210 protein-coding genes, 2 tRNA genes, 5 pseudogenes and 1 riboswitch (1 of these 218 running past the window's edge) are annotated in these 227,933 nt (G+C 67.2%); of the genes and pseudogenes, 122 read left to right on the top strand and 95 right to left on the bottom strand.

Annotation, left to right across the window (positions count from 1 at the left end; genetic code table 11):
- Positions 1–97: the final stretch of a S9 family peptidase gene (locus tag ACV22Z_RS20630; protein WP_448078143.1), read on the top strand. The gene continues 1,685 nt to the left of window position 1, outside the view; the window shows 97 of its 1,782 coding nt (coding positions 1,686–1,782); the start codon falls outside the window, past its left edge; its stop codon occupies positions 95–97.
- A gap of 31 nt (positions 98–128) precedes the next feature.
- On the opposite strand, the gene ACV22Z_RS20625 is transcribed toward ACV22Z_RS20630, so the two are convergent.
- Positions 129–1,319 (bottom strand): GGDEF domain-containing protein, encoded by a 1,191-nt coding sequence (locus ACV22Z_RS20625; protein WP_448078142.1) that lies wholly within the window; start codon positions 1,317–1,319, stop codon positions 129–131.
- 529 nt (positions 1,320–1,848) lie between these two features.
- Between ACV22Z_RS20625 and ACV22Z_RS20620 the strand changes: the two genes are divergently transcribed.
- From ACV22Z_RS20620 to ACV22Z_RS20600, 5 genes are all read left to right on the top strand, one after another.
- Positions 1,849–2,355 (top strand): DUF1993 domain-containing protein, encoded by a 507-nt coding sequence (locus tag ACV22Z_RS20620; RefSeq protein ID WP_448078141.1) that lies wholly within the window; start codon positions 1,849–1,851, stop codon positions 2,353–2,355.
- Between the two features lie 248 nt (positions 2,356–2,603).
- Positions 2,604–3,749 (top strand): bifunctional 3,4-dihydroxy-2-butanone-4-phosphate synthase/GTP cyclohydrolase II, encoded by a 1,146-nt coding sequence (gene ribBA, locus ACV22Z_RS20615; protein WP_448078140.1) that lies wholly within the window; start codon positions 2,604–2,606, stop codon positions 3,747–3,749.
- Positions 3,750–3,803: 54 nt separating this feature from the next.
- Entirely contained in the window at positions 3,804–4,319 is a 516-nt protein-coding gene (gene ribH, locus ACV22Z_RS20610) for a 6,7-dimethyl-8-ribityllumazine synthase (RefSeq protein ID WP_448078139.1), read from the top strand.
- On the top strand, positions 4,316–4,753 hold the full coding sequence (gene nusB, locus ACV22Z_RS20605; protein WP_448078138.1) for a transcription antitermination factor NusB: 438 nt from the start codon (positions 4,316–4,318) through the stop codon (positions 4,751–4,753). Before ribH ends, nusB begins: the two co-directional genes overlap by 4 nt.
- A gap of 86 nt (positions 4,754–4,839) precedes the next feature.
- The gene (locus tag ACV22Z_RS20600) at positions 4,840–6,036 is read left to right on the top strand and encodes a pyridoxal phosphate-dependent aminotransferase (protein ID WP_448078137.1); all 1,197 of its coding nucleotides are present in this window, start codon (positions 4,840–4,842) and stop codon (positions 6,034–6,036) included.
- A 193-nt stretch (positions 6,037–6,229) separates the two neighbouring features.
- On the opposite strand, the gene ACV22Z_RS20595 is transcribed toward ACV22Z_RS20600, so the two are convergent.
- A complete protein-coding gene (locus tag ACV22Z_RS20595; protein WP_448078136.1) occupies positions 6,230–7,339 on the bottom strand; it encodes a transglycosylase SLT domain-containing protein in 1,110 nt (369 codons plus the stop codon).
- Positions 7,340–7,932: 593 nt separating this feature from the next.
- Here ACV22Z_RS20595 and ACV22Z_RS20590 point away from each other — a divergent pair.
- Together ACV22Z_RS20590 and ACV22Z_RS20585 are read left to right on the top strand one after the other, a co-directional pair.
- Entirely contained in the window at positions 7,933–9,489 is a 1,557-nt protein-coding gene (locus ACV22Z_RS20590; RefSeq protein ID WP_448078135.1) for a UbiD family decarboxylase, read from the top strand.
- Between the two features lie 44 nt (positions 9,490–9,533).
- On the top strand, positions 9,534–10,205 hold the full coding sequence (locus ACV22Z_RS20585) for a LysE family translocator (RefSeq protein ID WP_448078134.1): 672 nt from the start codon (positions 9,534–9,536) through the stop codon (positions 10,203–10,205).
- Between the two features lie 79 nt (positions 10,206–10,284).
- Here the strand turns inward: ACV22Z_RS20585 and ACV22Z_RS20580 are convergent, their stop codons facing one another.
- Positions 10,285–11,253: a threo-3-hydroxy-L-aspartate ammonia-lyase gene (locus ACV22Z_RS20580; protein ID WP_448078133.1), complete on the bottom strand. Its 969-nt coding sequence runs from the start codon at positions 11,251–11,253 to the stop codon at positions 10,285–10,287.
- Between the two features lie 145 nt (positions 11,254–11,398).
- Positions 11,399–11,698: a hypothetical protein gene (locus tag ACV22Z_RS20575; RefSeq protein WP_448078132.1), complete on the bottom strand. Its 300-nt coding sequence runs from the start codon at positions 11,696–11,698 to the stop codon at positions 11,399–11,401.
- Positions 11,699–12,202: 504 nt separating this feature from the next.
- Here ACV22Z_RS20575 and ACV22Z_RS20570 point away from each other — a divergent pair.
- Together ACV22Z_RS20570 and ACV22Z_RS20565 are read left to right on the top strand one after the other, a co-directional pair.
- Positions 12,203–13,132 carry a Rossmann-like and DUF2520 domain-containing protein gene (locus ACV22Z_RS20570; RefSeq protein ID WP_448078131.1) on the top strand — a complete coding sequence of 310 codons (930 nt, stop codon included), beginning with the start codon at positions 12,203–12,205 and terminating at the stop codon, positions 13,130–13,132.
- Positions 13,133–13,209: 77 nt separating this feature from the next.
- A complete protein-coding gene (locus ACV22Z_RS20565; RefSeq protein WP_448078130.1) occupies positions 13,210–13,773 on the top strand; it encodes a YggT family protein in 564 nt (187 codons plus the stop codon).
- Between the two features lie 91 nt (positions 13,774–13,864).
- Here ACV22Z_RS20565 and ACV22Z_RS20560 read toward each other — a convergent pair whose 3' ends face one another.
- Positions 13,865–14,215: a DUF190 domain-containing protein gene (locus ACV22Z_RS20560; RefSeq protein WP_448078129.1), complete on the bottom strand. Its 351-nt coding sequence runs from the start codon at positions 14,213–14,215 to the stop codon at positions 13,865–13,867.
- Positions 14,216–14,262: 47 nt separating this feature from the next.
- Complete coding sequence (gene crcB / locus ACV22Z_RS20555; protein ID WP_448078128.1) at positions 14,263–14,649, bottom strand: fluoride efflux transporter CrcB; 387 nt, start codon at positions 14,647–14,649, stop codon at positions 14,263–14,265.
- A 472-nt stretch (positions 14,650–15,121) separates the two neighbouring features.
- Between crcB and ACV22Z_RS20550 the strand changes: the two genes are divergently transcribed.
- Positions 15,122–16,330: a S53 family peptidase gene (locus tag ACV22Z_RS20550; RefSeq protein ID WP_448078127.1), complete on the top strand. Its 1,209-nt coding sequence runs from the start codon at positions 15,122–15,124 to the stop codon at positions 16,328–16,330.
- A gap of 131 nt (positions 16,331–16,461) precedes the next feature.
- Here ACV22Z_RS20550 and ACV22Z_RS20545 read toward each other — a convergent pair whose 3' ends face one another.
- Together ACV22Z_RS20545 and ACV22Z_RS20540 are read right to left on the bottom strand one after the other, a co-directional pair.
- Positions 16,462–17,322, bottom strand: a complete 861-nt coding sequence (locus ACV22Z_RS20545) for an SIR2 family NAD-dependent protein deacylase (RefSeq protein WP_448078126.1) — start codon at positions 17,320–17,322, stop codon at positions 16,462–16,464.
- A 13-nt stretch (positions 17,323–17,335) separates the two neighbouring features.
- Positions 17,336–17,539: a hypothetical protein gene (locus ACV22Z_RS20540; RefSeq protein WP_448078125.1), complete on the bottom strand. Its 204-nt coding sequence runs from the start codon at positions 17,537–17,539 to the stop codon at positions 17,336–17,338.
- A 4-nt stretch (positions 17,540–17,543) separates the two neighbouring features.
- Here ACV22Z_RS20540 and ACV22Z_RS20535 point away from each other — a divergent pair, with 4 nt between their 5' ends.
- Positions 17,544–18,155 carry a chromate transporter gene (locus ACV22Z_RS20535; protein ID WP_448078124.1) on the top strand — a complete coding sequence of 204 codons (612 nt, stop codon included), beginning with the start codon at positions 17,544–17,546 and terminating at the stop codon, positions 18,153–18,155.
- Positions 18,155–18,694, top strand: coding sequence for a chromate transporter (locus tag ACV22Z_RS20530; RefSeq protein ID WP_448078123.1), 540 nt, complete (start codon positions 18,155–18,157; stop codon positions 18,692–18,694). Before ACV22Z_RS20535 ends, ACV22Z_RS20530 begins: the two co-directional genes overlap by 1 nt.
- Before the next feature lie 8 nt (positions 18,695–18,702).
- On the opposite strand, the gene ACV22Z_RS20525 is transcribed toward ACV22Z_RS20530, so the two are convergent.
- On the bottom strand, positions 18,703–19,167 hold the full coding sequence (locus ACV22Z_RS20525; protein ID WP_448078122.1) for a two pore domain potassium channel family protein: 465 nt from the start codon (positions 19,165–19,167) through the stop codon (positions 18,703–18,705).
- A 161-nt stretch (positions 19,168–19,328) separates the two neighbouring features.
- Here ACV22Z_RS20525 and ACV22Z_RS20520 point away from each other — a divergent pair.
- A tRNA-Gly gene (locus tag ACV22Z_RS20520) sits at positions 19,329–19,403 on the top strand.
- A gap of 144 nt (positions 19,404–19,547) precedes the next feature.
- Entirely contained in the window at positions 19,548–20,315 is a 768-nt protein-coding gene (gene trmB / locus ACV22Z_RS20515) for a tRNA (guanosine(46)-N7)-methyltransferase TrmB (RefSeq protein WP_448078121.1), read from the top strand.
- 202 nt (positions 20,316–20,517) lie between these two features.
- Here the strand turns inward: trmB and ACV22Z_RS20510 are convergent, their stop codons facing one another.
- From ACV22Z_RS20510 to ACV22Z_RS20500, 3 genes and pseudogenes are all read right to left on the bottom strand, one after another.
- Positions 20,518–21,348, bottom strand: coding sequence for an undecaprenyl-diphosphate phosphatase (locus tag ACV22Z_RS20510; RefSeq protein WP_448078120.1), 831 nt, complete (start codon positions 21,346–21,348; stop codon positions 20,518–20,520).
- A gap of 78 nt (positions 21,349–21,426) precedes the next feature.
- Complete coding sequence (locus ACV22Z_RS20505; RefSeq protein WP_448078119.1) at positions 21,427–22,008, bottom strand: DUF1439 domain-containing protein; 582 nt, start codon at positions 22,006–22,008, stop codon at positions 21,427–21,429.
- A gap of 113 nt (positions 22,009–22,121) precedes the next feature.
- Positions 22,122–22,421 (bottom strand): annotated as a pseudogene (locus ACV22Z_RS20500) (YkgJ family cysteine cluster protein); the annotation flags it as partial.
- A gap of 169 nt (positions 22,422–22,590) precedes the next feature.
- Between ACV22Z_RS20500 and hemN the strand changes: the two are divergent.
- The 4 genes from hemN to ACV22Z_RS20480 all read left to right on the top strand — a co-directional run bounded on the left by hemN (position 22,591) and on the right by ACV22Z_RS20480 (position 25,404).
- Complete coding sequence (gene hemN / locus ACV22Z_RS20495) at positions 22,591–23,979, top strand: oxygen-independent coproporphyrinogen III oxidase (RefSeq protein ID WP_448078118.1); 1,389 nt, start codon at positions 22,591–22,593, stop codon at positions 23,977–23,979.
- 75 nt (positions 23,980–24,054) lie between these two features.
- A complete protein-coding gene (locus tag ACV22Z_RS20490; RefSeq protein ID WP_448078117.1) occupies positions 24,055–24,312 on the top strand; it encodes a hypothetical protein in 258 nt (85 codons plus the stop codon).
- Between the two features lie 103 nt (positions 24,313–24,415).
- On the top strand, positions 24,416–25,069 hold the full coding sequence (locus ACV22Z_RS20485) for a protein-L-isoaspartate O-methyltransferase family protein (protein WP_448078116.1): 654 nt from the start codon (positions 24,416–24,418) through the stop codon (positions 25,067–25,069).
- Positions 25,070–25,080: 11 nt separating this feature from the next.
- Positions 25,081–25,404 (top strand): rhodanese-like domain-containing protein, encoded by a 324-nt coding sequence (locus ACV22Z_RS20480; protein WP_448078115.1) that lies wholly within the window; start codon positions 25,081–25,083, stop codon positions 25,402–25,404.
- A 167-nt stretch (positions 25,405–25,571) separates the two neighbouring features.
- Here the strand turns inward: ACV22Z_RS20480 and ACV22Z_RS20475 are convergent, their stop codons facing one another.
- Complete coding sequence (locus ACV22Z_RS20475) at positions 25,572–26,900, bottom strand: aminotransferase class III-fold pyridoxal phosphate-dependent enzyme (protein WP_448078114.1); 1,329 nt, start codon at positions 26,898–26,900, stop codon at positions 25,572–25,574.
- Between the two features lie 318 nt (positions 26,901–27,218).
- On the opposite strand from ACV22Z_RS20475, the gene urtA reads away from it, so the two are divergent.
- From urtA to ACV22Z_RS20390, 17 genes and pseudogenes are all read left to right on the top strand, one after another.
- On the top strand, positions 27,219–28,526 hold the full coding sequence (gene urtA / locus ACV22Z_RS20470; protein ID WP_448078113.1) for an urea ABC transporter substrate-binding protein: 1,308 nt from the start codon (positions 27,219–27,221) through the stop codon (positions 28,524–28,526).
- Between the two features lie 124 nt (positions 28,527–28,650).
- Positions 28,651–30,270, top strand: a complete 1,620-nt coding sequence (gene urtB, locus ACV22Z_RS20465) for an urea ABC transporter permease subunit UrtB (RefSeq protein ID WP_448078112.1) — start codon at positions 28,651–28,653, stop codon at positions 30,268–30,270.
- A gap of 57 nt (positions 30,271–30,327) precedes the next feature.
- Positions 30,328–31,512, top strand: coding sequence for an urea ABC transporter permease subunit UrtC (urtC, locus tag ACV22Z_RS20460; protein ID WP_448078111.1), 1,185 nt, complete (start codon positions 30,328–30,330; stop codon positions 31,510–31,512).
- Entirely contained in the window at positions 31,509–32,393 is an 885-nt protein-coding gene (gene urtD, locus ACV22Z_RS20455) for an urea ABC transporter ATP-binding protein UrtD (protein ID WP_448078110.1), read from the top strand. The genes urtC and urtD overlap by 4 nt, the downstream gene beginning before the upstream one ends.
- Before the next feature lie 4 nt (positions 32,394–32,397).
- Positions 32,398–33,090 (top strand): urea ABC transporter ATP-binding subunit UrtE, encoded by a 693-nt coding sequence (gene urtE, locus ACV22Z_RS20450; protein WP_448078109.1) that lies wholly within the window; start codon positions 32,398–32,400, stop codon positions 33,088–33,090.
- A gap of 145 nt (positions 33,091–33,235) precedes the next feature.
- The gene (locus ACV22Z_RS20445) at positions 33,236–34,303 is read left to right on the top strand and encodes a hypothetical protein (protein ID WP_448078108.1); all 1,068 of its coding nucleotides are present in this window, start codon (positions 33,236–33,238) and stop codon (positions 34,301–34,303) included.
- A complete protein-coding gene (locus tag ACV22Z_RS20440; protein WP_448078107.1) occupies positions 34,291–35,160 on the top strand; it encodes a nucleotidyl transferase AbiEii/AbiGii toxin family protein in 870 nt (289 codons plus the stop codon). The genes ACV22Z_RS20445 and ACV22Z_RS20440 overlap by 13 nt, the downstream gene beginning before the upstream one ends.
- Before the next feature lie 139 nt (positions 35,161–35,299).
- Positions 35,300–36,175, top strand: a complete 876-nt coding sequence (locus ACV22Z_RS20435; protein ID WP_448078106.1) for an urease accessory protein UreD — start codon at positions 35,300–35,302, stop codon at positions 36,173–36,175.
- Between the two features lie 258 nt (positions 36,176–36,433).
- A complete protein-coding gene (gene ureA, locus ACV22Z_RS20430) occupies positions 36,434–36,736 on the top strand; it encodes an urease subunit gamma (protein WP_006048588.1) in 303 nt (100 codons plus the stop codon).
- A gap of 10 nt (positions 36,737–36,746) precedes the next feature.
- Entirely contained in the window at positions 36,747–37,052 is a 306-nt protein-coding gene (locus ACV22Z_RS20425) for an urease subunit beta (RefSeq protein ID WP_448078105.1), read from the top strand.
- A gap of 26 nt (positions 37,053–37,078) precedes the next feature.
- A complete protein-coding gene (ureC, locus tag ACV22Z_RS20420; RefSeq protein WP_448078104.1) occupies positions 37,079–38,785 on the top strand; it encodes an urease subunit alpha in 1,707 nt (568 codons plus the stop codon).
- Between the two features lie 24 nt (positions 38,786–38,809).
- Positions 38,810–39,475 (top strand): urease accessory protein UreE, encoded by a 666-nt coding sequence (gene ureE, locus ACV22Z_RS20415; RefSeq protein ID WP_448078103.1) that lies wholly within the window; start codon positions 38,810–38,812, stop codon positions 39,473–39,475.
- Positions 39,462–40,142, top strand: a complete 681-nt coding sequence (locus tag ACV22Z_RS20410) for an urease accessory protein UreF (protein ID WP_448078102.1) — start codon at positions 39,462–39,464, stop codon at positions 40,140–40,142. The genes ureE and ACV22Z_RS20410 overlap by 14 nt, the downstream gene beginning before the upstream one ends.
- A gap of 17 nt (positions 40,143–40,159) precedes the next feature.
- Complete coding sequence (ureG, locus tag ACV22Z_RS20405) at positions 40,160–40,807, top strand: urease accessory protein UreG (protein ID WP_448078101.1); 648 nt, start codon at positions 40,160–40,162, stop codon at positions 40,805–40,807.
- A 144-nt stretch (positions 40,808–40,951) separates the two neighbouring features.
- Complete coding sequence (locus tag ACV22Z_RS20400; protein ID WP_448078100.1) at positions 40,952–41,437, top strand: Hcp family type VI secretion system effector; 486 nt, start codon at positions 40,952–40,954, stop codon at positions 41,435–41,437.
- A gap of 13 nt (positions 41,438–41,450) precedes the next feature.
- Positions 41,451–41,968: pseudogene (locus tag ACV22Z_RS20395) on the top strand (DUF2778 domain-containing protein).
- Between the two features lie 265 nt (positions 41,969–42,233).
- On the top strand, positions 42,234–42,503 hold the full coding sequence (locus tag ACV22Z_RS20390; RefSeq protein WP_448078099.1) for a hypothetical protein: 270 nt from the start codon (positions 42,234–42,236) through the stop codon (positions 42,501–42,503).
- A 215-nt stretch (positions 42,504–42,718) separates the two neighbouring features.
- Here ACV22Z_RS20390 and waaA read toward each other — a convergent pair whose 3' ends face one another.
- From waaA to ACV22Z_RS20370, 4 genes are all read right to left on the bottom strand, one after another.
- A complete protein-coding gene (gene waaA, locus ACV22Z_RS20385; RefSeq protein WP_448078098.1) occupies positions 42,719–44,080 on the bottom strand; it encodes a lipid IV(A) 3-deoxy-D-manno-octulosonic acid transferase in 1,362 nt (453 codons plus the stop codon).
- Between the two features lie 37 nt (positions 44,081–44,117).
- Positions 44,118–45,002 carry a Kdo hydroxylase family protein gene (locus ACV22Z_RS20380; protein ID WP_448078097.1) on the bottom strand — a complete coding sequence of 295 codons (885 nt, stop codon included), beginning with the start codon at positions 45,000–45,002 and terminating at the stop codon, positions 44,118–44,120.
- Between the two features lie 21 nt (positions 45,003–45,023).
- Entirely contained in the window at positions 45,024–46,019 is a 996-nt protein-coding gene (gene waaC, locus ACV22Z_RS20375) for a lipopolysaccharide heptosyltransferase I (RefSeq protein WP_448078096.1), read from the bottom strand.
- 163 nt (positions 46,020–46,182) lie between these two features.
- The gene (locus ACV22Z_RS20370; RefSeq protein WP_448078095.1) at positions 46,183–47,577 is read right to left on the bottom strand and encodes a phosphomannomutase/phosphoglucomutase; all 1,395 of its coding nucleotides are present in this window, start codon (positions 47,575–47,577) and stop codon (positions 46,183–46,185) included.
- A 242-nt stretch (positions 47,578–47,819) separates the two neighbouring features.
- On the opposite strand from ACV22Z_RS20370, the gene ACV22Z_RS20365 reads away from it, so the two are divergent.
- Genes ACV22Z_RS20365 through ACV22Z_RS20345 form a run of 5 tightly spaced genes read left to right on the top strand, consistent with a single transcriptional unit; the run spans position 47,820 to position 53,258 of the window.
- Positions 47,820–49,076, top strand: coding sequence for an oligosaccharide flippase family protein (locus tag ACV22Z_RS20365; protein ID WP_448078094.1), 1,257 nt, complete (start codon positions 47,820–47,822; stop codon positions 49,074–49,076).
- Positions 49,073–49,909, top strand: coding sequence for a glycosyltransferase (locus ACV22Z_RS20360; protein WP_448078093.1), 837 nt, complete (start codon positions 49,073–49,075; stop codon positions 49,907–49,909). Before ACV22Z_RS20365 ends, ACV22Z_RS20360 begins: the two co-directional genes overlap by 4 nt.
- Positions 49,910–49,951: 42 nt before the next feature.
- Positions 49,952–51,088 (top strand): glycosyltransferase family 4 protein, encoded by a 1,137-nt coding sequence (locus ACV22Z_RS20355; RefSeq protein ID WP_448078092.1) that lies wholly within the window; start codon positions 49,952–49,954, stop codon positions 51,086–51,088.
- Between the two features lie 13 nt (positions 51,089–51,101).
- Positions 51,102–52,124: a UDP-glucose 4-epimerase GalE gene (gene galE, locus ACV22Z_RS20350; protein WP_448078091.1), complete on the top strand. Its 1,023-nt coding sequence runs from the start codon at positions 51,102–51,104 to the stop codon at positions 52,122–52,124.
- 27 nt (positions 52,125–52,151) lie between these two features.
- A complete protein-coding gene (locus ACV22Z_RS20345; RefSeq protein WP_448078090.1) occupies positions 52,152–53,258 on the top strand; it encodes an MraY family glycosyltransferase in 1,107 nt (368 codons plus the stop codon).
- Between the two features lie 101 nt (positions 53,259–53,359).
- Here the strand turns inward: ACV22Z_RS20345 and ACV22Z_RS20340 are convergent, their stop codons facing one another.
- From ACV22Z_RS20340 to ACV22Z_RS20325, 4 genes are read right to left on the bottom strand one after another with little or no spacing between them, the layout of a single operon-like run.
- Positions 53,360–55,240, bottom strand: a complete 1,881-nt coding sequence (locus ACV22Z_RS20340) for a polysaccharide biosynthesis protein (protein ID WP_448078089.1) — start codon at positions 55,238–55,240, stop codon at positions 53,360–53,362.
- A 12-nt stretch (positions 55,241–55,252) separates the two neighbouring features.
- Positions 55,253–56,269 (bottom strand): MraY family glycosyltransferase, encoded by a 1,017-nt coding sequence (locus tag ACV22Z_RS20335; protein WP_448078088.1) that lies wholly within the window; start codon positions 56,267–56,269, stop codon positions 55,253–55,255.
- Positions 56,270–56,274: 5 nt separating this feature from the next.
- Positions 56,275–57,240: a UDP-glucose 4-epimerase family protein gene (locus ACV22Z_RS20330; RefSeq protein ID WP_448078087.1), complete on the bottom strand. Its 966-nt coding sequence runs from the start codon at positions 57,238–57,240 to the stop codon at positions 56,275–56,277.
- Positions 57,237–58,082 carry a glycosyltransferase family 2 protein gene (locus ACV22Z_RS20325; RefSeq protein WP_448078086.1) on the bottom strand — a complete coding sequence of 282 codons (846 nt, stop codon included), beginning with the start codon at positions 58,080–58,082 and terminating at the stop codon, positions 57,237–57,239. The genes ACV22Z_RS20330 and ACV22Z_RS20325 overlap by 4 nt, the downstream gene beginning before the upstream one ends.
- A 387-nt stretch (positions 58,083–58,469) precedes the next feature.
- On the opposite strand from ACV22Z_RS20325, the gene ACV22Z_RS20320 reads away from it, so the two are divergent.
- The 9 genes from ACV22Z_RS20320 (at position 58,470) to ACV22Z_RS20280 (ending at position 71,532) form a co-directional block, all read left to right on the top strand.
- Positions 58,470–58,847 (top strand): GtrA family protein, encoded by a 378-nt coding sequence (locus tag ACV22Z_RS20320; protein WP_448078085.1) that lies wholly within the window; start codon positions 58,470–58,472, stop codon positions 58,845–58,847.
- Positions 58,848–59,766: 919 nt separating this feature from the next.
- Positions 59,767–60,594 (top strand): ABC transporter permease, encoded by an 828-nt coding sequence (locus ACV22Z_RS20315; protein WP_448078250.1) that lies wholly within the window; start codon positions 59,767–59,769, stop codon positions 60,592–60,594.
- A gap of 117 nt (positions 60,595–60,711) precedes the next feature.
- Positions 60,712–62,139: a mannose-1-phosphate guanylyltransferase/mannose-6-phosphate isomerase gene (locus tag ACV22Z_RS20310; protein WP_448078084.1), complete on the top strand. Its 1,428-nt coding sequence runs from the start codon at positions 60,712–60,714 to the stop codon at positions 62,137–62,139.
- Positions 62,140–62,185: 46 nt separating this feature from the next.
- On the top strand, positions 62,186–62,866 hold the full coding sequence (locus tag ACV22Z_RS20305; RefSeq protein WP_448078083.1) for an acyltransferase: 681 nt from the start codon (positions 62,186–62,188) through the stop codon (positions 62,864–62,866).
- Position 62,867: 1 nt separating this feature from the next.
- A complete protein-coding gene (locus ACV22Z_RS20300) occupies positions 62,868–64,106 on the top strand; it encodes a glycosyltransferase family 4 protein (protein ID WP_448078082.1) in 1,239 nt (412 codons plus the stop codon).
- A 166-nt stretch (positions 64,107–64,272) separates the two neighbouring features.
- Entirely contained in the window at positions 64,273–65,547 is a 1,275-nt protein-coding gene (locus ACV22Z_RS20295) for an ABC transporter ATP-binding protein (protein WP_448078081.1), read from the top strand.
- Positions 65,544–69,308 (top strand): polysaccharide pyruvyl transferase family protein, encoded by a 3,765-nt coding sequence (locus ACV22Z_RS20290; RefSeq protein ID WP_448078080.1) that lies wholly within the window; start codon positions 65,544–65,546, stop codon positions 69,306–69,308. The genes ACV22Z_RS20295 and ACV22Z_RS20290 overlap by 4 nt, the downstream gene beginning before the upstream one ends.
- Positions 69,309–69,322: 14 nt before the next feature.
- Positions 69,323–70,423, top strand: a complete 1,101-nt coding sequence (gene wecB, locus ACV22Z_RS20285; RefSeq protein ID WP_448078079.1) for a non-hydrolyzing UDP-N-acetylglucosamine 2-epimerase — start codon at positions 69,323–69,325, stop codon at positions 70,421–70,423.
- On the top strand, positions 70,420–71,532 hold the full coding sequence (locus ACV22Z_RS20280; protein WP_448078078.1) for a glycosyl transferase: 1,113 nt from the start codon (positions 70,420–70,422) through the stop codon (positions 71,530–71,532). Before wecB ends, ACV22Z_RS20280 begins: the two co-directional genes overlap by 4 nt.
- Positions 71,533–71,724: 192 nt before the next feature.
- On the opposite strand, the gene rfbD is transcribed toward ACV22Z_RS20280, so the two are convergent.
- From rfbD to rfbB, 4 genes are read right to left on the bottom strand one after another with little or no spacing between them, the layout of a single operon-like run.
- Entirely contained in the window at positions 71,725–72,624 is a 900-nt protein-coding gene (gene rfbD, locus ACV22Z_RS20275) for a dTDP-4-dehydrorhamnose reductase (RefSeq protein WP_448078077.1), read from the bottom strand.
- Positions 72,617–73,168, bottom strand: a complete 552-nt coding sequence (gene rfbC, locus ACV22Z_RS20270) for a dTDP-4-dehydrorhamnose 3,5-epimerase (RefSeq protein WP_448078076.1) — start codon at positions 73,166–73,168, stop codon at positions 72,617–72,619. The genes rfbD and rfbC overlap by 8 nt, the downstream gene beginning before the upstream one ends.
- Positions 73,153–74,046 carry a glucose-1-phosphate thymidylyltransferase RfbA gene (rfbA, locus tag ACV22Z_RS20265; protein ID WP_448078075.1) on the bottom strand — a complete coding sequence of 298 codons (894 nt, stop codon included), beginning with the start codon at positions 74,044–74,046 and terminating at the stop codon, positions 73,153–73,155. The genes rfbC and rfbA overlap by 16 nt, the downstream gene beginning before the upstream one ends.
- An 11-nt stretch (positions 74,047–74,057) precedes the next feature.
- Positions 74,058–75,119 (bottom strand): dTDP-glucose 4,6-dehydratase, encoded by a 1,062-nt coding sequence (rfbB, locus tag ACV22Z_RS20260; RefSeq protein ID WP_448078074.1) that lies wholly within the window; start codon positions 75,117–75,119, stop codon positions 74,058–74,060.
- Positions 75,120–75,448: 329 nt separating this feature from the next.
- Here rfbB and ACV22Z_RS20255 point away from each other — a divergent pair, with 329 nt between their 5' ends.
- Positions 75,449–76,285, top strand: coding sequence for a symmetrical bis(5'-nucleosyl)-tetraphosphatase (locus ACV22Z_RS20255; RefSeq protein ID WP_448078073.1), 837 nt, complete (start codon positions 75,449–75,451; stop codon positions 76,283–76,285).
- A 100-nt stretch (positions 76,286–76,385) separates the two neighbouring features.
- Here the strand turns inward: ACV22Z_RS20255 and ACV22Z_RS20250 are convergent, their stop codons facing one another.
- The 8 genes from ACV22Z_RS20250 to ACV22Z_RS20215 form a co-directional block, all read right to left on the bottom strand.
- Positions 76,386–77,237, bottom strand: a complete 852-nt coding sequence (locus ACV22Z_RS20250; protein ID WP_448078072.1) for a lysophospholipid acyltransferase family protein — start codon at positions 77,235–77,237, stop codon at positions 76,386–76,388.
- Positions 77,238–77,255: 18 nt separating this feature from the next.
- Positions 77,256–78,533, bottom strand: a complete 1,278-nt coding sequence (locus ACV22Z_RS20245) for a dihydroorotase (RefSeq protein ID WP_448078071.1) — start codon at positions 78,531–78,533, stop codon at positions 77,256–77,258.
- 60 nt (positions 78,534–78,593) lie between these two features.
- Positions 78,594–79,625 (bottom strand): aspartate carbamoyltransferase catalytic subunit, encoded by a 1,032-nt coding sequence (locus ACV22Z_RS20240; protein WP_448078070.1) that lies wholly within the window; start codon positions 79,623–79,625, stop codon positions 78,594–78,596.
- A 71-nt stretch (positions 79,626–79,696) separates the two neighbouring features.
- Entirely contained in the window at positions 79,697–80,212 is a 516-nt protein-coding gene (gene pyrR, locus ACV22Z_RS20235) for a bifunctional pyr operon transcriptional regulator/uracil phosphoribosyltransferase PyrR (protein ID WP_448078069.1), read from the bottom strand.
- Positions 80,199–80,648, bottom strand: a complete 450-nt coding sequence (gene ruvX / locus ACV22Z_RS20230; RefSeq protein ID WP_448078068.1) for a Holliday junction resolvase RuvX — start codon at positions 80,646–80,648, stop codon at positions 80,199–80,201. The genes pyrR and ruvX overlap by 14 nt, the downstream gene beginning before the upstream one ends.
- Entirely contained in the window at positions 80,645–81,223 is a 579-nt protein-coding gene (locus ACV22Z_RS20225; RefSeq protein WP_060110281.1) for a YqgE/AlgH family protein, read from the bottom strand. The genes ruvX and ACV22Z_RS20225 overlap by 4 nt, the downstream gene beginning before the upstream one ends.
- 174 nt (positions 81,224–81,397) lie before the next feature.
- On the bottom strand, positions 81,398–82,708 hold the full coding sequence (locus tag ACV22Z_RS20220; RefSeq protein ID WP_448078067.1) for a hypothetical protein: 1,311 nt from the start codon (positions 82,706–82,708) through the stop codon (positions 81,398–81,400).
- A 105-nt stretch (positions 82,709–82,813) separates the two neighbouring features.
- Complete coding sequence (locus ACV22Z_RS20215; RefSeq protein ID WP_004186709.1) at positions 82,814–82,984, bottom strand: rubredoxin; 171 nt, start codon at positions 82,982–82,984, stop codon at positions 82,814–82,816.
- A 218-nt stretch (positions 82,985–83,202) separates the two neighbouring features.
- Here ACV22Z_RS20215 and ACV22Z_RS20210 point away from each other — a divergent pair, with 218 nt between their 5' ends.
- The 4 genes from ACV22Z_RS20210 (at position 83,203) to ACV22Z_RS20195 (ending at position 86,107) form a co-directional block, all read left to right on the top strand.
- Positions 83,203–84,066: a hydroxymethylpyrimidine/phosphomethylpyrimidine kinase gene (locus ACV22Z_RS20210; protein ID WP_448078066.1), complete on the top strand. Its 864-nt coding sequence runs from the start codon at positions 83,203–83,205 to the stop codon at positions 84,064–84,066.
- A gap of 466 nt (positions 84,067–84,532) precedes the next feature.
- The gene (locus ACV22Z_RS20205; protein WP_448078249.1) at positions 84,533–85,015 is read left to right on the top strand and encodes an Hcp family type VI secretion system effector; all 483 of its coding nucleotides are present in this window, start codon (positions 84,533–84,535) and stop codon (positions 85,013–85,015) included.
- Positions 85,016–85,029: 14 nt separating this feature from the next.
- Positions 85,030–85,644, top strand: coding sequence for a peptidoglycan recognition protein family protein (locus ACV22Z_RS20200; protein ID WP_448078065.1), 615 nt, complete (start codon positions 85,030–85,032; stop codon positions 85,642–85,644).
- 4 nt (positions 85,645–85,648) lie between these two features.
- Positions 85,649–86,107 carry a hypothetical protein gene (locus ACV22Z_RS20195; RefSeq protein WP_448078064.1) on the top strand — a complete coding sequence of 153 codons (459 nt, stop codon included), beginning with the start codon at positions 85,649–85,651 and terminating at the stop codon, positions 86,105–86,107.
- 138 nt (positions 86,108–86,245) lie between these two features.
- Here ACV22Z_RS20195 and groL read toward each other — a convergent pair whose 3' ends face one another.
- Together groL and ACV22Z_RS20185 are read right to left on the bottom strand one after the other, a co-directional pair.
- Positions 86,246–87,886, bottom strand: coding sequence for a chaperonin GroEL (gene groL / locus ACV22Z_RS20190; protein ID WP_448078063.1), 1,641 nt, complete (start codon positions 87,884–87,886; stop codon positions 86,246–86,248).
- Positions 87,887–87,932: 46 nt separating this feature from the next.
- Positions 87,933–88,226, bottom strand: a complete 294-nt coding sequence (locus ACV22Z_RS20185; RefSeq protein ID WP_026044985.1) for a co-chaperone GroES — start codon at positions 88,224–88,226, stop codon at positions 87,933–87,935.
- Positions 88,227–88,932: 706 nt separating this feature from the next.
- Here ACV22Z_RS20185 and ACV22Z_RS20180 point away from each other — a divergent pair.
- From ACV22Z_RS20180 to ACV22Z_RS20155, 6 genes and pseudogenes are all read left to right on the top strand, one after another.
- Positions 88,933–90,408 (top strand): carbohydrate porin, encoded by a 1,476-nt coding sequence (locus ACV22Z_RS20180; RefSeq protein WP_448078062.1) that lies wholly within the window; start codon positions 88,933–88,935, stop codon positions 90,406–90,408.
- A gap of 160 nt (positions 90,409–90,568) precedes the next feature.
- On the top strand, positions 90,569–91,702 hold the full coding sequence (locus ACV22Z_RS20175) for a hypothetical protein (RefSeq protein ID WP_448078061.1): 1,134 nt from the start codon (positions 90,569–90,571) through the stop codon (positions 91,700–91,702).
- An 11-nt stretch (positions 91,703–91,713) separates the two neighbouring features.
- Positions 91,714–93,012 (top strand): iron uptake transporter deferrochelatase/peroxidase subunit, encoded by a 1,299-nt coding sequence (efeB, locus tag ACV22Z_RS20170; protein WP_448078060.1) that lies wholly within the window; start codon positions 91,714–91,716, stop codon positions 93,010–93,012.
- A 35-nt stretch (positions 93,013–93,047) separates the two neighbouring features.
- Positions 93,048–94,082, top strand: coding sequence for an iron ABC transporter substrate-binding protein (locus ACV22Z_RS20165; protein ID WP_448078248.1), 1,035 nt, complete (start codon positions 93,048–93,050; stop codon positions 94,080–94,082).
- A 2-nt stretch (positions 94,083–94,084) separates the two neighbouring features.
- Positions 94,085–95,701: an ABC transporter permease gene (locus ACV22Z_RS20160; RefSeq protein WP_448078059.1), complete on the top strand. Its 1,617-nt coding sequence runs from the start codon at positions 94,085–94,087 to the stop codon at positions 95,699–95,701.
- A 97-nt stretch (positions 95,702–95,798) separates the two neighbouring features.
- Positions 95,799–96,847, top strand: a pseudogene (locus tag ACV22Z_RS20155) (ABC transporter ATP-binding protein).
- An 11-nt stretch (positions 96,848–96,858) separates the two neighbouring features.
- On the opposite strand, the gene flhC reads toward ACV22Z_RS20155, so the two are convergent.
- From flhC to ACV22Z_RS20100, 11 genes are all read right to left on the bottom strand, one after another.
- Positions 96,859–97,386: a flagellar transcriptional regulator FlhC gene (flhC, locus tag ACV22Z_RS20150; RefSeq protein ID WP_448078058.1), complete on the bottom strand. Its 528-nt coding sequence runs from the start codon at positions 97,384–97,386 to the stop codon at positions 96,859–96,861.
- Between the two features lie 11 nt (positions 97,387–97,397).
- A complete protein-coding gene (gene flhD, locus ACV22Z_RS20145) occupies positions 97,398–97,715 on the bottom strand; it encodes a flagellar transcriptional regulator FlhD (protein WP_448078057.1) in 318 nt (105 codons plus the stop codon).
- A gap of 120 nt (positions 97,716–97,835) precedes the next feature.
- Positions 97,836–97,994: a hypothetical protein gene (locus tag ACV22Z_RS20140; RefSeq protein WP_448078056.1), complete on the bottom strand. Its 159-nt coding sequence runs from the start codon at positions 97,992–97,994 to the stop codon at positions 97,836–97,838.
- Between the two features lie 363 nt (positions 97,995–98,357).
- The gene (locus ACV22Z_RS20135) at positions 98,358–98,864 is read right to left on the bottom strand and encodes an SRPBCC family protein (RefSeq protein ID WP_448078055.1); all 507 of its coding nucleotides are present in this window, start codon (positions 98,862–98,864) and stop codon (positions 98,358–98,360) included.
- A 15-nt stretch (positions 98,865–98,879) separates the two neighbouring features.
- On the bottom strand, positions 98,880–99,512 hold the full coding sequence (locus ACV22Z_RS20130; protein ID WP_448078054.1) for a LolA family protein: 633 nt from the start codon (positions 99,510–99,512) through the stop codon (positions 98,880–98,882).
- Entirely contained in the window at positions 99,509–99,919 is a 411-nt protein-coding gene (locus ACV22Z_RS20125) for a quinol oxidase (protein WP_448078053.1), read from the bottom strand. Before ACV22Z_RS20125 ends, ACV22Z_RS20130 begins: the two co-directional genes overlap by 4 nt.
- A 34-nt stretch (positions 99,920–99,953) precedes the next feature.
- On the bottom strand, positions 99,954–100,733 hold the full coding sequence (locus ACV22Z_RS20120; RefSeq protein WP_448078052.1) for an anti-sigma factor family protein: 780 nt from the start codon (positions 100,731–100,733) through the stop codon (positions 99,954–99,956).
- On the bottom strand, positions 100,733–101,248 hold the full coding sequence (locus ACV22Z_RS20115; protein WP_448078051.1) for a sigma-70 family RNA polymerase sigma factor: 516 nt from the start codon (positions 101,246–101,248) through the stop codon (positions 100,733–100,735). The genes ACV22Z_RS20120 and ACV22Z_RS20115 overlap by 1 nt, the downstream gene beginning before the upstream one ends.
- 27 nt (positions 101,249–101,275) lie before the next feature.
- Positions 101,276–101,635 (bottom strand): COG4315 family predicted lipoprotein, encoded by a 360-nt coding sequence (locus tag ACV22Z_RS20110; protein ID WP_448078050.1) that lies wholly within the window; start codon positions 101,633–101,635, stop codon positions 101,276–101,278.
- A gap of 336 nt (positions 101,636–101,971) precedes the next feature.
- Positions 101,972–103,216 carry an NAD(P)/FAD-dependent oxidoreductase gene (locus ACV22Z_RS20105; RefSeq protein ID WP_448078049.1) on the bottom strand — a complete coding sequence of 415 codons (1,245 nt, stop codon included), beginning with the start codon at positions 103,214–103,216 and terminating at the stop codon, positions 101,972–101,974.
- Between the two features lie 66 nt (positions 103,217–103,282).
- Positions 103,283–104,068 carry an ABC transporter substrate-binding protein gene (locus tag ACV22Z_RS20100; RefSeq protein WP_448078048.1) on the bottom strand — a complete coding sequence of 262 codons (786 nt, stop codon included), beginning with the start codon at positions 104,066–104,068 and terminating at the stop codon, positions 103,283–103,285.
- A gap of 386 nt (positions 104,069–104,454) precedes the next feature.
- Between ACV22Z_RS20100 and ACV22Z_RS20095 the strand changes: the two genes are divergently transcribed.
- The 5 genes from ACV22Z_RS20095 to ACV22Z_RS20075 all read left to right on the top strand — a co-directional run bounded on the left by ACV22Z_RS20095 (position 104,455) and on the right by ACV22Z_RS20075 (position 109,855).
- Entirely contained in the window at positions 104,455–105,417 is a 963-nt protein-coding gene (locus ACV22Z_RS20095; RefSeq protein ID WP_448078047.1) for an ornithine cyclodeaminase family protein, read from the top strand.
- A 7-nt stretch (positions 105,418–105,424) separates the two neighbouring features.
- Positions 105,425–106,186, top strand: coding sequence for a helix-turn-helix transcriptional regulator (locus tag ACV22Z_RS20090; RefSeq protein ID WP_448078046.1), 762 nt, complete (start codon positions 105,425–105,427; stop codon positions 106,184–106,186).
- A 225-nt stretch (positions 106,187–106,411) separates the two neighbouring features.
- Positions 106,412–107,143 carry a DsbA family oxidoreductase gene (locus tag ACV22Z_RS20085; RefSeq protein ID WP_448078045.1) on the top strand — a complete coding sequence of 244 codons (732 nt, stop codon included), beginning with the start codon at positions 106,412–106,414 and terminating at the stop codon, positions 107,141–107,143.
- Positions 107,144–107,285: 142 nt separating this feature from the next.
- Positions 107,286–108,728, top strand: a complete 1,443-nt coding sequence (locus ACV22Z_RS20080) for a DHA2 family efflux MFS transporter permease subunit (RefSeq protein WP_448078044.1) — start codon at positions 107,286–107,288, stop codon at positions 108,726–108,728.
- Between the two features lie 338 nt (positions 108,729–109,066).
- Entirely contained in the window at positions 109,067–109,855 is a 789-nt protein-coding gene (locus ACV22Z_RS20075) for a sulfite exporter TauE/SafE family protein (protein WP_448078043.1), read from the top strand.
- 92 nt (positions 109,856–109,947) lie between these two features.
- Here the strand turns inward: ACV22Z_RS20075 and ACV22Z_RS20070 are convergent, their stop codons facing one another.
- From ACV22Z_RS20070 to ACV22Z_RS20060, 3 genes are all read right to left on the bottom strand, one after another.
- Positions 109,948–111,807: a S10 family peptidase gene (locus tag ACV22Z_RS20070; RefSeq protein ID WP_448078042.1), complete on the bottom strand. Its 1,860-nt coding sequence runs from the start codon at positions 111,805–111,807 to the stop codon at positions 109,948–109,950.
- 617 nt (positions 111,808–112,424) lie between these two features.
- Positions 112,425–114,524, bottom strand: coding sequence for a D-(-)-3-hydroxybutyrate oligomer hydrolase (locus tag ACV22Z_RS20065; RefSeq protein WP_448078041.1), 2,100 nt, complete (start codon positions 114,522–114,524; stop codon positions 112,425–112,427).
- A gap of 112 nt (positions 114,525–114,636) precedes the next feature.
- Positions 114,637–115,002: a BON domain-containing protein gene (locus tag ACV22Z_RS20060; protein WP_448078040.1), complete on the bottom strand. Its 366-nt coding sequence runs from the start codon at positions 115,000–115,002 to the stop codon at positions 114,637–114,639.
- Between the two features lie 459 nt (positions 115,003–115,461).
- Here ACV22Z_RS20060 and ACV22Z_RS20055 point away from each other — a divergent pair, with 459 nt between their 5' ends.
- From ACV22Z_RS20055 to ACV22Z_RS20045, 3 genes are all read left to right on the top strand, one after another.
- Complete coding sequence (locus ACV22Z_RS20055; RefSeq protein ID WP_448078039.1) at positions 115,462–116,889, top strand: TAXI family TRAP transporter solute-binding subunit; 1,428 nt, start codon at positions 115,462–115,464, stop codon at positions 116,887–116,889.
- Positions 116,890–117,115: 226 nt separating this feature from the next.
- A complete protein-coding gene (locus tag ACV22Z_RS20050) occupies positions 117,116–117,754 on the top strand; it encodes a 2-hydroxychromene-2-carboxylate isomerase (RefSeq protein ID WP_448078038.1) in 639 nt (212 codons plus the stop codon).
- 76 nt (positions 117,755–117,830) lie between these two features.
- Entirely contained in the window at positions 117,831–118,781 is a 951-nt protein-coding gene (locus ACV22Z_RS20045; RefSeq protein ID WP_448078037.1) for a LysR family transcriptional regulator, read from the top strand.
- Positions 118,782–118,917: 136 nt separating this feature from the next.
- Here the strand turns inward: ACV22Z_RS20045 and ACV22Z_RS20040 are convergent, their stop codons facing one another.
- From ACV22Z_RS20040 to xdhA, 4 genes are all read right to left on the bottom strand, one after another.
- The gene (locus ACV22Z_RS20040) at positions 118,918–119,319 is read right to left on the bottom strand and encodes a nuclear transport factor 2 family protein (protein ID WP_448078036.1); all 402 of its coding nucleotides are present in this window, start codon (positions 119,317–119,319) and stop codon (positions 118,918–118,920) included.
- Positions 119,320–119,417: 98 nt separating this feature from the next.
- The gene (gene xdhC / locus ACV22Z_RS20035) at positions 119,418–120,053 is read right to left on the bottom strand and encodes a xanthine dehydrogenase accessory protein XdhC (protein WP_448078035.1); all 636 of its coding nucleotides are present in this window, start codon (positions 120,051–120,053) and stop codon (positions 119,418–119,420) included.
- 1 nt (position 120,054) lies between these two features.
- A complete protein-coding gene (gene xdhB, locus ACV22Z_RS20030; RefSeq protein WP_448078034.1) occupies positions 120,055–122,412 on the bottom strand; it encodes a xanthine dehydrogenase molybdopterin binding subunit in 2,358 nt (785 codons plus the stop codon).
- A gap of 13 nt (positions 122,413–122,425) precedes the next feature.
- On the bottom strand, positions 122,426–124,009 hold the full coding sequence (gene xdhA, locus ACV22Z_RS20025; RefSeq protein ID WP_448078033.1) for a xanthine dehydrogenase small subunit: 1,584 nt from the start codon (positions 124,007–124,009) through the stop codon (positions 122,426–122,428).
- A 349-nt stretch (positions 124,010–124,358) separates the two neighbouring features.
- On the opposite strand from xdhA, the gene ACV22Z_RS20020 reads away from it, so the two are divergent.
- A complete protein-coding gene (locus ACV22Z_RS20020) occupies positions 124,359–125,573 on the top strand; it encodes an MFS transporter (protein WP_448078032.1) in 1,215 nt (404 codons plus the stop codon).
- A gap of 11 nt (positions 125,574–125,584) precedes the next feature.
- Here the strand turns inward: ACV22Z_RS20020 and ACV22Z_RS20015 are convergent, their stop codons facing one another.
- A complete protein-coding gene (locus ACV22Z_RS20015) occupies positions 125,585–126,475 on the bottom strand; it encodes a DMT family transporter (protein ID WP_448078031.1) in 891 nt (296 codons plus the stop codon).
- Between the two features lie 245 nt (positions 126,476–126,720).
- On the opposite strand from ACV22Z_RS20015, the gene ACV22Z_RS20010 reads away from it, so the two are divergent.
- Complete coding sequence (locus ACV22Z_RS20010; protein ID WP_448078247.1) at positions 126,721–127,596, top strand: helix-turn-helix domain-containing protein; 876 nt, start codon at positions 126,721–126,723, stop codon at positions 127,594–127,596.
- A 22-nt stretch (positions 127,597–127,618) separates the two neighbouring features.
- Here the strand turns inward: ACV22Z_RS20010 and ACV22Z_RS20005 are convergent, their stop codons facing one another.
- Entirely contained in the window at positions 127,619–128,830 is a 1,212-nt protein-coding gene (locus ACV22Z_RS20005; protein WP_448078030.1) for a pyridoxal-phosphate-dependent aminotransferase family protein, read from the bottom strand.
- Positions 128,831–129,564: 734 nt separating this feature from the next.
- On the opposite strand from ACV22Z_RS20005, the gene ACV22Z_RS20000 reads away from it, so the two are divergent.
- The 5 genes from ACV22Z_RS20000 (at position 129,565) to ACV22Z_RS19980 (ending at position 135,290) form a co-directional block, all read left to right on the top strand.
- Positions 129,565–130,548 carry a LysR family transcriptional regulator gene (locus tag ACV22Z_RS20000; protein WP_448078029.1) on the top strand — a complete coding sequence of 328 codons (984 nt, stop codon included), beginning with the start codon at positions 129,565–129,567 and terminating at the stop codon, positions 130,546–130,548.
- A gap of 30 nt (positions 130,549–130,578) precedes the next feature.
- Positions 130,579–131,577: a 2-hydroxyacid dehydrogenase gene (locus ACV22Z_RS19995; protein ID WP_448078028.1), complete on the top strand. Its 999-nt coding sequence runs from the start codon at positions 130,579–130,581 to the stop codon at positions 131,575–131,577.
- Positions 131,578–131,730: 153 nt separating this feature from the next.
- The gene (bluB, locus tag ACV22Z_RS19990; protein WP_448078027.1) at positions 131,731–132,567 is read left to right on the top strand and encodes a 5,6-dimethylbenzimidazole synthase; all 837 of its coding nucleotides are present in this window, start codon (positions 131,731–131,733) and stop codon (positions 132,565–132,567) included.
- 229 nt (positions 132,568–132,796) lie between these two features.
- Positions 132,797–133,966 carry an MFS transporter gene (locus ACV22Z_RS19985; RefSeq protein WP_448078026.1) on the top strand — a complete coding sequence of 390 codons (1,170 nt, stop codon included), beginning with the start codon at positions 132,797–132,799 and terminating at the stop codon, positions 133,964–133,966.
- Positions 133,967–134,129: 163 nt separating this feature from the next.
- Positions 134,130–135,290 carry an MFS transporter gene (locus ACV22Z_RS19980; RefSeq protein WP_448078025.1) on the top strand — a complete coding sequence of 387 codons (1,161 nt, stop codon included), beginning with the start codon at positions 134,130–134,132 and terminating at the stop codon, positions 135,288–135,290.
- A 211-nt stretch (positions 135,291–135,501) separates the two neighbouring features.
- Here the strand turns inward: ACV22Z_RS19980 and fahA are convergent, their stop codons facing one another.
- Positions 135,502–136,809, bottom strand: coding sequence for a fumarylacetoacetase (gene fahA, locus ACV22Z_RS19975; protein ID WP_448078024.1), 1,308 nt, complete (start codon positions 136,807–136,809; stop codon positions 135,502–135,504).
- Between the two features lie 89 nt (positions 136,810–136,898).
- Between fahA and ACV22Z_RS19970 the strand changes: the two genes are divergently transcribed.
- Positions 136,899–137,951, top strand: coding sequence for an RNA-guided endonuclease InsQ/TnpB family protein (locus ACV22Z_RS19970; RefSeq protein WP_448078246.1), 1,053 nt, complete (start codon positions 136,899–136,901; stop codon positions 137,949–137,951).
- Positions 137,952–137,964: 13 nt separating this feature from the next.
- On the opposite strand, the gene hmgA is transcribed toward ACV22Z_RS19970, so the two are convergent.
- Genes hmgA through ACV22Z_RS19950 form a run of 4 tightly spaced genes read right to left on the bottom strand, consistent with a single transcriptional unit; the run spans position 137,965 to position 142,608 of the window.
- On the bottom strand, positions 137,965–139,299 hold the full coding sequence (gene hmgA / locus ACV22Z_RS19965) for a homogentisate 1,2-dioxygenase (protein WP_448078023.1): 1,335 nt from the start codon (positions 139,297–139,299) through the stop codon (positions 137,965–137,967).
- Positions 139,300–139,319: 20 nt separating this feature from the next.
- The gene (locus tag ACV22Z_RS19960) at positions 139,320–140,675 is read right to left on the bottom strand and encodes an MFS transporter (RefSeq protein WP_448078022.1); all 1,356 of its coding nucleotides are present in this window, start codon (positions 140,673–140,675) and stop codon (positions 139,320–139,322) included.
- Positions 140,672–140,902: a DUF2783 domain-containing protein gene (locus ACV22Z_RS19955; RefSeq protein WP_448078021.1), complete on the bottom strand. Its 231-nt coding sequence runs from the start codon at positions 140,900–140,902 to the stop codon at positions 140,672–140,674. The genes ACV22Z_RS19960 and ACV22Z_RS19955 overlap by 4 nt, the downstream gene beginning before the upstream one ends.
- Positions 140,903–140,931: 29 nt before the next feature.
- Entirely contained in the window at positions 140,932–142,608 is a 1,677-nt protein-coding gene (locus tag ACV22Z_RS19950; RefSeq protein WP_448078020.1) for an FAD-dependent oxidoreductase, read from the bottom strand.
- Positions 142,609–143,000: 392 nt separating this feature from the next.
- On the opposite strand from ACV22Z_RS19950, the gene ACV22Z_RS19945 reads away from it, so the two are divergent.
- The gene (locus tag ACV22Z_RS19945) at positions 143,001–143,804 is read left to right on the top strand and encodes an EAL domain-containing protein (RefSeq protein ID WP_448078019.1); all 804 of its coding nucleotides are present in this window, start codon (positions 143,001–143,003) and stop codon (positions 143,802–143,804) included.
- Positions 143,805–143,984: 180 nt separating this feature from the next.
- On the opposite strand, the gene ACV22Z_RS19940 is transcribed toward ACV22Z_RS19945, so the two are convergent.
- On the bottom strand, positions 143,985–144,776 hold the full coding sequence (locus ACV22Z_RS19940) for an IclR family transcriptional regulator (protein ID WP_448078018.1): 792 nt from the start codon (positions 144,774–144,776) through the stop codon (positions 143,985–143,987).
- Positions 144,777–144,852: 76 nt separating this feature from the next.
- On the opposite strand from ACV22Z_RS19940, the gene ACV22Z_RS19935 reads away from it, so the two are divergent.
- Positions 144,853–146,040 (top strand): acyl-CoA dehydrogenase, encoded by a 1,188-nt coding sequence (locus ACV22Z_RS19935; RefSeq protein ID WP_448078017.1) that lies wholly within the window; start codon positions 144,853–144,855, stop codon positions 146,038–146,040.
- 211 nt (positions 146,041–146,251) lie between these two features.
- Here the strand turns inward: ACV22Z_RS19935 and ACV22Z_RS19930 are convergent, their stop codons facing one another.
- A complete protein-coding gene (locus tag ACV22Z_RS19930) occupies positions 146,252–146,890 on the bottom strand; it encodes a peroxiredoxin (protein ID WP_448078016.1) in 639 nt (212 codons plus the stop codon).
- A 305-nt stretch (positions 146,891–147,195) separates the two neighbouring features.
- On the opposite strand from ACV22Z_RS19930, the gene ACV22Z_RS19925 reads away from it, so the two are divergent.
- The 3 genes from ACV22Z_RS19925 to ACV22Z_RS19915 all read left to right on the top strand — a co-directional run bounded on the left by ACV22Z_RS19925 (position 147,196) and on the right by ACV22Z_RS19915 (position 148,512).
- Positions 147,196–147,498, top strand: a complete 303-nt coding sequence (locus tag ACV22Z_RS19925; protein WP_010091502.1) for a DUF883 family protein — start codon at positions 147,196–147,198, stop codon at positions 147,496–147,498.
- A 125-nt stretch (positions 147,499–147,623) separates the two neighbouring features.
- Complete coding sequence (locus ACV22Z_RS19920; RefSeq protein ID WP_448078015.1) at positions 147,624–148,013, top strand: phage holin family protein; 390 nt, start codon at positions 147,624–147,626, stop codon at positions 148,011–148,013.
- A 43-nt stretch (positions 148,014–148,056) separates the two neighbouring features.
- Positions 148,057–148,512: a DUF3318 domain-containing protein gene (locus ACV22Z_RS19915; RefSeq protein ID WP_448078014.1), complete on the top strand. Its 456-nt coding sequence runs from the start codon at positions 148,057–148,059 to the stop codon at positions 148,510–148,512.
- 50 nt (positions 148,513–148,562) lie between these two features.
- Here the strand turns inward: ACV22Z_RS19915 and ACV22Z_RS19910 are convergent, their stop codons facing one another.
- The 7 genes from ACV22Z_RS19910 to glyA form a co-directional block, all read right to left on the bottom strand.
- A complete protein-coding gene (locus ACV22Z_RS19910; protein WP_448078013.1) occupies positions 148,563–149,006 on the bottom strand; it encodes a type IV pilin protein in 444 nt (147 codons plus the stop codon).
- Positions 149,003–149,485 carry a pilus assembly PilX family protein gene (locus ACV22Z_RS19905; protein WP_448078012.1) on the bottom strand — a complete coding sequence of 161 codons (483 nt, stop codon included), beginning with the start codon at positions 149,483–149,485 and terminating at the stop codon, positions 149,003–149,005. Before ACV22Z_RS19905 ends, ACV22Z_RS19910 begins: the two co-directional genes overlap by 4 nt.
- Positions 149,486–149,544: 59 nt before the next feature.
- Positions 149,545–150,378: a PilW family protein gene (locus tag ACV22Z_RS19900; protein WP_448078011.1), complete on the bottom strand. Its 834-nt coding sequence runs from the start codon at positions 150,376–150,378 to the stop codon at positions 149,545–149,547.
- Positions 150,368–150,757 carry a type IV pilus modification PilV family protein gene (locus ACV22Z_RS19895; protein WP_448078245.1) on the bottom strand — a complete coding sequence of 130 codons (390 nt, stop codon included), beginning with the start codon at positions 150,755–150,757 and terminating at the stop codon, positions 150,368–150,370. The genes ACV22Z_RS19900 and ACV22Z_RS19895 overlap by 11 nt, the downstream gene beginning before the upstream one ends.
- 14 nt (positions 150,758–150,771) lie before the next feature.
- Complete coding sequence (locus ACV22Z_RS19890) at positions 150,772–151,335, bottom strand: GspH/FimT family pseudopilin (protein ID WP_448078010.1); 564 nt, start codon at positions 151,333–151,335, stop codon at positions 150,772–150,774.
- 152 nt (positions 151,336–151,487) lie between these two features.
- Positions 151,488–151,967, bottom strand: a complete 480-nt coding sequence (gene nrdR / locus ACV22Z_RS19885) for a transcriptional regulator NrdR (protein ID WP_448078009.1) — start codon at positions 151,965–151,967, stop codon at positions 151,488–151,490.
- 6 nt (positions 151,968–151,973) lie between these two features.
- Positions 151,974–153,221, bottom strand: a complete 1,248-nt coding sequence (glyA, locus tag ACV22Z_RS19880; protein ID WP_448078008.1) for a serine hydroxymethyltransferase — start codon at positions 153,219–153,221, stop codon at positions 151,974–151,976.
- A gap of 138 nt (positions 153,222–153,359) precedes the next feature.
- Positions 153,360–153,459, bottom strand: a riboswitch (ZMP/ZTP riboswitch).
- 177 nt (positions 153,460–153,636) lie between these two features.
- Between glyA and ACV22Z_RS19875 the strand changes: the two genes are divergently transcribed.
- The 9 genes from ACV22Z_RS19875 to ACV22Z_RS19835 all read left to right on the top strand — a co-directional run bounded on the left by ACV22Z_RS19875 (position 153,637) and on the right by ACV22Z_RS19835 (position 160,137).
- Positions 153,637–154,383 (top strand): SDR family NAD(P)-dependent oxidoreductase, encoded by a 747-nt coding sequence (locus ACV22Z_RS19875; RefSeq protein ID WP_448078007.1) that lies wholly within the window; start codon positions 153,637–153,639, stop codon positions 154,381–154,383.
- 87 nt (positions 154,384–154,470) lie between these two features.
- Positions 154,471–154,956: a tol-pal system-associated acyl-CoA thioesterase gene (gene ybgC, locus ACV22Z_RS19870; protein WP_448078006.1), complete on the top strand. Its 486-nt coding sequence runs from the start codon at positions 154,471–154,473 to the stop codon at positions 154,954–154,956.
- Positions 154,957–155,130: 174 nt separating this feature from the next.
- The gene (tolQ, locus tag ACV22Z_RS19865) at positions 155,131–155,808 is read left to right on the top strand and encodes a protein TolQ (RefSeq protein ID WP_010091489.1); all 678 of its coding nucleotides are present in this window, start codon (positions 155,131–155,133) and stop codon (positions 155,806–155,808) included.
- 10 nt (positions 155,809–155,818) lie between these two features.
- Positions 155,819–156,268 (top strand): protein TolR, encoded by a 450-nt coding sequence (tolR, locus tag ACV22Z_RS19860; RefSeq protein WP_448078005.1) that lies wholly within the window; start codon positions 155,819–155,821, stop codon positions 156,266–156,268.
- Entirely contained in the window at positions 156,265–157,305 is a 1,041-nt protein-coding gene (tolA, locus tag ACV22Z_RS19855; protein WP_448078004.1) for a cell envelope integrity protein TolA, read from the top strand. Before tolR ends, tolA begins: the two co-directional genes overlap by 4 nt.
- A 109-nt stretch (positions 157,306–157,414) precedes the next feature.
- A complete protein-coding gene (gene tolB, locus ACV22Z_RS19850) occupies positions 157,415–158,710 on the top strand; it encodes a Tol-Pal system beta propeller repeat protein TolB (RefSeq protein WP_448078003.1) in 1,296 nt (431 codons plus the stop codon).
- 17 nt (positions 158,711–158,727) lie between these two features.
- Complete coding sequence (gene pal / locus ACV22Z_RS19845; RefSeq protein ID WP_448078002.1) at positions 158,728–159,237, top strand: peptidoglycan-associated lipoprotein Pal; 510 nt, start codon at positions 158,728–158,730, stop codon at positions 159,235–159,237.
- Positions 159,238–159,256: 19 nt separating this feature from the next.
- Entirely contained in the window at positions 159,257–160,006 is a 750-nt protein-coding gene (gene ybgF, locus ACV22Z_RS19840) for a tol-pal system protein YbgF (protein ID WP_448078001.1), read from the top strand.
- 55 nt (positions 160,007–160,061) lie between these two features.
- A tRNA-Lys gene (locus tag ACV22Z_RS19835) sits at positions 160,062–160,137 on the top strand.
- Between the two features lie 108 nt (positions 160,138–160,245).
- Here ACV22Z_RS19835 and ACV22Z_RS19830 read toward each other — a convergent pair.
- Both ACV22Z_RS19830 and ACV22Z_RS19825 read right to left on the bottom strand, forming a co-directional pair.
- Positions 160,246–160,338: pseudogene (locus ACV22Z_RS19830) on the bottom strand (LysR family transcriptional regulator); the annotation flags it as partial.
- A gap of 174 nt (positions 160,339–160,512) precedes the next feature.
- Positions 160,513–161,454: a cupin domain-containing protein gene (locus ACV22Z_RS19825; protein WP_448078000.1), complete on the bottom strand. Its 942-nt coding sequence runs from the start codon at positions 161,452–161,454 to the stop codon at positions 160,513–160,515.
- 127 nt (positions 161,455–161,581) lie between these two features.
- On the opposite strand from ACV22Z_RS19825, the gene ACV22Z_RS19820 reads away from it, so the two are divergent.
- Together ACV22Z_RS19820 and ACV22Z_RS19815 are read left to right on the top strand one after the other, a co-directional pair.
- The gene (locus ACV22Z_RS19820; protein ID WP_448077999.1) at positions 161,582–161,911 is read left to right on the top strand and encodes a carboxymuconolactone decarboxylase family protein; all 330 of its coding nucleotides are present in this window, start codon (positions 161,582–161,584) and stop codon (positions 161,909–161,911) included.
- A 193-nt stretch (positions 161,912–162,104) separates the two neighbouring features.
- Positions 162,105–162,941, top strand: coding sequence for a class II glutamine amidotransferase (locus ACV22Z_RS19815; protein ID WP_448077998.1), 837 nt, complete (start codon positions 162,105–162,107; stop codon positions 162,939–162,941).
- 16 nt (positions 162,942–162,957) lie between these two features.
- Here ACV22Z_RS19815 and ACV22Z_RS19810 read toward each other — a convergent pair.
- Positions 162,958–163,163, bottom strand: a pseudogene (locus tag ACV22Z_RS19810) (GNAT family N-acetyltransferase); the annotation flags it as partial.
- Between the two features lie 209 nt (positions 163,164–163,372).
- Between ACV22Z_RS19810 and ACV22Z_RS19805 the strand changes: the two are divergent.
- Positions 163,373–164,185 (top strand): mechanosensitive ion channel family protein, encoded by an 813-nt coding sequence (locus ACV22Z_RS19805; RefSeq protein WP_448077997.1) that lies wholly within the window; start codon positions 163,373–163,375, stop codon positions 164,183–164,185.
- A gap of 78 nt (positions 164,186–164,263) precedes the next feature.
- Here ACV22Z_RS19805 and ACV22Z_RS19800 read toward each other — a convergent pair whose 3' ends face one another.
- Positions 164,264–164,947, bottom strand: coding sequence for a DedA family protein (locus ACV22Z_RS19800; RefSeq protein ID WP_448077996.1), 684 nt, complete (start codon positions 164,945–164,947; stop codon positions 164,264–164,266).
- A 185-nt stretch (positions 164,948–165,132) separates the two neighbouring features.
- Here ACV22Z_RS19800 and mutL point away from each other — a divergent pair, with 185 nt between their 5' ends.
- Positions 165,133–167,142, top strand: a complete 2,010-nt coding sequence (gene mutL, locus ACV22Z_RS19795; RefSeq protein ID WP_448077995.1) for a DNA mismatch repair endonuclease MutL — start codon at positions 165,133–165,135, stop codon at positions 167,140–167,142.
- The gene (miaA, locus tag ACV22Z_RS19790) at positions 167,139–168,113 is read left to right on the top strand and encodes a tRNA (adenosine(37)-N6)-dimethylallyltransferase MiaA (protein ID WP_448077994.1); all 975 of its coding nucleotides are present in this window, start codon (positions 167,139–167,141) and stop codon (positions 168,111–168,113) included. The genes mutL and miaA overlap by 4 nt, the downstream gene beginning before the upstream one ends.
- 175 nt (positions 168,114–168,288) lie before the next feature.
- Here miaA and purM read toward each other — a convergent pair whose 3' ends face one another.
- Positions 168,289–169,344 carry a phosphoribosylformylglycinamidine cyclo-ligase gene (gene purM, locus ACV22Z_RS19785; protein ID WP_448077993.1) on the bottom strand — a complete coding sequence of 352 codons (1,056 nt, stop codon included), beginning with the start codon at positions 169,342–169,344 and terminating at the stop codon, positions 168,289–168,291.
- 229 nt (positions 169,345–169,573) lie between these two features.
- On the opposite strand from purM, the gene hda reads away from it, so the two are divergent.
- The 6 genes from hda to panB are packed head-to-tail and all read left to right on the top strand — an operon-like array spanning position 169,574 to position 174,656.
- The gene (gene hda / locus ACV22Z_RS19780; RefSeq protein WP_448077992.1) at positions 169,574–170,314 is read left to right on the top strand and encodes a DnaA regulatory inactivator Hda; all 741 of its coding nucleotides are present in this window, start codon (positions 169,574–169,576) and stop codon (positions 170,312–170,314) included.
- A gap of 11 nt (positions 170,315–170,325) precedes the next feature.
- Positions 170,326–171,003, top strand: a complete 678-nt coding sequence (locus tag ACV22Z_RS19775; protein WP_448077991.1) for a histidinol-phosphatase — start codon at positions 170,326–170,328, stop codon at positions 171,001–171,003.
- A 5-nt stretch (positions 171,004–171,008) separates the two neighbouring features.
- Positions 171,009–172,535: a polynucleotide adenylyltransferase PcnB gene (pcnB, locus tag ACV22Z_RS19770; protein WP_448077990.1), complete on the top strand. Its 1,527-nt coding sequence runs from the start codon at positions 171,009–171,011 to the stop codon at positions 172,533–172,535.
- Between the two features lie 35 nt (positions 172,536–172,570).
- Positions 172,571–173,116: a 2-amino-4-hydroxy-6-hydroxymethyldihydropteridine diphosphokinase gene (folK, locus tag ACV22Z_RS19765; RefSeq protein WP_448077989.1), complete on the top strand. Its 546-nt coding sequence runs from the start codon at positions 172,571–172,573 to the stop codon at positions 173,114–173,116.
- Entirely contained in the window at positions 173,113–173,799 is a 687-nt protein-coding gene (locus tag ACV22Z_RS19760) for a deoxynucleoside kinase (protein WP_448077988.1), read from the top strand. Before folK ends, ACV22Z_RS19760 begins: the two co-directional genes overlap by 4 nt.
- Before the next feature lie 41 nt (positions 173,800–173,840).
- Positions 173,841–174,656, top strand: coding sequence for a 3-methyl-2-oxobutanoate hydroxymethyltransferase (panB, locus tag ACV22Z_RS19755; protein ID WP_448077987.1), 816 nt, complete (start codon positions 173,841–173,843; stop codon positions 174,654–174,656).
- Positions 174,657–174,768: 112 nt separating this feature from the next.
- On the opposite strand, the gene ACV22Z_RS19750 is transcribed toward panB, so the two are convergent.
- The 5 genes from ACV22Z_RS19750 to grpE all read right to left on the bottom strand — a co-directional run bounded on the left by ACV22Z_RS19750 (position 174,769) and on the right by grpE (position 181,225).
- The gene (locus tag ACV22Z_RS19750; protein WP_448077986.1) at positions 174,769–176,706 is read right to left on the bottom strand and encodes a chorismate-binding protein; all 1,938 of its coding nucleotides are present in this window, start codon (positions 176,704–176,706) and stop codon (positions 174,769–174,771) included.
- 4 nt (positions 176,707–176,710) lie between these two features.
- Positions 176,711–177,841: a molecular chaperone DnaJ gene (gene dnaJ / locus ACV22Z_RS19745; protein ID WP_448077985.1), complete on the bottom strand. Its 1,131-nt coding sequence runs from the start codon at positions 177,839–177,841 to the stop codon at positions 176,711–176,713.
- A 258-nt stretch (positions 177,842–178,099) separates the two neighbouring features.
- Positions 178,100–180,049, bottom strand: a complete 1,950-nt coding sequence (gene dnaK / locus ACV22Z_RS19740) for a molecular chaperone DnaK (protein WP_448077984.1) — start codon at positions 180,047–180,049, stop codon at positions 178,100–178,102.
- A 146-nt stretch (positions 180,050–180,195) separates the two neighbouring features.
- On the bottom strand, positions 180,196–180,669 hold the full coding sequence (locus ACV22Z_RS19735) for a thioredoxin family protein (RefSeq protein ID WP_448077983.1): 474 nt from the start codon (positions 180,667–180,669) through the stop codon (positions 180,196–180,198).
- A 10-nt stretch (positions 180,670–180,679) separates the two neighbouring features.
- Positions 180,680–181,225 (bottom strand): nucleotide exchange factor GrpE, encoded by a 546-nt coding sequence (gene grpE, locus ACV22Z_RS19730; RefSeq protein ID WP_448077982.1) that lies wholly within the window; start codon positions 181,223–181,225, stop codon positions 180,680–180,682.
- A 353-nt stretch (positions 181,226–181,578) separates the two neighbouring features.
- Between grpE and ACV22Z_RS19725 the strand changes: the two genes are divergently transcribed.
- The gene (locus ACV22Z_RS19725; RefSeq protein WP_448077981.1) at positions 181,579–181,740 is read left to right on the top strand and encodes a hypothetical protein; all 162 of its coding nucleotides are present in this window, start codon (positions 181,579–181,581) and stop codon (positions 181,738–181,740) included.
- On the opposite strand, the gene ACV22Z_RS19720 is transcribed toward ACV22Z_RS19725, so the two are convergent.
- From ACV22Z_RS19720 to hrcA, 3 genes are all read right to left on the bottom strand, one after another.
- Positions 181,712–182,119, bottom strand: a complete 408-nt coding sequence (locus ACV22Z_RS19720) for an RNA-binding S4 domain-containing protein (protein ID WP_448077980.1) — start codon at positions 182,117–182,119, stop codon at positions 181,712–181,714. The two genes, ACV22Z_RS19725 and ACV22Z_RS19720, sit on opposite strands and share 29 nt — an antisense overlap.
- Positions 182,120–182,275: 156 nt before the next feature.
- Positions 182,276–183,340, bottom strand: coding sequence for a ferrochelatase (gene hemH / locus ACV22Z_RS19715; protein ID WP_448077979.1), 1,065 nt, complete (start codon positions 183,338–183,340; stop codon positions 182,276–182,278).
- Positions 183,341–183,545: 205 nt separating this feature from the next.
- The gene (gene hrcA, locus ACV22Z_RS19710; protein ID WP_448077978.1) at positions 183,546–184,568 is read right to left on the bottom strand and encodes a heat-inducible transcriptional repressor HrcA; all 1,023 of its coding nucleotides are present in this window, start codon (positions 184,566–184,568) and stop codon (positions 183,546–183,548) included.
- A 127-nt stretch (positions 184,569–184,695) separates the two neighbouring features.
- On the opposite strand from hrcA, the gene ACV22Z_RS19705 reads away from it, so the two are divergent.
- The gene (locus tag ACV22Z_RS19705) at positions 184,696–185,601 is read left to right on the top strand and encodes an NAD kinase (protein WP_448077977.1); all 906 of its coding nucleotides are present in this window, start codon (positions 184,696–184,698) and stop codon (positions 185,599–185,601) included.
- 20 nt (positions 185,602–185,621) lie between these two features.
- The gene (recN, locus tag ACV22Z_RS19700; protein ID WP_448077976.1) at positions 185,622–187,271 is read left to right on the top strand and encodes a DNA repair protein RecN; all 1,650 of its coding nucleotides are present in this window, start codon (positions 185,622–185,624) and stop codon (positions 187,269–187,271) included.
- 153 nt (positions 187,272–187,424) lie between these two features.
- Here recN and ACV22Z_RS19695 read toward each other — a convergent pair whose 3' ends face one another.
- Together ACV22Z_RS19695 and glnE are read right to left on the bottom strand one after the other, a co-directional pair.
- The gene (locus ACV22Z_RS19695) at positions 187,425–189,665 is read right to left on the bottom strand and encodes a carbohydrate-binding protein (protein WP_448077975.1); all 2,241 of its coding nucleotides are present in this window, start codon (positions 189,663–189,665) and stop codon (positions 187,425–187,427) included.
- Between the two features lie 145 nt (positions 189,666–189,810).
- On the bottom strand, positions 189,811–192,603 hold the full coding sequence (glnE, locus tag ACV22Z_RS19690; protein ID WP_448077974.1) for a bifunctional [glutamate--ammonia ligase]-adenylyl-L-tyrosine phosphorylase/[glutamate--ammonia-ligase] adenylyltransferase: 2,793 nt from the start codon (positions 192,601–192,603) through the stop codon (positions 189,811–189,813).
- 210 nt (positions 192,604–192,813) lie between these two features.
- Here glnE and ACV22Z_RS19685 point away from each other — a divergent pair, with 210 nt between their 5' ends.
- The 3 genes from ACV22Z_RS19685 (at position 192,814) to tldD (ending at position 199,463) form a co-directional block, all read left to right on the top strand.
- Positions 192,814–197,013, top strand: a complete 4,200-nt coding sequence (locus tag ACV22Z_RS19685; protein ID WP_448077973.1) for a YhdP family phospholipid transporter — start codon at positions 192,814–192,816, stop codon at positions 197,011–197,013.
- A gap of 43 nt (positions 197,014–197,056) precedes the next feature.
- Entirely contained in the window at positions 197,057–197,884 is an 828-nt protein-coding gene (locus tag ACV22Z_RS19680) for a carbon-nitrogen hydrolase family protein (RefSeq protein WP_448077972.1), read from the top strand.
- A 112-nt stretch (positions 197,885–197,996) separates the two neighbouring features.
- Positions 197,997–199,463, top strand: a complete 1,467-nt coding sequence (tldD, locus tag ACV22Z_RS19675; RefSeq protein ID WP_448077971.1) for a metalloprotease TldD — start codon at positions 197,997–197,999, stop codon at positions 199,461–199,463.
- Between the two features lie 110 nt (positions 199,464–199,573).
- Here tldD and ACV22Z_RS19670 read toward each other — a convergent pair whose 3' ends face one another.
- A complete protein-coding gene (locus ACV22Z_RS19670; protein ID WP_163012779.1) occupies positions 199,574–199,744 on the bottom strand; it encodes a hypothetical protein in 171 nt (56 codons plus the stop codon).
- Between the two features lie 113 nt (positions 199,745–199,857).
- On the opposite strand from ACV22Z_RS19670, the gene aroG reads away from it, so the two are divergent.
- The 3 genes from aroG to ACV22Z_RS19655 all read left to right on the top strand — a co-directional run bounded on the left by aroG (position 199,858) and on the right by ACV22Z_RS19655 (position 201,712).
- The gene (gene aroG / locus ACV22Z_RS19665) at positions 199,858–200,931 is read left to right on the top strand and encodes a 3-deoxy-7-phosphoheptulonate synthase AroG (protein WP_448077970.1); all 1,074 of its coding nucleotides are present in this window, start codon (positions 199,858–199,860) and stop codon (positions 200,929–200,931) included.
- A 125-nt stretch (positions 200,932–201,056) separates the two neighbouring features.
- Entirely contained in the window at positions 201,057–201,326 is a 270-nt protein-coding gene (locus ACV22Z_RS19660) for a type II toxin-antitoxin system Phd/YefM family antitoxin (protein ID WP_448077969.1), read from the top strand.
- The gene (locus tag ACV22Z_RS19655; protein WP_448077968.1) at positions 201,323–201,712 is read left to right on the top strand and encodes a type II toxin-antitoxin system VapC family toxin; all 390 of its coding nucleotides are present in this window, start codon (positions 201,323–201,325) and stop codon (positions 201,710–201,712) included. The genes ACV22Z_RS19660 and ACV22Z_RS19655 overlap by 4 nt, the downstream gene beginning before the upstream one ends.
- A 75-nt stretch (positions 201,713–201,787) precedes the next feature.
- Here ACV22Z_RS19655 and hmpA read toward each other — a convergent pair whose 3' ends face one another.
- Both hmpA and ACV22Z_RS19645 read right to left on the bottom strand, forming a co-directional pair.
- On the bottom strand, positions 201,788–202,996 hold the full coding sequence (gene hmpA, locus ACV22Z_RS19650; RefSeq protein WP_448077967.1) for an NO-inducible flavohemoprotein: 1,209 nt from the start codon (positions 202,994–202,996) through the stop codon (positions 201,788–201,790).
- 107 nt (positions 202,997–203,103) lie between these two features.
- Positions 203,104–203,655 (bottom strand): cob(I)yrinic acid a,c-diamide adenosyltransferase, encoded by a 552-nt coding sequence (locus tag ACV22Z_RS19645; RefSeq protein ID WP_448077966.1) that lies wholly within the window; start codon positions 203,653–203,655, stop codon positions 203,104–203,106.
- A 243-nt stretch (positions 203,656–203,898) separates the two neighbouring features.
- Here ACV22Z_RS19645 and ACV22Z_RS19640 point away from each other — a divergent pair, with 243 nt between their 5' ends.
- From ACV22Z_RS19640 to proC, 6 genes are all read left to right on the top strand, one after another.
- Positions 203,899–205,308 (top strand): FAD-binding oxidoreductase, encoded by a 1,410-nt coding sequence (locus ACV22Z_RS19640; protein ID WP_448077965.1) that lies wholly within the window; start codon positions 203,899–203,901, stop codon positions 205,306–205,308.
- Positions 205,309–205,345: 37 nt separating this feature from the next.
- On the top strand, positions 205,346–206,836 hold the full coding sequence (locus ACV22Z_RS19635; RefSeq protein WP_448077964.1) for an FAD-linked oxidase C-terminal domain-containing protein: 1,491 nt from the start codon (positions 205,346–205,348) through the stop codon (positions 206,834–206,836).
- A 183-nt stretch (positions 206,837–207,019) separates the two neighbouring features.
- Complete coding sequence (gene glcE, locus ACV22Z_RS19630; protein WP_448077963.1) at positions 207,020–208,108, top strand: glycolate oxidase subunit GlcE; 1,089 nt, start codon at positions 207,020–207,022, stop codon at positions 208,106–208,108.
- Between the two features lie 290 nt (positions 208,109–208,398).
- Positions 208,399–209,625, top strand: coding sequence for a glycolate oxidase subunit GlcF (gene glcF / locus ACV22Z_RS19625; RefSeq protein ID WP_448077962.1), 1,227 nt, complete (start codon positions 208,399–208,401; stop codon positions 209,623–209,625).
- Between the two features lie 272 nt (positions 209,626–209,897).
- Positions 209,898–210,596 carry a YggS family pyridoxal phosphate-dependent enzyme gene (locus ACV22Z_RS19620; RefSeq protein WP_448077961.1) on the top strand — a complete coding sequence of 233 codons (699 nt, stop codon included), beginning with the start codon at positions 209,898–209,900 and terminating at the stop codon, positions 210,594–210,596.
- Positions 210,597–210,618: 22 nt separating this feature from the next.
- Positions 210,619–211,431, top strand: a complete 813-nt coding sequence (gene proC, locus ACV22Z_RS19615; RefSeq protein ID WP_448077960.1) for a pyrroline-5-carboxylate reductase — start codon at positions 210,619–210,621, stop codon at positions 211,429–211,431.
- Positions 211,432–211,698: 267 nt separating this feature from the next.
- Here the strand turns inward: proC and ubiA are convergent, their stop codons facing one another.
- From ubiA to recG, 6 genes are all read right to left on the bottom strand, one after another.
- Positions 211,699–212,562: a 4-hydroxybenzoate octaprenyltransferase gene (ubiA, locus tag ACV22Z_RS19610; RefSeq protein ID WP_448077959.1), complete on the bottom strand. Its 864-nt coding sequence runs from the start codon at positions 212,560–212,562 to the stop codon at positions 211,699–211,701.
- Between the two features lie 296 nt (positions 212,563–212,858).
- On the bottom strand, positions 212,859–213,020 hold the full coding sequence (locus ACV22Z_RS19605) for a hypothetical protein (protein WP_448077958.1): 162 nt from the start codon (positions 213,018–213,020) through the stop codon (positions 212,859–212,861).
- A gap of 123 nt (positions 213,021–213,143) precedes the next feature.
- Positions 213,144–215,330 carry a catalase/peroxidase HPI gene (katG, locus tag ACV22Z_RS19600; RefSeq protein ID WP_448077957.1) on the bottom strand — a complete coding sequence of 729 codons (2,187 nt, stop codon included), beginning with the start codon at positions 215,328–215,330 and terminating at the stop codon, positions 213,144–213,146.
- A gap of 165 nt (positions 215,331–215,495) precedes the next feature.
- The gene (locus ACV22Z_RS19595; RefSeq protein ID WP_448077956.1) at positions 215,496–215,633 is read right to left on the bottom strand and encodes a hypothetical protein; all 138 of its coding nucleotides are present in this window, start codon (positions 215,631–215,633) and stop codon (positions 215,496–215,498) included.
- 186 nt (positions 215,634–215,819) lie between these two features.
- Positions 215,820–216,779 carry a LysR substrate-binding domain-containing protein gene (locus tag ACV22Z_RS19590; RefSeq protein WP_448077955.1) on the bottom strand — a complete coding sequence of 320 codons (960 nt, stop codon included), beginning with the start codon at positions 216,777–216,779 and terminating at the stop codon, positions 215,820–215,822.
- Between the two features lie 125 nt (positions 216,780–216,904).
- Complete coding sequence (gene recG / locus ACV22Z_RS19585; protein WP_448077954.1) at positions 216,905–219,256, bottom strand: ATP-dependent DNA helicase RecG; 2,352 nt, start codon at positions 219,254–219,256, stop codon at positions 216,905–216,907.
- A 161-nt stretch (positions 219,257–219,417) separates the two neighbouring features.
- On the opposite strand from recG, the gene queA reads away from it, so the two are divergent.
- From queA to secF, 5 genes are all read left to right on the top strand, one after another.
- On the top strand, positions 219,418–220,485 hold the full coding sequence (gene queA, locus ACV22Z_RS19580; protein ID WP_448077953.1) for a tRNA preQ1(34) S-adenosylmethionine ribosyltransferase-isomerase QueA: 1,068 nt from the start codon (positions 219,418–219,420) through the stop codon (positions 220,483–220,485).
- 214 nt (positions 220,486–220,699) lie between these two features.
- Positions 220,700–221,887, top strand: coding sequence for a tRNA guanosine(34) transglycosylase Tgt (gene tgt / locus ACV22Z_RS19575; protein WP_448077952.1), 1,188 nt, complete (start codon positions 220,700–220,702; stop codon positions 221,885–221,887).
- A gap of 234 nt (positions 221,888–222,121) precedes the next feature.
- Positions 222,122–222,448 carry a preprotein translocase subunit YajC gene (yajC, locus tag ACV22Z_RS19570; protein ID WP_448077951.1) on the top strand — a complete coding sequence of 109 codons (327 nt, stop codon included), beginning with the start codon at positions 222,122–222,124 and terminating at the stop codon, positions 222,446–222,448.
- Positions 222,449–222,556: 108 nt separating this feature from the next.
- A complete protein-coding gene (gene secD, locus ACV22Z_RS19565) occupies positions 222,557–224,578 on the top strand; it encodes a protein translocase subunit SecD (RefSeq protein WP_448077950.1) in 2,022 nt (673 codons plus the stop codon).
- 17 nt (positions 224,579–224,595) lie between these two features.
- Positions 224,596–225,546: a protein translocase subunit SecF gene (gene secF, locus ACV22Z_RS19560; protein WP_448077949.1), complete on the top strand. Its 951-nt coding sequence runs from the start codon at positions 224,596–224,598 to the stop codon at positions 225,544–225,546.
- A 192-nt stretch (positions 225,547–225,738) separates the two neighbouring features.
- On the opposite strand, the gene ACV22Z_RS19555 is transcribed toward secF, so the two are convergent.
- Positions 225,739–227,016 carry an MFS transporter gene (locus ACV22Z_RS19555; RefSeq protein ID WP_448077948.1) on the bottom strand — a complete coding sequence of 426 codons (1,278 nt, stop codon included), beginning with the start codon at positions 227,014–227,016 and terminating at the stop codon, positions 225,739–225,741.
- A gap of 210 nt (positions 227,017–227,226) precedes the next feature.
- The gene (locus ACV22Z_RS19550) at positions 227,227–227,820 is read right to left on the bottom strand and encodes a YceI family protein (protein ID WP_448077947.1); all 594 of its coding nucleotides are present in this window, start codon (positions 227,818–227,820) and stop codon (positions 227,227–227,229) included.
- Positions 227,821–227,933 lie beyond the last annotated feature (113 nt).

The following is a 227,933-nucleotide window of genomic DNA, read 5'->3' as shown; positions in this document are numbered from 1 at the left end:
CCTCGTCCGCTACTGGGGCCAGGATCACGTGCCGCTGTCGCCGGCCAATATCGCGGACGGCCATCGGCAGCGGATCGACTGGCTGAACTCGGCCTGAGCGACCGTCGCCCGGCGCGTCGCCCCCTCGCTCAGACGACGGCGCCGGCGCGCCGCACCGGCGCGGCGACCCTCACCCGGTCACGCCCGGCCGATTTCGCCGCATAGAGCGCCGCATCGGCGCGCGCCATCCATTGCGTCAGCGGCTCGCCGGCGGCACGCTCGGCCACGCCCGCGCTGAACGTGAACCGGACGACGCCGGCGGCATCCGGCACGGCGCCTCCGGCTTCAGGCACCGCGCCGCCCGCGAGCGCCGCCCGCAAGCGGTCGATCGCGCGCGCCGCATCGTCGGCGGACGAATCCGGGCACAGCACCGCGAACTCCTCGCCGCCGAGCCGCCCGAACAGATCGCACGGCCGGATGCCGCCCGACATCACCGCCGCAAAATGCACGAGCGCCTGGTCGCCCGCCGCATGCCCGTGGCGATCGTTGATGGCCTTGAAGTTGTCGAGATCGACGATGACGAGCGACAGCGGCGAACCGGCGCGCGCCGCGCGCTGGCAACGCTGCTCGGCCTGATCGAGGAAGGCGCCGCGCATCAGCGCGCCCGTCAGGCCGTCGATGGTCGCGAGCCGCTCCAGACGTTCGGCCACGCGGTCGTGCGCGAGCATCACGACGCCCATCGACAGGCACAGCAGGCTCAACACGCCGAGCGCGACGAACACAACGTTCAGCGGCGTCGGGTGCAGCAGCGACGCGTCGTCGCCGCGCCCGAGCGCGAACGCGGCGCCGCGGGCGAACTGGACGATTGCGCCGGCGATCGCGACCACCCACACGAACACATACGCGAACGCCGGACGATGCGCGGGCCGCCGCCGATACGCAAGCCAGCCGATCGCGACGCGCACGTACACGGCCATTGCGGACACGAGCACGACGCGCAGCTCGGACAGCGATCCGGCCAACGCGCAGCCGACGAGCGCCGCCGCCAGCAGCGCGGCCGCAGCCTGCTCGGCGCGATATGCGGGCCGCAAGCCGAAGAATTGCCGGAAGCCCTGCAGGATCGCGAGCGTCGCGCCCACATACAGCGCGGCGGCGGCGGCCACGGCTGCCTGTGACGATGGCGCGGCCAGCAGCGCGCCGACCGCCATCGCGAGCAGCGCCTGCGACGCGAGCCAGCGGCTCACGCCCGGCACGTCCGCGCGCCACAGCGAGCCGAGCACGGCCGACGTCGCGACGCAGTTGAACAGCAGGACGAGCAGCAGAACGGCGGGAGTCGACATGTCCGGGGAGCATCCGATCGAGATCGCCAAACGTCGGTGCAAGCGCCGGTGAAAGCGCCCGCCTGCCGGTGTGCGCCACGGGCGCAGCCGACACCCCGCATGGGCCGGCACCGGCGCGCGGCGCGCAAAGCCGGCCGCACGATGGCCGTTGGCGCGGGCACGATACGTCACATCACGTCACGCCCGACGTTTTGGATTGTCCGCCGACGAGGCGGACGTGTGCGCGCATTCTAACCGGTACGTGCGGCCGATCGCGACTCGTCCGTCCGGCCAGGCGCGCTTGTCGGCCCCGCTTGCCGTCCCCGCTTGCCGTCCCCGCTTGCCGTCCCCGCTTGTAGCCCCCGCTGGCCCCGCTTGTGGCCCTGATTGCGATCCCGATGACCAACCTTGCCCGTTCGGCCATCGTCACGCACGCGCGATGCTGCCGCGCTATGATGCTGCAGCGGCCATTTCGCCGCCTCATTGCACCACGCGCCGGGCTCCATTGCGTGCCGGCGCGCGCACGATCGTCCCCTTCGAGGAACCGTCCATGTCCATTTCGATGTACCAGGCCTCGGTGCCTGTCCTGATCCGCGGCCTGACAAACCTGCAGCACATTCTCGGCAAGGCCCAGGCGCATGCGGCCGAAAAGCAGATCGATCCGTCGGTGCTGGTCGGCGCCCGCCTGTACCCGGACATGCTGCCGCTCGCGCGCCAGGTCTTCATCGCGACCGACACCGCGAAAGGCTGCGCCGCGCGGCTGGCGGGCGTCGAGATTCCGAGCTACGCGGACGTCGAGCAGACGTTCGACGAACTGCACGCGCGCCTGCAGAAAACGATCGACTTCCTGAAGGGCTTCGACGCGGCGCAGATCGACGGCTCGGAAACGCGCCAGGTCGTACTCAAGATGCGCGTCGGCCCGCTCGAGTTCACGGGCCAGTCGTACCTGCTGGATTTCGTGCTGCCGAACTTCTTCTTCCACGTGACGACCGCATACGACATCCTGCGTCACAACGGCGTCGAACTCGGCAAGCTCGACTACCTCGGGCGGCCGTAAGGCCATGCGCCGGCCACGTGCAACCGGGGCCGGCCGCACAGCATGACCGCGCAAACGCTCCGCCTGAGCAACCGGCGCCCCGCGCCGAGGCTGAAGCACCGGTTACGCCGGAGGGTCGGCGGGCCGGCCCGGCGCCCGTCGTGCCGGCGTTTTCGGCACCCGGCGCCACCGCTGCCGCCCGCGCGAGCCGAAACCCGGCCCGGCTGGCGTAAAATACGCACTTTCCTCTTTCTCGCCCCTCCCCCTTTATGACGCTCGCCTCCACGCCCGACATCATTGCCGAGCTGAAAGCCGGCCGGATGGTGATCCTGGTCGACGAAGAAGACCGCGAAAACGAAGGCGATCTGGTGATCGCCGCCGAATTCATTACGCCGGAAGCGATCAACTTCATGGCGAAGTTCGGCCGCGGCCTGATTTGTCTGACGTTGACGCAGGAACGCTGCAAGCAGCTGCACCTGCCGCTGATGACGTACCGCAACGGCACGCAGTACGGCACCGCGTTCACGGTCAGCATCGAAGCGGCCGAAGGCGTGACGACCGGGATCTCGGCCGCCGACCGCGCGCACACGATCGCCACGGCGGTCGCGCACGACGTGCGCCCCGAGCAGATCGTGCAGCCGGGCCACGTGTTCCCGATCATGGCGCAGCCGGGCGGCGTGCTCGTACGTGCCGGCCACACCGAAGCCGGCTGCGACTTCACCGCGCTTGCCGGCCTCACGCCCGCCGCGGTGATCTGCGAGATCATCAAGGACGACGGGACGATGGCCCGCCTGCCGGACCTGATCGAATTCGCGAAGGAACACGGCCTGATGATCGGCACGATCGCCGACCTGATCCATTACCGCAGCCGCACCGAGTCGATCATCGAGCGCGTCGCCGAGCGCATGATGCAGACCGCGCACGGCACGTTCCGCGCGGTGCTGTACCGCGACCAGCCGACCGGCTCGCCGCACATCGCGCTGGTGCGCGGCACGCCGTCGCCGGATCGCGACACGCCAGTACGCGTGCACGAGCCGCTGTCGGTCCTCGACCTGCTCGAGACCGGCACGTCAACGCACTCGTGGACACTCGACGCCGCGATGCGCGAGATCGCGCAGCGCGACCACGGCGTGATCGTGCTGCTCAACTGCGGCGATACGAAGGAACATCTGGTCGACGTCTTCAAGGCGTTCGACGAGGAAGAGAAGGCCGCGGCGCTGAAGCGCCGGCCGGTCGATTTCAAGACGTTCGGCATCGGCGCGCAGATCCTGCGCGATGTCGGCGTCAGCAAGATGCAGGTGCTGTCGAATCCGCGCAAGCTGGGCAGCATGTCCGGCTACGGCCTCGAAGTCACGGGCTTCGTGCCGATGCCCGGCGGCGAAGCCAAGGCCTGCGGCTCGACGCCGCACGCGTAATCCGTCACGGCATTTTCGCCTTATAACCGTTCATCCACACCACGGACAAAGATCATGGAAATCGGACAATACCAACCGAATCTCGAGGGCGACGGCCTGCGTATCGGCATCGTGCAATCGCGCTTCAACGAGCCCGTGTGCAACGGCCTCGCGGACGCATGCGTCGAAGAGCTCGAACGCCTCGGCGTCACCGGCGAAGACGTGCTGCTCGTGTCGGTGCCCGGCGCGCTGGAAATCCCGCTCGCGCTGCAGAAGCTCGCGGAAAGCGGCCAGTTCGACGCGCTGATCGCGCTCGGCGCGGTGATCCGCGGCGAGACCTACCACTTCGAGCTTGTGTCGAACGAGAGCGGCGCGGGCATCACCCGCATCGGCCTCGACTTCAACCTGCCGATCGCGAACGCTGTCCTGACGACCGAAACCGACGAGCAGGCCGTCGCACGCATGACCGAGAAGGGTCGTGACGCGGCGCGCGTCGCAGTCGAGATGGCCAATCTGACGATGGCGCTCGACCAGCTCGGCGACGAGGAAGACGAAGAAGAAGACGAAGACGACGAAGAGGAGCGCGCATGAAGAAGAGCGCCCGCCGACAATCGCGCGAGCTGGCGACGCAAGGCCTGTATCAATGGCTGCTGTCGAACGCGTCCGCAGGCGAGATCGACGCGCAACTGCGCGGCGCGCTGGGTTACGACAAGGCCGACAAGGACCTGCTCGATGCAATCCTGAACGGCGTGATCCGCGAGCATGCAACGCTTGCCGAAGCGCTGACGCCCTGCCTCGACCGTCCGATCGACCAGCTTTCCCCGATCGAACGGGCCGTGTTGCTGATCGCGACGTTCGAGCTCACGCACCACATCGAAACGCCGTATCGCGTGATCATCAATGAAGCGGTCGAGCTGACCAAGACGTTCGGCGGCTCCGACGGTTACAAGTACGTAAACGGCGTGCTCGACAAGCTCGCCGCGCAATTGCGCCCCGCCGAAACGCAGGCGCGCCGCAACGGCTGATCCTCGACGGGCGCGCATGCGCCCGTTTTTTTCGGCCGCTTTATTTTTCCGCTCTTTCGTTTGACGCCCCCTCTCCCGACCGACCGATGAATACCACCGCCGATTCGCTCGTCACGCTCGCTGCACGCGTCGACGCGATCCAGCCGTTTTACGTGATGGAACTGATGAAGGAAGCGCAGCGGCTCGAAGCCGCAGGCCGCGACATCATCCACATGGGCATCGGCGAGCCGGACTTCACCGCGCCGGAACCGGTTGTCGAGGCTGCCGCGGCGGCACTGCGCCGCGGTGTCACGCAGTATACGAGCGCGCTCGGCATCGCGCCGCTGCGCGAGGCGATCGCCGCGCACTATGCGCGCGCGTACGGGCTCACGATCAGCCCCGAGCGGATCGTCGTGACGGCCGGCGCGTCCGCCGCGTTGCTGCTCGCGTGCCTTGCGCTCGTCGGCCGCGACGACGAGGTGCTGATGCCGGACCCGTCGTACCCGTGCAACCGGCACTTCGTCGCGGCGGCCGAAGGCCGTCCGGTGCTCGTGCCGAGCGGCCCGGCCGCACGCTTCCAGCTAACCGCGGACGACGTCCGCCGGCTGTGGGGCGACAAGACCCGCGGCGTGCTGCTGGCGTCGCCGTCGAACCCGACCGGCACGTCGCTCGAACCCGACGAGATGAAGCGGATAGTGGAAGCCGTGCGTGCACGCGGCGGCTTCACGATCGTCGACGAGATCTACCAGGGGCTCAGCTACGACGCGCCGCCCGTGTCGGCACTGTCGTTCGGCGACGACGTCGTCACCGTCAACAGCTTCTCGAAATACTTCAGCATGACCGGCTGGCGGCTCGGCTGGCTCGTCGTACCGCCGGCGCTCGTCGGCATCTTCGAGAAGCTCGCGCAGAACCTGTTCATCTGCCCGTCCGCGCTCGCGCAGCATGCGGCGCTCGCGTGCTTCGAGCCCGAGGCGCTCGACATCTACGAAGCGCGCCGCCTCGAATTCAAGCGGCGCCGCGATTTCATCGCGCCCGCGCTCGAAACGCTCGGCTTCACGGTGCCCGTGATGCCTGACGGCGCGTTCTACGTGTACGCGCACTGCGGCGGCGTCGCCCACCCGGCGGCCGGCGACAGCGCGGCGCTCACGCAGGCGATGCTGCACGATGCCGGCGTCGTGCTCGTGCCGGGGATGGATTTCGGCGTGCATGCGCCGCGCGACTATATCCGGCTGTCTTATGCGACCGCCTACTCGCGGCTCGAAGAAGCCGTCGAGCGGCTCGCGACGCTGTTCAAGCTGCGCTGACCGGCCATGCGGCCGCGATCGGCACGAGCGAGCCGCATGCCGTTCTGAAATACAAAACGCCCGATGCAATGCATCGGGCGTCTCAGTGAACCAGGACTGTCAACCTGTTTCAGGACGGGTCACGCGCAACAAAAAAGCACCCGCTCGGGTGCTTTTTTCGTTTTCGCCGAACCGGAATCGCGTGAATCGATCGTTACGCGCCCAGTTCCGAGTGATCGGCATGCGACTGCTTGGCGGTGTCGACGCTGGCGTCGTCCTGCTGCGGCGTCTTCGGCGCGGCCGTCTTTGCCGACAGCGGCTGCGCGGCCTCGAGCGTCACGTGCACGCGCTTCGCGCCGCCCGCCGCGGCCGTCGTCGCCGCGGCCGTGACGATCTTCGCCGGAGCATGCGGCGCATTGACCGGCACGCTGCGGCCGTGCGCGACATCGCGCAGGCGCCCGCGCTCGGCCATCACCTTCGAGCTGTAGCCGTTGTCGTCCGGATTCGTCGAGCCGTTGTACATGCGCAGGCCGCTGGCGAGCGAGCCGCCGCGTGCGATGCAATCCTTCAGCACGAGCGCGCCGACCTGCAGGTTCGCGAGCGGCTGCAGCGCGGTATCCGTGCCGCCGAAATACTCGAACTTGTCGGAGTGGACCTTCGACATTACCTGCATCAGGCCCTTCGCGCCGACGCCGCTCTCGGCATACGGATTGAAGCCCGATTCGATCGCCATCACGGACAGCAGCAGCAGCGGATCGAGACCGATGTCGCGGCCGGTCTGGAACGCGGCCTTGACGAGCTGGCCGACCGGCTCCTGCGCAACGCGGTAGCGGCGCGACAGGTAGGTCGCGACGAGCGCCTGTTCGCGGTTCGACGCGAGTGAGCGGTCGTCGCGCGCATCGGCGGGCACACGCTGGGACGGAATCAGCTTGGCCAGCGAAACCGGCGACTGGCCGTTGTGGGACTCATCGGCGTCGTTCTGCGCGACGGCATCCGACGCAACGTCGAGACCGACCGCAAGCGCGTCGGTCTCCGGGGTGTCGTCCTGCTGCGGCTGCACGCCCGCAGGCGCGAAACTCGGCAGCGGATGACCGGTCAGCAAGCGCGCCGGACCGGCCTGCACGGCCGCGGACACGGCCGGCATCAGCTTCGCGGCGAGCGTGCCGCGCACGGTTGGCAACAGCCACAACGCGAGCGCAACCCCAACAGCGAGACAGCCTACGACGCTGAATAAATGGTGACTGACACGCGTCCCGCGACGCAGCACTGCACGCACGACGTGCGTGTGCCGCTCACTGGGACGCCACGATAACCAAGCGTTCATTCAGATCTCCCATGAACATGATTCGTGCGGCTCGCTCGGCTCGATGGCGAGACAGAATGCGTGCCGCGGAATCACGACGCCGCACGTCTTGGTCTGGACGGCAGGCATCGGAGAAACGGTAAAAGTACCGTTCGAGGCCACGGCAAAAACAGGGCCGGCGCCTTCATATCCATATGAAGGCGGGCAAACGCGGTGGCACTCACGCAAAAAACCAGCGTCAGGAGGCGCTGGCTGTGACTACGACAAGAACCGTCGACAAGCCGTGCAGGTTCCGGCAGACGGTGACGCGCTGCGTCAAAAGATCGGTGATTGGCGGCTCGAAGCCTTTTACCCTGCAACCAATGTCAGCGGATTCTAACAGGGTTTTATAGATCGTCAACACTATAAAAACTAAAAATCATAACAAAAAGTAATATTCGTGAGCCCTTCAGAACCGCGAGGCCCCTGCCGAAGCGGGTTTGCGCGCCGTCAACTTTTTTCGTGTCCGGCAGCCACGCGGCGGGCCGGGTAAAATCGTCGGTCGATTCGGGGCCGCAGCCGGCGGCTGCGCCCGCCCATCGCTGCCCGTCACGCGGGTGGCCCGGACCTTGTTCATGAAATACAAAGACTTACGCGATTTCATCCAGCGCCTCGAGGCGCTCGGCGAACTGCGGCGCGTCACGCAGCCCGTGTCGCCCGTGCTCGAAATGACCGAGCTGTGCGACCGCGTGCTGCGCGCCGGCGGCCCCGCGCTGCTGTTCGATGCCCCACCGCCCTACGCGTTCCCGGTGCTCGGCAACCTGTTCGGCACGCCGCGGCGCGTCGCGCTCGGCATGGGTGTCGATGCGGGCGACGATGCCGCGCTCGACTCGCTGCGCGACCTCGGGCGCCTGTTGTCCGCGCTGAAGGAACCCGATCCGCCGAAGAGCCTGAAGGACGCCGGCAAGCTGCTGTCGCTCGCGAAGGCCGTGTGGGACATGGCGCCGAAATCGGTGTCGTCGCCGCCATGCCAGGAAATCGTCTGGGAAGGCCTGGACGTAGACCTCAACAAGCTGCCGATCCAGACCTGCTGGCCCGGCGACGCCGGGCCGCTCGTCACGTGGGGCCTGACGGTCACGCGCGGGCCGAACAAGCCGCGCCAGAACCTCGGCATCTATCGCCAGCAGTTGATCGGCCGCAACAAGCTGATCATGCGCTGGCTCGCCCATCGCGGCGGCGCGCTCGACTTCCGTGAATTCGCGCTGCGCAATCCCGGCAAGCCGTATCCGGTCGCCGTCGTGCTCGGCGCCGATCCCGCGACCACGCTCGGCGCGGTGACGCCGGTGCCCGATTCGCTGTCCGAATACCAGTTCGCAGGCCTGTTGCGCGGCAGCCGCACCGAGCTCGCAAAGTGCCTGACGCCCGGCGTCGACACGCTGCAGGTGCCGGCGCGCGCGGAGATCGTGCTCGAAGGCTTCATCTACCCGCAGGAAGGCGCACCGGCGCCGGCCCCCGCCGGCGCGCCGGCACGCCCGGCGAACACGCCGTCTGCCGCGTACGAGCACGCGCTCGAAGGGCCGTATGGCGACCACACGGGCTACTACAACGAGCAGGAGTGGTTCCCGGTGTTCACGGTCGAGCGCATCACGATGCGCCGCGACGCGATCTACCACTCGACCTACACCGGCAAACCGCCCGACGAACCCGCGGTGCTCGGTGTCGCGCTGAACGAAGTGTTCGTGCCGCTGTTGCAGAAGCAGTTCTCCGAAATCACCGACTTCTACCTGCCGCCGGAGGGCTGCAGCTACCGGATGGCCATCGTCCAGATGAAGAAGAGCTACGCGGGCCATGCGAAGCGCGTGATGTTCGGCGTGTGGAGCTTCCTGCGGCAGTTCATGTATACGAAGTTCATCGTCGTAGTCGACGAGGACGTGAACATCCGCGACTGGAAGGAAGTGATCTGGGCGATCACGACGCGCGTCGATCCGGTGCGCGACACCGTGATGGTCGACAGCACGCCGATCGACTACCTGGATTTCGCGTCGCCCGTCGCGGGCCTCGGCTCGAAGATGGGGCTCGACGCGACCAACAAGTGGCCCGGCGAGACGTCCCGCGAATGGGGCCGCCCGATCGAGATGGACGCGGCCGTGAAGACGCGCGTCGATCAGCTCTGGCGCGAGCTCGGCCTGTAAGGACCCGCGCCGCCCGATTCCCGACACCACAACAAGAAAAAACGATGAGCTTTCCGCCCGCTTCGATGATGTCCGACGGCTTCTTCCTGTCGCTGTCGCTTTGTCTCGACATTGGCCTCGTGAACGTCGCGATGCTGTCGCTCACGCTGTCGCACGGGTTCCGGCCGGGCTTCTGGCTCGGCGTCGGCTCGTGCGTCGGCGATCTCGTCTATGCGGCGCTCGCGCTCGCCGGGATGGCCGTGCTGCTGCAGTTCGAGGCGGTGCGCTGGGTGGTGTGGATCGGCGGCGGCGCGGTGCTGCTGTTCCTGACGTGGAAAATGGCACGCGAAGCGCTGGCGCCGGCCAAGGCGTCAGGCGATGACGGCGCGGGGGATGCGACGCCGCCCCGCGCGAGCGCGCGGCGCAGCTTCATGCGCGGGATGCTGCTCGCGATGTCGTCGCCGAGCGCGATCCTGTGGTTCGCGGCGGTCGGCGGCGCGCTGATCGCGAAGGCCGGCGCGACCACGCCGGCGACCGCGTCGGTGTTCCTGTCAGGCTTCTTCCTCGGTGGCCTCGCGTGGACCCTCTTCATGTGCACGCTCGCGAGCCAGGGCCGCAAGCGCGCGGGCCCCGGGCTGATGCGCGCATGCCACGTCGCGTCGGCGCTGCTGTTCGCGTATTTCTCGTACAGCGTGATCGTCGGCGGCTATCGCGACCTGATGGTGCACGCGGCCTGAACGGGCACGCGATTTCATCCGGCGCGCGCAGCAACGCATGCCATCGCGCGTGCCACGACGCGCGCCCCGCCTTGCCGCCTCAGCTGTGCAGGAATTCCGCGTAGCGCGCGAGATCGACGTTGCCGCCGCTCACCAGTACGCCGACCCGCTTGCCCTCGACCGGCAGTACGCCGTCGAGCACCGCCGCGGCGGCGAGGCAGCCGGTCGGTTCGACGACCATCTTCATCCGCTGCGCGAAGAAGCGCATCGTTTCGACGAGTTGCGCGTCGCTGACCGTGACGATCTGCTCGACGAGCCGCTGGATGATCGGAAAGTTGTACGCACCCAGGTGCGTCGATGCGGCGCCGTCCGCGATCGTGCGCGGCGCCGCGATATGCACGACCTCGCCGCGCGCGAGCGACTGCTGGCCGTCGTTGCCGGCTTCCGGCTCGACGCCGACGATCCGGCAGCCCGGCGACAGCGCGGCGGCCGACAGCGCGCTGCCCGCGAGCAGCCCGCCGCCGCCGAGGCACACGACGAGCAGGTCGAGCGGCCCGGTTTCCTCGATCAGTTCCTTCACCGCCGTGCCCTGGCCCGCGATCACGTGCGGGTGGTCGTACGGCGGAATCAGCGTCATCCCGCGCTCCTGCGCGAGCCGCGCACCGATCTCCTCGCGGTTTTCCGTATAGCGGTCGTAGGTGATCACTTCGCCGCCGTAGCCGCGCGTCGCTTCGACCTTCGCGGCAGGCGCGTCGTGCGGCATCACGATCGTCGCGCGGATGCCGGCGAGCTTCGCCGCGAGCGCGATCGCCTGCGCGTGGTTACCCGACGAGTAGGTGAGGACGCCGGCCTTGCGCTGCTCGGCATCGAAATGGGCGATCGCGTTGTACGCGCCGCGGAACTTGAACGCGCCCATCCGCTGGAAGTTCTCGCACTTGAAGAACAGTGTCGCGCCGGTGCGCGCGTCGGCGGTACGGGAAGTCAGGACAGGCGTGCGATGCGCGACGCCGTCGAGACGGGCAGCGGCGTCGATCACATCGTCGAAGGTCGGAGCGGGCAGGACAGGCATCGGATTCGGGTGCGGGGTGACGGGGAGGAATCCATTGTCCCAGCTTCGCCGCCCGCTGACGAGCCGCCCCGACAAAAAACGGCGCAGCATCCCGCCAGGGACGCTGCGCCGTTCGCCACGCGCGGTCAAGCCGCGCGGGAATCAATCAGCGGCGCCAGTAGCCGTGGCCGTAGTAGCCATGGTGACGCCAGTACGGACGGCCGTAATACCCGCCATAACCGCCATACCCGCCGACGACTACTGCGGGCGGATAGTAGACCGGCGGCGGCGCATACACGACCGGCGGAGGCGGTTCGTAATACACGGGCGGCGGGGCCGCGTAGACCGGGTACGCAGGCGCAACCGGGATACCGATGCCGACCCCGATCGACACGTGAGCCTGCGCGGCGCTTGCGGCACCCAGGCCCAGCGCGGCGGCGGCGATGAACGGAACGAGCTTCTTCACTTCGATTCTCCTGCTGGAGCGGTATTTTGTGCGCTCCTGTCGGCAACGGCAGGCATGCACGTCGCATGCAAGCAATGTAGCGAAAACCCGGAGCTCACGTATCGGGCATTTGTTGCAAATTGCAATCGCGCGCGCCCGCGAGCCACGCGCCACACGGCACGAGCGTCAACCGCAGGGTGCCGCGGATCGCGTGAATCCGTCCGACCCGACGTGCGCCGTCTGCTGGCGCGGTCAGACTTACCGATTCCGGCAAAAGGCGGGCGCGGGCGTTCGTAATCAACGATTACAAATTTGAGACAGGAACCCGACAGTTCGGGGTCCGGTGCCCGATGGCGCGCCGTTCAGGGTCGGATCGCATGACGCGATGCGTCGCGCATCCCGCCCCGGCGCATCGGTCATGTGCGATCGCGGCAACGACTCGACAGCCGCCGCCCCGCCTTGCCGCGACCGCGCCGGCATTCCTGCGATACTGACGGTCTCCCGGATTTCGCATCGCCCACCGTCATGTCCGTCCCCGACACACCCCGCCTCGGCTTCATCGGCGCCGGCCGCCTCGCGCGCTGCGTCGCACAGCGCTTCGCACAGGCCGGCTTCCCGGTCGTCGCGATCGCGAGCCGCACGCCGGCATCGGCCGCCGCCCTCGCCGCGCGCATCGACGGCTGCCGCGCCGTCGCGACGCCGCAGCAGGTGGTCGACGCGGCCGACCTGATCTTCCTGACCGTCCCCGACGACCACCTCGCGGCAACCGCCGCCGCGCTGCGGTTCGATGCGTCGCGCGCCGCACGGCAGGCGCTCGTGCATTGCAGCGGCGCGTCGGACGTCGGCCTGCTCGACCCCGCCAGACGGCAGGGCGCGGCGACGGGCGGATTCCACCCGCTGTACCTGTTCGGCGGCGGCGACGAAGACCTGACCCGCATCGACGGCTGTTCGGTGACGCTTGAAGCCGACGGCGCACTGCACGCGGCGCTCACGCGCCTCGCGGCCGCACTCGGCTGCCACCCGCTGTCGATTCCGGCAGGCGGCCGCATGCTCTACCACGCCGCCGCGCACTACGCGGCGAGCTTCGCGCTGTGCGGGCTCGCCGAAGCGGTGAACCTGTGGCGCTCGCTCGGCTTCGACGAGGAAGCCGCGCTGCGCGCGCTGCTGCCGATGCTCGCCGGCACGATCGAAACGGCACGCGACAAGGGGCTCGCGAACGCGCTCGCAGGGCCCGTGTCGCGCGGCGACACGGGCATCGTCGAACGCCAGCTCGCGCTGCTCGAGGCGCGCGGCGGCGATCACGCGGCGCTCTACGCGCTGATGACCCGGCGCGCAATCGCGCTCGCGGCGCAGCGCGCGGCGCCGCCCGCGTCGCTGCCGGCGCTCGCGGACGCGGTCGAGGCATCGCTCGCCCGTGCGGCAGCAGCGGCCTCCCCCTCGCGCGACGAGGCGTGATAAGGTGTCGGCCGATGCGCCGCCATCCGGCGTTGGCGGCCGCACGCTACTCGACTGTATAAAAAAGGATGCCAACGATGTTCGGCGATATCGCCCGTTTTCTGCTCAATACCGTCTTCACGCTGTTCGGCGCCGCGCTGCTCCTGCGCGTCTGGATGCAGGCCGTGCGCGTCCCGCCGTACAACCCCGTCACGCAGGCCGTGCTGCAGGCGACCAACTGGCTCGTGCTGCCGCTGCGCCGCGTGATCGCGGGCGTGCGCGGGATCGACTGGGCGAGCGTGGTCGCGGCGCTCGTGACCTCGCTCGTGTACGTCGTCCTGATGATCGTGATGGCGGGCGTCGATCCGACCGCGCTGGCCGCGACGATCGTCGTCGTCGCACTGCTGACCGTCGTGAAATGGGCGCTGAACCTCGTGATCTGGATGACGATCCTGATGGCACTGCTGTCGTGGCTGAACCCGCGCTCGCCGGCGATGCCGATCCTGTACCAGCTCACGGCGCCGTTCCTCAACCCGCTGCGCCGCGTGATCCCGAACCTCGGCGGCCTCGACCTGTCGCCGATCCTGCTGTTCGTGATCGTGCAGGTGCTGCTGATGATCGTGACGCGCGCCGCCGTGTCGCTGACGCTGTTCGGGATCTGACCATGGCGCGCCTGTCGTGCGCCAGCACGACGGCCAGCGCGCGTTCACGCGAATAAATGGATAACGCGCTCGTGCTGGCCGTGAACAGCCGCTAGCCCGCCCGCCCCTGCTCCGCCGGCGCGCCGAGCGTGTCGATCACGCCGAAGCGCGCCGGAATCATCGTGTAGCACACGCGCACCTTCTCGTGGCCGACGCGCTCGAGCAGCCGCTGCGCCTCTTCGTCGGTGACGACGAACTCCACCTCGATCGTCAGCGATCCCTGCAATTCGAAGAACCGGGCCTCGTGCAGCACGCGGTGCTGGCCGAAGCCGGCCATCGCGCGAAACGCCGAACCGCCCGCGACGCCCATCCGGCTCGCCTCCTCGAGCAGCCACTCCCACAGCGGCTTCCAGTGCAGCCGGTGATGCTCGTGCACGTAGAAACGCAACAAGATCCTGTCCATCGCGCGCCTCCTGTGGCGTTCGCGCTCAGATTGCGCTCAGACCGCGCTCAGGCCGCTGCCAGCCACGCGCGGGCCGTCCACATGCCGAGCGCGGTCAACGTGAACGATCCCATCAAGTGTAGGGCAGCCACCGCCAGCGCCCATCCGAACTCGCCCTGCAGCGCGTGCGTCATCACTTCGACGGAGTAGGTCGAGAACGTCGTCAGCCCGCCGAGGAAACCGGTGATCACGAACAGGCGCCACTCGGGCGGCAGGCCCGCCTTCTCGGCGAACACGACAGCGGCGATGCCGATCACGTAGCCGCCGATCAGGTTCGCGGCAAGCGTGCCGAGCGGCACGTCGGGAAAGTATTCGTTGAGCGCGAGACTCAGGAACCAGCGCAGCAGCGCGCCGAGCCCGGCGCCGACGAAGATCGCGACGATCGATTGGAACAAGTGAACGCCTCACTGAGATGCGGCGCGGCGCCCATCGCCGCGCGCGGGAAAGCAGGCTGCTGCCGGCGAGCACCGCCCGCGATGCGCAGCGGCCCGGCGCACGCTGCACTTTATGCGGATTCAGGCCGCGCCGGCAATGCATGCGGCACGAACCGGCGCCCGCCGGATAGCGCAGTCGGCACGCGAACCCGCTGCCATCGATTCGCGGCCGCATGCCATCCGGATTTCCGTCGAATTACGCTGCACATTACGAAATCATTCGAATAAAAGCGATTATCGAGCGGCCACGTAAATATCCATAAATCGATTTCACGGCTTTTATCGATGCCCTGAAAACGCCCATTTCATCTGGCTCGCCCGTATTTTCCCTGATCAGATATTCCCGAATCCTGCCGATATAGCATCCATTCGAATCAGATTATTTCGTAGACTTGATTCGGCCTACCCACTTCATCGGCATGGAGACTCAAAAATGAACAAAACCCGCCTGTCGTCCATGTTGATGCCGGCGCTGTGCGTGTCGATGCTCGCATCGACCGTCGCGTTCGCGCAGGACAACGGACAGTCGTACATCGAAGGCAACCGCGCGCCGAAGGGCTTCGCCCGGCCGCCGTTCCACACGAAGCCGCGCGCGAGCACGGCCGCGGTGTCGGGCCTCACACCCGCGATCGCACGGCACGCGTACGGTTTCGACGCGCTGTCGAATCAGGGCGACGGGATGGTCGTCGCGATCGTCGACGCGTACGACGATCCGAAGATCGAGTCCGACCTCGGCGTGTTCAGCAGCACGTTCTCGCTGCCTGCGTGCACGACGCTGAACGGCTGCTTCACGAAGGTGTACGCGAGCGGCAGCAAGCCGCGGAGCGACGCCGGCTGGTCGCTCGAAATGGCGCTCGACGTCGAATGGGTGCACGCGATCGCGCCGAAGGCGCGGATCGTGCTCGTCGAAGCCGCATCGGCCAGCTTCAACGACCTGATGACCGCGGTCGATGTCGCCGTGAAGCGCGGCGCATCGGTCGTGTCGATGAGTTTCGGCGGCAACGAATTCAGCGGCGAGACCGGCTTCGACAGCCATTTCAAGGCGCCGGGCGTCACGTTCGTCGCGTCGTCCGGTGACAGCGGCACCGGCACCGAGTATCCGGCGGCATCATCGAACGTGCTCGCGGTCGGCGGCACGACGCTGTCCGTCGACGCTTACGGCAACTACATCGGCGAGACGGCGTGGACGGGCAGCGGCGGCGGCGTGAGCAGCCAGCAGGCCGAACCCGCCGGCCAGGCTACGTGGCCGATTCCGGTGGCCGGCAAGCGGGGCGTGCCCGACGTCGGCTACGACGCGAACCCGTCGACCGGGTTCGCCGTCTACGACTCGGTCACCTACCAGCGGCAAGCGGGCTGGTTTCAGGTCGGCGGCACGAGTGCCGGCGCGCCGCAGTGGTCGGCGCTCGTCGCGATCGCGAATTCGCTGCGCACGGCGGCCGGCAAGAGCCGGTTGAGCGCCACCTACAACGCGCTCTATGCCGCCGGAAAAACCGCCTATGGCAGCAACTATCACGACGTCACCACCGGCAGCAACGGCAACTGCGGTTCCATCTGCAACGCGGCGGGCGGCTACGACTACGTGACGGGCCTCGGTTCGCCGGACGCGCCGGCGATCGTGCAGGCGCTCGTCGGCCAGCCGTAGGCGCGGCGACAGTCGATCGCGCCGGGTCACGCGCGGCGCGACGACTGATCAAGACCGTTCACGACTGTTCATGACTGTTCACGACTGTCACGACCGATCACGACGGGTCACGCGCGGCGCGGCGGCGACGTTCAGCCGCGCCGCCACGCCGCATCGAGCGCGGTGAGCGTCGCGAGCGCCCCGCCCTTCAGCCCGATCACATCCGCGCGGCGCGCATGCGCTTCGCGCGCGTTGATGCGGATCACGTCGGCGCCGATCCGCTCGCTCAACAGGCGCACGGTCGGAATCGCCGTGCCCGCGCCGACTTCGACGACAACGACACGCCCGGCCCCGGCAAGCCAGTCCTCGAGCGCGCGCTGCTGCGCGTCGTAATGCGCGCCGATCCATCCGGCGTCGCCGAACATCAGGATGTTGGGCCGCGCGATTCCGCCGCAGTGCGGGCACGCGGGCATGTCGCCGACGAGGCGGCAGGTCGCTTCGTCGACGACCGGCACGATTGCGTCCGCTGTCCACGTGTGTTCCGTGCATGGGCGCAGGCACTGCAACGCGTGGATCGAGCCGTGAATCTCGACGATGCGCGCCGGATCGAACCCGGCCTTCTGGAACTGTCCGTCGACGTTGCTCGTCAGCACGAAGCCGCCGTTCGGCATCGCGTCGATCCAGCGGCGCAGGATCGCGAAACCGGCATGCGGGATCGTCGATCGGTACAGCGCGAGGCGATGGCCGTAGAAGCCCCACGCGAGCGGCGCACGCGCGCGGAAGGCCTGCGGCGACGCGATCTCGTGGAATTCGAAACGCTCGTGGCGCAGCGCGGGGTACGCGCGCCAGAAGCCGTCCGTGCCGCGGAAGTCCGGCAGGCCGGAATCGACGCCCATGCCGGCGCCGGCCGTGACGAGCAATGCATCGGCGCGGGACAGCGCATCGATGGCGGCAGTGACGAGATGCGCGGGAAGCGGCGGTTCGGTGAGGGCGGCGGAATCGGTGGGCGGCATCGTGGTTCGGTCGTCAGCGGCGAACGTCGAGGCGTTCGCCGTCGCGATCATACTTCAAGCATTCGATCGTCACCGTCAGCGCGGCCGCGATGGTGGCGGCCACTCGCTTCAGCGACGCCGGCCGCGCGGTCCGGCCTTCATCCGTGGATTCGCCGGAACTGCGCCGCAACCATGGAACTCGGTAAGATGACTCGCTCAGCGCCTTCTCGAACGCCAACGCAATGTCCTCGCCCCGCCCCGCGCCCGATTCGTCCGCGCCGCCGTCGCACCCTGCCCCGCGCCCCGGTGTGGCCAAGCTCTTCCTGACCTTCGCGCAAATCGGCCTGACCAGCTTCGGCGGCGGCCTGAGCGGACGGATGATGCGCGATCTCGTCCACGAGCGGCACTGGCTCGACGAAGAGGCGTTCCTGAACGGTCTCGCGCTGTCGCAGGCGCTGCCGGGCGTCAACGTGAAGAATCTCGCGATCTGGATCGGCTACCGCCTGTGCGGATGGCGCGGCGCCGTTGCCGGGTTCGCCGGCATCATCGTGCCGCCGGCCGTGCTGATCGTGCTGTTCGGCGTCGCGTTCTCGACGCTCACACGGTTCCCGCTGACCCACGTCGCACTCGCCGGTGCGGCCGCCGCCGCGATCGGGTTGTCGATCTCGATGGCGCTTACCGCCGTGCGCCGGCTGCCGCGCCGCACGCTGCCGTTCGTCGTGATGGCACTCACGTTCGTGTCGGTCGCCGTGCTGCATTGGCCGCTCGTGTGGACGGTCTTGATCGGCGGCGGCGCAAGCGTCGCGCTCGAATACCGGCGCGTGGCCGCCGCGTCGCCCCGGAATGAACGCTGATGACGGCCACCTCCCGCTACGTGTCGCTGTTCGCGGTGTTCGCGCCGCTGTCGATCGCAACGATCGGCGGCGGACAGGCGATCATCGCGGATGTCCAGCGCCAGGTCGTCGACGTCCATCACTGGATGACGGCCACGCAGTTCGTCAACGACTTTGCGATCGCGCGGATGGCGCCCGGCCCCGGCTCGCTGCTCGCGACGCTGATCGGCTGGCAGGTGGCGGGCTTCTGGGGCGCGGTGATCGCGACGCTCGCACTGTTCGGCCCGACCGCGTTCCTGATCTACGGCGTCGCACACATGTGGCGGCGGCACCAGGGCGCCCGCTGGCAGATCGCGCTCGAAGCCGGACTGCGGCCGGTGGCGGCCGGCATGATCCTCGCGTCGGTCTGGGTGCTGCTGCAAGGCCTCGACGGAGGGTGGATCGCGCGCGCGCTGGCAGTTGTCTCCGCCGTGTGCGTGATGCGTACGCGCATTCATGCGATCGCGTTGATCGCGGCGGGCGCAGCGCTGTTCGTCGCGTTGCGACTGATCGGACATTGACGTGGGCGCTAATCGCGGCGACCGTCGTTAAGCAAGGCCTGCGTAATCGCCCCGAAGTCGGCCTGGATGATGGCGAAGATGAACGCGGTCGACATGCCGAACAGCAGCACGCCGTCGGACGACTCGATCGCGCCGAGCATCCGCCAGTGCTCGGTCAGCGTGAGGCCCGACGCCCCGCGCGTGGACATCGTGTCGACCGAGTAGAACAGCGCATCGCTGAACGAGCCGATCGCATGGAGCTGCACGAACAGCGCGGCCCACGCGGCGGCTTCGAACGTATGCAGCAATCCAAGGGCGATGCAGACCAGCGTGATCACACCGATCAGCTTGCGCAGTTGCAGGTGCACGTCCTCGCGGCGCAGATCGAACGCATGACGGAGCCTGCGCGCCGAGACTGCCAGAAAAACCATCGCTGCGGCATGGACCAGGATGGTGACCATGCCGACCAGCACGCCAATCGTCCAGCTTTCCATGAGGGGCTTTCCGTTCGGGAACGAGAATCCGGATGGGGGCCAAGATTAGCATTGAAAGCGGGCATCGCTCGTGCCGACGGAAGCCGGGCGCGCGGTCACACCCGCCATCGATGCTGCCCCGTTGCCATCTGGGCCGGAATCCATGTAGAATTACGCGTTCTGCGGGCGTCGTATAATGGCCATTACCTCAGCTTCCCAAGCTGATGACGTGGGTTCGATTCCCATCGCCCGCTCCACACACTTTCCGGCTGCACCGCAGCCTGCGCGTCAGCCGCCTCGTCGAAGGCGGCTTTTTTGTACCGCGCGCCCGGCCTCATGGCTCGCGGCGCATCGGGCGCGCCACGGGCCCTCGCCCGCAACCGAGCCTATCTCTGTCACCGATGATGCACGACGATCCGAACGAAGCCGGCCTGCCGCCGCACGACGACGCCCTTTCCGACGAAGCCGCCCCCGATGCCGACGAACTCAATCCGCTGCATCGCCGCCGCATCCGCAGCTTCGTCACGCGCGCCGGCCGCGTATCGACCGGCCAGCGCCGCGCGCTCGACGACCTCGGCCCGCGCTTCGTCGTTCCGTACGCGCCGGAAACGCCCGACTGGAACACGGTGTTCGGCCGCCAGGCGCCGCGCATTCTCGAAATCGGCTTCGGAATGGGTGCGTCGACCGCTGAAATCGCCACGCTGCGTCCGGGCGACGACTTCCTCGGCGTCGAAGTGCACGAGCCGGGCGTCGGCGCGCTGCTCAAGCTGATCGGCGAGCAGGACCTGACGAACATCCGCATCGTCCAGCACGACGCGGTCGAAGTGATCGAGCACATGCTCGCACCCGACAGCCTCGACGGCGTGCACGTCTTCTTCCCCGATCCTTGGCACAAGGCGCGGCATCACAAGCGCCGCCTGATCCAGCCGCCGCTCGTCGCACTGCTCGCGTCGCGCCTGAAGCCCGGCGCGTACCTGCATTGCGCGACCGACTGGCAGAACTACGCGGAGCAGATGCTCGAAGTGCTCGGCGCAGATCCGTCGCTCGAGAACACGGCCGACGGCTACGCGCCGCGCCCCGACTACCGCCCGGTGACGAAATTCGAACGGCGCGGCCTGCGGCTCGGCCACGGCGTGTGGGATCTGGTGTTCCGCAAACGCGCGAGCTGATCGCGGCAAGGCCGCATCCCGCGCCGGCGCGCGGCAAGCCGGCCTGATGATGCACGACGGCCCGACCGGCATGCGCCGATCGGGCCGTTTTCACGTTTTACATGGGCATCGCGGCCGGCACTGCACACGCGGGCCGCCTCACGATGACATTTCGTACCGGATGTCCGGCGCCGCAACAGGCGCCGCCCGCGCTGCCCCCGTCTTACGCCCAGTTCAGCCAGCCGCTGTAACCCACCAACAGCACGAACAGCCCGAACGCGATCCGGTACCACGCGAACACGGTGAAGTCGTGCGACGCGACGTAGCGCAACAGCCAGCGCACGCACACGAATGCGCTGACGAATGCCGCCGCGAGCCCCAGCGCGAACAGGCCGAGCGAATCGACGGTGAATGCGTGCCAGTCCTTGACGGTTTCGTACAGCGTCGCGCCGAAGATGATCGGAATCGCGAGGAAGAACGAGAATTCGGTCGCGACGCGCCGGTCGAGACCGAACAGCATCCCGCCGATGATCGTCGAGCCGGAGCGCGACATGCCGGGCACCAATGCAAAGCACTGCGCGAGGCCGACCTTCAGCGCATCGAGCGGCGTCAGCGCATCGACCGACTGCACGCGCGGCGTCTCGCCGCGCTCGCGTTGCCGCGCCTCGGCCAACAGGATGATCACGCCGCCGACGACGAGTGCGAACGCGACGGGCACCGGCGAGAACAGCGCGGCCTTGATCTTCTTTTCCAACAGCAGGCCGAGCGCAACGGCGGGAATCGTCGCGATCACGACGTTGAGCGCGAAGCGCCGCGCATCCGGCCGGCCCGGCAGCCCGGCGACGACGGACGCGATCCGGCGGCGATACTCCCAGCACACCGCGAGGATCGCGCCGAACTGGATCACGACGTCGAAGGTCTTCTCCTGCGCGTCGTTGAAGCTCAGGAAGCTGCCCGCGACGATCAGGTGGCCGGTGCTCGACACCGGCAGGAATTCCGTCAGCCCCTCGACGACGCCGAGGAGCAATGCCTTGCAGATCAGTATCCAGTCCATCCGTGGCCCAGTTTCGAAGTGGTCGAAGAAATGGGCCGCATCGCCGCCGCGGCCCGCCCGGCCGCGCGCGGCGCGACGTCACTTCTCGACGATCGCCACGCGTATGCCGTTTGTAAGGATGGTGATTGTACCGGGTTCGTAATTCACGCCGGCGAATTGCAGCTGTTCCGGCTTGAACGTGTAGATCGGATAGTTCGTCAGCAATTGGGTCGCGATCATGCCGGCGGCCGCGCCGATCTGCTGCGTGTAGGCCTGTGCGTCGCCGTCGAGCGTCACGCTGTCGACGGCCGGCGCCTTGATGACGACCGAGCGGCTCGGCGCGTCGTACGCGAGCTGGCCGGACACCGTGAACTTGCCATTGACCGGCCCGCGCAGGAAGGGGCTCGCGAACTGCGCGTCGAGCTGCACCGCGACGCGGTTCTGGTCCGGCAGCAGGCCGACGACCGGATTGACGAGCAACACGTCGACGACCTGCGCGACGGTCTTCTGGTACGGAAACTTGCGCGCGACGGCCTTCTGCACGTCGCCGCGCGAGAACGTGTAGTGATCGGGAATGAACGGGAACGTCGACGCGCACGCGGCGAGCGACACCGACACGCCGACGACGGCGGTGCATGCGACGAGGAAGCGGCGGCGGCTGAGCGCGCGACTGGCGGTCATGCTGGATCTCCTGTGGACCCGAGTTGGCGCTTCAGCGCTTTGTCGACGGGAGTGGGTGCGTCAGCACTGACCCCCGTCCCATGCGGCGCACTCTGGTCCGATGCAAAGCTGGACGGGCGCGACGGTTGCGTCGCGGTTTCGAGCCGGGTGAGCCACGCGAGCGCGTCGGCGCGCGACGCGCCGCACATCTCCGCCGACGGCTGCAGCCCCGAACAGCACGCGGGGCGCTCCGGCCGGCCGAAGATCCGGCAGCGCAGATCGTCGCCGAGCTGCGCGCAGCGCACGCCGGCCGGCTTGCCGCCCGGCATCCCCGGAATCGGGCTGGAAATCGACGGCGCGATGCAACACGCGCCGCACCCCTCGCGGCACGCATGCGGCGGCGGGATATCGGCAAGCGCCGGGCGGGCAGGCATTTCGACGGACACTCGGCTCTCTCGAACGGAACAACGGAAACTGACGCGGCGCCGCTTTCCGCGTCCGGCTGCCGCACCCCGCATTGTGCCATCCCCGGCTGCGACGTTATTACACAATGCAGGCGAATCGCGCGTTTATATACTCGAAAGCATCTAAAAGTGCGAGACCATGATGAGCTCTGCCGACACCTTGTTCCGTCCCGATTTGCTCGCGAAGTACGGCGCGAACGGGCCGCGCTACACGTCGTACCCGACGGCGCTGCAGTTCCGCGACGACTTCGACCCCGCCGACTACGTGCGCGCAGCGGGCGACCCGGGCGCATCGTCGAGCGAGCTGTCGCTCTACTTCCACATCCCGTTCTGCAACACGGCCTGCTTCTACTGCGGCTGCAACAAGATTGCGACCCGCAATCATCGCCGCGCGCGCCCGTACCTCGACCAGCTCAAGCGCGAGATGGCGCTGCAAGCGGCGCTGTTCGACCCCGCGCGCCCCGTCACGCAGCTGCACTGGGGCGGCGGCACGCCGACCTTCCTGTCCGACGACGAGACGGCCGAGCTGATGGCGGCGACCCGCGAGCATTTCTCGCTCGCGCCGGACGCCGACGCCGAGTTCTCGATCGAGATCGACCCGCGCACGGTCACGCCGGCCACGCTGGTCCACCTACGCACGATCGGCTTCAACCGGCTGAGCCTCGGCGTGCAGGACTTCGATCCGGCCGTCCAGCAGGCGATCAACCGGATCCAGCCGGTCGGGATGACGGCCGACCTGCTGAGCGCCGCGCGCACGACGGGTTTTCAGTCGGTCAGCGTCGACCTGATCTACGGGCTGCCGCACCAGACGGTCGCGAGCTTCGGCCGCACGCTCGAAACGATCATCGAGCTCGCGCCGGAGCGGCTGTCGGTGTTCGGCTACGCGCACATGCCGCACCTGTTCAAGATGCAGCGGCAGATCGTCGACGCGACGCTGCCGTCGCCCGCGACCCGCGTCGCGTTGCTCGGGCTCGCGATCGACATGCTGACGTCGGCCGGCTACGTGTACATCGGCATGGACCACTTCGCGCGGCCGGGCGACGAGCTCGTCGCCGCGCAGCGCAACGGCACGCTGCAGCGCAATTTCCAGGGCTACAGCACGCGCGCGGACACCGACCTGATCGGCATCGGCGTTTCGTCGATCGGCAAGGTGGGCGACGTGTATGCGCAGAACGCGAAGGACCTCCCCGCCTACGGCGCGGCGCTCGATGCGGGCCGGCTGCCGATCGCGCGCGGCGTGCGCCTCACGGCCGACGACCGGCTGCGCCGCGACGTGATCACGCAGCTGATGTGCAATCTCGAGCTGCCGTTCTCGCACGTCGAGGCCGCGCACGGCATTCGCTTCGCCGACCATTTCGCGCGCGAGCTGGACGCGCTGCTCGGGTTCGAGCGCGACGGGCTGCTGACGATCGCGGGCGACCGCCTGACCATCCACCCGGCCGGCCGGATGGTCGTGCGCAACATCGCGATGGCGTTCGACGCGTATCTCGACGGCGCGCCGCGGCAGCGCTACTCGCGCACGGTCTGAACCCGCCGCCGGCCGCGCATGCGCGGCCGGTTGTTGATAAAGTGTGGGCCTCATGTCCGTTGCAGAACCCGCACCATGCGCACCACCAAGGCGACCCACGCGGTCGAACGCCTGAAAACCCGCGCCGGCAACCCGCACTTCGCAGCAGTCGCGATGCCGGGCGGCCTTTTCTACCTGGTCGACCGCTCGGGCGGCACGGCCGAAAAACGCTGCGAGCCGCTGCCGCTGGACGCGTTCGTCAAGTTCGTCGACGAACTTGGCCCCAAAAAGCCGCGCAAGGCGAGCAAGCTCGACCTCGCGTTCGAGGCGCAGATCAAGAACAGCAAGCGATAAGCTCCATTGCAGGGCTTCTGAAGGCCGGCGGCCCGCCCTGTTTGGTACAATCGACAAGTTTTTCTATCCACGCTGATAGCCGACCAGGCTGCACGACCACACCATGAATATCGAACAAGCGCGTTTCAACATGATCGAACAGCAGATCCGTCCGTGGGACGTGCTGGATCTGGAAGTCCTGGGCCTGTTGTCGATCGTCAAGCGTGAGAATTTCGTCCCGGCCGCATACCGCGACCTGGCATTCGCCGACCTCGAACTGCCGCTGCCCGGCGGCCACAAGATGCTGTTCCCGCGCGTCGAGGCACGCGTGCTGCAGGAACTCACGGTGAAGAAGCACGAGAACGTGCTGGTGATCGGCGCGGGCTCGGGCTACCTGACGGCGCTGATCGCGCATCGTGCGCAGCACGTGACGGCGGTCGAAATCGATCCGACGATCGCGAAGTTCGCGGAAGTGAACCTGCACAACAACGGCGTGACGAACGCCGAGGTCGTGCTCGGCGACGGGTCGCGCGGCTGGCCGGCAAAGGCGCCGTACGACGTGATCTGCGTGGCCGGCGGCCTGCCCGTCGTGCCGCAGGAGATGCTCGAGCAGCTGAAGATCGGCGGCCGCCTGTCGGCATTCGTCGGCGGCCGTCCGGTGATGAAGGCGCAGATCATCACGCGCATCGACGACAAGCAGTACCGCGTCGCCGACGTGTTCGAAACCTACGTCGACCACCTCGTCAACGCGATCGAGCCGTCGCGCTTCAAGTTCTGAGCGGCGGCGCCATGCAGATCCTGACGCCCGCGATGCTCGCGGACTGGCTTGCCGACAAGACCCGCCCCGCGCCCGTCGTGCTCGACGTGCGCGAGCCGTGGGAAATCGCGACCGCGCAGATCGCCGGCAGCGTATCGATCCCGATGCAGCAGATTCCCGCGCGCAGCGAGGAACTGGACGACGAAGCCGAGATCGTCTGCGTCTGCCATCACGGAATGCGCAGCGCGCAGGTCGCGATGTTCCTCGAATCGCGCGGCTTCACGAAGCTCTACAACCTGCAGGGCGGCATCGACGCGTGGTCGCGCGACGTCGATCCGTCGGTGCCGCGTTACTGACCTGCCCGGCGGCGCGTCGCGCGCCGCTGCGTGCTGCCTGACGTCGGGTGCAGGCGCAGGTTGCCGGCCATGCCCCAGCGGCTGCACCTGGCCGGCCGCACCTCGCCGGCCACATCCGGCCACCGCAACAACGGGCGCGCCACGCGCGCCCGTCTGATCCTCCCGCGTTACTCCGTTTCCTTCAGCGCCTCGGCGACGATCGCGAACAGCTCGGCAATCTGTGCCTCCTCGACGATCAGCGGCGGCGAGAACGCAAGGATGTCGCCCGTATAGCGCACCATCGCGCCCTTCTGGTAGCACCTGACGAACACGTCGTACGCGCGCGCGCCGGGCTTGCCGTTGCGCGGCTTCAGTTCCACGCCGCCGACGAGGCCGAGATTGCGCACGTCGATCACGTGGCGCGCGTCCTTCAGCTTGTGGATCTCGCGCTCGAACACCGGCGCCATCCGCGCGGCGCGTTCGAACAGCTTGTCGCGCTCGTACAGGTCGATCGTCGCGCAGGCGGCGGCCGCCGCGAGCGGATGCCCCGAATACGTATAGCCGTGGAACAGCTCGATGCCGGCCGGCGCGCCGTTCACGATCGTGTCGTGGATCGCGTCGCTCGCCGCAACCGCGCCCATCGGCACCGCCGCGTTGTTGGTGCCCTTCGCCATCGTCAGCAGATCGGGCGTCACGTTGAAGAACTGCGCGGCGAACGGTGCGCCGAGCCGGCCCCAGCCGGTAATCACCTCGTCGAAGATCAGCAGGATGCCGTGCTTGTCGCACAACTCGCGCAGCCGCGCGAGATAACCCTTCGGCGGGATCAGCACGCCGGTCGAGCCAGCGACCGGCTCGACGATCACCGCGGCGATCGTCGATGCGTCGTGCAGCGTCACAAGCCGCTCGAGTTCGTCGGCGAGATGCGCGCCCCACGCGGGCTGCCCTTTCGAGAACGCCGCTTCGTTGATGTTCAGCGTGTGCGGCAGGTGGTCGACCGACGGCAGCAGCGCGCCTGAATACGCCTTGCGGTTCGGTGCGATCCCGCCGACCGAGATCCCGCCGAAGCCGACGCCGTGATAGCCGCGCTCCCGGCCGATGAAGCGCGTGCGCTGCCCTTCGCCGCGCGCACGGTGATACGCGAGCGCGATCTTCAGCGCGGTGTCGACCGCCTCCGAGCCGGAGTTCGTGAAGAAGATGTGCTTGAGGTCGCCGGGCGTATGGCGGGCGATCCGCGTCGCCGCTTCGAACGCCTTCGGATGCCCCATCTGGAACGTCGGCGCGAAATCCATCTCCTCCGCCTGCGCCTTCACCGCCGCGACGATCTCGTCGCGCCCGTGCCCGGCGTTCACGCACCAGAGCCCCGCGGTGCCGTCGAGAATGCGCCGCCCGTCGTGCGACGTGTAGTACATCCCCTTCGCGGACACAAGCAGCCGCGGCGCGTCCTTGAACTGGCGGTTGGCGGTAAACGGCATCCAGAACGCGGACAGATCGGGGGGGTTCGATTGCTGCTGACTCATGGGCGGCTCCTCGTTGTGTTCGATCGGCGCGGCAGCGTGGCGACGCGGCGCGCCGGCGTGGTACGAAAACCTGATGCGACGCAAGTCGAAACCCGAGTGTAAGCATCGAAACGGTGAAGCACAACCGTGCACCAATTGTGCCCGCGATACTGCACCGCAACGGCCCATCCGTGCCGCACGACGCATCACGCGCACCGCGCCGCCGCCCGCGCGAGGCACGTCCGCCGTGCATGCGCGCGACTGGCACATGCCTTGCGTAAACCCCGACGGTCGACGCCGCACCGGCGCACGCAAATTCAACACGTCAAGGGGAACTCGATGAAACGTCGCAGTCTGTTGAAGTTCGGATCGATGGCCGGCGCGCTCGCGCTGGCAGGCAAGAGCCCGTTCGCGCACGCCGCCGATGCGGGCACGGGCCCGATCAAGGTCGGCATCCTGCATTCGCTGTCCGGCACGATGGCGATCTCCGAGACGTCGCTGAAGGACACCGCGCTGATGACGATCGCCGACATCAACAAGAGCGGCGGCGTGATGGGCCGCAAGCTCGAGCCGGTCGTCGTCGATCCCGCGTCGAACTGGCCGCTCTTTGCCGAGAAGGCGCGGCAGCTGCTCACGCAGGACAAGGTCGCGTGCGTGTTCGGCTGCTGGACGTCGGTGTCGCGCAAGTCGGTGCTGCCGGTGTTCGAGGAGCTGAACGGCCTGCTCTACTACCCCGTGCAATACGAAGGCGAGGAAATGTCGCGCAACGTGTTCTACACGGGCGCCGCGCCGAACCAGCAGGCGATCCCGGCCGTCGAGTACCTGATGAGCGCCGAGGGCGGCGGCGCGAAGCGCTTCTTCCTGCTCGGCACCGACTACGTGTATCCGCGCACGACGAACAAGATCCTGCGCGCGTTCCTGAAATCGAAGGGCGTGAAGGACGCCGACATTCAGGAGGTCTACACGCCGTTCGGCCACAGCGACTACCAGACCATCGTCGCGAACATCAAGAACTTCTCGCAGGGCGGCAAGACGACCGTGATCTCGACGATCAACGGCGATTCGAACGTGCCGTTCTACAAGGAGCTCGGCAACCAGGGGATCAAGGCGACCGACGTGCCGGTCGTCGCGTTCTCGGTCGGCGAGGAAGAGCTGCGCGGGATCGACACGAAGCCGCTCGTCGGGCACCTCGCCGCGTGGAACTACTTCATGTCGGTGAAGAACCCGTCGAACACGAAGTTCAAGGACCAGTTCGCCGCGTGGGTGAAGGCGAACAACCTGCCCGGCGGCGCGAAGCGCGTGACCAACGATCCGATGGAGGCGACCTTCGTCGGCATCCATATGTGGAAGCAGGCGGTCGAGAAGGCGAAGAGCACCGACGTCGACAAGGTGCGCGTCGCGATGATCGGCCAGAGCGTCGCCGCGCCGTCGGGCTTCACGCTGACGATGGACGGCAACCATCACCTGCACAAGCCGGTGATGATCGGCGAGATCCGCGGCGACGGGCAGTTCAACGTCGTGTGGAAGACCAAGACCGCGATTCGCGCGCAGCCGTGGAGCCCGTTCATCGCGGGCAACCAAGGGAAGCCGGATATCGTCAGCTCGATTCCGGCGTTCCTGCGCCGGCAGCGCGCGGTGCTGGCCTGATGCGGGCTGGAGCGCCACGCGGACGCCTGGCGCTCCAGCCGCGGATGGCTTGGCGTCATGGTCCGCCCCGGCGCTTCGCGATCCACGCACGACACCCATTCTTCACGCCTGCCAGGACAGCCCGATGCCCACTCCCCTACGCCGAGCCGCCATCGCATTCGTCGCGTGCGCGGCACTCGCCGGCATCGTGCCGCGCGCCGCGTTCGCGGTGACGGCCGCCGACACCGCCGCGCTCGCCGGCGACGACTTCGACGCCAAGACCGCCGCAATCGAGCGGCTCTCGGCGGACGGCGACGCCCGGTCCGTCACGCTGCTCAGCGCGCTGTCGACCGGCGACGCGCTCGCGACCGACGACGGCCGCATCCTGATCCAGACCGGCGACATCGCGCACGACGCGCTGACGCAGGCCGCCGCGCCGCCCGGCGACGCGCAGCCGGTGATGCTGAACAACCTGCTGCGCACGAAGATCGCAGGCGCCTTGTCCGGTCTCGCGCTCGCGTCGCCGGACGTCTCGACGCGGCGCGACGCGATCGACGCGCTGCTGAAGTCCCCCGATCCCGCGCTGCAGCCGATGATCGACCGCGCCCGCGCGAAGGAAACCGACCCGTCCCTGAAGCGCCGCCTCGATGCGCTGTGGGCGATCGCCGCGCTGCACGACGCCGATCCCGCGAAGCGCCTCGTAGCGGTGCAGGTCGTCGCCGCGCGCCACGATATGGACATGATCGAGCAGTTGCGTCCGCTCGTCGCGAAGAACGCGGACGGCAGTTTCGCGGAACCCGACGCGCGCGTGCGCGACGCCGCGCAGCAAGGGCTCGACACGCTGCATTCGCTGCAGCGGCGCGGCGAGATCGCAGGCACGCTGTTCGCGGGCCTGTCGCTCGGCAGCGTGCTGCTGCTCGCGGCGCTCGGCCTCGCGATCACCTACGGGCTGATCGGCGTGATCAACATGGCGCATGGCGAATTCCTGATGATCGGCGCGTACGCGACCTACGTCGTGCAGACGCTGATCCAGCGCTACGCGCCGGCCGCGTTCGACTGGTATCCGCTGTTCGCGGTGCCGGCGTCGTTCGCGGCGGCCGCGCTCGTCGGCATCGTGCTCGAACGGCTCGTGCTGCGGCATCTTTACGGCCGCCCGCTCGAGACGCTGCTCGCGACGTTCGGCGTCAGCCTGATCCTGATCCAGGCAACGCGCATGCTGTTCGGCGCGCAGAACGTGCAGGTCGTGAACCCGTCGTGGATGAGCGGCGGCGTGACCGTTATGCAGAACCTGATCCTGCCGTACAACCGGCTCGCGATCCTCGCGTTCGCGCTCGCGGTGGTGTTCATCGCGTGGGCCGTGCTGACGAAGACGCGGCTCGGCCTGTTCGTGCGCGCGGTCACGCAGAACCGGCGGATGGCTGCCTGCGTCGGCGTGAGGACCGCGCGCGTCGACGCCTATGCGTTCGCATTCGGCGCCGGCATCGCGGGCCTCGGCGGCTGCGCGCTGTCGCAGATCGGCAACGTCGGCCCCGATCTCGGCCAGAACTACATCATCGATTCGTTCATGGCGGTCGTGCTCGGCGGCGTCGGGCAAATCGCCGGCACCGTGCTCGGCGGCTTCGGGCTCGGCCTCGTCAGCAAGGCGATCGAGCCGTTCTGGGGCGCCGTGCTCGCGAAGATCGCGGTGCTCGTGATGATCGTGCTGTTCATCCAGAAACGTCCGCAGGGCATGTTCGCCCTGAAGGGACGCAGCGCGGAGGCCTGACTTGATGAAACAACCCGCACGCGCCGGGAACGCCCCGGCATGCACCGGAGTACCGGCATGACGTCCATCACGAATTCCCTGTCAAATTCCGCCGCCACGGCACCGGCCCCCGCCGCCGCACGCACGGCCGACGGCTTCGCGCTCGGCCTGCCGCCGCGCCCCGCGCTGCTGTCGCGCCGCGCGTGGCTCGCGCTCGTCGTGCTGTGCATCGCGATCGGCGTCGGCGTGCCGCTCGCGGCGCTCGTCGCGCCGGAAACGAGCGCCTTCCACCTGTCCGCGTATGCGATGACGCTCACCGGCAAGCTGATGTGCTACGCGATCGCGGCGCTCGCGCTCGACCTGGTATGGGGTTACTGCGGCATCCTGAGCCTCGGCCACGGCCTCTTCTTCGCGCTCGGCGGCTATGCGATCGGCATGTACCTGATGCGCGAGATCGGCCGCGACGGCAAGTACGGCAGCGAGCTGCCCGACTTCATGGTGTTTCTCGACTGGCACCAGCTGCCGTGGTACTGGAGCGGCACGCAGCATCTGGCCTACGCGCTCGCGCTCGTCGTGCTCGTGCCGGCGGTGCTCGCGTGGGTGTTCGGCTTCTTCACGTTCCGCTCGCGCGTGAAGGGCGTGTACCTGTCGATCATCACGCAGGCGATGACGTTCGCCGCGATGCTGCTGTTCTACCGCAACGAAACCGGCTTCGGCGGCAACAACGGCTTCACCGACTTCAAGCGCATCGCCGGTTTCCCGATCACGTCGCCCGGCACGCGCACGGTGCTGTTCCTGCTGACGTTCGCGACGCTCGTGCTCGCGTTCGTCGGCGCGCGCGCGATCGTCACGAGCAAGCTCGGGCGCGTCGTCACCGCGGTGCGCGACGGCGAGACGCGGCTGATGTTTCTCGGCTACAGCCCGCTCGCGTACAAGCTGTTCGTGTGGACCGTGTCGGCCGTGCTGTGCGGCATTGCAGGCGCCTTGTACGTGCCGCAGGTCGGCATCATCAATCCCGGCGAGATGTCGCCCGGCAATTCGATCGAGATGGCGATCTGGGTCGCCGTCGGCGGTCGCGGCACGCTGATCGGGCCGATCGTCGGCGCGTTCGCGGTCAATGGCGCGAAGAGCGTGTTCACCGCGTACTTCGCCGAGTACTGGCTGCTCTTCCTCGGCCTGATCTTCGTGCTCGTGCCGCTGTTGCTGCCGCGCGGGATCATGGGCCTCGTCGAGGCCGCCATCGCGAAAGGAACACGCGCATGAACGGAACCGCGCTCTACCACTTCGTGCACCCGGGCGACGCCGAACGGCTTGCCGAGGAGCTGGCCGACCGGCAAGCCGTCAGCGGCACCGCGTCGCTCGGACGCGTCGTCACGCCCGGCGCGATCGACACGTCGCACGGCACGATCCTCTATCTCGAGGACATCGAGGTCAGCTTCGACGGCTTCCGCGCGTTGAACAAGCTGTCGCTGTCGATCGATGCCGGCGAATTGCGCTGCGTGATCGGCCCGAACGGCGCGGGCAAGACGACGATGATGGACGTGATCACCGGCAAGACGCGCCCCGACGCCGGCAAGGTGTTTCTCGGCCAGACGCTCGACCTGTCGCGAATGAGCGAGCCGGAAATCGCGCGCGCGGGCATCGGCCGCAAGTTCCAGAAGCCGACGGTGTTCGAGCAGCACCCGGTGTGGGAAAACCTCGAGCTCGCGATGCAGACCGACAAGGGCTGGTTCGCGTCGCTGCGCGCACGGCTCGACAAGGCCGCGCAGGCGAAGATCGAGGAAACGCTCGCGCTGATCGGTCTCGACACGCATGCGTTCCGCGCGGCCGGCGAACTGTCGCACGGGCAGAAGCAGCGGCTCGAGATCGGCATGCTGCTGATGCAGCGTCCGGCGCTGCTGCTGCTCGACGAACCCGCGGCCGGCATGACCGATCACGAGACGATGGAACTCGCGGAACTGCTGAACACGTTGCGGGGCACCTGCTCGATGATGGTCGTCGAGCACGACATGGAGTTCGTCGCGGCGCTCGCGGGCGACACGGGCCGGGTCACGGTGATGGCCGAAGGCGCGGTGCTCGCGCAAGGCACGCTCGATCAGGTCAAGCGCGACGACGCGGTGATCGAGTCTTATCTCGGACGTTGATGCGATGCTGACAATCGACTCGCTGAACCAGTATTACGGCGGCAGCCATATCCTGCGCAACGTGACGCTCGCCGCCGACGACGGCAGGCTGACGGTGCTGCTCGGCCGCAACGGCGTCGGCAAGACGACGCTGCTGCGCTGCCTGATGGGCGTCGTCGCCGCGAAGAGCGGCACGGTGTCGTGGCGCGGCCGGACGCTCGGCGCGCTGCCGCCGTATGCGCGCGTCGCGGCCGGGCTCGCGTACGTGCCGCAGGGCCGCGACATCTTTCCGCGCCTCACCGTCGAAGAGAACCTGCTCGTCGGCGCGGCGAGCCGCCGTGCGCCGTCGAAAGTGCCGGACCGCATCTACGACCTGTTTCCGGTGCTGAAGGACATGCGCACGCGGCGCGGCGGCGACCTGTCGGGCGGCCAGCAGCAGCAGCTCGCGATCGGCCGCGCGCTGATGAGCGAGCCGCAACTGCTGATCCTCGACGAGCCGACCGAAGGCATCCAGCCGTCGATCATCCAGGACATCGGCCGCACGCTGCGGCAGCTCGTCGACGAATCGAGGATGACCGTGCTGCTCGTCGAACAGTATTACGATTTCGCGCGCTCGATCGCCGATCGCTACTGGGTGATGAGCCGGGGAGAGATCGTCGCGGGCGGGGAAGCGAAGGACATGGAAACGAACGGGGTGCGGGAGTTGATTGCGGTGTAACAAGGCTGCGTCAACCACGGGCGTGGCGCCGGATTTCAGTCAAAAGACTCATTTCAGCATTTGTTGAAATCTGCGTTTCCAGTGAAATCTTGACAAATTTCACTGAAATCCTATCATTCAGCAAATGTTGAATGACTGTAATCCAGTGAACGAGATCGAAATCCGGGGACGCGACGCGCTGGAACAGGTCCTATCGCGCGTACCGATCGTCGACGTCGACGACATCCGTGCGGAACGGCAGATGAGCGACCTCGGCATAGATCTCATCGCCGATATTCGCGCGGCCGGCAAACCCTATCGGCTGCTCTGTAAGTTGCTGCCGAACGGGCAGCCGCGCTATGTCAAGCACGCGCTGCTGCAGATCCGCGAACACGCGGCCCGCGGGACACCGGACATTGTGCCGATACTCATCGCGCCTTATTTTTCACCGGGCACCCGAGCGCTGTGCCAACAACATCACGTCGGCTACCTCGATATCGAAGGGAATGCGCAGATCACGTTCGGCGGCGTTTTCATCGAACGACAGGTAACCGAGCGCCCCGCTACTGAACGTCGCGAACTGAAATCCCTGTTCAAGCCGAAGTCGGCGCAGGTGCTTCGAACGATGCTGCGCGATCCGAACAGGTCGTGGAAAGTCACGGAGCTCGCTAACGCCACCGGCGTCAGCGTTGGGCAAGTCAGCAATGTGCGCGCCGGTCTGCTCGACCGAGAATGGGCAGCGACGACACGTGACGGGATCTACCTGCCGCAACCGGATGCGCTGATCGATGCATGGCGCGACAGCTACGAAGCTCCGGCGGGCGAGTACCACGCGCTTTACACGGTGCTGCATGGCGCCGCACTGGAAAGCGCCGCGCGCGAAATACTGGGCTCGGGCGGGTCGGAAAAGCCTGCCGCCGCGGCATTCGCGTCGTTCTCGGCAGCAAACTGGATTGCGCCATATGGCCGCTCGCCCACCCAGTACTTCTACGCAACGAAGTCAGGTTTCGACCGATTAGCGGCCGCATTGAAACTGAAGCCCGTGACGAGCGGTGAAAATGTCGTCATCACACTCGTCAAGGACGAAGGCGTACTTGCCGACACGGTCGAGCCCGCTGCCGGCGCCATCTGCACAAGCCCGGTCCAGACATACCTTGATCTCACCCTGGCGGGTGGACGTGGCGAAGAAGCCGCCCGCCATCTACGTGAAGCAACAATGACATGGCAACACTGACACCTCGGGAGCCACAGTCCGCCGCAGATTACGACGACCGGACGACCGCTGCAGTCAAATCCGTCTTGATCGAAATCGGTCAGATCCTCGGCAGTTTCAAAGGCAAGTTCGCGGTGGTGGGGGGAGCAGTGCCCTGGCTGCTGCTCGACAACGACGAAATGCACCACGTGGGCACCATCGATATCGATCTGAGCCTCGATGCCGAAGCGCTCGCGGACACGGCATATGTCGCCTTGATCGACGCGCTGATGGGGAACGGCTACGAACAGCGCGAAACGCTGAGACGTTTCCAGCTCGTACGGCATGTCGAGACGACCGACGGCGGTCCGCCGATCGACGTGATCGTCGATTTTCTGATGCCTCGTCATGCTGAAATCGAAAAGCGTATTCCACCTCCGCTCGATAACTTCGCGGTCCAACGCGCAGACGGCGCCGATCTTGCGACACGTTTTTACCAGATGACGGCGATCTCCGGACCGATGCCGAGCGGCGGCACGAACACGGTCGAGGTAGCCGTTTGCTCAATTCCCGCTCTGCTCGCGATGAAAGGCTACGCGCTGAACGGTCGACTCAAGCAGAAGGACGCATACGACGTCTATTTCTGCGTTCGCAACTACCCCGGCGGCGTCGACGGACTTGCGAAGGCCTGTCGTCCTTTGCTCGCCTTCGACAGCGGATTGACCGGATTCCGCTACATTGCGGAGAAGTTCGACGCACCGGACGGATTTGGCCCGACTTCAGTTCGACGCTTCGTCACGGACACGCGCATTCTCGGTGATCGCACGCCGGAGCAATGGCAGCAGGATGCATTCGGACAGGTGGACGCACTATTACGGGAACTCGGGTTGCGAACATAGCCGGGAACGAAAAGCCCGCGCCGTGAGAAAACGATTGCCACGATTGCATGTCGCCTTCCGGACACGCGGCATTGCCGGTCACATGAGGCGTCTGTTTTTTGTTCCTGTAGCATCTACGTTCCCGCGCAGCTCCCTGCCCATGTCCGCCCACGATTCCCACGCGCCGCTGTCCCGCCCCGCCGTCGCCAAGTCATGGCACGCCCGCCTCGAACTCGGCTTCGAACGGCACGGCGCGCGCACGACGCTCGTCCATCGGCTGCACGACGGCCCGCTGCGCGTGCAGCGGCCGCTGTACCCGGAAGGCGACGCGATCTGCCATGCGGTGATCGTCCATCCGCCGGGCGGCGTCGCGGGTGGCGACCGGCTCGATCTCGACGTTGCGCTCGGCGAAGGCACGCACGCGGTGCTGACGACGCCCGGCGCGACCAAGTGGTACAAGTCGAACGGCCTCGGCGCGAGCCAGCGCATCGGCATCGTGCTCGGCGATCACGCGAAGCTCGACTGGCTGCCGCAGAACAACCTGTTCTTCGACGCCGCGCATGCGTCGCTCGACTTCACGCTGACGCTCGGCGCGGGCGCCAGCGCGCTCGGCTGGGACGCGACGCAGCTCGGCCGGCAGGCGGCCGGCGAAGCGTGGGCGGCGGGCCGCATCGCGTCGACGTCGACGCTCGTCGATGCCGCCGGCCAGCCGCTCTGGGCCGAACGCGCGCTGCTCGACGCGAACGACACGCTGCGCGGGGCGCCTCAGGTTCTCGCGGGCTTTCCGGTCTACGGCACGCTGTGGGCGGCCGGCGCCGCGTGCGATGCCGCGCTGGCCGAATCGCTCGCCGCGCGCATGCCGTTCGACGACACGCTGCGCGCGGGTGCGACCTGCGTGAGCCCGGGCATCGTGCTCGTGCGCGCGCTCGCGGTGTCGATGGAGGTACTGCAGCGGCACTTCGCCGACTGCTGGCTGCACCTGCGCCCGATCGTGCACGGCGTCGCCGCGCAGCCGCTGCGGTTGTGGCAGACCTGAGCGCACGCGCCAGAACGCACCATTTCGATGCAGCGCCGCACATGACGCGGCATGACCCGCAGGCATTCCGCACCACAGCAGCGCATCCGCCCCCGTTCTGCGTGCATGGCATGCGCCTTGCTCGCTATTCGTCGGACTATCCGACGCTCGCGGCACGCGCAACGGCGCGGCGCTATGATGAAGCGTTCATCCGCACGCGCGCCGCATCCCGCTCACTAAGCAACGACGGACATTACGTTTTCCTGAACGCCTGCCTTCATGAAACTGACTCCCCGAGAAAAAGACAAGCTGCTGATCTTCACGGCAGCACTGCTCGCCGAGCGCCGCCGCGCGCGCGGCCTGAAGCTCAACTATCCGGAAGCGGTCGCGTTCATCACCGCCGCGCTGATGGAAGCGGCGCGCGACGGCAAGACCGTCGCCGAGGTGATGCACTACGGCACGACGCTGCTCACGCGCGACGACGTGATGGAAGGCGTGCCGGAAATGATTCCCGACATCCAGGTCGAAGCGACCTTCCCCGACGGCACGAAGCTCGTCACCGTCCATCACCCGATTCCGTGAGGCACTGCGCATGATCCCCGGCGAAATCCTCACCGACGACGGCGAGCACGAACTGAACGCGGGCCGCGCGACGATCACGCTGACCGTCGCGAACACCGGCGACCGCCCGGTGCAGGTCGGCTCGCACTACCACTTCTTCGAAGTCAACGACGCGCTGTCGTTCGACCGCGCGGCCGCGCGCGGCTTCCGGCTCAACATCGCGGCCGGCACGGCCGTGCGCTTCGAGCCCGGCCAGACACGCACCGTCGAACTCGTCGCGCTCGCGGGCGATCGCGCCGTCTACGGTTTTCAGGGCAAGGTGATGGGGCCGCTCTGAGCGCCCCGCTTCAGGACTACGACGACATGACACTACGCTTGAGCCGCCGCGCGTACGCGGAGATGTTCGGGCCGACGACGGGCGACCGCATCCGTCTCGCCGACACCGAGCTGCTGATCGAAATCGAACGCGACTGCACGACCTACGGCGAGGAAGTGAAATTCGGCGGCGGGAAGGTGATCCGCGACGGCATGGGCCAGTCGCAGCGCGTCGCCGCCGACGTGCCCGACACCGTCGTGACCAACGCGGTGATCCTCGACCACTGGGGCATCGTGAAGGCCGACATCGCGATCAAGCACGGCCGCATCGCCGCGATCGGCAAGGCCGGCAACCCTGACATCCAGCCCGGCGTGACGATTCCGATCGGCGCGGCGACCGAAGTGATCGCCGGCGAAGGGCTGATCGTGACCGCGGGCGGCATCGACACGCACATCCACTTCATCAGCCCGCAGCAGATCGACGAGGCGCTCGCATCGGGCGTGACGACGATGCTCGGCGGCGGCACGGGCCCCGCCACCGGCACCAACGCGACCACCTGCACGCCGGGCCCGTGGCACATGGAGCGGATGCTGCAGGCTGCCGACGGCTGGCCGATCAACCTCGGCTTTCTCGGCAAGGGCAACGCGAGCCTGCCGCAGCCGCTCGTCGAGCAGATCGCGGCCGGCGCGATCGGGCTGAAGCTGCACGAGGACTGGGGCACGACACCCGCCGCGATCGACAACTGCCTGTCCGTCGCCGACGACACCGACACGCAGGTCGCGATCCACACCGACACGCTGAACGAAGCCGGTTTCGTCGAATCGACGGTCGCCGCGTTCAAGGGCCGCACGATCCACACGTACCACACCGAAGGCGCGGGCGGCGGCCATGCGCCCGACATCCTGAAGGTGTGCGGCGAGGCGAACGTGCTGCCGTCATCGACCAACCCGACGCGCCCGTACACGATCAACACGCTCGACGAGCACCTCGACATGCTGATGGTGTGCCATCACCTCGACCCGTCGATCGCCGAGGATCTCGCATTCGCCGAATCGCGGATCCGCCGCGAGACGATCGCGGCCGAGGACATCCTGCACGATCTCGGCGCGCTGTCGATGCTGTCGTCCGATTCGCAGGCGATGGGCCGCGTCGGCGAGGTGATCATCCGCACCTGGCAGACCGCGCACAAGATGAAGGTGCAGCGCGGCGCGCTGCCGGAAGACAGCGCGCGCCACGACAACTTCCGCGCGAAGCGCTACGTCGCGAAGTACACGATCAACCCGGCGATCACGCACGGGATCGCGCACGAGGTCGGCTCGATCGAGCCCGGCAAGTGGGCGGACCTCGTGCTGTGGGAGCCCGCGTTCTTCGGCATCAAGCCGACGATGATCCTGAAGGGCGGGATGATCGCGATGGCGCAGATGGGCGATCCGAACGCGTCGATCCCGACGCCGCAGCCGGTCCACTACCGCGAGATGTTCGCGACGCGCGGCGGCGCGCTCGCACGCACGTCGCTGACCTTCGTGTCGCAGCTGGCGGCCGACGCCGGCATCGCCGAACGCTACGGGCTCGCGAAGCGGATCGTGCCGGTGCGCAACTGCCGCAACGTGACGAAGGCCGACATGATCCACAACGCATGGCGGCCCGCGATCAGCGTCGATCCCGAAACGTACGACGTGATCGCCGACGGCCAGCTCCTCACCTGCGAGCCGGCCACCGTGCTGCCGATGGCGCAGCGCTATTTCCTGTTCTGATTTCCGGTTCCCGGTTCCTGTCTTATGCGCACCATCGACAAACGCATTGCCCCGAACGTGAAGCTGGCCGCGTCCCTCGTCGCGCGCGCGCCGACGCTCACGCTCCCGTACGACGCCCGCTGCAAGAGCCGCCTCGCGGCAACGCTCGACACCGGTGAAGAAGTCGCGCTCGTGCTGCCGCGCGGCACCGTGCTGCGCGACGGCGACGTGCTCGTCGCCGACGACGGCGCGCTCGTGCGCGTCGCCGCCGCACCGGAAACGGTGCTGCGCGTGCGCGCCCCCGATCCGCTGACGCTGATGCGCGCCGCGTACCACCTCGGCAACCGCCACACGCCGGTCGAGATCGGCGACGGCTGCCTGTTGCTCGAAGCGGACCCCGTGCTCGCCGACATGCTGCGCCGGCTCGGCACGCAGGTCGAGCAGGTGGACGCGCCGTTCCAGCCGGAAGCCGGCGCGTACGGCGGCGGCCACAAGCACGGCCACGACGCGACGTTCGCGGAAGACTACGCACTCGCGCAGCAGGTGTTCGGCGAACACCACGGGCACTCGCACTCGCACTCGCACTCGCACTCGCACTCGCACGATCACGATCACGATCACGATCACGATCACGATCACGATCACGATCACGATCATCAGCATGGTCCGGGATGCACGCACGGGCATGGCAACGGTCATGAACACCACTGAGCTCGTCGCGCTGCTGCACCTCGCGTCGCCGGCGCTGCCGATCGGCGCGTTCAGCTATTCGCAGGGTCTCGAAGCGGCACTCGACGCGAACCTGATCCGCGATGCCGACACCGCGCGCGACTGGATCGCGAGCGGCCTGACCGACGTGCTCGCGCACGGCGAACTGCCGTTTCTCGCGCACCAGCTCGCGCGCTGGCGCACGCACGATGCCGACACGCTCGCGCGCGACAACGCGTGGTTCGTCGCGAGCCGCGAATCGGCGGAACTGCGCCGCGAGACCGAGCAGATGGGCTGGTCGCTCGCGCAGCTGTGCACGTCGCTCGAATGGGGCGATGCCGCGCGCCGCGCGACGCTGTCGTCGATCTCCCAGATCGCGCTGCCGACTGCATTCGCTTACGCCGCAGCCGCGCACGATGCGAGCGCCGACGCGACACTCGCCGCGTATGCGTTCGGCTGGGTCGAGAACCAGACGGCCGCCGCGCTGAAGGCGGTGCCGCTCGGCCAGCTCGCGGGCCAGAAGATCCTCGTCGCGCTGCGCGGCGCAATCGCCGCGGCCGTGCAGCGCGCGCTCGCGACGCCGCCCGACGCAATCAACACATTCGCGCCGCAGCTCGGCATCCTGTCCGCGCGGCACGAAACCCAATACTCGCGGCTGTTCCGCTCCTGACTCCGACGCAACACACGATGAACGCACCTCACATCTCATCCTCCCGCCGCACGAAGAAACTGCCGCCGCTGCGCGTCGGCATCGGCGGCCCGGTCGGCTCCGGCAAGACCACGCTGCTCGAAATGCTGTGCAAGGCGATGCGCGAGCGCTACGACCTCGTCGCGATCACCAACGACATCTATACGAAGGAAGACCAGCGCCTGCTGACCGTCGCGGGTGCGCTGCCCGAGGAACGGATCATGGGCGTCGAGACGGGCGGCTGCCCGCACACCGCGATCCGCGAGGACGCATCGATCAATCTCGAGGCCGTCGACCGGATGCTCGCGCGCTTTCCGGACGCGGACATCGTGTTCATCGAATCGGGCGGCGACAACCTCGCGGCGACGTTCAGCCCCGAGCTGTCGGACCTGACGATCTACGTGATCGACGTGGCGGGCGGCGAGAAGATTCCGCGCAAGGGCGGCCCCGGCATCACGAAGTCCGACCTGCTCGTGATCAACAAGACGGATCTCGCGCCGCTCGTCGGCGCGAACCTCGACGTGATGGCGTCCGACACGAAGAAGATGCGCGGCGAGCGCCCGTACGTGATGACGAACCTGAAGGCGCTCGAAGGCGTCGCGGACGTCGTCGCGTTCATCGAGAAGAAGGGATTGTTGACGGTTTGAATAAGTGTCCAGGCAGAAATACCTAGCATTTGCGAACGCTGAAGCGAGTCCGCTGCCGAAGAGTCTCCAGCGACATTGTGAATCCGATTGAACTCGGCTAGCATCATTTCCTTACATTTATATTTCACAGTAAGGATTTTCGATATGCCGATTCCCGCACATATGTGGCTTAAGGATGATGGCGGCGCAGACATCAAAGGCTCGTCAACCGTCCAGGACCGCGAAGGAAGCATTGAAATTATCAGTTTTGGCCACGGTGTAAATCTGCCGGTTGATGCCGCTAATGGCAAGATCACCGGCAAGCGTACACATTCACCGGTTGCGTTCGAAAAGGAGTTCGACGCAGCGACCCCGTATCTTTACAAGGCTGTGGCGAAGGGGCAAACGCTGCAATCGGCCGAAATCAAGTGGTATCGGATCGATGATGCCGGGAGAGAAGAGGTGTATTTCGTGATGCTGCTCGAAGGCGTTAAAGTCTGCGGCATCAACCCCGGCATGGCCAATACCAGACTGTCGCAGGCATCCGCACTCAATCACGTCGAAGCGGTCTCCATGATGTATGAGCGCATTACGTGGCATTATCTCGACGGCAATATCAAATACACCGATTCATGGAATGACATCGGATAAGCGGGAGCAGTCAATGGCTTATACCGGCAGATTTCTGGTGAGTAACAATTTTTTGTCGCCCCTTACCATTGATGGTTTGGGTACGTTCGATGCGTTCTCTGGCAACGGCGTCTATCGGAATCGGGGTGGCTGTACGGCGGTGCCCGACAATGGTCCGATTCCTGCCGGTAAATACTGGATCGTTGACCGTCCTACAGGCGGTGTTGGGTCTCGCGCTTGGGCCTCGATAAAGGACACAGTTAATTCGGCGATTGGGAGTCCGGTAGACCATAGCGAATGGTTCGCGTTGTATCGAGATGACGGAATGATTGACGATGAAACGCGAATTAATGGTGCCAAGCGCGGACAGTTTCGATTGCATCCGCCGGTGGTCAGGGCATTTCAATTGGCTGCATTACACTGCCGAGTCGTGTCGATTTCCTGAGAATCCGCACGGCGCTGTTGCATACCAAGAAAATTCCTGCCGGTAATTCAGGGCTTAACGCATACGGAACAATTGAGGTCATCACGTATGGCAACACTTGTCCGTAGACTGTTCAAGGTGGCGCTGTTCGTAGGCCTGTTCTGCCTCTCCGTACCGTACGTCCACACATATCCTATACCAATGCCAGAAAGCCAAGCGCTCGCTTGGCTATACGTTGCAAATCGGCTTGGCATTCGCGACCCCGATGATCTATACATTCCGCTCGTCCTGCTGACTAATCTGCTCGTGGCAACGTTTGCGTATATGGCGATCATGAGGCTGTGGGGGCACTATCTCGGCAAAAAAAACCATGTTGAGAAATAGCGCCCGAGAATGACCTCTCTTGTCCGCAGGCTATTCAAGGTCGCGCTGTTTGTCGGATTGTTTCTTCTCTCACTTCGTTATGTCCGGCCATACCATGAATGGACGCCATCCGAAGCGCGCGCATGGTGGCGTGCTTCGGATTGGCTCGGTGTCCGCGATCCCGAGGATTTGTATATCGGGGGGTGGATAACTATCGAACTGATCGTGGCAGTGCTCGCCTACATAGTGATCATGTGGATGTGGCGACACTACCGCGGGAAAAAGCATGTCGAGAAATAGCGGCTGAGAATGACCGAATCCGTAGGTCTTTCAAAATCGCATCGTTTATCGACCTGCTCGCTCGATCGCGTCGTATGTCGCCATGTCCCGGATACTCCCTACAAGTGGACAGAAGGCCACGCGCGCACTTACCCGACTCAAGGTTCACCGAACACGATCTTAGTTCTTCGGCTGATTGCAGATAATTCGAGCGCGACGCGCTCAATTGCAAGTCGCTACACATACTTGCCCTGAGCGTCCTGCCCGTCCTGCGTCGAATGCGTGCCGTTCTCGGCCGGCGGCAGCAGCGCCGCGAGCACGTCGACCGTGCGTGCGGTCGCGCCGCGATGGCGCGCGGCAAACGCCGCGCCCGCCGCGCCCATCGCGATGCGCCGCGCCTTGTCGGCAAGCAGCGTGTCGAGCACGTGCGCGAGATCCAGCGGATCCTCGACCTGCAGCGCGGCACCGGCTGCCACCGCATCGGCGGTCGCCTGCGTGAAGTTGAACACGTGCGGGCCGATCAGCACCGGCACGCCGACCGCGCAGGCCTCGATCAGGTTCTGCCCGCCGAGCGGCAGCAGGCTGCCGCCGATGAACGCGACGTCGGCGGCAGCGTAGTACGCGCCGAGCTCACCCATCGAATCGCCGAGCAGCACCGTCACGTCGGCCGGCAACGGTTCGGCGGCCGGCCGGCCGGCCGCGAGCGCGGCCGCGTCGGCGGCCCACGCGGAGCGTCGTACGCACTTGAACCCGCTGCGCTCGACCAGCGCCTCGACCTCGGCAAAGCGTTGCGGATGACGCGGCACGAGGATCAGCAGCGCACCGGGCGTGTGCATCGCGGCGAACGCCTGCAGCACCAGCGCCTCCTCGTTCTCGCGCGTGCTGGCCGCAACCCACACCGGCCGCGTGCCGATCGCGTCGCGCCACGCATGGCCGCGCGCCGCGAGTTCCGGCGGCGTCGTCATGTCGAACTTCAGGTTGCCGAGCACCGTCACCTGGCGCGCGCCGAGCGACGTCAGCCGCTCCGCGTCGGCCGGGCTCTGCGCGAGCACGCGCGAGAAGCCGCCGAACACGTCGCGCGTCGCCGCCCCGAACTTCGCCGCGCGCCGGTGCGAGCGCGCCGACATCCGCGCGTTGGTCAGCACGAGCGGCACCTCCGCGCGACGGCACTCGTCGATCAGCGTCGGCCACACCTCGGTTTCCATCACGAGGCCGAGCGTCGGCCGCCATGCGTGCAGGAAGCGCCGCACCGCGCCCGGCATGTCGTACGGCAGGTAACAGCGCAGCACGCAGTCGCCGAAGATCTGCTCGCCGGTCGCGCGGCCGCTCGGCGTCATATGCGTGAGCAGGATGCGCGCGTCGGGGCGGGCCTTCATCAGCGCCTCGATCAGCGGCTGCGCGGCGCGCGTCTCGCCGACCGACACCGCATGCACCCAGATCAGCGGCGTGCGCTCGTCCGGTGCGCGGCCCGGGCCGTAGCCGAAGCGCTCGCCGATATGCTCGCGATAGCCGCGCTCCTTGCGCGAGCGCACGTAGAGACGCACGACGGCGATCGGCGCGATGAGCCACCACAGTGCGCGATAGATCGCCCTCAGCATGAAGCGGCCACCCCGTGACGTTGACTGCGGCGCGCGCTCAAACCAGCGCCCTGCCCGTCAGGCGCTCGAGAATGCCGAGCGGCGCGCATTCGCGGCGGACCATCGCATCGACCGGCAGGAAGAAAGTCTGCTCGAGCATGAACTGGCCGGACATCACCGCGTGCGACGTCTGGTCCGAGTAGCAGATCCATACGCTGCCCGGCGGGAACGGCATCGTTTCCTGCGCGCACGTCTTCTGGTAGTCGAGATCCGCCTTCATGCCATCGTGCAGGTTCAGCATCAGGTGGTCGTACGCGCTGCGCGGCGTCTTCGTCACGTGCAGCAGTTTGAGCAGCCACGCCGAGCCCGGCAGCTGCGGCCGGATGCGCGGCAGGAAGCGCTTCGCGACGGTCTCGAACGGCTCGCCGACCCGCCAGACGCGCGGCGCGCCGGCCGGATTGACGTTCGTGAACACGCGCAGGATCCGCTCACCGTAGTTCGGGCGCGACGGGAACGCGTCGACGTGCAGGCGGCTGTCGTCCTTGCGCCACGACGTCTGGCGCGTCTCGACCTGCATCAGCCGCAGGCTCGTCGGCGCGACGCGCAGCTTGCCGCGATATTCGGGAAAGAGGCCGTCGACGAGCGAGCCAGCCTGCTGCTGGAAGCGCGCGACGAGCGCGCGCACCGCCGATTGCGTGACGCTGTCGCCGAGCACGCCGGCGAGCGCGCCGCCGTTCGGCGCGAGGCTGATGTTCTTGCGTTTCGGATCGGCGAGCGCCGGATCGAGCAGCGCTTCCTCGCCGCCTTCGATCGCGAAGCGCAGGTGCGGGAAATACAGCACCTTGCCTTCTTCGACCGCGGCGAGCAGCTGCTCGCGCGGCACCGACAGGTTGTGACCGCGCCAGTCGGCGGACGAGACTTCGATGATCTGGGATTCGCTCATGATCGCTTCGGAATGCATGCGTTACAGGAGGCCGAAGCCCGCGAGCGCCGACTTCACCTGCGCGATCGACGGGGGTTGCCCCGCCGTGCCGAGGTTGACGACGTTCGGCGACCAGTAGCCGCCCGTGCGCCAGGCCGTCGCGAAATTGTACAGTTCGACGGTCGGACGCTTCAGCGCGGCCGCGATATGAACCAGACCTGTATCAACCCCGACGGTTGCCGCCGCGCCGTCGATCAGCCCGACGACTGCCGGCAGCGACAGCTTCGGCGGCACGATCGCCGCCGCGCCGAACTCCTTCGCGAGCCGCTCGCTCGTCGCGCGCTCCGCGTCATTGCCCCACGGCAGCACGAGCGACGCGCCGCGCCGCACGAGCGACTGGCCGAGCTCGACCCACGCGGCGTCCGGCCATTGCTTGTCGGCACGCGACGTCGCATGGACGAACACGACGTACGGCACCGGCAGGTTCAGGCCGAGTTCGGCGACCGCGCGCGACGCCGTGGCCGTGTCGAGGCCGAAGTCGACCGGATCGGCAGGCGTCGGCGCCGGATCGCCGAGCGCGGCCGCGACGAGCTGGCGCGAACGCTCGATCACATGCGTGCGCGGCTCGATCGGCACGCGCTTGCGGTAGAAGAAGCGCACGGGCCATTCGTAGCCGGCGCCGTCGGTGCGGTTGCCGAGGCCGACGAGCGGCCCGCGCGCCCAGCTCGCGACCCAGGCGGTCTTGATGAGCCCCTGGCAGTCGATCACGAGATCGTAGCGCTCGGCCTCGAGCTGCTTGCGGAACGCACGGATCTCGCGCCAGGTCGCGCCGGAGAACGGCTTCTTGCGCCAGCGGCGCAGCGAAAACGGCAGCACGTTGCGCACGCCGTCGACGAGCTTCACGAGGTCGACGAAACTCTCCTCGACGAGCCAGTCGATCTGCGCATCGGGATGGCGCCGCCGGATGTCGGCGATCACCGGCATGTTGTGCACGACGTCGCCCAGCGACGATACGCGCACGATCAGGATCTTTTGCACGCTGAAAAAACGCCGGCGAGCAGCCGGCAACAGGCATAAAGACGCGATTTTATCGCGCCCGGCCGGCCAGATAGGCAAAAAGCGGCCGCACGCATGAAGCGTGCGCCGCTTTTCGGGGCCGGTGCTGCATTCAGGCCGGCGGCGGCGATGCCGCCGCCCGCGCTCAGAACGGCAGCTGCACGTCCGGCTTCGCCGCCGTCAGCACGCGGCGGAAGTCTTCCTGGATGCGCTTCAGGCCTTCCTGCGTCTCGGCTTCGAAACGCAGCACGACGACGGGCGTCGTGTTCGACGAACGCGCGAGGCCGAAGCCGTCCGGGTACTCGACGCGCAGGCCGTCGATCGTCACGACTTCGTCGGCGCCGTCGAACTTTGCTTCCTTCTGCAACTGCGCGATCAGCGCGAAGTTCTCGCCTTCCTCGAGCTTGAGCTGCAGCTCCGGCGTGGACATCGCGTCCGGCAGCGCGTTCAGCAGCGCGCTCGGATCGGCCGTCTTCGCGAGGATCTCGAGCAGGCGCGCGCCCGTGTAAAGGCCGTCGTCGAACCCGTACCAGCGGTCCTTGAAGAACACGTGGCCGCTCATCTCGCCCGCGAGCGGCGCGCCCGTCTCCCGCAGCTTCGCCTTCACGAGCGAATGGCCCGTCTTCCACATCAGCGGCTCGCCGCCCTTTTCCTTCACCCACTGCGCCAGATGGCGCGTGCACTTCACGTCGTAGATGATCTGCGCGCCCGGGTTGCGCGACAGCACTTCCTCGGCGAACAGCATCAGCTGGCGGTCCGGATAGATGATCTGGCCGTCCTTCGTGACGACGCCGAGGCGGTCGCCGTCGCCGTCGAACGCGAAGCCGATCTCGGCGTCGGTTTCCTTCAGCGCGCGGATCACGTCCTGCAGGTTTTCCGGGTGGGCGGGATCGGGATGGTGGTTCGGGAAATTGCCGTCGATGTCGGTGAACAGTTCGACAAGTTCGCAGCCGAGCGCCTTGAACAGGCGCGTGGCGAGCGGCCCGGCCACGCCGTTGCCGGCATCGACGACGATCTTCAGCGGCCGTGCGGGCTTGATGTCGCCGACGATGCGCGCGAGGTACTGGTCGGCGACGTCGAACTGCTCGTACGTGCCGCTGCCCGACTCGAAGCGCGCGTCGACGATGCGGCGGTACAGCGCCTGGATCTGCTCGCCGTAGATCGCCGCGCCGCGCAGCACCATCTTGAAGCCGTTGTAGTCCGGCGGGTTGTGGCTGCCCGTGACGACGATGCACGAGTCGATGCGGCGCTCGCCGCCCGTCAGCGGCAGCGGCACGCTTGCCGCGAAATAGCCGACCGGGGTCGGCACCACGCCGACGTCGACGACATCGACGCCGGCCGCACGCAGGCCGTCGGCAAGCGCGCCCACGAGCTCGGGCCCGGACAGGCGGCCGTCGCGCGCGACGACGACCGCGTCGCCGCCCTGCGCGCGCACTTCGCTGCCGAACGCACGGCCGATCGCACGCGCCGTGTCGGTATCGAGCGTCTTGCCGACCACGCCGCGAATGTCATATGCCTTGAAGATGGATTGGGAAATCATCGATTCACTCTCGGTTGCGTGCATGGAAAAATTCTGACCGCCTCGTCGCTGGTGCCAGGCCTGACGCCCGGGGCCGCGCGGGGTGGATCGAGATGGCTGGCGCGATCCCGAACCAACTTATAATCGCTGGTTTTGATTACGCGAATACCGCTCATTTTAATGCTTAGCCGTTCCGCCGCCGCAAAGCGGGCGCCTGCCGGCGCCGTCATGGCCGTTTCGAGCGCGCGCCGCCGCGTCGCGCCGTGCTGAAGCGCTTCTCCAACCCGGACGTCGCGAAAGCCGTCGCGAATCTCGTCTGGCTGGGGCTCGAACGGCTCACGCAGATCGGCGTGGCGATCGCGATCAGCGGCCTTCTGGCCCGTTATTTCGGGCCGGACGTGTTCGGCAAATGGCAGTATGCGAATACGCTGCTCCTCGTGCTGGCGCCGCTCACCTGGGTGTGCGGCGCGGAAATCCTCGTTCCGACCATCGTGCAGCGGCCGGCCGGCCAGCTCGGCGCCGTGCTCGGCAGCGCGTTCGTGCTGCGCATCGCCGTGTCGGCCGCCGCGCTCGCCGCGACCTGGCTCGCGATCGCCGCCGGCGCCTTCGATCCGCTCGTCGGCGCGATGCTCGCCGGCCTCGCGGTGACGATGGTCTTCCGCGAACCGTTCGTCGGCGTCGTCAACGCGTGGCTGCAAAGCCTGACCTACAGCAAGCCGCAGCTCATGGCAAGCATGGCTGCGGCGCTCGTCAAGGCCCTGCTCGCCTGGCTGCTGGTGCGCGCCGCCGCCGGCCCCGCGCGCTTTTCGTGGCTGTGGGCGCTCGAAGCCGCCGCGATCGGCATCGCGCTGATGCTGTACTACCGCCAGCGTAACGGTGGCACCCTCGGCTGGACATTCGACAGGCCGCTGTTCAAGCATTTCGCGACGGCCGGCACGGTGTTCTGGCTCGGCCTCATCTGCATGTACCTGTTCCTCAAGCTCGACCGCCTGATGCTCGAGCGCCATGTGTCGTTCGCCGATCTCGGCCGCTACTCGGCCGCGCAGCAGCTCAACGAAAACTGGATCACGCTCGCGCTGATGCTCGCGCAGACCATCGCGCCCGCATTCGTCTACCGCGTGCAGGACGTCGCTCAACTGCGCCGCAACATCGTCCGGCTGATCGCGATGACGGCCGCGCTGATGACGGCCGGCGCGCTCGTGCTCGACGCGCTCGCCCCGCTGATCGTCGGCAAGGTGTTCGGGCGCGGCTACGAAGCGTCGGTCGACATCTTCCGCTGGGCCGTCTGGCTGTCCGTGCCGGCCGGCATCGAGGCGATAGGCAATCTTATCGTCCTCAAATATCAAGCAAAATTCGTATTGTTGACGAAATGGGTGCTCGCGCTGGCGATCGCTGCGCTCGTCAACCTGCTCGCGATCCCGCGCCTCGGCCTGTACGGCGTGCTTGCCGGGCTTGCGGGCGGCTACCTGGCCGCCGCCGCCGTCAATTTTTATTACATCCGTTTCAAGCTGCGCTCATGACGTCCCCCATTTCCGCATCGCGCCATGCCGGCCCGCTCGACGACGTGGCCGTGCTGATGCCGGCGTACAACGCGCACGACGACGTCGTCCGGACCCTCGCATCGTTTCGCGAGGACGCGCCCGTGCACGTGCTCGTCGTCGACGACGGCAGCACGCCGCCGATCGCCGTGCCGGACCTGCCGGGCCTCGTGATCGAGGTGCTGCGCATGCCGCAAAACGGCGGGATCGAGCGCGCGCTCGAGGCCGGCATCGACGCGCTCGCCGCGCGCGGCTTCCGCTACGCGGCGCGCATCGACGCGGGCGATCTCGCCGCGCCGCAGCGCCTCGCCAAGCAGCGCGCGTATCTCGACGCGCATCCGCGCGTCGCGTGCGTCGGCATGTGGACGCAGGTCGTGTCGCGCGCCGGCGAGCCGCGCTTCATGCTGACGCCGCCCGCCGATCCGCGCATGCTGCGCCGCAAGCGCTTCCTGCGCTCGCCGCTTGTGCATCCGTCCGTGATGCTGCGCGTCGACGCCGTGTGCGAGGTCGGCAACTATCGCGCGAAATACCGGGCCGCCGAGGATCTCGATCTTTTTTTGCGCTTAATGCAACGCTACGATTGCGCGAATTTGCCCGAGCTCGGCCTCTACTACGAGCTCAACGAAGGCGGGATCAGCGCGACCAAACGGCGCCGCCAGCTGATGTCGACGCTCGCGCTGCTGCTGCAACATTTCAATGTGCTGAACCCGTACGATTGGGTGGGCCTCGCCAAGAACCTGCTGCATTTCGTGACGCCGTACCGGACACTGCAGCGGATCAAGCAGACGCTGTTCGCGGCGCGGCCGTCCGCCTGACGCGTTCTCGGCAATTTCGACGCTTTATTTTTTCTTTTTTTCATGACTAACTCCTCCCCGCTGCGCATCGTGCTCGTCTGCAACACCGCCTGGGCGATCCATACGTATCGCCACGGGCTGATCCGGATGCTCATCGCGCGCGGCGCCGAGGTGATCGTCGCGGCGCCGCACGACCGCACGGTGCCGCTGCTCGAGCAGATGGGCTGCCGCTACGTGCCGCTCACGGTCGCGTCGAAGGGCACGAGCCCGCGCGCGGATCTCGGCACGCTCGCCGCGCTGTATCGCCATTACCGCGCGCTCAATCCGCACCTCGTGTTCCATTACACGATCAAGCCGAACATCTACGGCTCCGTCGCCGCGTGGCTCGCGCGCGTGCCGTCGATCGCGGTGACGACCGGGCTCGGCTACGTGTTCATCCAGAAGAGCCGCGCGGCGAGCATCGCGAAGCGGCTCTACCGGTTCGCGTTCCGCTTCCCGCGTGAAGTCTGGTTCCTCAACCGCGACGATCTCGCGACCTTCTCCGACGAACGGCTGCTCGCGCATCCCGACCGCGCGCGCCTGCTGCACGGCGAAGGCGTCGATCTCGAGCAGTTCGCGCCGGTGCCGCTGCCCGCGGGCGACGCGCCCGTGTTCATCCTGATCGGCCGGCTGCTGTGGGACAAGGGCGTGCGCGAGTACGTCGACGCCGCGCGCGCGGTGCGCGCGCGCCACCCGCACGCGCGCTTCCAGCTGCTCGGCCCGCTCGGCGTCGACAACCCGAGCGCGATCGGCCGCGCCGACGTCGACGCGTGGGTGCGCGAAGGCGTCGTCGAATACCTCGGCGAAGCGCACGACGTGCGGCCGCACATCGCCGCGGCCGACTGCGTCGTGCTGCCGTCGTACCGCGAAGGCGTGCCGCGCACGCTGATGGAGGCATCCGCGATGGGCCGCCCGATCGTCGCGACCGACGTGCCGGGCTGCCGCGACGTCGTCGCCGACGGCGATACCGGCCTGTTGTGCACGGTGCGCGACAGCGCGAGCCTCGCCGCGCGCATCATGCAGATGATCGAGCTCGGCCCGGCCGGACGCGCGGCGATGGGCGCACGCGGCCGGCAGAAGGTGGTCGCCGAATTCGACGAGCAGAAGGTCGTCGAACGCTACACAATCACCATACGCGCCTTGACGGGCGTCACTCTCTGAAGGAGCAGGAAGCATGACCACGAAAGGAACGATTCTCGTGACGGGCGGCGCCGGCTACATCGGTTCGCACACCGCCGTCGAGCTGCTCGATCACGGCTATGACGTCGTCATCGTCGACAATCTCGTCAACAGCAAGGCCGAGTCCATCCGGCGCATCGAACAGATCACCGGCAAGACGCCCGCGTTCCACGAAGTCGACGTGTGCGACGAAGCCGCGCTCGCGAAGGTGTTCGACGCGCACCCGATCACGGGCGCGATCCATTTCGCGGCGCTCAAGGCGGTCGGCGAATCGGTCGCGAAGCCGCTCGAGTACTACCAGAACAACATCGGCGGCCTGCTCGCGGTGCTCAAGGTGATGCGCGAGCGCAACGTGCGGCAGTTCGTGTTCAGCTCGTCGGCGACCGTGTACGGCGTGCCGGAACGTTCGCCGATCGACGAATCGTTCCCGCTGTCGGCGACCAACCCGTACGGCCAGTCGAAACTGATCGCCGAGCAGATCCTGCGCGATCTCGAACTGTCGGACCCGACGTGGCGGATCGCGACGCTGCGCTACTTCAACCCGGTCGGCGCGCATGCGAGCGGGCTGATCGGCGAGGATCCGGCCGGCATCCCGAACAACCTGATGCCTTATGTCGCGCAGGTCGCGGTCGGCAAGCTCGAGAAGCTGCGCGTGTTCGGTTCCGACTACCCGACGCCGGACGGCACGGGCGTGCGCGACTACATTCACGTCGTCGATCTCGCGCAGGGGCACATCGCCGCGCTCGACGCGCTGGTGAAGCGCGACGCGAGCTTCGTCGTGAACCTCGGCACCGGCCAGGGCTACAGCGTGCTGGAAGTGGTACGCGCATTCGAGAAGGCGTCCGGCCGCCCGGTGCCGTACGAACTCGTCGCGCGCCGCCCGGGCGACGTCGCCGAGTGCTACGCGAACCCGCAGGCCGCCGCCGACGTGATCGGCTGGCGCGCGAAATTCGGCCTCGACGAAATGTGCGCGGACCACTGGCGCTGGCAGGAAAACAACCCGCGCGGTTTTGTATAATCCGCTGTCCCATTTCCGAGCGATCCCATGCTCAGCTTCGCGTCCGGCTTCATCGTCTCCCTGCTCGTCACGCTCTTCATCGTGCGCTATGCGCATCTGCATGAGAAGTTTTCCGTCGACAGCGACCTGGCCGGCGTGCAGAAATTCCACGTGCGGCCCGTGCCGCGCGTCGGGGGCGTCGGGATCCTGGCCGGCGTCGTCGCGTCGGCGCTGATCCTGCTGGAACGCTACCCGACGATCGCCGGCAGCGTGCTCGGCCTCGTCGGCTGCGGGCTGCCGGCGTTCCTGTCCGGGCTCGTCGAGGACCTGACCAAGCGCGTGTCGCCGCGCGCGCGGCTGCTGTGCACGATGGGCGCGGCGACGCTCGCGTTCTGGCTGCTGAACATCGCGGTGACGCGCATCAGCGTGCCGCCGCTCGACTTCCTGCTCGGCTACGTCGCGATCTCGTTCGTCGTGACCGTGCTCGCGGTCGCCGCGCTCGCAAACGCGGTCAACATCATCGACGGCTTCAACGGACTCGCGTCGATGGTCAGCTTCATGATGTTCGCGTCGCTCGCGTACGTCGCGTTCCAGGTCGGCGACCCCGTGATCCTGTCTGCGTGCTTCATCATGATGGGCGCGGTGATCGGCTTCTTCGTGTGGAATTTCCCGGCCGGGCTGATCTTCCTCGGCGACGGCGGCGCATACTTCATCGGCTTCATGCTCGGCGAACTCGCGATCATGCTGGTGATGCGGCACCGCGAAGTGTCCGCGTGGTACCCGGTGCTGCTGTTCATGTATCCGATCTTCGAGACCTGCTTCTCGATCTACCGGAAGAAGTTCATCCGCGGGATGTCGCCCGGGATTCCGGACGGCGTGCACCTGCACATGCTCGTCTACAAGCGCCTGATGCGCTGGGCGGTCGGCACGAAGACCGCGCACGACCTGACACGGCGCAATTCGCTGACGTCGCCATACCTGTGGCTGCTGTGCCTCGTGGCCGTGATTCCCGCGACGCTGTTCTGGCGTCACACGGTGCACCTGTTCGCGTTCGTCGTGCTGTTCGCGCTGACCTACGTGTGGCTGTACGTCAGCATCGTGCGTTTCAAGGCGCCGCGGTGGATGGTCGTGCGCAAGCACCGGCGCGTTCACTGAGCCGCCTGCGCCGTCTTCGGCCGTTCACGACACCACGAAAAAGCGCCCCGCGGGGCGCTTTTTTCTTGCCGGTCCGCCCCGCCAGACAGCGGGCCGCATTCTCACTCGTTCGACGCCGCACGCTTCGGCACGCTCTGCAGCACCGGCGCGATCGCCGTCTGGTACTCGGGCACCCAGCGCCGCAAGTCGCGCCGCACCTCGTCGTCGCCGAGCACGCGATGCTGCATCAGCCACGGCAGCAGTTCGTCGAGCAGGTTGTCCGGCACTTCGCGGGCCCGCGCAATCCGCAGCTTCGGATGCGGCGTGCGCGTCGTCGTTTCGTCGTCGGCGAGCAGTTCCTCGTAGAGCTTCTCGCCCGGCCGCAACCCCGTGAACTCGATGCGGATCTGCCCGTCGGAGAAGCCGTACAGGCGGATCAGGTCGCGCGCGAGATCGACGATCTTGACCGGCTCGCCCATCTCGAGAATGAAGATCTCGCCACCCCGCCCCATGCTCGACGCCTGCAGCACGAGCTGCGACGCCTCCGGAATCGTCATGAAGAAGCGCGTGATCTCCGGGTGCGTGACCGTCACCGGGCCGCCCTTCGCGATCTGCTGCTGGAACTTCGGGATCACGCTGCCCGCGCTGCCGAGCACGTTGCCGAAGCGCACCGTCTCGAACTGCGTGCGCTCGCTCGTCTGCTGCAGCGCCTGGCAGGCCATCTCCGCGAGACGCTTGCTCGCGCCCATCACGTTGGTCGGGTTGACGGCCTTGTCGGTCGAGATCAGCACGAAGTGGCGCACGTCGTGACGGATCGCCGCGCGGGCGACCCGGTACGTGCCGAGCACGTTGTTGCGCAGCGCCTGCCATGCGTTCAGCTCTTCCATCAGCGGCACGTGCTTGTAGGCCGCCGCATGGAACACGATATGCGGCGCATGGCGTGCCATCACCTGGTCGAGCAGCAGCGAATCCTTCGCGTCGCCGATGATCGGCACGACCTGCTGGCCCGGGAAGCGCTCGCGCAACTCTTCGGTCAGCCGGTACATCGCATATTCGGACAGGTCGAACGCGACCAGCTGCGCCGGCGCGAAGCGCAGGATCTGCCGGCACAGCTCGGAGCCGATCGACCCGCCCGCGCCCGTCACCATCACCACGCGGCCGCGCAGCAGCGCTTCGACGTGCGGCGTGTCGATCGTCACGGCGTCGCGGCCGAGCAGATCCTCCAGATCGATGTTCCGGACTTGCGACAGGAAGCCCTGCCCCGGCATCAGCGCGGTCAGCGACGGCAGCACCATCGCCTTCACGCCGGCGCGCACGCACAGCGTCGCGACCCGGCGCTGCGTCTCGACGGACGCCGACGGAATCGCGATGATCGCGTACTCGACCTTCATCGCGTCGGTCCAATGCTTGAGATCGTTGAACGAGCCCAGCACCTTGTAGCCATAGATCTCGCGGCCCTGCTTGGTGACGTCGTCGTCGAGCAAGCCGACGAGCCGCCATTCACCCGACCGGGACAGCTCGCGCGCGAGGCTCGCGCCGGCCGTGCCGGCGCCGAGCACCAGCACCGGCTTGCCCTGCCCGACGAGCCCGCCGTACAGGTAGAACTCCTTCGTCGCCCGATACAGCGCGCGTGCGCCGCCCATGATCAGGAACAGCATCAGCGGCGACACCAGCAGCACCGAACGCGGAATGATCGGCGACGGCTGGAACATCACGGCGCCGATCATCACGATCACGCCGCCGCAGGCCAGCGCCTTCGAGATGCGCATCAGGTCGGGTAGGCTCGCGAACACCCACAGCCCGCGATACAGGCCGAACAGGAGGAACATGAGTCCGTAGACGGGCAGCACCCATGTCAGCGCGATCAGCGAACCACTCATGAAATCGGGCGGGACGCTGCCGTTGAAGCGGACGATATAGGCAAACAGCCACGCGGCAACGACCGCGAGCAGGTCGAACAGGAAAGCACTCAGTGACTGCCACGATGCTTTGGATCGCAACATCGGCGGGATACCTCAAGAATTGTTTTCGGCGGTCTTCTGAATCCGGCGCCACCGCATGTCGATCGCAAGCCCGATGCATGCGAGAACACCATACCAAGAGACAAACAGCAACCACTGCTGCAGTTCCGGACGGCCCAGAGCCCACAAGGCAACGACTATGCCCGCGAGCATGATGAGGTACCAATAAACGGCGGTGCGTCCATGATCGATGCCGGACCGCACCATCCTTTGATAATAATGCTCGCGGTGCGCTTGCCAGAACTTTTCTCCGCGTAACAAACGTCGCAGGAGTGTTACAGATGCGTCGGCGATGAAGGGCGCGAACACCATCGCGGGAAACCAGATCGGCCAGGCGCCGCGCCGCCAGCCCCAGTAGCCGAGCGCCCCCGCCATGAAGCCGAGCGGAATCGAGCCCGCATCGCCGAGAAACAGCTTCGCCGGGTGGAAATTCAGCAGCAGAAAGCCGAGCGCCGCGCCCGCGATCGCCGCGCCGCCGGCGACCAAGTCCGCGGACGGCTGCGCGCCGGCCAGCGCGGCAGCCGCGTACGCGCCGAAGCCGAACAGCGCCATGCCGCCTGCGAGGCCGTCCGCGCCATCCATGAAGTTGTACAGATTGGTCAGCCAGACCATCGCGAAACCGACGCCAGCGAGGAGCCACCAGGGCGCTGCAGCCGGGTAGACGACGATCAGTGCGACGACGGCCGCCAGGTGCGCGGCGAATCGTACGCGCGCGGGCAGCCCGCGCCGGTCGTCGAGCTGCGACAGCGCGGCCAGCCCCGCAGCCGCGACGGCGATCAGCCACATTTGCGGCGCGAGCCACAGCATCGCGGCGACGCAGACCGGCACGATGCCCCAGCCGCCGACGCGCGGCGTCGGACGCGTATGCATTGAACGGTCGTTCGGAATGTCGGTTGCGAGCCGCCACGCCAACCCGGTGGCGAGCAGCGTGCGCAGGATCGTCGTCGATGCGACGGCGGCGGCCAGCGCCACCGCGGTCGCGGTAAGCCACGTCGTAATCGTCAGATGCATGTTGCCTATTTCTGGGTATCGCGCGAACGATACCATGCGGCGGTTGCTTCGAGTCCTTGCCGGGTCGTATAGGGAGGACGCCAGTCCAGCACCCGCCTGATGCGGCCGGTATCGAGCTGCAGGCTGCCCGTCAGGCGGTCGATCGCGGCACTGCGGCCGGTCAGCCGGCCGAGCGTGCGCAGCGCGCCGGCCGGCACCGGGAACAGCCGCGCCGGCTTGCCGAGCGCGTCGCCGACCATCCGCAGCAGCCCGGCGACCGACGGCGCGTCGTCGTCGGCGACATGAAAGCATTCGCCGGCGGCACGCGGATCGGTTGCGCAACGCAGCAGCGCGTCCGCGAGATTGTCGACGTACACGAGGCTGCGGCGGGCGGTGATGGCGGCGAGCGGCAGCGGCCAGCCGCGCGACACGGCGTCCATCATCCGCAGGAAGTTCGCGCGCACGTCCGGGCCGTAGACGAGCGGCGGACGGACGACCACGACGTCGAGCCCCGCCGACTGGCCGAATTGCGCGAGTTCCCGTTCGGCACGCCACTTCGAGCGCCCATAGGCATCCTGAGGATGGGGTGCGGCGTTTTCCGCGAGCGGCGCGCCTGCATCGCCCTCGCCGACCGCCTTGACGCTGCTCGCGAAGACGATCCGGCGCGCGCCGCGCGTGCGCGCCGCGTCGGCGACACGCAGCGTGCCGGCCACGTTGGTCGCGTCGAACGCGGCATCCGGATCGGGCGCTTCGTCGTGCATCACGTGCACGCGCGCCGCCAGATGGATCACGCAATCGGCCTCGAGGTCGTCGGGCCACGCATCGGCCAGCCCGTCGAAATCGGGCGCATCGTGCACCCATTCGCGCACGCCCGGAATGCATCCGCCCGGCCGGCGCACCAGGCCGGCGACGTCATGCCCCGCCGCGAGCGCGAGCCGGCACACCGCGCGGCCGACGAAGCCGTTCGCGCCGGTCACGACGACGCGGCTCACCACCACCTCCAGCCGAAGCGGTTGTAGAACTTGAAGGCCGATGCCGCGAACATCCGGATGTGCGCGAAGCCCTTGCGAGACGCGCCGCCGCCGTGATGAACCACGCGGACCGACGGGACGTACGCGACCCGGGCGACGTCGTGCGTGCGCAGGCTCAGGTCGTAATCCTCGAAGTACAGGAAGTAGCGCGGATCGAAGCCGCCCAGTTGTTTCAGGACATCGGTGCGGAACAGCATGAAGCAGCCGCTGACGATCGGGGGATCCCAGACGATGTCGCGATCGTTGATGACATCGCGCATTTCGTAGCGGGCGAGGCGGTTCGTGAAAGGCTGCCGGAACCGCGCCGGCAGGAAGCCGCGCACGAGCAGATCGATGATCGACGGGTAGCGGCGGCACAGATACTGCGGCCCGCCGGATTCATCGCCGATCCGGGGGGCGAGCGCGCCTGCATCGGCATGCGAATCGAAGAACTTGCGAGCGGCCACCAGGGCCTGCGCGTCGAGATCGATATCGGGATTCAGGATCAGGTGGAGCGGACGCGTCGACAGGTCGATCGCGAGATTGTGCCCTCGCCCGTAGCCGACATTGCCGTGCCCCGTCAGGACCCGGCATCTGACGCCCTGCGAGTCAAGCCGGGCTGTCACGGCGCTGGCGTCGCCGAGCCCGCCGTTATCGACCAGAAACAGGTCGACCGGACACCCGGGCGACGACGCGCGCAAGCGTGCGCAGGCGGCGCCCAGACTGGTGAGCGTCTGCTCGAGTTGGGCGGCATCGGGACGGTATACGACGATGGAAACCGACAAGCCGTCGGCATCTCGGGATGGCGCGCTTATTACATTCATCCGTGGTTCGACTACGCGCTTGCATGACGAAGCGCCGGTTGGACAGGCTGGCGGAGTGTGGCAGAGCAACAAGTGTTGCGCATATCCGTTGGACCGGGCAAGCATGCTTTCCGTTTGTTACGCGGCGCCAGCGCCGTCATTCTAGCGCCCTCCCGGGAGTCGGTAGCAAAGAAAAAATAGCCGACCCCGATTTTCTGCACAAGATTGAGCAATCAATCGTCCGATAGTAAAGTAGCAGGCGCTTGTGGCCACGTGGATCAGACTTGTACTGGCCGACCGGGATCGGCGCAACCCGCGAATGCGTCAGCCCGATCGACTTCGAACCCCGGCGGCGGCCCGTCGATATCGTGCGCAACATCCACCTGGCGTCACTGACCGCGAAACAGCATGCGTCGCTTCATCGTTTATGCAGCCGTCGGCGCCTCCGGCACGGCAGTTCAGTACGTGATCCTGTTCGTGCTGGTCAACCTGCTGGCGATGCCCGCCCCGATCGCATCGACGGCCGGTGCGATCGCGGGCGCGATCGTCAACTATCTGCTGAACTTCCACCTCACCTTCAGCGGCAACAGCAATCATCGCAGCGCCGCCCCGAAATTCTTCACCACGTCAGTGCTGGGCGTCGCACTGAACTTCGTGCTGATGAGCGTGCTGACGAAACTGCTCGGCGTGTACTACCTCCTCGCCCAGCTCGTCTCGACCGCAATCGTCCTGTGCGTGACGTTTGCCGTGAACGCGTCGTGGTCCTTCAAGGGCAGGCAACCGTGAGATTCGCCGCATCGGCAGGACGGTGCGGCGACGAGTCCGGCGCCTTTGCACATGCCGCAACCGGAATGCCGCCACGAGCGAATCCGCGTCCGGGTCGGTATCCGGATTCAGCATCAGATGCCAGGACCTTGTCGCCTGTCCGATAGCGAGCTTGTGGCCGCGGCCGTATCAGACGTTTCCATGGCCGCCGATGTGGGTGCAACAGATATGCGCGAACGCAATGCGTCGACCAACTGCTCGCGCGACGCGAAGACACCCGCCGCCGCTCCAGGTCAGCGCCTTGGCGCTTGGCGGAAAACGCTGCGACCCCAGGTTGCCGCCTCATTTTTCCTGGATCCTTCGTGCTACTACGCTTGACGACGAATCCGGTCCAGCCCAAAGCGTTCACGCCGGATTGCCGACCCGGGCGAGTCCATGTCGGCGAATGTCGACATGACATCCTCACACCGCGCACCCGCGTGCCGCCGTCACGGCGCCCCATCCAGCATTTCGAAATCGCCGGCGCTGGCGCGCCCCAATTCGCTGCTGATGTCCAAATGTTAAAAGATGTTTGGAATCTTAACATCTGTTGCATTCTGACAACGTTCCGGCAATGATACGTGGCCTCCATCGATGAATCGTCGGCGCAGTTCCAGCGAAATAGAAGCCTGCTGCAGCTTCCAGCAACCGCTCTCGTTTATGGCACCATTCGCAGCCGCTCAGCCTGGGATTCACCGAACTACCTGCATTAGAATACGTCGCGGGCGATGGCCCCCAATTTTCCCAATTGCTCCGCACTGAAGGCGAAAGCTAACTGAAAGCTTGCAGCAAGGCTCATTGCTGCGTTTTTCAGATTCGCGACACCGCGCGACAATAGCCGCACGACACGGGCGAGGAGCCGGGGGGCATCACCGATCCGAATGCAACGACACACATCTTGATGAATCCAAATTCGAAGCACCCGGCATCGCCGCTGGCGATCGGCCGTAGCATTTACCGTAACCGCGGACTGATTCTCCAGATGACCCAACGTGAGGTCGTCGGGCGCTATCGCGGATCGGCAATGGGTCTTGCGTGGTCGTTCTTCAATCCGGTATTGATGCTGGTCGTCTATACGTTCTTCTTCTCGGTCATATTCAAGTCGCGCTGGGGCACCATGAACGACGACAAGGCGAGCTTCGCAATCGTCCTCTTCGTCGGCCTGATCCTGCACAGCCTGCTTGCGGAGTGCATCAACCGCGCGCCGACGCTGATCCTTGCGAATGTCAACTATGTCAAGAAGGTCATCTTCCCGCTTGAAATATTGCCAGTGGTAGCGCTCGCCTCGGCACTGTTCCATAGTGCGATCAGCCTGCTTGTCCTGATCATCGCCGAATGCATCCTTCTCCACACCCTGCCCTGGACCGCCATCCTGTTCCCCGTCGTGCTGCTGCCGCTGATCGTCGGCTCGCTGGGTCTTGCATGGTTTCTATCGGCTTTCGGCGTCTACGTTCGGGATATTTCGCAGATTACCGGCGTCATCACGTCGGTGCTGATGTTCCTGTCGCCGGTCTTCTATCCCGTATCGAACCTGCCACCGCAGTACCGATCCTGGATCGAACTCAATCCGCTTACGTTCATCATCGAAGAGGGGCGCAACACACTGATCTTCGGACACACCCCGGACTGGACAAACTGGCTGATCTGCATGATCGCGTCCCTCCTTCTCGCGTGGTTCGGATTCTGGTGGTTCCAGCGAACCCGAAAGGGTTTCGCGGACGTACTCTAATGCACGCCACCGCCTTCACTTGCTGCCCTTCATCAGCCGCAGCTGCCGCGCGCGCCGGCACAGCGCTGACCGAACGGATCATCACGCGATAAAGCCATCACCGGAGATATTTTTCACATGTCGACGCAGCCCCAAATCGTCCCAACGATACTATGCGGCGGCGCAGGCTCCCGCCTGTGGCCCGTATCCCGCGAATCTCACCCGAAGCCGTTCATCCGTCTCGAAGACGGAGAAAGCCTTCTGCAAAAGGCGTTCAAGCGCGGTGCCCAGCTGCCCGGCGTCACCGAAATACTGACCGTCACGAACCGCGAGCTTTATTTCAAGACGAGCGACGAATTTCGCCCGGTCAATACCGGACAGCTGCCGACGTCATTCGTACTCGAACCGTTCGGGCGCAATACGGCCGTCGCAGTAGCCGCCGCCGCGCTGCACGTTGCCGCCACGCTGGATGAGAACGCCGTCCTGCTGGTGCTGCCCGCCGACCACCTCGTCACGAACGAAGCCGCCTTCGGGGCCGCCGTCCAGGAGGCAGCCGCCCTGGCGCTCAAGGGCGCGCTGGTCACCTTCGGCATCACGCCGACGTTTGCGGAAACCGCATACGGATATATCGAAGCGGACGGCACGGCGGTCAAGCGATTCGTCGAAAAGCCCACGGCAGAAGTCGCGAAACAATACGTCGAATCAGGGTCGTTCCTGTGGAATTCCGGCATGTTCTGCTTTACGGCGGCATGCCTGCTGGCAGAAATGACGAAGCATTGCCCCGATGTCCTCGAGTCAACGCGCGCGTGCATCGATCAGTCTCGCAAATCGTCAGGCGCCGGTGTTTCGCTGGTCGAACTGAACGGCGACATGCTGAACCGTGCACCCGACATCTCGATCGACTACGCGTTGATGGAACGCTCCGACAACGTTTCGGTGGTGCGCTGCGATATCGGCTGGAGCGACATCGGCTCATGGAACGCACTCGGCGATCTATCCAAGCCGGACAATCGGGGAAATCGCGTGGAAGGCGAAGCGCTGCTTCACGATGTCAGCAACTGCTACATCCGCAGCGACAGCCGGCTGGTCGGCGCAGTCGGTGTCAAGGACCTGCTGGTCATCGATACGCCGGACGCGCTGCTCATTGCCGACCGCAACCGGGCACAGGATGTCCGGCACGTCTATGCCACGCTCAAGTCGCAAGGCCACGAAGCCTTTCGGGTTCATCGAACCGTCAGCCGGCCGTGGGGCAACTACACCGTTCTCGAAGAAAGTACGCGCTTCAAGATCAAGCGCATCGAGGTCAAGCCGGGCGCAAGTCTCAGCCTGCAATTGCATCATCATCGCAGCGAGCACTGGATCGTCGTTAGCGGCATGGCCTTCGTTGTCAATGACGACATGGAGTTCTTCCTTCGCACGAACGAATCGACTTATATCCCGGCCGGGCACAAGCACCGCCTGACCAACCCGGGGGTCGTCGACCTCGTCATGATCGAAGTCCAGAGCGGCGACTATCTTGGCGAGGACGACATCGTCCGCTTCGACGACAACTACGGTCGAAGCTAGGCCCCTCGCCTTCGCGCAACGCCGGTTGCGGTCGCTGCCATTCCGGATGCGCGGCGACAGCAACCGCCTTGATCAACACATCCCCCACATCATGACCAATGCAAGCTTTCGCGGCCGCATGAAAAGCAGGATCAAGGCCCGCCTGCTCGCGTCGTCGACGTACTATTTTCTAGCCGCGCTCAAGTACTACATAGCCAACAACTTCATTGCGCGACTGCCGATCGAAAGAGTCCGCAACGTCTATTACCGGAGAGTGCTGGGCGTCGCGATCGGCCAGAAGACGCACGTCAGCATGCGCCAGTTTTTCACCGGGTATCACACCCGATGCAACGTGCGCATAGGCAACAACTGCGTGCTCAATCGCGAGATCTACCTGGATGGCCGCACCGGCATCGAGATCGGCAACAATGTGAATGTCTCGTTCCAATGCTGCCTACTGAGCCTGCATCACGATCACAATCATCCGGGATTCGCGTCGGTTGGCGGTGTCGTGACCATCCACGATCATGCATGGCTGGGCGCACGCGCCATCATCCTGCCAGGCGTGACGATCGGCAAAGGCGCCGTCGTCGCGGCCGGCGCGGTCGTCACGAAGGACGTCCCTGAATTCACCGTGGTCGGCGGTGTGCCGGCAAAAGTCATCGGCCAGCGCAACCCCGACATTGCATACCTGACAGACTTTTCACCCTTCTTCGACACCGACGTGTTTGACGAATCCCGTGGCTAACATGCAGAAAAAGAATATTCTCGTTTTTACGCTGTCACCGCCGCTTCCTGCCAGCGCCGGCGGCCCGATCTACGTGATGAATACGCTCGCACCGCTGGTCGACGAGTATGACTTCCATCTGTTCACCATCGGTGGAGAAGAAGAGAAGAAGAAGATCGAAGCGAATCGTTCGCTGTATGAACGTCATTTCAAGTCGGTCCATGTGGAGCCGCGGGCTACCATGCCCGCCGACAAGGGTACGCTGGGGCGCGTGCTGCATTCGCTCGTCCACTGCTTCCAGGGCCTTCCGTTCATGGATGCGAGCTATTTCAGCCCTGCCGCGATTCGAAGCGCCCGCCGGATCATCAAGGAAAAGAAGATCGACCTGCTCGAGGTGCATAGCAGCCACCTCGCGTTCTTTCGCAAGTTCTTCCCCGCGTTGCCGGCAGTCATGGTCAGCCACAACATCGAGTCCGATCTCTTTCCGTTCTGGATTCCCGGGCATCTGACAGGCTGGCAAAAAGCAGCGGTCATGCGCATTGCGGAGATTAGCCGCCGCAATGCCCAGCGTGTCGAGATCGACAACGTCTGGCGTTTCGACGCAATGACCTTCATTTCGCGCGAAGACATGGATCGCGTGAAGGCGCCCGTGGAAAAGCACTATTTGCCGCTGTGCTTTCCGGTCAAGGACGTCGACTACCAGAAGAAACCGGCCAACGAACTCAATTTGCTCTGGATGGGCGGCTTCTGGTGGTATCCGAATGCGGAAGGTGTTGCATGGTTCATTCGCGACATTCTCCCGCTCGTGCGGGACAAGCTCGAAATGCATAACATCAAGCTGCATTTCACCGGGGGCAATCCTCCGGAAGACCTGAAGGCACTCCACGACGGTCGACATATCTTTGTTCACGGTTTCGTTCCGTCGCTCGTTCCGATCCTGGCTGACGCACACCTGCTGTTCGTCCCCCTGCTTTCCGGCGGCGGCGTGCGGGTCAAGATCCTCGAAGCGATGAGCAATGGCATTCCGGTTCTCAGCACGGCCAAGGGCTGCGAGGGACTGGGAGCGGTCAATCGTCGAGATATCGTCATTTGCGATAGCGCGACCGAATTTGCCGATGCAATCATCGAACTGGCCCAGAATCACGAGATGCTTGCGGCACTGTCCGCGAATGCCCGCCAGCTCCTCAAGGAAAAGTATGATCTCGACGCATGCGTGCGCACCAAGCGCGATCTCTACAACAGGCTGATGCAATCGCGGTAATCGAACGAATGCTGACAGTACGCGACCACCGAAGCGAGCACGAGGCAAGTACGCATCCGCCCCTTGAGTCTCAAGTGCGACGGTTGCATTTCCGCCCGCACTGAACACCCGAAAGCTAACTCGCTCCCTTCTTATGCAAATTCGCAACCCTGAACCTACGACCGAAATGGATCAGCTGCTCGTCGCCGTCGAGCATCTTTCCAAGTGCTTCCGCATTTACGACAAGCCGGCGGACCGGTTGCGGCATTCGCTCGCGACGCGCATCAAGATTCCGGGGCGGCGGCCCCGGCAATACGGCCGTGATTTCTGGGCCCTGCACGACGTCTCGTTTCCCGTCAGACGCGGCGAAACGATCGGAATCATCGGCAGAAACGGTTCCGGCAAATCGACGTTACTGCAGATCATTGCGGGCACGCTCACGCCGAGCGACGGCTCGGTCACGGTCAACGGCCGCATTTCAGCGCTGCTGGAACTCGGCGCCGGCTTCAATCCGGAATTCAGTGGCCGCGAGAATGTGATGCTGTCGGCACGGATCATGGGCATCTCGTCGGACGAAATTCGCGCCCGCTTTGCCGAGATCGAGGCGTTCGCCGACATCGGCGAGTTTATCGACCAGCCCGTCAAGACCTACTCGTCGGGCATGTATGTTCGGCTCGCATTCGCGGTGGCGATTCACGTCTCTCCCGACATCCTGGTGGTCGATGAGGCACTTGCCGTCGGCGATACCGCGTTTCAGACCAAATGCCTGACGCGGATACGAAAGATGCAAAAGGAAGGCGTCACGATCCTGCTGGTGACGCACTCCACGAACACGCTCGTCGAATACTGCGACCGCGCCATTTACCTGAAGCGTGGCCGGTTGGTGAAGGATGGACCGTGCCGTGACGTGGTCAAGCTCTATGCGAACGACCTGGTTGACGATGAAGGCGGGAGCGCGATCGATATCGAAGTGCCGAACGACCGTACGGATGCCGAATCGGCCGATGGCCCGGCAGCGAGCGAAGCCAAGACGGTCATCTCCGACAGGACCTCGATCCTCGACGTGAAGATCGTGGATGTGGGCGGCAAGGAGCGTACGACTTTCTCGTTCGCCGAGGAATTCCGCGTAACCGTGTCGATCCGCGTGTCCCAGCCGAACCCGAAGCCTTGCTTCGGACTTCAGATCAAGAGCATTGACGACATCGTGCTGTGGAGCGCAACCACCCAGCACATGAACATCGCCTTGCAGCCGCTCTCCGCCGGGACGTATCAGTTTACCTGGACGATGCGGGCAAACTTCTCGGGCAACCGCTACGTGCTGGCGGTCGGCGTGGGTGATATCGCCACCGGCGAATACAAGCGGCACGCGCGGCTGCCCTACGGCGGCCACATTGACGTGCTGCCAGAAGACAACAGCGGCTCCGGGTGGCTCGCACCGAGTCCGGAATTTGCGTTCGAATGATGATCGAGGAATCCACAATGCAGCCACGTCGCATCAAGGTCGTAGCTGTCGGCTATTACGGTGCGCCCAATGTCGGTGATGAACTGTTGCTGGGTCTTCTCGCGCGCGCGGTCCGGGAACGCGGCGGAGAGCTCGCCGCATTGAGCATCAACCCCGACTATACGCGGCTCGCCCATGGCATAGAGGCAATCGACTATTTCAATCTCGGTGCCGTCGGCCGGGCATTGTCCGATGCCGATCTGCTCGTATTTGGCGGCGGCGGCATCTTTCAGGATCATCATCCGTTTCACGTCGAGGCGCTTTACGACCCGACCCAGAACGATATCGCAGCCTATGCGCGCATTTTCTACATGGCCCGGCAGTTTGGTGTTCGCACGGTCATCTGGGCGCACGGGGTCGGACCGCTGACCAATCCGGCAGCGAAGGACGTCACATGCGACGTCTTCACGCACGTCGACCACGTTTCGGTCCGCGATTCGGATTCGAAGGCGTTGCTGCGTGAAATCGGCGTGCACCGGGAGATACCCGTCGGCGCCGATCCGGGCTGGGCATTTGTCGCCCCCCCGCACCCGGCAATCGATATCTCCGGCAAGCTGGCTCCGCTAGGAGCGAAAAAAAAGCTGGCGGTCATCGTCCGGTCGTGGGAATTCAATCGAAACTGGGAAACAAAGCTTGTTGCCGCGCTGAATGAAGCGCTCGACGAAAGCTGGTCGATCGTGTGGCTCGGATTCCAATGGGATGCCGGCGACCAAGGCCGCTTTACGGACCGCACGTTCCTGGAGCATCTCCAGCAAGCGGTGGAGCCCCGTATCGAAAGCGTCATCATCGACCAGGTCACGCCGGACGAGGTCTTCGCGATCCTCGGTGAGTGCAACGCCGCGTTCTCGATGCGACTGCACGGAAGCATTCTGGCGCTTGGACAGTCGCTCCCGATTGCGGCGCTCGAATATGATGCCAAGATGGCGCATGCGCACGAGATGGCAGGACTTCCGACGTCGCTGCGCCTCCAGCTGGACGACGATGCGGCTCAATTCGCTGCCACGCTGCGCCGGTTGACAGACCCGGACGGTGCACCGTGGACGATCGCACCGGAGACGCTCGCTTCGCTGAACGCTTCGGTCGGCGTACATTCGACCGTCCTGGACGAGGCCTTCGCGGCCGCCCGCTCCGCGCCAGGCGAAACGCCGCGCCACTGGCGCGGCCAGAAGCTGGACTGGATGAGCACGTGGCTTGAGCAACTCATCTGGCAAAAGGACGGCGCAGCGCGCCTGAGCGGGAAGGCGCTCGACTTGCTGCATTTCCGCGACGCACAACTTGCCCAGAAGGAAGCACGGATCATCGAGCTCGAAACCGAGCATGCGAAGGCGCTGGACTTGCTGCATTTCCGCGACGCACAGCTTGCGCAGAAGGAGGCGCAGGTCACCGAGCTCGAAGGCGTGCTTGGACACGCGAACCAGACACTGGCCGAAGCGCAGGAGCATGCCGCGCGAATGATGGCGCTCGAGAGTGCTGCCATCAGAGCCGCGGAGGAGCAAGCTGGTAAAATTTCCAGCCTCGAGACTGCGATCCGGCAACTTGAGCAGAGTCGCTCCGAGTTCGAAGCGGCCATGCATCAGGCCACGAATGATCGCGATCGCATCGAACAGATGTGGCTGGAACTGCTCGCGAGACATCCACGCCTGTTTGCCCTGTTCAAGGTTCGTCTTCGAGGAGAATCGAGCGAGGCTGCAACCACAACCCAATCTACGTCGGGACCCGTTATGCTTTTCCGCCGGTATATGTCTGCCCCCCTCACCTACATGGGCCGTGCCGCCTATATTCTGCGCAACGGCGGCGTGCGCGCGCTAATGTCTGCTGCGCGACGCCATTACCGCAATCAGCAGGCACAGCAACAGATCCAGCAGGCCATCGTTGAGGTTGCGACGGGCACCTCGACGATCGAAGACCGGCGTATCTGGTTCCGCGCGGCGGCCAAGCTGCAGCAAGCCGAAATTGTCGTGATCGCGGCTCACCCGTATGACTGGGCAGGTGCGGGCCACCGCTACGCCCAGCTGACCACGACAGCGCTCGGTGCCGGTCATCGCGTGGTCTATCTGGTCGCGGCGGCGGATACGCGCACGTCGACCGAGCCACCGGCCCCCCTCAAGTCCGGCATTCCGGGCTTGATTCACGAGCACATCGACACGGCGAAGATCGAGGACATTTTCAGCCAGGTGTCGGAAAGCGCGATATTGATCTTGGGCGTGCCCGACGAGCGCGCGATGCCCTTCTTCAAGTTCGCACGCAATCGCGGGCTCGAGACGATACTCGACATCTCGCAAGATTGGAGCCACGATGGCCAGGCGCAACGCGTCCTCGAGACCCTCGCCCTTGAGACTGACCGGTGCACCGTCGGCATGCCGGCGCTCGCCGCGACCCTGCCGCAGCCAGCCCGGGAGAAGGTCGAGCAGTTGCCTGGTGCAGCCGTTCACACGATCTTCGACGCCTACAAGCAATACAATCGCCCCGGCGACCTCCCGTCCAAACGCCAGAGCCTTGCACTGTTCTACTCGGTCGACGGCCTGAACGCCGTCGACTACCAGTGGCTCAAGGAAACCGCCGAGCACAACAGCAACGTCACGTTCTGCGTGATCTCCGAAGGGCAGTTGACGCCGGGCCTGCCGGATAACGTCGTCATGCTCGGAATGCGGCACGCGACCGAAGTGCCTGCCTATATCGCCCACGTCGATTTCATGTTCTTCCCGTTGACCGCGCGCGCGCTGAGCCACGCGGACTCCACGGCGGGCATCTATGCGGCGCTCCATCAGCGCAAGCCGGTCGTATGTTCGATGGACCTCGGCGTGACGGCGTCCGCGCTCCTGCACGTGTGCACGGACGTTCAAGCGTTCTCGGAGCAATGTGCCGCGCTTGCTGCAGCAGAATCCGCTGTGCAGATCGATGACGCCTTCATCGCGGGCAACAGCTGGCTCAGCAGGGTGGAACAACTGTGCCCGCCGCCTCCCCGGCACGACGTCAGCGTGATCATCCTGATTCACAACAACGCAGGCATCATCGCTCGCTGCTTGCAGACGTTGCTTCAGCATTGCTCGCAGTATGTGTCGGAGATCATCGTCGTCGACAACGCAAGCTCCGATGGAGGCGCAGAACTCGTCGAACGGGAATTCCCCAATGTAAAGCTGGTTCGCAACCCGGAGAACGGCTGCTCGTCAGGACGCAATCTCGGCGTTCAGCACAGCACGGGCAAGTACGTCGCGTTCTTCGACAGCGATCAATGGTTCGTGGGATCGTCGGGTTTCGACGAAGCCCTGCACGTGCTGGAGAACGACGCGAGCGTCGGCGTCATCGGGTGGAACGCAGGTTGGTTCGACGCCACTCGCACCGATCTCGGCGGCATGATTGCCGACTATTGCCCGAATCGGGCGATGAACGCGGCGGCAATTCGTGACGGTTATCGCGCCGACATCGGCTTCCTGGGCACGAGCGGTCTTTTCATGCGTCGGCGCACGTTTGATTCCACGCAAGGATTCGATACGTTCTACGACCCGACCTGCTTTGAAGATACGGATCTGTGCTTCCAGGTCAAGGCATTGGGCATGAAGGTGACTTACCGCGATTTGTCGGGTATCCGCCATCAACCCCACCAGACGACCGGTGCCAACAGCGGTAGCGAAGCGTATCGCAAGCTTTTCCTTCGGAACGCGAACTATTTCAAGGAGAAGTGGCGCGACTACCCGCATTTCTATCTGGACTATATGGATTGATTCACAGCGACAGCATGTCTAGAACCATATTGTGCGTCGTGGGCACGCGACCGGAGGCCATCAAGATGGCTCCGGTCATCCTCCGGTTGCAAGCGGAACCTGCGTTCAAGGTACGCGTGCTCGCGACTGCTCAACACCGCGATCTGCTCGACCAGATTCTCACCTGCTTCGATATCAAACCGGATATCGATCTCGACATCATGCTCCCGAATCAGTCGCTTGCGAGCCTGACGTCCCGTCTGCTCGACAAGATCGACGCGGTGCTCGCAGATACGCGCCCCGATCTGGTGCTCGCACAGGGTGATACGACGACCGTCATGACCACGGCACTGGCGAGCTTCTACCGGCATATACCGTTTGGGCATATCGAGGCCGGCTTGCGCACGCGCGACCTCCGCAATCCTTTTCCCGAAGAGATGAACCGCATCGTCGCGGGGCGGCTCGCGACCATGCATTTCGCGCCGACCGCGAGTTCGCGCGACAATCTCTTGCTTGAGCATATCGCTGAAGATCGTATCTGGGTAACCGGAAACACCGTCATCGACGCACTTCATGCCGTCGTCCGGACGCATCCGTCTTGCGGCATGGAACTTGACGATACGAAGCGGCTGATTCTGGTCACTGCGCACCGGCGGGAGAATTTTGGCGCCCCGCTCGAACGCATCTGTCGCGCCATTCGCCAGATTGTCGATGCGAATGACGACATCGAGGTGCTGTTCCCCGTGCATCCCAATCCGCACGTCCAGCGTACGACACGTGAACTTCTGTCGAACCATCCACGCATCCGGCTCTGCCCGCCTCTTGACTATGTGCCGTTCGTCGCCGCGATGCAGCGGTCGTACCTCATCCTCAGCGACTCGGGCGGTGTTCAGGAGGAAGCGCCAGCTCTGGGCAAACCCGTCCTGGTCTTGCGTGAAGAAACCGAGCGCCCGGAAGCCGTCGATGCCGGTGTCGTCAAGCTCGTCGGCACCCAGACCGCGTCGATCGTCAATGCGGTCCAGCTGATGCTCGACGACGCTCACGAATACGGCAAGGTTGCGCGTGGCGTCTCACCCTACGGCGACGGAAAAGCGGCACAGCGCATTTTCGACGTAATCCGGGAACAACTCGCGTGATCGAACAACTCGTTTACCTGTCGCCTGTGCCATGGAGCAGCTTCGCGCAGCGCCCTCACAAGTTCGTCGAGTGGTTTCATCTGGAGACCAACGGCCGCGTGCTCTGGATCGACCCCTATCCGACACGCCTGCCCGTGCTTCGAGACTTTCGCCGTCCGTCCGGTGAAAGCAAGTCTGACGCGCATACCCCGGCGCCCCCATGGCTCGACGTCGTTCGCATTCACAGCGTGCCGCTGGAGCCGTTGCCCTTCGGCACCGTCATCAATCGATTCGGCTGGCGCGACGTGATGCGGCGCGTCGCGCAACTCTGTGCGGAGCGCCGCACGCTTCTCGCGATCGGAAAGCCGTCCGCGCTCGCGCTCGACTTGCTGCGGACGGCACATCCCGCCCGGACGCTATACGACAGAATGGACGACTTCCCGTCGTTCTACAAAGGGATATCGCGTTCGGCGATGGAACGCACGGAACTGGCCATCGCGCGCAAAGTCCATTCCGTTTTCGTATCGTCTTCCGGCTTGCGCGCCAGCTGGAGCGGTACACGCCCCGACGCCGTATTGGTTCAGAACGGACTCGATCCAGCCGCGCTTCCGCCGTCACACAAAACGACGGCGGATCACGACGGGCCACATGTGCTGGGCTATCTCGGCACGATGGGGGCGTGGTTCGATTGGCGGTGGCTCGTAGCACTCGCGCAAGGCCGCCCCGCAGACACCATCCGGCTGATCGGGCCACTGTTCCACCCTCCGCAAATGCCCCTGCCTGCGAATGTCCAGGTACTTCCACCGCTGAAGCACGCCGCGGCGCTCGTTGCAATGTCGGAATTCGATGTCGGCCTGATTCCGTTCGTTCGTAACCAGCTTACGGACGGTGTCGATCCCATCAAGTTTTACGAGTACAGAGCGCTTGGATTGCCAGTCATCTCGACCGCCTTCGGTGAAATGGCGATGCGGGGCAGTGAACCCGGCACGTTCCTGTCGAATGGCAGTGAAGACCTGCCTGCGACCGTTGCCAAGGCACTTGAATATCGGATGACGAGCGACGAGGTATCGCGGTTCCGCAGCGCGAACAGCTGGGCCGCGCGCTTTGCGGCAACAGGCATTCTCAGCTAGTGCGCCGCTATCGGCAGACCCGCGCGCGGGAATGCGACATCAACAAAACGAGGGATCCGGTAACCGGATCCCGATATGCGTTGCGGTCCGAACCGCAGCGATGTGCATCGATGCGCGCGCCGCCGCCACTCGGAACCGGTCACGCTTGCGAACACCGCGGTTGTGCCGCAACGACGTACGCCGGTGCCCGATTCAGTCGGCCATGCAGAGCCGCAGCGCGTCTTCCCAATCCGGCAGATGAAGGCCGAATGTCTCAGTGAGCTTGCGATGGGACATGCGCGAATTTGCGGGGCGTTTGGCAGGCAGCGGATACTCGCTCGTCGAAATCGGCACCACCTTGGGAGCGAGGTCGCCCATGGCGATGTCGAGAATCGCGTTGGCAAAGCCGTACCAGGACGTCTCACCCGCCGCACTCAGGTGATATTCGCCCGAACGCGCCTGCCACCACGCCTGACTGCGAGCCGCAAGTCCCTGGGAGACGATATGGGCGGTCGCGGCCGCGATCGTTTTCGACCACGTCGGCGCACCGATCTGGTCGGCGACCACGCGCAATTCAGGCCGCGCCGCGCCCAGCTTGAGCATCGTCAGCAGAAAATTCCCGCCACGCTTTCCGTATACCCAGCTGGTCCGCAAGGTCAGGTACGCGCACCCCGACTTTGCGATCGCATGCTCACCCTCGAGCTTGGTGCGCCCGTACACATTCTGCGGATTGGTCGCGTCGGTCTCGACATACGCGCCCGCTTTCGTGCCGTCGAACACGTAATCGGTCGAATAGTGAATCAGCACCGCGCTGCAGCGTGCCGCCTCTTCTGCCAAGACCCGTGGTGCGTCGACGTTCAGACGCGTCGCCGCATCGACGTCGGTCTCGGCTTTGTCCACGGACGTATAAGCCGCCGGATTCACAATGATATCCGGCTGTAGCTCTCGTACGACGGTACGGATACGGTCGAGATCAGACAGGTCGAGCATTGCTCGATCGCACGCCACCACGCGACCCAGCCCCTGCAGCGTGCGCAGCAGCTCGAAACCGACCTGCCCGTTCACGCCGGTCACGAGGATCGTCGGTTCAGCACTCACATTCACCTCACGCATAGACTTCGGCTTCACGCAAGCGCTTGCCGGCCGCATCCTTCGCCGCGAGCAGCGGCTCGAAATCGATCGGCCACTCGATGCCGATTTCCGGATCGTTCCACAAGATGCTGCGTTCGAATTCCGGGAACCAGTAATCGGTCGTCTTGTAGAGGAATTGCGCGGCTTCGGACAGCACGACGAATCCGTGCGCGAAGCCGGGCGGAACCCATAATTGCCGGTGATTTTCGTCCGACAGAACAACGCCGACCCACTTGCCGAAATTCGGCGATTGCTTGCGGATGTCGACGGCGACGTCGAACACTTCGCCTTCGACGACACGGACGAGCTTGCCCTGCGCGTGCTCGATCTGATAGTGCAGCCCGCGCAGCACGCCCTTCGATGACCGAGAGTGATTGTCCTGCACGAATTCGATGCCCGGTTCGACCAGCTCCGCGAATTCGCGTGCATTGAAACTCTCGTAGAAGAACCCGCGCGCGTCGCCGAACACCTGTGGCTCGACGATCTTGACTTCGGGCAACGCCGTTGCCGTTACTTTGACGACCATGCCACTCGATCCATGAGAAGGTTCTTGAGGTACTGCCCGTACGCGTTCTTCGCAAGCGGCTGCGCAAGCTTCAGCACTTGTTCCGCGTCAATCCAGCGCCGTCGATAGGCGATTTCTTCCGGACACGCGACCATCAGCCCCTGCCGCTTCTGCAGCGTCGCGATGAAGCTCGCCGCTTCGATCAGCGAATCGTGCGTGCCGGTATCGAGCCATGCATAACCGCGCCCCATGATCTCGACATTGAGTGCGCCGTCGGCCAGGTACCGCGAGTTGACGTCGGTGATTTCCAGCTCGCCGCGCGGCGACGGCTTGATGTCGGCCGCGATGTCGCACACGCGGTTGTCGTAGAAATAGAGGCCCGTGACCGCGTAGTTCGAACGCGGCTTCGCGGGCTTCTCCTCGATCGACAGTGCGCGGAACGACTGGTCGAACTCGACGACGCCATAGCGCTCGGGGTCGTGCACGTGGTACGCAAACACCGTCGCGCCGGCTTCCTGCGCATGCGCACGCTCGAGCTGCTTCGCGAGGTCGTGCCCGTAGAAGATGTTGTCGCCGAGGATCAGCGCCGACGGATCGTTGCCGACAAATTCCCTGCCGATGATGAACGCCTGCGCGAGCCCGTCGGGCGACGGCTGCACCGCATACTGGATGTTCATCCCCCACTGGCTGCCGTCGCCGAGCATCGATTCGAAGCGCGGCGTGTCCTGCGGCGTCGAGATGATCAGCACGTCGCGGATGCCCGCCACCATCAGCGTCGACAGCGGGTAGTAGATCATCGGCTTGTCGTACACGGGCAGCAGCTGCTTCGATACGACGTGCGTGATCGGGTAGAGGCGCGTGCCGGAACCGCCTGCCAGAATGATGCCTTTGCGTGCCATCGCTCGAGTCCTCAAGTGCGTTCCGCGTAGTTCGTCTCGACCCACTTTCTGTATTCGCCCGACGCCACCTCATCGACCCACTGCTGGTTGTCGAGATACCAGTTGACCGTCTTCGCGAGCCCCGTCTCGAAGGTTTCCGCGGGCTTCCAGCCGAGTTCGCGCTCCAGCTTGCGCGCGTCGATCGCATAGCGGCGATCGTGGCCCGGACGATCCTTCACATAAGTGATCTGATCGCGGTACGAGCCTTCCGCCTTGGGTCGCGCCTTGTCGAGGAGATCGCACAACGTGTGCACGACGTCGAGATTCTTCTTCTCGTTCCAGCCGCCGACGTTGTACGTCTCGCCCGGCACGCCGCGCGCGAGCACTTCGCGGATCGCGCTGCAGTGATCGCCGACGTACAGCCAGTCGCGCACGTTCTGGCCGTCGCCGTAAACCGGCAGCGGCTTGCCGGCGAGCGCATTCGCGATCATCAGCGGAATCAGCTTCTCGGGGAACTGGTACGGCCCGTAGTTGTTCGAACAGTTCGTGGTGAGCGTGGGTAGGCCGTACGTATGGTGATAGGCACGTACCAGGTGGTCAGAGCCGGCCTTCGTCGCCGAATACGGGCTGTTCGGCGCGTATGGCGTGGTTTCGGAGAACTGCGGATCGGTGGCGGACAGCGAGCCGAACACTTCATCGGTCGACACGTGCAGGAAGCGGAACGCGGCCTTGTCGGCGTCGTTCAGGCCGCTCCAGTAGCTGCGCGCCGCCTCGAGCAGCGTGAAGGTGCCGACGACGTTGGTCTGCACGAAATCGGCCGGGCCGTGGATCGAACGGTCGACGTGGCTTTCGGCCGCAAAGTGCAGCACTGCGCGCGGCTTGTGCTCGGCGAACAGTGCATCGAGTGCCGCGCGATCGCAGATGTCGACGCGCGCGAACACATGCTTGGGATTCCCTTCCAGCGTCTGCAGTGTGCGGAGGTTGCCTGCGTAGGTCAGCTTGTCGACGTTGAGTACCGCCTCGTCGGATTGACCCAGCCAGTCGAGCACAAAATTGGCCCCGATAAAACCTGCACCGCCGGTCACCAGAATCATGAAGCTCCCTCTAGTAAAGTGCGGCAAGCACCGGCCGGCGCTTGCCGCATCGAATATCCACGTGGCAATGTCGGACCACATCAGGCCCGGAATTCTAACCGGTCGCCATGACTGCCAAAGTCGTGAAATGTTAATTTTGGGGGAAATGCCAATTATAGGGAGCTGCCATGCGCAAAAGCCATGCCGCTAACAACTTGAAACTGCGCCGCGCACCCGCCCGACCGGGAAAAATATGCATCAAATCAACGCATTAAGCAGAATTGCCCGTTGCACCCTTCCAAGTTTGCCGATCGCCCCGCTCCACCAGGATTTGTAACAACCCGACCCTCATGACACATCCCCCCATTGCCATTGGCGACATCCAAGGCTGTCATTCCGCTTTCCAGTCCCTTACCGACAAGCTTGCCATGCCGGCCGACACGCCGCTCTGGGTCGCCGGCGACATCGTCAACCGCGGCCCTGCATCGCTCGCCGCGCTGCGCGCGCTCGTCGAACTCGGCCCGCGCGCGTCCGTCGTGCTCGGCAACCACGATCTCCATCTGCTCTCCGTCTCGGCCGGCATCCGCACCGAGCGCCCCGGCGACACGATCGGCGAAATCCTCGACGCGCCGGACGCCGAAGCGTTGCTCGACTGGGTGCGGCACCGTCCGTTCGCGCACTTCGAGCACGGGATGCTGCTCGTCCATGCCGGCGTGCTGCCGCAATGGGACGTGACGCTCGCGCTGGAGCTCGCGGACGAGCTGCAGCGCGCGCTGCGCGCGCCCGACTGGCGCGAAACCCTTTCGCACCTGTACGGCAACGAGCCGAACCAGTGGCATCCGAACCTGAAGAAGCGCGACCGGATGCGGGTCGCGTTCAACGCGTTCACGCGCATCCGCTTCTGCACGCCGGACGGCGCGATGGAATTCCGCACGAACGGCGGCCCCGACAACGCGCCGCGCGGCTACCTGCCGTGGTTCGACGTACCGGGCCGCCGCAGCGCGGACGTGACGGTCGTGTTCGGGCACTGGGCCGCGCTCGGCCTGATGCTGCGCGACAACGTTGTCGCGCTCGATTCGGGATGCGTGTGGGGGAACCAGCTATCGGCCGTGCGACTGACGGCCGACCCGGCCCAGCGCACGGTCACGCAGGTGCAGTGCGAAGCTTGCCGCACGCCGGGGGAGTAAGAGAGCAAGCGCGAGAACTCGACGGCTGCATGGCCGGCACTCGTGCATGCAAGCCGCACTGCCGGCGCGCGCTCATGCGGCCCGCCGGCCCGCGCGCGCCCTAGCCTTCGCGACCGGGCACCGGGTGGTCGGCCGCGCCGTCTGCCGGCGTGCCGACTTCCGTCGCCGGATAGGCATCCTTCGCCAGCTGCGCGAGCGCAGCGGCCGACGGCCGGCCGACGTTCGCCTGCATCGTCGCGAGCGCCGCCGCAATCGCATCGCGTGCGGCCGCCGAAGTCACGCGCCGGTCGCCGCCCGGCTCGATCGGATCGCACACGTACAGGTGCGCGACGAACGGCCCGCCGCTCAGCACCATCTCGAGCGACTTGCCGAGCGACAGTTCGCCGATGTACGCGGGCGCGACCGACTGCCGGCCCTGCGCGTCCTCGTACATCAGGCAAACGGGCTGCACCGCGCAGCCGGCGGACACCGCGGCCTGGAACAGGTTCGCGTGGAACGGCAGCAACTCCTGGCCGTCGGACGTCGTCCCTTCCGGAAACACGCACATCAGCCCGCCGTTGCGCAGGCGGTCGGCCATCTCGTGCATGATCCGCATCGCCTCGGTGCGCTTCTCGCGCTGCAGGAACACGGTATCGAGCTTCTCGGCGAGCCAGCCGACGATCGGCCACTGGCGCACTTCCGCCTTCGACACGAACGGCGTCGGCCGCCACGCGTTGATCGTGTAGATGTCGAGCCACGACACGTGGTTGCCGACGACGAGCGCGCTCGCGTCGAGCCGCGCGCCGCCGTTGTGCACGACGAGCCGCATCCCGCAGATCCGCAGCAGCTTGACCGACCAGCGCCGCGTGATCTCGGCGCGGCGCTGCGGCGACACGCGCGGAAAGCGCAGCGCGACGATCGTCATGCCGCGCAGCAGGTGAAAGACGAGACGCAGCTTGCGAAGGGCTGTCATGGCGCGGGTCCGGCGTCGTCAGTTGCGCTCGAACGCGACCTGCCCGGCGACGAGCGTCGCCCGCACCGAGGCCGGCAGTTCGTAGCCGAGGAACGGCGAGTTGTGGCCCTGGCTCTTCAGCGCGCGCGGCTCGACGCGCCAGTGCGCGCGCGGGTCGAACACGCACAGGTCGGCCGTGCCGCCTTCGGTCACGCGGCCTGCCGGCAGCTTCAGCACGTCGGCGGGCGCCGATGTGATGCGCTTCATCGCCTGCGCGAGCGGCGTACCCGTCTCGTCGGCCCACTTCACCGTCAGCGACAGCAGCAGCTCGAGGCCGGTCGCACCAGGCGTCGCCTCGGCGAACGGCAGCAGCTTCTCGTCGTCGTCGACGGGCGTATGGTCGGAGCAGATCGCGTCGATCGTGCCGTCGACGAGCGCCGCGCGGATCGCATCGCGGTCGCGTTCGCTGCGCAGCGGCGGATCGAGGCGGAACTGCGAATCGAAATAGCCGATGTCGACGTCGATCAGGTGCAGATGGTTCGCGCTGACGTCGCAGGTCACGGGCAGGCCCTCGGCCTTCGCCTCGCGCACGAGCGCAAGGCCGGCCGCCGACGACAGCCGCGCGAGGTGCACGCGTGCGCCCGTCACGCGCATCAGTTCGAAGATCGTGTGCAGCGCGATCGTCTCGGCCGCGACCGGCACGCCGGACAGCCCGAGCCGCGACGCGAGCGCGCCGCTTGCCGCGACGCCGCCCTTGCCGATGAACGCGTCGAGCGGACGCAGCCACGTCGTGAAGCCGTACGTGCTCGCGTACTGCAGCGCGCGCAGCAGCACCTGCGTGTCGCGCACCGGCACGTTCGCGTGCGTGAAGCCGACGCAGCCCGATTCGGTCAGCGCCACCATCTCGGTGATCACTTCGCCCTTGAGGCCGACCGTCAGCGCGCCGAGCGGATAGACGTTCGCCTGGCGCAGGTTGCTCGCGCGGAACCTGAGCATCTCGACGAGACCGGGCTCGTCGAGCACGGGGTCGGTATCCGGCGGGCACACGAGGCTCGTCACGCCGCCGGCGACGGCCGCGGCCATCTCCGAGGCGAGCGTCGCCTTGTGCTCGTAGCCGGGCTCGCGCAGCCGCGCGCACAGGTCGACGAGGCCCGGCGCGACGATCATGCCCGCGGCGTCGATCGTCTTCGCGGCGTTGAATTCGGCCGGCGCCGTGCCGATCGCGGCGATCTTGCCTGCCGCGACGAAAACGTCGGCCTGGTGCTCGGTGCCGGCGACCGGGTCGATCAGCGTGCCGCCTTTGATATGAATCTTCATGCGCTGTCTATGAATGCGTTGATTGCGTTGAATGCGTGAACGGGGAGGCGCGGCGCGGGCTCAGTCGTTGTTGCCCGCGACGATGCCCATCACCGCCATCCGCACCGCGATGCCGAACGTGACCTGGTTGAGGATGACCGATTGCGGGCCGTCCGCGACCTGCGAATCGATCTCGACGCCGCGGTTCATCGGGCCCGGGTGCATCACGATCGCGTCCGGCGCGGCGAGCGCGAGGCGCTCGGGCGTCAGGCCCCAGGTCTTGAAGTACTCCTGCGCGGACGGCAGCAGCGCGCCGCTCATCCGCTCGTTCTGCAGGCGCAGCATGATGATCACGTCGACGCCCTTCAGGCCTTCGTCGAGGTTGTGGTACACCTTCACGCCCATCTGCTCGAGGCCGCCCGGCAGCAGCGTGCGCGGGCCGATCGCGCGCACTTCCGGCACGCCGAGCGTGGTCAGCGCGTGGATGTCCGAACGCGCGACACGCGAATGCAGGATGTCGCCGACGATCGCGACGCGCAGCTTCGTGAAGTCGCGCTTGTAGTGGCGGATCGTGTACATGTCGAGCAGGCCCTGCGTCGGGTGCGCATGGCGGCCGTCGCCGGCGTTGATCACGTGCACGTGCGGCGCACAGTGCTCGGCGATCAGGTACGGCGCGCCGCTCGACGCGTGGCGCACGACGAACAGGTCGGCATGCATCGCCGACAGGTTGTTGATCGTGTCGAGCAGCGATTCGCCCTTGCTCGTCGACGACGCGTTGATGTTCAGGTTCAGCACGTCCGCCGACAGGCGCGTCGCGGCGATCTCGAAGGTCGTGCGGGTGCGCGTCGAGTTCTCGAAGAACAGGTTGAAGACGGACTTGCCGCGCAGCAGCGGCACCTTCTTCACTTCGCGGTCCGTCACGCTGACGAACTGCTCGGCCGTATCGAGGATGTGCGTGACGATCGAGCGCGGCAGGCCCTCGATCGACAGCAGATGCTTCAGCTCGCCGTTTTTCGTGAGCTGCGGGTTGCCCTTCAGGAAACCGTAGCGGAATCGCTCGGGGCTCGCGGCCGCAGCGGGATTGCCGGTGCGGCCAGTCGTGTCGGTGGTCATGATGTGCGTGATTCCAGCGTATGCAAACGGGCCGCGGCACGAACCGCCAGCCCGGGATCCTGATTCGGCGCTCAGGCGCCGCGCGCCTCGACGCGCAGCGTGAACTGCGCCGCGTCGTCGCGCGCGAGCACGAGGGTCGCGTCGGCCGGCACGTCGAGCGCGCCGCCGGCAAACCGAGCGGCGACCGGCAGCTCGCGCCCGCCGCGGTCGGCCAGCACCGCCAGCTCGACCGCGGCCGGACGGCCGTAGTCGAAGAGTTCGTTGAGCGCCGCGCGGACGGTGCGCCCCGTGTACAGCACGTCGTCGACGAGCACGATGCGCGCGCCGTCGACGTCGAACGGCAGCGACGTCGGGCTTGCCTGGCTGTGCAGCCCCTTCTTCGCGTAGTCGTCGCGATGCAGCGCGACGTTCACGACGCCGAAGCCGGGCGCGCCGAGATCGCGCGCGAGCCGCTCGGCGAGCCATGCGCCGCCGCTGTGAATGCCCGCGAGCCGCGGGCCGCCCGCGTCGGCGAAGGTCGCGCCGTACGCGTCGCGGATCTGGTCGAGCAGGACGCGGTATAGCGCCTCGGCATCAATGGTGCTCATGGTCGGACAATTGATCGAGATACTGTTGAAGGATGACGCGCGCGGCTTCGGCATCGAGCCTGTCGGCAAGCGCGCGGCCGCGGACGTCGCGCGCGCGCAGTTCGGCCTCGGCTTCGACCGACGAATAGCGCTCGTCGACCCAGGTCACCGGCAGGCCGAAGCGGCCGTTCAGCTGGTTGCCGAAGCGCTTCGCCTGCTGCGTCATGTCGTGCGGCGTGCCGTCCGGATGCATCGGCAGGCCGACGACGAGCGCGTCGGGCCGCCATTCGGCCAGCAGTTCGCCGACCGCCTTGAAACGGTGTTCGCGGTTCAGATTGGGAATCACGACGAGCGCGCGGGCCGAACGCGTCAGCGCATTGCCGATCGCGACACCGATGCGCTTCTCGCCATAGTCGAACGCCAGGAGCGTCGCGTCGCGCGCGCTCGTGCCGCTCATGCGTGCCCTGCTTCGCCGGACAGCATCGACGAGCTGACGCCGAGCAGGCCGAGTGCCGCTTCGAAGCGCTCCTCGGCCGGGGTGTCGAACACGATCCGCGGATCGGCGGCGACGGTCAGCCAGCCGTTGCGGGAGATTTCTTCCTCGAGCTGCCCGGCGCCCCAGCCCGCGTGGCCGAGCGTCAGCAGGAAGCGCTTCGGGCCGTTGCCCGTCGCGACCGCCTCGAGCACGTCCTTCGACGTGGTCATCTCGAGCCCGCCCTCGACGGACATCGACGAGTTGTAGTTCGCGCCCTCCACCGGCTCGTGCAGCACGAAGCCGCGCTCGGTCTGCACCGGGCCGCCGAAATACACGGGGATGTGCAGCAGCGGCTCGATGTCGAGCTTCAGGTCGATGCGGTTGAACAGCGATTCGAGGTCGATGTCGGTCGGGCGGTTGATGACGAGGCCGAGCGCACCGCGCTCGCTGTGATCGCAAAGGTAGACCACCGTTCCCGAGAACGTCGGATCGGCCATGTTCGGCATGGCGATCAGGAACTGGTTGGTGAGGTTGATGCGATCGGAAGGCTTTGACATGGTTTGAATTTTAGCAAAGACGCCGCGACCTGATCGAGGCCGCGATCAACAAGCAACGCCGCATCGCGCTGGCATCGGCGCGGACGGATCACACGGCACTCTAACACGCGCGCGGGCGCTGTCGGCAGCGGGTTGCCGGGGCACGCGGCACGGGCGCGCGCGGCCTGTCGGGCATCATCCGTGCCCGGTCCGGCCAAGCACGTCGCCGAGCGCTTCGCACGCGGCGGTCAGGTCCGGCGGCGGCACGCCTGCCGCGATCTTGAGCAGCGCCGCGCGCAGCATGTCGGACGCGTGACGGTGCGCGGCGAGCCCGCCTTCGGCGGGCGGCACGCCATGCGCGGCGCGGCGCCACGCGAGGCCGAGCGTATCGGCCAGCAGCGCTGCGTGGCCGAGGCCGAGCGCACAGGCGGCCGCGCCGACGCGGTACGCGGCTTCGGCAGCCCGCCACGCGGCACCGGGCTCGGCTGTCGCGGGGTCCGCCGCCAGGTCGGCCATCGATGCGTCGGCGGTCTGCAGGAAATCCTCATACGCATGCGCGTTGACGGTCACGACGCCGAGCTCGCGGGTCGGCGCGGCCGCGACCGCGTCATGCTCGGCGCGCGCGGCATCGGCTTCCCACAGCGCCTCGGACGCCGGGGTGCCGGCCACGTGCCAGTCGACCGTCAGCCCGTAGTCGTGCAGCACGTCGACGAGCGCGACATCTTCGGCCGCCGCGCCGAATAGCGCGAAGTCGCGCCACAGCAGCGCGGCCGTCTCGCGCACGAGGTCGGGCGGCGCGACGCGCCGGCCCTGCACATGTTCACCGAGCAGCAGGTTGGTGCGCGCGAGAAAGCGCTTCAGCTCGGCCGCGCCGCTCGCGCGCAGCGTGCGCAGGCACGCGGTCGCGAGCCGCCAGTAATCGTACGGGGTGTCATCGGCCAATTCGGCCATCCAGGCGTCGAGCTCGGCGAGCGCCGCTTCGGGCGGCATCTGCCGCGCGCGCAGCACGGGGAGGAGCGCCTGCTCGAAACGGGCGCGCACCCGGACGGCGACGGCCGCCGGCAGCACGCGCAGCGACGCGGCCGGCACCGCGCGGCCGACGAGCGCCAGCGTATCGTGCGGCACCGGCGCGCGCAGATCGGCCGCGCACTGGGCACGCAACACGCGGAAATGGTCGAACAGGATCGGCGAGCACGCGAGTTCGCGCAGGTTGTGCCGCGCGACCGCGGCGCTGAAATCGCGCAGCGCGGCCCGGCATCCGGCGGAAGACGGCTCGGTCGCGACGAGCGACGCGGCCTGTGCCAACTGGCCCGCGAAGCGGGCAGCCGGCAGCCAGCCTGCCTCGGCGAGCACGGCCGCCGCCGCGGACAGCGGCGCGGCCGCGTCGTCGCGACGCTCGAGCGCTTCAGCAGCCGCCGCGAGCCACGCGTCGGCCGCGCGCACCGCCCCGCCGCGCGGGTTGGGCAGTGCATCGGGAACGGGAATTGCCGCCGTATCGAACATCATGGACACTCGCGCCAGTCATGACGAGGCCGCTCGCATGGGCCGCAGCGCGCAGGCGCGGGCGGAAATGCGAGGCCGGAGCGGAATGCCCTGAAAGCGTCGGTCCGGTCAGATCTGGACCATCTCGAAGTCTTCCTTGCGCGCGCCGCATTCCGGGCAGGTCCAGTTGATCGGGACATCTTCCCAGCGCGTGCCCGGGGCGATGCCCTCTTCGGGCAGCCCGGCTTCTTCGTCGTAAATCCAGCCACAAATCAGGCACATCCAGCTCTTGTATTCCATCTTAAGCCGCGTAGGGAAAGTCGGTAAATTCGGGAGCCATGATGGTACCGTGTCGGGGCCGGACTGCCTAGCAATCGCGCTCTAGTGGCGCGCGTTCGTTGCGCCGCGCTAAAAAATCCGTTCTGCGTGCCGGTTTTCCGCCGCATAATGGCTGCAAAGGGCGCACTTCGCTGGTGCAGCCCGCCCCGCTTGACCGTTCCTTCTTGCCCCATTTGTCCATGTCCAGCAACGCCCCTCCGATCGTCCTTACCTTCGGCCTGTCCGATCCCACCGGCGGCTCCGGCCTCCAAGCCGATCTGATGACCCTGGCGAGCATGGGCTGTCACGGCGTGTCCGTCCTGACGGGCTACACCGTGCGCGACTCGGCCGCCTGCGACGAGGTGACGGGCCTCGATCCCGACGTCGTCGCCGCGCAGGCACGCATGCTGCTCGAGGACATGCCGGTCGCCGCGTTCAAGATCGGTGCGGCCACCCGCGCGGAAGTCGTCAGCGCGATCGCCGAAGTGGTCGCCGACTACGACGGCGTGCCGCTCGTGCTCGCGCCCGATTTCACGCTCGACGACGAGCATGTGCTGGCCGCCGACGACCTGCGCGAATCGATCGCCGACCTGCTCGCGCCGCAGACGACGCTGCTCGTCGCCGATCACGCGACGCTGATCGCGCTCGCGCAGCCGGACGGCGACGCGGAAGCGCCGAACCTCGACGCTGCGCTGTCGCACCTGCTGTCGCAGGGGTGCGAATACATCCTCGCGTCCGAAGCCGGCTCGCACCGCCTCGTCAATACGCTGTACGGCGAGGAAGGCCAGATCCGCGAAGACATGTGGGACCGCACGCCGCACCGGCTGATGGGCCTCACCGATACGCTCGGCGCGGCGATCGCGGCACTGCTCGCGAACGGGCAGGAACCGCCCGAAGCGGTGCGCGAGGCGCAGGAATACCTGTACCAGGCCGTGCGCGACGCGTTCCGGCCGGGCATGGGCGCGTACCTGCCGGACCGCTTCTTCTGGGCGCGCAGCAACGACGACGCATCGCCGCCCGCCGTGACGCCGGACCTGCTGCCGAGGACCACGCACCGGCATTGAGCGAGTCGGGCCCCGTGCATGTGAACAGGCACGGAGCCCTCTCCTTACGTCATTTGCCCCGCCCCCAGTAACCTGCACCTGGATATCGGCACGGCATCGAGAGTTCGAAATCGATACACATGTCGTATCAATCGAAATCACTCACTCCGCCAACTCCCCTCACGCGTTCAGCTTCCCCCCTAAGTGGCGCCATGGATACCCGACTCATCGGGCTGTGCCCCATCTCCACATCCGGTGAAAGCATGATTATTGCGATCGATTCACTGCTTGGTGATTTCCATTTCCGCTCGCATCGGATTGCCCTCGGTCAGCTGACGGTCACAAAATAGTATTTTTCGTCTGCGCAACGAACCCGAAATCGAAGCAGTCTGATAGATCGTGGCTATCCAGCATGTTAGGTTCATTTCGCCGAAGGCTCATGTTGACTTTCGGCACGTCAAACATGGCCAACATGAGGGAGCATGCGATGGCGCAAGATATATTTTTGAAATTGACCGGTATCGATGGCGAATCCCGGGACGCTCTTCATTCGAACGAAATCGACGTATTGACATGGGATTGGTCGGTAAGCCAGCAATCGACCATGCATTCAGGAGCGGGAGGCGGAGCAGGTAAATGCAGGATCGACGACCTTGTCTTCGAGCACTATGTTGATCGCGCGTCGCCGAACCTCATTCTGCATTGCCTGACTGGCAAACATATCGACAGAGCAATTCTGGTGATGCGCAAAGCGGGAGGCACACCGCTCGAATATCTGAAGATCACCATGAACGACGTACTGATCACGCGGATCCGCCCGACAGCCAATTACAACATGGCAATGCCGCGAGAGGAGGTACAACTCTCATTCGCCTGCGTGACGCAAGAGTACGTCATTCAAAACTCCCAGGGCGGTAGTGGTGGAACAGTAAGCATGGGATACGACATCCAGGCCAACAAAGCGATCTGAACAACGGGAGAATCATGCTGTTTATTTCGAAGCAAGGTCACGTGGATGCCGAGCGAGTCATCGTAAAGATCTTTCCGTCCATTGAGCGAGGGCCAATGGAGAAAGTTAACGGAATCGTCGTTCATCAAACGGGAGGAACCACGACATCAAGCACCTTCAACAGCTACAGCAATAACACGTACACACCCAACGGCGCACACTTCCTGATCGACAAGGACGGGACCATTTACCAGACCGCATCGTTGAACAGAGTCACCAATCACGTCGGAAAATTGCAATCCCGTTGCATCCAGACTCTCAAGTGCTCCTCTACCGATCTCCAGGCAGCACGACGAGCATACAGCGCCGGCCCCTCCGCCTTTCATCGCCACGAATCTCAAAAGGAATTTCCGGATCGTTACCCCTCGAACTCAGACTCGATCGGAATCGAGTTGGTCGGCATGTACTACAGTGACAAGAAAACAGGCGATCTTGTTTACGAAAACGTAACGGACCAACAAAATTCGTCGCTCAAATGGCTGATACGGGAATTGTCCGAAACTCTAAACGTGCAGATGAGCGAAATATATCGGCACCCGGAGGTCGGGCGCAAAAACGCAACCGAGGCAAGCACCGCAAGATGGGAGTGAAGAAATGACCTTGCTCAGATTCGCCTCCACATTTGCGTTTTTCGCCATTTGCGTCAGTGCATCCGTTTGCCAGGCCAGAGACGTAAGTGCCGTGACAATTGAAGAAACCGGCCAGTCGTCGGATGCAAATGATGCGCTGACAATGGAAGCATGCAAGCAATTCGCACCGACCCCTGCGCAGTTGAAGCGATTCTTTTCCAGGGCCGTGCCGATTGACGGGAAGTTCGTCGCGCACGACTACTATTCGCCGTGCCAGGCGAGGGGCACCGTTTCCTTTCCGGATGGAAGCTCGGGCAAATGGCGCATTTACTCCAGCGGCACGGCGTCACTGACCTGGGCGTCCAGCGAAAGCACGGTGTACCTCTATAACGGCCGACACAACGGCTGGCGCGATCCGTTTGCATGCGGCTACGGCCTTCACGACACCGATGACGGCGCGTCGTGCTATCTGCCGGGATTCTGATCGTCGCTTGACAGCGACCCGCATCTTCGATTGTCGCGCGCAGAACGCACAAACAAAAAAAGACCCGCATCGCTGCGGGTCTTTTCTTTTGGCGGGAACGCGCATCGCTGCGCGTTCCGGACAATCGACCGAAGTCGATTACATGTCCATGCCCATGCCGCCCATGCCGCCCGGCATGCCGCCCGGCATCGGAACGTCTTCCTTCGGCAGTTCTGCAACGGCTGCGTCCGTCGTCAGCAGCAGGCCTGCGACCGATGCTGCGTTCTGCAGTGCGGTGCGCGTAACCTTGGTCGGGTCGACGACGCCGGCTTCGACCATGTCGACGTACTCGCCCGTCGCTGCGTTGTAGCCGTAGTTGCCATTGCCTGCAGCAACTGCCGCCACCACGACGCTTGCTTCTTCGCCGCCGTTCGTGACGATCTGGCGGAGCGGCTCTTCCATTGCGCGCAGCACGATCTTGATGCCGGCGTTCTGGTCGGCGTTCGCGCCGGTCACGCCTGCGATCGCGGTACGTGCACGGATCAGCGCAACGCCGCCGCCCGGGACGATGCCTTCTTCAACGGCAGCGCGGGTTGCGTGCAGCGCGTCTTCGACGCGTGCCTTCTTTTCCTTCATTTCGACTTCGGTCGCAGCGCCGACCTTGATCACTGCCACGCCGCCGGCCAGCTTGGCCACGCGCTCTTGCAGCTTTTCACGGTCGTAGTCCGACGTCGCTTCTTCGATTTGCGTGCGGATTTGCTTGACGCGCGCTTCGATGTTCACGGCTTCGCCTGCGCCGTCGATGATCGTCGTGTTTTCCTTGCCCACTTCGATGCGCTTCGCCTGGCCCAGTTCTGCCAGCGTTGCCTTCTCGAGCGTCAGGCCGGTTTCTTCCGCGACGACTTGACCGCCGGTCAGGATCGCGATGTCTTCCAGCATCGCCTTGCGACGATCGCCGAAGCCCGGCGCCTTGACCGCAACGGTCTTCAGGATGCCGCGGATGTTGTTGACGACCAGCGTAGCAAGCGCTTCGCCTTCGACGTCTTCAGCGATGATCAGCAGCGGACGGCCTGCCTTCGCGACTTGTTCGAGCACCGGCAGCAGATCGCGGATGTTCGACACCTTCTTGTCGTGCAGCAGCACGAACGGGTTGTCGAGGACGGCGACTTGCTTGTCCGGGTTGTTGATGAAGTACGGCGACAGGTAGCCGCGGTCGAATTGCATGCCTTCGACGACGTCGAGCTCGTCGGCCAGCGACTTGCCGTCTTCGACGGTGATCACGCCTTCCTTGCCGACCTTGTCCATCGCTTCAGCGATGCGATCGCCGATCGACGTGTCGCTGTTCGCCGAGATCGCGCCGACCTGCGCGATTTCCTTGTTCGTCGTGCACGGCTTGCTGACCTTCTTCAGCTCTTCGACGGCCGCTGCAACAGCCTTGTCGATGCCGCGCTTCAGGTCCATCGGGTTCATGCCCGATGCGACGTACTTCATGCCTTCGCGGACGATCGATTGCGCGAGGACGGTTGCCGTCGTCGTGCCGTCGCCTGCGTTGTCGCTGGTCTTGGAAGCCACTTCCTTGACCATTTGCGCGCCCATGTTCTGGAGCTTGTCCTTCAGCTCGATTTCCTTCGCGACCGACACACCGTCCTTGGTGACCGTCGGGCCGCCGAAGCTGCGCTCGAGCACCACGTTGCGGCCCTTCGGACCCAGCGTGACCTTCACTGCGTTGGCGAGAATGTTCACGCCTTCGACCATCTTCGAGCGGGCGGAATCGCCGAATACGACGTCTTTAGCTGCCATCTTCTAACTCCTTGAATTCTTGGGAATATGTACCGTCGGAGGACGCTTAGTTAGCGTTGACCACGGCCATGATGTCTTCTTCGCGCATGACCAGCAGTTCCTGGCCGTCGACCTTCACGGTCTGGCCTGCGTACTTGCCGAACAGGACGCGATCACCAACCTTCACGTCGAGCGCGATCGGGGCGCCCTTGTCGTCGCGCTTGCCCGGGCCGACCGCGAGGATCTCGCCTTGATCCGGCTTTTCAGCAGCGGCTTCGGGGATCACGATGCCCGAGGCGGTCTTGGTTTCCTGATCCAGGCGTTTGACGATCACGCGATCGTGCAAAGGACGAAGGTTCATATTCACTCCTCTCTTGACTGAGATTGAAGAACGCTTAGGGAATCTGCCCGGCGAATCGCCGGGCAGAGAATTGTTAGCACTCTCGTGCAGCGAGTGCTAATTATATGGACGGGTTTTGACAAATTCAAGGAGCGGGAAAGCAGGTTTTTTCAGCGCGTCGGCACGCGTTCAAACCCGCGTTCACACTCCGATAATATGCTTTAAAAACATCAACTTATAATTCCGAATCGCGCCCACCAGCCCCGCCCTCGCTCGCCCTGCCAGCAATCATGCCCCGATAAAACACAGGGTAAGCACGAGGTCGCGGCTCGGTTGGCACTCGTCCGAGAGGCTGCGCAATCATGCGGACTCCATCCGCCGATCGTCACCCTGCGCGGACGCGGTCGCCCCGCATTCCGTCCCCTCTTCATGCGCTGTCTCCGACCTCCTCGCCCGATGCATCGGCCCGCATCCATGCATACATTCTCATTACATCGATTCTTACGTTTTCAATTCGGCGAAAACGTGTATCAGGCCCTATCCGTAAGGTCGCCCATTACACCCAGTAATTTGGATGCGAATCATTCTCGTTTACATTGACTTTATTATTCAACGCTCCTACGATGCGCCGCGTTGCGTTCATCTTCATGCCCTGGCCACCCGTCGCCGAGCGTTCGGAGAGCGCCGAAAAGCAGGACTCCAGATCAAATAGCACCAGGGGATAGACATGAAGTTTGCATCGCCCGAACGCGACCGCGTCCGCTCGCGGATGCGGCCCGCCGCCCACGCTGTCCGCGCTGCCGTTTTCGCCTGCGCGTCGCTCGTCAGCGTCGCCGCGTTCGCCGACACGCCCGTCGACGCGCAACCGGAAGCCCCGGAAGCCGACCTCGCGATCCAGGCAAAGCCCACCAACATGTGGACCGGCATCTGGACCCGCCAGAACCTGCTCGGCGACATGGGCGGCGTCCGCCCGTGGCTCGGCAAGTACGGCGCGACGCTGCAGATCACCGAAACCAGCGAATACCTCGCGAACCTGCGCGGCGGCCTGAACCGTGGCGGCACGTACGACGGCCTGACGACGGCGACGCTGTCGGTCGATACGCAGAAGGCGATCGGCCTGCCGGGCGGCACGTTCAACGTCAGCGCGCTGCAGATCCACGGCCGCAACCTGAGCCAGACCAACCTCGGCACGCTGAACACCGCGAGCGGCATCGAGGCGCAGGACACGACGCGCCTCTGGGAGCTGTGGTACCAGCAGTCGTTCCTCGACAAACGCGTCGACGTGAAGATCGGCCAGCAGAGCCTCGACCAGGAATTCATGGTCAGCACCTACGCGAACACGTTCATCAACACGATGTTCGGCTGGCCCGCGCTGCCGTCGTACGACCTGCCCAACGGCGGCCCCGCGTATCCGCTCGCGGCGCTCGGCGTGCGCGTGCGCGCGCAGCTCGCGCCGTCGGTCACCGCGCTTGCCGGCGTGTTCGACGGCGATCCGCTCGGCAACAATCCGAACAACCTGAGCGGCACGAACTTCAACCTGCACAACGGCGCACTCTACATCGGCGAGCTGCAGTATGCGCTGAACCAACCGTCCGAAGGCGAGATGGACACCGGCCATTCGAACGGCCTGCCCGGCACCTACAAGATCGGCGTCTGGTATCACAACGGCCGCTTCGCGGACCAGAACGACGGGATCGACGGCCTGTCGCTCGCGAATCCCGCGTCGTCCGGCATCGCGCAGCAACGCCACGGCAACTACAGCTTCTACGCGGTGGCCGACCAGATGATCTGGCGGCCGGACCCGACCGGCGCGAAGAGCCTCGGCGTGTTCGCGCGCGTGATGGGCGCGCCCGGCGACCGCAACCTCGTGAGCTTCGCGGCCAACGCCGGCGTCGTGCTGAAGGCGCCGTTCGAAGGCCGCGACAACGACAGCGTCGGCGTCGCCGTCACCTACATCAAGGTCGGCAATCACACGACCGATCTCGACCGGACCGCGCAGCTGTTCGCGAACGGCCCGTACGGCGTGCGCACGCAGGAAACGACGATCGAGGCGACCTACCAGTACCAGGTCAACCCGTGGTGGACGATCGCGGCGGACGCGCAGTACACGTTCAACGCCGGCGCCGGCCAGAACCCGAACGACGCTACGCAGCCGCTGCGCAACACGTTCGTGCTCGGCGCGCGCACGGTCATCACGTTCTGAGCGCCGGCGCCCACGTATCGGCTACGTACCTTGCGAAGTTCCTCGCGAAGTTCCTCGCGAAGTACCCCGCGAAGTGCCCCGTGAAGTGCCCCGTGAAGTCCCCCACTCAGTACCCCATTTCCGCGCGCCGGCCGCCGGCGCGCCTCCCAGGAGAGTCCCCATGATCGAATCCGCACCGCTTCGCCGCCTCGCGACGGGCGCGCTCGCCGCGGCCGCGCTCGCCGCCGCCGTCAGCGCGCGCGCCGAGCCGCAAGGCTTCCTCGAGACGCTGCATCGCCACACCACGCTCGTCAACACGGTCCCTGACAACGGCGACCAGAACCCGTACGCGATCGCGGTCGCGCCGGTGTCGGCCGGCACGGTCCAGCAAGGCGACGTGCTCGTCGACAACTTCAACAACGCGGCGAACCTGCAGGGCACCGGCAGCACGATCGTCGATTACCGCCCGTCGACGAAGCAGATGAGCGTGTTCGCGTCGATCCCGCGCGACCTGAAGGCGTGCCCGGGTGGCGTCGGCCTGTCGACCGCGATGACGATGCTGAAGTCGGGCTGGGTGATCGTCGGCAGCACGCCGAGCAACGACGGCACGACGAACACCAAGGGCGCCGGCTGCCTGGTCGTGCTCGATCCGCACGGCAAGGTCGCGTCGACCTGGTCGACCCCGAACATCAACGACCCGTGGGGCAACATGGCCGTCGTCGATCGCGGCGACAGCGCGACGCTGTTCGTCAGCATGGCCGGCTTCGGCGTCGGCGGTGCCGACGGCAACCCGCCCGTCTACAAGCAGGCGACCGTGCTGCGTCTCGATCTGGCGATCGCCGACGGCAAGCCGCCGATGATCAGGCAGGAAACGGTGATCGCGAGCGGCCTCGGCGCGCAAGCCGACAAGGGCGTGTTCCTCATCGGCCCGACCGGGCTCGCGCTGTCCGGCGACCAGAAGAAGCTGTACGTGTCGGACGCGATCGGCAACCGGATCGTCGAGATCGACGACCCGATGACGCGCGACACCAGCGCGGGCGTCGGCCGGCAAGTCACCGCCGACGGCTTCCTGCGCCGCCCGCTCGCGCTCGCGACCGCGCCGAACGGCCACCTGCTTTCGACCAACGGGCTGAACGGCCAGGTCGTCGAGATCGATCCGGCCGCCGGCAAGCAGCTGTACGCGCGCTGGATCGACACCGACAAGGCGCAATCGCCGGCCGGCAACGGCGACCTGTTCGGGATCGCGATGACCCCGGCCGGCGACGGCTTCTATTACGTCGAGGACGACGTCAACACGCTGATGCTCGCGAAGTGACGAAACCGGACATGACTGACGAACTCAAGCAACCGCCGCGTCCCGCGCGACGCGGCTTCCTCAAGGCCGGCGGCGCAGCGGTGGCCGCGGGCCTCGCCGCGTCGACGATGTCCGCGGCGAAGGCGGCGGATGCGCCCGCGCCCGCGACGGCAGCCGCGCACGACGGCATCGAGCCGTTCTACGGCAAGCACCAGGGCGGCATTACGACGCCGCAACAGCGCCACGCGTACTTCGCGGCGCTCGACCTGACGACGACCCAGCGCGCGGACGTGATCGCGCTGTTGAAGACGTGGACCGACGCCGCCGCGCGGATGTCGCGCGGCGAAACCGCGCAGCCGCTCGTCACGACGGGCGGCGATGACGCGGCGCCGGTCGATTCGGGCGACGCGCTCGGCCTCGGCCCCGCACGAATGACGATCACGTTCGGCTTCGGCCCCGGCCTGTTTGCGCTCGCCGGCAAGGACCGCTACGGCCTCGCGAAGCACCGCCCCGCCGCGCTCGTCGACCTGCCGCGCTTCAACGGCGACCAGCTGCTGCCGGAGAAGACGGGCGGCGACCTGTTCATCCAGGCGTGCGCGGACGACGCGCAGGTCGCGTTCCACGCGGTGCGCCAGCTCGTGCGCCTCGGCGCGACGGCTGCGCAGATGCGCTGGGGCCAGGCCGGCTTCACGTCCGGCAAGCCCGGCGAGACGCCGCGCAACCTGATGGGCTTCAAGGACGGCACGATGAACCCGTCGATGTCCGATTCGGCTGCGATGAACGCATTCGTGTGGGCGGGCAGCGAAGGCCCCGCGTGGATGAACGGCGGCACCTATACGGTCGTGCGCCGGATCCGCATCACGCTCGAGCACTGGGACAACACGGAGCTCGGCTTCCAGGAGCAGGTGGTGGGCCGCCACAAGTACAGCGGCGCGCCGCTCGGCCAGAAGAACGAGTTCGAGCCGCTCGATCTCGACGCGGTCGACAAGGATGGCAACGCCGTCATCCCCGACAACTCGCACGCGCGCCTCGCGTCGCCGCAGCTGAACAACGGCGCGCAGATCCTGCGCCGCGCGTACTCGTACAACGACAGCGCGAACTTCTACATCGAGCGCTGGCCGCCGTGGCGCCAGCAGACCGAATACGACGCGGGGCTGATGTTCGTCGCGCACCAGCGCGACCCGCGCAAGGGCTTCATCCCGATCAACGAGAAGCTCGCGAAGCTGGACATCATGAACCAGTTCACGACGCACGTCGGCAGCGCGATCTTCGCGTGCCCGCCGGGCGCCGAGCCTGGTTCGTACATCGGCGCCGCGCTGTTCGAAGCGTAAGCCGGCATTTCAGGATCCGATTCAGAGTGACCGACTTGAAACTCTCACCCGTCAGCCGCCCGATGCGGCACCTCGTCTCCGCGGCCGCCGCCGCGCTCATGCTCACCGGCGCGCTGCACGTGATGCCCGCGCACGCGGCCACCCTCACGCTGTACAGCGCGCAGCACGAGCAGGTCGTGAACCAGCTCGTCAAGGACTTCGAAGCACAATCCGGCATCAGCGTGAAGGTGCGCACCGGCGAAGGCCCGGCGCTCGCCGCGCAGCTCGTCGCCGAAGGCGAGCGCACGCCGGCCGACGTCTACTTCACCGAGAACTCGCCCGAGCTCGTGCTGCTCGACCGCAAGGGCCTGCTCGCGAAGGTCGACAACGGCGCGCTGCAGGGCGTGCCCGCACGCTTCAATGCCACCGACGGCAGCTGGCTCGGCGTGCTCGCACGCGAGAACGTGCTCGTCTACAACACCGCGAAGCTCCAGCCGCAGCAGCTGCCCGCGTCGCTGCTCGATCTCGCGAAGCCCGAGTGGAAGGGCAAGGTCGGCATCGCGCCGAGCGACGCGGATTTCCTTCCGGTCGTCAGCGCAGTGCTCGCGCTGCACGGCGAAGCCGCGACGCTGCAATGGCTGAAGGGCCTGAAGACCAACGCGCAGATCTTCGACGACGACGAAGGTGTCACCGCGGCCGTCAATCGCGGCGGCGTCGTCACGGGGATCATCAACAACTACTACTGGGACCGGCTGCATGCCGCGCTCGGCGACAAGTCCACGAAGAGCGCGATCCATCACTTCGGCCACGGCGACGTCGGCGCGGTGATCAACGTGTCCGGCGCGGCCGTGATGAAGGCGTCGAAGCATCAGGACGACGCGCAGAAGTTCGTCGCGTACCTCGTCAGCGAACGCGCGCAGAAGCTGATGGCCGATGGCCACGTCAGCTTCGAGTATCCGCTGCATCCGGGCGTGGCCGCCGACCCGATCCTCAAGCCGTTCAACGCGCTGACGCCGCCCGCGCTGACGTTCGACCAGCTCGGCGACGACAGCCAGGCCGGCAAGCTGCTGCGCCAGGCAGGCCTGCTCTGAGCATGAGCGACACCGCCCCCGCCGTGGCGCAGCCCGCGCCCGACGACGCGCGCGCCGAGACCGGGCGGCGTGCGCCGCGTGCACCGCTTGCACCACTTGCACTTATGGCGGCGGCGGCCATCGGCCCGCTCGCGATCCTGCTGCCGCTCGGCTTCACGCTGTACCGCGCCGCGACGTTCGGCGCGGCCGACGCGTTCGACCTGCTGTGGCGGCCCCTCGTCGGCGAGCTGCTCGTCAACACGCTGTCGATCACGCTCGCGGCGACGCTCGCCTGCGCGGTGCTCGGCACCGCACTCGCGTGGTTCGTCGAGCGCACGACGCTGCCGCTGCGGCCGCTGTGGACCGCGCTCGCGGCGGCGCCGCTCGCGGTGCCGCCGTTCGTCACGAGCTATGCGTGGGTGTCGCTGAGCCTCGATCTCCAGGATTTCCTCGGCGCGCTGATCGTGCTGACGTCCGCGTACTTTCCGCTCGTCTACCTGCCGGTCGCCGCCGCGCTGCGTGAACTCGACCCGGCGCTCGAGGAAAGCGCCCGCACGCTCGGCTGCTCGCCGTGGCGCACCTTCCTGCGCGTCGTGCTGCCGCAACTGCGTCCCGCGCTATGCGGCGGGATGCTGCTCGTCGCGCTCGGCGTGCTGTCCGAGTTCGGCGCGTTCCAGCTGCTGCGCTTTCGCACGTTCACGACCGAAATCTATGCGGAGTACCGCACGGCCTTCGACGGCGGCGGCGCGTCGGTGCTCGGCTGCGTGCTGATCGTGCTGTGCCTGCTCTGCGTCGCGCTCGAGTCGCGGGTGCGCGGGCGCGCACGCTATGGCCACACGCACCGCACCGCGCGCCGCGTCGCGATGCGCTATCCGCTCGGCAAATGGCGCGGCGTGACCGTCGCGGCATTCGCCGCACTCGCAGCCGCGACGCTCGGCGTGCCGCTCGCGATGATCGGCTACTGGCTCACGCAGCAGGGTGCGGCCGCCGTGACGCCCGCCGACGTGTCGCCGGCGCTGCTGTGGCAGACGACGCTCGCGTCGGCCGGCTACGGGCTCGCGGCCGCGGCGCTGACGACGCTGCTCGCGCTGCCGCTCGCATTCCTGCTCGTGCGTCATCCGGGCCGCATCGCCACCTTCCTCGAGCGCATCGTGATGACCGTGCAGGGCGTGCCCGGCATCGTCGTCGCGCTCGCGATCGTATCGATCACCGTGCGCCTGCTGCAGCCGCTGTACCAGAGCGCGCCCGCGCTGATCGCCGCCTACGCGATCCTGTTCCTGCCGCTCGCGGTCGTCAGCGTGCGCGCGGCGCTCGCGCACGTGCAGGCGCGGCTCGAGGAAACCGCGCGCGCGCTCGGGCTCGGCTGGTGGCCGACGCTCACGCGCGTGGTGCTGCCGCTCGCGGCGCCCGGCCTCGGCGCCGCCGCGACGATGGTGTTCATCTCGGTCGTCACCGAGCTGAACGCGACCCTGCTGCTGTCGCCGATCGGCACGCAGACGCTCGCGACGCAGGTGTGGAGCGATACGTCGACGCTCGCGTTCGCCGCCGCTGCACCCTACGCGGCGCTGCTCGTCGCGCTGTCGCTGGGCGCGTCGGCGCTGCTGTTCCTGCTGCTCGGGCGGGCCTCGGTGCGCCGCTGAGCCGCTGAGCCGCTGAGCCGCTGAGCCGCTGAGCCGCTGAGCCGCGCCAACCTACGCCACCCCGCACCACTCGCATGCCCTCTTCTTCGATACGCCCATGAGCGAACTTCGCATCCACGGCCTCGGCAAATCCTTCGGCCAGCACGCAGTGCTGCGCGACATCGACCTGACGGTGACGCGCGGTTCGCGGCTCGCGTTGCTCGGCCCGTCCGGCAGCGGCAAAACCACGCTGCTGCGCATCCTGTGCGGCTTCGAACGCGCGGAACGCGGCATCGTCGAAATCGACGGGCGGCGGGTTGCCGCCCCCGGCCTGCATCTGCCGCCCGAACAGCGCCGGATCGGCTACGTGCCGCAGGAAGGCGCGCTGTTTCCGCATCTGTCGGTCGCGGACAACATCGCGTTCGGCCTGCCGCGCGCCGCGCGGCGGCAGCATCACCGCGTCGGCGAACTGCTCGACATGGTCGGCCTGCCCGCGTCGTACGCGAGCCGTGCGCCGCAGCAGCTGTCCGGCGGGCAGCAGCAGCGCGTTGCGCTGGCGCGCGCGCTCGCGCCCGAGCCGTCGCTCGTGATCCTCGACGAGCCGTTCTCGTCGCTCGACACGTCATTGCGGCACGAGACGCGCAGCGCGGTCGCCGCGGCCCTCAGCGCATCGGGCGCGACGTCGGTACTCGTCACGCACGACCAGCCCGAAGCGATGACGCTCGGCGACGAAGTCGCGGTGCTGTGGGAAGGCCGCATCGTGCAGACCGCCGCGCCGCAGACGCTCTATCGGCAGCCGGTGACGCGCGACGTCGCGTCGTTCGTCGGTCAGGCGGTGCTGCTCGCGGGACAGGTGCGCGACGGGCGCATCGGCTGCGCGCTCGGCGACCTGCCGCTCGTCGCGCCGCTCCGCGACGGTCCCGCCGATGCGATGCTGCGGCCCGAGCAGATTCACGTCGTCCCGGCGCACTGGCGCACGGGTCGCGCGGACATGCGGCGCGTGTCGAAGCGGCGCAGTTCGGCGGACAGGACGCGGACGTGTTCGCGCGCCTCGTCGATGCGCCCGATACGTTTGTGCGCGCGCGAGTGCCCGGGCATCGCTGCCCGGCCGTCGGCGAACACGTCGTGCTCGCGGTCGACGGCGCGGTGATGGCGTACGCGCACTGACGCGCGGCCGCTCAATGCATCGCCTGCTTCGCCGTCTTGCCCGCGCGCGCGGGCGGCTGGCAGATCGCGCATGCCTTGCGTCCGTGCAGTTCGTAGTTGTGCCCGACGAACTTGCCGCCGCAGCGGTGACATTGCGCGATCTGCAGGATCCCGCCATTGAAGAAGCGCACGAGCGTCCATGCGCGCGTCAGGTCGAGCTGCACGTCCATGCCCGAATGTTCGCAGTGCTCGCGATACAGCCGGTATCCCTTCGTCAGCGCATCGAGGTGCGAGCAGCGCGCCTCGTCCTTCAGGAACACGTAGGTGTTGTAGAACAGCGATGCGTGGATGTTCGCCTGCCATGTCATGTACCAGTCGGCCGACGACGGCAGCATGCCCTTCGGCGGCGATGCGCCCTTCACTTCGCGGTACAGGCGGATCAGGCGATCGCGCGACAGCGTGAGCTCGGCTTCGAGCAGCTGCATGCGCGCGCCGAGTTCGATCAGGTCGACCGCGCGCGACACTTCCCGCGCGTATTCGACGAGGCTCGCCTTCGACATCGCCGCCCCCGTCACGCGAACTGCGCGGCCGGCTGGCCCGCGAGCAGGATCGCCGCATGCGTGTGCGACAGGTCCGCATGCTTCGGCGAGCCGGCGAGCGCGGACAGCATCGCGTGATCGCCGAACCGGAACGCACACAGCAGCTGGTCGCAGGCCGCGAGCCGCGTCGTCTGCGCGAGCGTCAGCGACGACAGCAGCTCGGCGAGCGGCCCCGACAGCCCGAGCCGGAACATGCCGGCCTCGCGATCGTCGCGCAGCAGGCGCTGCGCGAGCATCAGGTACGTCAGGTTGATGTCCCGGACCGCTTCCAGCGTGTCGTTTTGGTTCACGTCTTTTCTCCGTTCAGGCAGGGGCCGTCGCGTGCGGCCGGCGTGCTGTGCCGGTCCGCGGCTCGTCATCGGTGGTTCGCGTATCTTCCGCGTATTGCCTATGTATCGTCTACGAATCGTCTACGGTTTGCGGTGCGTACAATACCCGCCGCGCGCGTCGGAGACGCCCGCGGCGATCAGGCTCTTCGCCAGTTCCCGCAGAAGATGCTGGGTCAATGCGCCTGCGCCGTTCCGGGCAAGGCGTTGCAGTTCGATCAGGTCTCGTGCCGCGCGGCTCATGATGGCCTCCGTTCGTGTGTGTGACGCCGGAAATAAAGTTGCTGGTTCGACAAGGGAGCATCCAGCCACTCAAGCCTCATGCGGCGTTCGTTCACGGAACCGGGCACGAAGGCGTCCGCTGTGTGGGTTTCGATGCCCGCCTCGGAACGGGCTCGGCCACGTCGGACGAAAAACGGAAAACGTTTGTTGTGACGAAAGTATCGGCGACGGCAGGCGCGATTCAAATCGTCGGACGCTGATCTTCACGTCATATTTTTGCGGTCCGTCGTGTAGGGATTCGCCGACAGGGTTGCTACGCATATGGCAGCGGCTAATGCGGCGCGCCCCCGGTTTCACCCGCGCCCCATCGGCCCGCGCGACGTTTCAGCCCAGCGTGCCGGCGAGCGGCGCGAACGACCGGCCGTCCGATTCGACGCCGGCGCCGAGCAGCTGCGCGAGCCCGCGCGCCCCCTCGCGCATCACGACGTCATGGTTCCATTTGAACAGCGGCCGCGCGAGCGGCGCGAGCCAGTTCATCCAGCGCACGTGCGTATGGATGTGCCACGCGTAACGAACGATCGTGCGTTCGCCGTCGTCGGCGAACGTCCAGCGGCCGTGGCCCACGACCGCGCCGCTCGCGCAGCCCTCGAGCGCGCACATCGGCTCGACGCGCACGATGCGCATGTCGAAGGTCAGCCGGTAAGGCAGCGCGCCCTTCCACGTATACCGGTGCAGCGCGCCGACGCCGTGCACGTCGCCGCGCTCGAGCTCGACGGTCCGCTCGGCGCCCTTCCACCAGTCCGGCCACATATCGGCCTGGTAGATCGCATTCCACACTGCGGCCAGCGGCGCGTCCACCCGCCACGTCGTCGCAAACCGGTACTCAGCCATGCGGCCTCCCGCGCGTCAGGGATCGAAGAAATGATCGGGAAACGCAACATCGATCTCGACGTCGTCGAGCGTCACGGTTTCGAGCGGCTGGTCGTCGCCGTCCGCGAAGCTGACCACCTTCAGCGGGAAGCCATCGTCCGTATCGAGCCAGAGCTGGTAGCGATGCACGCCCGCAACGTCGCGCGCGGGCGCGCCCGTCACGGTGACGCGCAGCGCGGTCCGGCCGCCGACCGTCTCCTCGCCCTGCGTCACGGTCAGGCCGCCCTCCTGCAGCGCATGGACGTTGCGCAGCAGTTCGCCGACGTCGGACTGGTCGACCCGGTGCCCGCTCGGGTCGCGCACGAGCGGATTGGTCGGCGACAGCGACAGCGCAGGCGGCATGTGCACGCCGAACGGCCGCACCCGCACCTTGCGGCTGACCGGGTCGTAGACGAGCACCGCGCCCCGATGCGGCGCGACGAAATCCATCCGGATGTAGCCGGGCCTCCGGTACGCGTAATGGATCTCGGTGGGAGCGCCGTGCCGCGGCGACGAGCGGATCGTCGCGCGGTACGAACTCGCGTGGTCGAAATGTTCCTGCGCGACGGTCACGGGATCTGCGGTCATGCTCGCTCCAATCAGCGCGGCGGCCAGCCAGGCGGCAATCACGGCGCCTCCTCGACCTCCAGCACGCCTTCCATGCCGCGCTCGCGGTGGCTCTTGAGGAACAGCAGCCGATGCGTGCAATAGTAGGCGAAGCGGCCCGGCTGCGTCGGCGTGAACCGGAAGGTCTTCGGCGTCGTGCTCAGCTCGGTGCGCACCGCGATGCCGGCCTGCGGCGCATCGATCACGAAGCTGTGCGGGACCAGCCCGTGCTCAGCCGACACTGTCAGCTCGACCGGCACGCGCGCCTTCACGATCACATGGCTCGGGCGGAAGAAATAGCTGCCGCCGACGATCGCCACCCGCTGCACGCCGTCCGCATCGACCGGCACGCGCACCGGCGCGTCGTCGGCGGCGCGCGCGGCACTGCCGGCCAGTGCCAGCATCAACAGAATCCGGGCCAACCGCGTCATCGCATCCTCCGTTCGCGCGCGAGGGCGCGGTGCGTCACCCCTTCCACGCGTCCGTCGAGCCACCGAGCGCCTCGCACGCCTCCATCGCGATCTCGCGCAGGCGCGGTTCGTCGCCGCGGCCGGACAGCGCGTAGCCCATCCCGCGATCCGACCAGAAATACGTGCGGTGGCCATCGGCCTCCAGCTCGCGCGGCTTCAGGCTGTGTTCGGCGTACGTGGTCACGTACAGCGTCACGCGCTGGCCATCCGCGCGCTGGTACATGAACTGCGCAGCCGGCCCCGACGTGCCGGGCAGCAACCGTCCGCCGATCAGCGCGTAGCCGTATTCGGCGAGCGACGGCGCGCTCACCGGCCGGCCGACGCGCGCCGACAGCCAGGCCGCGAGACGATCGGGCTCACTCGCGTCGACCTCGACCGGATGCTGGCGATCGGACGCATACACCGCATACGCGACGTCGGCGCGGGCGGCAAACGCAGGAGCCGCCCCGAATGCGGACCATCCCGCATGCAGCGCGACGCCGAGCACGATTCCGGCCGCGAGCGCGCCGGCGCCGAGCGCGACGTTGCGCCGCCACGACGCGCGGCGCTGCACGAACATTGCCGGCGCGGCCCCGGGCAGCGGAAACAGCGCCTGCAGTGCGGCGCGCTGCGCACGGTAATGCGCGAGTCGTCCGGCATCCTCCGGATTCGACTGCAGGCGTTCGAGCACCTCGCGGCGCTCCGAGCCGGACAGCTCGCCGTCCAGCAACGCGGACAGCAGTTGGGCCGACGCGTCGGCGTCCTGCTCGTTCGAGGGCTTGCGCGTTTCGTCCATCATGCCTTCCTGATCACCCGTAACGGCGCGCCGCGGCCGGCCGACTGCTCGTCCGACAGCAGCGCGCGCATGTGCTCGCGCGCCCGCGCGAGCCGCGACATCACCGTACCCACCGGCACCGCCAGCACCTGCGCGGCTTCCTGGTAGCTCAGTTCCTCGAGTGCCACCAGCAGCAGCACCTCGCGCTGTTCGACGGGCAGCCGGTACAGCGCGCGCTGCACGTCGCGCAGCAGCAGCCCGCTGATCTCGCCCGCGGGCGCGGCCATCGTCTGCCACGGCGCGGTTGCGTCATCGACCGCGATCTCGCGCCGCGCGCGCAGCTGGTCGATGAAGCGATGCCGCAGCAACGTCAGCAGCCACGCGCACAGATTGCCGTCGATGCGCGGCGGCTTGTTCAGCGCGCGCTCGAGCGTGTCCTGCACGAGATCGTCGGCCCATGCCGGGTCGCCCGTCAGCGCACGCGCATACCGCGTAAGGCGCGGCAGCCACACCAGCAGGTCGGATTCGTAGCTCATCCGGATGTCCCGCGCGTCGCCCTGCCGTCACGGCCGCGCGACGTGCCACATGCCGCCTATTCCGTCGCCGCCCGCGTCGCCCGCCTTGTGGTCCATTTTCCAGCGGTACAGCGGGTGTCCCTTGTACGCCCATTGCGTCTTGCCGTCGTCGCGCTTCACGATGCTCCACGCGCCCGACGCTTTATCGTATGCATCGGCAACCGCCGGTGGCCAGTTCGCCGTGCACGCGCTGTCGCACATGCTCTTGCCGAGCGCGTCGTGATCGAACATGTACAGCGTCATGTGGTCTTCGTCGACCAGCTTCCCGCCGCTGACCTGCGGCGGCTCCGCGGCCGCGGGCAGCGACGCCCCGGCCGTCAGCGCGGCGACGAGCAGCATCCGTTTCATTCCCGTTCTCCTTCGCGTGGCATTGCGGCGCTCGTGGCGTTGCCAAGTGCGGGCTCCGCCGTCGCGAAATGGCACGGTGAACCGGGACGATCGACTTCATCGTGGAAATTATCCCGCTGCGCGGCCGCGCCGTGTCTTGGTAGATAAACGGACAAACCCGTCCGATTATTCCAACGCGAACATGCGCACCGCGTGCGGCGACCGCTCGTCGCCGCGCTTTCAGTCCATGCGCGTAAACGGGGTCGCATGAAAAAGGCGGCATGACATCCGTGTCATGCCGCCTTCCATGATCGCTGCCGAACGGCGAGCTTGCGTCGGCAGTGAGGCGTGACCGACTCAGCCGAAGCGAGCGGCCCGGTAAGGATGCGGATCGATGTAGGTCGGCGCGCCCGTCATCATCTCGGCGAGCAGGCGTCCGGTCGCAGGGCCGAGCGTCAGCCCGTGATGGCAGTGGCCGAACGCGAACCACAGGTCCCGGTGGCGCGGCGCGGGCCCGATCACCGGACGCATGTCCGGCGTGCACGGCCGCATCCCGAGCCACGGCGCCGGGTCGAGCCGTTCGCCGATGCCGAACGCGTCGCGCGCGAGCGGTTCCGCGCGCGCGAGCTGCACGCCGGTCGGCGGCGCGCCGCGCAGCGCGATCTCGACGCCGGTCGTGAGCCGCAGGCGGCCGCCATCCATTGGCGCGACGACGAAGCCTTCCTCGGTATCGCAGACGGGCACGTTCAACGGCGTGCGCGTCGGGCGGTAATGCATGTGATAGCCACGCTTCGCGCGCAGCGGAATCCGGTAGCCGAGCGGTGCGAATACGTGGTCGGACCAAGGCCCGAGCGCCACCACCGCCGAGCGGGCCGCAATGCGTCCGTGTGCGGTATCGACGCTCCAGCCGTCGCGTTCCTGTCTGAGCGTCGTCGCATCGCCGAGCGCGAACGTGCCGCCCTCGCGCTCGAAAAGGCGCGCATAGGCTTTCGTCAGGCCGCCCGGGTTCGACACGGTCTTCGGATCCTGCCAGTGGAACGCGCCGCAAAACGCGTCGCCGAGACCGGGCTCACGCTCGCGCAGCGCACGCGCATCGAGCACGGTCATCCGCAACCCGTGCTCGCCCGCGATGCGCTGCTGCGCACGGGCTTCCGCGTCGAACAATGCAGGCGAACGGAACGCCTCGATCCACCCGCCGTCATGCACGAGCGGCTGCGCATCGGTGCGCGCGAGCAGCGCGTCGTGCTCGTCGACGCTCGCCGCGACGAGCGGCAGCAGGTCGCGCGCAGCGGCCGCGAGCCGCTGCGGCGACGATTCCCGCCAGAACCGTGCGAGCCAGCCCGCGTAGGCGGGCATCGCCTTGTAGTCCCAATAGAGATCGACCGAGCGGTTGCGCGCATAGCGCAACAGCGTGCCGAGCTTGCGCGGGAATGCATACGGGACGACCGACGAGCGCTCGATGAGCCCCGCGTTGCCGTGACTCGTTTCCTCGCCCGGCCCGCGCCGGTCGACGAGCGCGACGCGCAGGCCGCGATCCTGCAGATGCAGCGCGCACGACACGCCGACGATGCCGGCGCCCAGGACGATGACGTCGAAATCCATGCTTCCTCGTACTGCGTCGAGATTCGATGCGATGCGCGCCGGACGCTGCGCCCGGCGCGGCCTGGCTTACTTCGCGATGATGTCGCGCTTGAAGTACTTCTGCGACAGCCCGCTCAGCGTGCCGTCCTTCTTCAGCGCGTCGAGCGCGCCGACGATCTTCGTCTGCAGCGCCTTGTCGCCCTTGCGCATCCCGAAGCCCGTGCCTTCGCCGAGCGTCGCCGGATCCTTCAGCGGCTCGCCGACGATCTGGTAGTCGCGGCCGGCCGGCTTGTCGAGGAAGCCGTCCTGCGCGGTCTGCGCTTCCTGCACCGCCGCGTCGAGACGGCCCGCGACGAGATCCGCGTAGATCTGGTCCTGATCCTGGTACGACACGACCGCCACGCCCGCGTTGGCCCAGTGCGCCTTCAGGAAATCTTCCTGCGACGACCCTTGCAGCACGCCGACGCGCTTGCCGTGCAGGCTCGCCGTGTCGGGCAGCAGCGGCGAGCCGCGCTTCGCGACCATCACGATCGGCACGACGTAGATCGCCGGCGTGAAATCGATGCTCTGCCGGCGCTTCGCGGTGATGTTCATCGCCGAGTTGATCGCGTCGAACTTGCGCGCCTGCAGCGCGGGGATCAGCCCGTCGAACGAATTCTCGACCCACACGCACTTCATCTTCAGCTTCGCGCACACTGCGTTGCCGACATCGACGTCGAAGCCCTGCAGCTGACCGGAAGGCGTCTTGCTCTCGAACGGGGGATAGGCGGCTTCGATCCCGAAGCGCAACGTGTTGGCGGTCTGTTCCGCGTGGGCCGTGACGGCTGCGCTCGCGAAAGCCGCGGCGGCGCACAGAGAGAGCTTCCAGTTCATGACGGGTCCTGTCTGGGTTGAGGCAATGGGGGACGGCTGCGCGGCGCCATCGACAGCGCGCCGGATCGGCACGAAGCACGGCCGGCCGGCCGGCCGGCCGGCGATGCGGCTGCATACGTCCATGCACGCGAAATATAGACTGTAAGTCTACTATAGACTATAGGGGATACGATAATCGTGCCTCGTTTCTACGGGCCGGTATCGTCGAAATCTGTCATAAGTCTATGATTCTTCGTGAGTTTTCAAAACTCCGCCGTCACGCACACACCCGAAAAATAAAATTTCTCCAGACGTCTTGAGTCTATATTAGACTTTTCGTCCATCACGAACACCGCCGGACACCCCGTCGCGAGACTGTCCGTCCGGCCCTGACTGGAGACGTATCCATGACGCAAGCCGCCCCGACCCTGCCGCTGACCGTCGACGAAGCGGCGGTGCGCGCCGCGCTGCCGTCGCTCGATGTGCTCGGCACGCTACGCCGCATGTTCGCGTCGCTCGGCGAAGCGCGCGCCGTGCAGCCGCCGCAGACGCTCACGCTGTTTCCCGGCCAGGCCGGCGACTTCATCACCTACCTCGGCGCGCTCGCCGACGAGCAGGTGTTCGGCGCGAAGCTGTCGCCGTACATCGTGACGGGCGGCAAACCGATCGTCACCGCATGGACCGCACTGATGTCGATGCGCACGGGCCACCCGCTGATGTGGTGCGACGCGGGCCTTCTGACGATCGAGCGCACCGCCGGCACGACCGCGCTCGCGGTCGACTGCCTCGCGCCCGGCGATGCGAAGCATCTTGCGGTGATCGGCACGGGCGCGGTCGGCCTCGCGCACCTGCGGCACACGGCGGCGTTGCGCGACTGGGAGACGATCCGCGTCTATTCGCCGGCACTGGCAGGAAACGCGGCGCTCCAGGCCGAGCTCGCGCAGCTCGATCCGCGCGCGCGGCCGGCCGACAGCGCCGCCGCGTGCGTGCGCGACGCGGACGTCGTGATGCTGTGCACGTCGTCGGGCACGCCGGTGCTCGGCGACGGGATGCTCACGCGCCCTGCGCTCGTTACGTCGATCAGCACCAACGTCGCGCAAGCGCACGAGATTCCGCCCGCGTGGCTGCCCGACATGGACGTGTACTGCGACTACCGGCACACGACGCCCGCGAGCGCGGGCGAGATGCAGCGCGCGGCGGCCGAACACGGCTGGACGCCCGAGCGCATCGTCGGCGACCTGCCCGCGCTCGTGCGCAACGCGTGCCCGGCGCCGTCGCGTACGCGCCATGCGTTCTTCCGTTCGATCGGCCTCGGCCTCGAGGACGTCGCGATCGCGCACGCGCTGCATGCGCATCTGACGCGCGCATGAGCCGCACATGAGCATCAAGCACGCGCGAGCCCGATACAATGGCGCCACCGCCGCTGTCAGGGCAACGGTGCACCGGCGTCGGCCGGAGGCGCCCGCCGGCCGCGGCTCACCCGAGATCCCGATGCGCAAGAAGCCGTCCCCCGTCAAAGACCTGCTGCTGTCCCGCTATGCGCCGATCGCCGACGGCATCGCGACGCTGTTCTTCCCGTACGCGGAAGTCGTGATCCACGACCTGCACGACCAGACCGTGCTGTACCTCGCGAACAACCTGTCGAAACGCGAGGTCGGCGACGATTCCGCGCTCGAGGAAACCGACCACTCGGCGCGCGAGCGCGTGATCGGCCCGTACGAGAAGCTCAACTGGGACGGCCGGCGAATGCGCTGCGTCAGCAACGTGCTGTTCGACGACGAAGGGCATCCGGCCGGGATGATGTGCATCAACTTCAACATCGCGGTGTTCGACGAAGTGCGCGCGACGCTCGACCTGTTCATCAAGGGCGCGGGCGTCGTCGCGCAGCCGGACGAGCTGTTCCGCGACGACTGGCAGGAGCGCATCAACACGTTCCTGCACGGCTGGCTGCGCGACCGGCAGATCGGCCTCAACGGCCTGACGCGCGAACATCGGCGCGAACTCGTCGAGGCGCTCTACGCGGAAGGCGCATTCCGCGGCAAGAGCGCGGCGAACTACGTCGCGAACGTGCTCGGGATGGGGCGCGCAACGGTCTACAAGCATCTGAAGCACCTGAAGGAAACGCAGGGCGACATGTAGACGGGACGCACGGCGGAAGTCGCGCGTTCTCGCGCCGGCGCGCGGCGTGAACGGCAGGCTGGGCCTGGCGCCGCCGCTCTTCGTCCGGATGATCCTCGCATGCCCTCGGCCCCGTAACGTCTTGTCACCTCCCCCACCCGCCAGCGTCGAAGCGTCGAAGCGTCGAAGCGTCGAAACAAGAAATGCTATAGTCGCGGTTACATTTTTTCCGATCGTCACACGCCCATGCCGACCGCTCCCTCCCCCGCGCTTCGCCCGACGCTGACCGTCGAAATCTGGTCCGACCTGATCTGCCCGTGGTGCTGGATCGGCAAGCGCCGCTTCGACGAAGCGCTCGCCGCATTCGCGCATGCGGACCGCGTCGACGTCGTGCTGCGCGCGTACCGGCTGATGCCCGGCCAGCCGGTCGAGCCGGTCGAAGCGATGCTCGGCAGCAAGTACCGGCTCGCGCCCGCGCAGGTCGACCAGATGCTGCGCCAGGTGACCGACGCCGCCGCCAGCGTCGGGTTGCACTACGACCTGCCCGGCACGCTCGTCGGCGACACGCTCGACGGCCACCGGCTCGTGAAGTTCGCGGAGACCACCGGCCGCGCGCACGCGCTGACCGAACGGCTGTATCGCGCGTACTTCAGCGAGCATGGCTCGCTGTTCGACCACGGCGCACTCGCCGACTTCGCGGTCGACGCAGGGCTCGAGCGCGCGGCGGCCGAAGCCGTGCTGCGCAGCGACGCTTACCGCGACGACGTCGAAGCCGACATCGAGCGCGCCGCGCAAATCGGCGGCCGCGGCGTGCCGCTGTTCGTGTTCGGCAGCCGCTACGCGGTGTCCGGCGCGCAGCCGGCCGACGTGTTCGCGCAGGCGCTCGAACAGGCGTGGCAGGATGGCGTCGTCGCGATCGGCGGCGACGACGCGGCGGCATGCGGCCCCGACGGCTGCGCGCTGCCGCCGCACGCATAACGCGTCGCTCTACGCATCGCACTACGCACCACAACACGCATCACACTACGCCCTGCTGCTGCCAGAAACCGGCAGGAAGCCGCGCCGTGCGGCGTCTACAATGTGGCCTCTCAAATAACAATCTATGAGAGGCCACAACCCCATGACCCACGGCATTCACGGAGAGAAGCGCTGGTACGCGCTGATCGTCCTCTGTCTCGGCGTGCTGATGATCGTGCTCGACAGCACGATCGTGAACGTCGCCCTTCCGTCGATCCGCGCGGACCTGCACTTCAGCGAGACGGCGCTCGTCTGGGTCGTGAATGCGTACATGCTGACCTTCGGCGGCTGCCTGCTGCTCGGCGGCCGCCTCGGCGACCTGTACGGCCACCGCCGCATGTTCCTCGCGGGCCTCACCGTGTTCACGCTCGCGTCGCTCGGCTGCGGCGTCGCGCAATCGCAGACGATGCTGATCGCCGCGCGCGCGGTGCAGGGCTTCGGCGGCGCGATCGTGTCGGCGGTGTCGCTGTCGCTGATCATGAATCTGTTCACGGAAACCGGCGAGCGGGCGCGCGCGATGGGCATCTACGGCTTCGTCTGCGCGGGCGGCGGCAGCATCGGCGTGCTGCTCGGCGGGCTGCTGACGAGCGCGCTGTCGTGGCACTGGATCTTCCTCGTCAACCTGCCGATCGGCATCGCGGTCTACGCGCTGTGCGTCGCGCTGCTGCCGCGCACGCGCGCACCGGCCGCCGATGCGCGGCTCGACGTCGCCGGCGCGTTCACCGTGACCGCATCGCTGATGCTCGCCGTCTACGGGATCGTCAACGGCAACGAGGCCGGCTGGCTGTCGACGCAGACGGTCGCGCTGGTCGGCGCCGCCGCCACGCTGCTCGCGTTGTTCATCGCGATCGAGGCGCGCGTCGCCCATCCGCTGATGCCGCTCACGCTGTTCGCCGCGCGCAACGTCGCGCTCGCGAACGTGATCGGCGTGCTGTGGGCCGCTGCGATGTTCGCGTGGTTCTTCCTGTCCGCGCTGTACATGCAGCGCGTGCTCGGCTACGGCCCGCTGCAGGTCGGACTCGCGTTCCTGCCCGCGAACCTGATCATGGCCGCGTTCTCGCTCGGGCTGTCCGCGCGGATCGTGATGCGCTTCGGGATCCGCGGCCCGATCGCCGCCGGCCTGCTGATCGCCGCCTGCGGCCTCGCGCTGTTCTCGTGTGCGCCGGTCGACGGCGGGTTCGCATGGCACGTGCTGCCCGGGATGACGCTGCTCGGCATCGGCGCGGGCGTCGCGTTCAACCCGGTGCTGCTCGCCGCGATGAGCGACGTCGATCCTGCCGATTCGGGGCTCGCGTCGGGAATCGTCAACACCGCGTTCATGATGGGCGGCGCCCTCGGGCTCGCGGTGCTCGCGAGCCTCGCGGCCGCCCGCACCGACGCACTCGCGGCAGCCCAGGCCGCGCCGCTCGACGCGCTGAACGGTGGCTATCACGTCGCGTTCGCGTTCGGCGCGGCGTTCGCGGCGGCGGCCGCGCTGATCGGCCTCGCGCTGCGGATCCGGCGGCACGACGCGGTCGGCAGTGGAGTGGGCCGCGCGATGCACTGATCAGGTGCAGCAGCGTGGCTGCGGGGTTAAAACGCACGTTTGAACTTCCCCGTCGAGCTCGCGGAATCCGGGCTCGCGGATTCCGCGCTGCGCCCGTCCGGCACCGTGACCGATGACGGCGCATACGGCTTTCCGGCCTCGTGCGCGTGCCGCGCAACCGCACGATAATCCCGCCGGAGCCTCACCCGACAAGGCTGTCCGGCCGCCGCACGGGGGTCGCCCCACCGCAGCGGCCGGCCGATTTTTAACGCAGTCGTACACCGCGCCGCGAGTTTTGCGACAATGTCGGACTTTGACCTGCGCGCCGCCGCCGAACGCCGCATAACCGCCCGCTTCCGATGTCGCTTCCTCATATCGATCTGCTGTACTCCCTGTCCGGCCTGTTCGTCGGCATTCTCGTCGGCCTGACCGGTGTTGGCGGCGGTTCGCTGATGACGCCGATCCTCGTGCTGCTGTTCGGCGTCCATCCGGCGACGGCAGTCGGCACCGACCTGCTGTACGCGGCGGCGACCAAGGCGACCGGCACCCTCGTGCACGGGCTCAAGGGCTCGGTCGACTGGCGCATCACGGGCCGGCTCGCGGCCGGCAGCGTGCCCGCGTCGGCGTTCACGCTGTGGGTGCTGCATACCTACGGGATGCAATCGCCCGGCGCCGGCCGCCTGATCCAGCTCGTGCTCGGCTGCGCGCTGCTGCTCACGTCGCTCGCGCTGATCTTCCGGCCGCAGCTCGCCGCGCTGGCCGCGCGCAATCCGCTCAAGCCGAACCCCGCGCGCACGCTGTGGTCCACCGTGCTGACGGGCGCCGTGCTCGGCGTGCTGGTGTCGATGACGTCGGTCGGCGCCGGCGCGATCGGCGTCACCGTGCTGCTGCTGCTGTACCCGGCGCTCGCGACAACCCGCATCGTCGGCTCGGACATCGCGCACGCGGTCCCGCTCACGCTGATCGCCGGGATGGGCCACTGGCTGCTCGGCTCGGTCGACGTGTCGATGCTGCTGTCGCTGCTGCTCGGCTCGCTGCCCGGCATCGTGATCGGCAGCCTGCTGTCGGCGCGCGCGCCCGAGCGCCTGCTGCGCAACCTGCTCGCGTCCACGCTCGTTGCTGTCGGCGTGCGGCTCGTGCTCGCGTAAGCCGACCGCCGCACCAACAAAAAACGCCGCCCGGCTCGTGACCGGGCGGCGTTTTTTTACGTCACGTCAGGCGGCGCACGCGCCGCCCGCGCTTACTGCCCCTGCTGTTGCAGTTTCTGCTGACGGAGCTGCTGCGCGCGCATCTGCAGCTTCAGCACGCGCTGCAATGCCGAACGGTTCGCGAGGATGCCGTCGTAGAAATTGCCGAGATCTCCCTTCAACGCGGTCCGCGACAGGTCGTTCAGATAGATCATGTGGCCCGACGGGTAGAACTTCATCGACAGGTTCTGCGCCTTGAGCGTCGGATCGAGCGGCATCTGCTGCAGCGTCAGCTCGGTCTGGTGGAACGGCGTGACCGCGTCGAAATAGCCGTTCGCGGACAGCACCTTCAGATCCGGGTTCAGGCTCATCGTCGACGCGAGGTCGCCGGCCGTGTACAGCGTATTGCCGCCGCCCTTGTTCGCACCGGTCGGGTCGGTGTGGCTGAAGTCCCAGTTGTTGAACACCTGGTCGTTCAGGTCGACGAACGACGACAGCGACGTGTACTTCAGGTCGGTGTTCAGGTAGCTGTTCCACAGCACCGTGTACGCGCCGCCGATGTTGTTGATCGACGGATCGTTGCCGCCCGAGTTCGGCAGGATGAACGGCGCGATGCCCTGGCCCGTGTAGTTCGCGCGGCCGTCATACTGGCCGATCTGGATGCCCGGCACGAGCGTCAGGAAGAACGTATACGGCGGGTTGTTGTTCGACGACGGCACGTTGCCGAGCGCGGCCGGGTTGCCGAAGGTCTGGATCAGCGAGACCGGATCGGTGCCGATGTACGAACCCATCTGCTGCGCGGTCTGCAGGTTCAGGTTCAGCCGCACGTTGACGAAGCCGCCGTCCTGCGGGTTCGGCGCCTGCGCGAGCGGTGCGAGCACGTTGTCCGCGTAGTTGCGCGCCTGGACCATGTAGCTGTCGAGGTCGGCCGGCGTCGGGTTGACCGTCGTCTTCTTCCAGTAGAACGCGTCGGCCGCGAGCGTCGGGAACGTGCCGATTGCCGACAGCGCGTTCGCGTAGTCGAGGATCGACGACTGCAGCGTGATCCCGTTCAGCTCGACGCCATCTTCATGCAGCACCCACGACACCACCGCGCTGCGCGCCGTGCCGTACGACTCGCCGAACAGGAACTTCGGCGAGTTCCAGCGCGAGTACTTGGTCAGATAGCGCTGGATGAAGCGGTCGATCGAGCGCGCGTCCTGGTCGACACCCCAGAAGTCCTTGTTCTTCGCCGGGGCGATCGCCGCCGAATAGCCGGTGCCGACCGGGTTGATGAACACGAGGTCGGAGCGGTCGAGCAGGCTGTCCGGGTTGTCGAGCAGCTTGTACGGTGCGGGCGGCGTGAAGTTCGGGAACGACGACTGCAGCCGCTTCGGCCCGAACGAGCCGAGCAGCAGGTAGACCGACGACGAGCCGGGGCCGCCGTTGTAGAAGAACGTGACCGGGCGCGGCTTCGACGGATCGGGATTGTCCTGGGTGTACGCGACGTAGAACATCTTCGCGTTCGGCTGCGACGTGACGGGGTCGATCGTCGTCAGGTGGCCGGCGGTCGCCGTGTAGTTGACGACCTTGCCGCCGATCGTGACCTGCCGGTGCACGACCGCGGCGCCTTCGGTGGCATCCGTGACCGCGTCGTTGGGGCCGGTGCCGTACACGTCGGTATCGACGAACGGCTGGTCCGGCTGCGTGGCAGGCGACGCGTTGCCGGCCGATCCGCCGCCAGCGGCGGCCGGCGCGTTCACGTTCGCGTTCGCGGCCGTGGCGGCCGCAGCCGACGCGGCCGGGCTCGAGCCGTCATCGCCGCCGCAGCCCGTGACGAGCAGCGCGGTAACAGCCGTCGCCGCGACGAGTGGCCCGCTCAGTGTCGTTCCGAATAGCGCGAAACCGTCTTTCAAGGACTTCAGTGTCGTCATTATTGCCTCTCAAACAGAACGATAAATGTCGCCGGACGCAAAGGATGATTGCGTCCGGCGTTCCGCACCGGGAGTGCATTCGTTATGCGACGCACTCCGAGTTTTTTACCGGCCCGGCATTGACCGACCGGCATGATTTACCCCACCCGATATTCAGCGACTTCCCAATGGAATCAATTCCATCGAAAACGGCAATTCAGAACTCAAGTGCAATTTCCGGGTTATCCGCAATCGCATGCAAATCGACGGCAAAAACATTCCCCGCAAAGCCAGCCCTGACAAGACTGCTTCGCATCGAGACGACGAACCTCCCCCTTCGGCATGGCGCCGATTAATCGCCGAACGGCGATCGATCGCAGCCTTTTTCCGAATTAATAAAATCGAAAGGATTGGCCAACAGAATGGAAAGGAATATTCTCTCTATGTAATTTATTAAATTAAGTGAAAATACCGGCGCATAATAAATTCCGGGTTTTCGGCCGTAAAGTAATAATTTGTTACAGCACTCGCCATTCGACACGAATGGAATCTGGGACCGATTCCCGACGGCGGCCAATAAAAAAGCCGGACGCTGGCGTCCGGCTTTTCGGTGTGCAATGGCGTACGATGCCGCGCGCTTATAGCGGCACGTCGATCGCCCCGGCGTTCACGGTGATCGCATTGCCGCCCGGCGCCGCCGAGATCGCCGGCAGGTTCGCGCCCGTCAGCGCCGGCGCCGCGCCCGGCGTGCCGCCGCGCGGCACCGTGCGGATCACCTGCGACGGCGGCAGCGGCGCACCGTTCTTCAGGTGCCGCCACATCAGGTTCAGCGCCTGCAGGTCGTAGTAGTGGACGGGCACGAAGCGCGTATCGAACCCGGCGACCGGCAGGAACGCATCGAAGTGCTGGCCGTTCGCCACCTCATAGAATGCGAGCTGGCTGCGCCCGCCTTCGCTGAGGCTGTTCTGCGCGACGTACGCGCGCGACGCATGATTGACCGGCACGAGCGCATCGCTGCGACCGTGCACGATGATCGCGGGCTTGCCCTGCAGGTTCGCGTTCACGCGCACCGCGTCGACGTTCGCGGGCATGCCCAGCGTCCCGTTCGTCCACAGTTGGCGCAGGCACACCGCGCCCGCGAAGCTCGCGTCGGGCGTCGCGAGGCGGTGATCGACGCCGGTCGCGGCGCCCGTGTTGAACACGAGATTGATGCCGTCGGTCGGCGGCACGCCGTTGCCCGCGCCGAATACGTTCGGCATCGGCGAAGTGGCCGGCGGCGCGACCGCGCCGGTGGCCGCATTCGTCGTCGCGAAACTGAAATTGCACAGGTTGTCGACGACGCGCGAGCGCGTGTACGCATTCGCATAGGTCACCGCGATCGCCGGTGTCGCCTGCGAATCCCACATCGGCGCCTGCAGCAGGTCGGAGTCGGCCAGGTAGCCGGCCGTGTGCAGTTGCGCGAGCGCATCGGCGGCCTGGCTCTGCAGGTCCGCGCCCGCGACGAGCCCGGCCGCGGCGAGCGTCGCGCAGCGCTGCGCGCGGATCGACTGCGTGACGGCCGGCGGCAGCGCGCTCAGGTACGGCGCGCCCGCGAGGGCAGTCGACGCCGCCGCGCATGGCTGCAGCAGGTTCGCGAGCGTCGCGTAGTCGGCGAGCGGCCGCCCGAACGACGGCACCGGCGCACCGCCCTGCCGCACGACGGCGTTCGGCGCGAGCCGCACGTTGATCTGCGGCTCGCCGACGACGACCGCGGTGATCCAGTTGCGTGTGTCCTGCTCGGCCGCCGCGAGCGCCGCGCCGCCGCCGTTGCTGACCGACGCGGCGATCGTCGTGATGTCACCGGGCCGGTAGCGCACGCCGTGACGCTTGCCGTCGATCAGCGGTCCGAACTGCTCGTTGAGCGCCCAGTACGCGAACTCGACCGCCTGCAGCGTCGCGTGCCCCCAGTCCTGCTCGGGATTCTGCTGCGAATGCGCATGCTTGAACGCATAGCGGTTCGGGAATTGTGCGTTGAACGCGGCCAGCTCGCTGCTCGTCGCGTTCGCGGTAAAGAGGCTCGCGTTGCCGGCAAGCACCGCGTTCGCGAGCGTGCCGTCGATCAGCGTGACGGTATCCGAGCCGAGCTCGTGCGCACCGTTGCCGCCGCCCTTGTCGTTGTACGCAACCGCGCAGCCGCGCTTGAGGCCCCACTCGCCGGCAGCCGAAATCGCGCCGTACACGCCGCGCGAGCCGGACGACGTCGCGGTGACGATGCACGGCTGCGCGGGATCGAAGCCGGCCGGCACCTGCACGAGCAGCGTGACGTTCTTGCGGCCGCTGCCGTCGTCCGAATAGGCGAGGTATTCGGTGCCGGCGATCTTGCCTTCGCCGAGCGTGTCGTTGCCGTCGAGGTCGACGTTCGGCCCCCAGAAGCGGCCGTAGCCGCCGTTGGCCGTGATGTCGACGAGCGCGCGGTAGTTCGACCAGATCGCGAGTCGGCGCAGCTCGGCCGCCGTCGGCCGCGCCGGATTCGCGAAGCCGGGCGGCGTCGCGGCCGCGAGGCCCGTCTTGCCGAGGCCGGCCGTCAGCAGGTCATCGCTCGCGCCGTCGTAGGCCGTCGTGCGCACGCTGCCCGCGACGAACCCGGGCAACGGGTTGCTTTCCGACGTCTCGTCGCCGTTGCAGGCACCGAGCATCGCCACCGCGGCGGCCAGCGCCGCCCCCAACAGGACCCGACTGCCCCACCTGAGCCTCGTCATCAGCGCCCTCTCTCTCGTAATGTGTATCGGACTTTCAAAGCGAGCACGGGCCCCGGCATGCCGAGGCCCGTGCGGATGCGAGCGCGGGCGGCGCGCCTGCGCCGCCCGGACATCATTGCTTCTTGACGGTCAGCTTGTTGCTGACTGAAGTCACGCCCGGAACGGCCTTCGCAGCCGATTCGGCCTTGTCGATCTGGGCTTGGTCGGGCACCGTGCCCTCGAGCGTGATCGCGCCGCCCTTCGAACGCACGACGATTTTCGACACGTCGACGCCGTTGTCCTTCGAGATCGCCTTGCGCACCGCATAGCCGAGCTTGCGGTTCGCCTGCTTCGCTGTCTTGGCAGCGGCCTTCGATGCGCTCTTCGCGGCGGCGGGCGCTTCGGACGCCGCCGGCTCGCTCGACTGCGCGTACACGCTGCCGGACAGACACACCGCCACTGCGGCCACGCCCAACGCTCTCAATACGATCGACTTCATACCATCTCCTTGTGAATCGCGACGGCCGCGCACAGTGCGGCCGGATACCCCCAAAGGCAGCCGGACTGCGCGCGCGAACGCGGCAGGACGGCCGGTGATTTCCACGGCGATGCGAGAGAGGCGAGACGGACAGGCAGCGGAGCCACGCGCAATGCGGGCCGGCCCGGCCGGGCAGCCGCCGGCCGAACGCGCCCGGTCTGATGGCGTGCCGGGTCGCGCGAGTCGGGCGCAGCTGCGTCGCACAATGTAATCCAGCGCCCGCGGAAGCGCAAAGTTTTTGATGCGGCGCGGCGCACCGCGCTGCCGCCGCGGCGATGACGCCGCGCCGGCAACCCGACGGGGACCCGACGGCAACCCGTTTCGCGCACGCACCGCGAAACCGGGTACCATCGCCGCGAATGCGCATCGTCGTTGCCACGAGCTGCCGATGCGAGATACCCGCGTGATCCTCGACCGCTTATGAAGCCCATCCTGCGCCCCCGCCGGCCGCCCCGCATCCTCGCCCGCTTTGTCGCGGTGTCGTGGCGCGACCTCGCGCTGTCGGTCGGCCCGACCGTGCTGCTCGCGGTCGCCGCCGTCTGGCTCGCGATCAAGATGATCCAGCCCGCGCCGCCGTCCACGCTCGTGATCTCCGCCGGGCCGCCCGGCAGCACCTACTGGAACGCCGCGCAGAAGTACAAGGCGATCCTCGCGAAGAACGGCGTCACGCTCGACGTCGAGTCGTCCGAGGGCTCCGCGCAGAACCTCGAGCGGCTGTCCAACCCGAACGCGCCGGTCGACGTCGGCTTCGTGCAGAGCGGCATCGGCCCGAAGGTGCGCGACGAGCACCTCGTCGCGCTCGGCAGCATCGGCTACGTGCCGCTCGCGATCATGTACCGCGGCCCGATCGTCGCGCGCCTGTCGGACTTCAAGGGCAAGCGGCTCGCGCTCGGCGCGGAAGGCAGCGGCGCGCGCGAGCTGAGCCTCGCGCTGCTGAAGATGAACGGCATCGAGCCCGGCGGCGCGACCGAACTGCTGTTGACGGCCGGCGAGGATGCCGGCGCGGCGCTGCTCGACGGCAAGATCGATGCGGCGTTCCTGTCCGGCGACTCGACGCAGATCCCGGTGATGGCGAAGCTGTTCCGCGCGCCGGGCGTGCACGTGTACTCGTTCACGCAAGCCGAAGCGTACGCGCGCCGTTTCCCGTACCTGACCGCGATCACGCTGCCCGAGGGCGTCTACGACCTCGGCCGGAACCTGCCGCCCGCGGACATCCATACGGTCGCGCCGACCATCGAGCTGGTCGCGCGCGACACGCTGCATCCGGCGCTGTCGGACCTGCTGATCGAGGCCGCGCGCGAGGTGCACGGCCACGCGACGATCCTGCAGCGCGCGGGCGAATTCCCGTCGCCGATCACGCGCAGCTTCCCGCTATCCGACGATGCGGGGCGCTACTACAAGTCGGGCAAGACCTTCCTGTACCGGCGGCTGCCGTTCTGGGTCGCGAGCCTCGTCGACCGGCTGCTCGTGATCGTCGTGCCGCTCATCGTCGTGCTGATTCCCGGGCTGCGGGTCGTGCCGGCGCTGTACGGCTGGCGCGTGCGCTCGCGGATCTACCGCTGGTACGGCGCGCTGATCGCGCTCGAGCGCAGCGCGCTCGGCGAGCACACGGCCGACGAGCGCGTCGAGCTGCTCGACCGGCTCGACGACATCGAGGAAGCGGTGAACCGGATGAAGATGCCGCTCGCGTACGCGGGGCAGTTCTACGTGCTGCGCGAGCACATCGGCTTCGTGCGCGAACGGTTGACCGCGCACGATCACGACACGCCACACGGCGCCACGCACGAGCATGCGCCGCCGGCCGGCAACGACGGCGCGCCACCCCGGGCGAGCCCCGGTTCCGCCTGAGCGGACGATCCGCGATCATTGCTGCATCGGCGCGCCGCCGCGTAACATGGAAGCCGCCGCCAGGCGCCCGCGCCGGAACGCTCGCAGGAGATCCACCGGCCCCCCGGAACGCTGGCCGCAGGATGACCGCCCCTCGGATGGCCGCCCCTCGGATAACCGCCCCCGGACGGCGGGCCCCGGACGGCGGGCCCCGGATGGCCGGCCCCCCCAATCTCAGGAGAACCCCATGACCACCGGCCTCGACACCGCCCAGCCCACCTGGTTCTTCGATTTCGTCTCGCCGTTCTCCTATCTGCTGCTCGAACAGATCGAACGCTGGCCGGACGTGCCGTTCGAGCCGGTCCCGGTGTCGCTCGCCGACCTGCAGCGCCACTGGGGCCAGCGCCCGGGCTCGGAAGTGCCCGGCAAGCGCATCTTCACGTACCGCCATGCGCTGTTTCGCGCGGAGCAGCTCGGGATCCGCTTCAAGATGCCGCCCGCGCATCCGTTCGATTCCGACAAGGCGCTACGGCTTGCGATCGCGTTGCGCGCCGACCTCCAGGCGGTGCGCGAGATGTTCCGCTTCATCTGGCGCGACGGCAACGATCCGTCGACGCCCGAAGGCTTCGCTGCACTGTGCGAACGGGTCGGCGTCGGGCACGGCGACCAGCTGATCGAGTTCGAGGAAACGGTCGCGCAACTGCGCCGCAATACCGCCGACGCGATCGCGCTCGACGTGTTCGGCGTGCCGACGTTCTGGATGAACAAGCAGCTGTTCTGGGGCGAGGACGCGCTGCCGATGGTGCTGTACTGCGCGCGCACGCCGACCTGGCTCGAATCGCGCGAGGTGAAGCGCATCAGCGCACTGCCGAAGGGCCGCGTCTGAGCGTCTGATACCGGCCATCACGCACGGGCAAGCGCGGCTGCGGTAAGGTTACGTTTCGCCCGAATCGCCCCCCGCAATGGAAGAAGACGACCGTACCGCCTCGCTCGACATCTGGCTCGTGCGCGTGCTGCGCACGCTGCTGCTCGAGCGCAGCGTCACGCAGGCCGCGCTGCGCCTGAACCAGACGCAGCCCGCGATCAGCACCGCGCTGCGCAAGCTGCGCGAGACGCTGAACGACCCGATCCTCGTGCGCGGCAAGTCGGGGATGGTGCCGACCGAATATGGCGCGTCGCTGCTCGACGCCGCGCAGCGCGCGCTGCGCGAGGTCGACTTCATCGCGACGCCGCATGGCGAGTTCGCGCCCGAATCCGCGCGCCGCACGTTCCGCGTCGCCGCGCCCGACTACCTGAACGACTTCTTCATGCCGACGCTGATCGCGCGTTTTCGCGACGCTGCGCCGCATGCGCACCTCGAAATCGATTCGCTGAACCCGGCGCTCGATCACGCGGACGCGCTCGAATCCGGCGCGCTCGATCTCGTGATCGGCAACTGGCCGAAGCCCGACCCGCGCTTCGCGCGCGACGACCTGTTCTCCGACACGATCGTCTGCCTGATGCGCGATTCGCATCCGCTCGCGCGCGAGCCGCTGACGCGCGACGCGTACGCGAACGCCGCGCATCTCGCGCCGACGCCGTACACGGGCGACAAGCGCAACGCGATCGAGATCGGCCTCGCGCGCGCGGGCCTCACGCGGCGGATCGTCACGACGCTGCCGTATTTCGGCCTCGTGCCGCAGGTGCTGCTGCAATCCGACCTGATCTTCACGACGACCCGGCGCTTCGCGATGCACTACGCGCAGATGCTGCCGCTCGTCGTCGTCGCGCCGCCGGTGCCGTTTCCGCGCATCCGCAGCTACCTGCTCACGCATCCGCAGCCCGATCGCCCCACCGACATCGCGTGGCTGCGCGCGCTGATGCAAAGCGTATCGGGCGAGCTGACCGCCGCGCGCGGCGCGCGCAAGCGCTGACCCACGCCGGCGCCGCGCGATTCGCCATTCGCGCGCGCCGGTTCGTGTGCCGATTCGTGTTCAGTTTCGGTGAAAGTTGCGCTGCATGGCGACGCCACGCCACGCCGTTTGTGCGCCCCGGGCGCACGGGTTCCGCTCACGCGGTGCAGAACGTTTCCTGAAGATGCGTCCAGCGCACGTCACCCGCCGCGTCGCGCTCGAACACTGCGGTCGCGCGCCGCGCGGGCAGTTCGCCAGCCTCCGCGTGCTGCGCTTCGAGATACGTGATCACCGCATGCCGGTCGTCCGACGCGAGCACGCGGATCTCCGACAATGTGATGCGCAGCCCCGGCTTCGCGCCGGCGAGCGTCGCGAACAGGTCGCGCGTGCCGTCGCGGTCGAACTCGCGGCCGTTGGTCGCAATCATCGTGAAGCCGGGGGCGAACGGTGCGATCAGCGCGTCGAGCGCGGCAGGCGTGGTATCGGCGCCGGACAGCCAGCGCTCGATCGTGACGAGGCTCGCGTCGAGCACGTCGATAAAGACTTGGGAATCAGACATGGTCACCTGACGGAAAAGCGCGGCCCGCTGCCGCGCGATCCGCCAGTGTAGGCAAAAGTGCGCGACGGCGTCGGGTCGCGCCACGACGCGACGCGCGCTCACCGCAAGCAGGACAGGTCGTCCGGCAAGCGGCCCGACGCGGCGGCCTTCACGTCGGCCACGGGCACGCCCGCGCGCGACTGCAGCAGCTCCGCGCAAACCGCGACCGCGATCGATCCGGGCGCCTTGTCGACGATGCCCGCGATGCCGATCGGGCACACCATGTCGCGCATCCGCGCCGGGTCGACGCCGCGCGCGACGAGCCGGCGCTCGAACTTCACGCGCTTCGTGCGCGAGCCGATCATCCCGAAATATGCGAAATCGCGCCGCCGCATGATCCGCTCCGCCAGCGCGAAATCGAGCGCGTGGTTGTGCGTCATCACGAGGAAGTACGCGCCCGGCGGCGCTTCGTCGACGATCGCCTCCGGCGTGTCGGTCGGCTCCGGCTGCACGTTCGGCGGGCATTCGTCCGGGAACAGCTCGTCGCGCGTGTCGACCCACTGCACGACGCACGGCAGCGCGCCGAGCAGCGTGACGAGCGCATGACCGACGTGCCCCGCGCCGAACAGCACGATGTGCATCGGCACGGGCGTGCCCGTCGCGCGGTTGCGCCGGCCGGTTCCGCGGGGGAGCGCCTCGGCGGGACCCTGCCCCTCGACGTGCAGCGGACGAGCGGAGCGCGGTGCGCCGTTCATGTCAGCCTGCCCGCGCCGCGCGCACGGCCTGCACCGCGCGCAGGATCGACTCGCCGGTCGCCGGCGCGTCGAGCGGCGGGTTCACGCGATAGTCGCCGACCGCCGCAATCGCGTCGCGCACCGCGAAGAACACCGAGAACGGCAGCAACAGCGGCGGCTCGCCGACGGCCTTCGACCGGTGGATGCTGTCCTCGACGTTGCGGTTCTCGAACAGCCGCACGCTGAACTCGGGTGGCGTGTCGTTGACGGTCGGGATCTTGTACGTGGACGGCGCATGCGTCATCAGCTTGCCGCCCGCGTTCCACCACAGCTCCTCGGTCGTGAGCCAGCCCATCCCCTGGATGAACGCGCCCTCGACCTGGCCGATGTCGAGCGCCGGGTTCAGCGACGCGCCGACGTCGTGCAGCGCGTCGACGCGCAGCGTGCGCATCTCGCCGGTCAGCGTGTCGATCACGACTTCCGACACGGCTGCGCCGTACGAGTAGTAGAAGAACGGCCGGCCCTGCAGCTTCGACTGATCCCAGTACAGCTTCGGCGTCGCGTAGAAGCCGTCGGACCACAGCTGCACGCGCGCGAGATACGCCTTCGCGATCACCTCGCCGAACGGCACGCCTCGGTCGCCGACCCACACGGTATCGTTGCCGAACCGCACGTCCGCCGCGTTGACCGTGCCGCCGCCGTACTGGCTCACCGCGAACGCCGCGAGCCGTTCGCGCAGTTGCCGCGCGGCATCCTGTGCAGCCTTGCCGTTCAGGTCCGAGCCGGTGGACGCGGCCGTCGCCGACGTGTTCGCAACCTTGCTCGTGTCGGTCGCCGTCACGCGGATCCGCTCGAAGCGGATCCCGAGCTCGTGCGCGACCACCTGCGCGACCTTCGTGTTGAGCCCCTGCCCCATCTCCGTGCCGCCGTGGTTCACGAGCACCGAGCCGTCGGTATAGATGTGCACGAGCGCACCGGCCTGGTTGAAGTGCGTGACGTTGAACGCGATGCCGAACTTCACCGGCGTCAGCGCGATGCCCTTCTTCAGCACCGCATTGCGCGCGTTGAATGCGCGCACGCCCGCGCGCCGCGCGCGATAGTCGCTCGTCGCCTCAAGTTCGGCGAGCAGCTCGGGCAGCACGTTGTCCTCGACCGTCTGGCCGTACGGCGTCACGTTGCGCTCGGTCTTGCCGTACAGGTTCGCATAGCGGACGTCGAGCGGATCGCGGCCGAGCGCGCGCGCGATGTCGTCGACGATGTATTCGATCGCGAACGCGCCCTGCGGGCCGCCGAAGCCGCGGAACGCGGTGTTCGACTGCGTGTTGGTCTTCCCGCAGTACCCGGCGATCGACACGTTCGGCAGCCAGTACGCGTTGTCGAAGTGGCAGACCGCGCGCGTCATCACCGGGCCCGACAGGTCGGCCGAGAAGCCGCAGCGCGACGTCATGTCGAGCGACACGCCGTCGATGCGGCCGTCGTCATCGTAGCCGACGTCGAAGCGGTACGCGAAGTCGTGCCGCTTGCCGGTGATCATCATGTCGTCGTCGCGGTCCGGACGCAGCTTCACCGGGCACAGCAGCTTCCACGCGGCGAGCGCCGCGCAGCACGCGAACAGCCCCGACTGCGATTCCTTGCCGCCGAACCCGCCGCCCATCCGGCGGCATTCGACGAGCACGTTGTGCGACGCGACGCCGAGCACGTGCGCGACGAGGTGCTGCATTTCGCTCGGGTGCTGCGTCGAGCAGTACACGTGCATGCCGTCGTCGTCCTTCGGCACCGCGTACGCGATCTGGCCTTCCAGATAGAACTGCTCCTGGCCGCCGAGATTCATCTCGCTCTCGTGGCGGTGCGGCGCGGCGGCGAGGTGCGCGGCCGCGTCGCCGCGCGCGAGCTTCAGCGGCGGGATCACGTAGGTTTCGGCTTTGCGCGCGTCCTTCGCGGTCAGGATCGCGGGCAGCTCCTCGTAGTCGACCTTCGCGCGGCGCGCGGCGAGGCGCGCGGTTTCGTGCGACGTCGCGACCACGATGAACATCGGCTGGCCGACGAACTGCACGATGCCGGCGGCGAGCACCGGGTCGTCGTGGATGATCGGGCCGCAGTCGTTGACGCCCGGAATGTCGTCGGCCGTGAACACCGCGACGACGCCGGGCGTCGCGCGCACCGCGTCGAAGTTCATCGACACGATCCTTGCGTGCGGCTTCGTCGACAGGCCGAGCGCCGCGTGCAGCGTGCCGGCGACGAGCGGGATGTCGTCGGTGTAGGTCGCACGGCCGCTCACGTGCAGGTGCGCGGATTCATGCGGACGCGAAATGTGGACCTGCGCGGCGTCGTCGACCTGCGCGTCGAGGGTGTTCAGGAACGGTTCGGCTTGCTTGTTCATCGTGTGTTCTCCGTCAGGCGCGCGCCGATTCTGCGGCTGCTTCTCCGGCTGCCTCTCCGGACGATTCTGCGGCCACTTCGCGCACGCTCAATGCCTGCGGCGGCAGCGGATCGTGTGGACGCGTCTCCAGCCAGAAGCGGTACATCAGGTTCTTCGCGGTTTCGAGGCGATAGGCGCTCGTCGCGCGCATGTCGGTGAGCGGCTGGTAGTCGCGCTCGAGCGCCTGCATCGCGGCCTGCGCGGTCGCCTCGTGCCACGGCGCGCCGTCGAGCACGCCTTCCGTGTGCGTCGCGCGCTTCGGCGTCGCGGCCATCCCGCCGAACGCGATGCGCGGCTCGCGGATCGTGTCGCCGTCCGCGATGAATGCGAACGCCGCGCACACGGCCGAGATGTCCGAGTCGAAGCGCTTCGCCAGCTTGTATGTGCGGAACTGCAGCTTCGCGCGCGCGCCGCTGCGGGTCGGCACCTTCACGCCGACGACGAATTCGTGCGGCGCCATGTCCTTCTGCTGATAGCCCGTGTAGAGCGCCTCGAGCGGCAGCTCGCGGACGACGTCGCCGCCGCGCAGCACCACCCGCGCGCCGAGCGCGATGAGCCCCGGCATCGAGTCGCCGATCGGCGAGCCGTTCGCGACGTTGCCGCCGAGCGTCCCCGCATTGCGGATCGGCAGCGACGCGAAGCGCTTCCACATCTCGGTCAGCTCCGGATAGGTGCCGGCGAGCGCCGCGTAACCCTCCTCGACGGTGACGCCCGCGCCGATCTCGATCCAGTCGTCGCCGTGCACGATGCGCTGCAGCTCGGCGACCTGGCCGACGTAGATCAGGTCGTCGAGCCGACGCATCTGCTTCGTGACCCACAGCCCGATGTCGGTGCTGCCCGCGAGAATGCGCGCGTCAGGGCGCTCGACCTTCAGCGCGGCGAGCGCGTCGAGCGTGCGCGGCGCGGCGAAGCGCGCGCCGCCGATCTCGTAGTCGAACGTGCCGTCGCGTTTCAGCGACGCGAGCGTGCGCGCGAGCGCTGCGGTGTCGACCGGCGCAGACGGCGGCGGCGCACCTTCGCCGGCCGCGTCAAACATCTGCACGGCCGCATCGACGATCGGGCGGTAGCCCGTGCAGCGGCACAGGTTGCCGGTCAGCGCGTCGGCGATCTCGGTGCGCGTCGGCACGTCCTTCGCGCCGCAGGCGCCTGCGCCGGCGCAGCCCTCATGGCCGTGCTTCTCGTACAGCGCCCACATCGACATCACGAAACCGGGCGTGCAGAAGCCGCACTGCGAACCGTGGCAGTCGACCATCGCCTGCTGCACGGGGTGCAGCGAGCCGTCCGGCTGGCGCAGATCCTCGACGGTCAGCAACGCCTTGCCGTCGAGCGTCGGCAGGAACTGGATGCATGCGTTGACGGCCTTGAACGCGACCGTGCCCGCGTCGGTCAGCTCGCCGACGACGACCGTGCACGCGCCGCAGTCGCCTTCCGCGCAGCCTTCCTTGGTGCCGGTGCAATGCGCGTCCTCGCGCAGGTATTGCAGCACGGTGCGGGTGACGTCCGCGCCGCCGACTTCGCGGATCGCATGACGATGATAGAAACGGATCGGCTCACTCATGTCTCGTAACGCTCTTCAAGTTGGGCAACACGGCCCGCGCCGATGCGGCAGACCGTCGTCTTCTCTGACAGTTTGAACGCTATCACCGTCAAATTCCGCAACCCATAGCCCATCACGCATGCGGCCCATATAACTGCGGCGATATGGCGCCAGGAGCCCGTTCGCGCCCGGAAAGCATGTTCCGCCCGATCGTCCGGAACCTCTGCCGGGGCGGGATCGCCATCGGCGGACAGCGGCGGAAACAGGTCCTGATTAACTAAATGGTACCTGCGGGAAAACCGGTTCCATGGGAAAATCCCGATTCCATTTTCGCCGCCGTCCGTTCCGTTCGCTCATCCGTTCCGACCCCATGCCCACCGATTCCCCCTCAACGCCGCGCAGCGGGTTTGCCGTCACGCTGCAGATCATCTCCGTCGTCTGCTTCACGTTCATCTGCTACCTGACGATCGGCCTGCCGCTCGCGGTGCTGCCGGGCTTCGTCCATGACGACCTCGGCTTCTCCGCGATCGTCGCGGGCGCGGCGATCAGCGTGCAGTATTTCGCGACGCTCGCGTCGCGGCCGCTCGCCGGGCGCTTCGCCGATTCGCTCGGCCCGAAGCAGACGGTGGTGCGCGGGCTGATCGGCTGCGGCGTGTCGGGCGTGCTGCTGCTCGTCGCGCTGCTGCTCGCGCACTGGCCCGCCGCGAGCCTCGTGCTGCTGGTCGCGAGCCGGCTCGTGCTGGGTGTCGGAGAAAGCCTGTGCGGCACCGGCGCGATCCTGTGGGGGATCGGCCGCGTCGGGATCGCGCACAACGCGAAGGTGATCTCGTGGAACGGCATCGCGACCTACGGCGCGCTCGCGCTCGGCGCGCCGATCGGCGTCGCGATCGCGCATACGCTGAATCCCGCGCTGATCGGCGTGATCGTGATCGCGCTCGCGGTACTCGGCTACTACCTCGCGCGCCTGATCGCGCCGGTGCCGGTCGTGCACGGCGAGCGGATGTCCTATGCGAGCGTGTTCACGCGCGTGCTGCCGCACGGCCTCGGCCTCGCGCTCGGCTCGGCCGGCTTCGGCTCGATCGCGACCTTCATCACGCTGTACTACGCGGCGCGCCACTGGCCGAACGCCGCGCTGTCGCTGACCGTGTTCGGCACGCTGTTCATCGGCGCACGCCTGCTGTTCGCGAACACGATCAAGACCTACGGCGGCTTCCGCGTCGCGATCGTGTCGTTCGCGTTCGAATGCTCGGGGCTGCTGCTGCTGTGGCTCGCGCCGCTGCCGCACGTCGCGCTGGTCGGCGCGGCGCTGACCGGTTTCGGCTTCGCGCTGATCTTCCCCGCGCTCGGCGTCGAGGCGGTCGCGCTCGTGCCACCCGCCAGCCGCGGCGCGGCGCTGTCCGCGTATTCCGTGTTCCTCGACCTGTCGCTCGGCATCACGGGGCCGCTCGCCGGCTATGTCGCCGGCGCATTCGGCTATCCGCAGGTGTTCCTGTTCGCGGCGGTTGCGTCGGCGGCCGGCGTCGCGCTTTCAGTGCTGCTGTATCAGCGGCAGACCCGCGTCGCCGCGAGCGGCGCGGCAGCCTGAACGGGAAACAGTCAGGCCGTCCGCAGAGACAGCCGCCGCGTCAGGTCGAACGCGACCAGATTGCCGGCCAGCACCAGCAACAGCCCCACCACCGCGAGCGGCGACCACTGGTAGCCCTCGAACACCGTCGACACGGCCAGCGCGACGATCGGAAACAGCACCGTGCAATACGCGGCCCGTTCCGGCCCGATGCGGCCGACGAGGGTCAGGTACGCGGTGAACCCGATCACCGAGCCGGGCACCGCGAGATACACGAGCGCGCCGACGTAGCGCGGGCTCGGGTCGATCGCGAACGACAGCCCCGCCGCGGCGCTGCCGACGGTCAGGATCGTCGCGCCGATCAGCATCGCCCAGCCGTTGGTCGCGAGCGGATGGAGCCCCATCGACTGCATGCGGCTCGACAGCAGGTTGCCCGCCGAGAAGCACATCGTGCCCGCGAACGCGATCGCGAGGCCGATCCACGTCGCGTGATCGTCCAGATGGCCCGCCATCTGCTGCCAGAACAGGCACGCGATGCCGGCCAGGCCGAGCAGCGCGCCCGCGACCGCCGACGATCGCAGCGGGCGGCCCATGAACAACCGGCCGTTGATCGAGTTGAGCAGCGGCGCGGTCGAGAAGATCACCGCGACGAGCCCGCTCGGCACGACCCGTTCCGCGTAGTAGAAGCACAGGAAATTCAGGCAGAACAGCGCGAAGCCCTGCGCGGCGAGGTAGCGCCACGCTTCGCGCGGCGGCCGGATGGGCCGGCGCATCGCGCGCAGCAACACGAACATGACGGCCGCAGCGAGCCAGAAGCGCCACGCGATCGACACGGGCGGCGGCACGCTGCCGAGCTGCCACTTGATGGCGATCCAGGTGGTGCCCCAGATCAGGACGGTGACGAGGTAGAGCGACAGGTTCATGACGGGGACCGGAATAGCGGCGCAGGAATGAAAGCGCCGGAACGAAAGCGGGACGTCCGACTATGCCGCCGCGCGGCGCGCGCCGATTGTCCGGAATTGCGGTCTTTTTCGGCGACCGGAGCGGGCCGCGACCGGCGCGCTTATACTCGGCCATCATGCGCATCCAGCCTCCCGACCTGCCCGCCGCGTCGCCCGCCGCGGCCGCCAACGCCGCTGCCGCTGACGCGAACGCCGTTGCCGGCGCGATGCCGTTCGGCCTGCAGTCGGTATGCCGCACGCTCGCCGAGGCGAATGCGACGCTCGAGCGCTTCGCATGGCTCGGCGACCATCTCGCGATCGCCGAATGGACGCGGATCACCGAAGAAGCCGAGACGGTCTACGAGCAGCCCGGCCACCACACGCTGTCGTGCTACCTCGACGGCGGCTACCGGACCGAGCGCCAGAAGGTGCCGCGCTACGGCGCGCCGAGCCTGCTGTGCGCGCTGCCGGGCGACCACGAATCGCGCTGGTGGGTGCGCGGCGAGATGCACTTCGTCCACCTGTACTTCCTGCCCGAGCACTTCACGCAACGCGCGATCCGCGAGCTCGACCGCGAGCCGCGCGAGCTGAAGCTCGCCGACCGCACCTATTTCGAGGATGCGCAGGTCGCGTCGCTGGTCCGCTCGCTCGCGCTGGAGCGCTGGGACGATGCCGACGGCCGGCTGCGGACGAACGAAACCGCACACGACGTGCTGAGCCTGCTGCTGCGCGGGCAGAGCACGATGAACACCGACGCGCCATTCAAGGGCGGCCTCGCGCCCGCCGTGCGCCGCCGCGTGCGCGACTATATCGACGCCCACCTGACGCAGCCGCTGACGCTCGGCGAACTCGCCGGCGTGGCCGCGCTATCGGAATACCACTTCTCGCGGATGTTCCGGCTGTCGTTCGGCCGCGCGCCGCACGCGTGGATCGCCGAGCAGCGGCTGGCGCGCGCGCGCCTGCTGCTGCGCACGACGCCGCTGCCGCTCGCGCAGGTCGCGGCCGCATGCGGCTATGCGAACGCCGGCCATTTCAGCCATCGCTTCCGCGAAGCGCACGGCACGACGCCGAATACGTACCGGCGCGCGATGCAGGGACGCTGAGGCCCGCCCCGCCGCTTGCCGCTTACTCCCCGCGCCGCGACAGTTCCTGCTCGAGCGCGGCGACGCCGGCCGGCAGGTCCACCGGCACCTTCAGGTCGACCATCGTGCGGCCGAACGCGTGCAGCGTGCGGAACAGGTTGTGTTCGCGGCACTGCTCGCCCATCTGGCCGATCCGCACGATCGGCAGGCCGAACGAGCCGGAGATCTCGACCTGGTACTGCTTGGAGATATGTCCGCAGATCATGCCCGGCGTGAGGCCCTCCGGCGTCTCGATGCCGACCACCGAATTGAGCCGGCACGACTTCGGCGCATAGAGCTTGAGCCCCATCGCCTCGACGCCCGCCTGCAGTGCAAGCGAGCAGCGCAGGTGCCGCGCGAAGCGGCTTTCGAGCGTCTCCGCGCAGACGAGCCGCAGCGCCTCGTGCAGCGCGAGCACGCCCGACACGGGTGCCGTGTAGTGATAGCCGGCGTTGTGCCAGAAGTTCTCGGCGAGCGCCATGTCGAGGCACCAGTGCGCGTTCGGCTCGGGGCGGTTCTTCATCCGCTCCCATGCGGCGTCGGAGAACGCGATCAGCGACACGCCCGGAATCGACGACAGGCCCTTCTGCCCACCGGTGATTACCGCGTCGATGTCCCACGCGTCCATCTCGAGCGGCATCGTCGACAGCGTGCACACCGCGTCGACGACGACGAGCGCGCCCGCCGCCTTCGCGAGCGCCGCGATGTCGCGCAGGTCGCGGTTCCACACGGTGTTGGACGTCTCGCCATGCACGATCGTGACGATCTCGGGACGCTCGCGCGCGATCGCGTCGGCAATCTCGTCCAGGCTCGCGACCGCGCGGTCGGGCACTTCCAGCACCGCGACGTCGGCGCCGACGCGCGTCGCCATCTCGGCCATCCGCGCGCTGAAGAAGCCGTTCCTGATCGACAGCACGCGCGTGCCGCGCCACGCGAGGTTCGACATCGCCATTTCCATCGCCGCCGAGCCGGGGCCCGCCACGCCGAGCACCCACTTCGTGCGGGTCTGGAACACGTAGCGCGCCATTTCCTTCACCTGTTCGATGACCTTCGCCATCGTCGCGCCGAGGTGGTTGATCACGATCGTGTTCGCCTTCGCGACGGCGGCCGGGATCGGAACCGGGCCGGCCCCCATCATCAGCAGCGGTTCTTCGGGCAGGATCGCGTCGAGCGGCACGACGACGGGACAGGGAATCGGCGAATAATCGATGGACATGGCTGAAATCGGGTGAAGAAAGGAAAACGCTCGCTCGCCGCGCATCGTGGCGAATTGATCGATGATTCCCCGTTCCGCTGCATTGCGCAAGAGGCACGCGCGATCCCGTCGAACGCCACGCGCCGTCGCCGCAGCCGGGCGCCGGCGCCATCCGATTCTCCCGCGCATTAGCACGTCATATCCGAATCCGCCGCAAAACGGTTCCATGCCCGCGATTTTCTCCGTCACGCCGATGCGACTCGCGAACCGTTCCCATTGAACCCCCGTTCCGCGCCGCCGCAAAAAATCACGCAGCCCAAAAAAATCAACGCGGGCGAATTGACACGCAAATCCCCCGACCATCGAAAAAATCCGCCAAAGCAGCCGGCATTGCCATCGAATTCCAAAAATCGGCGACAACACACACGCCACTCACCGCCAATTACTTGATTGATAAGCGACTTTTTATTCATTCATGCGAGATGCGTCGAAACACGCCATACGCGCTCGCCGGTCACGGCGATCGCGATCCGTCGCCGCCGCCAATACGCCCGCACCCGATTTTTCGCAACCCGCCCTTTTTCTCAGGTTGACGAATTACACTGCTGTAATGAACAATCTCCGACGTAATCTAAATCCCATTTTCGACACGAGGCAAAACGGGTGCGAAATGAGCGTTGCGCGTCGCTTATTGCGTCTTGCGCAACAGGAAATCACAACCAAAATCAATCAACCGGGCCAAAAATACACAAGCCATGAACCAGATTCAGACCATGCGTGTATTCGTCTGCGTCGCCGAGCAGCAGAGCTTCCGGCGCGCAGCGCATCAACTCGGCGTGTCGAACGCGCTCGTCACGCGCTCGATCGCGATGCTGGAGGGCCATCTGAACACGCGGCTGATCCACCGCACGACGCGTAACCTGTCGCTCACCGAAGCGGGGGTGCGCTATCTCGACGGATGCCGTGCGCTGCTCGAGGAATTCGACCACCTCGAGGCGTCGGTCACGCACGCGGTGCGCGAACCGGTCGGCACGCTGCGCGTCATCGCGTCCGGCCTGCTGTCGCCGCTCGCGCTGACGCCGCTCGTCACCGGCTTCCAGCGCCTCTATCCGCAGGTGCGCGTACAGCTCACGATCGCCGAAGGCCCGCTCGACGTGCTCGAGTCGGGCTACGACGTCGGCATCGTCACCGGCAACCGGCTCGACGGCAACCCGGCGCTGATCGGCCACGCGCTCGCGCCGAACACGCTCGTCGCGTGCGCAGCGCCCGCGTATCTCGAACGCCGCGGCGAGCCGCGCGCCCCCGACGACCTGCCGCGCCACGACTGGGTCGCGCTCGCGCAGCACCAGCACGCGTCCGCGTGGCGGCTGCGCGGGCCGGACGACGCGACGCATGCGGTCACGGTGCGCCCCGTCTGCACGGTCAACCAGCTGTCGCTCGTCCTTGCTGCGGCCGTCGCGGGCTCGGGTCTCGCGGTGCTGCCCGAAGACCTCGCCGCCGACGCGCTCGACAACGGCGCGCTCGTGCGGATCCTGCCCGGCTACCGGATCGACGATCCGGACGCGCAGCTGTCGCTCGTCTACCCGAACCGTCAGTTCGTGCCCGCGCGCACCCGCAGTTTCGTCGAGCATGCGCTCGACCATTTCGGCACGCAGGCGGCCCGCACGCACGCCGGCTACGCGTTCCTGCACGAGTCGCGCGCGCCCGATCGTGCCAACATCGTCACGGGTCTGCAGTAAACTGCGCGCGTCAGCCCCCGGAGGTCCAGCGTGCGCGTGATCCTGTTCAGCAGCCGTCAGTACGACGACGAATCGTTTATCGCCGCGAACCGGCAGTTCGGCTACCGGCTGCACTTCCAGCCGTCGCATCTCGACGCCGAGACCGCGATCCTCGCGCACGGCTACGAGGTCGTCTGCCCGTTCGTCAACGACACTGTCGATGCGGCGGTGCTCGAACGGCTCGCGGACGGCGGCACGCGGCTCATCGCGCTGCGCTCGGCGGGCTTCAATCATGTCGATCTCGCCGCCGCCGAGCGGCTCGGCATCACGGTCGTGCGCGTTCCCGCCTATTCGCCGCATGCGGTCGCCGAGCACGCGGTCGCGCTGATCCTCGCGCTCAACCGCCGGCTGCCGCGCGCCGTCGCGCGCACCCGCGAAGGCGACTTCTCGCTGAACGGCCTGCTCGGCTTCGACCTGCAGGGCAAGACGGTCGGCGTGATCGGCACGGGCATCATCGGCAGCGTGTTCGCGAAGATCATGATGGGCTTCGGGATGCACGTGCTCGCGCACTCGGTGCCGCCGTACAACGACGAGCTGATCGCGTTCGGCGCCCGCTACGTCGGGCTCGACGAGCTGCTGCGCCACGCCGACATCGTGAGCCTGCACTGTCCGCTGCTGCCGTCGACGCACCACCTGATCAACGCACGCACGCTCGCGCAGATGAAGCACGGCGCGATGCTGATCAACACCGGCCGCGGCGCGCTCGTCGACGCGCCGGCGCTGATCGATGCGCTGAAGAGCGGCCAGCTCGGCCATCTCGGGCTCGACGTGTACGAGGAGGAAGGCGGCCTTTTCTTCGAGGATCACTCGGACCAGCCGCTGCAGGACGACGTGCTCGCACGGCTCCTGACGTTCCCGAACGTGATCGTCACGTCGCACCAGGCGTTCTTCACGCGCGAGGCGCTCGCCGAGATCGCGCACACGACGCTCGTCAACATCGAAGCGTGGCACGCGGGGACGCCGCAGAACGTCGTCGCGTCGAATCGGTGACGGCGCGGCGGCGAACGCGCCCGCGTTCCGGTCGCCAGCCGGTTCGCGCGACGTTTCCCGTTCGCCATCAATTCGCCCTTTCGTTTCGCCTGATGTAACGCCGGCGGCCCGCGGTCTGCTATCGTTGCGCCGACGCCATCCCTGCTGCCGCCCATGCGTTTCGACGATCCCGCCCTCGCCGCTGTCTACCGCGCCATCTTCGAGCGGCGCGACATGCGCCATTTCACGCCGGCGCCCGTCGATCCCGAGGTGCTCGCCCGGCTGCTGCGCGCGGCCCACCACGCGCCGAGCGTCGGCTTCATGCAGCCGTGGCGCTTCATCCGCATCACCGATTCGGCATTGCGCACGCGCATCCACTCGCTCGTCGAGGCCGAACGCCGCGCGACCGCCGACGCGCTCGGCGAGCGCCAGGACGAATTCATGCGGCTCAAGGTCGAAGGCGTGCGCGAATGCGGCGAACTGCTGGTCGTCGCGCTGACCGACGGCCGCGAGCGCCACGTGTTCGGCCGCCGCACGCTGCCGGAGATGGATCTCGCGTCCGCCGCCTGCGCGATCCAGAACATGTGGCTCGCGGCGCGTGCCGAGGGGCTCGGAATGGGCTGGGTGTCGCTGTTCGACGTCGACGCGCTGCGCACGCTGCTCGGGATGCCCGACGGCGCGAAGCCGATCGCGGTGCTCTGTCTCGGGCATGTCGATGCGTTCTATGCGAAGCCGATGCTCGAGGAGGAGCGCTGGGCCGCGCGGATGCCGCTCGAAGCGTGCGTGTTCGAAAACGGGTGGAACGGCGCGGCGGGTGAAACCGGCGAATCCATCGAATCCATCAAGTCCATCGAATCCGTCGAGTCCGTCGAGTCCGTCGAGGCCGTCGAGGCCGTCGAGGCCGTCGAGTCCGGAGAAGCCGGAGAAGCCGGAGAAGCCGGAGAAGCCGGCAAGTCTCGAGCATCAGAGGCGTCCGGAGAAGCCGCCACGCCGGCACGAAACGCCATCTGAGCATCCGCCCACAGCGCCCACACTGTTATTGCGCCCCGGTTATCCACACCCCGCCGGGCCGCGCGCCATCCCAGATTGTGGACATTTGCCTGGCGCGCCGTCGCAAGCCGGCAACAGCCGTTCGAGCCCCAAACATAAGGGTTTTCACTGAAGTAGAATCGCGGCTGACGTCTTCCGTCCGCCTGCGTTGCGCATCCCGCGCCCGGCGGCTTTCTCCGGGCCCACCGCAATGCCTTTACCTCTCTTTGCCCTTGCCGTCGCCGCATTTGGAATCGGTACCACCGAATTCGTGATCATGGGGCTGCTGCCCAACGTCGCGCGCGACCTAGGCGTGTCGATCCCGGCCGCCGGGATGCTCGTGTCCGGCTACGCGCTCGGCGTGACGATCGGCGCGCCGATCCTCGCCGTCGTCACCGCGAAGATGCCACGCAAGCGCGCGCTGATGGGACTGATCGGCCTGTTCATCGCGGGCAACCTGTTCTGCGCGATCGCGCCGGGCTATGAAGTGCTGATGGCCGCGCGCATCGTCACCGCGTTCTGCCACGGCGCGTTCTTCGGCATCGGCTCGGTGGTCGCGAGCAATCTCGTCGCGCCGAACCGCCGCGCGCAGGCGATCGCGCTGATGTTCACGGGGCTCACGCTCGCGAACGTGCTCGGCGTGCCGCTCGGCACCGCGCTCGGCCAGGCGTACGGCTGGCGCGCGACGTTCTGGGCGGTGACCGGCATCGGCATCGCCGCGGCCGCCGCGCTGGCGGTCTGCCTGCCGAAGCACCTCGCGATGCCGGAAACGAGCATCACGCGCGAATTCGGCGTGCTGAAGCACCCGCAGGTGCTGATGGTGCTCGGCATCAGCGTGCTTGCGTCTGCGAGCCTGTTCAGCGTGTTCACGTACATCACGCCGATCCTCGAGGACGTCACGGGCTTCTCGCCGCGCCAGGTCACCTACGTGCTGCTGCTGTTCGGCCTCGGGCTGACGGTCGGCGGCACGCTCGGCGGCAAGCTCGCCGACTGGCGCCGGATGCCGTCGCTGATCGTGTCGCTCGCGCTGATCGGCGTCGTGCTCGCGTTGTTCGCGGGCACGATGCACGTGCCGTTCGCCGCGCTCGCGACGATCTTCGTGTGGGGGATGCTCGCGTTCGCGATCGTGCCGCCGCTGCAGATCCTGATCGTCGATCGCGCGAGCGACGCGCCGAACCTCGCCTCCACGCTGAACCAGGGCGCGTTCAACCTCGGCAACGCGACGGGCGCATGGCTCGGCGGCATGGCCATCGGCGCCGGCATCCCGCTCGTGAACCTGCCGTGGGTCGGCGTCGCGATGGCTGTCGCGGCACTCGCGCTCACGCTTTGGTCGGCGTCGCTCGAGCGCCGCCCGGTCGCCACGCCGACCGAATACGTGTGACGGAGATCGACACCGCAATGCGGCGGTCAATGCACGTTTCCGCGCTCAGGAAGGCGATGAGTTTGCAGGCCCGGCCGCGCGGCGCGCCGCCGGTGCGCGCGCGCACCGCACACCTGATGGCCTTCATGGACCGATGCAGCCCGCCGGTGTAGCATCCCGCCCGATGAAAGCCATTATTAATCGAGATTTCCTCGCGCTCATCATGAGCGTTGCGGTCGTCGGCCTGGGCACCGGCGCTACCCTCCCCCTCACCGCACTCGCACTGACCGAAGCCGGGCACGGCACCAACATCGTCGGCATGCTGACGGCCGCGCAGGCCGGCGGCGGCCTCGCGATCGTGCCGTTCGTCACCGCACTCGCGCGGCGCATCGGCGCGCGCCGCGCGATCGTCGTGTCGGTGCTGCTGCTCGCCGCGGCCACGGCGCTGATGCAATTCACGTCGAACCTCGTCGTGTGGGGCGTGCTGCGCGTGCTGTGCGGCGCGGCGCTGATGCTGCTGTTCACGATCGGCGAGGCGTGGGTCAACCAGCTCGCCGACGACAGGACGCGCGGCCGCGTCGTCGCGATCTACGCGACCAACTTCACGCTGTTCCAGATGGCGGGCCCGGTGCTCGTCAGCCAGATCGCGGGCTTCGCCGGCATCCGCTTCGCGCTGTGCGGCGCGCTGTTCCTGCTCGCGCTGCCGTCGCTCGCGTCGATCCGCCGCGCGCCGCTCGGCGACGGCGACGCGCATCACGCGGACCACGACCACTGGCGCAGCGTGCTGCCGCGCATGCCGGCACTGATCATCGGCACCGGCTTCTTCGCGCTGTTCGATACGCTAGCGCTGTCGCTGCTGCCGCTCTACGCGATGGATCACGGCGTCGCGAGCGGGACCGCGGTGCTGCTCGCGTCGATCATGCTGTTCGGCGATACCGCGATGCAGTTCCCGATCGGCTGGCTCGCGGACAAGCTCGGCCGCGAGCGCGTGCACCTCGGCGCCGGCTGGGTCGTGCTCGCGGGCCTGCCGCTGCTGCCGTTCGCCGTCACGAATCCGTGGCTGTCGTGGCCGCTGCTGTTCGTGCTCGGCGCAGCCGCGGGCAGCATCTACACGCTGTCGCTCGTCGCCTGCGGCGAACGCTTCCGCGGCGCCGCGCTCGTCACCGCGAGCTCGCTCGTGTCGGCGTCGTGGAGCGCCGCGAGCTTCGGCGGCCCGCTCGTCGCGGGCGCGTTGATGGAGCAATTGGGCAGCAACGCACTCGTCGGCGTGCTGCTCGTCTGCGTCGCGGCGTTCGTCGCCGCCGCGCTGTGGGAGCGCCGCGCCGCGTTGCAGCGTGCGGTCTGACGACGGCGCGCGGTCGAGTCGCCGAAACGACTGTCACACGCCGGAAATGGCGACGGCCCGCGCGATGCGGGCCGTCGAGCGCATGTGCGACATGCGTCGCGCGTGACACGTTATGCGTTACGCCTTCGACGCCAGCTGAATCTTCCCGACGCACGCGTTATGCGTTACGCCTTCGACGCCGACTGAATCCTCCCGACGCACGCGTTACGCGTTACGCCTTCAGCGCCGGCAGGATCTTCCCGACGCACGCGCCGAAGCCGACCCGATAACCGTCGCCCTGACACCAGCCGCTGAGCGTCAGCTCGTCGCCGTCCTCGAGGAACGCACGGCTGCCGCCACCCGTCAGCGCGATCGGCTCCTTGCCGTTCCACGTCAGTTCGAGCAGGCTGCCGAACGAATCCTTCGTCGGTCCGCTGATCGTGCCAGAACCCATCAGGTCGCCGACCCGCGTATTGCAACCCGCGACCGTGTGATGCGCGAGCTGCTGCGCCATCGTCCAGTACATATGCTTGAAGTTGGTGCGGCAGATCGACGTCGCTTCGTCCGCACCTTCGGCGCGCAGCGTCACTTCGAGCGCGATGTCGAACGCATGCTTGCCCGCGTGCTGCAGATACGCCAGCGGCTGCGGCGCCTGCTCGGGCTGCGCGGTGCGGAACGGTTCGAGCGCGTCGAGCGTGACGATCCACGGCGAGATCGTCGTCGCGAACGTCTTCGCGTTGAAGGGCCCGAGCGGCACGTATTCCCACTGCTGAATGTCGCGCGCGCTCCAGTCGTTCAGCAGCACCATCCCGAAGATGTGCGCTTCCGCGTCCTCGCACGCGATCGGCTCGCCGAGCGCGTTGCCCTGGCCGACGATGAAGCCCGTCTCCAGTTCGATGTCGAGCTTGCGGCACGCGCCGAACACCGGGCGCTCCTGGTCGGGCAGCTTCAGCTGGCCGTTCGGGCGCCGCACCGGCGTGCCGCTCACGACCACCGACGACGCGCGGCCGTTATAGCCGATCGGCATCTCCGACCAGTTCGGCAGCAGCGCATTCTTCGGATCGCGGAACATCGAGCCGACGTTGGTCGCATGCTCCTTCGACGAATAGAAATCCGTATAGCCAGGAATGTCGACCGGCAGATGAAGCGGCGCGTCGCGCTGCGGCACGAGCACTTGCGCGCGCAGCGCGGCATCGTCGCGCAGCCGCGCGGTATCACGCGCAAACAGTTCGCTCAACTGCACGCGCACGCTGCGCCATGCATCGCGGCCGAGCGCGACGAACGCGTTCAGCGTCGGTTGCGCGAACACGTCGCCGGCGCCGGCCGGCAACGTCACGAGGCCCGCGCGCGCGAGCGCCGCGAGGTCGACGATCTGGTCGCCGAGCGCGACACCCGCGCGCCGCGCCGCCTGCTTCGCATCACTGAAGATGCCGAACGGCAGATTCTGGATCGGGAATTCACACGCGGGATCGTTCGCCGCTTCGACCCAGCTCTTGCGGGCCGGGTCGAGCGTCGCGCGCCAGTCTTGGGTATCGCTCATCAGTTGCTCCAAGAAACCCCGCCATTGACGGCGAGGAGGAAGGGGATGCCTCTGTTTGACAGTGGCATTCCAACGTTAAGATGACCGGCATGATTCTTGTCTATCGCTACCGGGTGAAGTCGCACAACGGACTGCTTAACAAGCAGAGCCTTGCGGTGAACTACGTGTGGAACTTCTGCAATGACACGCAGAAGCACGCGCTCAAGTGGAGCAAGAAGTGGCCGACGGGGTTCGACCTGAATGTTCTGACGACCGGCAGCAGCAAGGAACTCAGCATCCACTCCGGTACGGTCAACGCCACGTGCGAGCAATATGCGAAGTCGCGCAGCCAGCGCCGCCGCCCCTACCTGCGCTATCGCGGCAGGAAATCGCTCGGCTGGGTGCCGCTGAAGGGCCGTGACCTGAAGCGTGAAGGCGATGCGTTTCGCTTCGCCGGCAACACCTTCCGCGTGTTCAACAGCCGCCCGCTGCCCGAAGGCAAGATCAAGGACGGAACTTGTTTTGCACAGGACGCGCGCGGCAACTGGTTCCTCAATATCGTGATCGAAATGCCCGATGTTCCGGCGCGTCCGATCCATTCCGGTGTCGGTATCGATCTCGGCCTGAAAGACTTCGCAACACTTTCGACCGGCGAGAAGCTGCCCAATGACCGGTTCGGCCGGCGTGCTGCCGATAAGCTGGCGAAGGCGCAACGGGCGCGAAAGCACAAGCGGCATATCGCGAAGCTGCACGCCAAGGTGGCCAATGCCCGCGCCGATTTCCAGCATAAGCTCGCGCTCGATCTGGTGCGGCGCTTCGACTACATCGCGGTCGGCAATGTGTCGGCCGCGAAACTCGCCAAGACCAGGATGGCGAAGAGCGTCTACGACGCATCCTGGTCGTCCTTCCGGGACAAGCTCCGTTACAAGGCGATGGCGCACGGAGCCACGTTCGAGGAAGTGAACGAAAGCGGTTCTACCCAGTCCTGTTCGGCGTGCGGGTCGACAGACAGCACGACGCGGCCGAAAGGTATCGCGGGACTGCGAATAAGAGAATGGGCCTGCGATCGCTGTGGTGTCGTGCATGATCGAGATACCAACGCTGCGTTGAACATTCTCCGATGCGGACGTGCATCGCCAGTCGTGGGAATCGCCTCCCTTTAGGGAGGCGAGGACGTCAACGTTGCTCCGGATTGAAGTGTTTCTGGATGCCTTGCCAGCACTCGAAGTAATTCGCCTGCAGCTGCGCGGTGTCGAGCGCGAAGCGCGTCGGCCGGATCAGCGTGCGGGTCTCGAACATGAACGCCATCGTGTCGTCGACCTTGTGCGGCTTCGTCGTATCGCTCGCGGACGCCTTTTCGAACGTATCCGCATCCGGGCCGTGGCCCGACATGCAGTTGTGCAGGCTCGCGCCGCCCGGCACGAAGCCCTCGGCCTTCGCGTCGTACGCGCCATGCACGAGGCCCATGAATTCGCTCGCGACGTTGCGGTGGAACCAGGGCGGGCGGAACGTATCCTCGGCCGCGAGCCAGCGCGGCGGGAAGATCACGAAGTCGATCGCGTCGACGCCCGGCGTGTCGCTCGTCGAATGCAGCACGAGGAAGATCGACGGATCGGGATGGTCGTAGCTGATCGAGCCGATCGTGTTGAACAGGCGCAGGTCGTACTTGTACGGCGCGTAGTTGCCGTGCCACGCGACGACGTCGAGCGGCGAATGGCCGATGTCCGCGCGCCACAGGCGGCCGTTCAGCTTCGTGACCAGTTCGAACGCGCCTTCGCGATCCTCGTATGCAGCCTGCGGCGTCAGGAAATCGCGCGGGTTCGCGAGTCCGTTCGAGCCGATCGGGCCGAGGTCCGGCAGCCGCAGCAGCGCACCGAAGTTCTCGCAGATGTAGCCGCGCGCGTGCCCGTCCGGCAGCGCGACGGTGAAGCGCACGCCGCGCGGGATCACCGCGATCTCGAACGGCTCGACGTCGAGCCGGCCGAACTCCGTCGCGATATGCAGGCGCCCGTCTTGCGGGACGATCAGCAGTTCGCCGTCGCCGCTGTAGAAGAAGCGGTCCTGCATCGAACGGTTTGCCGCGTACAGGTGGATCGCGCAGCCGTTCATCGCGGCAGCCGAGCCGTTGCCGGCCATCGTCACCCAGCCTTCGACGAAATCGGTCGGCTCGGCCGGCATCGGCAGCGGATCCCAGCGCAGCTGGTTCGGCGGCGTCGGCGGCACGTCGGGCGAATCGCCGAACTCCGACACGAGCCGCTGCGGGCCGCCGAACGGCTCGAACGGCCGGTGCACGGCCGCCGGGCGGATCCGGTACAGCCACGAACGGCGGTTGTGGCTGCGCGGCGCGGTGAACGCGGTGCCGGACAGCTGCTCCGCGTAAAGCCCGTACGGCGCGCGCTGCGGCGAGTTGCGGCCATGCGGCAATGCGCCGGGCAATGCCTCGGTCGCGAATTCGTTCGCGAATCCGCTCAGGTAGCCGGCTTTCGCCGGTTTCGACAGGTCAAGCGTCATCGTTTCCTTTCTCCCTCAATTCAGACGGCGCGCGGCGCTTCCACGCCACGCCGCCTCGTCACATTTGCAAGCCCGAGCACGAACAGCGCCGAACACAGCACCGGCACTGCCGCCGCGTGAAACAGCGCACCGTTCGACCAGTTGAGCGCGATCAGCTGCCCGCCGACGAGCGGCCCGAGCACGGAGCCGATCCGGCCGATGCCGAGACTCCAGCCGATGCCCGTCGAGCGCAGCGACGTCGGGTAGTACTGGCCCGCGAGCGCATTGACGGCCGGCTGCCCGCCGACCACGCAGAAGCCGCCCGCGAACACGACGATCAACAGCCACGGCAGCGCATGCGCGACCGAGCCGATCAGCCCGACCGACACCGCCGCACACGCGAAGCATGCAAACAGCACGCGCACGAAGCCGTAGCGCTCGATGAACCAGCCGAGCGACAGCGTGCCGATCACGCCGCCCGTCTGCAGCACGGTGCCGACGATCACCGCGGTGCCCGGCGAATAGCCCGCGTCGCGCATCACGGTCGGCAACCAGTTCGACAGGAAATACAGGTCGATCAGGTTCATGAAGCTGATCGACCACAGCAGTAGCGTGACCGGCAGCCGCCCGTCGCGGAACAGCTCGGCGACGGGCGCGCCGCTCGCCGCCTTTTCGCGCACGACGATGCGCGTGCCTGCGTCGATGCCGGCTTCGGGCGCGAAGCGCGCGAGCCAGTCGCGCGCCTGCGCGTCACGCCCTTTCAGCACGAGGAACTGCAGCGATTCGGGCAGGCGCGCGGCCATCGCGAACGCGAGCACGAACGGCACCGCGCCGCCGACGAAGAACACCGCGCGCCAGCCGAGCGCCGGGATCAGCGCGGCGCTGACGAAGCCGCCGAGCGCCGCGCCAAGCGTGAAGCCGCACGACACGATCATCATCCGCTTCACGCGATGCGCGCCCGGGCTGAACTCGCCGACGAGCGCCATTGCATTCGGCATGATGCAGCCGAGGCCGAGGCCCGTGACGAAGCGCAGCGCCATCAGCACCGGGATCGAGCCCGCGAACGGCGTGGCGAGCATCGTCAGCGCGAAGAACAGCGTCGCGCCGATCAGCACCGGCCGCCGCCCGATCCGGTCGGCGAGCACCGACAGGCCGAGCGCGCCGAGCAGCATCCCGAACAGGCTCGCGCTGAACACCGGGCCGAGCGCCTGCTTCGGCACGCCCCACTCGGCGATCACGCTCGGCGCGACGTAGCCCATCGCCTGCGCATCGAAGCCGTCGATCACGAGACAGAGCCCGCACAGCGCGAGCAGCATCCCGTGAAACGCGGGGCGATGGGTGTCGTCGATCACGCGCTCGACTTCGAGCGTGCGTGCTGCGGCCGGCGCGGCGCTCATTGCGCGGCCTCCGCGGCCGGATGCACGGGCGGCGTCACGCCCTGGCGCGCGAGCGCCATTGCTTCGCGCAGCACGGCAAGATCGCCGATCTGGTTCGCAAGCAGCAGGATCAGCTTCGCGTTGACGAGCTGGCTGTCGCTGTCGGTCAGGTCGCGATGCATGTCGATCAGCGCCTCGTAGAACGCGTCCGGATCGGACAGGCGCAAGCGGGTGTCGAGGTGGTGCATGACGGATGTCTCCGATGTCGGGTTGGCATTCAGGCCGCGCAGATCGCGCGCGCCAGCGCGTCGCCGATCGCCTGCCGATCGAGCGCACGCATCCGTGCGCACACGTGCTGGTCGGGACGCAGCAGATAGAACGTGCCGGGCTTCGCGTCGTAGCGTTGCGCGGCGAGGCCGTCGACGTCCTCCACGACGTCGATGCCGGGCACCGCCTGCGCGTGCCCCTTCGGCACGACGAGCACCGGCTTCACCGGCAGCGCGAGGCCGGCAACCGCCTGCGCGAGCGCGGCCGCATCGCCGGGCAGGCCGAACAGCACGCCGGCGAAACCGCCGCGCAGATGCTGCAGCAGCCAGCCGGCCGTGCCGTGAACGCCGTACGCACGGATTGGCGCATCGGCCGCCGCCGCGCCCGCGCGCATCGCGCATGCGAACGCGTCGCCCTTGCGGTCCCGCGTGTTGAGCGGCGAATCGGCGAGAACTGCCGGCACCGACAGCCGCCCGCTGTTGACGAGCTTGCGCGCGAATTCGCAGTCGCGCGCAAGCTTCAGCGTCGCATCGCGGAACACGCGCGACACGGGGCTCTTCGGCGTGATGAAGTCGGTCGAGCGCGTCGAGTTGCGGATGTTCTCGTCGGCCGCGAACTCGCGTTCGCTTGCATACGTATCGAGCAGGCGGTCGGGCGCATTGCCGTCGAGCACGAGCTTCAGCTTCCACGCGAGATTGTCGGCATCCTGCACGCCGCTGTTCGCGCCGCGCGCGCCGAACGGCGACACGCCGTGCGCGGAGTCGCCCGCGAACAGCACGCGGCCGTGACGGAACGTGTCCATCCGCTGGCAGCGGAACGTGTAGACGCTCACCCATTCGAGCTCGAACTCGACGTCAGGGCCGAGCAGCGCACGCACGCGCGGGATCACGCGTTCGGGCTGCTTCTCGGCGACCGGGTCCGCATCCCAGCCGAGCTGGAAGTCGATGCGCCACACGTTGTCCGGCTGGCGGTGCAGCAGCACCGACTGGTTGCGGTGGAACGGCGGATCGAACCAGAACCAGCGCTCGGTCGGGAATTCCGCCTTCATCTTCACGTCGGCGATCAGGAAGCGATCCTTGAACGTGCGGCCGTGGCTCTCGAGGCCCATCAGCGTGCGCACCGGGCTGCGCGAGCCATCGGCCGCGATCACGTACTGCGCGCGCAGCGTCTCGGTGCCTTCCGGCGTCTCGACCGTCACAGTCGCGTGTTCGGCGCACTGCTCGACGCCCGTCACCTTGTGCTTCCAGCGGATGTCGAGGTTCGGCAGCTCGAACGCGCGCTCGGCCAGATAGCCTTCGACGTAGTACTGCTGCAGGTTGATGAACGCCGGACGCGCATGCCCCTCTTCGGGCAGCAGGTCGAACGCGTACAGCTGCTCGTCCTGCAGGAACACCTTGCCGACGTGCCAGCTCACGCCCTTGTCGACGAAGCGCTCGCCGCAGCCGAGCCGGTCGAAGATCTCGAGCGTGCGCTTCGCGAAGCAGATCGCGCGCGAGCCGGTGGACAGCGTGTCGTCGTCGTCGAGCAGCACGACGGGCACGCCCTGCTGCGCGAGATCGATCGCGGCGGACAAGCCGACCGGGCCGGCGCCGACGACGATCACCGGATGGATCGCCGCGTCACTTTCCGCGCCGCGCTCCGCACGCGGCCGGTACGCAAATTTCAGGGTCTGGTAATCGATGCTCATGGTCGCCATCCGTCCGCTCAGCCCTGCCGCGTGCGCGGCACCGCGCCCGCCTGCCCGGACAGTTTCCCGCCTGCGGCCTGCCGATCTGCCGGGCCCGCGTGCGCTGCCCATTTCCTTTCACCCGCCACGTCTCGCTCCTTGCTTCCTGTTGAATCGGGGACAGGGCATCGCGTGGCGACGCCCGAATGTTGCTCATTCTTGATCGACGACAAACTCAGGATTTACGAATAGTAAAACCAATTACGAATAGTGAAATCAACGTAAACCCTAGGCATTGGGCGAAGGCCGGGATAACGATATGAACGAATCGCGAAGCCGAGCGCGGCGTGCGCTGCTACTATCGAGTCATGAGGCGGCCCGTTCGGCCGCCGTTTTTCCATGCCCGATCCCCGATGATTCCGCCCACCATTCCCGAGCTGGTCGCCCGCGCCGGGCAACTGCCGTATCTGCGGGAACACCTCGCGCTCGGCGACAGCGGCAGCGCCTACGCGCGCCTGCCCGAGCGGACCCTCAACAGTGCGTACGAGCCGATCTACGACGTGACGATGCCGGGCGCGCCGCAATCGACGTCGTTCGCCGACACGATCGAGCGCTATGGCGACGAGTTGGGCTTCCAGGCCGTCACGCAGTTGACGGGCGCCGCGTGCGACCTGTTCGATCCAGCCGCCGACGACCAGGCGCTCGTCGCGGTCGACCGCCTCGCGCGCGCGCTGCATGCGATCAATTTCTTCGGCGCGCAGCGCCATGGGTTGCTGTTCCTGCGCGTGCACGAGCGGCTGCTGAAAAGCGTGAAATACGATCACGGCAAGCACTTTTCATCGGTGCTGCAGCGCTTCGGCCTGCCGGCCGAGCGGGTCGTGATCGAGCTGCCGGCCGCCGCGGTCGCGCACAAGACGTTCCTCGGCTATCTGACGCGCAGCTACCAGCATCACGGCTTCAAGGTCGCGGACAAGCTGCCGGATCCCGGCCGGATCCTCGCGGTGGAATCGGAGATGGCCCGGCCGGACTACATCAAGATGGATGCGTCGATCGCGTTGCGCGACGGCATGGTCAAGGCGCTCGTCGCGTATGCGCAGCGCGTGCGGATCCCGCTGATCTTCGACGGCGTCGCCGACGAGACGCAGTGCGAGCTGCTGCGGCAGCACGACGTGCGGTTCATGCAGGGGCCGGTGTTTGCGAAGGTCGTGCCGGTTTGAACGGGTTGAGGACTCTGAGGGCTGAGGGCTGAGGGCTGAGGGCCTTTAGTGTTCGGTTCCTGAAGTCACGCAGACACCGACGAATTCATCCCCGCGCCTCCCCGCGCGCGGCCCATCAAGCGTACGACGCTCGACAGTCGCCGCCGTCGTCGTGCTTCGGCAGATCGTCGCCGCTCTCGATCACGCAAGCTGCCCGAGCCGCTGCGCCAGCGCCTTCAGGCGCGGCCCCACCTGCGACCGGAACACGTCCTCCCCCATCGACGACGCCGGCCCGCTGCAGCTCAGGATCAGCCAGCGCCCTTCGCGCGGCTCGCGAAACGGCACGGCGGCCGCGTTGACGTCCGCGTGCCAAGCGCGGAACGAATAGCAACATCCGCCCGACGCGAACTCGGCCACCGCGTCCTGCGCAGCGGCGACAAGCGCATCGGCGTCCGGCCCCGCGCCGGCCGCGCGGTGCAGCTCGGCATAGAGCGCGCGCCGCGCGTCGTCGGGCTGCACCGCCAGATACGCACGCCCCATCGAACTCGTCAGCATCGACAGCCGCGAGCCGGGCGCGAGCCCGAGCGTGAGCGCCGTCTCGCTGCGGATCGTCTCCAGATAAATCATGTCGAGCCCGTCGCGGCAGCCGAGCGACACCGCCGCGCCGATCTCGCGCGCGAGCGCCTGCATGTGCGGCCGCGCGAGGTCGAGCGTGCCCGTGCCGGACAGCAGCGCGAAGCCGAGCGACAGCACGCCCGCGTCGAGCGCGTATTTGCCGAGCGTGTCGTCGTAGCGCAGGTAGCCGAGCACGGTCAGCGTGTACGCGAGCCGGTTGACCGTCGCCTTCGGCAAGCCCGTGCGCTCCGCGAAATCGCGGTTGCCGAGCATCGTCTCGCCGGGACGGAAGGCACGCAGCAGGTCGAGACCGCGTGCGAGCGCGACGACGAACTTGCGTTCGTCGATCGGTTGATCGTCGATGGTTGAAAGCGTCATCCGGTGCTACACTGGGTTCAATTTGCAAAACATTGTTCCGCACAGCGGAACTCCAGTCAAGTGAGGAGATGACACGATGAGCGATGCGACTTTTCATTGGGACGATCCGCTGCTGCTGGACCAGCAGCTCACCGAGGACGAACGGATGGTGCGCGACGCCGCTCGCGCGTACTCGCAGGACAAGCTCGCGCCGCGCGTGACCGAGGCGTTCCGCCACGAACGCACGGACGCCGAGATCTTCCGTGAAATGGGCGAACTCGGCCTGCTCGGCCCGACGATTCCCGAGGAGTACGGCGGCCCGGGGCTCAACTACGTGAGCTACGGCCTGATCGCGCGCGAAGTCGAACGCATCGATTCGGGCTACCGGTCGATGATGTCGGTGCAGTCGTCGCTCGTGATGGTGCCGATCTACGAATTCGGCTCGGACGCGCAGAAGGAAAAGTACCTGCCGAAGCTCGCGACCGGCGAATGGATCGGCTGCTTCGGCCTCACCGAGCCGAACCACGGCTCCGACCCGGGCAGCATGGTCACGCGCGCGAAGAAGGTGCCCGGCGGCTATTCGCTGTCCGGCTCGAAGATGTGGATCACGAACTCGCCGATCGCCGACGTGTTCGTCGTGTGGGCGAAGCTCGAGGAAGACGGCAAGGACACGATTCGCGGCTTCATTCTCGAAAAAGGCTGGAAGGGGCTGTCCGCGCCGGCGATTCACGGCAAGGTCGGCCTGCGCGCGTCGATCACGGGCGAGATCGTGCTCGATGAGGTGTTCGTGCCCGAGGAGAACCGGCTGCCGAACGTCGGCGGCCTGCGCGGCCCGTTCACGTGCCTGAACTCGGCGCGCTACGGCATCGCGTGGGGCGCGCTCGGCGCCGCCGAGGCCTGCTGGCATACCGCGCGCCAGTATGTGCTCGACCGCAAGCAGTTCGGCCGGCCGCTCGCCGCGAACCAGCTGATCCAGAAGAAGCTCGCAGACATGCAGACCGAAATCACGCTCGGCCTGCAAGGCGTGCTGCGGCTCGGCCGGATGAAGGACGAAGGCACGGCGGCCGTCGAGATCACGTCGATCATGAAGCGCAATTCGTGCGGCAAGGCACTCGACATCGCGCGGCTCGCACGCGACATGCTCGGCGGCAACGGCATCTCGGACGAGTTCTGCGTCGCGCGCCACCTCGTGAACCTCGAAGTGGTGAACACGTACGAAGGCACCCACGACATCCACGCGCTGATCCTCGGCCGCGCACAGACGGGCATCCAGGCGTTCTTCTGATCGCGCCGCCCTGACCGCGCACCGCCGCGCGCAACGGCTCGCGGCACAACGACACGGCCCGCCCGGCATCGACATGCCGGGCGGGCCGTTTGCGCTGTGCGCCACCGCGCCGCGAATCATCGCCAACTACCGCGAATTACCGCGAAGCGGCACGCCCGCTGCCTGCCACCGCGAACACGCGCCGCTTGACACGGCGCGCGGCGCGCAATGCTCACTTGTTCGGTTGCGGCGTGAGACGCAAGTACGGACGCACCGCGTTGAAGCCCTTCGGGAAGCGCTTCTTCAGTTCTTCCGGATCCTGCAGCGACGGCACGATCACGACGTCGTCGCCATCCTTCCAGTTGCCCGGCGTCGCGACCTTGTAGTTGTCGGTCAGTTGCAGCGAGTCGATCACGCGCAGCACTTCGTCGAAGTTGCGCCCGGTGCTGGCCGGATACGTGATGATGAGCCGCGCCTTCTTGTTCGGATCGATGACGAAGAGCGAACGCACGGTGAGCGTCTCGTTCGCGTTCGGGTGGATCATGTCGTACAGCTGCGAGACCTTGCGATCGGCATCCGCGAGGATCGGGAAGCCGACGATCGTCGACTGCGTGTCGTTGATGTCGTTGATCCAGCCCTGGTGCGATTCGACGCTGTCGACCGACAGCGCGATCACCTTGACGTTGCGCTTCTCGAATTCGCCCTTCAGCTTCGAGGTCAGCCCGAGTTCCGTCGTGCACACCGGCGTGTAGTCGGCCGGATGGGAAAACAGGACGCCCCAACTGTCGCCGAGCCACTCGTGAAACTTGATGCGGCCGAGACTCGATTCCTGTTCGAAATCCGGCGCGATGTCGCCAAGACGCAGACTCATGTCGTTCCCTCCTTGAACGGTGCGTGAAGAATCCCCGCGCGAGCCGCAGGGACCGTCGCGTAGCTTACGGGAAGCCGATGAACATGCGAACGATTATTCCGTTCGATATTCATACATTTTTGTCATTTTTGGACCGCGCCGGGCCGTGCCGGGAAACTTTTCCGCCCGTTCGCCGCGCTCTCAGTGCATTACAAATCGTTTACCATGCGGTGTTGCGCAACCGCCATGCGTCATCCCGGCTCGCCAGCCGGCAAGCGTTTCGCTACGATGTGAACTTGCAGCATGACAGCATGAAGGGAGTTGCAATGTCGGAAATCAACAAGGAGAAACTGATGTCGGATATCAAAACCGTTCTCGCGGACGCCGAAGATCTGCTCAAGCAAGCGGCGAGCAGCACGGGCGACCGTGCGGCCGAGCTGCGCGAGAAAGCGATGTCGCGCCTGAAGCAGGCCAAGGAAAAGGCAACCGACGTCCAGGTCGTGGTGGTCGAGAAAGGCAAGAAGGCCGCGCGCGCGACCGACGACTACGTGCACGAGCATCCGTGGACGTCGATCGGCATCGCGGCCGGTGTCGGTGTGCTGATCGGCCTGCTGGTCAACCGCAAGTAACGCGCGAGCGCCGTTCCGCCTTGCGGGCCGCCCACGGTGCGGCTCGCGGGCACCGAAGCTGACTGGCGGCTGCCCGCCGGTCGGCTTTGTCTCAGCCGTTTTCCGCACGCGCAAGCACACCACTCATGACGACAGACACCACCTCGCAGTCATCCGGACACGGGCCGCTGCGCCGCTTCGCCAGCTCCGCGATCGGACTGCTGCAAACGCGCCTCGAACTGGTGGGCATCGAGCTCGCCGAGGAGAAGGAGCGCCTGATGGGCGTGCTGTTCCTCGGGCTCGCAGCAATGATGCTCGCGACGATGGCGCTCATCAGCCTGACCGTGCTCGTCACGATTGCATTCTGGGATACGTACCGCTGGCAATCGCTCGCGGCGATCACCGTGCTGTATGCGGTCGCCGGCGCCGTGTGTGTGCTGAAGGCGCGCGCGGGGCTGCGCGACGCGCCGCCCGTGTTCGAAGCCACACTCGCCGAACTCGAGAAAGACCGCGAACTGTTCCGCAGCAAGTCGTGAACGCGCACGCGTTCGTCCCTTCCATTCATCTCGCCGACGCGCCATGAGCCACAACGCCACGGGCAACCCGGGCAACCGTTACCGCCCATCTTCATCGCAATCGCGTCTGAGCGCCGCGCAGTACCGTGCAATCCGCAAGGAACTGCTGATCCTGCGCTCCGAAGTCGAGCGGCTGGAGCTCGCGGAAGCCGGCGCGGCAATGCGCCAGGCCGTCACCCGCTTCCGCTGGCTCAAGGTGCTCGTCCCCGGGCTCACCGGCGGTGCGTTCGGCCAATCCGCGAAGAACCTCAACACGAGTCTCGGCAATCTCGTCAACCAGTATCCGATGCTGAGCTCGCTCGTGTCGATCGTGCTCGCGAAGCCCGTACGCTCGCTGTTGCGCGCCAGCACCGGTCCGGCGCTGAAGTGGGGATCGCTCGGTTTCGCCGCGTGGGAAATCTACCGGTTCCTGAAGCAGTCCCGCGAGGAGCGCGAACGCGCGACGGCAAGCGAGGATTGACGCGCAGCGCGATGCGTCGCGCACTGCGTCGCGTCAGCCGGCTCGTCTTGTCATCGCGTGCCCCAACACCTCGGATCCGGCTCGTTCGCACCGCCCTGCCCGACATTGCCTTTCGTTCCGTCCGAGCGCAACGTGAACGCGCCGCACGCATCGCCCTGCATCGCTCCGCCGTCGAGTGGAGTCGCTTCCAGTTCATAGGCGACCGACGCACCGTCGTCCGGACGCCTGATCGTCAATCGATAGACCGCGCGCCCCTCCGCCGGCGCTTGCGCAAGCGCGTCCGGCAATGTCGGCGGCGGTAAGCCGTCGAGCGTCTCGAGATACTGCGCCGCCCGGTAAAGCGCGGTCACGGCCGATGCGCGATGCATCTGCGCCGTCTGCTGACGATAGGACGGCACCGCGAAGCTCGCCAGCACCCCGACGATCGCCAGCGCGATCATCAGTTCGAGCAACGTGAATGCGGCCGAGCGACGCACGCCGGTCCGCCCGCTCATCGATGCACCGCCGCGACGCGGCGCCAGCGCTGCGCGACGATTCGTCCGTCGCGAATCGCGACCTGCATCTGCAACCACACGGCGCTCGACGCCTGTGCGCCGACACCGCGCGCAGTCACGAGGTATGCGCGCTCATCTTCGGCAAGCCCCGCGATGCGCCACGCCTCGATCAGGCAGCGCGGTGGCTGCGCGGCCATCGGCCATGACGCAAACGGTGCGAGCACTTCGGGCATCGTCAACGCGGGCATGCGCCGCCACGCGTCGGGTTCCGTGCGCGAATCGCCGGCGCTCAGAACAGGCGCCATGCCTCGTCGCAAACGCGCGACGCATGCACCGAGCGCTGCGTCGGCGGCATGAAAGGCAATCAGGCGCTCCGACAGCGCGCGCGTGCGACGCGCCTCCGTCAACGCGGATTCAAACCACGTGCCCGTCAGTGCTGCAATGGCCGCGCCGACTGCGACAACGGCCGGCAACGCCATGCCCGCATCACGCCGCTGCCGTCCGGGCGCCAGCCGCCTCGCCGCGTGCCGGGCCCGACTCAATGCGACGCTCCGAATGCCTGCCGTCCTCCGGGCCGACGGTCGCCGGGTTCGGCTGCGGCGTTCCTCAGCGCTACGACGCGATGCAGGGTCAAGCGCGCGCGACCGTCCTGCGCGACAGTATGGTTGCCATCGCAATCGACGTGACGGACGCGCTCGCGCATCGGGTCGCCCCGCGCCCGCACGCAGACGTGCACGGCCGTCACGTCCTGCCAGTCATCCGCGCGCATCGCACCGGCGCCGACGAATCGCATGTCGCCGCGACGCAGATAGCGAAACCGCAGCTGGTCGATGCCCGCGACGACCGGTTGCGCAGTGCCGATGCGGCCGCTCCCTTCGCAATACAGTTCAGGCTCGCCCGTCGACGGGCTGACGTGCGCGTCGAACCTGTTCGCCACCAGCGGACGCTCGCCCGGTGCGCCTACGCCTTGCCCAAGGCAATCCGACACCTGACCGTTGGCCGTCGGCCAGGTCGATACCGTGTCGCCGACATAGCGGATCAGCAGCGCATCGGACGCCGCGCGAACGGGCTCGCAGTGCGCATGCGCATCGTCGCCTCGCACGCGCGCCGACGCACAGCCGAACACCGGTGCCCAGGCCGACGGCGTCCTGCCGTCGAGCGGACGAAATCCCGCCATCTGAATCTGCTGACCGATCAACACCAGCGCGGTACCGGCAGCATCGCGCATGCGGAATCCGTCTTCGGCGCGGCGCTGTGCGACACGCTGGGCGTGATACAGCGCGCCGACCGCCGCGATCACGAGCAGACCGACGGACATCGCAACCAGCACTTCGAGCAGCGTGTGGGCGCGGGCATGTCGCTCACCGGTCATCGGCCTTGACCTCGCTGAACGGAATCCGCGCGCATGACGGCGGACGCATCGATCCTTCCTCGGCACCGCATCGCATGGGGGCCTTCGCGTCGCCGTTGCGCCATCGGACCGTCATCCGCCGCACGCCGCCTACCCCACCCTCGACCGTTATCGCACCATCCGGCAATGACGCCGCAGCCAGTGCCGCAACGCTTGCATCCGCGTCCGGCGCCATGCGCATGCGCTCGATGCGCGCGTCGGCTAGCCATAGCGCGCGTTCTCGCCAGATCGTCGTGCGTTGCGCGCGCGCCATCGCGAGCTGACTGCCGGCCACGGTCAGCATCACGAGGGCCAGCAGTGCGACGGCGATCATTGCCTCGATCAGCGACGTGCCGCGCATCATGCGTCGCGCGCTCACGACACGGCCTCGCAACGGCCGGTGGCCACGCGCGCTCGGCCGCCCGCCGCGATCCTCACGCACCGCGACGCGCGCGCGTCGTCCGCGACGGGCGCGTCGCGCCGGGGAGCCAATTCGAAGCGCCGGATGCCGCCGATCGCCTGCCCGGCCGGCGGGGCGAACGCCAGATCGTGCGCGACGCCGGCAACGGCGACGTCCGCGTCGCGCGGGTAGCGCCTCAGCACGCGCGTCTGCTCGTCGAAGTGCCCGCTCACGATCCATCCGCACGACCATTCGGCCAGGTCGCAGCGCTGGCCGGCGCTCAGGCATGCGCCATCGCTCCCGGCCCTGCACAGCGTGACGCGCACGCCAAGGCGCACGGCCTCGTTGCGCGCAAACGACAACGCGCCGAGCAACGCGCGCGAACGGGCGTCGACGCGCTCGCGCATCCGCCATTGATCGAACGAAGGCGCGGCAAGCAAACCAAGCCCCGCCATCAGCGCGACCACGACCATCAGCTCGACGAGCGTGAACCCGCACGCATGCCTGAGCGGTTTCCCCCCTGCTTCATTGCGCCGCATCGCTACCCTCCGCCAACGTGATGCGACGACTGTAGCGGCGTGCACGCACGCGCACCATCTGCCGAACGGCCAGCTGGCGCGATGCCGTCGCGCCGACCACAATCGACGCGAGATGAACAACCGGGGGAATCGGGATGAATCAGCGCAGCGCGTCAGCGCTTACGCGGAGTCTTGGCGGGAGAGGCGCGACGGAACTCTTCGATCACGTCGGCAAATTCGGAAACGTCCTCGAACCGGCGATACACCGACGCGAAACGGACATAGGCAATCGTATCGAGGCCGCGCAACTCGTTCATCACGAGTTCGCCGAGCTTCTCGCTACGCACTTCGCGCTCGCCAGTCGCGAGCAGCTGATATTCGATGCGGGCGACCGCCGCGTCGATCGCGTCAGCCGCAACCGGCCGCTTGCGCAGCGCGAGTTGCATGCTGGCGACGATCTTGCGACGGTCGAACTCCGTGCGGCTGCCGTCCTTCTTCACGACGGCCGGCAACGCCAGCTCGACCCGCTCGTACGTCGTGAAACGCTTGTCGCAGGCCGAGCAGCGGCGGCGCCGGCGAATCGCGGCGCCGTCTTCGGACACGCGCGAATCCACCACCTGCGTGTCGTCATGCCGGCAGAACGGGCAACGCATGTGCGATCAGCGATAGACCGGGAAACGCTTGGTCAGCTCGGCCACTTGCGTGCGCACGCGCTCGATCGTCGCCGCGTCTTCCGGGCTCTCGAGCACATCGGCGATCAGGTTGCCGACCAGCTCGGCTTCCGCCGGGCCGAAACCGCGCGTCGTCATCGCCGGCGAACCGAGGCGCACGCCGCTCGTCACGAACGGCTTCTCCGGATCGTTCGGGATCGCGTTCTTGTTCACCGTGATGTGCGCAGCACCGAGCGCCGCTTCAGCCGCCTTGCCGGTGATGTTCTTCGCGCGCAGGTCGACCAGCATCACGTGGCTTTCGGTGCGGCCCGACACGATGCGCAGGCCACGCTTCACGAGCGTTTCCGCCAGCACGCGTGCGTTCTCGACTACCTTCTGCTGGTACGCCTTGAACTCCGGCGACAGCGCTTCCTTGAACGCGACGGCCTTCGCGGCAATCACGTGCATCAGCGGACCGCCCTGGATGCCCGGGAAGATCGCCGAGTTGATCTGCTTCTCGTATTCGGCCTTCATCAGGATCACGCCGCCGCGCGGGCCGCGCAGGCTCTTGTGCGTCGTGGTCGTGACGAAATCGGCGTGCGGCACCGGGTTCGGGTAGACGCCCGCGGCGATCAGGCCTGCGTAGTGCGCCATGTCGACCATCAGGTACGCGCCGACCGACTTCGCGATCTTCGCGAGACGCTCGAAATCGATCTTCAGCGCGAACGCCGATGCGCCCGCGATGATCAGCTTCGGCTTGTGCTCCTGCGCGAGCTTCTCGGTGGCTTCGTAGTCGATGTCTTCGTTTTGGTCCAGGCCGTAGCTGACGACATTGAACCACTTGCCCGACATGTTCACCGGCGAGCCGTGCGTCAGGTGGCCGCCGTGCGCGAGGCTCATGCCCATGATCGTGTCGCCCGGCTTGAGCATCGCGAAGAACACGCCCTGGTTCGCCTGCGAACCCGAGTTCGGCTGGACGTTCGCGGCTTCGGCGCCGAACAGCGCCTTCACGCGGTCGATCGCGAGCCGCTCGACGATGTCGACGTATTCGCAGCCGCCGTAGTAGCGCTTGCCCGGATACCCTTCGGCGTACTTGTTCGTCAGCTGCGAGCCCTGCGCGGCCATCACGGCCGGGCTCGTGTAGTTTTCCGAGGCGATCAGCTCGATGTGATCTTCCTGACGGCGATTTTCCTGCTCGATCGCTGCAAAGACTTCGGGATCGACGTTCGCGATGGTGCTTTGGGCTCTGTCAAACATACGGTTTCCGTTAAGTGTGTACAGGTTGACCGGGGCGGCCGAGTACATTGCGCTGCTGGCGGCACCAGCTCGACGTGGCGGAAGAATCCGTATGACGTGAGACAGGGACAGCCACCGGCGATGCACGCAACGGCGCACAACGGCTGCCCAGGCGAACGGCAAAAACGGCGCCCTGCGCTTCACGGTGGGGTGCTCCACCTTGAACCCGAGGGTTCTATCGCCAGTCACGCAGGGGTGATGAGCGCGTTAGTTTATTGGATGCGTCATGAATAGGCAACCGCGCAGCCACCGCCGAAACAATCGGGGACAGGCTTCTTGCGCCCGTGGCGGATACGTTCCGCCGCCTTGCCGCGGTGCGGCAATCTCAGTACGCTTGCAGGTTCCCCACCCGCTATTTTTTCAACCAGGAGCAGCAATGATCGTGTTCGTCACAGGCGCGTCCGCCGGCTTCGGCGCCGCCATCGCCCGTGCCTTCGTCAAGGGCGGCCATCGCGTGGTCGCGACCGCGCGCCGCAAGGATCGTCTCGACGCGCTCGCAGCCGAACTCGGCGACGCACTGCTGCCGCTCGAGCTCGACGTGCGCGACCGCGCCGCAGTCGAAGCCGTGGAGGCATCGCTTCCCGCCGAGTTCGCCGCGCTCGACGTGCTCGTCAACAATGCCGGCCTCGCGCTCGGCGTCGAGCCCGCGCACAAGGCCAGCCTCGACGAATGGCAGACGATGATCGACACGAACTGCTCCGGCCTCGTGACGGTCACGCATGCGCTGCTCCCCGGCATGATCGCGCGCGGGCGCGGCCACATTTTCAACCTTGGCTCGGTCGCGGCGACCTACCCGTATCCGGGCGGCAACGTGTACGGCGCCACCAAGGCTTTCGTCAGACAATTCAGCCTGAACCTTCGCGCCGACCTGATCGGCACGCCGGTGCGCGTCACCGACATCGAGCCGGGCCTCTGCGGCGGCACCGAATTCTCGAACGTCCGCTACCGCGGCGACGACGCGAAAGCAGCAAACGTGTACGCGAACGTCCAGCCGCTCACGGCCGAGGACATCGCCGACACGATCTACTGGATTGCGACCCGCCCGGCACACGTCAACATCAACACGATCGAGATGATGCCGGTCGCCCAGGCGCCCGCCGGACTCACGATCCACCGCGGCTGACGGCCCGCGAGCCGGCCGCAGGCCGGCTCGTACCCTCTATATTCCGTTACGAATCGGTAACAAACCGGGCCACCCGCTTCCGGTAGAATGCGCGCCATGACTCAGCCTACCCGCCCGCCGGAAGCGCCTTCCGGCTTTACCTGGCCGGTGCGCGTTTATTACGAGGATACCGACGCAGGCGGCATCGTCTTCTATGCCAACTACCTGAAGTTCTTCGAGCGTGCCCGCACCGAATGGCTGCGCGCCTGCGGCATCGACCAGCGGCAGCTCGCCGACGAGACAGGCGCGCTCTTCATCGTCCGCAGCACCGCGCTCGACTATCGCGCGCCGGCACGGCTCGACGATACGCTGGCGATCACGAGCCGGCCCGGGCGAATCGGGCGCGCGTCGGTGGAGTTTGCCCAGGAGGCATGGCGCGGCGATACGCTGCTCGTTGCCGGGCACATCCGCATCGGCTGCGTCGACCGCACCGGCATCAGGCCCGCGGCGATCCCGCCGGCCGCGCTCGACGCACTGCAACGCGGCCCCGTCATCGACGCCGGGCAGACTATGTTGTCAACGAGGCTCGCGTGAGTCCCGTTTAGACGATGCCTATGAACTCGCCTTGCTGAATCGATACTAAGCAAGGTTCGGCGTCAGGTACGGCATCCCGGCCTGTCAGCCGGCGCGCCACACCGCAACCCGCCGGGCGCCCCTGGCCGGTCGCACCTAGCCGGTCACCCCCGAAGGGACGTTACTCAAACCTATATGAATACATCTCAAGACCTGTCGATCATTTCCCTCGTCCTCAATGCGAGCGTCCTGGCCCAGGCCGTGATGGGGCTGCTGCTGTTGCTGTCGCTGATGTCGTGGACCTTCATCTTCCGCAAGTGGTTCGCGATCCGCCGCGCACGCGCGCAGACCGAGCGCTTCGAACGGGATTTCTGGTCGGGCGGCGACCTGCAGGCCTTGTACCAGAGCGCGGCGAACAACCGTCACACGATCGGCGCGCTCGAGCGGATCTTCGAATCGGGGATGCGCGAGTTCCTGAAGGCGAAGGAAAAGCGCATCAGCGACCCGGGGCTCGTCCTCGACGGCGCACGGCGCGCGATGCGCGCGTCGTTCCAGCGCGAGATGGACGTGCTCGAAGCGAACCTCGCGTTCCTCGCGTCGGTTGGCTCGGTCAGCCCGTACATCGGTCTGTTCGGCACGGTCTGGGGGATCATGAACTCGTTCCGCGGTCTTGCTAACGTGCAGCAGGCCACGCTCGCGAACGTCGCGCCGGGCATCGCCGAAGCGCTCGTCGCGACCGCGATCGGCCTGTTCGCCGCGATTCCGGCCGTCGTTGCCTACAACCGCTACGCGCACGACATCGACCGCCTCGCGATCCGCTTCGAGACCTTCATCGAAGAGTTCTCGAACATCCTGCAGCGTCAGGCCCAGTAAGGAGCGCGCCATGGCCGGAACTCCCATCCGATCCAGCATGCGCGGCGGCCGTTCGCGCCGTGCGATGGCCGACATCAACGTCGTGCCGTACATCGACGTGATGCTGGTGCTGCTCGTGATCTTCATGGTCACGGCACCGCTCGTCGCACCGTCGATCATCAACCTGCCGACGGTCGGCAACGCCGCGCCGCAGGAGCAGACGCCGCCCGTCGTCGTCAACATCAAGGCCGACCGCACGATGAGCGTCAAGTACAAGGGCGACTCGGGCGCGACCCAGGAAGACACGATGACGAAGGCCGAGCTCGACAGCTTCATCGCTGCCCGCCAGGCCGATCACCCCGACCAGCCGGTCGTGATCGCGGCCGACAAGACCGTGCAGTACGATGCCGTCATGACCGTGATGTCGGATCTGAAGGCGCGCGGCGTCAAGCGCGTCGGCCTCCTCGTCAAATCGCAATGAAACGGCAATCCCCGCGCAGCGCCGCCTATCCGCCTCAGCCTCCTCGCGAGCGCGGCACCTGGCGCGCGTTCGCGCTCGCCGCGCTGATGCACGTGCTGCTCGCGCTGTTCCTCTATCACGGCGTGCAGTGGCAGAACAGCACGCCGGCAGGCGCCGAAGCCGAGCTGTGGACGGCGGTCCCCGACGTGGCCGCGCCGCAGCCGATCGCGCCGCCGCCCGCGAAGGTCGCGCCGCCCCCTCCCCCGGTCAGGAATGAGGAAGCGGACATCGCGCTGCAGCAGAAGAAGCGCCAGCAGGAAGCCGCCGCGCGCGAAGCGCTGCTCGAGCAGCAGCACCGCGCGCAGCAGTTGAAGGCGCAACAGGAAGATCAGGCCAGACGCGCGCAGCTCGCGGCCCGGCAGGCAGCCGCGCTCGCCGCGCAGAAGGCCGCCGAGCTCGAAAAGCAGAAGCAGGCCGACAGGCTCAAGCAGAAGCAGCTCGCCGAGCAGCAGCAGAAGCTCGAACAGCAGAAACTCGAGCAACAGAAGCAGGCGAAGCTCGAGGCGCAGCAGCAGGCCGCGAAGGCGAAAGCCGAGGCCGCAGCCAAGGCGAAGGCCGAAGCCAGGGCGGAAGCGGCAGCCCGCGCGAAGGCGGATGCGGCATCGAAGGCGAAGCTCGACCAGGAACGGCGCACGCGTCTCGCGCAGATGCAAGGGCTCGCGGGCGGCGGCGAAGGCGGTGGCGAAGGCCTCGCGAAGAGCGGCACGGGCACCGGCTCGGGCGGCAACGCGGCCTCTCCGGGCTACCCGGACAAGGTTCGGCGTCGCGTGAAGCCGAACATCGTCTGGGGCGGCGAGCGCGCGGGCCTGACGACCGTCGTCGCGATCCGCTGCACGCCGTCGGGTGATGTATTGAGCGTATCGATCCGCCGTTCGAGCGGAAATTCGGGGTGGGATCAGGCCGTGGTCAGTGCGATCCAGGCGTCGGTCCCGTTGCCGCCCGATTCTAACGGTCGTACCCCGCCGGACATTACGATTACCTTCAAGGCGGCGGAGTGAGCGGAAATGCGCTTACACTCCGGCCGTCGCTGTCAGACGGGAACGAATCGGGTATTTTTACTGTCTCTGCGGTTGCGCAGCGATACTAGTCATACGGGAAGCAAGAAGCATGAGTTTGATGACGAAGCTAGGTTTCAGGGCACTCGTGGCCTCGTGTCTGATTGCGGCGGGCAGCGCCGCTAACGCGCAGGTCGACGTGCTGATCACCGGCGTCGGTTCGACCCAGTTCCCCATCGCCACCGCGAATTTCGCGAACGAGGCGGGCCTGCCCCAGCAGGTCACGTCGATCGTCCGCGCCGACCTCGCTCGCAGCGGCAAATTCACCAACATCGACGCCGGCAGCACGCCGGTGCCCGAGACCGCCTCGGTCGACCTCGGTGCGTGGAAGGCGAAGGGCGCGAACGCGTTCGTCGCGGGCAGCGTGAACCGCGACGCGAACGGCCAGTACAAGGTCAACTTCATCCTGTACGACACCGTCAAGCAGCAAAGCCTCGGCGGCCTGTCGCTGACCGCGAACGACGGCACGCTGCGCACGGCCGGCCACAAGATCGCCGACTACATCTACCAGAAGCTGCTCGGCACGCGCGGCGTGTTCGCGACGCGGCTGTCGTACGTGATCAAGACGGGCAACCGCTACCAGCTGCAGATTTCCGATTCGGACGGCCAGAACGCGCGCATTGCGCTGTCGAGCACCGAACCGATCATCTCGCCGGCGTGGTCGCCGAGCGGCACGAAGGTCGCGTATGTGTCGTTCGAGCGCAAGAAGCCGATCGTCTATATCCACGACCTGCCGACGGGCCGCCGCTACATGGTCTCCGACCAGAAGGGCAACAACAGCGCGCCGGCGTGGTCGCCGGACAGCCAGACGCTGGCGGTCGCGCTGTCGCTGACGGGCAACACGCAGATCTTCGCGGTCAACGCGAACGGCGGCGGCCTGCACCGGCTGACGCAGAGCAGCTCGATCGACACCGAGCCGTTCTACTCGCCGGACGGCCGCTGGATCTACTTCACGAGCGACCGCGGCGGCGCGCCGCAGATCTACCGGATGCCCGCGCAGGGCGAGAGCGCCGGCTCGGCGCAGCGCGTGACCTTCACCGGCAGCTACAACACGAGCCCGCGCGTGAGCCCGGACGGCAAGCTGCTCGCTTACATCTCCCGCACGGGCGGTGGCTTCAAGCTGTACGTCCAGGATCTTCAATCGGGCGCGGCGAACGCGATCACGAATACCAGTCGTGACGAGTCGCCGAGCTTTGCGGCGAACGGCCAGTATGTGCTGTACGCCACGCAATCGGGTGGCCGCAACGTGCTGGCTGCCGTTCCTTCCGACGGCAGTGCGCCGCCGCAGATTCTGTCCGTCCAGGGCGGCTCCGTACGCGAGCCGTCGTGGGGACCCTTCATGCAATGACCACAAGGAGAGTAACCATGATGTCGAAAAAAGTTCGTCTGGCCATGGCCGTGATGATGGTCGGCGCGCTGGCAGCATGTAAGTCGGGCGTGAAGCTCGACGACAAGGCCAACGCCGGTGCGATGAGCACGCAGCCGAACCCGGAAAACGTCGCGCAAGTGAACGTCGATCCGCTGAACGATCCGAACGGCCCGCTCGCGAAGCGCAGCATCTACTTCGATTTCGACAGCTATTCGGTGAAGGACGAGTACCAGCCGCTGATGCAGCAGCACTCGCAGTACCTGAAGAGCCATCCGCAGCGCCACGTGCTGATCCAGGGCAACACCGACGAGCGCGGCACGAGCGAGTACAACCTCGCGCTGGGCCAGAAGCGTGCGGAAGCCGTGCGCCGCGCGATGGCGCTGCTCGGCGTGCCGGATTCGCAAATGGAAGCCGTCAGCCTCGGCAAGGAAAAGCCGCAGGCGACGGGTCACGACGAGGCTTCGTGGGCGCAGAACCGCCGCTCGGATCTCGTGTACCAACAGTAAGTAACGGAAGGTTCGCTGTATGACGCACCGTGAAACCTTGCTGCGCGTAGCCGCAGCCCTCTGCGTCGTCGGCGCGGCGTGGTCGGCCGCGCCGGCGCACGCCGGCGTGTTCGACGACAACGAAGCGCGTCGCGCCGTGCTCGATTTGCGCAGCAAGACCGACAACCTGGCGAGCCAGTTGTCGGCTGCGCAGCGCACGATCCTCGATCAAACCGGCCGCCTCGACCAGCTGAACCAGCAGGTCGCGACGCTGCGCGGCGAGAACGAGGACCTGACGAACCGGCTCACGACGCTCGAACGCCAGCAGAAGGAGTACTACACCGACCTCGACACGCGGCTCAAGAAGTTCGAGCCGCAGCAGAAGACGGTGGACGGTGTCGAAGGCACCGTGCAGCCGGGCGAAACGGATGCGTTCAACACAGCGCAGCAGCAATTCCGCGACGGCAACTTCAAGGCGGCGGCCGCGTCGTTCCGCAGCTTCATCGCGAAGTATCCGCAGAGCCCCTATCAGCCGACTGCGCAGTACTGGCTCGGCAACGCGCAGTACGCACTGCGCGACTACCGGGGTTCGACGGCGACCTGGCAGGGCATCGTGAGCAAGTATCCGCAGCACCCGCGTGCTGCCGACGCAATGCTCGCGATCGGCACGAACCAGCTCGAGCAAGGCCAGAAGGCGGCGGCGAAGAAGACCTTCGAACAGGTCGTTTCGCAGTACGCCGGGTCGAGCGCGGCGCAGACGGCACAAGGCAAGCTGCAGACGATCAAATAATCGTGCCGAAGGTTGTTGACAGACTTTGAATTCAAAGTTATAGTTTTGCCTCTTCGGGTCGTTAGCTCAGTTGGTAGAGCAGCGGACTTTTAATCCGTTGGTCGCAGGTTCGAGTCCCGCACGGCCTACCAGAAGATTCAAGGGCTTAGCAGCAATGCTAGGCCCTTTCTCATTTCAGACTTCCAACAAACTTCCAACGCAGCTTCGGCCGCGTTTTCTTCTGCACCCACCCATTCCGCAGCGAAGTGATCCGGCAGGAATCCGATGTATTCGCCGGTCATGATCAGGAATGCGATGCCTTCTCGATCGGACGCCGTTGCCGCGCGCGCGAGTTGCTTGTGCAGGTCGATGGCCTTCGGCGACTGCCGGTAGTTCGGCACCACAGCGGCCCAGTTCCGGATTTCGTCCGTCGATGCGCGATCGCGCCGCACGAAAAGCGGATGCTCCTTGCAGCAATACAGCAGCGAGCGCTCGTCATACAGCGACGTGTACGCGCGGCCGCGCGCTCACGGCCCCCGATGCGCGCGCCGCCACTTGCCCGGCGTCATGCCGAACACGTCGCGAAACGCCTTGCCGAACGCCGCTTCGGACTGGTAGCCGACCGCCTGCCCGATGTCGGCCTGCCCGCGACGTGTGTCCTTCAGCAGCGCGCAGGCGTGCATCATCCGGATCTGCGTGACAAACGCGCCGACGCTCATCCCCGCCTTCTCGCGGAAATGCCGCGCATAGGTCGCACGCGACATCGCCGCCACGTCGCCGAGCGACTCGACCGTCCACGGTTGCGCGGGCGCCTGCAGGACCGCCTGGATCGACGGCCCGAGCCGCGCGTCGGCGGCCAGTGCGAGCCAGCCGGGCGGCCCCTGCGCGTCGCGGCCGTACGCGCGCAGCGCATACGCGAGCAGCGCCTGCCCGAGCGCGTTCACGATCGCGCCGGCGCCCGGCTGCACATTCGATGCCTCCGCGCGCAACACGCCGGTCAGCATCTGCAACGGCGCCAGCCCCGACGACTCGCGCAACCCGACGTGCAGCACGCCCGGCAGCGCGCGCATCAGCAGTTCCCCGGAGCCGCGCCCGTACACGAAGCGCCCGCAGAGCAGGTCCACGCTCGCGCGATCGGGCGTGTCCGTATTGCTCTTGATCGGCAGCACCGCGCCGGCTGCGGCGGGCCGTTCGCGCATCGGTATGGCGGACGCGCCCGACGTGCCTGCTACATCGCCGGTTTCATGCGCGTCGCCCGTCGGCAGCAGCACGAAATCGCCCTCCGACAGATGCAGCGTCCGCCCACTCGCAGTGCGCAGCCGGCATTGCCCGGCCAGCAACAGGTGAAACGCCGCTTCGCCGGGCGGCAGCGCGTCGTGCGCGATCGCGAACGGGCCGTCGAGCAGGCAGCGTACGTCCAGCTCGACATGGCTGCGGCCCAGCAGCAGCAGTTGGCTCAATGCATCCATGAGACGATCGCGCTAGAAATTGATGCACCAGTGTATCGAAACCATCAGCGCCGGCGTTCAGAATAGCCGTGCATCAACCGAGACTGCGGCACCCGCCGCCGTCACCCAACCCTGGAAAGGACGAGCCATGCTGAACTGGAACGAATATCGCAAGGAACTCACGACGCGCATCGGCGAAATCGCGAAGCTGTCGCCGGACACGCTGGCCGGCTATAAGGCGCTGTCCGGCGCCGGCGCCAAGACCGGCCATCTCGACGCGAAGACGCGCGAACTGATCGCGCTTGCGGTGGCCGTCACGACGCGCTGCGACGGCTGTATCGCCGTGCACACGGCCGAGGCGGCAAAGCACGGCGCGACGAAGGAGGAAGTGGCGGAAGCGCTGGGTGTGGCGGTCGCGCTGAACGCGGGCGCGGCGCTCGTCTATTCGGCGCGCGTGATGGACGCGATGGGCGACTGAGCACAGCGACTGTCGTCCCTGGCGCCCCGGCCCGTCCGGGGCGCCCGGTTCCGGGCTTCGGGCCGTCGAACTTCTGAAGCGCACCTGCATCGCTTTCCTCAGACCGGACCGAAGCACGCCCCCGCCCTGCCCGCACGCGTTCCGCCCGAAGTCGGCTACCATGCGCGAAGGTCCTATCGCGAAGGAGCGTCCCATGTGCCGCTGGCTCGCCTATACCGGCAACCCGATCCATCTCGAGACCGTCCTGTTCCGCGCCAAGCATTCGCTGATCGACCAGAGCCTGCATTCGCAACTGGGCGCGACAACCACCAACGGCGACGGCTTCGGCCTCGGCTGGTACGGCCACCCCGACGAACTCCCGTTCCGCTACCGGTCGGTGCATCCCGCGTGGAACGATCGCAACCTGCGCGAAGCCGCGCGCGCGATCCGTTCGCGGATGTTCATCGCGCATATTCGCGCCGCCACCGACACGCCCGTGCAGGAAACCAACTGCCATCCGTTCCGTCACGGCCGCTGGCTGTTCGCGCACAACGGGCTGATCCGCGACTTCCACAAGCTGCGCCGCGACCTGACGATGAAGGTCGATCCCGCGCTATTTCCGACGATCGAAGGGTCGACGGATTCGGAGCTGATGTTTCGCCTTGCGCTGACATTCGGCCTCGAACAGTCGCCGCTGCCGGCGCTCGAGCGCATGGCCGGCGTCGTCGAGGACATCGCCGAGCACCATCGTGTCGCGACGCCGCTCAACATGACCGTGTGCGTGACCGACGGCGAGCGGATCTTCGCGGTGCGCTACTCGAGCGAGCGGAAGTCGCGCACGCTGTTCCACAGCACGTCGTTCAAGCACCTTCACGAGCTGTATCCGCACAATCCGCGCATCGCGGAAGCCGGCGACGACGCATTCATGGTGCTGTCCGAGCCGCTCGTCAACCTGCGCGACGCATGGGAGGAAGTGCCGGAAAGCACGGCGATCGTCGCGCACGGCGCGGATCTCAAGCAGGTGCCGTTTGCGCCGTTGCGGCGCAGCTAGGAAAGGTTGACGGACCGCGCACGCGGGGCCACGAGAAGCGGCCATGGCATAACCGGAACGCGTCGTTCAGGAATGCGATGCAGCGTGCATCGGGCTCGCCGAAAAATAACCGAACTCGCCGACGCCGGATTCAAACACGTGCGGCGCACACGCGGCCGTATCGTCCGGCCCGGCGTCGCGAAACCGCACGCGCGGCGCGATCGAGCCGGTCATTGGCCACATGAAGGCGGATGGCAGGCTCGATCGCAACTGGCTCAAGGGCGCGCCGGGCGGTGCGATCCATGCGGCGTTGTGCGCCGCCGGCCACATACGCACCGCTGAAACCTCGATCTCCGGTCCCCCTCCAACAGTTGCCACGTCAAACTGCGTCGGCTATAAACATCGGAACATTCGCCCTCGCCTCCTTCCTTTCAGTCACCACGGAGCCCCCCATGCTGAACCTCGACACCGCCCAGCAATTCCTGATGACACGCGGCCTGGATTTCGGCCTCAACCTCCTCGCCGCCATCGCCCTCTGGTTCATCGGCCGCTGGGCGATCCGCATCGGCACACGCCTGCTCGGCAAGATCGTCCAGCGCAGCGGCAAAGTCGACCCAACCCTCGCCGACTACCTGACCTCCGTCGTCAGCGTGCTGCTGACGATCCTGCTGATCCTCGCGATCCTGCAGATCTTCGGCGTGCAGACCACGTCGTTCGCCGCGCTGCTCGCGGGCCTCGGCCTCGCGATCGGTACCGCCTGGGGCGGGCTGCTCGCGCATTTTGCGGCCGGCGTATTCATGCAGGTGCTGCGGCCGTTCAAGATCGGCGACGTGATCAGCGCGGGCGGCGTCACCGGCACGGTGAAGGAACTGGGCCTGTTCGGCACGACGATCATCACGGCGGACAACATCGTGACGATCGTCGGCAACAACAAGATCTTCTCGGACAACATCGCGAACTACAGCGCGACGTCATACCGCCGCGTCGACCTGACCGCGAAGATCGCGAACGGCGTCGACGCGGTCGACGCGATCAACCGCCTGAAGGAGTCGGTACAAAAGATCCCGAATGTGCTGACCACCCCGGCGCCGGACGTCGGCGTGCTGCAGTTCACGCCGGAAGGCCCGCTGCTGTTCGTGCGCCCGTCCGCGCAGCCGGCGAACTACTGGCAGGTGTACTGCGACACCAACCGTGTGATCCTCGACACGTTCCGCGACGCGCAATACCCGACGCCCGAAACGCCGATCTCGCATCGCAACGCCTGACGGCGCGGCGCACGCAGCAGGCGAAAAAAAAGCGTGGCTCGCAGCCACGCTTTTCTTCGCTTCAACGACCGGCCGATTTCAACGCCCGCCCGTCTTCTGCACATCGTTCGGCCGACGCCCGCGCACGATCTTCCACACCGCGCCGAGCACGACCGGCACGATCGCCGCGCCGATCCCGGCCAGCACGATCACGTTCAAATACTGGCGGATGAACGGGATGTTGCCGAAGAAATACCCGAGCAGCACGAGCAGCAGCACCCAGAGCAGTGCGCCGAGCACGTTGAACAGCTGGAAGCGCGCGACGCTCATCGACGACGCGCCCGCGACGAACGGCGCGAAAGTCCGCACGACGGGGATGAAGCGCGCGAGCACGATCGTCTTGCCGCCATGCTTGTCGTAGAACGAGTGGGTCTTCTGCAGCGCCGCGCGGTCGAGGAAGCGCTCGAGCACCGGGATATGCGTGTTGAACACCTTCGGGCCGATCCAGCGGCCGATCAGGTAGTTGACCGTGTTGCCGCCGATCGCCGCAATGAGGAGCAGCACGATCAGCGCGCCGACGTTCATTTCCCCGGTCGCCGCAAACGCGCCGCCAATGAACAGCAGCGAATCGCCCGGCAGGAACGGAAACACGACGAGGCCCGTCTCGCAGAACACGATCAGGAACAGAACCAGATATACCCAGGCGCCGTACTGCCGGATGAAATCGCCCAGGAATGCGTCGATATGCAGGACGAGATTGACGAAGTGAAGCAGCGTATCCAAATGCGGTTCCTTCAGGGCAAGCTGGCCGGTCAAGGCCAAAGGGGCGAAAACACGGCGAAAGCGCCCGCCCGGTCAGGGCGGTGCGCGAGACGCAGTCATCATACCGAAACTACCTTAAGGCTCCGTGAAAAAACGTAACGGATCGACAGCCCGGCGCGAGGCGGCCGCCTCGCTATAATTCGGCCATGTCCGAATTCACCGAAACGGCCGCGGGCGCCACGCCCGCCCCTGATCCGCACTCGCCGCGCCCGCTGCGCGCGATCCAGCCCCTGCCCGACCAGCTGATCAGCCAGATCGCCGCGGGCGAGGTCGTCGAACGCCCGGCGTCGGTCGTCAAGGAACTGCTCGAGAACGCGCTCGACGCCGGCGCAAACACGCTGCGCATCGTGCTCGACGAAGGCGGCGTCAAGCGCATCTCGATCACCGACGACGGTTGCGGGATCCCGCCCGGCGAGCTGCCGCTCGCGCTGATGCGCCACGCGACGAGCAAGATCCGCTCGCTCGAGGAGCTCGAAGCGGTCGCGACGCTCGGGTTCCGCGGTGAGGCGCTCGCGTCGATCGCGTCGGTGGCCGAGATGTTCATCACGAGCCGCACTGCCGACGCTTCGCACGCGACGCGGATCGACGCGCAGACGGGCGTGCTCGCGCCGGCCGCCGGCGCGGTCGGCACGACGATCGAGGTGCGCGAGCTGTACTTCAACACGCCCGCGCGCCGCAAGTTCCTGAAAAGCGAGCAGACCGAGTTCGGCCACTGCCTGGAAATGATCCGCCGCGCGGCGCTGGCCCGGCCCGACGTCGCGATCTCTGTGCTGCACAACGGCAAGGCGGTCGAGCACTGGAACGCGACCGAGCCCGCGCAGCGCGTCGCCAAAATTCTCGGCGACGGTTTCGCCACCGCGCACCTGCCGCTCGACGAACGCGCCGGGCCGCTCGCCGTCTATGGCTGCGCGGGCCTGCCGACCGCGAGCCGCGGCCGCGCCGACCAGCAGTATTTCTTCGTAAACGGCCGCTTCGTGCGCGACAAGCTGCTGACGCACGCAGTGCGCGCGGCCTACGAGGACGTGCTGCACGGCGACCGCTATCCGTCCTACGTGCTGTTCCTCGACCTGCCGCCCGAGGCGGTCGACGTGAACGTGCACCCGTCGAAGATCGAGGTCCGGTTCCGCGATTCGCGCTCGATCCACCAATACGTATTCCACGCGGTGCAGCGCGCGCTCGCGCGCCACGCGGGCGCGTCGCCCGAGACCACCGCGGGCGGCCATGCCGCGCAAATCGCCCCCGCGCCGGGCCCCGCGTCGTTCCAGAGCACGCCGCTCGGCCAGGCCGGCGGCAGCATCGGCGGCGGTCTTCTGCACGCGTCGTCTCCGTCTCCGGCGTCGTCATCGTCGTCGTCGTCGCAAGGCAACACCTGGCTGCGCCAGGCTCGCATGACGCAAGGCACGCTGCCCGTCGCGCAGCCGCTCGCGCTCTACGACGCATTGTTCGGCCGCAAGGACAGCGGCGCGGGCACGCCGGCCGGCGCAACGATGGTCGCGCACGATGCGGCCGACGCACCCGTCGCGCCGCCGCCGGGTTTCGCCGCGCCGTCGCTCGCGCACACGGCGCACGACGACCAGCCGCTCGGTTTCGCGCTCGGCCAGATCCACGGCATCTACGTGCTCGCGCAGAACGCGCACGGGCTCGTGATCGTCGACATGCATGCGGCGCACGAGCGGATCCTGTACGAACAGTTCAAGAATGCGCTCGCCGACCGTTCGGTCGCGGTGCAGGCGCTGCTGCTGCCGGTGTCGATGAATGCGACGCCGGTCGAGATCGGCACCGTCGAAGAGGAGCGCGAGACGCTCGAATCGCTCGGCTTCGATCTCGCGGTGCTGTCGCCGACGACGCTCGCGATCCGCGCGGTGCCGGCGCTGTTGAAGGATGCGGACCTGCAGGCGCTCGCGCGCGCGGTGCTCGCCGATCTGCACGCGTTCGGCGGCTCTCGCGTACTCACCGAACGCCAGCACGAACTGCTCGGCACGCTCGCGTGCCATCACGCGGTGCGCGCCAACCGGCGCCTCACGCTTGACGAGATGAACGCGCTGCTGCGCCAGATGGAAGCGACCGAACGCGCGGACCAGTGCAATCACGGCCGGCCGACGTGGTATCAGCTCACGCTCGCCGATCTCGACCGCCTGTTCATGCGCGGCCAATGAGCATGTCGCAGCCTGCCCTCCCAACGACGGTCGCGTGCCTGCTCGGCCCCACCGCGTCCGGCAAGACGGCCGCGGCACTGGCGCTCGCCGGGCGGCGCCCGATCGAGATCGTCAGCATCGATTCGGCGCTCGTCTATCGCGACATGGATATCGGCACCGCGAAGCCGACCCGCGACGAACGCGCGCGCGTGCCGCACCACCTGATCGACATCATCGACCCGGCGGACGCCTACTCGGCGGCCGAATTCCGTGCGGACGCACTGCGCCTGATCGGCGAGATCGCCGCGCGCGGCCACACGCCGCTGCTCGCGGGCGGCACGATGCTGTACTACAAGGCATTGACGCACGGGCTGAACGATCTGCCGGGCGCCGACCCTGCGATGCGCGCCGAACTCGACGCGGACGCCGCGCGCGATGGCTGGCCGGCGCTCCATGCACGGCTCGCCCAGGTCGACCCGCAAACGGCCGCGCGCCTCGCGCCGAACGATTCGCAGCGCATCCAGCGCGCGCTCGAAGTCTTCCTGCTGAGCGGCCAGCCGATGTCGGCGCTGCTCGCCGCGCCGCCGCGCGCGGACGACGAAGCGGCCCGCTACCGCTTCGTGCCGGTCGCGCTCGAGCCGTCCGACCGCGCGGTGCTGCACGCGCGGATCGCGCAGCGCTTCGACGCGATGCTCGATGCGGGCTTCATCGACGAAGTCGAGCGGCTGCGCCGCCGCGACGACCTCCATCTCGGCCTGCCGTCGATGCGCTGCGTCGGCTACCGGCAGGCGTGGGAGTTCCTCGACGGCGCGACCGACTATCCGACGATGCGCGACAAGGGCATCTTCGCGACGCGCCAGCTGTGCAAGCGCCAGCTCACGTGGCTGCGCGCGATGCCGGAGCGGATCGTCGTCGACTGCGTCGCGCCCGGCTCGACGGTGCAGGCGGTCGACGCGCTCGAACGCGTGCTCGACGGCCGCACGCCGGCCTGATCCACGCGCCGGCTCGCGACAAACCAGGTTTCCATCAGGTCGCGGATCGCGCGTTCGTCTTCGCTCATCGTCGCCCCTCGTTCGCCCGCACCGCGCGCACGGAGCGACACCAGAAAAAAAACCGCCCGGATCGACTCCGGGCGGCTTTCGATGACATCGTCCTGCGGGCGGCGCGTCAGACCACGACCGTCTGCGCCTCGCCTTCGCGGGTCGCACGCACGGTGCCGATCTTCCACACCTGCTCGCCGGCTGCCGTAAGCTGGCTGACTGCCTCGTCGGCATCCGCCGCCGATACGATCACGGCCATGCCGATCCCGCAGTTGAACACGCGGTGCATTTCCGCGTCGGCAACGCCGCCGTGCTCCTGCAGCCACTGGAACAGCGGCGGCAGCGGCCACGCCTTCTGGTCCAGCTCGGCGGTCAGGCCTTCGCGCAGCACGCGCGGAATGTTCTCGACAAGGCCGCCGCCCGTGATGTGGGCCATGCCCTTCACGGCGATCTTTTCCATCAGCGCGAGCAGCGGCTTCACGTAGATGCGGGTCGGCGCCATCAGCGTGTCCGCGAGCGAGCGGCCGTGGAAATCGGCGGACAGGTCCGGGTTCGCGCGCTCGATGATCTTGCGCACGAGCGAGAAGCCGTTCGAGTGGATGCCGCTCGACGCAAGGCCCAGCACCACGTCGCCCTCGGCGATCGTGCTGCCGTCGATGATCTTGCTCTTCTCGACCGCGCCGACCGCGAAACCGGCCAGGTCGTATTCGCCGTCCGGGTACATGCCCGGCATCTCGGCGGTCTCGCCGCCGATCAGCGCGCAGCCCGACAGCTCGCAGCCCTGCGCGATGCCCTTGACGACGGTTGCCGCCGTGTCGACGTCGAGCTTGCCGCACGCGAAGTAGTCGAGGAAGAACAGCGGCTCGGCGCCCTGCACGAGGATGTCGTTCACGCTCATCGCGACGAGATCCTGGCCGACCGTATCGTGTTTGTTCAGATGAAAGGCAAGCTTGAGCTTCGTGCCGACGCCGTCGGTGCCCGACACGAGCACCGGCTCGCGATACTTCTTCGGCACCTCGAACAGCGCGCCGAACCCGCCGATGCCGCCGAGCACGCCGTCGCGCAGGGTTTTCTTCGCAAAGGGCTTGATCTTGTCGACGAGCGCGTCGCCTGCGTCGATGTCGACGCCTGCGTCGCGATAGGACAGACCTTGAGCGTCAGGAGCGGATTTCGGAGGATTCATGGGGGAATGCGAGAAGGTCGGTAAAATGCGATTTTACCCGAAGCCGGCCGCGCGGCCGGAATTCCCCGCATCGAATCGTCAGGGATTGCATCTTGGCCAACACGTCCCCGTTTTCATCGCAACGCGAACCGCGCCGCAGCCGGCGGGCCGCCGTGCGCGCGGACGCCGCGGCGGCCTTCCCCGGCGCGGGCCCGGCCTTCGGCACGCTCGACCCCAACCGCTCCGCATCGTGACTGCTTCCCGTCAACTGACGCTCGATCTCGGCACGCCGCCACCCGCCACGTTCGACAACTTCATCACGGGCGAGGAGAACGGCGAGCTCATCACGCGGCTGCAGAAGCTCGACCTCGCGCTCGCGGCCGGCCCCGTGCCGGACCGGTCGTTCTACATCTGGGGCGAGCCCGGCAGCGGCCGCAGCCACCTGCTGCAGGCGCTCGTGAGCGACGCATCGTACGGCAACGCGCGCTATCTCACGCCACAGAGCCCGCTCGGCGCGTTCACGTTCGACCCGCGCATTGGTATCTACGCGATCGACGACTGCGACCGGATGAGCGACACCCAGCAGGTCGCGCTCTTCAACCTGTTCAACGAGGTCCGCGCGCATCCGTCGAGCGCGTTTGTCGCAACGGGCCCCGCGGCGCCGCTCGCGCTCGACGTCCGCGAGGATCTGCGCACGCGCCTCGGCTGGGGGCTCGTGTTCCATCTGTCGCCGCCGTCCGACGCCGGCAAGATCGCCGTGCTGAAGCTCGCGGCGAAGGAGCGCGGCATCGCGCTCACCGACGACATCGCGGCTTACCTGCTCACCCATTTCCGCCGTGACATGCCGAGCCTGATGGCGCTGCTCGACGCGCTCGACCGTTTCTCGCTCGAGCAGAAGCGCGCCGTCACGCTGCCGCTGTTACGCCGGATGCTGGCCCGCCCCGGCGACGACATCGTGCCGCCGGGCACGGGTCCGAACCGCTTCGAGTAAAATGCGCTTCCATGACTAATCTGGCACTCTTTGACCTCGATCACACGCTGATCCCGACCGATAGCGACCACGAATGGGGCCGCTTCATGGTGAAGCTCGGCATCGTCGACGCAGAAAGCTTCTCGCGTCAGAACGACCAGTTCTTCGCCGACTACAAGGCGGGCAAGCTCGACATCCACGCGTACCTGACCGCGATGCTCACGCCGCTTGCGAAGTATTCGCGCGCGCAGCTCGCCGAATGGCACGAGCAGTACATGCACGAGGTGATCCGCCCCGCGATGCTGCCCGCCGCGCTCGAGCTCGTGCGCGAGCACCTCGATGCGGGCGACCTGTGCTGCATCGTCACCGCGACCAACGAATTCATCACGCGGCCGATCGCGAACGCGTTCGGCGTCGACACGCTGATCGCGTGCGAGGTCGAGACGACCGACGGCCATCCCGATTCGCCGTACACGGGCCGGCCGACCGGCACGCCGAGCTACCGCGAGGGCAAGATCGTCCGCACCGAAGCGTGGCTCGCGTCGCTCGACAAGCACTGGAACGATTTCGAGCGCAGCTACTTCTACAGCGATTCGCACAACGACATCCCGTTGCTCGAGAAAGTCACCGACCCGATCGCGACCAACCCCGACGACACGCTGCGCGCGCATGCAAGCGACCGCGGCTGGCGCATCCTCGATCTTTTCTGAACGTCGTGATCAAGAAATTCATCCGCAAGCTGCTCGGCCAGGACGACGCCGAACAAACCTCCCCCGCAGCGGCTCCGGCCGACGACGCGGCCCCGGCCCCGCGTGCCGCGAAAAGCGCACGCGCCGCCGCGAAGAAGGCGCGCAACCACGAGCCGACCATCGTGCCCGCGAACGTGCACGGCATCGATCCCGCGCTGATCTCGAAGAACGCGGTGCGCGTGACCGACACGCTGCAGCAGGCCGGCTTCCGCGCGTTCATCGTCGGCGGCGCGGTGCGCGACCTGCTGCTCGGCATCGCGCCGAAGGATTTCGACGTCGCGACCGACGCAACGCCGACCGAGGTGCAGCGCCTGTTCCGCCGCGCGCGCCTGATCGGCCGCCGCTTCCAGATCGTCCACGTGCAGTTCGGCCAGGAGCTGATCGAGGTGTCGACGTTCCGCGCGCTGGTCGACGCGCCGCCCGAGGCGGCCGCCGCCGAGCCGCCGAAGCGCCTGAAGCGCGACGAACTCGACCGCCGCACGCACGCGGTCGACGCGAGCGGCCGCGTGCTGCGCGACAACGTGTGGGGCGAGCAGCACGAGGATGCCGCGCGCCGCGACTTCACGATCAACGCGATGTACTACGACCCGTCGACGCAGACGGTGCTCGACTACCACGACGGGATGGCCGACATGCGCGCCCGCCTGCTGCGGATGATCGGCGACCCGGCCACGCGCTATCGCGAGGATCCGGTGCGGATGCTGCGCGTGGTGCGCTTCGCGGCGAAGCTCGGCTTCGACATCGAACTGCATACGCGCGAGCCGATCCAGGCCCTCGCCGACCTGATCAACAACGTGCCGGCCGCGCGCCTGTTCGACGAAATGCTGAAGCTGCTGCTGTCGGGCCACGCGCTCGCGTGCCTGAAGCAGCTGCGCAAGGAAGGCCTGCACCATGGGCTGCTGCCGCTCCTCGATGTCGTGCTCGAACAGCCGCAGGGCGAGAAGTTCATCACGCTCGCGCTGAACAACACCGACGCGCGCGTGCGCGCCGGCAAGCCGGTGTCGCCGGGCTTCCTGTTCGCGACGCTGCTGTGGCACGACATGCGTCAGCGCTTCGAGCAGTACACGGCCGACGGCGAATTCCCGGTGCCCGCGCTGCATCGCGCGATGGACGACGTGCTCGACATGCAGACCGAGAAGCTCGCGATCCACAAGCGCTACTCGGCCGACATGCGCGAGATCTGGGGGCTGCAGCTGCGCCTCGAGAAGCGCTCGGGCCGCAGCGCGCTGCGCCTGCTGGAACACCAAAGATTTAGAGCGGGGTATGATTTCCTCCTGTTACGCTGCGAATCCGGCGAGCTGGACCAGGACGTCGGGCAGTGGTGGACGGATTTCATCGAAGGCGACGCTGCCGCTCGCGAGGCATTGCTCACGCAGGGCGGAACCAAGGAAAAATCGCCCCGCAAGCGGCGCCGCCGCGGCGGTGTGAGGAATCGCAAGTCGGACGAAGGCGTCGAGCAGGCGCCGGATGCCTCGGGCGGTTCGGAAGACTGACGTGCGCGCCGGCGAACGACGTAGGAAGTGATGCCATGACGGTTGCATATCTCGGCCTGGGGGCGAATCTCGGCGATGCGCGCCAGACGCTGAAGGACGCGGTGGTGTGTCTCGCCCAGCAGCGCACCACCATGATTCTCGACAAGTCGAGCCTGTATCGCACCGCCCCGATCGATGCGGGCGGCGACGACTACTACAACTGCGTCGTCAAGATCGACACCACGCTCGCCGCGCGCGAGCTGCTCGCCCTCTGCCAGAAGATCGAGCATCACTTCGGGCGCGAGCGCCCGTACCGCAATGCGCCGCGCACGCTCGACGTCGACATCCTGCTGTTCGGTACCGACTCGATCGACGAGCCTGACCTGATCGTGCCGCACCCGCGCCTCACCGATCGCGCATTCGCGCTCGTGCCGCTCGTCGAGATCGAGCCGGCGCTCGACATTCCGGCGCGCGGCCGTGCCGCGGCATACCTCGCCGCGGTCGCAAGCCAGCGCATCGAGAAGGTCCAGACCTGCCAGTGCCTCGTGCAGAAGGCGCTGGCCGCCAGCGCCGCCAATGCCGACAAGGGCCGCTGCCGATGAACCCGACACCGCTGACCGTCACCGCGCCCGATCTGCGCGCACCGCACCGCTATCTCGTGATCGAAGGCCCGATCGGCGTCGGCAAGACGACGCTCGCGGGCCTGCTCGCGGAGCGCTGGTCGATGCAGACGCTGCTCGAACGCCCGCAGGACAACCCGTTTCTCGAACGCTTCTATCGCGACACCGCGCGCTATGCGCTGGCGACGCAGCTGGCGTTCGCGCTGCAGCGCGCGCAGCAGGCGCGCGAACTGATCGGCGCACTGGAAACGGGCCGGCCGGTCGTTGCCGACTTCATGCCGCAGAAGAACGAGATCTTCGCGCGGCTGAACCTGCCCGACGACGAGTGGCAGCTGTATCGCGCGCTGTCGGCGCACGTCGAATTGCCCCAGGCGCCCACGCCCGATCTCGTCGTGTACCTGCAGGCAAGCCCTGAAGTGCTGTTCGCGCGCATCCAGAAGCGCGGGCTGCCGATGGAGCTGCAGATCAGCGACGCGTACCTGCGCGCGCTCGTCGACGCATACAACGAATTCTTCTATCACTACGACCGCACGCCGGTGCTGACGGTCGCCGCGGAGCATCTGAACCCGCTGGAATCCCCCGAAGACCTTGCGTTGCTGATCGAGCGCATCGAGACGATGCGCGGCCGCAAGGAATTCTTCGTCAAGGGCGAGACGACGCGCTGACGCGTTTCGCCGCTTTTTTACCCATCGAACCGGATTTCCCCATGACCTATCTCCAGGAATCGAGTCGGCCTGCCGTGACGGTGCCCAAGCTGCAGGCAATGCGCGACGCCGGCGAGAAGATCGCGATGCTGACCTGCTACGACGCGAGCTTTGCCGCGCTGCTGGACAGTGCGGGCACCGACGTGCTGCTGATCGGCGATTCGCTCGGCAACGTGCTGCAGGGCCATACGACCACGCTGCCCGTCACGCTCGACGACATCGCGTACCACACCGCTTGCGTCGCGCGCGCGCAGCCGCGCGCGCTCGTCATGACGGATCTGCCGTTCGGCACGTACGGCACGCCGGCCGACGCGTTTGCCAGCTCGGTCAAGCTGATGCGCGCGGGCGCGCAGATGGTCAAGCTCGAAGGCGGCGAATGGCTCGCCGATACCGTGCGCTTCCTCGTCGAGCGCTCGGTGCCCGTGTGCGCGCATATCGGTCTCACGCCGCAGTCCGTGCACGCATTCGGTGGCTTCAAGGTGCAGGGCAAGACCGAGGCAGGCGCCGCGCAACTGTTGCGCGACGCGCGCGCGCTCGAGGCGGCGGGCGCACAGCTCGTCCTGCTCGAGGCCGTGCCGACACTTGTCGCGTCAGAAGTCACGCAGATGCTGCGCGTGCCGACGATCGGCATCGGCGCGGGCGCCGACTGCTCGGGCCAGGTGCTCGTGCTGCACGACATGCTCGGCATCTTCCCCGGCAAGCGGCCGCGGTTCGTGAAGGATTTCATGCAGGGCCAGCCGAACATCCATGCAGCCGTCGAAGCCTATGTGCGCGCGGTGAAGGACGGCACGTTCCCCGGGCCGGAGCATTCGTTCTGACATGCGGCCGGCGGTTCGCCGCCGGCTCGCGGACATGAAAAAGCGCGGCGCCCTTTGCGGGGCGCCGCGCTTTTTCATGCAGTCGTTGCGGCGCGATATCCGCGCCGGCCGGTCACTTCAGCACCGCGTCGAGCGTGCCGCGCAACGCGTTGGTCAACAGCAGCGCTTCCGCGCGCGCAAGGTCGGCGCGCGTCACGACACGCTCCACCGCACCGAACGACGGATCGTCGAGCAGCACGCCGCGCATCACGCCCGGCAGCACGCCGCACGACAGCGGCGGCGTCACCCATTGACCGTCGAGCTTGACGAACAGGTTCGAGCGTCCGCCCTCCGTCACCTCGCCGTGCGTATTGACGAACAGCATGTCGAAACAGCCGAGCGCCTCGGCGGCCTGCCATGCGCGATCGTAGTCGGCGCGGCGGGTCGTCTTGTGCAGCAGCAGCGCGTCGTCGGCATGTGTCGGCGCGAACCCGTGGTCGGCGGCAAGCAGCACGCCCACCGGGCCCGCGGGCAACGGCTTGAGCGTTGCGGCCGTGATCTCGACCGTGCCGCTCTTCGCCAGCGCGAGTTTCATCCGATACGGGCCCTCGCCGTCGAGCGCCGCATAGCGCGTATCGATCTCGCGGCGCAGCGCCGCCGCATCGAAGCGGAAGCCGAACGCATCCGCGCTGCGTTGCAGCCGTGCGAGATGGCGGTCGAGATGGCGAATGCCGTCCGCGCGCGTCGCGCAGGTCGTTTCGAACAACTGGAAGCCGGGATCGGCATCGGTCAGGAATTGTGCTTTCAATTCGCACTCCGCATATTCGTCGGCAGCAACGCTGTCGAGGACGATACCCGCGCCGACGCCCATCGTGCCGGTACGCCGCGCGCCCGTGGCGGTTACGCGTGCGCTGGCCGCCTCGTCGCCGGCCGCTTCATCGCTGGCCGCCCCTACGCCGGTCGCACCTGAGCCGGCCGCACCTGAGCCGGTCGCCCCGAGCGTCAACGTGCGGATCGCGACCGACAGGCAGAAATCTCCGCAGCCCGCCGCAGGCGCGCGCGGCGCGTCGAGCCACCCGATTGCCCCCGTATAGAGCCCGCGCGGCGTCGATTCGATCGCATCGATCAACTGCATCGTCTTGTGCTTCGGCGCGCCGGTGATCGAGCCGCACGGAAACAGCGCGCGCAGCATGTCGGCGAACGTCGTCCCGTCGCGCCATCCGGCCTCGACGGTCGACGTCATCTGCCACACCGACGCATACGGCTCGACCGAGAACAGCGCGGGTACCTTGACGGTGCCCGTGCGCGCGATCCGCGACACGTCGTTGCGCAGCAGATCGACGATCATCACGTTCTCGGCGCGATTCTTCGGGTCGCTCGCGAGGAACGCGGCCGCATCGGCATCGCGCTGCGGGTCGTCCGAACGCGGTGCGGTGCCCTTCATCGGCCGCGCGCGCAGCACGTCGCCGTGCTTTTCGACGAACAGCTCGGGCGAGCACGACACGACCCACGCGCCGTCCGGCAGCGCGATCAGCGCGCCGTAACGCACCGGCTGGCGCGCGCGCAGGCGCCGGTATAGCGCGAGCGGCGTGCCGAACACATCGAAATGGAGCCGGTACGTATAGTTGACCTGATACGAATCGCCCGCACACAACGCATCGTGCACGGCCAAGATCGCCGTATCGAATGCATCGCGCGTCACGCTCTTCGTCACATGCGCGACGCCCGCGATCGACGGCGCTGCCGCGCCGCCGTCGCGTTCCGTGAGCCACGCGTCGACTTCGTCGCGCGACAGGTGCTCGCAGCGCGCGAACAGCAAAAAGCGCAGCGGGGCCTCGCCCGGCTGCGCCCATTGCAGATTGCGCCCGAATTCATAGTCGCCGACGACGATCGCGTGCAGCCCGTCGCGCAGATCCTGCGCCAGTGCCGCGTCGACGTCGTCGAGCCGGGCGGGATCGGTGCATACCCGTTCATGCACGAAGCCCGTGTACAAGCGACTCGACCGCGCGGACGCGGTCGAGTCGCAATCGTCCAAGAGCGCGAACGGCGCGCTCCCGCTGCCTTCAATCATGCCGTCACTCGAAGAAGCTCTTCACGCGGTCGAACCAGCTCTTGCTCTGCGGGCTGTGGCGTGCACCGCCCTCGGCCAGCGACTTCTCGAACTGCTTGAGCAGGTCGCGCTGATTGTCGGTCAGCTTCACGGGCGTCTCGACCTGCACGTGCACGTACAGATCGCCCGCGATGCTCGAACGCAGCCCCTTGATGCCCTTGCCGCGCAGACGGAACGTCTTGCCCGACTGCGTGCCTTCCGGCACCGGGAACGTCGCGCGGCCTGCCAGCGTCGGCACCTCGATCTCGCCGCCGAGTGCGGCGGTCGTGAACGGGATCGGCATCTGGCAGTGGAGATCGTCGCCGTCGCGCTCGAACACCGAGTGCGGCTTGATGTGGATCTCGACGTACAGGTCGCCCGGCGGCCCGCCGTTGATGCCCGGCTCGCCGTTGCCGGCCGAGCGGATCCGCATGCCGTCGTCGATCCCGGCCGGGATCTTCACCTCGAGCGTCTTGGTTTCCTTCACCTTGCCCGAACCGTGGCAGTGCGCGCACGGCTCCGGAATGTAGGTGCCGCTGCCGTGACACTTCGGGCAGGTCTGCTGGATGCTGAAGAAGCCCTGCGACATGCGCACCGTGCCCTGGCCGTGACAGGTCGGGCAGGTCTCGGGCTTGGTGCCCGGCTTCGCGCCCGAACCGTGACAGACCTCGCACGACACCCAGCTCGGCACGCGGATCTGCGTGTCGTAGCCGTGCGCGGCCTGCTCGAGCGTGATTTCCATGCTGTAGCGCAGGTCCGCGCCGCGATACACCTGCGGGCCGCCCCGGCCGCCGCGGCCGCCTGCGGCCTGGCCGAAGATGTCGCCGAAGATGTCGCCGAACGCGTCGGCAAATCCGCCGAAGCCCTGTGCGCCCGCACCGCCCATGTTCGGATCGACGCCTGCGTGGCCGTACTGATCGTACGCGGCCCGCTTCTGGCCATCCGACAGCATTTCATAGGCTTCCTTCGCCTCCTTGAAATGCTCTTCCGCATCCTTGTTGTCCGGATTGCGGTCAGGGTGATACTTCATCGCAAGCTTGCGATATGCCTTCTTGATTTCGTCGTCGCTCGCATTCTTCGCGACGCCCAGAACCTCGTAGTAATCCCGTTTCGCCATATCGATTCACTGCCGTCCGCGCCTGATGCACGCGGCGGCTCCTTTCGCTCGCAGTAAAGTCTCGCGACTCGTCTGGCGTTGCGGCGTCCGTCCAGGGACAGCACACGCAGCGCCCACCAAAAAACAAATGTGCCCGGAGGGCCGCGAAGCCCGCCAGGCGTAGAGTCGATCCGGCCATCCGGAAGGAAAGACAGACCGCTTGTCAGCCGCGCCGCGCGCGGCATTCGCGCGCGGCGTGCGGTGCTGTTGCAACCCGGCTTAGTCCTTCTTCACTTCCTTGAACTCGGCGTCGACGACGTCGTCGGCAGCCTGCTGTGCGCCGCCCGCGTGGGCCGCGCCTTCCGCTGCGCCCGCCGCGCCGGCCGCACCTGCCTGGGCCTGCATGTCGGCGTACATCTTCTCGCCGAGCTTCTGCGAGGCCGTCGCCACGGCTTCGACCTTCGCATCGATCGTGGCCTTGTCGCTCGAGGTGCTCTTCAGCACTTCCTCGAGTTCCTTCAGCGCAGCCTCGATCTTCTCCTTCTCGCCCGCGTCCAGCTTGTCGCCGTACTCGGTCAGCGCCTTCTTCGTGCTGTGGACGAGTGCGTCGCCCTGGTTGCGTGCATCGGCCAGCTCACGCAGCTTGTGATCTTCCGCCGCGTTCGCTTCCGCGTCCTTGATCATCTGGTCGATTTCGGCTTCGGACAGGCCCGAGTTCGCCTTGATCGTGATCTTGTTTTCCTTGCCGGTCGCCTTGTCCTTCGCGCCGACGTGCAGGATGCCGTTCGCGTCGATGTCGAAGGTCACTTCGATCTGCGGCACGCCGCGCGGTGCGGGCGGGATGCCTTCGAGGTTGAACTCGCCGAGCAGCTTGTTGCCGGCCGCCATTTCGCGTTCGCCCTGGAACACCTTGATCGTCACGGCGCCCTGGTTGTCGTCCGCCGTCGAGTACACTTGTGCGTGCTTCGTCGGGATCGTCGTGTTCTTGTTGATCATCTTCGTCATCACGCCGCCGAGCGTCTCGATGCCGAGCGACAGCGGGGTCACGTCGAGCAGCAGCACGTCCTTGCGGTCGCCCGACAGAACCTGGCCCTGGATCGCCGCACCAACCGCGACGGCTTCGTCCGGGTTCACGTCACGGCGCGGATCCTTGCCGAAGAATTCCTTCACCTTCTCCAAGACCTTCGGCATGCGGGTCTGGCCGCCGACCAGGATCACGTCGTGGATGTCCGACACCTTGACGCCCGCATCCTTGATCGCGATGCGGCACGGCTCGATCGTGCGCTCGACCAGATCCTCGACCAGCGCTTCCAGCTTCGCGCGGGTGATCTTCAGGTTCAAGTGCTTCGGGCCCGATGCGTCGGCCGTGATGTACGGCAGGTTGATTTCGGTCTGCTGGCTCGACGACAGCTCGATCTTCGCCTTTTCAGCAGCTTCCTTCAGGCGCTGCAGCGCGAGCACGTCCTTCGACAGGTCGACGCCCTGCTCCTTCTTGAACTCGCCGATGATGTAATCGATGATGCGCTGGTCGAAGTCTTCGCCGCCGAGGAACGTGTCGCCGTTGGTCGACAGCACTTCGAACTGCATTTCGCCGTCGACGTCCGCGATCTCGATAATCGACACGTCGAACGTGCCGCCGCCGAGGTCATACACGGCGATCTTGCGGTCGCCCTTCTCGGCCTTGTCGAGGCCGAACGCGAGCGCGGCTGCCGTCGGCTCGTTGATGATCCGCTTGACTTCGAGGCCCGCGATGCGGCCGGCATCCTTGGTTGCCTGACGCTGGCTGTCGTTGAAGTACGCCGGCACCGTGATCACGGCTTCCGTAACCGGCTCGCCGAGGTAGTCTTCGGCCGTCTTCTTCATCTTGCGCAGCACTTCCGCCGACACTTGCGGCGGCGCCAGCTTCTCGCCATGCGCTTCGACCCACGCGTCGCCGTTGTCCGCCTTGACGATCGAGTACGGCATCAGGCCGATGTCCTTCTGCACTTCCTTCTCTTCGAAGCGGCGGCCGATCAGGCGCTTCACGGCGAACAGCGTGTTCTTCGGGTTCGTCACCGACTGACGCTTGGCCGGCGCGCCGACGAGCACTTCGTTGTCGTCCATGTAGGCGATGATCGACGGCGTGGTGCGTGCGCCTTCCGAGTTCTCGATGACCTTGACCTGGTTGCCTTCCATGATCGCGACGCACGAGTTCGTGGTGCCGAGGTCAATACCGATGATCTTTCCCATTTTTCCTAATCTCCAGAAATCCTTGATTGCTGCGCGAAACCCGCCTTTTTGCGGCCGTTTCGCGCGCCGAATTCAACTCTGTTCCCGAAATAAGTCCGACCGCGCCGTTTTCAAGACCCGACAAGCGATGCGGCTATTAAATTTTTTCAATCGGCCGCCGGGCCCGGATGGGCGGGTGCCGGAGCGCCGGCGGACACATCCGGGCCAGCCGGCCGACCGTTCGCCGCCGCAGCATCGCCCGCCGCCCCGATCTTCTGCCGCGCGGCCGCCACGGCAGCCTCGAACTGTGCAAGCCCGTGCCAGCCGGTCGCGCGGCCGAGCCGCCTGCCGCGGTGAAAGAAGAACCACGTCGGCACGCCGTGCAGCCCGAAGCGGCGCCCAAGCGCCTGGTGTTCGTACACGTTGCTATGGAACCACTTGAGGTCTAGCGCACGGATCGCATCCGGCTGCGCAAGCATCGCCTTCTTCGCGATCTCGCAGTTGAAGCAGTCGACGCCCCAGAAGAACACGACGGCGAGCGCGTCGCCGGCGCTCGCGAGACCGGCGTCGAACATGTCGGCAGACAGAGCCTGCATGCCGAACACGTCGAATGCGGCCGGATCGACGCCGGCAGCGGCCATGCCAGCGGCCTTACTTCGGTTGCGCGACCGTCACGAGCGCCGGGCGCAGCACGCGGTCGGCAATCGTGTAGCCCTTTTGCAGCACGGCGACGACGGTGTTCGGCTCCTGCTCGGCCGGCACCATCGAGATCGCCTGGTGCTGGTGCGGATCGAACTTCTCGCCAACCGGGTTGATCGCGACGACGCGGCCCTTTTCGAGCGCGTTCGTCAGCTGGCGCAGCGTCAGCTCGACGCCTTCGCGCACCTTCGCGAGGTCGCCGGACGTATCGCCGACCGCCGCCTCGAGGCTGTCCAGCACCGGCAGCAGATGCTCGGCAAAGCTTTCGATCGCGAACTTGTGCGCCTTCGCGACGTCTTCCTGCGCACGACGGCGCACGTTCTCGGTTTCGGCCTTCGCCCGCAGGAAGCTTTCCTGCAGCTCGGCGACCTTGGCTTGAGCCTCGGCGAGCGCCGCTTCGGCGGCAACGGCCGCCGGCGCGGCGCCTTGCGCTGCCTGCGTCTCGCTGCCGATGTCTTCGGCCGATTGGGGAGCCGGGTTCTCTTGCGTGTTTTCCATGTCGCTGAAAGTCGATTAGAGGTTGAAGCCAAATCGGCAACCGTCGGATGAAAGCCCGGCGGCACCGCACACTGCTGGTGCAGATAAGGTTGAAAACTGCAATTTCAAGAGAGTTAATCGCGCGCATTCGCCAACGCCGCGACACAACCGCGCTGCCTGACGGTGCGACGCCCGCACGCCCCGCCAGTCGGGCGAAACGGCCTGTAACAACGCTTACCGGGCTAGTACTAGCTCGCCTCAGGAGGCTGAACTACACTGCATTCCAGGCGTCGGAGAAGCTCGTTTACCCTGACCTGACCGCCGCCCGACATCCACTTGGCGCTGTTTTCACCCGTCTTCTCGAGGGGAGTACCGTGAAACTGACCTTTGCCATATCGGTGGTCGCGCTGGTACTCATTGCCGGCACTACCACCATCTGCCTTTCCGGGGCGGTCACCGACCGCACGACCGAGTACGGGAGCGTGCAGGCGACGTTCGACCAGATGTTCAGCTCCCACCAGAAAATCTGTCGATGATGCGGCGGTCGCGTTTCGTCGGCCGGCCGTGCAGTTCGGCCGCCGGCTCGTGGTACGCGCGACGCCGCTCCTGTTCGGCGAGCCGCGTGGCCCGCCCGGATTCCGTTTCAGCATAAAGGGTCTGGGCAACGCTCGCCGGCCCGCGCACGTCGCACACGCCCAGCACGGCAATGTGCCAGACGATGCCGTCGATCGCAATCTCGACCATGTCGCCGACGCGCACTTCCTTGGCCGGCTTGACCGGCGCGCCGCCGATCCGCACCCGGCCCTTGTCGACCGCGTCGGCCGCGAGCGAGCGCGTCTTGAAGAACCGCGCGGCCCACAGCCACTTGTCGATGCGCAGCTTCGCACCCGGTTCCATGGAGATCTTGTAGTTCATGTCAGCCTCCGCCGGGCCGCCCCAAGGGCGTAGCAGCGAATTCGCAGCGCATCGCTCTGCGCCTGTGTAGCCGGCCGGCTTTGCAAAGCCGGCGATGGGCGGCTGACCGCCCCCTCGGCGGGCAGCGAACGAAGTAAGCGCGGGGGTCGCATCATTTCAGCCTACCGTTTCCGGCTGCGCCGCCTTGACCGGCCAGCCCTGCAGATTTTCCGCGACGATCTCGCCCAGCGCGCCGATCCATGCGTGCGCGCCGTTCAGGCACGGAATCCGATGGAATGCCTTGCCGCCGCCGGCGATGAATTCGTCGCGTACCTCCATGCCGATTTCCTCGATCGTCTCCAGACAGTCGGCCGTGAAGCCCGGACAGAACACATCCGCTCGCCGCACGCCCGCTTCGCCAAGCTCGCGCAGCGTCGGCGCGGTGTACGGCTGCAGCCATTCGGCCTTGCCGAACCGCGACTGGAAAGTCACGCGGCATTCGATCGTCGACAGTCCGAGCGCCGTCGTCAGCAGCGCGGCCGTCTGCTGGCACTGGTCGTGATACGGATCGCCGAGGTCGAGCGTGCGCTTCGGCACGCCGTGGAAGCTGAGCACGAGCTTGTCGCCCGCCGCGAAGTCGGGCCGGCCATGCTGCGCCCAGTACTGGCGCACCTGCTCGGCGAGCGCGTGGATATACGCCGGATGGTCGGCGTAATGGCGCACGGTGCGAACTTCCGGCTGGTTGCGCATGCGCGCGAGCGCGGCGAACGCGGCGTCGAACGCCGTCGCGGTCGTCGACGCCGAGTATTGCGGATACATCGGCATCAGCAGCACCCGCTCGACGCCCGCGCGCTTGAGTTGCGCGAGCACCTGCGGGATGCTCGGGCTGCCATAGCGCATCGCGTAATCGACGAGCACGTGGTAGCCGTTCGACGCGAGCAGGTGCCGCACGCCCTCGACCTGACGCTCGGTGTGCACGCGCAGCGGCGAGCCCTCGGGCGTCCACACGGCCGCGTACTTCTTCGCGGACGCGCGGCCGCGCAGCGGCAGGATGACCGTGCGCAGCAGGGCCTGCCAGACCGCCTGCGGGATTTCGACGACGCGCGGATCGGACAGGAATTCGGCGAGATAGCGCCGGACCGCGCGCGGCGTCGGCGCGTCGGGCGTGCCGAGATTGATCAGCAGCACCGCGATGCGATGGGCAGCCGCGACGCTCGATGGCGGCTCAAGATCGAAGCGCATATAGAGAACGTGCTCGGGGCACGGAACCAGACGGCTTTCAATTATAGCGGGCCGTCCCGAACGGGGTAGCTGGCCGTTCGGCCTACCGCAGCCCCCCCGACGAGTTGGCTGGCCGTTCGATCTACCACTGGCCGCCCCCGACAGGGTAGCTGGCCGTTCGGCCGATTGCGGCGCGCACCGCGCCGCGTCAAGATGACAGGAACGGCTATTGCTGGCTGAGCGTGAGCGACAGCAGCCGCGCGGTGATGTCGACGATCGGGATCACCCGGTTGTACGCCATGCGGGTCGGGCCGATCACGCCGAGTGTGCCGACGATCTTGCCGTTGACCTCGTAAGGCGCGGTGACGACGCTCATTTCCTCGATCGGCACCAGCGTCGATTCGCCGCCGATGAAAATCTGCACGCCCTGAGCGTGGCTCGACACGTCGAGCAATTGCAGGAGGCCCGTCTTGTGGTCGAACACGTCGAACAGCTTGCGCAGCCGCGCCATGTCGGACGACAGGTCCGCCACCTCGAGCAGGTTGCGCTCGCCGGAAATGAGCACGGTGTCTTCCGTATCCGGCACCTCGGTGCTCGCGGTCACGGCCGCGTGCATCAGCGCGGTCATGTCGCCGCGCAGCTGGTCGATCTCGTCGCGCAGGCGGCGCCGCACCTCGTCGAACGACAGGCCGGCGAAATGCGCGTTGATGTAGTTGGACGCCTCGGTCAGCTGCGACGGCGAGTAGTCGCGCGGGGTCGCGAGCATCCGGTTCTGCACGTCGCCCTCGGGGGTGACGATGATCAGCAGGATGCGCTTGTCGGACAGGCGCATGAACTCGATCTGCTTGAACACGTGGCTGCGGCGCGGCGTCAGCACGACACCGGCGAACTGCGACAGGTTCGACAGCACGCTCGCCGCGGCCGCGACGACCTTCTGCTGAGGCTCGCCGGTCTGCAGCGTGGTCTGCACCTGCCGCTCGACGGCCTCGGCGTCGATCGGCGCGTCGACCGTCAGCATCGTGTCGACGAACAGCCGATAGCCGCGCGGCGTCGGCACGCGGCCGGCCGACGTGTGCGGGCTCGAGACGAGGCCGAGCTCCTCCAGGTCGGACATCACGTTGCGGATCGTCGCCGGGCTCAGCTCAAGCCCGGAATAACGTGACAACGTGCGCGATCCGACCGGCTGACCGTCGGCGATATACCGTTCGATCAGGGTTTTCAGGAGGGTTCGTGCGCGAGGATCTAGCATGGTAGAAAATTTTAGCGCAACCGCGCGACTGCGGCGAGTGGCCGCGGACGGCGCCTGAACGGGCCATCCGCAGCGCCCGGCGCCGCGGACGGTTCTTTTCGTCAACGAGCTATGGTGTAATGCCGCCATGAAAACCGGTAATCAGTTCCATACTGTCGCGCTCGTCGGCCGGAGCAACACGCCCGGCATCGCCGAGCCGCTCGCCACGCTGGCCGACTGCCTCGCGAAGCAGGGTTTCGAGGTGGTCTTCGAAGCCGATACGGCGCGCGAGTTCGGCATCGCCGGCTACCCGGCGCTCACCCCGGCCGAAATCGGGGCACGCGCCGACGTGGCGGTCGTGCTCGGCGGCGACGGCACGATGCTCGGCATCGGCCGGCAGCTTGCGCCATACAAGACGCCGCTGATCGGGATCAACCACGGGCGGCTCGGCTTCGTCACGGACATCGCGGCGGCCGACATGCAGGCGCGCGTCCCGGTGATGCTGTCCGGCAAGTTCGAGCGCGAGGAACGGTCGCTGCTCGAGGCGCGGATCATGCGCGACGGCGAGCCGATCTACCACGCGCTCGCGTTCAACGACGTCGTCGTGAACCGCAGCGGCTTTTCCGGAATGGTGGAGCTGCGCGCGTCGGTCGACGGCCGGTTCATGTACAACCAGCGCTCGGACGGCCTGATCGTCGCCACGCCGACCGGCTCGACCGCGTACGCGCTGTCGTCGGCGGGGCCGATCCTGCATCCGGAGCTGCAGGGCATCGTGCTCGTGCCGATCGCGCCGCACGCGCTGTCGAACCGGCCGATCGTGCTGCCGGACGACTCGAAGATCGCGATCCAGATCGTCGGCGGGCGCGACGTCAACGTGAATTTCGACATGCAGTCGTTCACGGCGCTCGAGCTGAACGACACGATCGAGGTGCGCCGCTCGCGGCATACGGTGCCGTTCCTGCACCCGATCGGCTACAGCTACTACGCGACGCTGCGCAAGAAGCTGCACTGGAACGAACACGCATCGAACGAAGACGACGACACGGCGCCCTGACGCCCTACCGCCCGATAACCATGCTCCGCCACCTCTCGATCCGCGACTTCGTGATTGTCGCCGCGCTCGATCTCGAATTCGACAGCGGCTTTACCGTCTTCTCCGGCGAAACCGGCGCCGGTAAATCGATCCTGATCGACGCGCTCGCGCTCGCGCTCGGCGAGCGCGCCGACGCGAGCGTCGTGCGCACCGGCTGCACCCGCGCCGACATCACCGCCGAATTCACGCCGCACGACCGTGTCGCGCGCTGGCTCGACGAACACGCGTTCGACGCCGAGGACACCGTGATGCTGCGCCGCGTGATCGACGCGAACGGCCGTTCGCGTGCGTTCGTCAACGGCACGAGCGCGACGCTCGCGCAGCTGCGCGAGGTCGGCGAGATGCTCGTCGACATCCATGGCCAGCATGCGCACCAGTTGCTGATGCGCCCGGACGCCCAGCGCGAGCTGTTCGACACGCATGCGGGGCTCGTCGCGGACGCCGCGAACGTCGCGCGCGCGTGGCGCGTGTGGCGCGACGCAACCCAGGCAATCGACGCGGCGAAAGCGCACGAGCGCGAGCTGCAGCTCGAGCGCGAAAAGCTCGCGTGGCAGCTCGCCGAACTCGACAAGCTCGCGCCGCAGCCGGGCGAATGGGAAGAGATCAACGCCGAACACAAGCGCCTGTCGCATTCGGCGAACCTGATCGACGGCGTGCAGGGTGCGCTCAACGCGCTGTCCGAAGCCGACGACGCGATGCTCGCGCAGCTCGGCGCGATCGTGTCGAAGCTACGCAGCCTCGCCGACTACGATCCGGCGCTCGGCGATGCACTCGCGTCGCTCGAGCCGGCCGAAATCCAGCTGCAGGAAGCCGTCTACTCGCTGTCGCACTACGCACAGCGCCTCGACCTCGACCCGGACCGCCTCGCGCAGGTCGAAACGCGCGTCGACGCGCTGCATTCGACCGCGCGCAAGTTCCGCCTGCCGCCCGACACGCTGCACGAAGAGCATGCGGCGCGGCGCGCGCAGCTCGCCGCGCTCGACGCGGCCGCCGACCTCGGCGCGCTGGAGGCCGCGCAGGCCAAGGCGTGGGACGCGTACCTCGCGGATGCGAAGCGTCTGTCGAAGGCGCGCGCGCAGGCCGCGAAGGCGCTCGGCACGGCCGTCACCGCCGGCATGCAGGAACTGTCGATGGCGGGCGGCAGCTTCGACGTTGCGCTCGTGCCGCTCGCCGACGGCGGCCCGCACGGGCTCGAGCAGGTCGAGTTCCGCGTCGCCGGACACGCGGGCGTGCCGCTGCGGCCGCTCGCGAAAGTCGCGTCGGGCGGCGAACTCGCGCGGATCAGCCTCGCGCTCGCGGTCATCGCGAGCGCCGCGAGCCCGACGCCGACGCTGATCTTCGACGAAGTCGATACGGGCATCGGCGGCGGCGTCGCCGAGGTAGTCGGCCGCCTGCTGCACCAGCTCGGACGCGACCGGCAGGTGCTGTGCGTGACCCACCTGCCGCAGGTTGCGGCGCGTGGCGACCAGCACTTCCAGGTCGCGAAGGGCGCGGACGACAACGGCGGCACCGTGTCGTCGGTTGTCCCGCTCGACAAGACGAGCCGCATCGAGGAAGTCGCGCGGATGCTCGGCGGACTCGAAATCACCGCGACGACGCGCAAGCACGCGAAGGAAATGCTGGCGGCCTGAGCCCGATCGTGGCCACACGGCCGGCGACGCAGAGGCCGGGCGTGCGGACTCGATCGACGAATCCGCAGGTCCGGCCCCCGCAAGCGGCGACCGCCGTCGCCGCGCACTACCTTCATCCGGCCGGCAACTCCGGCCTGCGGTACGGCCAGTGCGTCACCCCTTGCACTGCGCATGCATGTTCGCGACGCCCTGCTCGCGCCATGCCGCCCATTCGCCGCCCGTGCCGGGCACGTCGCCGAGCACCCACCAGCCGTTGACCCAGATCTTGCCGCCGTGGCTGACCTTGTGGCACGGCGTCGCGTAAGTCTTCTTGGGATCCCAAGCGGCCACGCCCTCGCCGACCGATGCGCGCACGGTCACGCTGTGTGCCGCGTCGGCCTTGCGGCCCAGCGCATCGGTCACCGTCAGCTTGAAGTCGTAGCGACGGTCGTCCGCCGCCTTGGGCGCGGTAAACGTCTCGACCGCGCCGGTCTGCGCGACCGGCACACCGGCCGGCCCCGTCCACGCATACTTCAACCCCTTGCCCGTCGACGACGCGCCGGACAGCGTGACGGTCGCGCCGCCGTCGGCCGATGCCGGCCCGCTGATCGCGGCGCGCGGCGGCGCGACGATCTCCTGCGCCTTCACGTTGACGACGTGGGTCGCCTGCGAGGTGTAGCCCTTACCGTTGGTCACGGTCAGACGGAACGCGTAGTCGCGGTCCTGTTCGCGCGTCGGTGCGACGAAGCGCAGCTCGGCTCCGTTCGGCTTCGCGTCGATGCCGGCCGGTGCGGCCCACGCATAGCGCAGTTGCTCGCCGACCGACGACGCGCCCGACAGCATGACCGCCGCGCCCGCCTCCGCCTGCTGCGGGCCGGTGACGGCCGCCTGCGGCAGCAACAGGCCGTCGTTCTTCACCTCGACCACTGCGCCGTCGGGCCCGACCGACTTCACGGTGACGATCTTGCCCGACAACGTATCGTGCAGCGCATACCCCGGCATCAGCGGCGCGTCCTTCATCCCGTTCGCGCTGCCAGGCGTCGTGTCGACCAGCGTGTTCGTCAGCACGTTGCTGCCATGCGCGACGGTCCGCACGATCACGCCGTTGACGAACGGATCGGCCGCCTTCCAGTCGTCGAAGCCGCGCAGCGGCTGGCGGAACTCGAGCCACAGCGTCGAGCCGTCGGTACGCGGGATCCGGTACGCTTTCGCGCCCGGCGCCTCGCCCCACAGCGGCGCGAGCCGGTAGGTGCCGTCGCCGCGAATCTCGGGCACGTCGGCTTCGCCCAGCCAGCCGGCGAACAGCTGGTAGCTAGCCGGATACAGGCGGCGGCCGCCGCCGCCCATCGTGTCGGACGGATCGTCGATCTTGCCGGCGCGGCACGCGCCGCCGACCTCGACCGTGCCGCCCGGCACCGGGCAATCGACGAGCGAGCCTGGATGCTTCGCGCCAAGGTTGTGGCCGAACTCGTGCGACCACATCCAGTAGCCGTGGCCGCTCGCGTTCGACAGGATCCAGTTGCCCGGCGTCGCGGCGAGGCCGCCCCAGCCGCAATTGCTCATTTTCGACAGGTCGACGAACAGGTAGTCGAATTTGTCAGGGTTCACGCCGCGCGCGAGCGCCGCGTCGCGCGCGGCCGCGCGGATCGCGCCCGAATCGCAGGTCGCCGGCCGGTCGCCGAGATTGACGCTGTCGAGCGTCTCGCCGTGAACCGTCAGCTTGCCGCGCGACGCGACCTCGAGATAGCGGCGCAGCGACGCGTAGTCGTCGCCGTCGCCGAACACCGCCTTGCGCACGACGTCGGCATCGGCCGGTTTCGAGTCGTTGAAGTGCGTGACCATCAGCAGCACGGATTTGTCGCCGGCAAGCGGCCGGGTCGGCAACGGCACCGGCAGCGGATAGGTGAACGTCGAGCCGGGCGCAATGCCCGTGTTGGGGCGCATCGCCACGCCGCGGGTGTCGGCCGACGCGCCCAGCACTTCGGTTCGGCCCAGATCGCCGCGATACTTGTTGCGCAGCACGATCCTGCCGTCGAGGCCGGCGGTGACCTGCCAGGTGCGCATCGACGTGTAGCCGTCCCCCTTGCAGGTGCCCAATGCGACGCGGCCCGCGCCGCCATCCGGGTGGGTGCGCAGACAGCGATCCGCGCCCTGCTCGATCGCCGCCCGGTTGCGAATCAGCCGATAGCCGTCGCTCTGCTTCTGAAACAGCCAGTCCTGCGCCGCACCGCCATCGCACGCGGCGAAGGCGACCGCGTCGCCGCCCGCTTGCCACGCGAGGCACTGGCCATCGCCAAGCAGCAGGTTCTTGAGCGGGGTTGGCGCCGCGTCGGCGGCATGGGCGGAAACGGAGAAAAGTCCGGCGACGGCCGCAGACAGCGCTGTCGCGGCAAGTGAATGGCGGATCGGTGTCAATATTGGCTCGAGATCGCTTGCGGCACACGCGGCGCCAGTTGAACGGAAAGCCGCATTCTTTCGATGCCGGCCGTTCCGCTCAAACAATCTCAATCGAATCTCAACGGCTTGGTGTCGCGGGCCCCGCAACCCCGGCGCGCCGCCGTCATGCGCCGCCGAACACCCGCTCCCAAAGCGCCGTCACCGCCGCCCGCTCGTCGGTGACGATCGCCGGATCGACCCGCGCCTTCTCCATCCCGTCGAGCCGCAGCTTGTGCTGCAGCTTCCGGTACGTGCGATAGGCGGCGCCGACACGCTCGGCTTCCGCCTCGCTCATCAGCCCGAAGCGCGCGACTTCGCGCAGCAGCGCGATGTTGCCCGTATTGCGGATCAGCTCCGGATCGCTCGATGCATGCAGCAGCACCCAGTACTGGACGATGAACTCGATGTCCACCATCCCGCCCCGGTCGTGCTTCAGGTCGAACTGTTCGCCATGGTTCGGATGGCCGGCAAACACCTTGTCGCGCATGCCGACGATTTCGGTCGCCAGCGCGGCCCCGTCGCGCGGGATCGTCAGCACCTGCTGGCGGATCGCCTCGAACGCCGCGCCGATCTGCGCGTCGCCCGCGCTGTAGCGCGCCCGCGTCAGCGCCTGGTGTTCCCAGACCCACGCGGTATTCGCCGCGTCGCCCTCGCGCAGCTGGTAGCGGCGGAACGCGTCGAGATCGGTGACGAGCAGCCCGGCCTCGCCGTTCGGCCGCAACCGCAGGTCGATGTCGAACAGCGCGCCGGCGCCGGTGGCCGTCGTCAGCCACGTGATCAGCCGGCGGGTGAAGGTCGTGTAGACGTCCGCCGCCCGCTCGTCCGGGTCGTCGTACAGGAAGATCAGGTCGAGATCCGACGCGTAGCCGAGTTCCTTGCCGCCCAGCTTGCCGTATGCGATCACCGCGAACTTCGGCACGTCGCGGTGACGTTTCGCGAGCTGCGACCACACCACCTCGATCGTCACGTCGAGCACCGCGTCGGCAAGCTCGGACAGCCGGTCACTGACGTGCTCGACCGACAGTTGCCCCGCGAGGTCGATCAGCAGGATGCGAAACACCTCAGCATGCTGCGCGTGGCGCAGCAGGTCCATCTGCTGCTCCGGGCCGTCGGCCGCGGCGAGGCGCGCGCGCAGCGCGTGCTTGAATGCCGGCCAGTCGAACGGGCTCGCGATTGCCTCGTCGTCGAGCAGTTCGTCGAGCAGCTGCGGGTGCCTGATCAGGTAGCCGCCGCCCCAGCGCGTCGCGCCGAGCACCGACAGCACGCGGTCGAGCGCCGCCGGATATTCGGTCAGCAGCGCGAGGTAGACGCCGCGCCGGCTGACCGTCTCGAGCAGGTCGAAGAGCCGCACGATCGTATCGTCGCGGTGCGCGGCGTCGATGCGGGGCGCCGCCTCGAGCGTGCGCTGCGCGACGCTGTCGAAGCGCTGCCGGCTCTTTTCCGGCAGGCCCGTATAGCGCGACGATTGCCAGACCGCGCGCAGCCGCGCGAGCACGGCCTGCGGATCGCCGAAGCCGAGGCTCTCGAGGCGAGCGATCAGCGCATCGTCCGCGCCGTCGTCGCCGAGCGCGCCGCTCCAGATCCATGCCGCCGCGCTGTCTTCAGCAGCGCCGCAACCCTGCCCGCCGTTGACCTTGTCGGCGAAGATCTGGTCGAACTGCGCCTCGACGAACGTGCGATGGCCGTCGAGCACCGTCATCAGCGCCGCATAATCGGCAAAGCCGAGCGATGCCGCGAGCGCCGCGCGCTCGTCGGAGTCGACCGGCATCGCGTGCGTCTGCGCGTCGTTGCGGTATTGCAGCCGGTGCTCGAGCGTGCGCAGGAAGTTGTAAGCATCGGTCAGCCGCGCCTCTACGTCGTCGCCAATCAGCCCGCGCGCCTGCGCATGGCGCAGCACCGCGAGCGTCGGCCGCACGCGGAAGCCTGCATCCTGGCCGCCGCGGATCAGCTGGAACACCTGCGCGCTGAACTCGATCTCGCGGATCCCGCCGCGCCCGAGCTTGATGTCGTCGGCCTTGTCCGGCCGCATCGATGCGCGGCGCGCGGCCTCCTGGCGAATCTGCTGATGCAGCGAACGGATCGCGCCGATCACGCCGAAATCGAGATACCGCCGGTAGACGAACGGCTTGACGATCGCGTCGAGCTGCGTCGCGAGCCGCAGCGCGGCGTCGCTCTGCCCTTCGGACACGAGCCGGCCCTTGATCCACGCGTAGCGCTCCCACTCGCGCCCCTGCACGTAGAAATATTCCTCCAGCATCCCGAGGCTGCAGACGAGCGGCCCGGAATCGCCGTTCGGGCGCAGCCGCATATCGACGCGAAACACGTAGCCGTCGGCCGTCACCTCGGACAGCGCGCCGATCAGGCGCCGGCCGAGCCGCGTGAAATATTCCTGCGTCGACAGCGCCGCGCGGGCGCCGCCCGCCGTCTCGCCATCGTCCTCGTACACGAAGATCAGGTCGATGTCGGACGACACGTTCAGCTCGCGCCCGCCGAGCTTGCCCATCCCGACCACACCGAGCACGACGCGCTCGCCGTCGGCGCCGCGCGGCTCGCCGTACAGCGCGTCGAGGTCGGCCGACAACAGCGCAAGCGAGCGCTGCACCGCGACCTCGGCGAGATCGGTCATCGCGCCGGTGACCTCGGCGACGTCGGCGATGCCGCGCAGGTCGCGCTCGGCGACCGCGCCGATCACCTCGGCACGCAATTGCCGGAGCGCCTTCTTGAGCTGGTCTTCGGTCGGCGCAGCAACGCCCGCGGGCAAAATGAGCAACTCGGTGAGCCGCGCGTCGAGCTGCGCGCGGGTGAGCGGCGCGGCCGCCCACGCGGCGATCCGTTCGGCGAGCGCGGGACGCGCGGCCACCGCGCGAGCGACGTAATGGGAATAGGACGTGCTGATCAGGGCTGAAGCGTCGGTCATCGAGAAGCGGGCCTTGCGAAAGGGGCGGTTCCATACGTAACAGCCCCTATGAACTCGGCGCGGCCTCGCGGGTCGCAGCGATATGCGACCGCCGCGCGGCCGCGCGCCGGGAAGCCCGTGCCGCACCGCCGCAACGGTCGCCGGCACGAACCCGTGTGATACATTTCAACGTCAGTTCGCAAAACTACCATATCGCCGCCCGTCCGCAGCATGTCCGACCGTCAGGAATCCGCCGTAGCACTGCCCGAAGCGGGACCTCCGAAGCACGATCATCCGGTGCTGCGCCGCATCTTCAAGGTGACGCTGGCGGTCGGGCTCGGCACCTACTTCGTCGCATCAGGCGCGTTCCTCGGGCTGCGCTATGTGTTCCTGCCCCGTATCGACGAATTCCGGCCGAAGATCGAGCAGTTCGTGTCCGCGAAGCTGCATGCGCAGCTTTCGATCGGCAAGCTTTCCCCACACTGGTCCGGCATGCAGCCGGGCGTCGAAGTCACGCATCTGACGATCCGCGGCCGTGACGGCCAGGTCGCGCTGTCGGTCCCGCACGCGACGGCCGCGCTGTCGTGGATGTCGCTCCTGCGCCTGTCGCCCGCGTTGTCCAGCCTGATCGTCGACCAGCCGGACCTGATCGTCGAGCGCACCGCGGACGGCGCGCTGTTCATCGCCGGCGTCGGCGTGCCGACCACCCACGGCGGCAACGACACGTTCAGCACCTGGCTCCTCAAGCAGGAGGCGATCGTGCTGCGCGGCGGCACGCTGCGCTGGCGCGACGCGAAGCACGACGCGCCGGAACTCGCACTGTCCGGGATCCGGCTCGCGGTGCTCAACGACGGCCGCGTCCACAAGGCGGCGCTGCAGGCGCCCGCGAACGGCACGCTGCTGCGCGGCCCGCTCGATTTCCGCGCGCGCTTCACGCACAAGGCGCTCGCGCCGATCGGCAAGCCGGCGAACTGGACCGGCGATGCGTACCTGTCTACCGGCCCCGTCGACCTGCCGACGCTCGCCCGTTACGTGAACATGCCGTTCACGATCCATGCGGGCCAGATCGACAACGCGATCTGGGCGACCTTCCGGGACGGCCGGCTGCGCGCCGCGGGCGGCGACCTGCGGGGCGCGGACGTCACGCTGCGCGTGCGGCCGACGCAGCCGAAGCTCGACGTGCCGATCGCGCGCTTCGGCTGGGACATGACGATGGATACCGGCCACGACTACACGCTGCACCTGTCGCACTTTCATGCGGAACTGGGCCAGCCGCCGCTGCCGGACGGCACACCGCTCTCCCGCTCGCTCGGCCTCGCGACGCTCACCGCGCGCTACCGCGTGCCGACCGCCAGCCAGGGCCAGCTGATCAGCGTGGCCGGCGACCGCGCCGACCTCGGCATCCTCAGCGAATTCATCCGCGGGCTGCCACTGCCCGCGCACCTGCGCAACGAGCTCGTGCGGGTCGATCCGCGCGGGATGGTCGCGAACTACCAGATCGAGGTCGAGCGCGCGAAGCCCGCGCGCGCCGAGCTCGCCGACGAGGAAAAACGCACCGGCGCTGCGCCGATCGTCCGCTACCGGTTCCTCGGCGACCTGCAGGGCATCAGCTTCGCCGCGCAGGAACCGCCGCCCGGACTGTCGGCGCACGGCCACCCGCGCGCCGGCTGGCCAGGCATCGAAAACCTGTGGGGCCATGTCGACGCGAGCGAGACGGGCGGCAACGCGCATTTCGACACGGTCAACGCCGCGGTCACGGTGCCCGGCGTGTTCGACGTGCCGCGCCTCACGTTCGACCGGCTGAAAGGCAACGCCAAATGGGCGATCACGCCTGCGCCGGGCGACAAGCACGCACGCGTCGACGTGACGCTGCCCGACCTCCTGGTCGCGAACCCCGACGCCGAGATCGCGGTGTCGGGCAGCTATTCGAATCCCGGCCACGGCCGCGGTTCGCTCGACCTGCGTGCCGACTTCGCGCGCGCCGCGGTTGCCCGCATCCCGCGCTACCTGCCGACCGGCATGTCCGAGCACCTGCGCCAGTATCTCGGCCACGCGCTGCAGGCCGGCCAGGTCACGAAAGGCGCGTCGATCGTCGCGCGCGGCCCGCTCGAGGGCTTCCCGTATTCGCACGACCCGAGCGCCGGCGTGTTCCACATCGTCGCGCCGTTTACGGGCGGGCAGTTCGAGCCGACCCCCTACCCGCCGCACAAGCTCGCCAACGGCACGCCGAGCGTGTGGCCGGCGCTCGCGGGCATCGACGGCGTGTTCGAGCTCGAACAGAACAAGCTGCGCTTCGACATCGCGCGCGCGCACTACAAGCGCGTGGCGGTGAACAAGGTGAGCGGCCGGATCGCCGATCTCGGCCACCCGTCCGCGTCGCCGCTCGTCATCGAAGGGCACGCGCAGGGCCCGCTCGCCGACCTGATCGACTATGCGGACAACAGCTCGCTCGGCACGCTCAGCAGGCACATCGGCGAGAAGATCGACGCGCAGGGGCCGGCGGCGCTCGCGCTCAAGCTGACGATCCCGCAGCACGTTCCGCATCCGCATACCCACGTCGAAGGCGCGCTCGCGTTCGACGGCAACACGCTGTCGACCGACGGCGTGCCGCCGCTGTCCGCGCTGCGCGGCAGCGTCCGCTTCACCGAGGGCGGCGCGTCGCTGGACCGCCTGTCCGGACAATTCCTCGGCGGCCCCGTGCGCGCGAACGGCGAGTTCAAGTCGCACGGCCCGTATGCGGTCGACGTCGACGGCAGGCTCGCGCTCGACGCCGCGCGCGGCCTGAAGCTGCACGGCCCGGCCACGGCGCTGCTCGAGCACGTGGTCGGCGACGCGCCGTACCGGATCGCCGTGCGCGGCGCGCCGGGCAGCTTGCCCGACGTCACGGCCGGCTCCGACCTGACGGGCGTCGCGCTGAATTTCCCGGCGCCGTTCGCGAAGTCCGCCGGCACGCCGATGCCGTTCAGCTTCACGCTGCAGCCGGCGCCGCAGGCGGACGGACGGCGCCTCGAACACGCGGACCTGAAGCTGGGCCCCGTCACCGCGACCTACCTGCTCGACGCGACGCGCGGCCAGCCGCTGCGCGCGGTTCGCGGCGCGATGGGCATCCACCGGATGCCCGATGTGCCGCAGGACGGCGTGAGCGCGGCGGTCGACATCGACGAGCTGGACGCCGACGCATGGCTCGCGCTCGCACGGACGCTGCACCCTGCGCAACGCGCGCCGGAGCCGCAGCCGGGCGCAGAGCGCGTCGACCTCGCGAGCTTCGTGCCGAAGCGCTTCGCGTTCCATTTCGGCACGCTGAAACTGCTCAAGCGCAACTGGGAAAACGTGATCGTCGGCGCGTCGCACGTCGATGAGCTGTGGCAGGCGAACATCGCGTCGAACCAGGTGTCAGGCTACCTGTCGTGGGAGCCGGGCGGCGGCCACAACGGCGCGGGCGTGCTGAACGCGCGGCTTGCGAAGTTCGTGATTCCGCAAAGCGCCGAGCATGATCTCGTCGGCCGCGCGATGAACCTGCCGACGCCGACCGACCGTCCGATGCCGTCGATCGACCTGGTCGTCGACGAAGTCGTCGCGCGCGGCCACGACATCGGACGCCTCGTCGTCAACGCGCGCAATATCGAGGAAGACGGCACGCCGGTCTGGCAGCTCGACAAGCTGGAGCTGTCGAACCCGGCGGCGAAGCTGACGGCGACCGGCAACTGGCGCACGTCACGTCACGCGCTCGCGCGCGGTGTCGATGACGCCGACGCGCCGCGCCGCTCCGTATTCGATTTCAAGCTCGACATCGGCAACGCCGGCGCGCTGCTCGACCGCGTCGGCCTGCCGCGCACGGTCGCGGACGGCCACGGCACGCTGACCGGCAAGATCGGCTGGCGCGGCGGCCCGACCGCACTCGACTATCCGTCGCTCAACGGCCAGCTCGCGCTCGACCTCGAGCACGGCCAGATCCTGAAGGTCGACCCGGGCGCGGCGAAGCTGCTCGGCGTGCTGAGCCTGCAGAGCCTCGCGCGCTTCCTGACGCTCGATTTCCGTGACGTCATCGGCAAGGGGCTGCCGTTCGAGAAGATCACCGGCACCGGCCGGATCACCAACGGCATCGCGCGCACCGACGATTTCGAGATGACGACGCCGCCCGCGAAGGTCACGCTGAAGGGCTCGGTCGACCTCGGCGCAGAAACGCAGAACCTGCGCGCGCATGTTGCGCCGAAAATCGGCGCCGGCACGGCGGCGATCGCGGCCGCGATCATCAACCCGCTGCTCGGTGTCGGCGTGCTGGCCGCGAATTACGCGCTGTCGGAGACGCTGTCGCACGCATTCGCGATCGACTATGCGATCAACGGCTCGTGGGCGCACCCGCACATCGAGCGGGTGCGGGGCGATCAGGGTAAGATGAATCACGACGCGGCCGGCGCGACGAGTCGCTGAGCCGCACGGGCCGCACCCCATTTATGACGCTACCGATTTCGCGATGACCGACCACGCCCTTTCCGCCAGCCCCGTCCGGGTTGCCGCGCTGCAGATGGTGAGCACGCCGGACGTCGCGCGCAATCTCGCCGAGGCCCGCCGCCTGATCGCGGAAGCGGCCGGCGAAGGCGCGCAGCTCGTGCTGCTGCCCGAGTATTTCTGCTTCATGGGCCACCAGGACACCGACAAGCTCGCGCTCGCCGAGTCCTACCAGGACGGCCCGATCCAGCAGTTCCTCGCCGACGCGGCGCGCCGCCACGGCATCTGGGTGATCGGCGGCACGCTGCCGCTGAAGGCGCCCGAGGCGAATCGCGTGCTGAACACGACGCTCGTGTTCGATCCGGCCGGCCGCGAGGCGGCCCGCTACGACAAGATCCACCTGTTCAACTTCGAGAAGGGCGACGAATCGTTCGACGAGGCGCGCACGATCCGTCCGGGCGACACGGTCGTCGCGTTCGATGCGCCGTTCGGCCGGGTCGGACTGTCGGTCTGTTACGATCTGCGCTTTCCGGAGCTGTACCGCAAGTTGGGCGACTGCGCGCTCGTCGTCGTGCCGTCGGCGTTTACCTATACGACCGGCCGCGCGCACTGGGAAACGCTGCTGCGTGCGCGGGCGGTCGAGAACCAGTGCTACGTGCTCGCCGCCGCGCAGGGCGGCAAGCACGAGAACGGCCGGCGCACCTGGGGCCACAGCATGCTGGTCGATCCGTGGGGCGAGATCGTCGCGGAGCGCGCCGAAGGCGCGAGCGTCGTGATCGGCTCGCTGGACCCGCAACGCATCGCCGACGTGCGCCAGAGCCTGCCCGCGTGGCGGCACCGCGTGCTCGGCTGAACGGCCGGCACGCCATCCGCCCTGCCCTTGAAACCCCGGCCCGCGCGAACCATCTGCACCCTACGCACCTGATACGGCACCCGACAACTTTTTGAGAAACCCCGATACCCGCATGAACATCATCGAACCCGGCATCCGCAACCTGGCGCTGGCGAAGGACATCCTGCTCACGCCTTACGGCCTCGACGAGAGCCTCCTGACGCGCACGATCGCCGACATCTTCACGCATCGCGTCGACTACGCCGACCTGTACTTCCAGGCGACCCGCAGCGAAGCGTGGAGCCTCGAGGAAGGCATCGTCAAATCGGGCAGCTTCAGCATCGACCAGGGCGTCGGCGTGCGCGCGGTCGCGGGCGATCGCACCGCGTTCGCGTATTCCGACGACCTGTCGCCCGAAGCGATCGCGCAGGCGGCCGCAGCCACCAAGGCAATCGCGGCGGCAGGCGGCGGGCGTCAGAAGGTGAAGGCGGCCACGTCGCTGAAGGGCATCTCGGGCCGCGACCTCTATTTGCCGTCCGATCCGCTCACGTCGCTCGACGCGACGGCCAAGGTCAAGCTGCTCGAGCGAATCGAGCAGATGGCGCGTAGCCGCGATCCGCGCATCACGCAGGTGATGGCGGGCCTCGCCGGCGAATACGACGTCGTGCTGGTCGCGCGCAGCGACGGCGCGCTCGCGGCGGACATCCGCCCGCTCGTGCGCGTGTCGGTCACGGTGATCGCCGAGCAGAACGGCCGCCGCGAGATCGGCTCCGGCGGTGGTGGCGGCCGCTTCGACTACGGCTACTTCACCGACGACATCCTGTCGCGCTATGTCGACGATGCGGTGCACGCGGCGCTCGTCAACCTCGACGCACGCCCCGCGCCGGCCGGCGCGATGACGGTCGTGCTCGGCCCGGGCTGGCCGGGCGTGCTGCTGCACGAGGCGATCGGCCACGGTCTCGAGGGCGACTTCAACCGCAAGGGCTCGTCGGCATTCGCGGGCCGGATCGGCGAGCAGGTCGCCGCGAAGGGCGTGACCGTCGTCGACGACGGCACGCTGCCGAACCGCCGCGGGTCGCTGAACATCGACGACGAAGGCAACCCGACGCAGTGCACGACGCTGATCGAGGACGGCATCCTGAAGGGCTATATCCAGGACACGCTGAACGCGCGACTGATGAAGATGCCCGTCACCGGCAACGCGCGGCGCGAGTCGTACGCGGCACTGCCGATGCCGCGCATGACCAACACGTACATGCTGAACGGCGACAAGGACCCGCGGGAAATCATCGCGTCGGTCAAGAACGGCCTGTACGCGGTGAACTTCGGCGGCGGCCAGGTCGACATCACGAACGGCAAGTTCGTGTTCTCGGCGTCCGAGGCGTACATGATCGAGAACGGCAAGGTCACCTACCCGGTCAAGGGCGCGACGCTGATCGGCAGCGGCCCGGAATCGCTGAAATACGTGAGCATGATCGGCAACGACATGTCGCTCGACACGGGTGTCGGCGTGTGCGGCAAGGAAGGCCAGAGCGTGCCGGTCGGCGTCGGCCAGCCGACCCTGCGGATCGACAAGATGACGGTCGGCGGTACGGCATAACCGCATCGCCGCGCAAAATATCCGCGCATTTTACAGAAAGCGCGCGGATACTCCGCATTTTTGACGTCCCCCGGTTGCCAGCCGACCGGGGACGGGGTATAAATTCCGAATCAACTTTTTTGACGAACCGAATCTCCGTCATGACCGCCAAGTTTTACTTTTACTTTTTTTGGTATCTCAGACCGCTGGCGGATCGAGAGGGTTGATGGCGCGTAAAGCGCAACCGAAATTCCCGAAAAAACCGCCGGCGAACCCGGCGGTTTTTTTTCGCCCTTCGCCACCCGGTCGCCACCGCAGCGGTCCCGCGGCCCCGACCGAAATCACTGAATTGCTTGAATTGATGAATCTGCCGCACGCGCATTGACCGGTCGGCCCCAGAACCAGGAGAAACAGCATGCCCCCGCACAATACCGACGACGTCCGCATTCGCGAACTCAAGGAACTGACGCCGCCCGCACACCTGATCCGCGAATTCGCGTGCTCCGAAGCCGCGTCCGAGCTGATCTACAACTCGCGCCAGTCGATGCACCGCATCCTGCACGGGATGGACGACCGGCTGATCGTCGTGATCGGGCCGTGCTCGATCCACGACACGAAGGCGGCGCTCGAATACGCGGGCCGGCTCGTGACGGAGCGCGAGCGCTTCAAGGGCGAACTTGAAATCGTGATGCGCGTGTACTTCGAGAAGCCGCGCACGACGGTCGGCTGGAAGGGGCTCATCAACGATCCGCACCTCGACAACAGCTTCAAGATCAACGACGGGCTGCGCACCGCGCGCGAACTGCTGCTGCAGATCAACGAGATGGGGCTGCCGGCCGGGACCGAATACCTCGACATGATCAGCCCGCAGTACATCGCGGACCTGATCTCGTGGGGCGCGATCGGCGCGCGCACGACCGAGTCGCAGGTGCACCGCGAGCTGGCGTCGGGGCTGTCGTGCCCGGTCGGCTTCAAGAACGGCACGGACGGCAACGTGAAGATCGCGGTCGACGCGATCAAGGCGGCGTCGCAGCCGCACCATTTCCTGTCGGTGACGAAGGGCGGCCATTCGGCGATCGTGTCGACGGCCGGCAACGAGGATTGCCACGTGATCCTGCGCGGCGGCAAGGCGCCGAACTACGACGCGGAAAGCGTGAACGCCGCGTGCGCGGACATCGGCAAGGCCGGCCTCGCCGCGCGCCTGATGATCGACGCGAGCCACGCGAACAGCTCGAAGAAGCACGAGAACCAGATCCCCGTGTGCGCGGACATCGGCCGCCAGCTCGCCGCCGGCGACGAGCGCATCGTCGGCGTGATGGTCGAGTCGCACCTCGTCGAAGGCCGCCAGGACCTGAAGGAAGGCTCCCCGCTGACCTACGGCCAGAGCATCACCGATGCGTGCATCAACTGGGAAGACAGCGTGAAGGTGCTCGAGGGGCTCGCGGAATCGGTCAAGGCGCGTCGCGTCGCGCGCGGCAGCGGCAACTGACGGGCACGAGCAGGCTGAATCGCCATGGCCCCCGCCTGCCGGCGGGTTGGCCATGTGGTCAGCCTGCAGTCGGCGTTCCGCTCTGCTAGACTAGCTAACACTTTCTAGCTAATCAGGGAACGACGATGCCGACCGTCAACATGCACGATGCCAAGTCGCGGCTCTCGAGCCTCGTCGAAGCGCTTGAATTGGGGCGTGAATCCGAAGTCGTGATCGCCCGCAATGGCCATCCGGTCGCCCGACTCGTTCCTTACGCAGCGCCGAAGCGAATCGGTGCGGCCCGTCAGTTGCTTGCCGGGCTGAACATCCCGACAACCGTCGAGGCGTTCAATGCCGGCGACGGGTCGATCGCCGCCGACTTTGATGCCAGCGCGGAGCGGGGGCTCGCGCCGTGAAGTTGCTGCTCGATACGCATATCGCGCTTTGGGCGGCCGGAGGCGCGCCTCAACTTTCGCAGGCTGCGGTCGCGTTGATAGAGGATCCCGAAAACACGCTGTACGTCAGTGCCGCGTCCATCTGGGAAATCGCGATCAAATACCGCAAAGGCAACCTGCCCGTTCATCCGCGCGATGCACGCTCGGCGTTTCGGCTCGCAGGCTTCGCGGAGTTACCGATCAGCAGCGATCACGTCGAGGCAGTTGCCACGCTGCCGGATTTTCCGGACCACGCCGATCCGTTCGACCGCGTGATGGTCGCGCAAGCACTCCATGAAGGCATGCCGCTCGTCAGCGCCGATCCGAAAGTGTGGCGCTATCACGCCACGCTGATGCTGCGCGCCTGACGTCATCCACGCGACAAAATCAAAGCCCGGCTCGCGCCGGGCTTTTGCGTTTCTCGGGGATCGAGCGTCAGCGCATCACTCGAGCGCGCCCGAACCGAAGATCTCGGTGTTCACGCGCTCCGGCGCGACGCCCAGCGCGACGAGCGCGTCGCGTTGCGCCTTCATGAACGCGATCGGGCCGCAGATGTAGTAGTCGGCGTCCGGCACCAGCGCATATTGCTTCACACGCTCCGGCGTAAGCCGCCCTTCGAGGTCGTGATCGATGCCCGCGCGGTCGTTCGGACCGACCTGCTCGTACAGCACCGTGCGCTTGAAGTTCGCGTGCTCGCGCACCGTATCGTTCAGCCAGTCGCGGAACGCATGCACTGCACCCGAACGGCAGGCGTGGATGAAACGCACGTCACGCTTGCTGCCTTCCGAGATCAGCGTCGACGCCATCGACATCATCGGCGTAAGGCCGACGCCGCCCGAGATCAGCACGACCGGCGTATCAACGCCGCGCTTCAGCGAGAAATCGCCCATCGGCGCGGTCACCTCGACGATCGCGCCCTCCTCGACGCCGTCGTGCATCAGCGTCGACACCTTGCCGGCCGGAATCGCTTCCGCCTTGCCGGACTCGCGCTTCACCGAGATGCGCAGCCACTTGCCGTGCGGCGCGTCCGACAGGCTGTACTGGCGCGGCTGGTCGACACCCAGGTCGCCGACGAAGCGCTTCACCGTCACGTACTGGCCCGGCTCGAACGTCGGCGCTTCGCCGCCGTCGGCCGGCGTCAGGTAGAACGACGTGATCTCGTCGCTCTCGCGCACCTTGCGCGCGACCTTGAACGGACGGAAACCGCTCCATGCCGCGCCCGCGTACAGGTCCGCCTCGGCGCCGATCAGGATCTGCGCGAGCTGGCCGTACGCCACGCGCCACGCTTCGAGCGTTTCAGCATCAACTGCGTCGCCGAGCACTTCGACGATCGACGCGAGCAGGTTCTCGCCGACGATCGGATAGTGCTCGGGACGGATGTTCAGGCTCGCATGCTTGTGCGAGATCCGCGACACCGCGCCGCCCAGTGCACCGAGGTTGTCGATGTTCGCCGCATACGCGTAGACGGCCTTCGCGAGCGTCTCGGGCTGGCTGCCGGTCTTCTGGTGCGTCTGGTTGAACAGGTTCTTCAGTTCCGGATGCCGCGCGAACATGCGCTGATAGAAGTGCTTCGTGATCGCCGCGCCGTGGACGGCGAGGACGGGGGCGGTGGCCTTCACACGGGCCATCTGGTCGGCGGTAATGTGGGTCATGCTCGTTTCTCCGTTAAACATGCACATACGATACATCTTTAAAATTCGACGTCCCCCGGGCAAATTGTCGCAGTGCGGGAAACGGGGTCTGGACGCCCGCCGGCGCATCACCGCGCGCGACCGCGCTCCCACAACACGTCCGACCCGCCGTCCGCGCGGTTCAGCACCCGCGCCAGCACGAACAGCAGATCCGACAGCCGGTTCACGTAACGGCGCGGCGTCTCGTGCAGCGGCTCGTTGCGGCCGAGCGCGACGATCGCGCGCTCGGCGCGCCGGCACACCGTGCGGCACACATGCGCGAGCGCGGCAGAACGCGAACCGCCCGGCAGGATGAATTCCTTCAGCGGCGACAGCGTCGCATTGTAGTCGGCGAGCCACTGGTCGAGGCGCGCGAGATGCGTGTCGTCGAGCACCGTATGGCCGGGAATGCACAGTTCGCCGCCGAGATCGAACAGGTCGTGCTGGATCGTCACGAGCGCCGCGCGCACGTCGTCGGGCAGCGGCTCGGCGAGCAGCACGCCGAGATTCGAGTTCAGCTCGTCGACGTCGCCGATCGCGGCGATCCGCACGTCGTCCTTGCCGATGCGCCGGCCGTCACCCAGACCGGTGGTGCCGTCGTCGCCCGTGCGGGTCGCAATCTTGCTCAAACGGTTGCCCATGCGAAGTCCCCTTGAAGTCGTCCGTCATGCGGCCGCAGCACGGCCCCGGTTGCGTGGAATACCGATTATCGCAGCCCGCTGCGCGGCTCGCAGCAGGTGTTCCAGCGTAGAATGGGCCCAAACCGCCAAGTGGCGGGATCTGCCAGCCAAGCAGTCGAACTTTGCACGAGATCAGCGTGCGATGACGCAGGCTCCGGTCGACACCCACGCCACCGCACCCACGCCGATCGACAGGAGACTTGCGTGAATCACCCCGCCCCACCGGTCGCATCGCGTCGCCCCCTGCCCCCCGCCCTGCTCGATGCGCTGCGCGCCGCCTTCGGCGAGCGCGTGTCGACGGCCGACGCCGTGCGCGCGCATCACGGCCGCGACGAATCGCCGTTCGACCCGCAGCTGCCCGACGCCGTCGTGTTTGCCCGCAGCGTCGACGACGTCCGGCAAGTCGTGTCGCTATGTGCGCTCTACGGCGTGCCGCTGATCCCGTACGGCGCGGGCTCGTCGCTCGAAGGCCATCTGCTCGCGGTGCGCGGCGGCGTGTCGCTCGACCTGTCCGAAATGAACCGCGTGCTGTCGATCAACGCGGAAGACCTGACCGTGACGGTCGAGCCCGGCATCACCCGCAAGGCGCTCAACGAAGCGCTGCGCGACACGGGCCTGTTCTTCCCGATCGATCCCGGCGCCGACGCGAGCATCGGCGGCATGACCGCGACCCGCGCGTCCGGCACCAACGCCGTGCGCTACGGAACGATGCGCGAGAACGTGCTCGGCCTGACCGCAGTGCTCGCCGACGGCCGCGTCGTGAAGACGGGCTCGCGCGCCCGCAAGTCGTCGGCCGGCTACGACCTCACGCGCCTGTTCGTCGGCTCCGAAGGCACGCTCGGCGTGATCACCGAGATCACGCTGCGGCTGCATCCGCTGCCGGAAGCCGTGTCGGCCGCGATCTGCACGTTCCCGACGATGGGCGATGCGGTGCGCACCGTGATCGAGACGATCCAGATCGGCGTGCCGATCGCCCGTGTCGAGTTCGTCGATTCGCTCGCGATCCGCTCGATCAACCGCCACTCGAACCTGACGCTCACCGAAGCGCCGACGCTGTTCTTCGAATTCCACGGCACCGAGGCCGGCGTGAAGGAGCAGGCGGAGCTGGTCGAATCGCTGGCCGGCCAGAACCGCGGCCAGGGCTTCGAATGGGCGATCCGGCCGGAAGACCGCAGCCGGCTCTGGGCCGCGCGCCACAACGCCTATTTCGCGATGCTGCAGCTGAAGCCGGGCTGCCGCGCGGTGACGACCGACGTCTGCGTGCCGATCTCGCAGCTCGCCGCCTGCGTCGAGGAAACCGAGGTCGACCTGCGCGCTTCGACGTTGCCCTGCCCGATCGTCGGCCACGTCGGCGACGGCAACTTTCACGTCGCGATCCTGATCGATCCCGACAAGCCGGAGGAGCTCGAAGAAGCGGAGCGCATCAACGACCGGATCGTCGAGCGCGCGCTGCGGATGGGCGGCACCTGCACGGGCGAGCACGGCGTCGGCCTGCACAAGATGCGCTTCCTGCCGAAGGAGCACGGCGACAGCGCGATCGACGCGATGCGCGCGATCAAGCTCGCGCTCGATCCGCGCAACCTGATGAACCCCGGCAAGATTTTTACGTGCTGACCCGGAGCCCAGACCCGGCGCACATGCAGGAGACCCGATGAACGCTCCCGAACTGTCGGCCGAGATGCGCGCGCAGCGCCAGCGCGAAGTCGTGCAGGCGCTGATGGCCGTGCTGCCGACGCACTGCCTGCTGTACCGCGACGAAGACACCGCGCCGTACGAATGCGACGGACTGTCCGCTTACCGGCGCCTGCCGCTCGCGGTCGCGCTGCCCGAGACGGAATCGCAGGTGCAGCGCATCGTGCAGATCTGCCGGCGCATGGAGGTGCCGATCGTGCCGCGCGGTGCGGGCACGAGCCTGTCGGGCGGCGCGCTGCCGATCTCGCTCGGCGTCGTGCTGTCGCTCGCGCGCTTCACGCGCATCGTCGAAGTCGACCCGTACGCGCGCACGGCGACCGTGCAGCCCGGCGTGCGCAACCTCGCGATCTCCGAGGCCGCCGCGCCGTACGGCCTGTACTACGCGCCGGATCCGTCGTCGCAGATCGCCTGCACGATCGGCGGCAACGTCGCGGAAAATTCCGGCGGCGTGCACTGCCTCAAGTACGGCCTGACCGTGCACAACGTGCTGCGCGTGCGCGCGGTGACGATCGAAGGCGAGATCGTCGAATTCGGCTCGCTCGCGCTCGACGCGCCGGGCCTCGACCTGCTTGCGGTGACGATCGGCAGCGAAGGCATGTTCGCGATCGTCACCGAAGTCACGGTGAAGCTGATCCCGAAACCGCAGACTGCGCAGCTCGTGATGGCGAGCTTCGACGACGTCGTCATGGGCGGCGAGGCGGTCGCGGCGATCATCGCATCGGGCATCATCCCGGCCGGGCTCGAGATGATGGACAAGCCGGCGACGCAGGCTGTCGAAGCGTTCACGCACGCAGGCTACGACGTCGACGCGAAGGCGATCCTGCTGTGCGAATCGGACGGCACGCCTGAAGAAGTCGCCGAGGAGATCGTGCGGATGACGGCGGTGCTGCGCGAGCACGGCGCGACGCGCATCCAGGTGTCGCGCAACGAGAGCGAGCGGCTGCGCTTCTGGTCGGGCCGCAAGAACGCGTTTCCGGCCGCCGGACGGATTTCCCCTGACTATTACTGCATGGACGGCACCGTGCCGCGTCGCGCGGTCGGGCCGCTGCTCGCACGCATCGAGCAGATGGAGACGCGCTACGGGCTGCGCTGCATCAACGTGTTTCACGCGGGCGACGGCAACATGCATCCGCTGATCCTCTACAACGCGAACGATCCCGACGAACTGCATCGCGCGGAGCTGTTCGGCTCGGAGATCCTCGAGTGCTGCGTCGAGTTCGGTGGCACCGTGACGGGCGAGCACGGCGTCGGCATCGAGAAGCTCAATTCGATGTGCGTACAGTTCTCGCCGCAAGAGCGCGATGCGTTCTTCGCGGTCAAGCGCGCGTTCGATCCGCCCAGCCTGCTCAATCCCGACAAGGGCATTCCCACGCGTGCACGGTGCGCCGAATACGGCCGCCAGCACGTGCGCGGCGGGCTCCTGCCGCATCCCGACCTGCCGCGCTTCTGAGCACCGGCCTGGCGCGCGGATGCGCGCCGCCGGCCGGGCGGACGATGTACCGCCCGGCCGGCCCGGCTGTTCGCGCGCGGCCGCCGCGCTCCACCCGTGAACCGGGCTTAGGGATAGTCGCGATGTGCATTCGCGTCACCCCGGTACAATCGACCGGACAACAAGACGAGGCAGCAACCGATCATGGAAGAGGACGACATCGTCGCCGAATGGGCGGAGCGCACCCGCGCCGCCAGTGCCGACGGCCGGCCGCTGCGGATCCGCGGCGGCGGCACCAAGGACTGGTACGGCCAGGCGCTCGAGGGCGAGATACTCGACACGCGTGCGTTTCACGGCATCGTGTCGTACGACCCGGCCGAACTCGTCGTGACGGTCCGCGCGGGCACGCCGCTTGTGCAGCTCGAAACCGTCCTCGGCGAACGCGGCCAGATGCTGCCGTTCGAGCCGCCGCATTTCGGCCGCCCGGCCACCGTGGGCGGCTGCATCGCGGCGGGGCTCGCGGGCCCGCGGCGCGCAACCTGCGGTGCGCCGCGCGATTTCGTGCTCGGCGTCACGCTGATGAACGGCCGCGGCGAAGTGCTGCGGTTCGGCGGCCAGGTCGTGAAGAACGTCGCCGGCTATGACGTGTCGCGGCTGTTGGCCGGCTCGCTCGGCACGCTCGGGCTGATGCTCGAGCTGTCGATCAAGGTGCTGCCGGTGCCCGTCGCCGAAGTCACGCTGAAGTTCGAGATGAGCGCGACCGACGCGGTGCGCAAGCTCAACGAATGGGGCGGCCACCCGCTGCCCGTCAGCGCGAGCGCGTGGCGCAACGGCACGCTCGTGCTGCGCCTGTCCGGCGCCGAGGCCGCGGTGAAGGCCGCGAAGACGCAGCTCGGCGGCGAAGTCGTCGACGCGGTCGAGGCCGAGCGCTTCTGGGCCGGCCTGCGCGAGCAGACCGATCCGTTCTTCAACGGCATTCCGCCGGGCTTCGCGCTGTGGCGCCTGTCGCTGCCGAGCATCACCGAGCCGATGCACCTGCCGGGCACCCAGCTGATGGAATGGGGCGGCGCGCAGCGCTGGTGGATCACCGACGCCGACGCGCAGACCGTGCGCATGAGCGCGAAACAGGCGGGCGGCCACGCGACGCTGTTCCGCGCCGGCGAATCGTACGACCGCAGCGCCGGCGTGTTCACGCCGCTGCCCGCGCCGCTGATGAAAATCCACCGCGGGTTGAAGTCCGCATTCGATCCGGCGCGCATCTTCAACCGCGGCCGGCTCTACCCCGATCTTTAGGGTCTGTTTGCATATGGAACGCACATGCGAATGCCCGAAATCGCTCGTAGGGCAAGAAGTGAGGAGCGCCGTTTGGCCGTGCCAAACAAGCGACGAGCGACGCCGCCATACGGGCGATTTCGGGCATTCCCGTGACATGAATTTTTTAATTTGGGGTTGCCACGAGAACGGCCGCTCGCCGCGTTGCGCTCCTTGGCGATACGTCAGTATTCGCGGCGTCGCGCGCCTCGCGAGCGGCCGTTCTCGTGGCAACGCATGCGCGTTCCATATGTAAACAGACCCTAAGCTCGATGCAAACGAACCTCGCCGATTTCATCCGCAATACGCCCGACGGCGACGAAGCCGACGCGATCCTGCGCAAGTGCGTGCATTGCGGGTTCTGCACCGCGACCTGCCCGACCTACCAGCTGCTCGGCGACGAACTCGACGGGCCGCGCGGGCGCATCTACCTGATCAAGCAGATGGTCGAAGGCGCGCCTGTCACGCGCAGCACGCAGCAGCATCTCGATCGCTGCCTCACGTGCCGCAGTTGCGAGACGACCTGCCCGTCGGGCGTCCAGTACGGCCGTCTCGTCGAAATCGGCCGCAAGCATGTCGAAGCGCAGGTGCGGCGGCCGCTGTCGCAGCGGCTCGTGCGCCGCGCGCTCGCGAGCTTCGTGCCGAACGGCGCGCTGTTTTCGCCGGTGATGCGGCTCGGCCAGCACGTGCGGCCGCTGCTGCCGAAGCGGCTGCGCGACAAGGTGCCGCCGCGCACGAAGCTGCTCGAATGGCCGCACCGCACCCATCCCCGCAAGATGTTGATGCTGGCCGGCTGCGTGCAGCCGTCGATGCTGCCGAACATCAACATCGCGACCGCGCGCGTGCTCGATGCGCTCGGCGTCGAGACCGTCGTCGCGCCCGAGGCCGGCTGCTGCGGCGCGATCCGGCTGCACCTGAACTATCACGACGAAGCGCTCGACGACGCGCGCCGCAACATCGACGCATGGTGGCCGTATGTCGAGCAAGGCGCCGAGGCGATCGTGATGAACGCGTCCGGTTGCGGCGCGACGGTGCTCGAATACGCGCACCTGCTGCGCGACGACCCGGCCTATGCGGAGAAGGCGCAGCGCATCGTCGCGCTCACGCGTGACATCTCGGACGTGCTGCTCGCGTTCGAGGCCGAACTTGCGTCGCTTGCGCGGCGCCGCGCGATCCATACCGTCGCGTATCACCCGCCGTGCACGCTGCAGCACGGCCAGCAATCGCGCGGCAAGGTCGAACGGCTGCTCGAAACGCTCGGCATCGACGTGCGCCTGCCCGCCGACAGCCACCTGTGCTGCGGCTCGGCCGGCACCTATTCGCTGACGCAGCCGTCGCTGTCGTACAAGCTGCGCAAGCAGAAGCTCGCGAAACTGCAGGCGCTCGAGCCGCAGATGATCGTCTCCGCGAACGTCGGCTGTATCGCGCACCTGCAAAGCGGCACGCAGATCCCGGTCACGCACTGGATCCAGCTGGTCGAGCACCTGCTTTACGGCTGAGCGCGTCGGCCGCTCGCCGCGCGGCATGCGTGCGTGCGGCGAGTCCGCGCGATCGTTGCGCGGGCCGCTGCCGAATGGACTTGAAACGGGCCCGGAAAGGACCCGTCGTGCACGGGTGCAAGCCCGGCTGCGCGTGCCGCGTCCGTATAATGCGAATCGATGCGCCGCGTGTCAGCGGCGCGCCTGCTTGAGTGCCTGCTTGAGTGCCTGCTTGAGTGCCTGCTTGAGTGCCTGCTTGAGTGCCTGCGCTCGTGCCCAAATTCGTGCCCGTCATGTCCGATCTTGCCGTTCAGCTGGAATCCGTTCATCGCCGCATCGCCGACGCCGCACGCGCGGCCGGCCGCGATCCCGCCACCGTCACGCTGCTCGCCGTGTCGAAAACATTCCCCGCCGATGCCGTGCGCGCCGCGCATGCGGCCGGTCAGCGCGCGTTCGGCGAAAATTACGTGCAGGAGTCGATCGACAAGATCGACGCGCTCGCCGATCTGCGCGCCGGCCTCGAATGGCATTTCATCGGTCCGCTGCAGTCGAACAAGACGCGGCCCGTCGCCGAGCGCTTCGACTGGGTGCATTCGGTCGACCGGCTGAAGATCGCGCAACGGCTCGCCGAGCAGCGGCCCGCGCACCTGCCGCCGCTCAACGTATGCGTGCAAGTGAACATCAGCAGCGAGGCGTCGAAGAGCGGCGTCGCGCCGGACGACGTCGCCGACATCGCGCGCGCGATCGCCGCGCTGCCGTCGCTGCGACTGCGCGGCCTGATGGCGATTCCCGAGCCCGCGAGCGACCCCGATGCGCAGCGCGCGCCGCACCGCGCGCTGCGCGCGCTGTTCGACGCGCTGCGCGCGGACGGCCTGCCGCTCGACACGCTGTCGATGGGCATGTCCGCCGACCTCGAGGCGGCCGTGCTCGAAGGCGCGACGATCGTGCGGGTCGGCACCGCGATCTTCGGCGCGCGCGACTATTTCCATTGATCCACTTCCCGAACCCGACATCATGAAAATCGCATTCATCGGCGGCGGCAACATGGCCGCGGCATTGATCGGCGGCCTCGTCAAGCGCGGCGTCGCCGCGGACGGCCTGTACGCGATCGACGTCAACGAAGACGTCCGCAAGCGCAACGAGCAGCAGTTCGGCATCCGCACCGGCGCGGCCGTCGACGCCACGCTCGCGGACTACGACGCGATCGTGCTCGCGGTGAAGCCGCAAGTGCTGAAGGACGTCGCGCAGGCGCTCGCGCCGCACCTGAAGTCGCAGCTCGTAATCAGCATCGCGGCGGGTATCCGCGGCACCGACCTCGCACGCTGGCTCGGCGACTACTCGCGCGTCGTGCGCACGATGCCGAACACGCCGGCGCTCGTCGGCATGGGCGTGACGGGCCTCGCCGCGCTGCCGGGCGTCGATGCGGCGGGCCGCGAGCTCGCGTCGGGCGTGCTCGGCGCGGTCGGCGAGATCGTGTGGTTCGACGACGAATCGCAACTCGACGCCGTCACCGCGATCTCGGGCAGCGGCCCCGCGTACGTGTTCTATTTCATCGAAGCGCTGCAGGAAGCGGCGCGCCGTCTCGGGATGAACGACGAGCAGGGCCGCGCGCTCGCGGTCGCGACGTTCACGGGTGCCGCGCAGCTCGCCGCGCAGTCCGGCGAGCCGGCCAGCGTACTGCGCGAACGCGTGACGTCGAAGGGCGGCACGACGGCGGCCGCGCTCGCGTCGTTCGACGCGCAGGGCGTGAAGGAAGCGATCGTGCGCGGCGCGCTCGCGGCCGAGGCGCGCGCGAAGGAAATGGGCGACGAGCTCGGCCGCGCGTAAGCGCGTGCAACAAGCTCCGTCCCGACGAAGTGAAAAAGCGGCCTTCTGAGCTGACCCCGTAAAGTTGGACAGTTAAAGACCAGGCTGCCAAGGGCTGTTGAACCGCTTGGATATTCTGGACCGCTTCCAGCGTTAGTGCCGGGTGTTTTGAACCGCTTGACGAGAGAGTCAGCCTGACCGAAACAGCCCGATCGGCATGCGCCGATCGGGCTTTCGACCGCGCGCCCGCTTCCGCCGGCGCGCGACGTCAGTCGCGCCGGGCCGCGTTCAGGCCCCGGCCACTGCGTAATGCAGGGCGATCCCGACGAACAGCATGCCGCCGAGCCAGTTGTTGTGCCGGAACGCAGCGAAGCACGGCATCCGCTCGCGATCCTTGATCAGCGTGTAGTGATACAGCGCGCAGCCGGCCGCGGCCGCCCACCCTGCCCAGTACACTAGGCCGAAGCCGAGCATCAGCCCGATCCACACGTAGATGCCGAGCGTGACCGCGTAGCACGCCATCACCGCCGCGACGTCGAAGCGGCCGAACGTCAGCGCCGACGTGCGGATCCCGATCTTGATATCGTCGTCGCGGTCGACCATCGCGTATTCGGTGTCGTACGCGACCGACCAGAACACGTTCGCGATCAGCATGATCCACGCGAGCATCGGCACTGTGTCCTGCACGGCCGCGAACGCCATCGGAATGCCGAAGCCGAACGCGATGCCCAGGTACGCCTGCGGAATCGCGAAGAAGCGCTTCATGAACGGATAGGTGCCCGCGACGATCACCGCGACGACCGACAGCTCTTTCGTCAGCGCATTGAGCGGCAGGATCAGCAGGAACGCGACGAGCGACAGCCCGACCGCGATCGCGATCGCTTCCCACGCCTGGATCTTGCCCGACGTCAGCGGACGGTCGGCCGTGCGCTTCACGTGGCGGTCGAAATCGCGGTCCGCGTAATCGTTGATCGCGCAGCCGGCCGAGCGCATCAGCAGCGTGCCGAGCGCGAAGATCACGATCAGTTGCCAGCGCGGATGGCCGTTCGATGCGATCCACAGCGCGTTGAGCGTCGGCCAGAGCAGCAGCAGGCTGCCGATCGGCTTGTCCATCCGGACGAGCCGCAGATACAGGGGAAAGCGGGCGAGCATGGTGGAGCACCGGGAAGATAACCCCGGCATTTTAGAGCCCAGCGGCAGGTCGCGTCATGTCGACGGCCTTGCGCTCGGCACACTGGCGGCGCAATGTGTCGCGAGTATCGGGGGTCGGAGTCGAAACAGGCGCTTTACGCCCGCGGCCTTGTGCCCGCCGCTCGAGTGAGCAACGCGCGCGGCATCCGTGCGGTCCGTTCATGCGTCTGCAGACGCTGCGTGATCATGTCACACCAACGCAGCGTGGATCATGCGCGCGTCATTTGCGCTGAACGCGTACGAATTCGGGCTCGCGCTCAAGCGCCCGCGGCGGCCAGACCGTGCATGGCCTGCGCGATCAGCACGGCCGCGCCGCTGCCCGCGATCGCAATGCCGACGAAACGCCGCAGTGCTGCGGCGGGCGCGCGCTTCATGGGCGCCGCGAGCGCGCTGTGCATGTCCAGGATCGTCTGCGTCATGATCGTCACTCCTTCAAACAAAACGGATCGTCCAGACGGAAACGGCCGGTCGCACGACCGGCCGTTTCCGCCGGCCTTTTCCACATTTCCTGCTGCCAGACCTTCAGCAGCAGCTTGCCGGCATCACGCGAGGTCGAAGCGGTCGAGGTTCATCACCTTGTTCCAGGCCGCGACGAAGTCGCGGACAAACTTCGCCTGCGCATCCGTGCTGCCGTAGACTTCGGCCAGCGCGCGCAACTGCGCGTGCGAGCCGAACACCAGATCGACGCGCGTGCCCGTCCACTTGACCTTGCCCGTCGCGCGATCGCGTCCTTCGAACACGTCGTTCGCGGCCGACGCCGGCTTCCACTCCGTGCCCATGTCGAGCAGGTTCACGAAGAAGTCGTTGGTCAACGCTTCCGGCCGGTCGGTGAACACGCCGTGCTGCGTCTGCCCGACGTTCGCGCCCAGCACGCGCAGCCCGCCCACGAGCGCCGTCATCTCCGGCGCGGTCAGCGTCAGCAACTGTGCCTTGTCGACCAGCAGCGCCTCGGCCGGCACCGTGTACTTGCCCTTCAGGTAGTTGCGGAAACCGTCTGCAACCGGTTCGAGCACGGCCATCGCTTCGACGTCGGTCTGCTCCTGCGACGCGTCCGTGCGGCCCGGCGCGAACGGCACCGTCACCGGGTGGCCCGCGTTCTTCGCTGCCTGCTCGACGCCTGCGGCACCGGCCAGCACGATCAGGTCGGCGAGCGACACCTTCTTGCCGTCGGCCTGTGCATCGTTGAACGCCTTCCGGATGCCCTCGAGCGTGTCCAGCACCTTCGCGAGCTGCGCCGGCTGGTTCACGTCCCAGTCCTTCTGCGGCGCGAGGCGGATGCGCGCACCGTTCGCGCCGCCGCGCTTGTCGGAGCCGCGGAACGTCGACGCCGACGCCCATGCGGTCGACACGAGCTGCGACACGGACAGGCCCGATTCGAGAATCTTCGCCTTCAGTGCGGCCGCATCCGCGTCGTCGATCAGCGCGTGGTCGACAGACGGAACCGGATCCTGCCACAGCAGTTCCTCAGCCGGCACTTCCGGGCCGAGATAGCGTGCGCGCGGGCCCATGTCGCGGTGCGTCAGCTTGAACCATGCGCGCGCGAACGCGTCGGCGAACTGGTCCGGATTCTCGTAGAAGCGGCGCGAGATCTTTTCGTACGCCGGATCGAAGCGCAGCGACAGGTCGGTGGTCAGCATCGTCGGCAGATGCTTCTTCGACGGATCGTGCGCATCCGGAATCACGGACTGCGCGCCCTTCGCGACCCACTGGTGCGCGCCGGCCGGGCTCTTCGTCAGCTCCCATTCGTAGCCGAACAGGTTCTCGAAGAAGTTGTTGCTCCACTGCGTCGGCGTCGTCGTCCACGTGACCTCGAGGCCGCTCGTGATCGCATCGCCGCCCTTGCCCGTGCCATAGGTGCTCTTCCAGCCGAGGCCCTGCGCCTCGAGCGGCGCAGCCTCCGGCTCGGCGCCGACGTTCGATGCGGGACCGGCGCCGTGCGTCTTGCCGAACGTGTGGCCGCCCGCGATCAGCGCGACGGTTTCCTCGTCGTTCATCGCCATCCGTCCGAACGTGTCGCGGATGTCGCGCGCGGCGGCGACCGGGTCGGGGTTGCCGTCCGGGCCTTCGGGGTTCACGTAGATCAGGCCCATCTGCACGGCGGCAAGCGGGTTCTCCAGGTTGCGGTCGCCCGAGTAGCGGCTGTTCGCGCCACCGCTCAATTCCAGCCAGATCTTCTCCGCGCCCCAGTACACGTCGTCCGGTTCCCAGGTGTCCGGACGGCCGCCCGCGAAACCGAAGGTCTTGAAGCCCATCGATTCGAGCGCGACGTTGCCGGAGAGGATCATCAGGTCGGCCCACGAGATGTTGCGGCCGTACTTCTGCTTGATCGGCCACAGCAGGCGGCGCGCCTTGTCGAGGTTGCCGTTGTCGGGCCAGCTGTTGAGCGGCGCGAAGCGCTGCTGGCCGCCGCCGGCGCCGCCGCGGCCGTCAGCCGTGCGGTACGTACCGGCGCTGTGCCATGCCATGCGGATGAAGAGGCCGCCGTAATGGCCGAAGTCGGCCGGCCACCAGTCCTGCGACGTGGTCATCAGCGCGCGGAGATCGTTTTTCACCGCGGCCAGATCGAGCTTGCCGAATGCTTCGGTGTAGTTGAATTCCTTGTCCATCGGATCGGACAGGGACGAATGCCGGTGGAGGATATTCAGGTTGAGCTGATTGGGCCACCAGTCCCGGTTCGACGTGCCGCTGGCTGCGGTGTGATGGAACGGGCACTTCGTTTCAGTCGACATGCGTCTTCTCCTAAGTTCGTTGGCATCCACCTGCCCGGTCCGGAACGCGAACATGGAGGCGGATGGTCACTGCGGGGTAAAAGCGGGAGCGTGGCTCCCATCGTGCTACGTCGTGCTGGATCAGATCAGGTGGCGTCGGGGAGCGCACGGCCGGCGCCGGACGGCTCAGCCGCCATAGGCACGGTCCGCCAGGTAGGCGAACGCGATCGGGCGCAGTCTCCGGATCGCAGCCCTGGCTCGATCTACGACCTTCTCGTGCGGCGCGATGTTCCGCTGCGCGTGCTGCAATACCGAACGCATCATGACACCCTCCTTTGACGCTTGCGTTGAACGTGCAGACCGCCGTGTCGGCAGTGCATCGATCCATGCAAAGGAGTTTATACAGACCTATTGTTTATTTGAATTCAATAAATTTCATCTATACGATAGTCAAAAATAAACGGGGCCGCAAGGCCCCGCCCATCTTCTGCGACCATGGGCCGCATCGTGTCAGTTCACCGTCGCCGGCATGTCGAGCTTCGCGACGCCCGGCAGGTCGCACGTGGTGATCGCGTCGCTGATCGCGTCGATCGCGGGCATCCGCGTGAAGCTCTTGCGCCACACGAGCACGACGCGGCGGTCCGGCACCGGGTCGTTGAACGGCACGTACGACAGCAGCTCGGCATCGGGGCCGTTCGCGCGCGGCCCGACCTCGGCGACCGACATCCGCGGCAGCACGGTGATGCCGACACCGCTCGCGACCATGTGACGGATCGTCTCGAGCGATGAGCCCTCGAACGTCTTCTGAATCCCGTCGGCCGTCTGCGAGAAGCGCATCAATTCCGGGCACACGCCGAGCACGTGATCGCGGAAGCAGTGGCCGTTGCCGAGCAGCAGCATCGTCTCCTGCTTCAGGTCCTCTGCGTCGATCTGGTGGCGCTTCTCCCACGGGTGGCCGGCCGGCAGCGCAACGACGAACGGCTCGTCGTACAGCGGCCGCACCATCAGGCCCGTCTCCGGGAACGGCAGCGCCATGATCGCTGCGTCGATCTCGCCCTGTTTCAGCAGTTCGAGCAGCTTCAGCGTGTAGTTCTCCTGCAGCATCAGCGGCATCTGCGGAACCCGCTGGATCATCTGCTTGACGAGCGTCGGCAGCAGGTACGGCCCGATCGTGTAGATCACGCCGAGGCGGAACGGGCCGACGAGCGGATCCTTGCCCTGCTTCGCGATCTCCTTGATCGCGAAGGTCTGCTCCAGCACACGCTGCGCCTGCGTGACGATCTGGTCGCCGATCGGCGTGACGCTCACTTCGCTCGCGCCGCGCTCGAAGATCTGTACGTTGAGCTCGTCTTCCAGCTTCTTGATCGCTACCGATAGCGTCGGCTGGCTCACGAAGCACGCTTCGGCCGCGCGGCCGAAATGCCGCTCGCGCGCGACCGCGACGATGTATTTCAATTCAGTCAGCGTCATTGTTGGTCAATCAAATAGATACAGGCGATAGGTTTAATTTATACACCCTGTGACGCCGGTTCGCCAAGTTTCTCCGCAAAATCACCCGCGATCCCGCGCCTTTAAATCCGACCCTCAATCTGCGATCACGCTTTCAGGTACTGCTCGCGCGCGCCGAGCCAGCGCGCGAGATGCTGCGTGACGACGTCCGGGTAGCCTGCGATCAGCCGCGCAGCCGCTTCGCGGGCCGGCTCGATCAGCCAGCCGTCGGTTTCGAGGTTCGCGAAGCGCAGCATCGCCGCGCCCGACTGGCGCGCACCGAGGAATTCGCCGGGACCGCGGATCTCGAGGTCGCGCCGTGCGATCTCGAAGCCGTCGGTCGTCTCGCGCATCGTCTTCAGCCGCGCGCGGCCGGTCAGCGACAGCGGCCCGCTGTACAGCAGCACGCACACCGACGCCGCGGTGCCGCGCCCCACCCGGCCGCGCAGCTGGTGCAGCTGCGCGAGACCGAAGCGCTCCGCGTGCTCGATCACCATCAGCGACGCGTTCGGCACGTCGACGCCGACTTCGATCACGGTCGTTGCGACGAGCAGCTGCACGTCGTTGCGCGTGAACGCGTCCATCACCGCCGCCTTGTCGCCCGTCGACAGGCGCCCGTGCACGAGCCCGACCTGCAGCTCGGGCAGCGCAGCCACGAGCGTCTCGTAGGTCTCGACGGCCGTCTGCAGCTGCAGCGTCTCGCTTTCCTCGATCAGCGGGCAGACCCAGTACACCTGGCGGCCCGTCAGCGCGGCTTCGCGCACGCGCGCAATCACTTCCTCGCGCCGCGCGTCGCCGACGAGGCGCGTCAGGATCGGCGTGCGGCCAGGCGGCAGTTCGTCGATCGTCGACACGTCGAGATCCGCGTAGTACGTCATCGCGAGCGTGCGCGGGATCGGCGTAGCCGACATCATCAGCTGGTGCGGCTGGAAACCCTGCGCGCCGTCCGCGGCATTCGCCGCCTTCGCACGCAGCGCGAGGCGCTGCTCGACGCCGAAGCGGTGCTGTTCGTCGACGATCACGAGGCCGAGGCGCGCGAACTCGACCGCGTCCTGGATGATCGCGTGCGTGCCGATCACGAGCTGCGCGGTGCCGAGCGCGGCCGCCTCGATCGCCGCGCGCTTCTCCTTCGCCTTCAGGCTGCCGGCGAGCCATGCAACCGACACGCCGAGCGGTTCGAGCCAGCCGCGCAGCTTGCGCGCATGCTGCTCGGCGAGGATTTCGGTCGGCGCCATCAGCGCGGCCTGGTAGCCGGCGTCGATCGCCTGCGCGGCCGCCAGCGCCGCGACCACCGTCTTGCCGCTGCCGACGTCGCCCTGCAGCAAGCGCTGCATCGGGTGCGGCAACGTGAGGTCGTGCGCGATCTCGTCGACGACGCGCGCCTGTGCCCCCGTCAGCGTGAACGGCAGCGCCGCGTAGAGACGCGTCGTCAGCGCGTCGGCGTCGTTCGCCGCGCGGCGCGGCATCGCGGGCGCGGAGCGCGTGCGGCGCTCCTCATGCGCGCGCTTCAGCGACAGCTGCTGCGCGAGCAGCTCGTCGAACTTGATGCGCGTCCACGCGGGATGCGAGCCGTCCATCAGCGCGGGTTCGTCTGAATCGACGCCCGGGTGATGCAGGATCCGCACGGCATCCGCGAGCGACGGCACGCCGAGCGGCTTCAGGTACGCACGGTCGATCTCGGGGGGCAGCAGTTCCGGCAGCGGCGTGCGCTCGACCGCGTTCTCGATCGCCTTGCGCAGATAGGCCTGCGACACGCCGGCCGTGCTCGGGTAGACGGGCGTGAGCACTTGCGGCAGCGGAGAATCGGCTTCGACGACGCGCACCGCCGGGTGCACCATCTCCATCCCGAAGAAGCCGCCGCGCACGTCGCCGCGCACGCGCAGCCGCTGGCCGACGGCCATCTGCTTGACCTGCGATCCGTAGAAGTTCAGGAAGCGCAGCACGAGCTGAGCCCCGTCGTCGTCGCGAATCTTCACGACGAGCTGGCGGCGCGGCCGGTAGGCGACCTCGTTGTCGAACACGACGCCTTCCGTCTGCGCGATGCCGCCCGGCAGCAGTTCGTCGATCGGCGTGAGCGTCGTCTCGTCCTCGTAGCGCATCGGCAGATGCAGCACGAGATCGATCGAGCGCGTGAGGCCGAGCTTCGCGAGCTTGTCGGCGGTCTTGACGGGCTTGTCGGACTTCTCGCTCGCGGCTTTCTTGCGTTTCGGCGCGGCCGCGCCCACCGCGTTCGCCGCGTCCGCATCGGCCGCCTCGGCCGCCGCCGATTCGCCCGGATCGGTCCCGGACGCGAGCCCATCGAACGCCGCCGCCGGCTGCGCGAGCCGCCCATCGGCGCCGCGGCGCGGCCCGGCGCGGCGCTGCCCCGCGCGGGGCGCGGGTGGCGCGGCGGCGTCAGCGTCGAACGGGTCGGCGGAATCGGCAACGGCGGCGGAGGAACGGCGTGGTGACACTGGCATCGGATCGTCAGGGTGCTTCGCAAGTACAATAGCGGCTTTCACGTCGTCCGAATAAGCAACGCCGGCCCAGCCGCGCATCCCGCCATCATAGCGGCTCGCGCGCCCCATTTACGCGTTTCCGCCCAACGGCGGCGCACGCCGGCCGCTTCGAACCAGCCCGCATGTTCACGCTTTCCGATTTCGATTTCAATCTGCCGCCCGAGCTGATCGCGCAAACCGCGCTGCCCGACCGCACCGCGAGCCGCCTGCTCGAGGTCGACCATTCGGTCGAGCCGCCGCGCCTCACCGATCGCCATTTCACCGAGCTGCCGTCGTGCATTTCGGCCGGCGACCTGCTCGTGTTCAACGACACCAAGGTGCTGAAGGCGCGCTTCTTCGGCCACAAGGCGAGCGGCGGCAAGATCGAGGTGCTGATCGAGCGGGTGACGGGCACGCACACCGCGCTCGCGCAGATCCGCGCGAGCAAGTCGCCGGGCGCCGGCACGACGCTGACGCTCGCCGATGCATTCGACGTGACGGTCGGCGAGCGCGTCGAGCCGTTCTTCACGCTGCATTTCCCCGAGCCGTGCCTGACGCTGATCGAGCAGTATGGCCGACTGCCGCTGCCACCGTACATCGAGCACGATCCGGACGCGACCGACGAAACCCGCTACCAGACCGTGTACGCGAGCAACCCGGGCGCGGTCGCCGCGCCGACGGCCGGGCTCCACTTCGACGAGCCGCTGCTCGCGAAGCTCGACGCGATGGGCGTCGAGCGCGCGACGCTGACGCTGCATGTCGGCGCGGGCACGTTCCAGCCGGTGCGGGTCGACAACATCGCCGAGCACCGGATGCACAGCGAGTGGTACGAGCTGCCGCAGTCGCTCGTCGACAAGATCGCCGCGACCCGCGCGCGCGGCGGCAACGTGATCGCGGTCGGCACGACGTCGATGCGCGCGCTCGAGGCCGCGGCGCGCGACGCCGATGCCGCGCGCCGTCCGCTCGCGGCGACACAGGCCGAAACCGACATCTTCATCACGCCCGGCTACCGTTTCCGGGTGGTCGACCGGCTCGTCACGAACTTCCACCTGCCGAAGTCGACGCTGCTGATGCTGGTGTCCGCGTTCGCGGGTGTCGAGACGATCCGCGCCGCGTACCGGCACGCGATCGACGCGCGCTACCGCTTCTTCAGCTACGGCGACGCGATGCTGCTCACGCGGCGCGACACGCCGGAAGCGCCGCGCGCGTAAGCGCTGCTGAGCGCGGCGTCCGCGCGTTCCGTCGAGCGCGCTTGCCGGATGCGCGCGGGTACGACACAGGCGCGAACCGTGTGCGCCCGCGGTTCGCTATGGACATCACCGCGCCCGTCCGCCGGGCGCACCTCGATTTTCACCGCCGCCGGCTTCCCTGGCGGCGCTTTCAACATGCGCCGGACTGTTTTCCGGTAGCAAGGAGAATAAAGCGATGACCGAAGGTTCATCCCACACTCACGATACGCATGATCACGTCCGCCCGGACAACGGCCTGAAATTCGAATTGCTGACGACCGACGGCCACGCGCGCCGCGGCCGCGTGACGCTCAACCACGGCGTCGTCGAGACGCCGATCTTCATGCCGGTCGGCACCTACGGCACCGTGAAGGCGATCCAGCCGCGCGAGCTGCACGAGATCAAGGCCCAGATCATCCTCGGCAACACGTTCCACCTGTGGCTGCGCCCGGGCCTCGACACGATCGACGCGCACGGCGGCCTGCACGGCTTCATGGGCTGGAACAAGCCGATCCTGACCGATTCGGGCGGCTTCCAGGTGTTCTCGCTCGGCGACCTGCGCAAGATCACCGAGGACGGCGTCACGTTCGCGTCGCCGATCAACGGCGACAAGCTGTTCCTGTCGCCCGAAGTGTCGATGCAGATCCAGAAGGTGCTGAACTCGGACATCGTGATGCAGTTCGACGAATGCACGCCGTATGCGACCAACGGCGTGCCGACGACGCACAAGGAAGCGGCCGACTCGATGCGGATGTCGCTGCGCTGGGCGAAGCGCTCGCTCGACGAGTTCGACCGGCTCGGCAACCCGAACGCGCTGTTCGGGATCGTCCAGGGCGGGATGTTCGAGGACCTGCGCGACGAATCGCTCGCGGGCCTCGCGGAGCTCGATTTCCACGGCCTCGCGATCGGCGGGCTGTCGGTCGGCGAGCCGAAGGAAGACATGATGCGCGTGCTGCAGCACGTCGGCCCGAAGCTGCCGGCGCACAAGCCGCACTACCTGATGGGCGTCGGCACGCCGGAGGATCTCGTCGAGGGCGTCGCGAACGGCATCGACATGTTCGACTGCGTGATGCCGACCCGCAACGCGCGCAACGGCTGGCTCTTCACCCGCTTCGGCGACGTGAAGATCCGCAACGCGACGCACAAGAACTCGCTGAAGCCGCTCGACGAAAGCTGCACGTGCTACACGTGCCAGAACTTCTCGCGCGGCTACCTGCACCACCTGCACCGCGTCGGCGAGATTCTCGGCGCACAGCTGAACACGATCCACAACCTGCACTACTACCTGCAGCTGATGAGCGAGATCCGCGACGCGATCGAGACCCATACGTTCGACGCGTTCCGCCAGCGCTTCGCGGAGGATCGCGCGAGAGGCGTCGACTGACGGACCGGCTGCCCGCACCGCGGTCCGTCACATAGGACGTGTACTAAATAATCCGATTCAACTATCGGTCCGGGCCGCCAAATATTACAATTACCTTTCCATTCAGGTCACGGCGGTACCGGTTCGCGCTTTAACAGCTTGATCCCAAAGCGCATTTTGCGTCGCCGTCGCGCTTGGGGCCGGTGGTAGAATAACCGGCTTAATTTTCGATCTTCCCCTTACGGAGAGACCAACGTGCCGTTCATTTCCAATGCCTTCGCGCAAGGTGCCGCGGGTGGCGCCGAATCGAGCCTGATGAGCTTCCTGCCGCTCATCCTGATGTTTGGCGTACTCTACTTCATCATGATCCGTCCGCAGATGAAGCGTCAGAAGGAGCACCGCAACATGCTGTCCGCCATGGCGAAGGGCGACGAAGTCGTCACGAGCGGCGGTCTCGTCGGCAAGGTGACGAAGGTCTCGGAAGCCTACATCGGCATCGAGATCGCCGAAGGCACCGAAATCACCGTGCAGAAGGCCGCCGTCACGACCATTCTGCCGAAGGGCACGATCAAGTCGCTGTAAGCCCTTCCCCGAGCGTCCGGCTCCCCGCGCCGCGCCCGCCCGAGAAGCGGGCCCCCACGCGGCGCCGGACGCGACGCTTTCAAGCCAACTACCCCGTTCGGCCCCCTCATGAATCGTTACCCACTCTGGAAATATGTCGTGATGGTCGTGGCGCTCGCCATCGGCCTTCTGTACACATTGCCCAATTTCTTCGGCGAAGCGCCGGCGGTGCAGGTGTCGAGCGGCAAGGCCACGGTCAAGCTCGACTCGGCGACGCTCAGCCAGGTTGACGCCGCGCTCGCCGCCGCCCAGATCACGCCGGACGACGTCACGTTCGAGAACACCGCGACCAACGCGAACATCCGCGTGCGCGTGAAGGACACGGACACGCAGCTGCGCGTGAAGGACCTGCTGCAGAAGACGCTGAACGCCGATCCGAACGATCCGCAGTACATCGTCGCGCTGAATCTGCAAAGCGCCTCGCCGCGCTGGCTGACCGCGCTGCACGCGCTGCCGATGTACCTCGGCCTCGACCTGCGCGGCGGCGTCCACTTCCTGCTGCAAGTCGACATGACGGGCGCGCTGACGAAGAAGCTCGACTCCGACGCATCCGACGCGCGCACGCTGCTGCGCGACAAGAACATCCGCGACGGCGGCGTGAGCCGCGTCGACCAGACCGTCGTCGTCAACTTCAGCGACGCGCAGACCGCCGACGACGCGCGCAAGCTGCTCACCTCGTCGATCACCGAGCTGCAATGGGCGACCCAGCCCGGTGGCGGCGGCGTGCAGGTCGTCGGCACGTTCACGCCGGCCGTGCAGAAGGCCGTCGAAGACGCGGCACTCAAGCAGAACCTCACGACGCTCCACAACCGGGTCAACGAACTCGGCGTGTCGGAGCCGATCCTGCAGCAGCAGGGCAGCGACCGCATCGTCGTCGAGCTGCCGGGCGTGCAGGACACCGCGAAGGCGAAGGACATCATCGGCCGTACCGCGACGCTCGAGGCGCGCCTCGCCGATCCGCTCAACACGCACCCGAACCCGAACGATCCGGTGCCGCCGGGCGAGGAGCTGTTCACGCAGGGCAACCAGGCACCCGTGCTGCTGAAGAAGGACGTGATCTTCACCGGCGACCGCATCATCGATGCGTCGGCCGGCTTCGACGAACACCAGCGTCCGTCGGTCAACATCCGTCTCGACTCGGCGGGCGGCCGCGCGGTGCGCGCGGTGTCGCGCGACAACATCGGCAAGCCGATGGCGATGGTGCTGTTCGAGAAGGGCAAGGGTGAAGTGCTGACGGTCGCGACGATCCAGTCGGAACTCGGCGACCGCTTCCAGATCACGGGCCAGCCGACCCCGCAGGCCGCCGCCGACCTCGCGCTGCTGCTGCGCGCCGGTTCGCTCGCCGCACCGATGGACATCATCGAGGAACGCACGATCGGCCCGAGCCTCGGCGCCGACAACATCAAGATGGGCTTCCACTCGGTGATCTGGGGCTTCTGCGCGATCGCCGTGTTCATGATCGCGTACTACATGCTGTTCGGCGTGGTCTCGGTGATCGGCCTGTCGGTGAACCTGCTGCTGCTGATCGCCGTGCTGTCGATGCTGCAGGCGACGCTGACGCTGCCCGGCATCGCCGCTATCGCGCTCGCGCTCGGCATGGCGATCGACTCGAACGTGCTGATCAACGAACGCGTGCGCGAGGAACTGCGCGCCGGCCAGCCGCCGCAGCTCGCGATCCAGGCCGGCTACCAGCACGCCTGGGCGACGATTCTCGACTCGAACGTCACGACGCTGATCGCCGGCCTCGCGCTGCTCGCGTTCGGCTCGGGCCCGGTGCGCGGCTTCGCGATCGTGCACTGTATCGGCATCCTGACGTCGATGTTCTCCGCGGTGTTCTTCTCGCGCGGGCTCGTCAACCTCTGGTACGGCGGCCGCAAGAAACTGAAGTCGCTCGCGATCGGCCAGGTGTGGAGGCCGGAAGGCGCCGCCGCTGCTGCGTCGTTCGCCGCGGCGGACGAATCGACCGACACCGCGCGTGCCGCGAAGCTCGCCGCACCGGCGCCGAGCAATGCGCCGCGCGCCGGCAAGCCGCAGCTGCGCAACCGCGCCCAGCAGCGCGTTGCGCCGAAGAAACCGGGCTCGACCCAATAAGGCCCCCGGAGACGACCATGGAATTTTTCCGTATCCGTAAAGACATCCCGTTCATGCGGCACGCGTTGGTCTTCAACGTGATCTCGCTGGTAACGTTCCTCGCCGCCGTGTTCTTCCTGTTCCATCGCGGGCTGCACCTGTCCGTCGAGTTCACGGGCGGCACGGTGATCGAAGTGCAGTACCAGCAGGCCGCGCAGCTCGAGCCCGTGCGTGCGACGCTCGGCCAGCTCGGCTACGCCGACGCGCAAGTGCAGAACTTCGGCACGTCGCGCAACGTGCTGATCCGCCTGCCGCTGAAGCAGGGGCTGACGTCCGCGCAGCAAAGCGACCAGGTGATGACCGCGCTGAAGGCGCAGAGCGCCGACGTCGCGCTGCAGCGCGTCGAGTTCGTCGGCCCGCAGGTCGGCAAGGAACTCGCGACCGACGGCCTGCTCGCGCTCCTGTGCGTCGTGATCGGCATCGTGATCTACCTGTCGTTCCGCTTCGAATGGAAGTACGCGGTCGCCGGCATCATCGCGAACCTGCACGACGTCGTGATCATTCTCGGCTTCTTCGCGTTCTTCCAGTGGGAGTTCTCACTCGCGGTGCTGGCGGCGATCCTCGCGGTGCTCGGCTACTCGGTCAACGAGTCGGTCGTCATCTTCGACCGGATCCGCGAGACGTTCCGGCGCGAACGCAAGATGACCGTGCAGGAAGTGATCAACCACGCGATCACGACCACGATGTCGCGGACGATCATCACGCACACGTCGACCGAAATGATGGTGCTGTCGATGTTCTTCTTCGGCGGCCCGACGCTGCACTACTTCGCGCTCGCGCTGACGGTCGGCATCCTGTTCGGCATCTACTCGTCGGTGTTCGTCGCCGGCTCGCTCGCGATGTGGCTCGGCATCAAGCGCGAAGACCTGATCAAGGACAAGAAGCTCGCGCACGACCCCGACGATCCGAACGCGGGCGCGCAGGTGTAAGCGCGTCGCTGCTTCGGCAAACGGAAAAGGCCGGTTCTCATGAACCGGCCTTTCTGCTTTTCGGGAGATCGCTCCGCTTGCCGCGCCGCGCTCGCACGCACGTCAGGCGCGTGAGGCGCGCCGGCGGGGCCGACGCGTTACCGGCCGGGCGGCCGGGCGCGTCATCGCCGATCCGCCCCACCCTGCCGCGCATCACCGGAATCCGAAGCGCCTGCGCAACGCCGCCAGCGCCGCGAGGCTCAGCAGCGCCGCGAACATCAGATAGAAGCTCGGCGCGGTCTTCGTGCCTGTCGCGCGGATCAGCCACGCGATGATGAACGGCCCGAAGCCGCCGAAGATCGTCACCGCGACGTTATACGCGAGCGACATCCCGGTCGTGCGCGTCTGCACCGGAAACACTTCGGACAGCAGGCCCGGCAGCGCCGCGAAATAGCCGGTCATCAGGAACGCGAACACGACCTGCACCGCGATTAGCGTGCCGACGTCCGGATGCGCGACCAGGTACGCGAATGCCGGATAGATCAGCACGAGGATCGCGAGCGCCGGCGCGACCATCACGCGCACGCGGCCGTAACGGTCCGACCAGTGGCCGACGAGCGGCGCGAACGCCATCTGGATCACGCCGACGACGAGGATCGCCGCGAACGCGGCCGACGGCGCGAGGCCGAGCTCCTTCACCCCGTAGGTCGGCATGAACAGCACGAGATAGGTCGCGACGGTGCCGAGCACGACCACGCCCATCGCCGCGAGCAGGCGCGCCTTGTGCGACGCGAACGTGTCGCGCAGCGGGTTCGCGGTGGCTTCGGCCGCGAGGAACTCCGGCGTCTCGTCGACCTTCGCGCGGATGTAGTACGCGACGGGCCCGAGCAGCAGGCCGAAGAAGAACGGGATCCGCCAGCCCCACGCGGCCATCTGCGCGGCCGTGAGCTGCGCGTTCAGCACGGTGCCGAACACCGCGGCGAGCAACGTCGTCAGGCCCTGGCTCGCGACCTGCCAGCTCGCGAAGAAACCGCGCCGGCCCGGCACGTGCTCGGCGAGGAACGCGGTTGCACTGCCGAACTCGCCGCCCGCCGAAAAGCCCTGCATCAGCCGTGCGGCGACGAGGATCAGCGGCGCGGCGATGCCGATCGAACCGTAGGTCGGCAGCACCGCGATCACCAGCGTGCCCGCCATCATCAGCAGGATCGACAGCGTCAGCGCGGCCTTGCGCCCTGCCCGGTCCGCATACGCGCCGAGCACGATCGCGCCCAGCGGCCGCATGAAAAACGATACGCCGAACGTTCCGAGCGTCAGCAGCAGCGACACGGTGTCGTTGCCGGCCGGGAAGAACAGCTTCGAGATCGTCACCGCGAAGAAGCCGTAGACGACGAGGTCGAACCACTCGAGCGCATTGCCGATCGATGCGGCCACGACCGCGCGCCACACGCGCGGCGACGAAGCGATGGAACGGGACGGCGTGACGGCATGCATCGGCGATCTCCTTGTCGTTATTCGATTCTCGTTGTTCGTTCTCGTCCGCTCGGCGCACATGCGGCGCGCCGGTCGCGTCCTGGGGATTATAGACGCGGCGCCTGCCCCGGCTGCGCAGCGCGGCGGGCCAAAAAAAACCGCCGCGTCCCGACGGGAAACGCGGCGGTGCTTCGCAGGCGGCTCGCGCCGCCCGTTGCGATCGAGGCCGGCTTACTGCTTGGTCGAGTCCTGCTTGATCGCTTCGGCCGTGATCTGCAGCGTGGTCTTCATCTTGAAGCCGTACTGCTTGCCGTAGTCGACACCGAAGTCGTCGCGATTGAACTCGCCGGCCGCGTCGACGCCGCACACTTCGCGCTTGAGCATCGGGTGCGGCATGCACTTGAACGAATCGATCTTCAGCGTCAGCGGCTTCGTGATACCGTGCATCGTCAGGTTGCCGACCACCTCGACCGGCTTGTCGCCGTCGAACTTGATCGTGCCCTTGTAGTTGGCCTGCGGATACTTCGCGACGTCGAAGAATTCGGCCGACTGCAGGTGCTCGTCGAGCTTCGTGTTGCCGGTGCTGACCGATGCGATGTCGGTCGTCACTTCGACCGTGCCCGTCTTCGCCGCACGATCGAGCGTCACCGTGCCGCTCGACTTGTCGAACTTGCCGCGCCACACCGACAGGCCGCCGAAGTGGTCAGCCTCGAAGCTCGGGTACGTGTGGCTCGGGTCGAACTGGTACGTCGCGCTGCTGGCGAACGCGGAAAACGACAGCGAAGCGGCGAGCGCGCCCGCCGCAATCATCAGATGCTTCTTCAACTCAATCTCCTTGGAATGCGCCGCACGCACGTGCGGCGCCGGGTTGTGCGACAGCGTCCCGCTTACTTGGCGGACACGATGTGAAACTTGATCTGCACCTCGTCGGCGACGAC

The sequence above is a fragment of the Burkholderia sp. PU8-34 genome (assembly GCF_053427725.1).
Note: the sequence above shows the minus strand (reverse complement) of the source record. Positions and strands in the feature narration are given on the sequence as shown.

Coding starts and splice junctions, on each gene's coding strand:
- ACV22Z_RS20535 (WP_448078124.1), top strand. CDS start 17,544: ATGTCCTCGCCCCGCCCCGCGCCCGATTCGTCCGCGCCGCCGTCGCAC.
- glyA (WP_448078008.1), bottom strand. CDS start 153,221: ATGTTTGACAGAGCCCAAAGCACCATCGCGAACGTCGATCCCGAAGTC.
- ACV22Z_RS20525 (WP_448078122.1), bottom strand. CDS start 19,167: ATGGAAAGCTGGACGATTGGCGTGCTGGTCGGCATGGTCACCATCCTG.
- ACV22Z_RS20595 (WP_448078136.1), bottom strand. CDS start 7,339: ATGAACGCTTGGTTATCGTGGCGTCCCAGTGAGCGGCACACGCACGTC.
- ACV22Z_RS20545 (WP_448078126.1), bottom strand. CDS start 17,322: ATGCCGCCCACCGATTCCGCCGCCCTCACCGAACCGCCGCTTCCCGCG.
- urtA (WP_448078113.1), top strand. CDS start 27,219: ATGAAACGTCGCAGTCTGTTGAAGTTCGGATCGATGGCCGGCGCGCTC.
- hmpA (WP_448077967.1), bottom strand. CDS start 202,996: ATGACCCACATTACCGCCGACCAGATGGCCCGTGTGAAGGCCACCGCC.
- ACV22Z_RS19620 (WP_448077961.1), top strand. CDS start 209,898: ATGTCCGATCTTGCCGTTCAGCTGGAATCCGTTCATCGCCGCATCGCC.
- ACV22Z_RS20300 (WP_448078082.1), top strand. CDS start 62,868: ATGCAGAAAAAGAATATTCTCGTTTTTACGCTGTCACCGCCGCTTCCT.
- ACV22Z_RS20580 (WP_448078133.1), bottom strand. CDS start 11,253: ATGCCTGTCCTGCCCGCTCCGACCTTCGACGATGTGATCGACGCCGCT.
- xdhA (WP_448078033.1), bottom strand. CDS start 124,009: ATGAGTGAGCCGATCCGTTTCTATCATCGTCATGCGATCCGCGAAGTC.
- ACV22Z_RS20015 (WP_448078031.1), bottom strand. CDS start 126,475: ATGAACCTGTCGCTCTACCTCGTCACCGTCCTGATCTGGGGCACCACC.
- ACV22Z_RS19705 (WP_448077977.1), top strand. CDS start 184,696: ATGAAAACCGGTAATCAGTTCCATACTGTCGCGCTCGTCGGCCGGAGC.
- nrdR (WP_448078009.1), bottom strand. CDS start 151,967: ATGCGTTGCCCGTTCTGCCGGCATGACGACACGCAGGTGGTGGATTCG.
- hmgA (WP_448078023.1), bottom strand. CDS start 139,299: ATGACGCTTGACCTGTCGAAACCGGCGAAAGCCGGCTACCTGAGCGGA.
- ACV22Z_RS20250 (WP_448078072.1), bottom strand. CDS start 77,237: ATGACAGCCCTTCGCAAGCTGCGTCTCGTCTTTCACCTGCTGCGCGGC.
- ACV22Z_RS20530 (WP_448078123.1), top strand. CDS start 18,155: ATGACGGCCACCTCCCGCTACGTGTCGCTGTTCGCGGTGTTCGCGCCG.
- ACV22Z_RS20435 (WP_448078106.1), top strand. CDS start 35,300: ATGTCCGCCCACGATTCCCACGCGCCGCTGTCCCGCCCCGCCGTCGCC.
- ACV22Z_RS20115 (WP_448078051.1), bottom strand. CDS start 101,248: ATGAGCTACGAATCCGACCTGCTGGTGTGGCTGCCGCGCCTTACGCGG.
- ACV22Z_RS20110 (WP_448078050.1), bottom strand. CDS start 101,635: ATGAAACGGATGCTGCTCGTCGCCGCGCTGACGGCCGGGGCGTCGCTG.
- ACV22Z_RS19935 (WP_448078017.1), top strand. CDS start 144,853: ATGAGCGATGCGACTTTTCATTGGGACGATCCGCTGCTGCTGGACCAG.
- mutL (WP_448077995.1), top strand. CDS start 165,133: ATGTCCGAATTCACCGAAACGGCCGCGGGCGCCACGCCCGCCCCTGAT.
- ACV22Z_RS20195 (WP_448078064.1), top strand. CDS start 85,649: ATGACCTTGCTCAGATTCGCCTCCACATTTGCGTTTTTCGCCATTTGC.
- urtD (WP_448078110.1), top strand. CDS start 31,509: ATGAACGGAACCGCGCTCTACCACTTCGTGCACCCGGGCGACGCCGAA.
- ACV22Z_RS20305 (WP_448078083.1), top strand. CDS start 62,186: ATGCGCGGCGACAGCAACCGCCTTGATCAACACATCCCCCACATCATG.
- ACV22Z_RS20205 (WP_448078249.1), top strand. CDS start 84,533: ATGGCGCAAGATATATTTTTGAAATTGACCGGTATCGATGGCGAATCC.
- ACV22Z_RS20240 (WP_448078070.1), bottom strand. CDS start 79,625: ATGACCACCGACACGACTGGCCGCACCGGCAATCCCGCTGCGGCCGCG.
- ACV22Z_RS20485 (WP_448078116.1), top strand. CDS start 24,416: ATGAATATCGAACAAGCGCGTTTCAACATGATCGAACAGCAGATCCGT.
- ACV22Z_RS20585 (WP_448078134.1), top strand. CDS start 9,534: ATGAGCTTTCCGCCCGCTTCGATGATGTCCGACGGCTTCTTCCTGTCG.
- ACV22Z_RS20000 (WP_448078029.1), top strand. CDS start 129,565: ATGAACCAGATTCAGACCATGCGTGTATTCGTCTGCGTCGCCGAGCAG.
- ureA (WP_006048588.1), top strand. CDS start 36,434: ATGAAACTGACTCCCCGAGAAAAAGACAAGCTGCTGATCTTCACGGCA.
- ACV22Z_RS20355 (WP_448078092.1), top strand. CDS start 49,952: ATGACTAACTCCTCCCCGCTGCGCATCGTGCTCGTCTGCAACACCGCC.
- ACV22Z_RS19595 (WP_448077956.1), bottom strand. CDS start 215,633: ATGATGCGTTCGGTATTGCAGCACGCGCAGCGGAACATCGCGCCGCAC.
- ACV22Z_RS20175 (WP_448078061.1), top strand. CDS start 90,569: ATGATCGAATCCGCACCGCTTCGCCGCCTCGCGACGGGCGCGCTCGCC.
- ACV22Z_RS20320 (WP_448078085.1), top strand. CDS start 58,470: ATGCGTCGCTTCATCGTTTATGCAGCCGTCGGCGCCTCCGGCACGGCA.
- glnE (WP_448077974.1), bottom strand. CDS start 192,603: ATGACCGACGCTTCAGCCCTGATCAGCACGTCCTATTCCCATTACGTC.
- ACV22Z_RS19900 (WP_448078011.1), bottom strand. CDS start 150,378: ATGACCGGTGAGCGACATGCCCGCGCCCACACGCTGCTCGAAGTGCTG.
- ACV22Z_RS19775 (WP_448077991.1), top strand. CDS start 170,326: ATGACTAATCTGGCACTCTTTGACCTCGATCACACGCTGATCCCGACC.
- tldD (WP_448077971.1), top strand. CDS start 197,997: ATGAACATCATCGAACCCGGCATCCGCAACCTGGCGCTGGCGAAGGAC.
- ACV22Z_RS20095 (WP_448078047.1), top strand. CDS start 104,455: ATGACGCAAGCCGCCCCGACCCTGCCGCTGACCGTCGACGAAGCGGCG.
- ACV22Z_RS20020 (WP_448078032.1), top strand. CDS start 124,359: ATGCCCACCGATTCCCCCTCAACGCCGCGCAGCGGGTTTGCCGTCACG.
- trmB (WP_448078121.1), top strand. CDS start 19,548: ATGATGCACGACGATCCGAACGAAGCCGGCCTGCCGCCGCACGACGAC.
- ACV22Z_RS20400 (WP_448078100.1), top strand. CDS start 40,952: ATGCCGATTCCCGCACATATGTGGCTTAAGGATGATGGCGGCGCAGAC.
- ACV22Z_RS20550 (WP_448078127.1), top strand. CDS start 15,122: ATGAACAAAACCCGCCTGTCGTCCATGTTGATGCCGGCGCTGTGCGTG.
- ACV22Z_RS20335 (WP_448078088.1), bottom strand. CDS start 56,269: ATGCATCTGACGATTACGACGTGGCTTACCGCGACCGCGGTGGCGCTG.
- glcF (WP_448077962.1), top strand. CDS start 208,399: ATGCAAACGAACCTCGCCGATTTCATCCGCAATACGCCCGACGGCGAC.
- ACV22Z_RS19920 (WP_448078015.1), top strand. CDS start 147,624: ATGACGACAGACACCACCTCGCAGTCATCCGGACACGGGCCGCTGCGC.
- secF (WP_448077949.1), top strand. CDS start 224,596: ATGGAATTTTTCCGTATCCGTAAAGACATCCCGTTCATGCGGCACGCG.
- ACV22Z_RS20040 (WP_448078036.1), bottom strand. CDS start 119,319: ATGTCTGATTCCCAAGTCTTTATCGACGTGCTCGACGCGAGCCTCGTC.
- waaA (WP_448078098.1), bottom strand. CDS start 44,080: ATGCTGAGGGCGATCTATCGCGCACTGTGGTGGCTCATCGCGCCGATC.
- ACV22Z_RS20185 (WP_026044985.1), bottom strand. CDS start 88,226: ATGAACCTTCGTCCTTTGCACGATCGCGTGATCGTCAAACGCCTGGAT.
- ureG (WP_448078101.1), top strand. CDS start 40,160: ATGAACGCACCTCACATCTCATCCTCCCGCCGCACGAAGAAACTGCCG.
- ACV22Z_RS20075 (WP_448078043.1), top strand. CDS start 109,067: ATGTCGCTTCCTCATATCGATCTGCTGTACTCCCTGTCCGGCCTGTTC.
- ACV22Z_RS20325 (WP_448078086.1), bottom strand. CDS start 58,082: ATGAATGTAATAAGCGCGCCATCCCGAGATGCCGACGGCTTGTCGGTT.
- ACV22Z_RS19735 (WP_448077983.1), bottom strand. CDS start 180,669: ATGGCCGCTGCCGGCGTCGATCCGGCCGCATTCGACGTGTTCGGCATG.
- ACV22Z_RS20125 (WP_448078053.1), bottom strand. CDS start 99,919: ATGACGCGGTTGGCCCGGATTCTGTTGATGCTGGCACTGGCCGGCAGT.
- panB (WP_448077987.1), top strand. CDS start 173,841: ATGACCTATCTCCAGGAATCGAGTCGGCCTGCCGTGACGGTGCCCAAG.
- groL (WP_448078063.1), bottom strand. CDS start 87,886: ATGGCAGCTAAAGACGTCGTATTCGGCGATTCCGCCCGCTCGAAGATG.
- ACV22Z_RS20560 (WP_448078129.1), bottom strand. CDS start 14,215: ATGGACAGGATCTTGTTGCGTTTCTACGTGCACGAGCATCACCGGCTG.
- tolA (WP_448078004.1), top strand. CDS start 156,265: ATGAAACGGCAATCCCCGCGCAGCGCCGCCTATCCGCCTCAGCCTCCT.
- miaA (WP_448077994.1), top strand. CDS start 167,139: ATGAGCATGTCGCAGCCTGCCCTCCCAACGACGGTCGCGTGCCTGCTC.
- katG (WP_448077957.1), bottom strand. CDS start 215,330: ATGTCGACTGAAACGAAGTGCCCGTTCCATCACACCGCAGCCAGCGGC.
- ACV22Z_RS19750 (WP_448077986.1), bottom strand. CDS start 176,706: ATGATTGAAGGCAGCGGGAGCGCGCCGTTCGCGCTCTTGGACGATTGC.
- ACV22Z_RS19905 (WP_448078012.1), bottom strand. CDS start 149,485: ATGGCGTTGCCGGCCGTTGTCGCAGTCGGCGCGGCCATTGCAGCACTG.
- ACV22Z_RS20255 (WP_448078073.1), top strand. CDS start 75,449: ATGACACATCCCCCCATTGCCATTGGCGACATCCAAGGCTGTCATTCC.
- ACV22Z_RS19925 (WP_010091502.1), top strand. CDS start 147,196: ATGTCGGAAATCAACAAGGAGAAACTGATGTCGGATATCAAAACCGTT.
- ACV22Z_RS19605 (WP_448077958.1), bottom strand. CDS start 213,020: ATGACGCAGACGATCCTGGACATGCACAGCGCGCTCGCGGCGCCCATG.
- ACV22Z_RS20090 (WP_448078046.1), top strand. CDS start 105,425: ATGAGCATCAAGCACGCGCGAGCCCGATACAATGGCGCCACCGCCGCT.
- rfbA (WP_448078075.1), bottom strand. CDS start 74,046: ATGGCACGCAAAGGCATCATTCTGGCAGGCGGTTCCGGCACGCGCCTC.
- tolB (WP_448078003.1), top strand. CDS start 157,415: ATGAGTTTGATGACGAAGCTAGGTTTCAGGGCACTCGTGGCCTCGTGT.
- ACV22Z_RS20105 (WP_448078049.1), bottom strand. CDS start 103,216: ATGGATTTCGACGTCATCGTCCTGGGCGCCGGCATCGTCGGCGTGTCG.
- ACV22Z_RS19945 (WP_448078019.1), top strand. CDS start 143,001: ATGATTCCGCCCACCATTCCCGAGCTGGTCGCCCGCGCCGGGCAACTG.
- ACV22Z_RS19950 (WP_448078020.1), bottom strand. CDS start 142,608: ATGAGCATCGATTACCAGACCCTGAAATTTGCGTACCGGCCGCGTGCG.
- ACV22Z_RS19940 (WP_448078018.1), bottom strand. CDS start 144,776: ATGACGCTTTCAACCATCGACGATCAACCGATCGACGAACGCAAGTTC.
- ribBA (WP_448078140.1), top strand. CDS start 2,604: ATGACGCTCGCCTCCACGCCCGACATCATTGCCGAGCTGAAAGCCGGC.
- rfbD (WP_448078077.1), bottom strand. CDS start 72,624: ATGCGTGAGGTGAATGTGAGTGCTGAACCGACGATCCTCGTGACCGGC.
- urtE (WP_448078109.1), top strand. CDS start 32,398: ATGCTGACAATCGACTCGCTGAACCAGTATTACGGCGGCAGCCATATC.
- ybgF (WP_448078001.1), top strand. CDS start 159,257: ATGACGCACCGTGAAACCTTGCTGCGCGTAGCCGCAGCCCTCTGCGTC.
- rfbC (WP_448078076.1), bottom strand. CDS start 73,168: ATGGTCGTCAAAGTAACGGCAACGGCGTTGCCCGAAGTCAAGATCGTC.
- ACV22Z_RS20215 (WP_004186709.1), bottom strand. CDS start 82,984: ATGGAATACAAGAGCTGGATGTGCCTGATTTGTGGCTGGATTTACGAC.
- grpE (WP_448077982.1), bottom strand. CDS start 181,225: ATGGAAAACACGCAAGAGAACCCGGCTCCCCAATCGGCCGAAGACATC.
- urtC (WP_448078111.1), top strand. CDS start 30,328: ATGACGTCCATCACGAATTCCCTGTCAAATTCCGCCGCCACGGCACCG.
- ACV22Z_RS20360 (WP_448078093.1), top strand. CDS start 49,073: ATGACGTCCCCCATTTCCGCATCGCGCCATGCCGGCCCGCTCGACGAC.
- aroG (WP_448077970.1), top strand. CDS start 199,858: ATGCCCCCGCACAATACCGACGACGTCCGCATTCGCGAACTCAAGGAA.
- ACV22Z_RS20200 (WP_448078065.1), top strand. CDS start 85,030: ATGCTGTTTATTTCGAAGCAAGGTCACGTGGATGCCGAGCGAGTCATC.
- ureE (WP_448078103.1), top strand. CDS start 38,810: ATGCGCACCATCGACAAACGCATTGCCCCGAACGTGAAGCTGGCCGCG.
- dnaJ (WP_448077985.1), bottom strand. CDS start 177,841: ATGGCGAAACGGGATTACTACGAGGTTCTGGGCGTCGCGAAGAATGCG.
- bluB (WP_448078027.1), top strand. CDS start 131,731: ATGCGTTTCGACGATCCCGCCCTCGCCGCTGTCTACCGCGCCATCTTC.
- ACV22Z_RS19645 (WP_448077966.1), bottom strand. CDS start 203,655: ATGGGCAACCGTTTGAGCAAGATTGCGACCCGCACGGGCGACGACGGC.
- ACV22Z_RS20100 (WP_448078048.1), bottom strand. CDS start 104,068: ATGAACTGGAAGCTCTCTCTGTGCGCCGCCGCGGCTTTCGCGAGCGCA.
- ACV22Z_RS20225 (WP_060110281.1), bottom strand. CDS start 81,223: ATGTCAAAGCCTTCCGATCGCATCAACCTCACCAACCAGTTCCTGATC.
- ACV22Z_RS20390 (WP_448078099.1), top strand. CDS start 42,234: ATGACCTCTCTTGTCCGCAGGCTATTCAAGGTCGCGCTGTTTGTCGGA.
- ACV22Z_RS19815 (WP_448077998.1), top strand. CDS start 162,105: ATGTGCCGCTGGCTCGCCTATACCGGCAACCCGATCCATCTCGAGACC.
- recG (WP_448077954.1), bottom strand. CDS start 219,256: ATGCCAGTGTCACCACGCCGTTCCTCCGCCGCCGTTGCCGATTCCGCC.
- ACV22Z_RS20295 (WP_448078081.1), top strand. CDS start 64,273: ATGGATCAGCTGCTCGTCGCCGTCGAGCATCTTTCCAAGTGCTTCCGC.
- ACV22Z_RS20425 (WP_448078105.1), top strand. CDS start 36,747: ATGATCCCCGGCGAAATCCTCACCGACGACGGCGAGCACGAACTGAAC.
- ruvX (WP_448078068.1), bottom strand. CDS start 80,648: ATGAGCGGCACGAGCGCGCGCGACGCGACGCTCCTGGCGTTCGACTAT.
- pyrR (WP_448078069.1), bottom strand. CDS start 80,212: ATGAGCACCATTGATGCCGAGGCGCTATACCGCGTCCTGCTCGACCAG.
- urtB (WP_448078112.1), top strand. CDS start 28,651: ATGCCCACTCCCCTACGCCGAGCCGCCATCGCATTCGTCGCGTGCGCG.
- ureC (WP_448078104.1), top strand. CDS start 37,079: ATGACACTACGCTTGAGCCGCCGCGCGTACGCGGAGATGTTCGGGCCG.
- nusB (WP_448078138.1), top strand. CDS start 4,316: ATGAAGAAGAGCGCCCGCCGACAATCGCGCGAGCTGGCGACGCAAGGC.
- ACV22Z_RS20600 (WP_448078137.1), top strand. CDS start 4,840: ATGAATACCACCGCCGATTCGCTCGTCACGCTCGCTGCACGCGTCGAC.
- ACV22Z_RS20570 (WP_448078131.1), top strand. CDS start 12,203: ATGTCCGTCCCCGACACACCCCGCCTCGGCTTCATCGGCGCCGGCCGC.
- ACV22Z_RS20060 (WP_448078040.1), bottom strand. CDS start 115,002: ATGAAGTCGATCGTATTGAGAGCGTTGGGCGTGGCCGCAGTGGCGGTG.
- efeB (WP_448078060.1), top strand. CDS start 91,714: ATGACTGACGAACTCAAGCAACCGCCGCGTCCCGCGCGACGCGGCTTC.
- recN (WP_448077976.1), top strand. CDS start 185,622: ATGCTCCGCCACCTCTCGATCCGCGACTTCGTGATTGTCGCCGCGCTC.
- ACV22Z_RS20085 (WP_448078045.1), top strand. CDS start 106,412: ATGCCGACCGCTCCCTCCCCCGCGCTTCGCCCGACGCTGACCGTCGAA.
- ACV22Z_RS19955 (WP_448078021.1), bottom strand. CDS start 140,902: ATGCACCACCTCGACACCCGCTTGCGCCTGTCCGATCCGGACGCGTTC.
- ACV22Z_RS19970 (WP_448078246.1), top strand. CDS start 136,899: ATGATTCTTGTCTATCGCTACCGGGTGAAGTCGCACAACGGACTGCTT.
- tolR (WP_448078005.1), top strand. CDS start 155,819: ATGGCCGGAACTCCCATCCGATCCAGCATGCGCGGCGGCCGTTCGCGC.
- ACV22Z_RS20135 (WP_448078055.1), bottom strand. CDS start 98,864: ATGGCTGAGTACCGGTTTGCGACGACGTGGCGGGTGGACGCGCCGCTG.
- secD (WP_448077950.1), top strand. CDS start 222,557: ATGAATCGTTACCCACTCTGGAAATATGTCGTGATGGTCGTGGCGCTC.
- ACV22Z_RS20480 (WP_448078115.1), top strand. CDS start 25,081: ATGCAGATCCTGACGCCCGCGATGCTCGCGGACTGGCTTGCCGACAAG.
- ACV22Z_RS20505 (WP_448078119.1), bottom strand. CDS start 22,008: ATGACCGCCAGTCGCGCGCTCAGCCGCCGCCGCTTCCTCGTCGCATGC.
- xdhB (WP_448078034.1), bottom strand. CDS start 122,412: ATGAACAAGCAAGCCGAACCGTTCCTGAACACCCTCGACGCGCAGGTC.
- ACV22Z_RS19820 (WP_448077999.1), top strand. CDS start 161,582: ATGCTGAACTGGAACGAATATCGCAAGGAACTCACGACGCGCATCGGC.
- ACV22Z_RS20310 (WP_448078084.1), top strand. CDS start 60,712: ATGTCGACGCAGCCCCAAATCGTCCCAACGATACTATGCGGCGGCGCA.
- xdhC (WP_448078035.1), bottom strand. CDS start 120,053: ATGAACGGCGCACCGCGCTCCGCTCGTCCGCTGCACGTCGAGGGGCAG.
- ACV22Z_RS19590 (WP_448077955.1), bottom strand. CDS start 216,779: ATGACGCTGACTGAATTGAAATACATCGTCGCGGTCGCGCGCGAGCGG.
- ACV22Z_RS19915 (WP_448078014.1), top strand. CDS start 148,057: ATGAGCCACAACGCCACGGGCAACCCGGGCAACCGTTACCGCCCATCT.
- ACV22Z_RS20345 (WP_448078090.1), top strand. CDS start 52,152: ATGCTCAGCTTCGCGTCCGGCTTCATCGTCTCCCTGCTCGTCACGCTC.
- ACV22Z_RS20245 (WP_448078071.1), bottom strand. CDS start 78,533: ATGAAGATTCATATCAAAGGCGGCACGCTGATCGACCCGGTCGCCGGC.
- ACV22Z_RS19875 (WP_448078007.1), top strand. CDS start 153,637: ATGATCGTGTTCGTCACAGGCGCGTCCGCCGGCTTCGGCGCCGCCATC.
- glcE (WP_448077963.1), top strand. CDS start 207,020: ATGGAAGAGGACGACATCGTCGCCGAATGGGCGGAGCGCACCCGCGCC.
- ACV22Z_RS20160 (WP_448078059.1), top strand. CDS start 94,085: ATGAGCGACACCGCCCCCGCCGTGGCGCAGCCCGCGCCCGACGACGCG.
- ACV22Z_RS20490 (WP_448078117.1), top strand. CDS start 24,055: ATGCGCACCACCAAGGCGACCCACGCGGTCGAACGCCTGAAAACCCGC.
- ACV22Z_RS20220 (WP_448078067.1), bottom strand. CDS start 82,708: ATGATGTTCGATACGGCGGCAATTCCCGTTCCCGATGCACTGCCCAAC.
- ACV22Z_RS20065 (WP_448078041.1), bottom strand. CDS start 114,524: ATGACGAGGCTCAGGTGGGGCAGTCGGGTCCTGTTGGGGGCGGCGCTG.
- ACV22Z_RS19985 (WP_448078026.1), top strand. CDS start 132,797: ATGCCTTTACCTCTCTTTGCCCTTGCCGTCGCCGCATTTGGAATCGGT.
- ACV22Z_RS19930 (WP_448078016.1), bottom strand. CDS start 146,890: ATGAGTCTGCGTCTTGGCGACATCGCGCCGGATTTCGAACAGGAATCG.
- ACV22Z_RS19890 (WP_448078010.1), bottom strand. CDS start 151,335: ATGCGGCGCAATGAAGCAGGGGGGAAACCGCTCAGGCATGCGTGCGGG.
- ACV22Z_RS20370 (WP_448078095.1), bottom strand. CDS start 47,577: ATGATTTCCCAATCCATCTTCAAGGCATATGACATTCGCGGCGTGGTC.
- ubiA (WP_448077959.1), bottom strand. CDS start 212,562: ATGCTCGCCCGCTTTCCCCTGTATCTGCGGCTCGTCCGGATGGACAAG.
- ACV22Z_RS20410 (WP_448078102.1), top strand. CDS start 39,462: ATGAACACCACTGAGCTCGTCGCGCTGCTGCACCTCGCGTCGCCGGCG.
- ACV22Z_RS20070 (WP_448078042.1), bottom strand. CDS start 111,807: ATGACGACACTGAAGTCCTTGAAAGACGGTTTCGCGCTATTCGGAACG.
- ybgC (WP_448078006.1), top strand. CDS start 154,471: ATGCGCGCCATGACTCAGCCTACCCGCCCGCCGGAAGCGCCTTCCGGC.
- wecB (WP_448078079.1), top strand. CDS start 69,323: ATGTCTAGAACCATATTGTGCGTCGTGGGCACGCGACCGGAGGCCATC.
- rfbB (WP_448078074.1), bottom strand. CDS start 75,119: ATGATTCTGGTGACCGGCGGTGCAGGTTTTATCGGGGCCAATTTTGTG.
- ACV22Z_RS20510 (WP_448078120.1), bottom strand. CDS start 21,348: ATGGACTGGATACTGATCTGCAAGGCATTGCTCCTCGGCGTCGTCGAG.
- ACV22Z_RS20180 (WP_448078062.1), top strand. CDS start 88,933: ATGAAGTTTGCATCGCCCGAACGCGACCGCGTCCGCTCGCGGATGCGG.
- ACV22Z_RS19825 (WP_448078000.1), bottom strand. CDS start 161,454: ATGGATGCATTGAGCCAACTGCTGCTGCTGGGCCGCAGCCATGTCGAG.
- ACV22Z_RS20080 (WP_448078044.1), top strand. CDS start 107,286: ATGACCCACGGCATTCACGGAGAGAAGCGCTGGTACGCGCTGATCGTC.
- ACV22Z_RS19960 (WP_448078022.1), bottom strand. CDS start 140,675: ATGAGCGCCGCGCCGGCCGCAGCACGCACGCTCGAAGTCGAGCGCGTG.
- proC (WP_448077960.1), top strand. CDS start 210,619: ATGAAAATCGCATTCATCGGCGGCGGCAACATGGCCGCGGCATTGATC.
- purM (WP_448077993.1), bottom strand. CDS start 169,344: ATGAATCCTCCGAAATCCGCTCCTGACGCTCAAGGTCTGTCCTATCGC.
- tolQ (WP_010091489.1), top strand. CDS start 155,131: ATGAATACATCTCAAGACCTGTCGATCATTTCCCTCGTCCTCAATGCG.
- ACV22Z_RS20050 (WP_448078038.1), top strand. CDS start 117,116: ATGACCACCGGCCTCGACACCGCCCAGCCCACCTGGTTCTTCGATTTC.
- galE (WP_448078091.1), top strand. CDS start 51,102: ATGACCACGAAAGGAACGATTCTCGTGACGGGCGGCGCCGGCTACATC.
- queA (WP_448077953.1), top strand. CDS start 219,418: ATGTTCACGCTTTCCGATTTCGATTTCAATCTGCCGCCCGAGCTGATC.
- ACV22Z_RS19910 (WP_448078013.1), bottom strand. CDS start 149,006: ATGAGCGGGCGGACCGGCGTGCGTCGCTCGGCCGCATTCACGTTGCTC.
- folK (WP_448077989.1), top strand. CDS start 172,571: ATGACGGTTGCATATCTCGGCCTGGGGGCGAATCTCGGCGATGCGCGC.
- ACV22Z_RS19685 (WP_448077973.1), top strand. CDS start 192,814: ATGTCCGACCGTCAGGAATCCGCCGTAGCACTGCCCGAAGCGGGACCT.
- ACV22Z_RS20590 (WP_448078135.1), top strand. CDS start 7,933: ATGAAATACAAAGACTTACGCGATTTCATCCAGCGCCTCGAGGCGCTC.
- ACV22Z_RS20440 (WP_448078107.1), top strand. CDS start 34,291: ATGGCAACACTGACACCTCGGGAGCCACAGTCCGCCGCAGATTACGAC.
- ACV22Z_RS19805 (WP_448077997.1), top strand. CDS start 163,373: ATGCTGAACCTCGACACCGCCCAGCAATTCCTGATGACACGCGGCCTG.
- ACV22Z_RS20140 (WP_448078056.1), bottom strand. CDS start 97,994: ATGAGCCGCGCGGCACGAGACCTGATCGAACTGCAACGCCTTGCCCGG.
- ACV22Z_RS19635 (WP_448077964.1), top strand. CDS start 205,346: ATGAACGCTCCCGAACTGTCGGCCGAGATGCGCGCGCAGCGCCAGCGC.
- dnaK (WP_448077984.1), bottom strand. CDS start 180,049: ATGGGAAAGATCATCGGTATTGACCTCGGCACCACGAACTCGTGCGTC.
- ACV22Z_RS20120 (WP_448078052.1), bottom strand. CDS start 100,733: ATGGACGAAACGCGCAAGCCCTCGAACGAGCAGGACGCCGACGCGTCG.
- ribH (WP_448078139.1), top strand. CDS start 3,804: ATGGAAATCGGACAATACCAACCGAATCTCGAGGGCGACGGCCTGCGT.
- ACV22Z_RS20290 (WP_448078080.1), top strand. CDS start 65,544: ATGATGATCGAGGAATCCACAATGCAGCCACGTCGCATCAAGGTCGTA.
- ACV22Z_RS20565 (WP_448078130.1), top strand. CDS start 13,210: ATGTTCGGCGATATCGCCCGTTTTCTGCTCAATACCGTCTTCACGCTG.
- ACV22Z_RS19660 (WP_448077969.1), top strand. CDS start 201,057: ATGCCGACCGTCAACATGCACGATGCCAAGTCGCGGCTCTCGAGCCTC.
- ACV22Z_RS20475 (WP_448078114.1), bottom strand. CDS start 26,900: ATGAGTCAGCAGCAATCGAACCCCCCCGATCTGTCCGCGTTCTGGATG.
- ACV22Z_RS19760 (WP_448077988.1), top strand. CDS start 173,113: ATGAACCCGACACCGCTGACCGTCACCGCGCCCGATCTGCGCGCACCG.
- pal (WP_448078002.1), top strand. CDS start 158,728: ATGATGTCGAAAAAAGTTCGTCTGGCCATGGCCGTGATGATGGTCGGC.
- hemN (WP_448078118.1), top strand. CDS start 22,591: ATGATGAGCTCTGCCGACACCTTGTTCCGTCCCGATTTGCTCGCGAAG.
- ACV22Z_RS19980 (WP_448078025.1), top strand. CDS start 134,130: ATGAAAGCCATTATTAATCGAGATTTCCTCGCGCTCATCATGAGCGTT.
- ACV22Z_RS20620 (WP_448078141.1), top strand. CDS start 1,849: ATGTCCATTTCGATGTACCAGGCCTCGGTGCCTGTCCTGATCCGCGGC.
- hrcA (WP_448077978.1), bottom strand. CDS start 184,568: ATGCTAGATCCTCGCGCACGAACCCTCCTGAAAACCCTGATCGAACGG.
- ACV22Z_RS19680 (WP_448077972.1), top strand. CDS start 197,057: ATGACCGACCACGCCCTTTCCGCCAGCCCCGTCCGGGTTGCCGCGCTG.
- ACV22Z_RS19555 (WP_448077948.1), bottom strand. CDS start 227,016: ATGCATGCCGTCACGCCGTCCCGTTCCATCGCTTCGTCGCCGCGCGTG.
- ACV22Z_RS20055 (WP_448078039.1), top strand. CDS start 115,462: ATGAAGCCCATCCTGCGCCCCCGCCGGCCGCCCCGCATCCTCGCCCGC.
- ACV22Z_RS20005 (WP_448078030.1), bottom strand. CDS start 128,830: ATGTCCATCGATTATTCGCCGATTCCCTGTCCCGTCGTCGTGCCGCTC.
- ACV22Z_RS20315 (WP_448078250.1), top strand. CDS start 59,767: ATGAATCCAAATTCGAAGCACCCGGCATCGCCGCTGGCGATCGGCCGT.
- ACV22Z_RS19720 (WP_448077980.1), bottom strand. CDS start 182,119: ATGAACTACAAGATCTCCATGGAACCGGGTGCGAAGCTGCGCATCGAC.
- hemH (WP_448077979.1), bottom strand. CDS start 183,340: ATGCGCTTCGATCTTGAGCCGCCATCGAGCGTCGCGGCTGCCCATCGC.
- flhC (WP_448078058.1), bottom strand. CDS start 97,386: ATGTCGAAGGCGAGCCTCGTCGAATACGCGCGGGAAGTGTCGCGCGCG.
- ACV22Z_RS20625 (WP_448078142.1), bottom strand. CDS start 1,319: ATGTCGACTCCCGCCGTTCTGCTGCTCGTCCTGCTGTTCAACTGCGTC.
- ACV22Z_RS20010 (WP_448078247.1), top strand. CDS start 126,721: ATGCCGTTCGGCCTGCAGTCGGTATGCCGCACGCTCGCCGAGGCGAAT.
- ACV22Z_RS20380 (WP_448078097.1), bottom strand. CDS start 45,002: ATGAGCGAATCCCAGATCATCGAAGTCTCGTCCGCCGACTGGCGCGGT.
- fahA (WP_448078024.1), bottom strand. CDS start 136,809: ATGAGCGATACCCAAGACTGGCGCGCGACGCTCGACCCGGCCCGCAAG.
- ACV22Z_RS20340 (WP_448078089.1), bottom strand. CDS start 55,240: ATGTTGCGATCCAAAGCATCGTGGCAGTCACTGAGTGCTTTCCTGTTC.
- ACV22Z_RS20210 (WP_448078066.1), top strand. CDS start 83,203: ATGTCCAGCAACGCCCCTCCGATCGTCCTTACCTTCGGCCTGTCCGAT.
- ACV22Z_RS20045 (WP_448078037.1), top strand. CDS start 117,831: ATGGAAGAAGACGACCGTACCGCCTCGCTCGACATCTGGCTCGTGCGC.
- ACV22Z_RS19895 (WP_448078245.1), bottom strand. CDS start 150,757: ATGCGCGGCACGTCGCTGATCGAGGCAATGATCGCCGTCGCACTGCTG.
- tgt (WP_448077952.1), top strand. CDS start 220,700: ATGACCGAAGGTTCATCCCACACTCACGATACGCATGATCACGTCCGC.